204 protein-coding genes, 2 tRNA genes, 1 pseudogene and 1 riboswitch (1 of these 208 cut by a window edge) are annotated in these 229,660 nt (G+C 61.4%); of the genes and pseudogenes, 95 read left to right on the forward strand and 112 right to left on the reverse strand.

What is annotated here, in order from left to right; translation table 11 throughout:
* Positions 1–908, reverse strand: a 908-nt coding sequence (locus CPA56_RS00005; protein ID WP_182040018.1) for a hypothetical protein, incomplete at its 3' end; no start/stop codon positions are given.
* Positions 909–1,614: 706 nt separating this feature from the next.
* On the opposite strand from CPA56_RS00005, the gene CPA56_RS00010 reads away from it, so the two are divergent.
* On the forward strand, positions 1,615–2,205 hold the full coding sequence (locus CPA56_RS00010; protein ID WP_182040019.1) for a cysteine hydrolase family protein: 591 nt from the start codon (positions 1,615–1,617) through the stop codon (positions 2,203–2,205).
* Between the two features lie 22 nt (positions 2,206–2,227).
* On the opposite strand, the gene CPA56_RS00015 is transcribed toward CPA56_RS00010, so the two are convergent.
* Positions 2,228–3,157, reverse strand: coding sequence for a LysR family transcriptional regulator (locus tag CPA56_RS00015; protein WP_326831264.1), 930 nt, complete (start codon positions 3,155–3,157; stop codon positions 2,228–2,230).
* A 71-nt stretch (positions 3,158–3,228) separates the two neighbouring features.
* Here CPA56_RS00015 and CPA56_RS00020 point away from each other — a divergent pair, with 71 nt between their 5' ends.
* On the forward strand, positions 3,229–4,866 hold the full coding sequence (locus tag CPA56_RS00020) for an alpha-keto acid decarboxylase family protein (protein WP_182040021.1): 1,638 nt from the start codon (positions 3,229–3,231) through the stop codon (positions 4,864–4,866).
* 128 nt (positions 4,867–4,994) lie between these two features.
* Here the strand turns inward: CPA56_RS00020 and CPA56_RS00025 are convergent.
* From CPA56_RS00025 to hisB, 7 genes are all read right to left on the reverse strand, one after another.
* Positions 4,995–5,070, reverse strand: a tRNA-Glu gene (locus CPA56_RS00025).
* A 133-nt stretch (positions 5,071–5,203) separates the two neighbouring features.
* Positions 5,204–5,584 (reverse strand): HIT domain-containing protein, encoded by a 381-nt coding sequence (locus CPA56_RS00030; protein ID WP_182040022.1) that lies wholly within the window; start codon positions 5,582–5,584, stop codon positions 5,204–5,206.
* 90 nt (positions 5,585–5,674) lie between these two features.
* A complete protein-coding gene (locus CPA56_RS00035; protein ID WP_182040023.1) occupies positions 5,675–6,097 on the reverse strand; it encodes a phosphoribosyl-ATP diphosphatase in 423 nt (140 codons plus the stop codon).
* On the reverse strand, positions 6,063–6,824 hold the full coding sequence (hisF, locus tag CPA56_RS00040; RefSeq protein WP_182040024.1) for an imidazole glycerol phosphate synthase subunit HisF: 762 nt from the start codon (positions 6,822–6,824) through the stop codon (positions 6,063–6,065). Before hisF ends, CPA56_RS00035 begins: the two co-directional genes overlap by 35 nt.
* Entirely contained in the window at positions 6,818–8,182 is a 1,365-nt protein-coding gene (gene hisA / locus CPA56_RS00045) for a 1-(5-phosphoribosyl)-5-[(5-phosphoribosylamino)methylideneamino]imidazole-4-carboxamide isomerase (protein WP_182040025.1), read from the reverse strand. The genes hisF and hisA overlap by 7 nt, the downstream gene beginning before the upstream one ends.
* Before the next feature lie 13 nt (positions 8,183–8,195).
* Positions 8,196–8,840 carry an imidazole glycerol phosphate synthase subunit HisH gene (gene hisH, locus CPA56_RS00050; RefSeq protein WP_182040026.1) on the reverse strand — a complete coding sequence of 215 codons (645 nt, stop codon included), beginning with the start codon at positions 8,838–8,840 and terminating at the stop codon, positions 8,196–8,198.
* Positions 8,841–8,924: 84 nt separating this feature from the next.
* Positions 8,925–9,527, reverse strand: a complete 603-nt coding sequence (gene hisB, locus CPA56_RS00055; RefSeq protein ID WP_182040027.1) for an imidazoleglycerol-phosphate dehydratase HisB — start codon at positions 9,525–9,527, stop codon at positions 8,925–8,927.
* A gap of 111 nt (positions 9,528–9,638) precedes the next feature.
* On the opposite strand from hisB, the gene CPA56_RS00060 reads away from it, so the two are divergent.
* From CPA56_RS00060 to CPA56_RS00070, 3 genes are all read left to right on the forward strand, one after another.
* Positions 9,639–10,256 (forward strand): nitroreductase family protein, encoded by a 618-nt coding sequence (locus tag CPA56_RS00060; RefSeq protein ID WP_182040028.1) that lies wholly within the window; start codon positions 9,639–9,641, stop codon positions 10,254–10,256.
* A gap of 75 nt (positions 10,257–10,331) precedes the next feature.
* The gene (gene ubiM, locus CPA56_RS00065) at positions 10,332–11,591 is read left to right on the forward strand and encodes a 5-demethoxyubiquinol-8 5-hydroxylase UbiM (protein WP_229707236.1); all 1,260 of its coding nucleotides are present in this window, start codon (positions 10,332–10,334) and stop codon (positions 11,589–11,591) included.
* A gap of 211 nt (positions 11,592–11,802) precedes the next feature.
* Positions 11,803–13,413 carry an NAD(P)/FAD-dependent oxidoreductase gene (locus CPA56_RS00070; RefSeq protein WP_182040029.1) on the forward strand — a complete coding sequence of 537 codons (1,611 nt, stop codon included), beginning with the start codon at positions 11,803–11,805 and terminating at the stop codon, positions 13,411–13,413.
* Between the two features lie 9 nt (positions 13,414–13,422).
* Here CPA56_RS00070 and CPA56_RS00075 read toward each other — a convergent pair whose 3' ends face one another.
* The 4 genes from CPA56_RS00075 to CPA56_RS00090 form a co-directional block, all read right to left on the reverse strand.
* Positions 13,423–14,160 (reverse strand): RluA family pseudouridine synthase, encoded by a 738-nt coding sequence (locus tag CPA56_RS00075; RefSeq protein ID WP_182040030.1) that lies wholly within the window; start codon positions 14,158–14,160, stop codon positions 13,423–13,425.
* 3 nt (positions 14,161–14,163) lie between these two features.
* Positions 14,164–17,172 (reverse strand): DNA translocase FtsK, encoded by a 3,009-nt coding sequence (locus tag CPA56_RS00080; RefSeq protein ID WP_326831265.1) that lies wholly within the window; start codon positions 17,170–17,172, stop codon positions 14,164–14,166.
* Positions 17,173–17,270: 98 nt separating this feature from the next.
* Positions 17,271–17,918 (reverse strand): RsmD family RNA methyltransferase, encoded by a 648-nt coding sequence (locus CPA56_RS00085; protein WP_182040031.1) that lies wholly within the window; start codon positions 17,916–17,918, stop codon positions 17,271–17,273.
* A 4-nt stretch (positions 17,919–17,922) separates the two neighbouring features.
* Complete coding sequence (locus tag CPA56_RS00090) at positions 17,923–18,705, reverse strand: pseudouridine synthase (RefSeq protein ID WP_182040032.1); 783 nt, start codon at positions 18,703–18,705, stop codon at positions 17,923–17,925.
* Between the two features lie 126 nt (positions 18,706–18,831).
* Between CPA56_RS00090 and CPA56_RS00095 the strand changes: the two are divergent.
* A pseudogene (locus CPA56_RS00095) lies at positions 18,832–19,281 on the forward strand (nucleoside deaminase); the annotation flags it as partial.
* Positions 19,282–19,293: 12 nt separating this feature from the next.
* Here the strand turns inward: CPA56_RS00095 and CPA56_RS00100 are convergent.
* On the reverse strand, positions 19,294–19,593 hold the full coding sequence (locus CPA56_RS00100) for an AzlD family protein (RefSeq protein ID WP_182040033.1): 300 nt from the start codon (positions 19,591–19,593) through the stop codon (positions 19,294–19,296).
* Positions 19,593–20,357 (reverse strand): AzlC family ABC transporter permease, encoded by a 765-nt coding sequence (locus tag CPA56_RS00105; protein ID WP_326831266.1) that lies wholly within the window; start codon positions 20,355–20,357, stop codon positions 19,593–19,595. Before CPA56_RS00105 ends, CPA56_RS00100 begins: the two co-directional genes overlap by 1 nt.
* A gap of 139 nt (positions 20,358–20,496) precedes the next feature.
* Here CPA56_RS00105 and CPA56_RS00110 point away from each other — a divergent pair, with 139 nt between their 5' ends.
* Positions 20,497–22,035, forward strand: coding sequence for a Do family serine endopeptidase (locus CPA56_RS00110; RefSeq protein ID WP_182040034.1), 1,539 nt, complete (start codon positions 20,497–20,499; stop codon positions 22,033–22,035).
* Positions 22,036–22,259: 224 nt separating this feature from the next.
* Here CPA56_RS00110 and CPA56_RS00115 read toward each other — a convergent pair whose 3' ends face one another.
* Positions 22,260–23,366, reverse strand: coding sequence for a threonine aldolase family protein (locus CPA56_RS00115; protein ID WP_182040035.1), 1,107 nt, complete (start codon positions 23,364–23,366; stop codon positions 22,260–22,262).
* A gap of 97 nt (positions 23,367–23,463) precedes the next feature.
* Here CPA56_RS00115 and folD point away from each other — a divergent pair, with 97 nt between their 5' ends.
* The 3 genes from folD to CPA56_RS00130 all read left to right on the forward strand — a co-directional run bounded on the left by folD (position 23,464) and on the right by CPA56_RS00130 (position 27,358).
* On the forward strand, positions 23,464–24,378 hold the full coding sequence (folD, locus tag CPA56_RS00120) for a bifunctional methylenetetrahydrofolate dehydrogenase/methenyltetrahydrofolate cyclohydrolase FolD (RefSeq protein ID WP_182040036.1): 915 nt from the start codon (positions 23,464–23,466) through the stop codon (positions 24,376–24,378).
* A 257-nt stretch (positions 24,379–24,635) separates the two neighbouring features.
* A complete protein-coding gene (locus tag CPA56_RS00125; RefSeq protein ID WP_182040037.1) occupies positions 24,636–25,769 on the forward strand; it encodes an HlyD family secretion protein in 1,134 nt (377 codons plus the stop codon).
* Positions 25,770–25,777: 8 nt separating this feature from the next.
* Positions 25,778–27,358 (forward strand): DHA2 family efflux MFS transporter permease subunit, encoded by a 1,581-nt coding sequence (locus tag CPA56_RS00130; RefSeq protein ID WP_182040038.1) that lies wholly within the window; start codon positions 25,778–25,780, stop codon positions 27,356–27,358.
* 29 nt (positions 27,359–27,387) lie between these two features.
* Here the strand turns inward: CPA56_RS00130 and CPA56_RS00135 are convergent, their stop codons facing one another.
* The gene (locus CPA56_RS00135) at positions 27,388–28,140 is read right to left on the reverse strand and encodes a TetR/AcrR family transcriptional regulator (RefSeq protein ID WP_182040039.1); all 753 of its coding nucleotides are present in this window, start codon (positions 28,138–28,140) and stop codon (positions 27,388–27,390) included.
* Between the two features lie 14 nt (positions 28,141–28,154).
* Between CPA56_RS00135 and CPA56_RS00140 the strand changes: the two genes are divergently transcribed.
* Positions 28,155–29,861 (forward strand): efflux transporter outer membrane subunit, encoded by a 1,707-nt coding sequence (locus tag CPA56_RS00140; protein ID WP_326831268.1) that lies wholly within the window; start codon positions 28,155–28,157, stop codon positions 29,859–29,861.
* 281 nt (positions 29,862–30,142) lie between these two features.
* On the opposite strand, the gene CPA56_RS00145 is transcribed toward CPA56_RS00140, so the two are convergent.
* Both CPA56_RS00145 and CPA56_RS00150 read right to left on the reverse strand, forming a co-directional pair.
* Positions 30,143–30,871 carry a YfdX family protein gene (locus tag CPA56_RS00145; protein WP_182040040.1) on the reverse strand — a complete coding sequence of 243 codons (729 nt, stop codon included), beginning with the start codon at positions 30,869–30,871 and terminating at the stop codon, positions 30,143–30,145.
* A gap of 232 nt (positions 30,872–31,103) precedes the next feature.
* Positions 31,104–32,648: a carbohydrate porin gene (locus CPA56_RS00150; RefSeq protein WP_182040041.1), complete on the reverse strand. Its 1,545-nt coding sequence runs from the start codon at positions 32,646–32,648 to the stop codon at positions 31,104–31,106.
* A 224-nt stretch (positions 32,649–32,872) separates the two neighbouring features.
* Here CPA56_RS00150 and CPA56_RS00155 point away from each other — a divergent pair, with 224 nt between their 5' ends.
* The 6 genes from CPA56_RS00155 (at position 32,873) to CPA56_RS00180 (ending at position 41,334) form a co-directional block, all read left to right on the forward strand.
* Positions 32,873–34,219 (forward strand): purine-cytosine permease family protein, encoded by a 1,347-nt coding sequence (locus tag CPA56_RS00155; protein ID WP_229707237.1) that lies wholly within the window; start codon positions 32,873–32,875, stop codon positions 34,217–34,219.
* Positions 34,220–34,448: 229 nt separating this feature from the next.
* Positions 34,449–35,357 carry a transporter gene (locus tag CPA56_RS00160; protein WP_182040543.1) on the forward strand — a complete coding sequence of 303 codons (909 nt, stop codon included), beginning with the start codon at positions 34,449–34,451 and terminating at the stop codon, positions 35,355–35,357.
* A gap of 86 nt (positions 35,358–35,443) precedes the next feature.
* Entirely contained in the window at positions 35,444–36,607 is a 1,164-nt protein-coding gene (gene nhaA, locus CPA56_RS00165) for a Na+/H+ antiporter NhaA (RefSeq protein WP_182040043.1), read from the forward strand.
* A 114-nt stretch (positions 36,608–36,721) separates the two neighbouring features.
* Entirely contained in the window at positions 36,722–37,513 is a 792-nt protein-coding gene (locus CPA56_RS00170; protein WP_182040044.1) for an epoxyqueuosine reductase QueH, read from the forward strand.
* Positions 37,514–37,566: 53 nt separating this feature from the next.
* The gene (locus CPA56_RS00175; RefSeq protein ID WP_182040045.1) at positions 37,567–38,730 is read left to right on the forward strand and encodes a glycerate kinase; all 1,164 of its coding nucleotides are present in this window, start codon (positions 37,567–37,569) and stop codon (positions 38,728–38,730) included.
* A gap of 117 nt (positions 38,731–38,847) precedes the next feature.
* The gene (locus CPA56_RS00180; RefSeq protein ID WP_182040046.1) at positions 38,848–41,334 is read left to right on the forward strand and encodes a mechanosensitive ion channel family protein; all 2,487 of its coding nucleotides are present in this window, start codon (positions 38,848–38,850) and stop codon (positions 41,332–41,334) included.
* A gap of 99 nt (positions 41,335–41,433) precedes the next feature.
* On the opposite strand, the gene CPA56_RS00185 is transcribed toward CPA56_RS00180, so the two are convergent.
* Positions 41,434–41,598, reverse strand: a complete 165-nt coding sequence (locus tag CPA56_RS00185) for a hypothetical protein (RefSeq protein ID WP_182040047.1) — start codon at positions 41,596–41,598, stop codon at positions 41,434–41,436.
* 321 nt (positions 41,599–41,919) lie between these two features.
* Here CPA56_RS00185 and CPA56_RS00190 point away from each other — a divergent pair, with 321 nt between their 5' ends.
* Positions 41,920–43,041: an AI-2E family transporter gene (locus tag CPA56_RS00190; protein WP_182040048.1), complete on the forward strand. Its 1,122-nt coding sequence runs from the start codon at positions 41,920–41,922 to the stop codon at positions 43,039–43,041.
* A 51-nt stretch (positions 43,042–43,092) separates the two neighbouring features.
* Here CPA56_RS00190 and CPA56_RS00195 read toward each other — a convergent pair whose 3' ends face one another.
* On the reverse strand, positions 43,093–45,000 hold the full coding sequence (locus CPA56_RS00195; protein WP_182040049.1) for a PepSY-associated TM helix domain-containing protein: 1,908 nt from the start codon (positions 44,998–45,000) through the stop codon (positions 43,093–43,095).
* Between the two features lie 92 nt (positions 45,001–45,092).
* Positions 45,093–45,377: a hypothetical protein gene (locus CPA56_RS00200; protein WP_182040050.1), complete on the reverse strand. Its 285-nt coding sequence runs from the start codon at positions 45,375–45,377 to the stop codon at positions 45,093–45,095.
* Positions 45,378–45,899: 522 nt separating this feature from the next.
* Here CPA56_RS00200 and CPA56_RS00205 point away from each other — a divergent pair.
* The 5 genes from CPA56_RS00205 to CPA56_RS00225 all read left to right on the forward strand — a co-directional run bounded on the left by CPA56_RS00205 (position 45,900) and on the right by CPA56_RS00225 (position 48,717).
* The gene (locus tag CPA56_RS00205; RefSeq protein ID WP_326831269.1) at positions 45,900–46,418 is read left to right on the forward strand and encodes a GNAT family N-acetyltransferase; all 519 of its coding nucleotides are present in this window, start codon (positions 45,900–45,902) and stop codon (positions 46,416–46,418) included.
* 146 nt (positions 46,419–46,564) lie between these two features.
* Complete coding sequence (locus tag CPA56_RS00210; RefSeq protein ID WP_182040052.1) at positions 46,565–47,065, forward strand: hypothetical protein; 501 nt, start codon at positions 46,565–46,567, stop codon at positions 47,063–47,065.
* 23 nt (positions 47,066–47,088) lie between these two features.
* On the forward strand, positions 47,089–47,469 hold the full coding sequence (locus CPA56_RS00215; RefSeq protein ID WP_182040053.1) for a hypothetical protein: 381 nt from the start codon (positions 47,089–47,091) through the stop codon (positions 47,467–47,469).
* A 135-nt stretch (positions 47,470–47,604) separates the two neighbouring features.
* The gene (locus tag CPA56_RS00220; RefSeq protein ID WP_182040054.1) at positions 47,605–48,045 is read left to right on the forward strand and encodes a hypothetical protein; all 441 of its coding nucleotides are present in this window, start codon (positions 47,605–47,607) and stop codon (positions 48,043–48,045) included.
* Between the two features lie 54 nt (positions 48,046–48,099).
* A complete protein-coding gene (locus CPA56_RS00225) occupies positions 48,100–48,717 on the forward strand; it encodes a trimeric intracellular cation channel family protein (protein WP_182040055.1) in 618 nt (205 codons plus the stop codon).
* Positions 48,718–48,733: 16 nt separating this feature from the next.
* On the opposite strand, the gene CPA56_RS00230 is transcribed toward CPA56_RS00225, so the two are convergent.
* From CPA56_RS00230 to CPA56_RS00275, 10 genes are all read right to left on the reverse strand, one after another.
* A complete protein-coding gene (locus CPA56_RS00230; protein ID WP_182040056.1) occupies positions 48,734–49,075 on the reverse strand; it encodes a YnfA family protein in 342 nt (113 codons plus the stop codon).
* Positions 49,076–49,122: 47 nt separating this feature from the next.
* On the reverse strand, positions 49,123–49,368 hold the full coding sequence (locus tag CPA56_RS00235; RefSeq protein WP_182040057.1) for a hypothetical protein: 246 nt from the start codon (positions 49,366–49,368) through the stop codon (positions 49,123–49,125).
* Entirely contained in the window at positions 49,365–49,802 is a 438-nt protein-coding gene (locus tag CPA56_RS00240) for a structural protein P5 (protein ID WP_182040058.1), read from the reverse strand. Before CPA56_RS00240 ends, CPA56_RS00235 begins: the two co-directional genes overlap by 4 nt.
* A gap of 1 nt (position 49,803) precedes the next feature.
* On the reverse strand, positions 49,804–50,079 hold the full coding sequence (locus CPA56_RS00245; protein ID WP_182040059.1) for a hypothetical protein: 276 nt from the start codon (positions 50,077–50,079) through the stop codon (positions 49,804–49,806).
* Positions 50,080–50,146: 67 nt separating this feature from the next.
* Complete coding sequence (locus CPA56_RS00250) at positions 50,147–50,626, reverse strand: hypothetical protein (RefSeq protein ID WP_182040060.1); 480 nt, start codon at positions 50,624–50,626, stop codon at positions 50,147–50,149.
* A complete protein-coding gene (locus CPA56_RS00255; protein WP_182040061.1) occupies positions 50,623–52,632 on the reverse strand; it encodes a glycoside hydrolase family protein in 2,010 nt (669 codons plus the stop codon). Before CPA56_RS00255 ends, CPA56_RS00250 begins: the two co-directional genes overlap by 4 nt.
* Positions 52,633–52,639: 7 nt before the next feature.
* Positions 52,640–53,629 carry a hypothetical protein gene (locus CPA56_RS00260; RefSeq protein ID WP_182040062.1) on the reverse strand — a complete coding sequence of 330 codons (990 nt, stop codon included), beginning with the start codon at positions 53,627–53,629 and terminating at the stop codon, positions 52,640–52,642.
* Complete coding sequence (locus CPA56_RS00265) at positions 53,626–54,222, reverse strand: DUF2612 domain-containing protein (RefSeq protein ID WP_182040063.1); 597 nt, start codon at positions 54,220–54,222, stop codon at positions 53,626–53,628. Before CPA56_RS00265 ends, CPA56_RS00260 begins: the two co-directional genes overlap by 4 nt.
* A complete protein-coding gene (locus tag CPA56_RS00270) occupies positions 54,219–55,445 on the reverse strand; it encodes a baseplate J/gp47 family protein (protein ID WP_182040064.1) in 1,227 nt (408 codons plus the stop codon). The genes CPA56_RS00265 and CPA56_RS00270 overlap by 4 nt, the downstream gene beginning before the upstream one ends.
* Positions 55,432–55,782 (reverse strand): hypothetical protein, encoded by a 351-nt coding sequence (locus CPA56_RS00275; protein WP_182040065.1) that lies wholly within the window; start codon positions 55,780–55,782, stop codon positions 55,432–55,434. Before CPA56_RS00275 ends, CPA56_RS00270 begins: the two co-directional genes overlap by 14 nt.
* A gap of 393 nt (positions 55,783–56,175) precedes the next feature.
* Between CPA56_RS00275 and CPA56_RS00280 the strand changes: the two genes are divergently transcribed.
* The 4 genes from CPA56_RS00280 (at position 56,176) to CPA56_RS00295 (ending at position 57,930) form a co-directional block, all read left to right on the forward strand.
* Positions 56,176–56,514: a hypothetical protein gene (locus tag CPA56_RS00280; protein ID WP_182040066.1), complete on the forward strand. Its 339-nt coding sequence runs from the start codon at positions 56,176–56,178 to the stop codon at positions 56,512–56,514.
* A 120-nt stretch (positions 56,515–56,634) separates the two neighbouring features.
* Positions 56,635–57,003: a hypothetical protein gene (locus tag CPA56_RS00285; RefSeq protein ID WP_182040067.1), complete on the forward strand. Its 369-nt coding sequence runs from the start codon at positions 56,635–56,637 to the stop codon at positions 57,001–57,003.
* 149 nt (positions 57,004–57,152) lie between these two features.
* Positions 57,153–57,308: a hypothetical protein gene (locus CPA56_RS00290; protein ID WP_182040068.1), complete on the forward strand. Its 156-nt coding sequence runs from the start codon at positions 57,153–57,155 to the stop codon at positions 57,306–57,308.
* A 73-nt stretch (positions 57,309–57,381) separates the two neighbouring features.
* A complete protein-coding gene (locus tag CPA56_RS00295; RefSeq protein WP_182040069.1) occupies positions 57,382–57,930 on the forward strand; it encodes a hypothetical protein in 549 nt (182 codons plus the stop codon).
* 5 nt (positions 57,931–57,935) lie between these two features.
* Here CPA56_RS00295 and CPA56_RS00300 read toward each other — a convergent pair whose 3' ends face one another.
* From CPA56_RS00300 to CPA56_RS00345, 11 genes are read right to left on the reverse strand one after another with little or no spacing between them, the layout of a single operon-like run.
* Positions 57,936–58,592, reverse strand: coding sequence for a Gp138 family membrane-puncturing spike protein (locus tag CPA56_RS00300; protein WP_182040070.1), 657 nt, complete (start codon positions 58,590–58,592; stop codon positions 57,936–57,938).
* A 27-nt stretch (positions 58,593–58,619) separates the two neighbouring features.
* Positions 58,620–59,639, reverse strand: coding sequence for a hypothetical protein (locus tag CPA56_RS00305; protein ID WP_182040071.1), 1,020 nt, complete (start codon positions 59,637–59,639; stop codon positions 58,620–58,622).
* Positions 59,636–59,932: a phage baseplate plug family protein gene (locus CPA56_RS00310; protein ID WP_182040072.1), complete on the reverse strand. Its 297-nt coding sequence runs from the start codon at positions 59,930–59,932 to the stop codon at positions 59,636–59,638. Before CPA56_RS00310 ends, CPA56_RS00305 begins: the two co-directional genes overlap by 4 nt.
* Positions 59,929–60,627, reverse strand: a complete 699-nt coding sequence (locus tag CPA56_RS00315; protein ID WP_182040073.1) for a hypothetical protein — start codon at positions 60,625–60,627, stop codon at positions 59,929–59,931. Before CPA56_RS00315 ends, CPA56_RS00310 begins: the two co-directional genes overlap by 4 nt.
* Before the next feature lie 21 nt (positions 60,628–60,648).
* A complete protein-coding gene (locus CPA56_RS00320) occupies positions 60,649–61,656 on the reverse strand; it encodes a hypothetical protein (RefSeq protein WP_182040074.1) in 1,008 nt (335 codons plus the stop codon).
* Positions 61,643–61,765: a hypothetical protein gene (locus CPA56_RS09505; RefSeq protein ID WP_268235067.1), complete on the reverse strand. Its 123-nt coding sequence runs from the start codon at positions 61,763–61,765 to the stop codon at positions 61,643–61,645. The genes CPA56_RS00320 and CPA56_RS09505 overlap by 14 nt, the downstream gene beginning before the upstream one ends.
* Before the next feature lie 14 nt (positions 61,766–61,779).
* Positions 61,780–62,244: a phage tail assembly chaperone gene (locus CPA56_RS00325; RefSeq protein ID WP_182040075.1), complete on the reverse strand. Its 465-nt coding sequence runs from the start codon at positions 62,242–62,244 to the stop codon at positions 61,780–61,782.
* A 12-nt stretch (positions 62,245–62,256) separates the two neighbouring features.
* Positions 62,257–62,700 (reverse strand): phage tail fiber protein, encoded by a 444-nt coding sequence (locus tag CPA56_RS00330; protein ID WP_182040076.1) that lies wholly within the window; start codon positions 62,698–62,700, stop codon positions 62,257–62,259.
* A 3-nt stretch (positions 62,701–62,703) separates the two neighbouring features.
* On the reverse strand, positions 62,704–63,873 hold the full coding sequence (locus tag CPA56_RS00335; RefSeq protein WP_182040077.1) for a DUF3383 family protein: 1,170 nt from the start codon (positions 63,871–63,873) through the stop codon (positions 62,704–62,706).
* 30 nt (positions 63,874–63,903) lie between these two features.
* On the reverse strand, positions 63,904–64,485 hold the full coding sequence (locus CPA56_RS00340; RefSeq protein ID WP_182040078.1) for a phage neck terminator protein: 582 nt from the start codon (positions 64,483–64,485) through the stop codon (positions 63,904–63,906).
* Positions 64,431–64,820 (reverse strand): hypothetical protein, encoded by a 390-nt coding sequence (locus CPA56_RS00345; protein ID WP_182040079.1) that lies wholly within the window; start codon positions 64,818–64,820, stop codon positions 64,431–64,433. The genes CPA56_RS00340 and CPA56_RS00345 overlap by 55 nt, the downstream gene beginning before the upstream one ends.
* A gap of 137 nt (positions 64,821–64,957) precedes the next feature.
* Between CPA56_RS00345 and CPA56_RS00350 the strand changes: the two genes are divergently transcribed.
* Positions 64,958–65,149: a hypothetical protein gene (locus tag CPA56_RS00350; protein WP_182040080.1), complete on the forward strand. Its 192-nt coding sequence runs from the start codon at positions 64,958–64,960 to the stop codon at positions 65,147–65,149.
* A gap of 56 nt (positions 65,150–65,205) precedes the next feature.
* Here CPA56_RS00350 and CPA56_RS00355 read toward each other — a convergent pair whose 3' ends face one another.
* The 6 genes from CPA56_RS00355 to CPA56_RS00380 all read right to left on the reverse strand — a co-directional run bounded on the left by CPA56_RS00355 (position 65,206) and on the right by CPA56_RS00380 (position 70,135).
* Positions 65,206–65,670, reverse strand: a complete 465-nt coding sequence (locus tag CPA56_RS00355; RefSeq protein WP_182040081.1) for a DUF4054 domain-containing protein — start codon at positions 65,668–65,670, stop codon at positions 65,206–65,208.
* Between the two features lie 67 nt (positions 65,671–65,737).
* Complete coding sequence (locus tag CPA56_RS00360; protein ID WP_182040082.1) at positions 65,738–66,151, reverse strand: hypothetical protein; 414 nt, start codon at positions 66,149–66,151, stop codon at positions 65,738–65,740.
* A 3-nt stretch (positions 66,152–66,154) separates the two neighbouring features.
* The gene (locus CPA56_RS00365) at positions 66,155–67,180 is read right to left on the reverse strand and encodes a DUF2184 domain-containing protein (protein WP_182040083.1); all 1,026 of its coding nucleotides are present in this window, start codon (positions 67,178–67,180) and stop codon (positions 66,155–66,157) included.
* Between the two features lie 53 nt (positions 67,181–67,233).
* Positions 67,234–67,734 carry a structural cement protein Gp24 gene (locus tag CPA56_RS00370; protein WP_182040084.1) on the reverse strand — a complete coding sequence of 167 codons (501 nt, stop codon included), beginning with the start codon at positions 67,732–67,734 and terminating at the stop codon, positions 67,234–67,236.
* 35 nt (positions 67,735–67,769) lie between these two features.
* Positions 67,770–68,699 carry a DUF2213 domain-containing protein gene (locus CPA56_RS00375; RefSeq protein ID WP_182040085.1) on the reverse strand — a complete coding sequence of 310 codons (930 nt, stop codon included), beginning with the start codon at positions 68,697–68,699 and terminating at the stop codon, positions 67,770–67,772.
* A complete protein-coding gene (locus tag CPA56_RS00380) occupies positions 68,696–70,135 on the reverse strand; it encodes a phage portal protein (RefSeq protein WP_182040086.1) in 1,440 nt (479 codons plus the stop codon). Before CPA56_RS00380 ends, CPA56_RS00375 begins: the two co-directional genes overlap by 4 nt.
* Before the next feature lie 36 nt (positions 70,136–70,171).
* On the opposite strand from CPA56_RS00380, the gene CPA56_RS09510 reads away from it, so the two are divergent.
* Positions 70,172–70,303, forward strand: a complete 132-nt coding sequence (locus tag CPA56_RS09510; RefSeq protein WP_268235069.1) for a hypothetical protein — start codon at positions 70,172–70,174, stop codon at positions 70,301–70,303.
* Between the two features lie 12 nt (positions 70,304–70,315).
* On the opposite strand, the gene CPA56_RS00385 is transcribed toward CPA56_RS09510, so the two are convergent.
* The 4 genes from CPA56_RS00385 to CPA56_RS00400 all read right to left on the reverse strand — a co-directional run bounded on the left by CPA56_RS00385 (position 70,316) and on the right by CPA56_RS00400 (position 73,330).
* Positions 70,316–71,545, reverse strand: a complete 1,230-nt coding sequence (locus CPA56_RS00385) for a PBSX family phage terminase large subunit (protein WP_326831270.1) — start codon at positions 71,543–71,545, stop codon at positions 70,316–70,318.
* A 14-nt stretch (positions 71,546–71,559) separates the two neighbouring features.
* Complete coding sequence (locus CPA56_RS00390; RefSeq protein WP_182040087.1) at positions 71,560–72,018, reverse strand: terminase small subunit-like protein; 459 nt, start codon at positions 72,016–72,018, stop codon at positions 71,560–71,562.
* The gene (locus tag CPA56_RS00395; RefSeq protein WP_182040088.1) at positions 72,008–72,409 is read right to left on the reverse strand and encodes a hypothetical protein; all 402 of its coding nucleotides are present in this window, start codon (positions 72,407–72,409) and stop codon (positions 72,008–72,010) included. Before CPA56_RS00395 ends, CPA56_RS00390 begins: the two co-directional genes overlap by 11 nt.
* Before the next feature lie 273 nt (positions 72,410–72,682).
* Positions 72,683–73,330 carry a hypothetical protein gene (locus tag CPA56_RS00400; RefSeq protein ID WP_182040089.1) on the reverse strand — a complete coding sequence of 216 codons (648 nt, stop codon included), beginning with the start codon at positions 73,328–73,330 and terminating at the stop codon, positions 72,683–72,685.
* Positions 73,331–73,568: 238 nt separating this feature from the next.
* On the opposite strand from CPA56_RS00400, the gene CPA56_RS00405 reads away from it, so the two are divergent.
* The 3 genes from CPA56_RS00405 to CPA56_RS00415 all read left to right on the forward strand — a co-directional run bounded on the left by CPA56_RS00405 (position 73,569) and on the right by CPA56_RS00415 (position 76,407).
* The gene (locus tag CPA56_RS00405; RefSeq protein ID WP_182040090.1) at positions 73,569–74,330 is read left to right on the forward strand and encodes a LexA family protein; all 762 of its coding nucleotides are present in this window, start codon (positions 73,569–73,571) and stop codon (positions 74,328–74,330) included.
* Positions 74,331–74,354: 24 nt separating this feature from the next.
* Positions 74,355–75,461, forward strand: a complete 1,107-nt coding sequence (gene dinB / locus CPA56_RS00410; protein ID WP_182040091.1) for a DNA polymerase IV — start codon at positions 74,355–74,357, stop codon at positions 75,459–75,461.
* 109 nt (positions 75,462–75,570) lie between these two features.
* Complete coding sequence (locus CPA56_RS00415; protein WP_182040092.1) at positions 75,571–76,407, forward strand: aldo/keto reductase; 837 nt, start codon at positions 75,571–75,573, stop codon at positions 76,405–76,407.
* A gap of 48 nt (positions 76,408–76,455) precedes the next feature.
* Here the strand turns inward: CPA56_RS00415 and CPA56_RS00420 are convergent, their stop codons facing one another.
* The gene (locus CPA56_RS00420) at positions 76,456–78,444 is read right to left on the reverse strand and encodes a DNA topoisomerase IV subunit B (protein ID WP_182040093.1); all 1,989 of its coding nucleotides are present in this window, start codon (positions 78,442–78,444) and stop codon (positions 76,456–76,458) included.
* 41 nt (positions 78,445–78,485) lie between these two features.
* A complete protein-coding gene (locus CPA56_RS00425; RefSeq protein ID WP_229707239.1) occupies positions 78,486–79,019 on the reverse strand; it encodes a hypothetical protein in 534 nt (177 codons plus the stop codon).
* Between the two features lie 255 nt (positions 79,020–79,274).
* Here CPA56_RS00425 and CPA56_RS00430 point away from each other — a divergent pair, with 255 nt between their 5' ends.
* A complete protein-coding gene (locus CPA56_RS00430) occupies positions 79,275–79,877 on the forward strand; it encodes a hypothetical protein (protein WP_182040094.1) in 603 nt (200 codons plus the stop codon).
* A 153-nt stretch (positions 79,878–80,030) separates the two neighbouring features.
* Here CPA56_RS00430 and CPA56_RS00435 read toward each other — a convergent pair whose 3' ends face one another.
* The 9 genes from CPA56_RS00435 to gltX form a co-directional block, all read right to left on the reverse strand.
* Entirely contained in the window at positions 80,031–81,176 is a 1,146-nt protein-coding gene (locus CPA56_RS00435) for an OmpA family protein (protein ID WP_182040095.1), read from the reverse strand.
* 198 nt (positions 81,177–81,374) lie between these two features.
* Complete coding sequence (locus tag CPA56_RS00440) at positions 81,375–81,728, reverse strand: DUF1491 family protein (protein WP_182040096.1); 354 nt, start codon at positions 81,726–81,728, stop codon at positions 81,375–81,377.
* Between the two features lie 45 nt (positions 81,729–81,773).
* Positions 81,774–83,636, reverse strand: a complete 1,863-nt coding sequence (locus CPA56_RS00445; RefSeq protein WP_182040097.1) for a S41 family peptidase — start codon at positions 83,634–83,636, stop codon at positions 81,774–81,776.
* 223 nt (positions 83,637–83,859) lie between these two features.
* Entirely contained in the window at positions 83,860–86,574 is a 2,715-nt protein-coding gene (gene topA, locus CPA56_RS00450) for a type I DNA topoisomerase (RefSeq protein WP_195805072.1), read from the reverse strand.
* Positions 86,575–86,630: 56 nt separating this feature from the next.
* Positions 86,631–87,872, reverse strand: coding sequence for a DNA-processing protein DprA (dprA, locus tag CPA56_RS00455; protein ID WP_326831271.1), 1,242 nt, complete (start codon positions 87,870–87,872; stop codon positions 86,631–86,633).
* Entirely contained in the window at positions 87,856–88,491 is a 636-nt protein-coding gene (gene plsY / locus CPA56_RS00460) for a glycerol-3-phosphate 1-O-acyltransferase PlsY (protein ID WP_182040098.1), read from the reverse strand. The genes dprA and plsY overlap by 17 nt, the downstream gene beginning before the upstream one ends.
* Positions 88,488–89,765 carry a dihydroorotase gene (locus tag CPA56_RS00465; protein ID WP_182040099.1) on the reverse strand — a complete coding sequence of 426 codons (1,278 nt, stop codon included), beginning with the start codon at positions 89,763–89,765 and terminating at the stop codon, positions 88,488–88,490. The genes plsY and CPA56_RS00465 overlap by 4 nt, the downstream gene beginning before the upstream one ends.
* Positions 89,762–90,700: an aspartate carbamoyltransferase catalytic subunit gene (locus CPA56_RS00470; RefSeq protein ID WP_182040100.1), complete on the reverse strand. Its 939-nt coding sequence runs from the start codon at positions 90,698–90,700 to the stop codon at positions 89,762–89,764. Before CPA56_RS00470 ends, CPA56_RS00465 begins: the two co-directional genes overlap by 4 nt.
* Entirely contained in the window at positions 90,697–92,100 is a 1,404-nt protein-coding gene (gene gltX, locus CPA56_RS00475; RefSeq protein ID WP_182040101.1) for a glutamate--tRNA ligase, read from the reverse strand. Before gltX ends, CPA56_RS00470 begins: the two co-directional genes overlap by 4 nt.
* A gap of 24 nt (positions 92,101–92,124) precedes the next feature.
* On the opposite strand from gltX, the gene CPA56_RS00480 reads away from it, so the two are divergent.
* Positions 92,125–94,467: a ComEC/Rec2 family competence protein gene (locus CPA56_RS00480; protein ID WP_182040102.1), complete on the forward strand. Its 2,343-nt coding sequence runs from the start codon at positions 92,125–92,127 to the stop codon at positions 94,465–94,467.
* Positions 94,468–94,478: 11 nt separating this feature from the next.
* Here the strand turns inward: CPA56_RS00480 and CPA56_RS00485 are convergent, their stop codons facing one another.
* Complete coding sequence (locus CPA56_RS00485; RefSeq protein ID WP_182040103.1) at positions 94,479–95,423, reverse strand: glycosyltransferase family 8 protein; 945 nt, start codon at positions 95,421–95,423, stop codon at positions 94,479–94,481.
* A gap of 116 nt (positions 95,424–95,539) precedes the next feature.
* Positions 95,540–96,238 (reverse strand): endonuclease III, encoded by a 699-nt coding sequence (gene nth / locus CPA56_RS00490; RefSeq protein WP_407645618.1) that lies wholly within the window; start codon positions 96,236–96,238, stop codon positions 95,540–95,542.
* Between the two features lie 119 nt (positions 96,239–96,357).
* Here nth and CPA56_RS00495 point away from each other — a divergent pair, with 119 nt between their 5' ends.
* Complete coding sequence (locus tag CPA56_RS00495; RefSeq protein WP_182040104.1) at positions 96,358–98,181, forward strand: ABC transporter ATP-binding protein; 1,824 nt, start codon at positions 96,358–96,360, stop codon at positions 98,179–98,181.
* 49 nt (positions 98,182–98,230) lie between these two features.
* Here the strand turns inward: CPA56_RS00495 and CPA56_RS00500 are convergent, their stop codons facing one another.
* Positions 98,231–99,370 (reverse strand): type III PLP-dependent enzyme, encoded by a 1,140-nt coding sequence (locus CPA56_RS00500; protein ID WP_182040105.1) that lies wholly within the window; start codon positions 99,368–99,370, stop codon positions 98,231–98,233.
* A 471-nt stretch (positions 99,371–99,841) separates the two neighbouring features.
* Between CPA56_RS00500 and CPA56_RS00505 the strand changes: the two genes are divergently transcribed.
* On the forward strand, positions 99,842–100,597 hold the full coding sequence (locus CPA56_RS00505; RefSeq protein ID WP_182040106.1) for an aspartyl/asparaginyl beta-hydroxylase domain-containing protein: 756 nt from the start codon (positions 99,842–99,844) through the stop codon (positions 100,595–100,597).
* A gap of 55 nt (positions 100,598–100,652) precedes the next feature.
* Positions 100,653–101,630 (forward strand): YihY/virulence factor BrkB family protein, encoded by a 978-nt coding sequence (locus tag CPA56_RS00510; RefSeq protein ID WP_326831273.1) that lies wholly within the window; start codon positions 100,653–100,655, stop codon positions 101,628–101,630.
* A 30-nt stretch (positions 101,631–101,660) separates the two neighbouring features.
* On the opposite strand, the gene CPA56_RS00515 is transcribed toward CPA56_RS00510, so the two are convergent.
* On the reverse strand, positions 101,661–102,341 hold the full coding sequence (locus CPA56_RS00515; protein ID WP_326831274.1) for a septal ring lytic transglycosylase RlpA family protein: 681 nt from the start codon (positions 102,339–102,341) through the stop codon (positions 101,661–101,663).
* 85 nt (positions 102,342–102,426) lie between these two features.
* On the opposite strand from CPA56_RS00515, the gene aroQ reads away from it, so the two are divergent.
* The 5 genes from aroQ to CPA56_RS00540 all read left to right on the forward strand — a co-directional run bounded on the left by aroQ (position 102,427) and on the right by CPA56_RS00540 (position 107,134).
* Positions 102,427–102,876 carry a type II 3-dehydroquinate dehydratase gene (aroQ, locus tag CPA56_RS00520; protein WP_182040551.1) on the forward strand — a complete coding sequence of 150 codons (450 nt, stop codon included), beginning with the start codon at positions 102,427–102,429 and terminating at the stop codon, positions 102,874–102,876.
* On the forward strand, positions 102,873–103,328 hold the full coding sequence (locus CPA56_RS00525) for an acetyl-CoA carboxylase biotin carboxyl carrier protein (protein WP_182040107.1): 456 nt from the start codon (positions 102,873–102,875) through the stop codon (positions 103,326–103,328). Before aroQ ends, CPA56_RS00525 begins: the two co-directional genes overlap by 4 nt.
* Positions 103,328–104,683, forward strand: coding sequence for an acetyl-CoA carboxylase biotin carboxylase subunit (accC, locus tag CPA56_RS00530; RefSeq protein ID WP_182040108.1), 1,356 nt, complete (start codon positions 103,328–103,330; stop codon positions 104,681–104,683). Before CPA56_RS00525 ends, accC begins: the two co-directional genes overlap by 1 nt.
* 114 nt (positions 104,684–104,797) lie before the next feature.
* Complete coding sequence (locus CPA56_RS00535) at positions 104,798–106,069, forward strand: DNA cytosine methyltransferase (RefSeq protein WP_182040109.1); 1,272 nt, start codon at positions 104,798–104,800, stop codon at positions 106,067–106,069.
* Positions 106,070–107,134: a hypothetical protein gene (locus CPA56_RS00540; protein WP_182040110.1), complete on the forward strand. Its 1,065-nt coding sequence runs from the start codon at positions 106,070–106,072 to the stop codon at positions 107,132–107,134.
* A gap of 5 nt (positions 107,135–107,139) precedes the next feature.
* On the opposite strand, the gene ccmA is transcribed toward CPA56_RS00540, so the two are convergent.
* Positions 107,140–108,462: a heme ABC exporter ATP-binding protein CcmA gene (gene ccmA / locus CPA56_RS09565; protein WP_407645619.1), complete on the reverse strand. Its 1,323-nt coding sequence runs from the start codon at positions 108,460–108,462 to the stop codon at positions 107,140–107,142.
* A 188-nt stretch (positions 108,463–108,650) separates the two neighbouring features.
* On the opposite strand from ccmA, the gene CPA56_RS00555 reads away from it, so the two are divergent.
* Positions 108,651–109,394 (forward strand): amino acid ABC transporter ATP-binding protein, encoded by a 744-nt coding sequence (locus tag CPA56_RS00555; RefSeq protein WP_182040111.1) that lies wholly within the window; start codon positions 108,651–108,653, stop codon positions 109,392–109,394.
* A gap of 19 nt (positions 109,395–109,413) precedes the next feature.
* Positions 109,414–111,009, forward strand: coding sequence for an ABC transporter substrate-binding protein/permease (locus CPA56_RS00560; RefSeq protein ID WP_229707241.1), 1,596 nt, complete (start codon positions 109,414–109,416; stop codon positions 111,007–111,009).
* Positions 111,010–111,013: 4 nt separating this feature from the next.
* On the opposite strand, the gene CPA56_RS00565 is transcribed toward CPA56_RS00560, so the two are convergent.
* The 3 genes from CPA56_RS00565 to CPA56_RS00575 all read right to left on the reverse strand — a co-directional run bounded on the left by CPA56_RS00565 (position 111,014) and on the right by CPA56_RS00575 (position 113,928).
* A complete protein-coding gene (locus CPA56_RS00565) occupies positions 111,014–111,955 on the reverse strand; it encodes a hypothetical protein (RefSeq protein ID WP_182040112.1) in 942 nt (313 codons plus the stop codon).
* Positions 111,952–113,235 (reverse strand): AAA family ATPase, encoded by a 1,284-nt coding sequence (locus tag CPA56_RS00570; protein WP_182040554.1) that lies wholly within the window; start codon positions 113,233–113,235, stop codon positions 111,952–111,954. The genes CPA56_RS00565 and CPA56_RS00570 overlap by 4 nt, the downstream gene beginning before the upstream one ends.
* Before the next feature lie 87 nt (positions 113,236–113,322).
* Positions 113,323–113,928 (reverse strand): hypothetical protein, encoded by a 606-nt coding sequence (locus CPA56_RS00575; protein WP_182040113.1) that lies wholly within the window; start codon positions 113,926–113,928, stop codon positions 113,323–113,325.
* 230 nt (positions 113,929–114,158) lie between these two features.
* On the opposite strand from CPA56_RS00575, the gene rimP reads away from it, so the two are divergent.
* The 9 genes from rimP (at position 114,159) to CPA56_RS00620 (ending at position 125,248) form a co-directional block, all read left to right on the forward strand.
* A complete protein-coding gene (gene rimP / locus CPA56_RS00580; protein ID WP_182040555.1) occupies positions 114,159–114,746 on the forward strand; it encodes a ribosome maturation factor RimP in 588 nt (195 codons plus the stop codon).
* A 34-nt stretch (positions 114,747–114,780) separates the two neighbouring features.
* Positions 114,781–116,322, forward strand: a complete 1,542-nt coding sequence (gene nusA / locus CPA56_RS00585) for a transcription termination factor NusA (protein ID WP_182040114.1) — start codon at positions 114,781–114,783, stop codon at positions 116,320–116,322.
* Entirely contained in the window at positions 116,297–116,962 is a 666-nt protein-coding gene (locus tag CPA56_RS00590; RefSeq protein ID WP_326831276.1) for a DUF448 domain-containing protein, read from the forward strand. The genes nusA and CPA56_RS00590 overlap by 26 nt, the downstream gene beginning before the upstream one ends.
* Positions 116,963–116,978: 16 nt before the next feature.
* Positions 116,979–119,711, forward strand: coding sequence for a translation initiation factor IF-2 (gene infB, locus CPA56_RS00595; protein ID WP_182040116.1), 2,733 nt, complete (start codon positions 116,979–116,981; stop codon positions 119,709–119,711).
* The gene (gene rbfA / locus CPA56_RS00600) at positions 119,708–120,151 is read left to right on the forward strand and encodes a 30S ribosome-binding factor RbfA (RefSeq protein WP_182040117.1); all 444 of its coding nucleotides are present in this window, start codon (positions 119,708–119,710) and stop codon (positions 120,149–120,151) included. The genes infB and rbfA overlap by 4 nt, the downstream gene beginning before the upstream one ends.
* A 17-nt stretch (positions 120,152–120,168) precedes the next feature.
* On the forward strand, positions 120,169–121,143 hold the full coding sequence (gene truB / locus CPA56_RS00605) for a tRNA pseudouridine(55) synthase TruB (protein ID WP_182040118.1): 975 nt from the start codon (positions 120,169–120,171) through the stop codon (positions 121,141–121,143).
* Positions 121,127–121,396 (forward strand): 30S ribosomal protein S15, encoded by a 270-nt coding sequence (gene rpsO, locus CPA56_RS00610; RefSeq protein ID WP_182040119.1) that lies wholly within the window; start codon positions 121,127–121,129, stop codon positions 121,394–121,396. The genes truB and rpsO overlap by 17 nt, the downstream gene beginning before the upstream one ends.
* Positions 121,397–121,593: 197 nt before the next feature.
* Positions 121,594–123,744, forward strand: coding sequence for a polyribonucleotide nucleotidyltransferase (gene pnp / locus CPA56_RS00615; RefSeq protein WP_182040120.1), 2,151 nt, complete (start codon positions 121,594–121,596; stop codon positions 123,742–123,744).
* Between the two features lie 76 nt (positions 123,745–123,820).
* Positions 123,821–125,248 carry an NAD(P)H-dependent flavin oxidoreductase gene (locus tag CPA56_RS00620; protein ID WP_182040121.1) on the forward strand — a complete coding sequence of 476 codons (1,428 nt, stop codon included), beginning with the start codon at positions 123,821–123,823 and terminating at the stop codon, positions 125,246–125,248.
* 69 nt (positions 125,249–125,317) lie between these two features.
* Here CPA56_RS00620 and pdxH read toward each other — a convergent pair whose 3' ends face one another.
* The gene (pdxH, locus tag CPA56_RS00625) at positions 125,318–125,953 is read right to left on the reverse strand and encodes a pyridoxamine 5'-phosphate oxidase (protein WP_182040122.1); all 636 of its coding nucleotides are present in this window, start codon (positions 125,951–125,953) and stop codon (positions 125,318–125,320) included.
* Between the two features lie 182 nt (positions 125,954–126,135).
* Here pdxH and CPA56_RS00630 point away from each other — a divergent pair, with 182 nt between their 5' ends.
* The gene (locus tag CPA56_RS00630) at positions 126,136–126,786 is read left to right on the forward strand and encodes a 4-hydroxythreonine-4-phosphate dehydrogenase (protein ID WP_229707244.1); all 651 of its coding nucleotides are present in this window, start codon (positions 126,136–126,138) and stop codon (positions 126,784–126,786) included.
* A 3-nt stretch (positions 126,787–126,789) separates the two neighbouring features.
* Here the strand turns inward: CPA56_RS00630 and CPA56_RS00635 are convergent, their stop codons facing one another.
* The 4 genes from CPA56_RS00635 to CPA56_RS00650 all read right to left on the reverse strand — a co-directional run bounded on the left by CPA56_RS00635 (position 126,790) and on the right by CPA56_RS00650 (position 131,299).
* A complete protein-coding gene (locus CPA56_RS00635) occupies positions 126,790–127,242 on the reverse strand; it encodes a DUF1489 family protein (RefSeq protein ID WP_182040124.1) in 453 nt (150 codons plus the stop codon).
* A gap of 75 nt (positions 127,243–127,317) precedes the next feature.
* On the reverse strand, positions 127,318–128,487 hold the full coding sequence (gene hemW, locus CPA56_RS00640; protein ID WP_182040125.1) for a radical SAM family heme chaperone HemW: 1,170 nt from the start codon (positions 128,485–128,487) through the stop codon (positions 127,318–127,320).
* A gap of 2 nt (positions 128,488–128,489) precedes the next feature.
* Complete coding sequence (locus CPA56_RS00645) at positions 128,490–130,457, reverse strand: potassium transporter Kup (protein WP_182040126.1); 1,968 nt, start codon at positions 130,455–130,457, stop codon at positions 128,490–128,492.
* Between the two features lie 164 nt (positions 130,458–130,621).
* The gene (locus tag CPA56_RS00650; protein ID WP_182040127.1) at positions 130,622–131,299 is read right to left on the reverse strand and encodes a YggS family pyridoxal phosphate-dependent enzyme; all 678 of its coding nucleotides are present in this window, start codon (positions 131,297–131,299) and stop codon (positions 130,622–130,624) included.
* 94 nt (positions 131,300–131,393) lie between these two features.
* On the opposite strand from CPA56_RS00650, the gene CPA56_RS00655 reads away from it, so the two are divergent.
* Entirely contained in the window at positions 131,394–132,722 is a 1,329-nt protein-coding gene (locus CPA56_RS00655) for an RsmB/NOP family class I SAM-dependent RNA methyltransferase (RefSeq protein WP_182040128.1), read from the forward strand.
* A 20-nt stretch (positions 132,723–132,742) separates the two neighbouring features.
* On the opposite strand, the gene CPA56_RS00660 is transcribed toward CPA56_RS00655, so the two are convergent.
* Positions 132,743–133,765 carry a cysteine synthase A gene (locus tag CPA56_RS00660; RefSeq protein WP_182040129.1) on the reverse strand — a complete coding sequence of 341 codons (1,023 nt, stop codon included), beginning with the start codon at positions 133,763–133,765 and terminating at the stop codon, positions 132,743–132,745.
* Between the two features lie 150 nt (positions 133,766–133,915).
* Here CPA56_RS00660 and CPA56_RS00665 point away from each other — a divergent pair, with 150 nt between their 5' ends.
* Entirely contained in the window at positions 133,916–134,287 is a 372-nt protein-coding gene (locus tag CPA56_RS00665; protein WP_182040130.1) for a rhodanese-like domain-containing protein, read from the forward strand.
* Positions 134,288–134,300: 13 nt separating this feature from the next.
* Here the strand turns inward: CPA56_RS00665 and CPA56_RS00670 are convergent, their stop codons facing one another.
* Positions 134,301–135,254 carry a DUF2272 domain-containing protein gene (locus CPA56_RS00670; protein ID WP_182040131.1) on the reverse strand — a complete coding sequence of 318 codons (954 nt, stop codon included), beginning with the start codon at positions 135,252–135,254 and terminating at the stop codon, positions 134,301–134,303.
* 260 nt (positions 135,255–135,514) lie between these two features.
* Between CPA56_RS00670 and CPA56_RS00675 the strand changes: the two genes are divergently transcribed.
* Together CPA56_RS00675 and CPA56_RS00680 are read left to right on the forward strand one after the other, a co-directional pair.
* Entirely contained in the window at positions 135,515–136,186 is a 672-nt protein-coding gene (locus CPA56_RS00675) for a hypothetical protein (RefSeq protein ID WP_182040132.1), read from the forward strand.
* Positions 136,187–136,292: 106 nt separating this feature from the next.
* Positions 136,293–137,021 (forward strand): hypothetical protein, encoded by a 729-nt coding sequence (locus tag CPA56_RS00680; protein WP_182040133.1) that lies wholly within the window; start codon positions 136,293–136,295, stop codon positions 137,019–137,021.
* Positions 137,022–137,076: 55 nt separating this feature from the next.
* Here the strand turns inward: CPA56_RS00680 and CPA56_RS00685 are convergent, their stop codons facing one another.
* Together CPA56_RS00685 and CPA56_RS00690 are read right to left on the reverse strand one after the other, a co-directional pair.
* Positions 137,077–138,687 carry a Hint domain-containing protein gene (locus tag CPA56_RS00685; RefSeq protein ID WP_182040134.1) on the reverse strand — a complete coding sequence of 537 codons (1,611 nt, stop codon included), beginning with the start codon at positions 138,685–138,687 and terminating at the stop codon, positions 137,077–137,079.
* A 306-nt stretch (positions 138,688–138,993) separates the two neighbouring features.
* Positions 138,994–139,983, reverse strand: a complete 990-nt coding sequence (locus CPA56_RS00690) for an aldo/keto reductase (protein ID WP_182040135.1) — start codon at positions 139,981–139,983, stop codon at positions 138,994–138,996.
* 231 nt (positions 139,984–140,214) lie between these two features.
* Between CPA56_RS00690 and CPA56_RS00695 the strand changes: the two genes are divergently transcribed.
* Both CPA56_RS00695 and CPA56_RS00700 read left to right on the forward strand, forming a co-directional pair.
* Positions 140,215–141,297, forward strand: coding sequence for a CobW family GTP-binding protein (locus tag CPA56_RS00695; RefSeq protein ID WP_182040136.1), 1,083 nt, complete (start codon positions 140,215–140,217; stop codon positions 141,295–141,297).
* Positions 141,294–142,376: a WD40 repeat domain-containing protein gene (locus CPA56_RS00700; RefSeq protein ID WP_182040137.1), complete on the forward strand. Its 1,083-nt coding sequence runs from the start codon at positions 141,294–141,296 to the stop codon at positions 142,374–142,376. Before CPA56_RS00695 ends, CPA56_RS00700 begins: the two co-directional genes overlap by 4 nt.
* A 44-nt stretch (positions 142,377–142,420) precedes the next feature.
* On the opposite strand, the gene CPA56_RS00705 is transcribed toward CPA56_RS00700, so the two are convergent.
* The 3 genes from CPA56_RS00705 to CPA56_RS00715 form a co-directional block, all read right to left on the reverse strand.
* Positions 142,421–143,776: a chloride channel protein gene (locus tag CPA56_RS00705; protein WP_182040556.1), complete on the reverse strand. Its 1,356-nt coding sequence runs from the start codon at positions 143,774–143,776 to the stop codon at positions 142,421–142,423.
* A 169-nt stretch (positions 143,777–143,945) separates the two neighbouring features.
* On the reverse strand, positions 143,946–144,896 hold the full coding sequence (locus CPA56_RS00710; protein ID WP_229707246.1) for a cation diffusion facilitator family transporter: 951 nt from the start codon (positions 144,894–144,896) through the stop codon (positions 143,946–143,948).
* Complete coding sequence (locus tag CPA56_RS00715) at positions 144,877–145,989, reverse strand: cation diffusion facilitator family transporter (RefSeq protein WP_182040138.1); 1,113 nt, start codon at positions 145,987–145,989, stop codon at positions 144,877–144,879. Before CPA56_RS00715 ends, CPA56_RS00710 begins: the two co-directional genes overlap by 20 nt.
* A gap of 194 nt (positions 145,990–146,183) precedes the next feature.
* Between CPA56_RS00715 and CPA56_RS00720 the strand changes: the two genes are divergently transcribed.
* Both CPA56_RS00720 and CPA56_RS00725 read left to right on the forward strand, forming a co-directional pair.
* Positions 146,184–147,800 (forward strand): NAD(P)/FAD-dependent oxidoreductase, encoded by a 1,617-nt coding sequence (locus tag CPA56_RS00720; RefSeq protein WP_182040558.1) that lies wholly within the window; start codon positions 146,184–146,186, stop codon positions 147,798–147,800.
* Positions 147,801–148,035: 235 nt separating this feature from the next.
* Positions 148,036–157,278: an autotransporter-associated beta strand repeat-containing protein gene (locus CPA56_RS00725; RefSeq protein ID WP_182040139.1), complete on the forward strand. Its 9,243-nt coding sequence runs from the start codon at positions 148,036–148,038 to the stop codon at positions 157,276–157,278.
* A gap of 86 nt (positions 157,279–157,364) precedes the next feature.
* On the opposite strand, the gene CPA56_RS00730 is transcribed toward CPA56_RS00725, so the two are convergent.
* Positions 157,365–158,630, reverse strand: coding sequence for an MFS transporter (locus CPA56_RS00730; protein ID WP_182040140.1), 1,266 nt, complete (start codon positions 158,628–158,630; stop codon positions 157,365–157,367).
* 197 nt (positions 158,631–158,827) lie between these two features.
* On the opposite strand from CPA56_RS00730, the gene hemA reads away from it, so the two are divergent.
* Positions 158,828–160,036 (forward strand): 5-aminolevulinate synthase, encoded by a 1,209-nt coding sequence (hemA, locus tag CPA56_RS00735; protein WP_182040141.1) that lies wholly within the window; start codon positions 158,828–158,830, stop codon positions 160,034–160,036.
* On the opposite strand, the gene CPA56_RS00740 is transcribed toward hemA, so the two are convergent.
* The 3 genes from CPA56_RS00740 to CPA56_RS00750 form a co-directional block, all read right to left on the reverse strand.
* Positions 160,033–161,880: a ShlB/FhaC/HecB family hemolysin secretion/activation protein gene (locus CPA56_RS00740; protein ID WP_182040142.1), complete on the reverse strand. Its 1,848-nt coding sequence runs from the start codon at positions 161,878–161,880 to the stop codon at positions 160,033–160,035. The genes hemA and CPA56_RS00740 overlap by 4 nt on opposite strands.
* Positions 161,877–162,584 (reverse strand): hypothetical protein, encoded by a 708-nt coding sequence (locus CPA56_RS00745; RefSeq protein ID WP_182040143.1) that lies wholly within the window; start codon positions 162,582–162,584, stop codon positions 161,877–161,879. The genes CPA56_RS00740 and CPA56_RS00745 overlap by 4 nt, the downstream gene beginning before the upstream one ends.
* Before the next feature lie 154 nt (positions 162,585–162,738).
* Positions 162,739–164,421, reverse strand: coding sequence for a Hint domain-containing protein (locus CPA56_RS00750; RefSeq protein ID WP_182040144.1), 1,683 nt, complete (start codon positions 164,419–164,421; stop codon positions 162,739–162,741).
* A 309-nt stretch (positions 164,422–164,730) separates the two neighbouring features.
* Here CPA56_RS00750 and CPA56_RS00755 point away from each other — a divergent pair, with 309 nt between their 5' ends.
* The 6 genes from CPA56_RS00755 to CPA56_RS00780 all read left to right on the forward strand — a co-directional run bounded on the left by CPA56_RS00755 (position 164,731) and on the right by CPA56_RS00780 (position 174,891).
* Positions 164,731–165,039: a hypothetical protein gene (locus CPA56_RS00755; protein WP_182040145.1), complete on the forward strand. Its 309-nt coding sequence runs from the start codon at positions 164,731–164,733 to the stop codon at positions 165,037–165,039.
* A 33-nt stretch (positions 165,040–165,072) separates the two neighbouring features.
* On the forward strand, positions 165,073–165,651 hold the full coding sequence (locus CPA56_RS00760; protein ID WP_182040146.1) for a CvpA family protein: 579 nt from the start codon (positions 165,073–165,075) through the stop codon (positions 165,649–165,651).
* A 140-nt stretch (positions 165,652–165,791) separates the two neighbouring features.
* On the forward strand, positions 165,792–167,234 hold the full coding sequence (purF, locus tag CPA56_RS00765) for an amidophosphoribosyltransferase (protein ID WP_182040147.1): 1,443 nt from the start codon (positions 165,792–165,794) through the stop codon (positions 167,232–167,234).
* 1,184 nt (positions 167,235–168,418) lie between these two features.
* Positions 168,419–172,612, forward strand: coding sequence for an autotransporter outer membrane beta-barrel domain-containing protein (locus CPA56_RS00770; RefSeq protein ID WP_182040148.1), 4,194 nt, complete (start codon positions 168,419–168,421; stop codon positions 172,610–172,612).
* A gap of 372 nt (positions 172,613–172,984) precedes the next feature.
* The gene (locus tag CPA56_RS00775; protein ID WP_182040149.1) at positions 172,985–174,544 is read left to right on the forward strand and encodes a GH32 C-terminal domain-containing protein; all 1,560 of its coding nucleotides are present in this window, start codon (positions 172,985–172,987) and stop codon (positions 174,542–174,544) included.
* 11 nt (positions 174,545–174,555) lie between these two features.
* Positions 174,556–174,891, forward strand: coding sequence for a hypothetical protein (locus CPA56_RS00780; RefSeq protein WP_182040150.1), 336 nt, complete (start codon positions 174,556–174,558; stop codon positions 174,889–174,891).
* 120 nt (positions 174,892–175,011) lie between these two features.
* On the opposite strand, the gene CPA56_RS00785 is transcribed toward CPA56_RS00780, so the two are convergent.
* The 10 genes from CPA56_RS00785 to ccmC form a co-directional block, all read right to left on the reverse strand.
* The gene (locus tag CPA56_RS00785; RefSeq protein ID WP_182040151.1) at positions 175,012–176,418 is read right to left on the reverse strand and encodes a class II fumarate hydratase; all 1,407 of its coding nucleotides are present in this window, start codon (positions 176,416–176,418) and stop codon (positions 175,012–175,014) included.
* A 44-nt stretch (positions 176,419–176,462) separates the two neighbouring features.
* Positions 176,463–178,130 carry an NAD-dependent malic enzyme gene (locus CPA56_RS00790; RefSeq protein WP_182040152.1) on the reverse strand — a complete coding sequence of 556 codons (1,668 nt, stop codon included), beginning with the start codon at positions 178,128–178,130 and terminating at the stop codon, positions 176,463–176,465.
* An 80-nt stretch (positions 178,131–178,210) separates the two neighbouring features.
* Positions 178,211–178,585: a hypothetical protein gene (locus CPA56_RS00795; protein ID WP_182040153.1), complete on the reverse strand. Its 375-nt coding sequence runs from the start codon at positions 178,583–178,585 to the stop codon at positions 178,211–178,213.
* Positions 178,582–179,040: a c-type cytochrome biogenesis protein CcmI gene (ccmI, locus tag CPA56_RS00800; protein ID WP_182040154.1), complete on the reverse strand. Its 459-nt coding sequence runs from the start codon at positions 179,038–179,040 to the stop codon at positions 178,582–178,584. The genes CPA56_RS00795 and ccmI overlap by 4 nt, the downstream gene beginning before the upstream one ends.
* A gap of 3 nt (positions 179,041–179,043) precedes the next feature.
* Positions 179,044–179,496: a cytochrome c-type biogenesis protein gene (locus CPA56_RS00805; protein ID WP_182040155.1), complete on the reverse strand. Its 453-nt coding sequence runs from the start codon at positions 179,494–179,496 to the stop codon at positions 179,044–179,046.
* Entirely contained in the window at positions 179,493–180,095 is a 603-nt protein-coding gene (locus CPA56_RS00810; RefSeq protein WP_182040156.1) for a redoxin domain-containing protein, read from the reverse strand. The genes CPA56_RS00805 and CPA56_RS00810 overlap by 4 nt, the downstream gene beginning before the upstream one ends.
* A complete protein-coding gene (locus tag CPA56_RS00815; protein WP_182040157.1) occupies positions 180,086–182,110 on the reverse strand; it encodes a heme lyase CcmF/NrfE family subunit in 2,025 nt (674 codons plus the stop codon). The genes CPA56_RS00810 and CPA56_RS00815 overlap by 10 nt, the downstream gene beginning before the upstream one ends.
* A 1-nt stretch (position 182,111) precedes the next feature.
* Positions 182,112–182,660, reverse strand: a complete 549-nt coding sequence (gene ccmE, locus CPA56_RS00820) for a cytochrome c maturation protein CcmE (protein WP_182040158.1) — start codon at positions 182,658–182,660, stop codon at positions 182,112–182,114.
* Between the two features lie 33 nt (positions 182,661–182,693).
* A complete protein-coding gene (gene ccmD / locus CPA56_RS00825; protein WP_182040159.1) occupies positions 182,694–182,885 on the reverse strand; it encodes a heme exporter protein CcmD in 192 nt (63 codons plus the stop codon).
* A complete protein-coding gene (gene ccmC / locus CPA56_RS00830) occupies positions 182,882–183,625 on the reverse strand; it encodes a heme ABC transporter permease CcmC (protein ID WP_182040160.1) in 744 nt (247 codons plus the stop codon). Before ccmC ends, ccmD begins: the two co-directional genes overlap by 4 nt.
* A 209-nt stretch (positions 183,626–183,834) precedes the next feature.
* Here ccmC and CPA56_RS00835 point away from each other — a divergent pair, with 209 nt between their 5' ends.
* Positions 183,835–184,254, forward strand: a complete 420-nt coding sequence (locus tag CPA56_RS00835; RefSeq protein ID WP_182040161.1) for an EVE domain-containing protein — start codon at positions 183,835–183,837, stop codon at positions 184,252–184,254.
* Between the two features lie 52 nt (positions 184,255–184,306).
* Positions 184,307–185,122 (forward strand): EcsC family protein, encoded by an 816-nt coding sequence (locus CPA56_RS00840; RefSeq protein WP_182040162.1) that lies wholly within the window; start codon positions 184,307–184,309, stop codon positions 185,120–185,122.
* A gap of 75 nt (positions 185,123–185,197) precedes the next feature.
* Here the strand turns inward: CPA56_RS00840 and CPA56_RS00845 are convergent, their stop codons facing one another.
* A complete protein-coding gene (locus CPA56_RS00845) occupies positions 185,198–185,395 on the reverse strand; it encodes a hypothetical protein (protein WP_182040163.1) in 198 nt (65 codons plus the stop codon).
* Positions 185,396–185,427: 32 nt separating this feature from the next.
* On the opposite strand from CPA56_RS00845, the gene aat reads away from it, so the two are divergent.
* The 8 genes from aat to CPA56_RS00885 all read left to right on the forward strand — a co-directional run bounded on the left by aat (position 185,428) and on the right by CPA56_RS00885 (position 196,832).
* Positions 185,428–186,102 carry a leucyl/phenylalanyl-tRNA--protein transferase gene (gene aat, locus CPA56_RS00850; RefSeq protein ID WP_182040164.1) on the forward strand — a complete coding sequence of 225 codons (675 nt, stop codon included), beginning with the start codon at positions 185,428–185,430 and terminating at the stop codon, positions 186,100–186,102.
* A 113-nt stretch (positions 186,103–186,215) separates the two neighbouring features.
* Positions 186,216–187,046 carry a hypothetical protein gene (locus CPA56_RS00855; protein WP_229707247.1) on the forward strand — a complete coding sequence of 277 codons (831 nt, stop codon included), beginning with the start codon at positions 186,216–186,218 and terminating at the stop codon, positions 187,044–187,046.
* 4 nt (positions 187,047–187,050) lie between these two features.
* Positions 187,051–187,563 carry a thioredoxin-dependent thiol peroxidase gene (bcp, locus tag CPA56_RS00860; RefSeq protein ID WP_182040165.1) on the forward strand — a complete coding sequence of 171 codons (513 nt, stop codon included), beginning with the start codon at positions 187,051–187,053 and terminating at the stop codon, positions 187,561–187,563.
* Between the two features lie 154 nt (positions 187,564–187,717).
* Positions 187,718–190,984 (forward strand): AsmA-like C-terminal region-containing protein, encoded by a 3,267-nt coding sequence (locus CPA56_RS00865; RefSeq protein ID WP_182040166.1) that lies wholly within the window; start codon positions 187,718–187,720, stop codon positions 190,982–190,984.
* A gap of 37 nt (positions 190,985–191,021) precedes the next feature.
* Positions 191,022–192,419 carry a replication-associated recombination protein A gene (locus CPA56_RS00870; RefSeq protein ID WP_182040167.1) on the forward strand — a complete coding sequence of 466 codons (1,398 nt, stop codon included), beginning with the start codon at positions 191,022–191,024 and terminating at the stop codon, positions 192,417–192,419.
* Positions 192,416–193,387 carry an RluA family pseudouridine synthase gene (locus CPA56_RS00875; RefSeq protein WP_182040168.1) on the forward strand — a complete coding sequence of 324 codons (972 nt, stop codon included), beginning with the start codon at positions 192,416–192,418 and terminating at the stop codon, positions 193,385–193,387. Before CPA56_RS00870 ends, CPA56_RS00875 begins: the two co-directional genes overlap by 4 nt.
* Before the next feature lie 71 nt (positions 193,388–193,458).
* Complete coding sequence (locus CPA56_RS00880; protein WP_182040169.1) at positions 193,459–196,050, forward strand: AsmA family protein; 2,592 nt, start codon at positions 193,459–193,461, stop codon at positions 196,048–196,050.
* Between the two features lie 20 nt (positions 196,051–196,070).
* On the forward strand, positions 196,071–196,832 hold the full coding sequence (locus tag CPA56_RS00885; RefSeq protein ID WP_182040170.1) for an ATP12 family protein: 762 nt from the start codon (positions 196,071–196,073) through the stop codon (positions 196,830–196,832).
* 32 nt (positions 196,833–196,864) lie between these two features.
* Here the strand turns inward: CPA56_RS00885 and CPA56_RS00890 are convergent, their stop codons facing one another.
* The 5 genes from CPA56_RS00890 to metZ form a co-directional block, all read right to left on the reverse strand.
* Positions 196,865–198,415, reverse strand: a complete 1,551-nt coding sequence (locus tag CPA56_RS00890) for a hypothetical protein (RefSeq protein ID WP_182040171.1) — start codon at positions 198,413–198,415, stop codon at positions 196,865–196,867.
* Positions 198,412–199,671, reverse strand: coding sequence for a hypothetical protein (locus tag CPA56_RS00895; RefSeq protein ID WP_182040172.1), 1,260 nt, complete (start codon positions 199,669–199,671; stop codon positions 198,412–198,414). Before CPA56_RS00895 ends, CPA56_RS00890 begins: the two co-directional genes overlap by 4 nt.
* Positions 199,672–200,018: 347 nt before the next feature.
* A complete protein-coding gene (ispF, locus tag CPA56_RS00900; RefSeq protein ID WP_182040173.1) occupies positions 200,019–201,242 on the reverse strand; it encodes a 2-C-methyl-D-erythritol 2,4-cyclodiphosphate synthase in 1,224 nt (407 codons plus the stop codon).
* A 26-nt stretch (positions 201,243–201,268) separates the two neighbouring features.
* Positions 201,269–201,745 carry a Co2+/Mg2+ efflux protein ApaG gene (gene apaG / locus CPA56_RS00905; protein ID WP_326831277.1) on the reverse strand — a complete coding sequence of 159 codons (477 nt, stop codon included), beginning with the start codon at positions 201,743–201,745 and terminating at the stop codon, positions 201,269–201,271.
* A 136-nt stretch (positions 201,746–201,881) separates the two neighbouring features.
* The gene (gene metZ, locus CPA56_RS00910; protein ID WP_182040174.1) at positions 201,882–203,093 is read right to left on the reverse strand and encodes an O-succinylhomoserine sulfhydrylase; all 1,212 of its coding nucleotides are present in this window, start codon (positions 203,091–203,093) and stop codon (positions 201,882–201,884) included.
* A 78-nt stretch (positions 203,094–203,171) separates the two neighbouring features.
* Positions 203,172–203,252, reverse strand: a riboswitch (SAM riboswitch).
* 169 nt (positions 203,253–203,421) lie between these two features.
* On the opposite strand from metZ, the gene CPA56_RS00915 reads away from it, so the two are divergent.
* Positions 203,422–203,495, forward strand: a tRNA-Gly gene (locus tag CPA56_RS00915).
* Between the two features lie 17 nt (positions 203,496–203,512).
* Here CPA56_RS00915 and CPA56_RS00920 read toward each other — a convergent pair.
* The 8 genes from CPA56_RS00920 to CPA56_RS00955 form a co-directional block, all read right to left on the reverse strand.
* Entirely contained in the window at positions 203,513–204,892 is a 1,380-nt protein-coding gene (locus tag CPA56_RS00920) for a purine-cytosine permease family protein (protein ID WP_182040175.1), read from the reverse strand.
* Between the two features lie 38 nt (positions 204,893–204,930).
* Entirely contained in the window at positions 204,931–207,384 is a 2,454-nt protein-coding gene (locus tag CPA56_RS00925; RefSeq protein ID WP_407645631.1) for a TonB-dependent receptor plug domain-containing protein, read from the reverse strand.
* Between the two features lie 103 nt (positions 207,385–207,487).
* A complete protein-coding gene (locus CPA56_RS00930; protein WP_229707251.1) occupies positions 207,488–208,507 on the reverse strand; it encodes a homocysteine S-methyltransferase family protein in 1,020 nt (339 codons plus the stop codon).
* A 266-nt stretch (positions 208,508–208,773) separates the two neighbouring features.
* Positions 208,774–209,274, reverse strand: coding sequence for a hypothetical protein (locus CPA56_RS00935; protein ID WP_182040176.1), 501 nt, complete (start codon positions 209,272–209,274; stop codon positions 208,774–208,776).
* Between the two features lie 74 nt (positions 209,275–209,348).
* Positions 209,349–210,086, reverse strand: a complete 738-nt coding sequence (locus tag CPA56_RS00940) for a 2OG-Fe dioxygenase family protein (protein ID WP_182040177.1) — start codon at positions 210,084–210,086, stop codon at positions 209,349–209,351.
* A 171-nt stretch (positions 210,087–210,257) separates the two neighbouring features.
* Positions 210,258–211,523, reverse strand: a complete 1,266-nt coding sequence (locus CPA56_RS00945) for an NAD(P)/FAD-dependent oxidoreductase (protein ID WP_182040178.1) — start codon at positions 211,521–211,523, stop codon at positions 210,258–210,260.
* A 232-nt stretch (positions 211,524–211,755) separates the two neighbouring features.
* Entirely contained in the window at positions 211,756–212,991 is a 1,236-nt protein-coding gene (argJ, locus tag CPA56_RS00950; RefSeq protein ID WP_182040179.1) for a bifunctional glutamate N-acetyltransferase/amino-acid acetyltransferase ArgJ, read from the reverse strand.
* Between the two features lie 3 nt (positions 212,992–212,994).
* Positions 212,995–213,957 carry a peptidylprolyl isomerase gene (locus CPA56_RS00955; RefSeq protein ID WP_182040180.1) on the reverse strand — a complete coding sequence of 321 codons (963 nt, stop codon included), beginning with the start codon at positions 213,955–213,957 and terminating at the stop codon, positions 212,995–212,997.
* 342 nt (positions 213,958–214,299) lie between these two features.
* Here CPA56_RS00955 and secA point away from each other — a divergent pair, with 342 nt between their 5' ends.
* The 15 genes from secA to glmM all read left to right on the forward strand — a co-directional run.
* Positions 214,300–216,954, forward strand: coding sequence for a preprotein translocase subunit SecA (secA, locus tag CPA56_RS00960; protein ID WP_182040181.1), 2,655 nt, complete (start codon positions 214,300–214,302; stop codon positions 216,952–216,954).
* 94 nt (positions 216,955–217,048) lie between these two features.
* Positions 217,049–217,798: a YebC/PmpR family DNA-binding transcriptional regulator gene (locus CPA56_RS00965; protein ID WP_182040182.1), complete on the forward strand. Its 750-nt coding sequence runs from the start codon at positions 217,049–217,051 to the stop codon at positions 217,796–217,798.
* A complete protein-coding gene (gene ruvC / locus CPA56_RS00970) occupies positions 217,795–218,301 on the forward strand; it encodes a crossover junction endodeoxyribonuclease RuvC (protein WP_182040183.1) in 507 nt (168 codons plus the stop codon). Before CPA56_RS00965 ends, ruvC begins: the two co-directional genes overlap by 4 nt.
* On the forward strand, positions 218,298–218,939 hold the full coding sequence (gene ruvA / locus CPA56_RS00975) for a Holliday junction branch migration protein RuvA (RefSeq protein WP_182040184.1): 642 nt from the start codon (positions 218,298–218,300) through the stop codon (positions 218,937–218,939). The genes ruvC and ruvA overlap by 4 nt, the downstream gene beginning before the upstream one ends.
* A gap of 29 nt (positions 218,940–218,968) precedes the next feature.
* Positions 218,969–220,018: a Holliday junction branch migration DNA helicase RuvB gene (ruvB, locus tag CPA56_RS00980; protein ID WP_182040185.1), complete on the forward strand. Its 1,050-nt coding sequence runs from the start codon at positions 218,969–218,971 to the stop codon at positions 220,016–220,018.
* An 11-nt stretch (positions 220,019–220,029) separates the two neighbouring features.
* Positions 220,030–220,464, forward strand: coding sequence for a YbgC/FadM family acyl-CoA thioesterase (locus CPA56_RS00985; RefSeq protein ID WP_182040186.1), 435 nt, complete (start codon positions 220,030–220,032; stop codon positions 220,462–220,464).
* Positions 220,465–220,588: 124 nt separating this feature from the next.
* Entirely contained in the window at positions 220,589–221,320 is a 732-nt protein-coding gene (gene tolQ / locus CPA56_RS00990; protein WP_182040187.1) for a protein TolQ, read from the forward strand.
* 5 nt (positions 221,321–221,325) lie between these two features.
* A complete protein-coding gene (tolR, locus tag CPA56_RS00995; RefSeq protein ID WP_182040188.1) occupies positions 221,326–221,760 on the forward strand; it encodes a protein TolR in 435 nt (144 codons plus the stop codon).
* 10 nt (positions 221,761–221,770) lie between these two features.
* Positions 221,771–222,796 (forward strand): energy transducer TonB, encoded by a 1,026-nt coding sequence (locus tag CPA56_RS01000; RefSeq protein ID WP_182040189.1) that lies wholly within the window; start codon positions 221,771–221,773, stop codon positions 222,794–222,796.
* 25 nt (positions 222,797–222,821) lie between these two features.
* Positions 222,822–224,189: a Tol-Pal system beta propeller repeat protein TolB gene (gene tolB, locus CPA56_RS01005; protein ID WP_182040190.1), complete on the forward strand. Its 1,368-nt coding sequence runs from the start codon at positions 222,822–222,824 to the stop codon at positions 224,187–224,189.
* A gap of 157 nt (positions 224,190–224,346) precedes the next feature.
* A complete protein-coding gene (gene pal / locus CPA56_RS01010; RefSeq protein ID WP_182040191.1) occupies positions 224,347–224,829 on the forward strand; it encodes a peptidoglycan-associated lipoprotein Pal in 483 nt (160 codons plus the stop codon).
* Between the two features lie 130 nt (positions 224,830–224,959).
* The gene (locus CPA56_RS01015) at positions 224,960–225,901 is read left to right on the forward strand and encodes a tetratricopeptide repeat protein (RefSeq protein WP_182040192.1); all 942 of its coding nucleotides are present in this window, start codon (positions 224,960–224,962) and stop codon (positions 225,899–225,901) included.
* Positions 225,902–225,912: 11 nt separating this feature from the next.
* Positions 225,913–227,142: a tRNA lysidine(34) synthetase TilS gene (gene tilS / locus CPA56_RS01020; RefSeq protein WP_182040193.1), complete on the forward strand. Its 1,230-nt coding sequence runs from the start codon at positions 225,913–225,915 to the stop codon at positions 227,140–227,142.
* Positions 227,143–227,289: 147 nt separating this feature from the next.
* Positions 227,290–229,179, forward strand: a complete 1,890-nt coding sequence (ftsH, locus tag CPA56_RS01025) for an ATP-dependent zinc metalloprotease FtsH (protein WP_182040194.1) — start codon at positions 227,290–227,292, stop codon at positions 229,177–229,179.
* 145 nt (positions 229,180–229,324) lie between these two features.
* A protein-coding gene (glmM, locus tag CPA56_RS01030) for a phosphoglucosamine mutase (RefSeq protein WP_182040195.1) crosses the window boundary here: on the forward strand, positions 229,325–229,660 show its 5' portion. The gene runs 1,035 nt beyond the window's last position; the window shows 336 of its 1,371 coding nt (coding positions 1–336); it begins with the start codon at positions 229,325–229,327; its stop codon lies beyond the right edge, outside the window.

Here is a 229,660-nt window from a genome sequence, read left to right on the forward strand (position 1 = left end):
ATGGTCATGTCACCGCTGTTCGTGGCGGTGTCGATGGTGCTGTTGGTTGCCGAGAAGGTGGCTCCCGCCTCGTTGGTGACAGCTCCAGCACTGCTCCTGAGCAGGGTAGCTGTACTGACTGTCTGGGGTGAGTTGTCACTGACCTTGTTGATGATGTTGGCCAGGTTTGAGGAGGATGCGTTGAGCGTTCCGGTGCTGGTCGTCGTTCCGAGGACCTGACCGCCGGTGATGTTGGCGGTTGCGGCATTGTCCAGCGTACCCTTGATGGTGCCGCTGAGGTTGAGCGTTCCCTTTTCATTGGAGACGCTTTTTGTGACGGAGCTGTCCTTGCCGATGGTCATGGTACCGCTGTTCGTGGCGGTGTCGATGGTGCTGTTGGTTGCCGAGAAGGTGGCTCCCGCCTCGTTGGTGACAGCTCCAGCACTGCTCCTGAGCAGGGTTGCCGTACCGGCCTTGTTGCTGATGTCGGCCAGTGTGCCGCCATGAATAAGAAGGGTTCCTAAATTCGTGGTGAGGCCAGTGACTGTGACTCTTCCTTGTTTGGAGTCTCCACTATCGAATAGTATCGATCCAGTATTATATATGCTTTTGTAAGATATTATTTGTCCAATGGAATTATAAGATACGCCATATACGGACAAGTTATCGTTATCAGTATAGACACCGGGAGTGCGATTACCTCCCTGTGAAGAGGACGTGTCGTCAGCCTGGGCAGCCGTGGATGTAATGGAGAAGGAAGAGACGCTGGCCAGCAGTACGGCGAGGCCAGCAGAGGCCTTGAGATATTTTGAGCGGTTACGTTTTTTGTTCAGCCCCGTGATGTGGCTGAGGGTGTGAAAGGCGGTCAGGCTGGCGTTGGTGGGCAGGGAAGACAAAACCGCATCATATGATGTGCGTTTTTTTTTCACAGGTCGCGCCTTTCAGAGAAAAAATTTTGTGAGCGGTGCAGGAATATTGAACGGGTCCGAGGGGTGCGGACATTGCATCCACCTCGAGGTTTTCAACAGTTAAAAAATAAATAAAGTATGGTCAATGGCGAATTATCAATATATAAATTAAATGTGTATTTATTAAATTTATGTAAAATTGTTTTATGTAATAAAAATTATGTAATGAGGTAAAGTTGATACAATTTTACGTTACTATTATGTAAAATAAGTAAATTTTTTGGGATTATGAAATATAGTATTATTTACGATTGATAATTTTTGTCTTTTATCCACGAAAAAATTAAAATTTAATATAATATTAATGATGATTATTTTTATTTTCCCACCATCCTGCTGTTTTTAATGAAGCTTTCAGCCTAGGGGAAAAATGGTTTCTCCTAATATCCATCATTTTCTTGTGATGAAATCTTCTGCTCTTGTCATGTAGATGAATCTTTTTTCTGTGAAAGATTATTCTTATGGATTTTATGTTTCAGTGATGGCTCACCTTGAGCGTCAGGAGTGAGTATTCATGGTATTTCATGAAGTATTCAGTCTGAAATGGACGTGATGTGGAATTTTTCCATCTATGGCATGGTTCCTGTCTTTTTCCTTTCTGAGAGACCGAATTCAGATTAGGGTCAGGGCATTTCTGGGGGTCATGGAGCCTGTCAGGGAGGGACATATGGTGAATATTGAATCTGGTGGTGCCAGAACGGCTTTCATTTTCATGGATTTCCAGAATTACATTCTGAAGAATTTTCTGCCCCCTGAGACGGCGGAACAGGTCGTGGGCCGTGCCGGTGATGTGCTCGTAGCGGCCCGTAAGGCCGGATGCTTCATCATCCATGTGGCCGTGTGCTTCCGGCCGGGTTATCCGGAGATCAGCAGGCGTAACAGGATGTTCTCATGGATACGGGACAGTGACATGGCCCGGCCGGACAGCCATGACATCGCCATTGATGCCAGACTGGCCCCGCAGCCGGAAGAACCCGTCGTGCAGAAACGGCGGATTGGAGCCTTCGGTGGTACGGATCTCGACATGATCCTGCGTGCCAGAGGCGTGGAAAGGCTTTTCCTGTCCGGAGTGGCCACGTCCCATGTCGTGCTGACGACCTTCAATCAGGCGTTCGATCTTGATTACGATCTCACGGTCATTCACGATGCCTGTGCCGATGGTGATGAAACGGCCCATGCCTTTCTGACGGAAACATTCTTCCCCAAACTTGGAGGAGTCCGGTCGTCCCGTGACGTGCTGGCGACACTGGAAGACTGACCGAGCCAGTGGCTAGGCAGGATCAGGGTATGCTCGTTTGCAGCCAGGCCTCTTCAGCCTTGTTCAGGGGGCTGTTGCGGCGGACGGCGAGTGAAATGGTGATGCGGATGGTCGGGTCCTGCAACGGGCAGCAGTACAGCCCGTCATTCTGGGCCGGATTGTGGAAGGCCGCCGGAATGATGGTGACGCCGACACCTGCCTGAACCATGGTCAGCAGGAGGGTCGTGTCGCCCGTGCGCCCGGTGACATGGGGCGTGGCTCCGTGACTGGCAAAGGCCTCCGAGATGAAACGGTTTATTTTGAAGTTCTCATTCATGAGGACGAGCTTCTCATCCAGAATGTCCGTGAAGGAGCAGCTCTCCCGGCCTGCGAGCCGGTGTGAGTCGGCCATCAGCAGGCAGAGTTCCGCCTCCGCAAAGGGGATGGTGCGCAGCTGCCTGTTCTGGACAGGCCCTATGAGGGCGGCGATGTTCGTGTGATGGCCGAGAAGCTGGGCCACCAGCCTGTCGGAGGGATGTTCCTCGATGTTCAGCACGACATCGGGATAGAGGCTGCAGAACTGCCGGATGATGGGACGGAAATAGATCGCCCCCAGTATGGGCGGGAGTGCCAGATGGACCGTCCCCTTCAGGGGGCCTGAATCATCCGCCATCGCCCGGTGGAGATTCTGCTCAGCTTCAAGCAGACGCTCGGCATGAAGGAAGAATGTCTTCCCTTTCTCCGTCAGGGTGACGGTCTTGTGGGACCGTTCGAAAAGGCGGACGTCCAGTTTGTTTTCCAGAGAGCGTATGCCCATGCTCAGGGAAGGCTGGCTGATGTGCAGCTGGTCACTCGCACGGCTGAAGCTGCCCTGTGTGGCAACGGCCATGAAATAGTGGAGTTCCCGAAGGGTCAGCTGGGGGTAAGGCATAGGGAAAAGACTATGTTCTGTATAGGAATATAATATTATCATATTGAAGGCTGGCTGGATAGGCTTTCCTCAGAGGCACGGACTGACGTGCCGATGATGAAAGGAGCAATACGATGGCAAAGGTTGTCGATTATCTTCTGGACCAGCTTTCCCGGTTGGGTGTGGAGCATGTTTTCGGTGTCCCGGGTGACTATGCCTTCCCGATCAATGACGCCATCACGGCCAGGGCGGACATGCGCTGGATTGGCTGCTCCAACGAACTGAATGCCGCCTATGCGGCCGATGGCTACGCCCGCATACGGGGGATTGCGGCCCTGAACACGACCTATGGCGTTGGCGAGCTGAGTGCCATGAACGGCGTTGCCGGGGCATATGCGGAGCATCTGCCGGTCATCCATCTGGTTGGTCTGCCCAAGCGGGCCGTGCTGGATGAAAAGCGGCTTGTGCATCATACCCTGGGCAACGGGCAGACCACGGCCTTTTATGATGCTGCCGGTCATGTCGTCTGTGCCCGCACCATTCTGGATGGACAGAACTGTGTGCAGGAGCTGGAGCGTGTCCTGACCACGCTGCGTCGGGAGCGGCGGCCGGTCTATGTCGGCATTCCGTCCGATGCGGCTCATGATGACGTGGTCATGCCTGATGGTGACATGTCCCTCCCGGAAGAGCGGAGCGGGAAACAGGCCGCCATCGTGGCACGGCGCATCATGGCCGAGCTGGAACGCAGCGGGTCTCCCTGTGTCCTGCCGGGCATCCTGACGGCCCGGTTTGGCTGCCGGGAGGCGATGAGACGGTTCCTCAGCCGTTCCGGCCTGCCCCATGCCACCATGTTCATGGACAAGGGCGTGGTGGATGAACAGGCTGAAGGATTCGTGGGGATGTATGGCGGGCATCTCGTGCAGGAAGATGTCGCCGGATTTGTGGAGCAGGCCGATCTCGTCCTGACGCTGGGTGCAGAGATGACGGATTTCAACACCGGGCTTTTCACCCAGAAGCTGGACCCGGAACGCATCATCAGTGTCATGGCGCATGAGGTGCGTTTTGGTGATGGTGCCATTCATGCCGTCGATCTGGCCGACGTCATCGAAGCCCTTGCCGATCTGGCCGATACCGTGTCCTGTCCCGCCGGTCCCGGCTATTTGGGGACGGAACTGCCCCCTCGGCAGGCTGATGAAGGGGATGATGGGGTAATCAGAACCCACACTTTCTATGCCGCCATACGGGATCATCTCCGGGCCGGGGATATCGTCGTGAGTGAGACGGGAACAGTCGCCATGGGCATGGGCTTTGTCCGTCTGCCCGAAGGGGTCGACTATGAGGAGCAGAGCCTGTGGGGTTCCATCGGCTGGGCCACACCGGCGGCGTTCGGCATGGCCATCGCAGCCCCTCACAAGCGGATTATCCTGCTGACTGGTGAGGGGTCACATCAGCTGACGGTACAGGCTCTTGGTGAGTTTGCCCGTTTTGACTGTCATCCGCTCATTCTTGTCCTGAACAATGGTGGCTATCTGATCGAGCGTCTGCTGTGTGATGACGGGGAACGTTATTACAATGACATTGCCAGCTGGGATTACACGGCTCTGGCCCGTGGGTTCGGCGGCAAGGACTGGCAGTGTGAGCGCATCAGCACGCCCAAGGCACTGCGTCAGGCTCTGGATGCTGTCAGGCCGGGGCAGGGTACCTATCTGGAGGTCGCCGCACCCCGCTATGATGCCCCCGTCATGGCCGAGGCTCTGGGCGAGAAGCAGTAAGGTCTTGCTCTGAAACCGGGTGGGCAGGCGCATTCCGTGTCTGCCTGCCCAAGGGAAGAACGGTGCGTCAGTATGATGTGCGGGAGATGCCCGTCAGGCCAGATGGTCCGGATTTTTCATGAAGTATCTGGCGTCCCGTACGGGATTCGAACCCGTGTTGCCGCCGTGAGAGGGCGGTGTCCTAGGCCTCTAGACGAACGGGACTAAAGGCGTGAGCCTTCTCTAGAGGGAACGGCGGGGAAGTGCAAGAGGGAAAGCGTGCTTTTGTAAAAAAACGTTTCCCGTTTCTTCATCTGGAACAGTTTCCTGGGGAAACTGTTCCAGATCACGGGCCGTCTCACCGGTCGGACGACAGGATGGGGCCGAGTGCCCGGCCACCCAGAAGATGGACATGGAAATGCGGCACTTCCTGCCCGCTGTCACGGCCGACATTGCTGATGAGGCGGAACCCGCTGGGGATGAGGGACTGCTCGGCGGAAATCTGGTCCACCAGTTTCCAGAAATCCAGGATCTCCTCATCACTCGCACGGGACGTGAAATCGTGCAGGTCCGTATAGGCTCCCCGGGGGATCACCAGCACATGGATCGGGGCGAGGGGGGAGATGTCGTAAAAGGCGAAGGAATGCTTGCTGTCGCAGACACGTTCGGCGGGGATGTCTCCCCGTAGTATCCTGGCGAAGACATTGTTGGGATCGTAGGCGGGCGTAGTGGTCGGCATGAGATGGGTTCCTCCTCTTCCTTCATGATTGGGGAGTGGGGTGGGGCCACGTCAAGGGACGGGAAGGCAACCCACCCATGAGCCGTGCTTTCAGAAGGCCGGTTTCGGGCGGGAGGCTTTCTCCTCGATGCCGCTGGTGCCCTCGCGGCGTTCCAGTTCGGCCCAGACATCCGCCGGGTCGATGCCCGCATCAACCCACATCACGATCAGATGATAGAGGACATCCGCACTTTCGCTGATGAGACCATGCCGGTCGCCCTTGATGGCTTCGATGACACATTCGACGGCTTCCTCGCCGAACTTCTGGGCAATCTTGCTCCGGCCCCGGGCCATGAGGCGGGCCGAATGGCTGATGGACGGTGAGGCACCCTTGCGGGCCATGACCGTATGGTAGAGCCGTTCCAGAACGTCCCTGCGGTTCTCACGGGGGGAAATGGTATCCTGGGGCATATGTTTCCTGTCCTTTGTCATGCCGTCTCTAGCGGCCCAGCCTGACGGGCAGCCGGGCGTCATGCAGGGCCTGCTTGACCTCGTCGATCCTGAACTGGCCGAAATGGAAGACGCTGGCGGCCAGCAGCCCGCTGGCTCCTGCCCGGGCACCCTCCACGAAATGGGCCAGCTCCCCCACACCACCGGAGGCGATGACGGGAATGGAGACACGTTCGCAGACGGTCTTCAGCAGATCAAGGTCAAAGCCGGAGCGTGTGCCGTCACGGTCCATGCTGGTGAGCAGGATTTCTCCGGCTCCCCGTGCGGCCATCTGCTCGGCCCAGTCGACGACATCAAGGCCGGTCGGTTCACGTCCGCCCTTGGCATAGACTTCCCACCCGCCATGCCCGTTGGAGCGGGCATCCATCGCCACGACGACGCACTGGCTGCCAAACCGTTCTGCTGCCTCGTTGATGAGGTCCGGCGTGCGGATGGCGGCGGAGTTGATGGCGCACTTGTCGGCTCCGCTCAGCAGCAGCCGGCGGATGTCCGCACAGCTCCGCACGCCACCACCAACGGTGAGAGGCAGGCGGACCTCGGCGGCGGTACGTTCGACGACGTCAAGGATGGTGTCCCGATTGTCCGAGCTGGCCGTGATGTCCAGAAAGGTCAGCTCGTCTGCCCCGGCGGCATCATAAAGGCGGGCCTGTTCCACCGGGTCCCCGGCATCCCGCAGGGAGACGAAATTGACCCCCTTGACGACCCGGCCGTCACGGACATCGAGACAGGGGATGACACGCAGTTTCAGCATGATCCCTCCAGTACGGCCAGAGCCTCCGGCAGGCTGATGCGGCCATCATACAGGGCACGTCCCACGATCACGCCGGTGATGCCGGGTGTTTCATCGGCGGCCTGACGCAGGGCATGGAGATGGTCCAGCGTGCCCACGCCGCCGCTGGCGATGACGGGGATGGAGACATGGCGGGCCAGCTCGACCGTCTGCTCGATGTCTAGCCCTTCCAGCATGCCGTCACGGGTGATCTCGGTGAAGATGATTCCGGCGACGCCTGCCTCTTCCATCCGGCGGGCGAGGTCGGTGGTGGTCAGTTCGGACACCTCCGCCCAGCCCTCGGTGGCGACACGGCCTTTCCGGGCGTCGATTCCGGCGATCACGCGGCCCGGCCAGGCACGGGCGGCCTGCCGGACGAGGCCGGGGTCCTTCACGGCGGCAGAGCCAAGGATGACCCGGCTGACACCGGCTTCCAGCCAGCGTTCGATGGTTTTCATGTCCCGCAGGCCCCCGCCGAGCTGGATGGGCAGGGAGGTGTTGGCGATGATGTCCTCCACGGCCTTCACGTTGGCGGACTGGCCCGCAAAGGCTCCGTCCAGATCGACGATGTGGAGGTGACGGCATCCGGCCTGTTCGAAGAGCTTGGCCTGGGCGGGCGGATTGTCGGAATAATGGGTGGCCTCGCTCATGTCGCCCTGCCGCAGGCGGACGCAGGCTCCCCCCTTGAGGTCGATGGCCGGGTAGAGGGTCAGCGGCTTGCCGACAGGGCCGCCCGGTGCGGGGCCATGGTGTGGCACGGAGAGCGGCGTGCTGACTGGCTGCCACTGCATGGCTTTTTCTTCAGGGACAAGGAGTTTTGAGAAGAATAATCCGCGCACTGTCCGGTCTCCGATTCGTGCAAAATAGGGGTGTGTGCCCCAGTGGGTGAAACCAAGTGAGGTGAGGAGGGTGACGGCCTCGGGCAGCGTCTCACGCACACGGCAGTCCAGTACCTTGGCACCACGGGACTGCGCCCGTGTGATGATGGCGTCCATGAGCAGATTGCCCAGCCCCTTGCTCCGCTCGTAGGGAACGATGAAAAAGGCGGTGATGGTGGCACTCGTGCCATATGTCTCGGAGCGGCTGGCGGCATGGGCCAGCACGGCCGCTCCACAGATGCTGCCATCCGGTGCCCGGACGATGAAAACGTCACGTTCGGGGACCAGGAGAAGACCTTCGAAGAACCGCCGCAGGACGCCACTTTCGGGCGGCGTGTGCCAGTCGAAGACGCCTTCGGCCAGAATGGCGGCCACGGTGCTTTCCATCAGGCTTTCGAGGTCGTCATCGCAGATGGTGTGTTCCAGCCGTTCTGCCCGGTAACTGCCGGAAGACTGGGTCATGGCCGTACCTGCATCAGCCAGGCTGCCATGTCAGGAAATTGCCAAGGATGGTCAGTCCCACATCCTGGCTTTTTTCCACGTGAAACTGTGTGCCGCAGCGGTTGCCTCTGGCCACGATGGCGGGAATGGTCATGCCATAGTCCGCCGTGGCGACCGTCTCCTCCGCACGGGCCCCCACCAGGGCATAGGAATGGACGAAATAGCCGTGATTGCCCGGCTCGAGCCCTTCCGTCAGCGGATGGGCACCGGGCGTGAAGGAGAGGGTGTTCCATCCCATGTGCGGCAGCCGGAATCCCTGCCGGGCACTGTCATCCATGGGGGCGATGTGGCCGTCTATCCAGCCCAGGCCTTCCGTGCGGCCATGTTCCAGCCCGTACCGGGCCATGAGCTGCATCCCCACGCAGATGCCGAGAAAGGGCGTGCCCTCAGCCGTGGCCTTTTCCAGAAGGGGACGGATGCCGCCATCATCAAGCCCCCGGGCGCAGTCGGCAAAGGCTCCCTGACCGGGCAGGATGAGACGGTCTGCCGCAAGGATGTCGTGTTCGCTCCGGGAGATGATGATGTCGGCATCCAGATCACGCAGGGCTGCCGCCCGTCGGGTGGCCTGTGCAGCAGAAGCCAGGTTGCCGCCATTGTAGTCGATTACGACAACACGCATAAACTCTCTCCATACTGCAAGATGTCTGGTCCTGTTTCGGGCAGGAGCAGGAGACAAATCAAGAAAAAATCGTGGTGAGGGGCCTTACAGGACCCCTTTGGTGGATGGAATCTGTCCGGCACTGCGGGGATCACGGGACAGGGCCATGCGCAGGGCGCGAGCGAAGGACTTGAAGGCACTTTCCGCGATGTGATGGGCATTGGTTCCGGCCCGGCCGTTCATGTGCACGGTGATGCGGGCGGACATGCAGAGGGCACGGAAGAATTCCTCCACCATCTCCGTGGCCATGGAGCCGATCATCTCACGGGGGAAGGTGATGTTCCAGGCCAGGAAGGGGCGGCCCGAAATGTCCACGACCGCCTCGCAGAGAGCCTCATCCAGTGGGACGAGGGCGGAGCCGAAGCGTTCGATTCCCCGCTTGTCGCCGATGGCCCTGTGGAGGGCGTCTCCCAGCGTGATGCCCACATCCTCGATGGTGTGATGGTCGTCGATATGGAGGTCACCCTTCACCTGTACGGTGAGGTCCAGCCCGCCATGCCGGGCCAGGGCATCCAGCATGTGGTCGAAAAAACCGATGCCTGTCTGGATGCTGCTTTTCCCGTGCCCGTCAATGGCGAGGGAGAGGGTGATGTCGGTCTCGCCTGTCTGGCGGCTGATCGTGGCGGTGCGTGATGTCTCGGTTGTCATATCCTCCTGCTATACCAATATGCACCGCTTTCCAAACTTGCTTATTGCGAGCGTGTGGGTGAGACTGTCCGCCATACGGTTCGTGACAGGTGTTTTGAGGAGATCGCCACCATGACGCAGGCTTCATCCGTTTCTCCGCTCGAGGCATTGCTCGGGCGGTCCTCGACGGGCGATCTTGTCGCTCCGGCTCCGCAGGGGGAGGTGCTGGCCCGCATCCTGTCCGCCGGGCTGAGGGCACCGGATCACGGGCATCTCTATCCCTGGCGTTATGTGGTGATTGCGGGTGAGGCCCGTCCGGCCTTTGCCGGGCATGTCGTGGCGGCGGTGGGCCGTCAGGAGCCTGATGCGCCGGAGAAGAAACGTGAGAAGCGGCGCAGGCGTTTTTCCGAGACGCCGATGATCATTGCACTGGGGATGCATCTCCGGCCGGAGCACAAGGTTCCCGTCATGGAGCAGGAGATGGCCGTGGCCGCCGGAGCCATGAATGTCCTCAATGCCCTGCATCTGGAAGGGTTCGGGGGCGTGTGGGTCAGCGGGAAGTTCTGCGAGGACCGTTCCCTGCTCAGCCAGCTCGGGCTGGAGGCTCCGCACCGTCTGGCCGGATTCCTGCTGGTCGGTACCCCGGAGACGCAGGACCGGCCTGCGAAACGTCCGGAAATTGGTGATCACATGGCCTTCTGGAATGGTCAGGAGCCTGTTGCCTTCAGGGCGGACGACAGGCGGCATTGATGCTGGGGTGGCTGCTTGCCGGGTCATGCCGGTTGCGTTAAAGCCGTGGCCAGAGGGGAACTGAAGGGTGCAGGCATGACACGACATGGTGACGTTCATCAGGTGGAGCAGGCTGGGTCTCTGACCAGTGATGTGGTGATCGCCGGTGGTGGCCCCGCCGGGCTGGCGGCGGCCCTGTCCTTTGCCCGTGAGGGCTGGCGTGTGAGCGTCGTGGAGAAAGCCCCGCCTGGCGTGCTTGAGTCGCCTTCCTTTGACGGGCGGGAAATTGCCCTGACCCATCATACGGTACACTGGCTGAAGCAGCATGGTGTCTGGGACCATATTCCTGCCGAGGCTGTCTGCCCCCTTGAGGTGGCCAGGGTGGAGAGTGGCCGTCTGGGAGGGCAGCCCCTGATTTTCCATGCTCCGGGCATCGTGCCGGGTTCAGCGGCTGATGATGAGGTGCCGGATGGAGAGCCGCTGGGTTTTCTGGTCGCCAACCATCTGATCCGTCGTGCCCTGCATCAGGCCGTCAGGCGGACGGAAGGCATCACCCTGCTGTGTCAGACGGGCGTGACAGGATTTCAGGCAGGGCGGGAGATGGTACAGGTCAGCCTGTCAGACGGGCGGGCCATGCAGGCCCGTCTTCTGGTCGGGGCTGATGGCCGGTTCTCCCGGATACGGGAGATGGCCGGGATCGGGGCCATCGTGCATGATTTTAGCATGAGCATCCTTGTCTGCCGGATGCGGCATCTCACGCCTCATGACAACACGGCCCTGCAATGGTTTGATGAACGCCAGACGATCGCTCTTCTGCCGGTTGCGCCGGATGGGGGGATGGGGGACATCTCCTCCCTGGTGCTGACCCTGCCGCCGGATGACATAGCCCGGCTGCGTGTGGCCGCCCCGGATGATTTCAATGCCGAGATCACCCGTCGGACGGATGAACGGCTCGGCCTCCTGCGGGTGATGAGCGACCGCATCACCTATCCGCTCAAGGCCGTCTATGCCCATCGCTTCCACGCGCCCCGTGTGGCCCTGATCGGTGATGCTGCCGTGGGGATGCATCCCATCACGGCGCATGGCTTCAATTTTGGCATCCGTGGTCAGGAAACGCTGGTGCAGGAGCTGAGCGCAGGGCCTGGTGACCCGGGTGATGCGGCGTCGCTCCAGCGTTTCGAGCGGCGACATCGCAAGGCAACTTTCCCGCTCTTTGCGGCGACCAATGCCATTGCCGTGGCCTACACCCGGGATGACGGGCCATTCCCTCTGGCCCGTCGGGCCGGACTTATGCTGGCCAACCGTCTGGCCCCTTTCAAGAAGGCCGTGACACGGATGCTGATGGACCCTGTGTGACAGTTCCGTCGGTATGGACGGAAATGTGGCAGGTATGAGCTGAAGGTTTATTTTTCATTACGAAAACTGCTTGCCGTCGCAGCCCGTCACGGTGATACTGCCTGCTGGAGTGATTTCGGTATGGCGGGGTGCCTTTTCACGAAGAGCACTGGTGATCTGTACCGTACTGGAGTGGCCCGCTGCGTCCTGCGGGTTAGATACGGGGTGCATTATGACATATGATGTCGTCATCATTGGTGCGGGTTTTGCCGGGCTGACGCTGGCCTATCAGCTGAAGAAAAAGAATCAGGACCTTCGTGTCGCCATCGTGCATGACTCGTCTTTCCCCAATGAAGACATATCGGAGAAGGTTGGCGAGTCCTTCAATGAAGTAGCCGCCATATATTTTGACCAGATGCTGGGGCTCAGGGAGTTCATGGAAGCCCGACATCCCCGCAAGATGGGGATGCGTTTTTTCCATCTTGGTGAGACTTCCTACAAGGAGATGGGTTTCAACAGTTATCCCCCCAATGCGGCATTCCACTTTGAACGTGGCAAACTGGAAAACGATCTTTTTGAACTCGTCAGAAATGATGTGGATATTTACCTGAACCACAAGTTCATCGATTTTGAGGAAAAAGACGGTACGAAAGAGATTCAGGTCCTGAACCGGAAGGAGAACAGCAGGCTTGTCCTGAAGGCTTCCTGGCTTGTTGATGCCGCCGGGATGAAGAAGCTGCTGGCCAGAAAGTTCGACATCACATACAGGCTGCCCATCAAGCACTCCTCGGTCTGGTTCCGTGTGGGTGGTGGTGTGGACGTGGATGAGTTCCTGCCACGGACGGCTGACAATCCGTTCACGTCGGAGAGACGGTCATGGAGTTCCATCCATCTGGAAGGGGTCGGGTACTGGATATGGATACTGCGCCTTTCTGAGACAGCAACAAGTGTTGGCATCATTTTTGATGAAAACATGTACGAATTTCAGGATTTCGCCACATGGGAGAAGACGACGCTCTGGCTGAAGCAGAATGTCCGGCGACTGATTGATTATATCGAGGAAAAGAAATTTCCCATTCTGGATTTCAGGATACTGAGGCGTTTTGCCAGCCAGTGCAGATACTGGGTCAGTGATGACCGCTGGGCCCTTGTCGGGGATTCCTATGGCATATGGGACCCGTATTATTCCAACGGGTTTGATGTGATCGGGATACAGAACACGATCCTGACGGAGCTGATTCATGCGGAGCGATGTGGAGAGAGCCTGAAGGAACGTGTTCCTGCGGCCAACAGGTTCGTTGAGGAACTGATGTACGGGTTCAGCCAGACGTTCGGGGATTTCTATTCCCGGAAAGGGAGATGGGCCTATGTCTGTGCGAAGTATAATCTGGACATAGCCATGTATCTTCCCATCATAGCAGCCATCATGCACAACTCCCTGCAGTCCATGTTCATGGAGGAAGACGGGACGTTCCGGGACAAGGTCTTCAGTCTTTTTTCTGAGGCTGGCCATGTCTATTTCGATACCGTCAGGTTTCTGGCCTCAGATGAGTTCAGGGATAACGGCGTGAAGGAGTATGATTACATGCTTCTCAATTCGGCAACCTATGACGTTTTCATTCCAGAGAAGGGCATTCCTTTTCATGAAAAGGAGAAGAGCCTGTCGATCCTCAGGAAGAATTATAACCTGCTTCTCTGTGTCCAGTACTACCTGAAATCAGGCCGCAACTATATGGATTTCATAAAGAACGGGGCCTATTTCTCCATAACGGAACAGACGGACCCTGAACGCTACAGAGATGACCCGGACCAGCTGGAAGCAGATCTGTTCCGTCCTGCCTGAGGGAGCTGGTCAGGAGGAGAGGGAGTGAGTTTGGAGGAACTGCTCCAGTTTCACGTCCTCTGCCGTGGCCCTGATGAGGAGGGAGCGGGGTTCCTGTCCGGTGACCCTGCCCGGTTCAGCGGTCATCATCCTGATGGGAACTTCCAGAGAGCGGGCCAGCAGGTGCAGTCCGTGCCGGTCCTGAGGACCGCCATAGAGGACATCGCCAATGATGGGTGTTCCCAGTGCGGCGCAATGCACACGGGCCTGATGGGTCCGTCCGGTATGGAGGATCAGTTCCAGCAGGCTGGCTGTTTTACTGGCGGCCAGTACACGCCACGAGGTCCGGGCGGACTGGCTTGATGAGGCCGCGTCGTTTATGGGTCCGGACAGCATTTTCCAGCCCTGGCTGGTGGAAGAAATGCGTCGTAGCCCTGTCGTGAGCGTGCCTTCCCGTTCCTTGGGGCAGCTGGAAACCAGAGCCCAGTATGTCTTCGTGGTCTCATGTCCGGCAAAGGCCTGCTGGGCGGCAATGAGAGCCGTCTTGCGCCGGGCGATGAGCAGGCAGCCTGCCGTATCCGCATCCAGCCGGTGGACCAGCCAGGGGCCACCCCGTTTCTGTGGGACAAGGCGGGTTTCTACACTGTCCCGTGTCCGGGGGCCGGGATGGGCCGCCAGTCCCGCCGGTTTGTTGATGACGACGAAATGCCGGTCCTCCCACAGGATGGGAAGGTCCATCCTCGGGTGGAAGAAGGGCGGCGGGGCCATGACTCAGTCCTCATCCTCGTCACGGTCCAGCCCCAGAGAGGATTTTGTCGCTAGAACATCCCGCTTGCCCACATGATTGGCGGCACTGATGACACCTTCCCGCTCCATCTGGTCGATGATGTTGGCGGCCCGGTTGTACCCTATGCGGAGATGCCGCTGCACGAAGCTGGTCGAAGCCCTCTGGGCACGGACCACAAGTTCGGTCGCCTGTTCATAAAGGGCACTGTCCTGATCATCGTCAGAACTACGGCCCCCGCCCTTGCCGCTGGTCGACGTGTCTTCTTCCTCCTCATCGTCGGCAAGAACCTCGGTGTTGTAGACGGGGGAGCCTTTGGAGCGCAGGTCAGCCACCACGGCCTCGACCTCCTCGTCGCTGATGAAGGGTCCGTGCACACGGGTGATGCGGGCACCACCCTGCATGAAGAGCATGTCACCCCGGCCGAGGAGCTGTTCCGCTCCCTGTTCACCCAGAATGGTCCGGCTGTCATATTTGTTGGTGACCTGGAAGGAGATGCGGGTCGGGAAATTGGCCTTGATCGTTCCCGTGATCACGTCCACCGATGGACGCTGCGTGGCCATGATGACATGCACACCGGCAGCACGGGCCTTCTGGGCCAGACGCAGGACGGAGGCCTCGATTTCCTTTCCGGCCACCATCATCAGGTCAGCCATTTCGTCAATGACGATGACGATGTAGGGCAGATGTTCCAAGGGCAGGCGGTGTTCATCAAAAACGGGGCGGCCCGTTTCCGGGTCATAGCCGGTCTGGATGCGGCGGGTCGGTGTTTCACCGGAGGCCTTCAGGTGGCGTATCCTGTCATTGTAGCTGCTGATGTTGCGGACACCATGATCCGCCATCAGGCGGTAGCGGCGGTCCATTTCCTGCACGGCCCATTTCAGGGCACTGACAGCCTTGGGTGGCTCGGTCACCACCGGGGTCATCAGATGCGGGATGCCGTCATAGATGGACAGTTCCAGAATCTTCGGGTCGATCATGATGAGCCGGCAGTCTTCCGGGCTGAGCCGGTAGAGCAGCGAGAGGATCATGGCATTGATCCCGACGGATTTACCCGAGCCTGTCGTCCCGGCCACGAGCAGGTGAGGCATCCGGGCCAGATCGGCCATGATCGGTTCCCCGGCAATGTCCTTGCCAAGGGCCAGCGGCAGCTTGCTGCGGTTTTCCTTCCATGCCGGGGAAAGCAGGAGTTCGGGGAAGTACACCGTTTCCCGGGTGCTGTTTGGCACCTCGATGCCGATGACGTTCCGGCCCGGGACGGTGGCAATACGGACGCTCAGAACGGCGAGGGTCCGAGCAATGTCGTCGGCCAGACCGATCACGCGGGAGGAGCGGACACCGGGGGCAGGTTCCAGCTCGTAGAGGGTGACTACCGGCCCGGCCCGGTAGTCGGTGATGGAGCCCTGCACGCCGTAATCATCCAGCACCTTTTCCAGCATCTGGGCATTGGCCCGCAGGGTCTCTTCGGAGGGACCCGTCTTGTTCATGTCGGGCAGGGGATTCAGCAGGCTGATGGCCGGGGGCAGCCAGGCGGATGGTGTGGTCAGCCCCGGCAGGGGGGCCTGTGTCATGGCAGGCTGGGGGGGAGCAGCCTGTGGCACGGGTGTGACGCTGCCATCATGTGCGGGAGCGGGGACATGCCCTGCCGGGTAGGCGACTGACGGTGGCGGCGACGCTGGTGTGGCGGGGATGGCGTTGGGAATGGTCTCGGTGATGATGGTGCTGTGCTGCTCCGGCTCACTTCTGGAGGCGGGGCTGGCTGAGGCCATGAAGCGTTTCAGGAAACCGGGTTGCTGGGCTGGGCCGGACAGTTCCTGCGGCTGGACCGTCAGGGGGACGCCGGGCATGTCGTCGTAATTTTCTTCCGCATGGCGACGCTGGACCGTCTTCGTCCTGCCGGGATCGTGCCGGATGTGGGCCAGCATGCGGGCATAGGGGTTGTCGGCGTCCTCGTCATGAGGGGGGACAGGCGGCATTTCTTCCTGCACCGGGGCCGGTGTGGGGGAAGGCTGGGGAGGCTGTGCAGAGGGGGGCTTCTGCCAGGGAGCGGCTCCCTGCTGCATGGGCGACCACGGTGCGCCGGGAGCGACCGGGGGAGTGGGCCGCTCTGCCTGTCGGCTGAGGTTGCGCATGATGAAGCCGGAGGGGAGGGGGGCCGTGCCCTGGATGGGCCGACCGTGACGGATCGGGCCACCGGTTCCGGAAGGATAGGCGGTCTGGCGTTCCATCTCGGGGGCCGTGCCACGGGGGCGGAACAGGGCACGGGCGGGCAGGCGGAACAGGACGCTCAGGCCCCGCCCCACGGACCGCCATTCCTGCCCCTGAAGGCCCATGGACATGGGGCACAGGATGGCGACCAGAACAAGGGTGATCAGGATGGAGACGATGCTCCCCATGCTGCCGGTCTCGCCAGAAACGAGGCCAAGCAGCTTCCGGGCAAGAAAGACGCCGCTTTCTCCCCCTATGCCGCTGCTCGTGGGCCAGGCGACGTCCAGCCCGGGGAGGCTCAGCTGTAGCAGGCCGATCATCATGGCGGCCACCGGGCAGAACAGGATGGCGGCTGCCAGACGCAGCAGGGGCAGCCCCAGATGATGATGGCGCAGCAGCTGCCATGTCCAGGCCAGCAGGATGAGGACTGGCACGATCCCGGCCAGTCCGAGAAGCTGTGTCAGGCCGTCAGCCACGGTCGCCCCGAAGCGGCCGAGCCAGTTGGTCGGTTCGGTGCCCGTGGCGGTGTTGAAGGAGGGATCGTGCGGATTGAAACTGAAGAGGGAGGCCGCAATGGCCAGTGCCATGATGATGAGGACGACCCCCAGCACTTCCATCATTCTGGCGGAGAGGATGCGGGAGACGGGGGAGGCGTGCCATGCCGGAATCCCGTCGCCATCATCGACCGGATCATGGCCGGGAAATGAGTCGATGGTCCCACCGTGACTGCGTCGTGAGGCAGGCAGAAGGGAACGCAGCTTGGCGGCAAGGGGAAAACGGGAGAGCACAGGGGCAGGTCCTCTGGCTGGGTCAGAAAGGCACGGTCGGTGCGCAATATAGCCTGTTCCGGCTGATTCTGGAAAGTGGAACCACCCGCACCGTCCGTTCAGGGAGAGGGACGGCTGCCTCTGACACTGTCATCCTGTCGCCAGACGTGCAGCGTTGCCGCCCCGAAACTGCGCTGTGTCAGCAGTGGCGGAGGGGGAGCGGACAGGCTGGGCAGAAGATGGGCATGGAAGGGCTGGAAGGGGTCTTCCGGCTCCTTGCCCTCGGCAGGGAGGGGAGCACTTTCCGTTTCCGCCACGATCAGGGCACCATCGGCAATCCAGCCCAGCCGCCACAGGGCACGCAGGCCTTTCTGCACCAGTCCCTTGTGATAGGGTGGGTCCAGAAAAATGAGCGTGTGGGGATGGGGAGCCTTGGGAGGACGGGTCACGTCACAGTGGCGGAGGCGTGCCCGGTCCGTCATGCCGCAGCTGCGGAGATTGGCCTGGAGGGCGGCGATGCCCGGGCGGCTTCCTTCCATGAAGGTGGCGAACCGTGCCCCGCGGGACAGGGCCTCCAGCCCCAGGGCACCCGTTCCGGCAAAGGCATCCAGCACCACGGCGTTTTCCAGTGCCTCCCGGCCAAACCAGGGGGCGTGCATGAGCATGTCGAAGAGGGTCTGACGGGCACGCTGGGCCGTGGGGCGGGTTGTCAGCCCGGCTGGAGCCTGAAGGCGGCGGTTCCGGGCCGTACCGGCGATGATCCTCATGGTGTCAGGACCGAGATGCGCTGGTCTTTTTGCCAGACTTCAGGCCCGGAATCTGGTCCAGCAGGGTCCGGTGGGGGACTTCTTCCAGCTCGTGGGGTTTGAGGCTGCCAAGGCTGAAAGGCCCGTAGGAGAGGCGGATGAGACGGCTCACATGCAGGTTCATGCCCATCATCACCTTGCGGATTTCCCGGTTCTTGCCTTCCCGCAGGCTGACGGTCAGCCAGGAATTGTCGCCTTTTGAGGAGTCCAGCGTGGCCTCTATGGGGCCGTACTGCACGCCATCCAGCACGCAGCCTTTCGCGAGGGAGTTCAGCCGCTGTTCGTCCACGAGGCCGAAGACACGGACACGGTAACGGCGGATCCACTGGCGTGATGGCAGCTCCAGCTCACGGGCCAGCCCGCCATCATTGGTCAGGAGCAGCAGTCCTTCGGAATTCAGGTCCAGCCGCCCCACGCTGACGACACGGGGCATGGCCTTGGGGAGGGATTCGAAAACCGTACGGCGTTCCTCAGGGTCATGATGGGTCGTGACCAGTCCGGCGGGTTTGTGATAACGCCAGAGGCGGGTCCGCTGGGGCGGGTCCACGGGTCTGCCATCCACGCAGACGACATCGCCCGGCTGGATGAAGGTGGCCGGGTGGGTTACCGGGCTGCCGCCCAAGGTGATGCGGCCTTCCTCGATCATCCGTTCAATATCACGGCGGCTGGCAACCCCACGGCGGGCCAGAGCCTTGGCAATGCGTTCACCACGCTGTGTATCGGGAGAGGAGGAAGAAACGTCTTTCATAACCCGCACGCATACCGTGCCCGGCCTTTCCTTGGCAATCCATTTACGGCCCTATAAAGCAGTCGGGAGCGGATTATGGTCCGTTTTTCTCTTCGGGGGGGTGCGTCCATGTCTTCTTCCACGATCATGACGGTACGGCAGGCCATGCAGCAGGCTCTCGTTCTGGCGGACGGGGCGGCACGGGCAGGAGAGGTCCCCGTCGGTGCCGTGGTGCTGGATGATGAGGGGCATGTTCTGGGCATGGCCCGCAATCATGTGGAAGAGTGGTGCGATGCCAGTGCCCATGCCGAGCTTCTGGCCATGAGGCAGGCGGCCCGTCGGTGTGGTTCCGTCCGTCTGGAGGGCTGCACGCTTGTCGTGACGCTGGAACCCTGCCCGATGTGTGCGGCGGCCATCACGCATTTCCGCATCCGCAGGCTGGTCTACGGAGCCTACGATCCCAAGGGGGGAGCGGTGGATCATGGTCCCCGGCTCTTTCATCGGGCCGCCTGCCTGCACCGGCCGGAGGAGGTCATCAGCGGGGTGCGGGAGCGGGAGGCGGGGGACCGCCTCCGGTTGTTCTTCAGGGCGTTGCGGGACCGGGACCGGCTAGCCCAGGATGGCCCGCAGCAGCCCTGTCGTCACGACGCCACAGAGCATGGTCGGCAGGAGGGAGAAGCGTGTGGCGGCCAGGATGGTTGCCGTCAGGCCGAGGAGGTCGGCAGGGCGGCCGGTGGCGAAGTCGGGAGCGATGACGGCCACCAGCACGCAGCCGGGGATGAGGTCCATGATGGCCTGCATCCGGGGTGAGAGATGGCGGCCGGCGAGCAGGAGATAGCCGCCGATGCGTGTCAGATAGGTGACGAAGGCCATGGCGAGGATGGCCAGCAGGGCCGGGAGATGCAGCATCAGGCACCCCTCACGATGAGGAAGGCGGTGAGGATGCCTGCCAGCGTTCCCGCAGGAACGTACCAGGCACCGGGCAGGGCATGATAGACCAGCACGGCCACGCCGAGGCTGACACACCATGGGAAGGCGTTGCGTGCGCCCTTCCACATGCTTTTGAGGAGCATGATGAAGACGGCGGGAAAGGCCATGTCCACGCCATAGCGTGTCAGGTCTCCCAGCAGGTTTCCCGTACAGCCACCCATGAAGGTGAACAGGACCCAGGAGACATACAGGCAGACCGTGATTCCGGCATAGAAACCGGTGCTGAAGCGGCGTCCCGGTCTGGCGTGCATGTCGGCCAGCGTCAGGGCCCAGACCTCGTCACACATGAAGAAGAGCAGAAGGAAGATTTTCCAGCGGCGCATGTGGCGCAGGTGGGGAGCCAGCGTTGCCCCCATGAGGATGTGACGGCTGTTGATGAGGAACGTCACGCCCGCCAGCAGCATGATGGCAGGAGGAATGGACCACAGGCCGACGGCTGCGAACTCGGACCCGCCCGCAAAATTCAGCCCCGTGAGGAGCGGAACCTCCACGATGGAGAAGCCTTTCTGCACGGCCTGGCTGCCCAGCAGCAGGCCGAAGGGCACGAAGGCGATGAGCAGAGGCAGGGAGGTCTTCATGCCCCGGAGGAAGTCCGGCCAGAAACCGTCCTGTCTGTCTGGTGAGGATGTGGTCTGCATGGTGCCGTTGTAAAAGTCTGCCGTCTCGTCAGCAAGGTCTGCCACGCCGCCGGTGCGGGAAGGTGGGAGCGTCTTACATTTCTTTTAGGTGGCACTTGCTTGCAGAGCGTGCTGTCCTGTCCCTATCTTGTAGGACAGTTCTTGTTGACAAGTGTTTAACATATAACGTCAGGAAAAGTTTGCGATGATGTCGCCTTCCCGTCTGTCTCTGGCATGTCTGGCCGTGCTGGGTCTGACCAGTGTTCCCCTGCCCGCCGTGGCCCAGAATGCCCCCATCCGTCCGCAGATGTCGGGCGGGCAGGGGATTCCTGATTTCGTCCAGATCGTGAAACAGGTCAAACCTGCCGTCGTGTCCATCACGGCCCGCATCCGGGAGGGGGGAGACGATGATGGGGGGGATGGTGCGCCGGGGGGCAATGGTGGCCCGCAGGGCTTCTCCTTCCCGTTTCCGTCCTTTCCCTTCCCGTTCCAGATGATGCCGGGGATGCCGTCCAGCCGCATGGTGGAGGCACGGGGATCAGGTTTCATCATCTCGGCGGATGGCTACATCGTCACCAACAATCATGTCATCAACGGGGCCACGAAGGTCAGCGTGAAGCTGGATGACGGCACGACCATGCCTGCCAAGGTCATCGGACATGATGCGAAGACGGACATTGCCCTGCTGCGCGTGAAGGCCGATCATCTGCCTTATGTCGAGCTGGGCAATTCTGATGACGTGCAGCCGGGCCAGTGGGTCGTGGCCGTCGGCAATCCCTATGGCCTTGGTGGCACGGTGACGGCGGGCATCATCTCCGCCCTGGGGCGTGACCTTCATTCCGGTGCCTACAATGATTTCATACAGGTGGATGCCCCCATCAATCACGGAAATTCCGGCGGCCCGCTGATCACGCTGGATGGCAAGGTGATCGGTGTCAATTCCATGATCATGTCCCCCAATGGTGGGGGGTCCATCGGGATCGGCTTTGCCATTCCCTCCGCCACGGTGCGGTCGGTGGTGGACCAGCTGCGGACGACCGGTCATGTCGTGCGTGGCTTTATCGGTGTGGAAACGCAGGACATCACGCCGACGATGGCCCGTGCCCTCGGGCTGGTCAACAGCGACCATCCCGGTGCGCCGTCTCATGGTGCGCTGGTGGCCAATCTCATCAAGGGTGGACCGGCCGACAAGGCTGGCCTGAAGAGCGGGGACGTGGTGCTGTCTCTGGACGGGCACGATGTCCGCAGTGCGCATGACCTTGCCGTGAAGGTCGTGTCTATGGCTCCTGGGTCCAAGGGGACGTTCACGGTCCTGCGGGATGGCAAGACGCTGTCCCTGACGGCCACGATCGGCAACCAGACCCGGAACGGTCAGGAAGGTGGCACGGATGGCGGTACGGCGGAGGCTCCGTCCGGCAAGATGGGGCTGGCTCTCGGGGTTCTGACCCCTCGCACCAGGCAGGAGCTTGGGCTGGATGACAGCGTGCAGGGCTGTGTGGTGGCCGACGTGGCCCAAGGCAGCCCGGCAGACCATGCGGGCATCCGCCCCGGGGACATTATCGTGGCCGTCGGCAACCAGATGACTGCCAATCCCCATGCCGTGGTGGCTCTGGTGCAGAAGGCCCTCAGGCAGCACCAGCCGCCCCTGCTGCGTATCCTGCGTGACGGCCAGCAGCTCTTCATTGCCGTCTCACCCGACGGGTCCAATGATGGGGAAGAAGATGGTGGTGAGGACGGCCAGTAAGCCGCTTCATCCCGGTCTGTTCTCTACGGATTTCTGACGGCACGGGTCCTGCCTTTCCTTTACGGGAGGGCAGGACTTTTTGCATGGCCAGTCATGGAAAACTGGGGGGGGCTGCTGAAGAAGGGCGGTCTGCTTTTCAGTGGGGGCAGGCTGATGGCCATGTCATGGATGGCGTGTATGTTGCCAGTCTTTATGGCTCGGTCGGCGGTCCCGTAAGGTGTCCGTCAGCTTATGAGGCTGGCCAGAAGGGCATCCACGTCCTCGGGGCGTGTGTAGAAGCTGGTGACAAACCGGACCAGCCTGCCCGGAACACCCTGTGGCGTGGGGTAGGTATAGAACTGGTAGCCTTCGGTGCGGAGCTGTTCCAGCTGGGCTTCCGGCAGGACGGCAAAAATCTCGTTGCTTTCCGTGGCGAAAGGCAGGTTGACGGCGGGATGTTTGTAAAGGCCATGCCGCAGCTGCTGGCACATGGCGTTGGCATGACGGCAGTTTTCCAGCCAGAGGTCATTTTCCAGAAGGGCCAGGAGCTGCGCCGCCATGAAACGCTGTTTGGACCACAGGTGCCCGCCACGTTTGATGCGGCGTGTCATGGTGTCCACCATCGGGCGTGTCCGGTCATTGAGGAAAAGGACGATGGCCTCGGCCGCCATGGCCCCGGCCTTGGTACCTCCGAAGCTCAGCACGTCAATCCCGGCCTTCCACGTGGTGTCGGCGGGGCTGCATTCCAGATGGGCCACGGCGTTGCCCAGCCGGGCACCGTCCATGTGGACGGTCAGCCCGTGCTCATGGGCGATGTCCGACAGGGTGGCGATCGTGTCGCAGGGGTAGGTCGTGCCCCATTCCGTGGCCTGCGTGAGGGACAGGACCGTGAAAGGAGGCGTAAGGACACCCTTGGAGCGGTTCTGTTCCAGGGTGGGTGGCAGGCTGGCCGGGTCCATGCGTCCTTCCGGTGAGGGAATTCCCACCAGCTTGGCCCCCTGGGTGAAGAATTCCGGTGCCCCGCCTTCCTCATTGTTGATGTGGGCACTCTGGTCACACAGGACGCTCCCGTAGGGTGGGACCATGGCGGAGAGGGCCAGGGAATTGGCGGCCGTGCCTGTCGCAACCGGGAAGACGGCCACCTCCGTCTCGAAGACCTCGCCGAAACGCCGGTTCAGCGTCAGGGAGAGGTCATCCTGGCCATAGGAAGGAACATTGCCTGTGTTGGCATCAGCGATGGCCTGCATGACAGCCGGGCAGGCAGGGGTCACGTTATCGCTGGCGAAATTCTTGCGCAGATCATCACGCACGGGATGAGTTCCTTCATTCTGGCTTATGGAGGGGCTATCCATTCATTGTTCCTGTCTCTAGCGGAAAGATCAGGTCTTGTCATGTCTTGTCCAATGGGCATAGAGAGGCGGGAAAACGGGTTTGGCGGGGAGTACGTTCATGACAGCATCAACCACCACCATGAATGCGGGCGGCGGCGCAGAACTGATTGATGGCAAGGCCATGGCAGCCGGAATGACGGCTGACATCCGTGAACAGGTCGAGATGCTGGTCCGGCAGGGGCATGAGCTGCCCGGTCTGGCCGTGGTGTTGGTCGGGAATGACCCGGCCTCGGAAGTGTACGTCAAGAACAAGGCGATCCAGACCCATCGGGCGGGGATGAAGTCCTTCATGCAGATGATGCCGGAGAGCACGTCGCAGGAGGAGCTGCTGGCCCTGATCGAGGAGCTGAACGAAAACCCAAAGGTTGATGGCATTCTGGTCCAGCTGCCGCTGCCTCCGCAGATTGATGCGGCCACCGTGACCAACGCCATCCATCCCGACAAGGACGTGGACGGGCTGGGTGAGGTCAACACGGGGCGTCTGGCACTGGGCATGGAGAATGGCATCGTGCCCTGCACGCCGCTGGGCTGTCTCAAGCTGTTGCAGTCCGTCCATGAGGACATGACGGGGCTGAAGGCGGTCGTCATCGGGGCCTCCAATCTGGTGGGCCGCCCCATGGCGCAGCTTCTGCTGAAGGCCAACTGCACCGTCACCGTGGCGCACATCCATACCCGCAACATCGAGGAACTGGCACGGTCTGCCGACATCCTTGTCGTGGCGACGGGCAAGGCCGGACTGGTGAAGGGCAGCTGGATCAAGCCCGGTGCCACGGTCATTGACGTGGGCATCACCCGGGTGCAGACGCCGGAGGGCAAGAGCCGCCTTGTCGGGGATGTGGTGTTCGAGGAGGCGAGCCGGGTTGCCGGGCACATCACGCCGGTTCCGGGTGGTGTCGGACCGATGACCATTGCCTGTCTGCTGCACAACACCTTCCAGGCAGCGAGTCGGCGCAGGGCGTCCACGGAAGGCTGAGCAGGGGGCGTTTCCCGTCCTGTCCGTCAGGCTCCCGCCTGCTGGCCGGAGCCTGACGGACACGAATTTTTCATGAACATGGCCATTCTGGAACAAGTGCTTGATTGTTCCACATGAATGGGATATCGCCTTCTCACATACAGAATGACCGATTGGTCATTTTTCTTTTCAGATCATTGTTGGTCCAGTCACGGCCATGTGGGCGACAGCCGAGCTGACAGGGTGCAGGACGGATAATTTCATGTTTTGAGGTGACCATGGCGCAGGCCGGTACACAGTCTGACACTCATTCCGCCACAGCGGGGGATGGCGGAGAACGTCAGGCCGCCCCGGACAGGGCAGGAAAGTCTTTCAGGGACCGTGGAGCACGGAAGCTCATCCTGGTCCTCATTCTGGTCATGGCCGTGCTCGGTATCGGGCTGTATCTTTTTTTCAACCGGAACAAGGTCGAGACTGACGACGCCTATGTGACGGGCCGGAAGATTTCCATTGCCGCCCATGTCAGCGGGTATGTGTCCCGCCTGCTGGTGGATGACAACCAGTTCGTTCACAAGGGTGATCTCCTCGTGCAGATTGACGGACGTGACTATCTGGCCCAGCTGCACCGTGCCGAGGCGGCCGTGGAACAGGCCGAGGCGGACATGGTCTCCTATGATCTTTCCTATGCCGTGGCGCAGAAGAACTATCCCGGCCAGCTGATGGCGGCCCGGGGTGCGCTGGATGAGGCCAAGGCCCGTCTCTTCCGGGCACAGACGGATTATGTCCGTCAGCATCGTGTCGAGCGTGCGGCAACGACCCAGCAGAACATCGATTATGCCCGTGCGGCACTGGACGAGGCGACGGCGTCCGTCCTTCAGGCCCAGGGGCAGCTGACCCAGGCCGAGCCGGTGAAGGCGAACATCGGCAATGCCTATGCCCACTACACGCAGGCCCAGGCGACGCTGAAATCGGCCCAGGCCGAGCTGGAGCTGGCCCGCCAGAACGTGGACTGGATGGACATCCGGGCACCACGGGATGGCTGGATATCACAGCGTTCGGTGGAGCAGGGCAATTTCGTGCAGACAGGGCAGGAGATGTTCTCCATCGTGGCGAAGGATGTCTGGATCGTGGCCAACTACAAGGAGACCCAGCTTGCCGACATGCGGCCTGGCCAGAAGGCCGAGATCGAGGTGGATGCCTACCCCCAGTTGCACCTGAAGGGGCATGTGGAGAGCATCCAGAAGGGGTCCGGTGAATCCTTCAGTGCCTTCCCGCCCGAGAATGCGACGGGGAACTTCGTGAAGACCGTGCAGCGCATCCCCGTGAAGATCCTGATCGACAGCGGGCTTGATGATCGGCTGCCCCTGTCCCTAGGCATGTCGGTCGAGCCAACCGTCCATGTGGGTGAGTGAGACCGGCGATGGCTGACACGTCGACAGGAGAGCATCACAACTGGAAGCCCAGGCATAACCCCTGGCTCGTGGCGGTGGTGGTGACGCTGGCCGCTTTCATGGAAGTGCTGGACACCACCATCGTCAACGTGGCCCTGCCTCATATCGCAGGCTCGCTTGGCAGTTCCTATGATGATGCCACATGGGCGTTGACCTCCTATCTCGTGGCCAACGGGATCGTGCTGACGATCTCCAGCTGGCTGGCCAAGAGGTTCGGACGGAAGCGGTATTTCCTCATCTGTGTGGCGATGTTCACCCTGTCCTCATTCCTCTGCGGGCTGTCCACCTCCCTGCCGATGCTGGTGATTTTTCGTCTGATGCAGGGGTTCTTTGGTGGTGGCCTGCAGCCGGTGCAGCAGGCCATCATTCTGGACATCTTTCCGCCAGAGAAACGTGGCGCAGCCTTTGGCCTGACGGCCCTGGCCATCGTGGTGGGGCCTGTTCTGGGGCCGCTGGTGGGGGGCTGGCTGACGGACACCTATTCATGGCGATGGATTTTTTACGTCAACGTGCCTTTCGGCATCATGACGGTCATGGCCGTGATCGCCCTGGTGGAAGACCCGCCGTGGGTGAAGGCCGTGAAGGAGCGGGTGGACGTTGTCGGCATCAGCCTGATCTCGCTGGGTCTCGGCTGTCTGGAGATCATGGCGGACCGTGGCGAGGATGACGACTGGTTCGGTTCGTCTTTCATCACGACCATGGCCATCATCGGGGGGGTGTGCACACTGGGGGCCATCATCTGGCTGCTCAAGGCCAGGAATCCCCTCCTGCGGCTCAGCGTGCTGAAAGACCGCAATTTTGCTCTCGGGACGTTCATGATCGGTGCCGTGGGCGTGCTGCTCTATGCGTCCGCCGTGATCGTGCCGCAGTTTGCCCAGCAGGTGCAGGGTTATACGGCGACCATTGCGGGGCAGCTCATGGCTCCGGGCGGCATGGCCGTGATGGTCCTGATTCCTTTCGTGGGGATGCTGATGAAGCATGTGCAGGTCCGGTATCTCATCGGGCTGGGCTTCCTCTTCATGGCCCTGTCCTGCTTCTTTGCGGCGACGCTCTATTCCGGCGTGGACTTCTGGTATCTGGTGATCTGCCGCATGAGGCAGACGGCTCCGCTGGCCTTCCTGTTCGTGCCCATTTCCACCATCGCCTATGCGACCCTGCCACGGGAGCTGAACGGTGATGCCTCGGCCCTGTTCAGCATGGTACGGAACTATTTCGGTTCCCAGGCCATTTCGCTTTCCACGGCCGCCCTGACGGAAATGCGGCAGGTCCAGCAGACGGACGTGTCTGCACACGCCGTGGCTTCACGGCCGGAGTTCCGGGACTATATTTTCCATGTCCAGAAGCTGGCGGAGGCTCATGGCCTGGCCCCGCTGCGTGCCCATGCCTTTGCCGTGGCCCACATGTATCAGGAATTCATGCGGCAGGTGGCCATGCTGGCCTACAACCAGCTTTTCAATGTCCTTGGGATCATGGCCCTCTGCGTCGCGCCCTTCTGTTTCCTCATGTCTCCGATGAAAGGTAGCGGAAGCGGTGGAGGAGGTGGGCATTGAGCATTCGGGAAGCCTGCCGGATGATCTCCTCAGGGGGCATACATCTTGAGGAAACTGTCCGCCACCATGCTGGCCACGCCGTCTATGCTGGTCTGGCTGGTGTCCACGGGGAGGGAGAGACGGCTCCGGTGGATGATGCGGGTCTGGCACATCGTGAGGAACTGCTCGGCAGCGAGATCAATGTCCCTGATGACGAGCTGGCCCGTTGCGTGCTTGTCGGCAAACCATTCGGCAAGGCCGGTCAGCGTGCGGGAGACGCCGTAATGCCAGAGCGTGTCCGCCAGGTTGGGGAACTCGTTGGCCTCCGCCACCACGATGCGGTAGAGGCCGATGGCTTCCGGGTCGATCATCAGCGTGATGATGGTTGCGGCCGCCTGTCTGAGGGCTGTCCGCAGGTCCGGCTGCGGGGCACGGGAGACGGATTTCAGCGTGTTGAGCCGTGTGCGGCTGCGTTCCTCAAAAAAGGCCGTGAACAGGTCGGCCTTGTTCTCGAAATGATTGTAGAGCGACCCTTTGGAGACACCGGCCATGCGGGCGATCTGCGACATGGATGTCCGCTCATAGCCCTGCTGGAGAAAAAGCTGTCCGGCACTCTGGAGTATCTGCTCACATTTGCTGGATGTCCCCCTGCCGCTGCGGGGAAGGCGTCTGGCCGTCTGTTCGGTCTGGGTCATCGTCTTGTAGAAGGGCTGCTCCTGCGCATGAGGGGGCATGATAGGCTGCTGGTGCAGCAGGGTCCATACGGGCGAGCCGTTTCCAACCCGTTTTATGTTGATTATCACGCAGGAGCTTCACTGTGAAAGACGCTCATTTGTTCCGTCCTGTCCGTAATGATGGTGGTGCCCTGCCTTCACGCTGTTTCAGCCGACATCTCCTGTGTGGGGTGGCCCTGCTGGGGCTGGGGGGCTGCCTCATGGTCGGTCCGAAATATCACCCGCCGAAGGACTGGGCACCGCCCCATTACGACCTGCATAATGGCAGGAACCAGCCTCCGGGCCGGTCGGCCGCCCGTGGTGGGCACGGCCCGCACGGGGCCAATGCGGCCCCGGCGGACAGGACCAGTGAAAAGGCCTCGCCCGCTTCCGTCGTGACGGAACTGCCGATGGCCGATGCCTGGTGGAAAAGCTTTCATGACCCTGAGCTGACATCTCTGGAAGATCGTGTGGCCACGCAGAACCTTTCCTTCCTGCTGGCCACGCAGAATCTGGCCCAGAGCCGTGCCCAGATGATCATTGCCGGTGCAGAACGTTTCCCCAGCCTGTCGGCCTATGGCACCTATGCCCGGTCACAGCACAGCTCCAAACAGCTGCAGGAAATTTTCAAGCGGGTAGGCAAGGGGTTCCCCAACCTGCCTGAGCAGGAGGCCAATTTCCTTCAGGGGTCCCAGCAGGCGCAGGTGCCTCTTCTGAACCAGTGGCAGGACAAGATTGATGCGACCTATGAGATCGATCTCTGGGGACGTGTGGCGTATCAGTATCAGGCCGCCAAATATCTGATGAAGATGAGCGAGGAGGAGCGGCGCAGCATCCTCATCGCCCGTCAGGCGGACATGGCCCGTGACTATCTCCAGCTGCGTGGTGACCAGACACGCCAGCGTGTTCTGGCAGACAGCCATGCCACCGTGCAGAACCTGCTGTCCCTGGCCCAGAGCCGTTACAGGAGCGGCCTCGTGACGGAGCTGGACGTGGACAGCATGAAGGCCCGGCTGCATGGGATCGAGGCCCAGCAGGCCAATCTGGATGAAACGGTGGCCCGGGAAAAGAACGCCATTGCCCTGCTGCTGGGCATGCCGCCACAGAGCCTGAATCAGGAACTGGGTCAGACGGCGGCCATCCCGGCCGTTCCGCCTTTCGTGCCGGCCGGTCTTCCTTCCGAACTGGCCCACCGTCGCCCGGACATCCGGGAGGCGGAGGAGCGTCTGCGGGAGACGGTGGCGGAAGTTGGAGAAGCCACGGCAGATTTTTATCCTAAGGTGACGGTGACGGCTGATTTCGGGTTCCAGACCCTGTCTTTCCGGGACCTGGGTTTCTGGAATGCCCGTGCGTGGAATGTCGGTCCCAGCATTTCTCTTCCGATCTTCCAGGGGGGAAGGCTGTACGGGCAGCTGCGGTTGAAGAAGGCGGCACAGCGGGCGGCGGCCGTGGAGTATCGGCAGACGGTTCTCCAGGCCTGGAACGAGGTCGACAACGCCCTGCAGGCCTATCATGACGAGCAGATTCATCATGAGGGGCTGGCCAGCACCGTGGAGGACCAGAAACGGGCGCTCGCCCTCTCGACCAGCCAGTACAGGGCGGGACTGGCGACCTATCTCTCCGTGCTGGAAGCGCAGGAGAAACTTCAGGAGGCGCAGCTTGATCTGGCGGCCAGTGACAGCACGTTCGCAACGGACCTCGCCCGCCTCTACAATGCGCTGGGGGGAGGCTGGTCCGATGCCCTGCCTGATGATGACCGTACGGCGCAGGCTACATCAGGGCAGCCCCTCATCCGGAGAGCTGGCCAGTGAAGGGGGTGTGAACAAGTCCTGCCCTGATCTGATGGCGACTCCCCGGTCTGGCTTGAGGGAATCGCTGTCAAGAGAGCATGTTCGTTACCCACATGGTTTTCCACAGGCCTGAGAGCGCAGAAAAAGGCCAGCTTCATGTGGTTCCGTCCGTGATTATCCACACGGCCCTGGATCGGTCATCTGAGGCCGTTCCGTTTTCCGGCATGAAAAAACCGGCACGGGATGACCGTGCCGGTTTTTCTGTCGGGAGCTTTTCCTCAGGGACGGGAAAAGGATCTGTCTCAGTGCTTCTTCTTGGCGGCTGCGCTGCTGGTGGCTTCCGTCACGACGTTCTCGGAGACGAAAACGAGCGTGTTCAGGGCATCATTCAGGGCCACCTTGGCAGCGTCGGCATTGTTGCCCTCGGCAAAGGTCGTGGCACGGTTCACATAACCCTGAAGCTGGGCAAGAGGAGCCAGGGCGATGATGAAGTCGATGTCCTGACCGACGACCTGGAGGGTCTGTGCGGCCTGCTGGGTCTGGCCTGCCTTCAGCTGGGCATTGGCCGTGGCGATGGCACTCTTCTTGCTGGGTTCCAGCATGTCCGTGGCAATGACCTCACCACCGACCGGAATCCAGTCCGTCGGGCCGGACTGTGCCTTATGGGTGCTGGAGACAGGGTGCTGCGGGGCCGGATGAAGGTCGGCTTCGGCAGCAGTGAACTGCTCACGGGCCTTTGCGGCAGCGTCCAGATGGGTGCTGGCAGAATGGAGGGCGTCAACGGCCTTGCTGTTCTGGCCATTGGCGAGGAACTGCTGTGCATCCAGAATGCTCGCCATGGCCAGCTGACCATGCTCGGAGAGATGGTGGAAGGCACGGTGCTGTTTCCGGGCTTCGTATTTTGCGTGCCTGCTGGCAGGCGTACCGTTGTGGCTGGCTGAAGCGGCGTCATCAGCCAGGGCCGGAGCTGCCAGGGCACTCAGACCGAAGACGGACAGGGTCAGGCCTTTGTACAGTGATGTGAACTGCATGAAATGATTCCTTGTGCTGGGCGGATGATGCCTGCCCGGAGGGGACAGGTCATCAAGGTCTCTTCAGCATAACACCGTAGAAAGAGGGTGCATGCAATAGTAAAGATGAAGATGGTTCATGTGATTTCTGTGACCGGGTGGCAGACATACATGTCGGAAGGGCCATCTGTTCTTTCAGATGGAAGAACTGAAGCCCCGGCTTTCTGTCATGAAAGTGGAATCGCCGTGAGGTCTAGAATATTTCGATGTGACTTTTGAAGCCGAGCAGTGCGGCATCACGCAGATTGCCCTGCCCGTTGGGACGGAAATAATATTCCATCAGAGGCTGGAAGATGATGCCCCGGTAGACATGGATGGCATAGTTGACCTCCAGCACGGCGGCATGACGCTGGACACCCGTTGCGTGGTCGGGGAGGCGGCGGAACTGCTGGGTGTCCAGCATCAGGCTTTCGGTTGCCTGCACGCCAGGGGCGATCTTTTCATAGGTGAAAGAGACGCCGAACGTGTCAAAGGGGCGTGAGCGGAAAATGCCACGGTCGATGAGGGCGGCGTAGGTCTGCCATTCCCGCAGGGCGATGCGCTTGTCGTTATACAGGAAGCCGCTGAGCAGCGTGATGCCACGCTTGCCGCTGCCGTAATGGTTCAGGATGTGCTGGTCGGCCATGAACCAGGCTCCGTAGCCGTCATGGCGGGTGCGTGGCCTGCCGCCTGTGAGGGCGTAAGGGTGGCCCGCCTCGTCGAGATAGTTGTTAGGACTGGGAGCGGTCATCATGACGCCGCCGATCTTGTAATGGCCCTGATGCCCCTTGCCGAAGATCGGCTCCCAGCCCGTTTCGAAGGGAAGGCGGAAGCCGTTGATGTTCCCGCCATTGAACTTGAAGCCCGTGCGGTGCTGGTCATTCTTGTAGATGCCGTTCTCGCCCGCATAGAGGCCGGCCTGGACGTAGAGGAAGCGGCTTGGCCGGACACGGATGCGCCCCCCCCAGACGGCGGCCGGATAGCCGCTGACGAAGCTGCTGTCCGTCGCCGCCTTGGGGCGGCCGCAGATGCTGCCATTCTGGAAGTTGCAGAAAAGCGGGCTGTTCTGGAAGTCCGACATTTCGGACATGCGGCCTGCCGCAATGGAGAGGCGGCCACCGAACAGCGTTTCCTCCCCATAGGCCATGACCAGATGGATGACCACGTTGCCGCCACCGCCATAATCCTCCGAGGCATGGTTCAGCCAGTCACCGAACATGCGGTTGGCTGTCGTGCCGTATCGGCCCACGATGATGCTATGTGTGGAGAATCCACGCAGCCCGGCAAGCTGTTCCCAGTTGATGTTGACGGAGGCCGCATATTGCCCGGCATTGCTGGCCCCCTGTTTGTAGGGAGCGAAATGCTCGGAGTTCTGATACCGTTTCGTGGGGGGGGTGATGGCTCCGGCAAATTCGTTCGTGTTGTCGAGCAGGAAGGCGATGCCACGTTTACGTAGCCAGTCTGTCATGCCGAAGCCGTGGGGAAAGAGGGCTTCTGGCCGGTCGAAGGGAGGGACGGAGGTCGTGTAGCCGCTGTGGGCAGGCAGGGGCGTGTCCACCCTGAGCATCGGCTCGTTGCCGATGATTTCATCAAGTACCTGTGCCCGTGCCGGAGACGGGGCAATACAGATGATGGCAAGGAAAAAGGCCAGAATGTAGCGGATATTTGAAGTTCGGGTCAGGAGGGGACAATAATCTGGAAATTGTGACCCATATAAAGATTCTTTTTGGGAAATGGGGTAGTGAGAGTGGACTGGCATGGCTTCCCCATTTCTCTAAAAAGAACCCTGATAGTACGGAAACGCCTTTGAGAAGGGCATGATAATACACTATGTGTTAAAGAAACCTGACTGTAAATTCAAAGCCTATTTGGGTCCGTCATGTCATTTTCCGGAGGGAGTCCGATGCCTCGGAAAGATTGCGATAAAGTAATCTCTTTTCACGCCTCGGGGAGTGTGGGAAAAGCGGGGCCATGAGTACCCCTATGGAAACGCATACCATCCACCCCGTCCCGCAGACGCATCGTCACGGACGTGTAACGGACCTCTTCTCGGTCTGGTTCAGTGCCAACATGACATTGCTGACGGTTGTTACCGGTGCTCTCGGGCCGGCCGTTTTCGGGCTTTCCCTTTTCTGGTCATGTCTGGCCCTGCTGCTGGGGAATGTGGTGGGGGCGGTTTTCATGGCCCTTCATGCGGCGCAGGGACCACGGCTGGGCGTCCCCCAGATGGTGCAGAGCCGGGGGCAGTTCGGCATCTACGGGTCCGTGCCGATCATCATTCTTGTCGTCCTCATGTATATCGGCTTTGCGGCCTCGAACTGTGTCGTGGGGGGAGAGGCTCTTGCCCATGTCCTGCCGTTCTTTGAGGGAAGCCGGGGGGTCTGGCTGATCGCCGTCCTGACGCTCCTGCCCTGCATGATGGGGTACCGGGCCATTCATGTCTGTTCCCGTCTGGCCAGCTGGGTGTCCATCGTGACCGTCCTCTATGCCATCGGCTGCGGGCTGGGCGGGTTCTCCCGTGCGCTGCTGGCGGACATGCATGGCACGGTGGCCGGGTTTTTCGGGGCCTTCTCTGTCTCTGCCCTCTGGCAGATCGCCTATGCTCCCTACGTGTCGGACTCGTCCCGCTATCTGCCGGATGAGGTCGGGGCGGGCCGTCAGGCCTTCTGGGCCACATATGGTGGCACAGTCATCGGGGCGGTGCTGCCCATGGTGCTGGGCAGTCTCCTGTCACTCAGCTATCCCATGCTGCCACTGGCCGGTGCCCTGTCCCATACGGGGGGGCGTCTGGGGAACATCGTCCTGCTCGTGCTGGCACTGGCCATTCCGCTGGCCAATGCCATGAGCGTCTATTGTGGTGCCCTGTGCAGCCTGACACTGGTGCAGACCTTCCGTCCGTCATGGCGTGCCGGTCTGGGAGGACGGCTGGTCATGACGGTCCTTCTGCTGGCGGCGGCCCTCGTGATGAGCCTTGGCATGGTCGGGGACTTCCTGAAGGCCTACACGTCCTTTCTGGACATTCTGATGGCCGTGCTCGTGCCATGGACGGCCATCAACCTGTGCGACTATTACCTGCTCCGGCATGGCCGTTATGACGTCATGGCCTTTTTCAGGGCTGATGGCGGGCCATACGGGCGTTTTAATGTTCCGGTCGTGCTGATCTATGTCATCGGGGTTCTTGTGGAGCTGCCTTTCATGAAGACCGGCCCCTATACCGGCCCCCTTGTTCCTGCCCTTCATGGAGTGGACGTGTCCTGGTTTGTCAGTCTTCTGGTGACGGGTGTCCTGTACTGGTTCTGGGCACGCCGTCACGAAGACATGGAACAGTGATCGGACTACTGCTGCCCGACGAAGAAATATTGAAGGGTCATTGAAGACGTACTGATAGGGTACTGTTATATTTGTGATTAATGTGACCTGTTAATTCACAGCATCTCCCCCTATAGAGGAAAGAGCCGTCGTCAGCTGGCTGCCCGTGCCCGGGCGGCAGGATCATGTGGCGCAGAACCTCCGGCGGCAGGCCTGCATCACGTCTGGCTTTGTGGGGAAGGTGCTCTGCATGCTGTGCCTGAGGGGATCGAGCTTACGGGGCGTTCCGTTTCTGGGGCTGCTTTTCTGCCTGCTGGTGGTGTCTCCGGCCTGTGCCTCGGAGATCACCTTCTCGATCATTGGCCCTCATGAATATGACCTGCCGGTGGATTTCAAGCCGTTCAACGTGTTCGTCCAGTATGGGGATGGCAATGCGGCGGGGAACTATTATGACGGGCAGGGGACACGCAGGCCGGAGAAGGGCAGCCATACCTGGTCCGGAATGAGCAAGTACGTCCATTTCTGGACGTTTGATTCAATTCCTCATGTCGGTTTCGCCTATGAGGTGATCCAGTCGGAGAGTTACCGTCTGGCCAACGGGACGAACTATGGGGGGCTGGGGCCGACCATCACGGGGCCTGCCGTGTGGTTCAAACCCAACGAACACAGCACGTTTGGTATCCAGACCTTCATGCAGACACCCAGTGCGACCCGCAGGGCCTTGAATCCTCAATACTGGTCCAATCTGTCCAGTTTCATGTTCGATTATGAGTGGAAGCATTTCAGTTTCGATGGTGACCTTGGGGCCGTCGTGGCGTCCGCCATGCACAACAAAGGTGAGCATTCCTATCATCCGGGCACGGCTTTCCACAGCAACCTGCGCTTCAGCTGGAAGGCCAGCCGCACGTGGGAGCCGTTCTTTTCGATGGACTGGCAGAACAATGCCGGGTGGCATGACAACACGCTGGGCCGGTCCGTGGCGGACAGCAGCAGCCGGGAGGTGACGCTGGGAGTAGGCCTGATGTGGAAGATCAGCCCCGTGCTGGACATCACGACCCGTTATGCCCATTCGGTGGATGGACGCTATGTGCCGGAAACCAACGCCTATTATTTCAAGCTGGTATATCGTTTTGATGGTGCGCTGTTCTCACATTACTGACCACCTTCTCGTTGCCTGACATGGGGGAGACCTTTGCTGCGGAAGCCTGTATGAGGTGACCGGCTCATTATGGTCGGGAGGAAAGGATGAAGGCAGGCGAACGGCACTGGATGCTGGCACCGGAGACCGGCGGGCCATTCCTGCTTCTCGTGATGGCGGTACTGGGTTTTGTTCTGGCCAACTCGCCGCTGCGTTTCATTCATGAATGGCTGGATGTCCCGCTGGGGCAGGTCTGCTCTGCCGCCGGGTGTTTTTCTCTGCCCAGTGCTGCTGAACTCGTGACCATCGGGCCGATGACACTTTTCTTTCTAGTCATCACGCTGGAGCTGAAGAAGGAACTCGTCACCGGTCATCTTTCCAGTGTCAGGCGGTGCCTGCTGCCCTGTCTTTCAGCCCTGGGGGGCGTGGCCGTTCCGGCTGGTCTCTATGCGCTGCTGGCGGCCCCGGACCCGGCCCTGCGGCAGGGATGGGCCATTCCGGTGGCGACGGATGCCGCTTTCACGCTTCCTGTCATGCTGGCTCTGGGGCAGCATGTTTCTGAGGGAGGGCGTGTCTGGCTGATGGCTCTGGCCATCTTTGATGATGTGCTGGGGATTCTCATACTGGCGGTCTTTTATGGCGGCACCCTGCATGTCCTTCCTCTGCTGGGGGCGGCTGCCGTGACGGGGCTGATGGCCTGCGCCGGGTGGCGGAAGGTGGAAAACCTGTGGTTTTATGGGCTGTCCGGCTGTCTGCTATGGTTCTGCCTTCTTGAAGGAGGACTGCATCCGACGCTGGCCGGGGTCGTGCTCGGCCTGTGCCTGCCGACCGTGGGGCGAGGTGACCGGTCTCCTCTGGAGCGGGCTGAACGGGGGCTTTCACCGTGGGTGACATGGCTTGTCCTGCCCCTGTTCGGTTTTGTCTCAGTGGGAATCCCGCTGCTGGATGTGCCTGCCGAGACTCTCAGCCTGAGGCTGGTATGCGCCGTGGCCGTCGGGCTTGTGTGTGGCAAGACGGTCGGCATTTTCGGCGTGACATGGTGTGCCATAAAATGCCGCCTTGCCTCCCTGCCGGCGCATACGTCATGGTCAATGCTGTTCGGGCTGTGCCTGCTCTGTGGTGTCGGGTTTACCGTCAGCCTGTTCATGGCCTCGCTGGCTTTTCCTGCCTTCATGCTTTGTGTTTCCAGCAAGACGGGCATTCTTGCCGGGTCTCTCATCGCCGCCCTGAGTGGATGGCTCTGGCTGAGATTTGTGGCGAGGAGAGTGTGAAATCATGGTGAGACAGTTATGGCTCGACAGGGTCGTTCAGCCTCTGTATGGCGGGCGGATCATCCGGTCTCGTGACCGGAACCGTACGGATGGTCGGATGGAGGAGAGGCAGTCATGGAGAATGAGGGGACGGACCCACAGGACATCAGGCGCGACCAGGTTCATGATGAATCCCGGTCTCCTGTGGATGGGGAACGGTCCGGCAGGGAGCGTGGTTACGCTGCCCGTAAGAAACGTCGCCAGTCTGTGCCCCTGACACCGTCAGGCAGGCCTTTTCTCGAGCCTCCGGGTGGACAGAAGAAGGTTCTGCTCCATTCCTGCTGCGCACCCTGTTCCGGTGAGGTGATGGAGGCGATGACGGAATCCGGCATCGACTACACCATCTTTTTCTACAATCCCAACATTCATCCGGAACGGGAATATCTCCTGCGAAAGGAGGAGAATGTCCGCTTTGCCGAGGCGAACGGCATTCCTTTCGTGGATGCCGACTATGACAGGGACAACTGGTTCGAGCGGGCCAAAGGCATGGAGTGGGAGCCTGAACGGGGCATACGCTGCACGATGTGTTTTGACATGCGTTTTGAGCGGACGGCCCTGTATGCGCATGAGCATGGTTTTCCCGTCATGACGAGTTCCCTTGGCATCTCCCGTTGGAAGAACATGGCCCAGATCAATGACTGTGGTGCCCGGGCCGTGGCTCCTTACGAGGGGCTGGCCTACTGGGATTTCAACTGGCGCAAGGGGGGTGGTTCCGCCCGCATGATCGAGATCAGCAAGCGGGAGAGGTTCTACAAGCAGGAATATTGTGGCTGTGCCTATTCCCTGCGGGACACCAATAATTTCCGCCGCTCCAGGGGGCGTCCGGCCATCGTGTTGGGTGAGGAGTTCTACGGCGAGGAGGACTAGACGTTCCGGTCATCTCCGGCCCATCATGATGGAATCAGAGGCAGGAGGGTGGCATGAAAATTGCGATCGTGTGTGATTCCTTCAAGGAAAGTCTGGCCCCGCTGGAGGTGGCAGAGGAGATAAGGGCCGGTTTTGCCCGTGTGTTTCCGGAGGCTGACTATCTCTGTCTGCCAATGGCCGATGGGGGAGAAGGGACGGTGGAGGCTCTCGTGCAGGGTACGGGCGGTAAGTTGATTTCCTGCACCGTCACCGGGCCTCTGGGGAAAACCGTCCAGTCCTTCTTTGGCATCAGCGGTGATGGACGGACGGCCATCATTGAGATGGCCGCCGCCGCAGGGCTGCCACTGCTGAAGGCGGAGGAGCGGGACCCATTGCGGACGACGACTTACGGTGTGGGGGAGCTTGTTCTTGCCGCTCTGGAGAGGGGCTGCCAGCATGTCATTCTGGGGCTGGGGGGCAGTGCCACCAACGATGGTGGGGCGGGATTTGCACAGGCTCTCGGTGTCCGTTTTCTGGATGATGAGGGGCGGGAGCTGCCTGCTGGTGGGGCCGCCCTGTCCCGGCTGGCGAAGATTGATCTCTCGGCGGTGGATGGACGCCTGTCCGGCATCACGCTGGAAGGAGCCTGCGATGTCCGCAGTCTGCTGACCGGGCCACAGGGAGCCTCTCATGTTTTCGGTCCCCAGAAGGGGGCGGATCAGGATGATGTGGTCCGTCTTGACGAGGCCCTGAAACATTATGCCCGTGTGCTGCTGGAGCAGTGCGGACGGGACGTGGCGGACGTGCCCGGTGCTGGGGCTGCCGGTGGGCTGGGAGCCGGTCTTCTGGCCTTCACGGAGGCACGGCTGCGACCCGGTGTGGATATCGTGGCCGACCAGCTGCGGCTGGCGGAACGGTTCATGGATGTTGATCTCGTCATCACTGGTGAGGGGCGGATGGACGGGCAGAGTGCGCAGGGCAAGGCCCCGATGGGTGTGGCCCGGATCGCCCGGGCACAGGGTCGGCCTGTCATCGCCATTGTCGGCTCGACGGGTGACGGAGTGGACAGGATGCACGAGGTGGGAATTGAGGCTTTTTTCGATACGGTTCCCCGGCCCGAGACGCTGTCAGTCGTGTTGGAGCAGTCCCGTGAAAACATTCGCCGGACAGCGGAAAACGTCGCCGCAACGCTGAAAATGGGCATGGTCATGGGTCGGGAAACAGGTCGGCCTGACTGATTCCGTGCCGTGGACTGATGAGGCCACCAGCCTTGAAAGACGGCATAACACTACCATATTCCTGTGTTCACATGCTCCTGTGAGTGACCGTCCGTTATTGGGATTCAAGTAGGCTTTATGAAGCGTTATTCTGTTCGTCAGATCATGATGGGTGTGGGGGCTGGCCTGGGGCTGGTGACCATGCTGGCCGCCCCGGTACAGGCTGCCGGGTCGTCTGCTCCTGCGGCGGCAGCCCCGGCTTCCAAGGCTTCCTCACCACCCGCAGCTGCCAGTGCGCCCCTGCCGACGACGCCTCTCGTCATCGGGCAGCCGGAGGGTGATTTTGGCTGGGCAGGCGTGGCGACAACCCTGCGGACACAGCTTGACCAGGACCAGGGCGTGCTGCGTTCGGTTGGCTCTGCCCTTGGCCGGAACAAGACCCTGCCAACGGGACGGGTGCTGGACGTCTACACCCAGCAGATACGGCAGGTGCGCCAGCATGTGACGGACGGTCTGGCGCAGATCCAGTCCTATGAGGGTTCCATAAACTCCCTGCTCCAGGTGCTGGGCAACAAGGCTGAGGATGGGGAGGACAGCTCCATCACCCGCCAGCGTGCCATCGCCCGCAAGACGTCGATGAATATTGCGGCCCTTCTGGTGCGGATGCGTGTCTGTGATCTTCAGACGAAGCAGGTGGAAATCCAGCTGGATGATCTGCGCCGCAAGGTGCAGCAGGGGGCTCTGGTACGGCATGTGGCCACTCCTCTGAGTGTCGGCTTCTGGCAGCGGGCCATCGAGGATGGCTATGCGATGTTCAGGGATGCCGGTCGACCGGAGCTGAATGTCCTGATCGGCGTTCTTGGCATCGGCGGTCTCATAGGGCTGTTCAGCTGGGGGATCAGGCGGTTGACCGTGCTTGCACTTGGCTCGACACGGGCACAGGCAAGCTGGGGCAGTGTGATCCGTACGCAGCGGTCCCTAGGGAGCGTGCTTGCCGGTGTGCTGTGCGGCCTGCTGGCCGAAGTGCTCTGGCAGGGATGGCAGGCCGTGGCCTTCAATGGTGAGGGCGTGCCCATCATGCAGGGGACGTATCTGACACAGGCCCTGCCCGTATGTGCCTTTATCGTGGGAGCGGGTGTGTCCCTCAGGCGTTGGCTGCTGGGGAAGAACTGCCTGTCATGCAGCCTGCTGCTGGGAGGGGGCATCCTGTTCTATGGTGCCTTGCGCACGGCCGAGGTGGGCCGGGCCATCGGGCCGGGCATGGATGCCGTTCTGGAGGCAGGCTTTGCCCTTTCTTCCGCCGTGCTTCTGTATCTGACCTGCCGTTTCAGCAAGCATCAGCAGAAGAACGGAGGGAGCGGCAGTGATTTTGGAGGAAACTCCGGTACGGGGCAGGATATCGGTGCCCTGCTCGTCCAGCACGTTCCCCTTCCCGGCATTTCGGCCCTGCTTCTGGGCGTGACGGGTGCAGCCGTGCTGAGCGGCTACATTTCCTTCGCCTTCCTGCTGAATGACTGGGTGCTGACGCTTCTCTATTCCTTTGGTGTGGTCATGCTGCTCATGCAGGCATGGCGTGATTTTGCCCAGTTCGTCTTCTCAGCGCAGAGCCAGCTGGGGCGGCTGTGGACCGAGCTTGAGCTGAGTGCCCGCCGCCTTGCACAGATGGAGGTCATCAGCACGGCTCTGGTCGGGCTGGGGCTCATCATGGTGTTCATTGCGCTGCTTCAGGGGCGGAATGGCGTTTCTTTCATAGGGGCCTGGCGACAGCTCCAGCATATCTTTGGTGGGGGGATGCTGTTTGGCGTGCCAATTTCACCCCGTTCCGTGTTTGATTCGGCTCTTCTGCTTGTTGGCGTCTATTACCTCATCCGCTTTCTCCAGCAGTGGCTCCAGACACGTCTCTTCCCGGTCACTTCGCTGGACAATGGGGCGCAGACATCCATCATCAGCATCCTGACCTATACGTTGTGGATTGCCGCAGGGCTGAAGCTGCTCTCCATGATGGGCATTTCCGTCCAGAACCTGACATGGGTGGTCAGTGCCCTGTCCGTTGGTGTCGGTTTCGGTCTTCAGTCGATCGTGAAGGACTTCATCTCCGGTCTCATCCTTCTGGCCGAGCGTCCGGCTCAGGCAGGGGACAAGATCACCATCAGCGGCAATACGGGTGTGATCCAGCGCGTGAACGTGCGGGCGACGGATATCCGCCTGCCGAACGGCACGACGCTCATCGTGCCCAATTCCCAGTTCATCACGGCCAACGTGCAGAATTATAGTGCCGGTCATAATCCGCTGAAGATGAACCTCGTCTTTGCCGTGCCGACCAATGTCAATCTGGACAAGGTGCAGGCCCTGTTCATGCTTGTCGTGTCGGAGCAGCCGGATGTTCTGAGAGACCCTGCTCCACAGAGCTGGCTGGGTGACAGGATTGGTGACACGGTGGATGCGACACTGGCGATCTATACGGCCCGTGGCACCAACAGTGATGCCGTGCGTACGGCGGTGGTCAGTGCCCTGCTGGAGCGGTTCAGCAAGGAGGGGATCAGCCTGTTCGTGACACAGGTTACGGCAACCGTTGCCTCCGACGCTTCGGTTTCTGATGCCCCGGCGGATGAGGCCCTGTCCTGACAGGGTCTTTCCTTGGGATCAGGACATGAAAAAAGCCGGGGCGGTGTTCCGCCCCGGCTTCTTCTGTCTGCAGCCTCTTGTGAGGCCTTTGGTTCGGTCTTACTTGCCGTCGACGGAACGGGCGATCTCGGCGACGAGCTTGAGGAGATAGGCACGGTCGATTTTGGTGTTGGGGCCTTCAATGCGGACCACATCCTGCACCAGAGCGAAGATCAGATCTTCGCGGGACATGTTGCGGGCCAGATTGACTTCTTTCTGAGACATGTGGGTAAATCCTTTCAAAAGATGGAACGGCAACGCCGAACGGGCAGACACCTGTGGGAGGCCACCTTGGAAACCTTTTAGCAGTCTTTGTAGGGGAAGGTCACGGGGGGCGAATGAAAAGATCGTGACCATATTGGGGTATCTGGCTTTTCAGATGGTTTTCGGTTTTACTTCATCCAACCTTTGTGAAAGGTTCCTTGGACTTCAGAGAGTTCCCGGATTCTGGCTGGCGGGCGAGACGTCGCCCGGCTCCATGAAACCAGTGTCCTGTATGACATGGGACAGGGGAGCCTTGCGGATATATCTCGTTCAGGACAGATTATGATAGCGCGTTTGAAGAGCTTCTTCCTCTCGGCCGAGGCGACGACCAGGGTGGCGATCAGCCCGGTCCGCCCGGTATTGACGGCCCTGGTGGCCACGCTGCTGCTTCTGGCGGCAGCGTGGATCATCCATCCTTTCCTGCCGCCCATCATCTGGGGGGCGACCATTTCCATCACGCTCTGGCCACTGGTCCTGCGCCTTCAGAAAGTGTGTTTTGGCAGCCGGTCCGCAGCGGTGTTCTTCACCGTTCTGGCGGCAATGGTCATTTTCTTTCTGCCTGCCATACTGGTGATCGTCATTTTTGCCCAGCATGTCGATGACGTGTCCCATTTCATCTCCATCCTTCCGTCGCTGCAGCTGCCTGCGGCTCCGGCCTGGGTGGGCCATCTTCCCTATGTGGGGGGCGACATCGTTCCATTCTGGGATCATCTGAGGGAAAATAGCCTGCCAACCCTGATGCGGCGGGTCACCCCCTCTCCGGAGAAGATCTTCCATGCTCTCCTGTTCTCGGCGGGCAGTCTTGGCTCCCTGCTGCTGGAATTTGGCCTGACGCTGATTGCGATGGTGCTGATCCTGAGCCGGGCGGAAGGGATCATTTCCCTTCTGGAAACGGTCAGCAGCCGCCTGGGGGGCAGGACAGGTCGATCCCTGCTGAAGCAGGCTGAAATTACGACCCGGGGTGTTGCGCTCGGTGTCACGCTGACAGCCATCGTTGAATCCCTGTTCGGGTGGGTCGGGCTGATGGCGGCGGGCATGCCGATGGGCAGTGTCATTGCCGCCGTCATGTTCATTTCCTGCGTGCTGCAGTTCGGAGGGGCCTGGGTGCTGCTGCTCAGCACTGTCTGGCTGTACTTCATGTCGTCTCCGCTGCACGCCATCATCATGCTGCTGTTTGCGCTGGTGGCCGTCGCCGGGGACAATTTTCTCCAGCCGCTCATCATCCGGCGTTATGTGCGGATTTCCGTCGTCATCATCATGCTTGGGGCGTTCGGAGGTCTGGCCACGCTCGGTTTTGCCGGTGTCTTCATCGGACCGACCCTGCTGTATCTGACTGAGAAGATGATCCGTGACTGGGCCGGTCTTCCTTCAGAAGAAGACGGAGAGGCTGCGTCCGGAGAGTGACGGCAGGTCTGCCGGTCCCAGCGGAAGGAAAGACCTCCGCTGGAACCGGTGTCATCTTCTGGACCGGATCACATGAAAGGCTCCGTACCAGAGGCACAGGCTGGCGATGGCAAAGGCCATGGTCAGCTCCTCCAGGGCGGAGGTCCGTGTCATCATGTGGTGCAATGTCACGATTACGACGGCAGTGGAGAGACAGGCTGCCGAGAGAGCCAGAATCATGCCACGGCAGACACGTCGGGGAAACAGGCAGTAGCTGGCCAGACTGAGGGCCACGAGGGCATAGAAGGTCAGGCTGGCCTCCTGCCGTGCCTGTTCCGGATCGTGAGGGACAGCATCGGTCAGACTGGTGACAGGGTGCAGATGGCTCATGAGAGGACTCAGGACCATGAGGCCGCAGAGACCCAGCAGGCAGCCGGACAGGCTTCCTTCACTCAGGCGGGCAGTCCACAGGGTGGCTGATGTCTCCACGGGAGCAGGCTGTCCCGGTATCCGGCGGCGGTGAGAATTGAGCCAGAGCTGGTTGGCGGTGTGGAAGAAGCCCACGCCGCACAGACCCAGTATCACATAGAGCCATCGGACAAACTCTCCCCCAAAGCTGCCAAAATGCAGGGCAAGGCACCATGTCAGGATGCGCCGGGCAAGGGGCTGTCTTCCCGGCAGATTCTGGCTGTCGAGTATGGTGCCTGTATGCGGGTCCAGCAGGATGGAACCACGGTCCCGCCCGATGAGGGGATTGCGAGGATCCGTGCCTTCGAGCAGCAGGTAAGGCTGTCCTGATGGTGGAAGGCCATGGAATCCACTGGCATCGTAGAGAGGAGCGTGAAGGGACTGACGAGTTGCCAGATTGTCCCTCATATGTAGAGCGGGTACGTAATCCAGTGTGAGGGGGCGAAAGTCTGGAGCGAAGGCCTGCATCTGTGTCAGGATGACGGCAGGTGGAAGGGGAGATGCTGGTCCTGTAGTAGTAGGAGGACTGTTCCCGGCACCAGATTCCGGGAAAGCGGCACCACGAGATGCTGGTCCTGTAGTAGTAGGAGGACTGTTCCCGGCACCAGATTCCGGGAAAGCGGCACCACGAGATGCTGGTCCTGTAGTAGTAGGAGGACTGTTCCTGAGGCCGGGGCCGGTTGGCAGGAGTGGAGCTAGGGCAAAGAGGGCGACCGTGAGGGCGATGACAAGCTGAAAGGGCAGGGAGTAGAGGCCCAGCAGGCTGTGCAGGTCAAGCCAGAAGCGACGGGCATGACCTTCCAGCCGTACGGTCATGAGGGTCCGCCATATGCCCGGAAGCAGCAGGATGATGCCGGAAAGCAGGGCCAGACCATAAAAGAAACAGATGAGGCCGACCAGCGGCATCGCCCAGCTTTCTGGCAGGGGCAGCCCCATGCGACGGTGCAGCCCCCCGATGACAGCAGGCACGGGTGATGGAACGAGCTGGTATAGCTGGACCGTGCCCGCCTGGGGCTGGGTGACCAGAATCTGGGCTGCGGGTCGCCCGAGAGGGAGTTCCGGAGCTGCGGGCAAGCTGAGGCGGGCCGAGACAGGAGATGTGAGGGTCAGCCTGTACTGATGGTCCGTGGCCCTGTAATGGCCATGCTCCATGTCGGACAGATGGTTCAGGACGGATGGAATGTCCGTCAGAGGAATGGTTTCGGAGGCTGGCAGGCGGGGCTGGCTCCATTCCTGGAGGGGCGTGGCAAAGAGTGTCACGGTTCCTGCCAGAAAGCCCATGGCGAGCAGGCTGCCGGTCGTGATGCCGATATAGCCATGAAGGGATCGGTAGCGGATGGCGAGATGCTGGATTCTTGGCCAGCTGCCAAGCCCCATGCAGAGGGTCAGGACAATCATTCCTGCCAGACAGCCGATCATGGCCAGCAGGGAAAAGCCTGTGGCCCCGTAGGGGCGGAGAAAGGCGAGGTGCCGGTCGGCCCAGCAGGCAGCAAGCAGGCAGAGAACTGCCATGATGCTGCCAGTGGACAGGCGCAGCCAGAAGATGAGGGGCGAATGGGGGCGGGGAGGAAGGGGACGTTCTCCCCGACCGGCCAGAGGTTTCATCAGGATGGCTGGGAGCGACGCAGGCTGATGAAGGCCCAGATGACCGGCATGAGGCACAGAAGGGTCATGCTCCAGCCTCCAAGGCAGAAGAACGCTCCGGCGACGCCAAAGACGGGTGACCACAGGGTCAGGGTCAGGAGACCGGACAGTGCCAGACAGATCAGGCCGGTCCGGCGGTTCAGATGTTCAGGACACGGGGTCTGGCCGGGGAGCTGGAGCCAGAGCAGGACGGCCCATAAGGTCCCTGTCAGCAGGCCGCTCCAGAAGTAAATAGATTCCGCCATCACTCCCGGCATGTCTTCTCCTCCGTTCCGTTGTCTCCAACCCGTCACTACGGGGCTGATTTTATGAGAGGCCGGAAGGGAGGGTCAAACATGTATTATTTATACAGGATACAGGAAGTCCTGATGCAAGACGGCCATGAAGGGCCGTTTACTGCCTCCGGAAGGGGAGACGCTTGCGAAGGCCGCTGAGCGGTCCGGCTGCTGCAAACCCGAGCAGAAGGGATGTGGTGACGGTCAGCTGGAAGATGAAATGATAGGAGGACGACACGGTTCTGTTCTCCAAGGCGGGGTGATGAGGCCGGATTGTGTGCTACTGGTAATTAAATTTCCGTAATAAGAAAAATGGTTTTTCGGGCCTTCCCCCAAAAATATGTGAGTGGCCTGTTTTTGCTGTCTGTTTCATATAGATGGGGGTAGGGTTCGGGCTGTCAGTGACAGGTGACAGGCGGTTCTGTCAGGGGTCTGTCCATGAGATGGCCGCATGGAAACGGTCCGGCGGTCATGTTCAGAGGGGAAAAGGATGTGACGATTCAGATTCGATCAGCCAGAGACGGTGATGTCGCCACCATTACGGAAATTTACAATCATGCCGTCAGGACGACCACGGCCATATGGAACGAGCGGGTGGTTGATATGGCCAACCGGATGGAATGGTTGAGGGCGCATGAAGAGACCGATCTGCCAGTCCTGGTTGCCGTGGCCGCTGACGGGCAGGTTGCGGGCTATGCCACATTCGGTCCGTGGCGGGCCTGGGATGGTTACCGTCATACGGTGGAACATTCTGTCTATGTTCATAAGGACAGGCAGCGGGCCGGTATCGGTCGTGCCCTGATGGTGGCCCTGCTGGAGGAGGCCCGTCAGCGGGGTTATCATGTCATGGTGGCTGGCATTGAATCGGGTAATGTCGGTTCCATCCATCTGCATGAGACATTGGGTTTTTCGGTCGTGGGGCAGTGCAGGCAGGTCGGCTGCAAGTTTGGCCGCTGGCTGGACCTGACCTTCATGCAGATCATCCTTGATGAACGGGCCAGCCCGGACTGAGCCTGTCAGAATGGTGATCGGTCCGGCGGGGCGTGTCTCTGGTCATACTCGTTCTGAGGTAGTAATAAAATTCGTGGAGCACGCTCTGGCATGAACCGCTTCGATGTGACGGTGGTCGACAGTGAAGTGAAATGAAGGATTTTGTGATGAAGACGACAGGATGTGGAGCCGCCAGTCTGTATGGAAGCATGCTGGCCCTGGCGACGGGCCTGATGGTCAGCCCGGCACGGGCGGAGGGGCTGGACCGCATCTATGATGTGCAGGCCCGGCTGTCCCCGACGGCACTGGTGGCCGGTACCGGTGCCTCAGCCGTGGTGGATACGCTTGGGACCCGTCTTGGCCCGAACATTCGGCAGAAGCAGGAGCTGAAGGCCGTTTCCATCGGGCAGGGAGACTACCGTCTTGGCCAGTACCGCATGAGGGTCCGGCTGCATCATGGTCCGAACGGGGGATATGATGACGGGACCCTGAGCTATGTGGTGTCGGCCAGCCTGAGCCGTATGGCCGGTGATCATACGGCCTCCATCTTCACAAGGGTGAAAGGGGTGCTGAAGCTTCATGGGGGTGAGGCGGCCGGAACTCTGCCAGCCAACCGTTATTTCACCGGTACGGTGCAGATCAGGGCCGTGGCGGCCCGGCTGTTCTGACAGGCATGAAAGGACGACAGGTCATGCGCTGGTTCATGAAGAAGGGAGGCCGTGTCTGGCCGGGCTGTCTGCTGGCGGGACTGGCCTGCCTCGTGATGCCGATGAAGGTCCGGGCGGATGACCTGACCCTGCCTGCCTCGGGGATCAAGGCACCTTACAGTCCCTTGGCCGTACCGACACGGATGACGCCTCTTGCGGACTCTCTGGAGACCCTGCTGAACAGACGCTATCAGGTCGTGTCGGCACATCCGGCGGATGGCGAGGAAGTGCTGGTCCTGTATCGGGAGGATCGGAACGCATCGTCGGGGTCCACGGCCCTGTGCGCCCTGACAATGCCAGCCCCCGAAAGGGACCAGAATGTCGTGACATCCCGCTGCTGGTCCCTGAACCATCCTGACAGGTGATGGACGGGGGCAGGCCCAAGAAAGCCGTTCTGTCAGTCGGGCAGGTATGTTACTCATTCCGTAACAGTATGTAGCCGGTTATGGTCTTTTCCTTTCTGGAAAGATCATGGCCGTGCAGAGGGAAGGATATCTCTGATGGTTGATTCGGTTTACAGCCTGCTGGGCTATGAGGCGGAGGTACGGCAGCTGGGCAAGAAGATCGGCCGCCTTTCCAAGCATGAGCTTTTCTCGCAGGACCTGGCCCCTTTCCCCAATGCCCATCCACGGGTCCAGCCCAGACACGAGACCTTTTACCGTGAGATCGAGGCGTCCCATCAGTTCTACCGACAGATGGTCAGCTCCATGGAGCGTGAGTTCCATACGCTGTGCGAGTGTTTTTCATCCGAGCGTTATTATGCCGTTGATGGTGACTTCAATCATCTGATGGTGACGTTCAACGGGGATGCGGCCAATGACACCCTCGCCTCCATGCGTTTCATGAACCGTTTCATCCAGTGCCTGAAGAAGGGGACGCCTTTCGGGGAAGATGATGCGCACGTCCTGTTCGCCAATTATGGGCGGCTGGTCGTCCGCTGAACGTGACGGGCATGGCATGAACCCGGCAGGATGACCGTGTTCAGGTGAGGCAGCATGACAGTCGATCTCTACACTACGCTCTACATCATCGCCATCATCGCTGAGGCCATGACAGCGGCCCTGCTGGCCGGAAAGCTGGAGATGGACCTTGTCGGAGTGTTCCTTCTGGGGTGGATCACCGCTCTGGGAGGGGGGTCGATCCGTGACGTGCTACTCAACCATTACCCGCTCTCGTGGGTACGTCACCCCAGCTATCCGCTGATTACCGGTTTTGCGGCCCTGGCCACCATCATGGTGGCCCAGCACATGCACCGGCTGCGCAGGCTGTTCCTCTTTCTGGATGCCATCGGTCTGGTCGTCTTTACCGTGATGGGCTGTCAGGTGGCGATGACGGAACATCTCTCCGTGGTCTGTGTCATCATCTCGGGCATGATAACCGGGTGCATGGGGGGAGTGCTGAGGGACATATTGTGCAATGACATCCCGCTCCTGTTCCGATCCGAACTCTATGGCACGGTGTCCGTCAGTACGGGGATCGTTTTCCTGTGCTGTACTCAGGTCGTGGACAACAGGAACGTGGAGCTGATCATTTCCATGGTGTTCGGCATCAGTTTCCGGCTGCTGTCCATCCGGTACAACTGGACGTTGCCACGTTTCAGCTACCGGTCCTGACGACAGGCCGGCCCTGTCAGTGTCGGCCATGCGGAGCCAGCAGGATGAGCATGGCTCCTCCCAGACACAGGACTGCCCCTGCAATGTCCCAGCCGTCCGGAGCGATGCCTTCCACGGCCCATCCCCAGAACAGGCTGATGATAATGTAGATGCCGCCATAGAGGGCGTAGGCACGCCCCGCATGGTCGGAAGGGCTGAAGGTCAGAAGAAGGGCGAACAGCCCAAGGCACAGGCTGCCCGGTATCAGCCAGAGGGGCGTTTTCCCCAGTCGCAGCCATGCCCACGCCGAGAAACAGCCTGCAATTTCAGCACAGGCGGCCAGGCTGTAAAGAAGTCCTGATGTCAGGAGGCCAGTCATGGTGATCGTCCCGTGTTTCTGGAGAGGGTGATGTCGTGAGGACTGTATCAGGGCTGTCGTGGACCCTGAAAGACGTGGTGACCGTTTTTGTCAGTCTGTCCCGGCCGGACATGGTTGGCAGCCCAGCCGATGTTGAGGGCGACCGCCGAGATGACCCGGTAGGGAAGCACCCAGCGGGAGCCTGCGGCCGGGGGCCTGATGAAGACCGTCACCAGATTGCAGACGACGATGAGGAGGGCGGCATAGCCCTGCACGCTGCCGGGAAGGGCCGTGAGAAGGTCGGAAAAATTCATGAGATCCTCGGACTGTCAGGTGAGTGAAGGGAGTGGGAGGAAGCATCTCTGGCCACCCGTGCGACCAGCGGCCCGTAGGGGTTCTGTCCGTTCTCGAAGCGGATGATGGCGTTCATCAGGCCGGTGAGCAGGCGGGGAGATGGGGGGCCGAGCCGGGTATCCGGCTCCACGCCCAGCGCATGAGCCACGCCCCGGATGTAGGCGGCGGTATTGTTCTCGCTGGGAGGTGCCCACTTGCCGATGATGCCTGCCACCGTGTCGATGCCATCCCGCAGGATGTAGCGGCGGAGCTGGTCCCGCAGGGCGGCCAGCCCCGCCTCTGCCGTGGGGAAGCGGGCAAAGCGGGCGTTGGGTCCGGGTTCCAGCACTGCGCCGGGCTGGTGGACGAAGTTCAGGTTGCCGGGATTGTTGTTGCGGATGCCACGGGGTGTCATGTCAGCCTCCGAAGTAATGCTGGAGCAGGGCGTAAGCGGCGGCGACGATGCCAGCCCCGACGGCCCCTGCGATCTTGAAAGCCCGGGCCTGCCAGCTCTGCAGGTCCGCCAGACCCGCCTTGATGTCGCTGAATTCTGTCCTGATGGTTGTCTGTATGGCGGCGATAGTGGCATTCTGATGCTGTTCACCCGTCTCCAGACGGGTGATGCGTCGCTCATGGTTGGTGATGTCTGCCTGCCTGGCAGGACGTTCGTCTTTGTCGTCCCTGTCCCTCATCGTGATCCTCCGGACATAAAAAAACCGCCTCGGGGGCGGCTGTCTGTTTCAGTCATGTCGGCCCCCATCATGTCGTCGGGTCTGCGGGTGCCGTCGGCAGGGTCGTGCTGGTGGTGTCCGTTCCGTCCAGAATGGCCCGCAGGGCACGGACATGGTCCTGCATTTCTGGCCCGAAAGTTTCCCCCATGGCGGAGGTCATGGCGGCCTGCTGCTGCACCTTCTGCATGGCGGCGGCGGCCTGTTCCTTCAGGGGGATGGCGGGGGTTGGCCCCTGGATGATTTTTCCCGAGGACAGGACCGGATTCACGGTCGGGCGGGCATTCCATTCCTCATCGGTGACGTCCAACCGGACAGCCATGCTGCCCGGTGGTGTGTGTGCAGCAGCCTTCTGGAGCAGTTCCTCATCTGTGAGGAGACGACTGGTGACGGAACCATCCGCATTCCTCTCTTCCTGATGGAGTGGCATGGCGGCCCAGCCCCGGACGGCCACGGGATCATGACCCGCCGGGGTCTCTGTGATGGCGAAATAGGCGTCTGTCTGGCTCATAGTGACTGTTCTCCGATGGCCATGATGGTGATGTCATCGGCGGGGTCGATGTTGGCCCCACCGCCGCCGACCCAGAACTTGCCGACCGTGAAGCCGTTGCGGTCCGTGGGGCCGAGGGTGGAGGTGCCGCCGACGATCATGTTGGTGCCGTTGTGGAAGGGTGGCATCATCACGGCCACGTTGTCGCTCGTGAAGGACTGCGGAAAGGTGATCCTGTCCCCGTGGGCAGCCCGGACGGTGAAGACCTGCATCATGAGGGGGGCACCGGTGGGGCTGCGCATGGTCAGCAGCACGCCGCCCATCGGGGGGACGATGGCTCCGTTGGGCTGGAAGGCGAACTCCCGGAAGACCGACCCCTTCCTGAGGACGATGTTGCCGGATGCCGCTCCCGTGGACTGGGTTTCCGCCGTCTGGAGGTAGATGCCCACGTCATTGGCCGTGGTCCCGATCTGGCGGCTCAGGGTCCGGTCACCATAGCCGTACTGCCCGGAGGCCACGATGTTGTTGGCCAGGGGCAGGCTGTCGAGCTGGCCGCCTCTGCCATCAGGCTGCCCCATGAAGACCGTGTCATCCTGCCAGCCCACGAGCAGCAGCGACCCGGCCAGCGCACTGGTGGCCATGTTCCCCCCGACGAGGGACTGGGGGCCGACATTGCCCTCTATGCCCGTGCGGGTCGGCCCGGCGGCCCCTGCCGTGTTGGTGATGGTGTTGTTGCGGATGACCGTGCCGACGGAGCCGTTGAGATAGATGGCCGTCCCCGGATTGGTGGCGGAGCCGATGTCCTCGAAATGGTTGCCCTCTATCCCGACGTTCCGGGAATTGTCCGAGACATAGGCGGCATAGACGGGCTTTCCCGTCGTGGTCGTGGATCCGTCCCGTGAGACGATGTTGCCACGGACCTGCACGCCCTGGGCGGCCACGATGCCGATGGAGCCGCCACCGTCACGCCCGTGCGTGTTGTTGTTGGAGAGGACATTGCCCGTGATGAGGATGTTCCTCTGGATCAGCCCGTCCGTGCCCTTCTGGTCTGCGGTGGTGACCCCGATGCCACTGTCGGCATTGTCATGGACGTGGTTGCTGGCGATGAGGATGTTTTCATTGGCGGGCTGGTCGGAGCTGTCGCAATAGACGCCGATCCCGTCATGATTGCCGGAGACCGTGTTGCCCGTGGCCCCGCAGCGGCGGCAGCCCATGTAGAAGACGAAGCCGCCATCTGTGTGGCCGGTCGAGAGGCTGTCCGTGAACCAGCAGTTGTCGGCTGACCAGATGAACTGGGGGCTGTTGCCGCCATTGGCCAGCGTGACCCCGGTGACGATGCTGTTGCTGATGAAGCCCAGCGAGAGCGGCCAGTTGAAGGTGTTGCGGACCGTGATGCCGGAGATCAGCAGGTTGTCGATCAGCGTGGGGGAAGAGGGCCTGTCCGGCGTGTTGCCCGTATGGCTGAGGGTGTTGGCGCATATGCCGCCACTGACGGCGGTCTGCCCGCCCTGCTGGCTGGTTCCGTTGCCATCGATGACACCCCGCCCGGTGATGGAGATGCGTTCCAGCGACTGGCCGGGGGCGTCGATGTCCAGACAGTTCGTGTTGCTGCCGGGAGCGAGGGTGAGGGTGCCGTCCAGGATGAGATGCGTGTCGGATTTCGTGATGCGGAGCGTGCCGGTCATGACGGCCAGCCCGGCAGGATGAAGCAGACGGAACGTGCCGGCACAGTCATCGATGGCGGCCTGATAGGCGGCACTGTTGGCGGCGATGTTCTGGCCGGTGGGGTCATGGGTGACGCCATAGCTGGTCACCATCTTCTCGGGGAAACGGGCGAGGACGTCCCGGACCTTCTCACCGGCCAGGGTGCTGTCGCCATCAAGGGCCAGCCCGGCGGCCTGTCCGTTCAGGGCGTCAATCTTGCCGCCGATCTCCCTGGCGACGGTCGTGGAGGGAACGATGTCCTCCGGGTTGCCCGTCACGGTGTAGGACCGCCATGCCGGGGTTCTGTTCACAGGCTGGGTCATGCTGTCCTCATGCTGGGCCGACGGCCATGATCGAGACATATTGCGGGCGGTTGGCCGTGTTGTCGGACCATGTGCTCATGGTGAAACCATCGGCGGCCCATGTGCTGTGGTCGGCCCCGCAGTCCCAGTCATTTTCCAGGGCACTGACGATGATGCTGACCGGTGGGCCGGAAAAGCGGGTCGGAAACTTGATGACCCATCCCCTGTCGGCCTTCGTCGTGAAGGCCTGGAGCTTCATGGGCAGGCCGTTCTGGGGGCTGATCTCCAGAAAGCCGTTGCCCCGTGGGGACACCATGTTGCCGTCCGGCGTGATGCCGATGAAGTTGTAATAGGCCCCGCCAGCCGAGCGGAAGGTCAGGGAGGCGGAGATGTCTCCCGAGGAGTTTCTCGTGAGCTGGAGGTAGAGCTGCGCCCCGCCCATCTGTGCCCCGACGGGGTAGGTGCTTTCCGACCCGTTGAAGCCATAGGTGCCTGTGGAGAACAGGCTGCCGTTCATCGTGTCGCCGGAACGGTTCACCTTGCCGTCCAGCGTCCGGGAGAGATCGTCCAGCCTGCGGGACAGGTCATCCAGCGTGTTCTGGAGAGTGCCGCTGCCGATGCCATGCCAGTGGATGCCGTCATGGTCCGTGGCGGGGTCGGTCATGTTGCCATCCTGCTGGCTGATGAGCAGGACGGTCGGATCCGTGCTGGACCGCAGGACGGCCCCCAGCGGATACCCTCCGACATCGCTGGCGAAGGCCGGGTCAAAGGTCTGGGTGATCCCGGCGAACCATGACCGTGCCACGGAGGAGAGCGCATGCAGGATGCCGTTCATGTCCCGCCCGTCCGGAGGCGTTCCCCCGGCTCCTGTGGGCTGGAAGGTCAGGGCAGGAAAGCCCAGCATGAAGGAGGCCGCCCCGGCATCACTGCTCTGGAGGGGAATGTCCCGCCTGTAGGATGGACCGGCACTGTCGGCGAAAGGGACGGTGATCTTTGTGGGGAGGTCGGAGGCCTTCATAGGATGTCATTCCCGAAATCGTTTCTGGTGGGGGGGATGAAGATGTAGCGGTAGCGCACGCCCGCCGGGCGGGGCAGGACGCCGGAGGCGATGATCGACACGTCTATGGGCGTGGGCTGGAAGGAGAAGACGATCATCATGGTGTGATCGTCCGTGTTGGCGACGTAGCAGCGGCCCCTGTTCCCGAAGAGGATCATGAGGATGTGGTTGATGTCGGCAATGGATCCGCCGGAGATGTTCGCTGCGGCCCTGGCAAGGATGAGCTGCCGGTAGCTGCTGTCCGGCAGGCGGTAATTGGCCACGGTGGTCTGGCCGGAATACCAGATGCCTTCCCCGAAGGTGCGGGAGGAAGGATAGCCCTGCGAAAAGCCGAGATAGCCCCCTGTGTCGATCTTCAGCACCCGGCCTATGCCGACGATGCGGCCCCACACGTCCAGCCCCCAGCCGGTCGCCGTAAGTGGGTTCCAGACGTCCTGCAGGAAGGTCCCGATCAGCCGTCGGGGATCCGCCGCCGCATTGAAACGGGTGATGATGCCGGTGAGGGTGGGGCTGTTGGCATACTGGGCGAGGATGGTCTCCCGTATGTCGATCATGCCACCACCTGCACGCTGATCGTGTCAGCCGTCACGGTGGCAAGCTGGCTGACCGGCAGGGTGAGGCGGTTCTGCCCTGCGCTGCCGTCCGTGCCGATGGTCAGGGTGAGCACCTCCGCCCAGTCTCCCAGCCCGTCCACCACGGCGGAGAGGCGGGAGGCATAGATGGTCTTGCCCAGCCGGATGCGGTTGGCCCCGGTTGTCAGATACGCCACGATGGCCTGCTGGATGATCCCGGCGGCATCGGAGGGGACGGCATCGGATGTGGCGATCTCCATGACCACATGCACGGCAACCGGTGTGGGCCGGTCATAATGGAAGGTGTAGGAGGGGGCATTTCCTTCATAGACGGGGTTGGTGTCCTGCACCGTGACGATCTGCGTCCCCACGGTGGGGATGCCTGGGGGCTTCTTTCGCAGGATGGCCTGCCCGATGGCCGTAGGATCGCCGCCTTCCACCAGAATGTACTGCGCCCCCGCCGGAATGGTCACGCCCTGCTGCACGGCGTCCGCCTGCGAAGGGTTGTCCATCACATAGGCGTCCGTCACGCCGGGCAGCTCCAGCAGTGCCCCCATGAGGGAGGCATTCTGCCCGATGCTGTTGGCCGCCACGCTGGCGGCCCGCCGGGCCTCGAAATCCGCGCGGTTTTCCGCATCGGCCCCTGTGGCACCGGGAGAAGGGTTGGTGAGGGATGCCAGCCCCAGCCCCGCCTGATAGAGCGTCAGGCTGCTGGCGGGACAGCTCACGGCCCCCGCCGTCTGGCAGGCGAGGTCGAGGCTGGCCGTGGCGGACTGGGGAAGTGTGATGGCCTGCGGAGCCACATAGAGGCTGCCATCCGTCCCCTGTGCCACGACCGTACCGGCGGCGATGGTCTGGCCGGGAGCGTTCACGCTGGCCTGCACCGTGACGGTCGTCGCCGTGGCGGGGCGGCGTTCCATGAAGTAGATGCGCCCTATGGCCTCCTGCATGCGCCCGGAAGAGGAGGCCGGGTCCACGCCATTGAAGATGGAGATCATCGCCCCCAGAAAGTCGCCGAGGATGGCGGTCTCGGAGAGGGCGATCTGTCCCTGCGGGGTGGAAAGGGCCGTGTTGGCACCGCCTCCCAGGGCGGCGTTCATGTCGGCCAGAACCCCGGCAAGGATGTCCTGCTCGGAGGGGGCGGTGAAGCCCGCATCGGTGAGGATGGGGGCCGGGACGTTTGTCGTGGCGTCAGAACTGGGCATGGTCCATGCTCCCATCACTGAAGGTTATGAGAATGACGCCGGTGAGCTGCCGGTCTTTCGTGGGGTTGGCGAGGTGGCAGGTGGCCGCCGCCACGCCGGGAACGGACATGGCCGCATCCTCGATCTCCGAAGAATAGAAGGAGAGGTCCACGTCCGAGCGGAGGATGTCCGTGTCGTAGGGTATGCCCTGCCCGGTGTCGTAGATGACCTCGCCCAGCCATGTGCGGGCGGCGGAGCATACGTCCTGAAGGATGGCCGCCCTGTCCGTCAGCACGACCAGATTGCCCGTGCTGTCCAGCGTGAGATCCCAGTCAGGGGTGAGGGAGAGGGTTTTCATGCTATGCTTTCGGGAGACTGAAGGGAGGAACCGATGGCGAAGAAAAGCAGATGGGACAGACAGGCCCAGCGTTGGGCGTGGTGCTGCGGCGCAATAATATGTGTTGCATCTGGCGTGGCGTTGATCGTGAAGCTGCTGTTCTGGCAGTAAAAGCCCTCCCGATGAGGGGCGGGGCATGGGCAGAATCTTTCCGGGAGAAGCCATCACCGTGCAGGGAAAGAGGAGATGGCTCAGGCGTCGTGAAAGGTCGTTGAGTGAGAAGCCTCTATTCGGCATGATGAGAGGAATGATCCAGCAGTTTCGGAACTGGAGTCGGCAGGTTCATCCGTTTCGTGAGGAACTGGGAAAGACTGCTGGAAAAGGCCTCGGGAAAATGAGTGGGGAAAAATGGTCGTGAAACGTCTTGTGCTGTGTGCTGTCGTGATGCTGTCCCTGTCCGGAATCGCACGGGCTGGGGAGGCGGTGTATTTAAGGAATGAGGACGGGTCCTTTGCGCTGGACCCGCAGCGGGCCAATGAGTTTCTTCACAAGGCCTACTCCAGCAGGCGTATTGCTGACAATGCCTATGATGTGCTCATCAATAAAAGACGGGGCAACTGTTATGATGCCGTTATTCACCTGCTCAGGTATTTTGATGACGGTCCTGGTAATGTCGTGAAATATTGTTACAAACCGGATGTTGCCAGCGACAATGCCGTTGTCGAGGAGCCACGGGGACTGCAGACTCCCTGAGCAGGCCAATTCTGCCACAAAGTTGCGCAAAGAAATGGGGCGTTTGCCTGAGATCATACCGGATGGAATGTGACAGGGAGTCACCTTCCATCCTAACAATGTAGTGCGGGAACCTTGTTCATGAGACATCTTCTTCTTGTTGTCGTCGCAGCTGCTGCATGGGGAGGCGTGGCGTGTGCTGATGAGCTGAGCCACATGCCGGAAACAAAGGGCACCCTGTCCCAGGCGTTGCACAGTGCGAAGGTGGAGGCGCATCAGGGGCCGGACCATCGGGAAGTGCAGACTGACGATGAGAATCTTCGTCGTCTGGGCCTCTCTGCCGAAACGTCCCGAAATGGACTTTGGGCCGTCGCCCACCGGCCCAAATCGCCCTGTGCCCAGTATATCCGGCAGCTGGTGGCGGATGCGAAGGGGAATTCTGCGGCCCTGCTCCAGGGTGATCAGCGGCTGGTCACCTATGTCGAGAATTCCGGAGTCTGCGACAGATGATGTGCCGGTGATGGTGTTTCTGCAAGGCAGTCGTGCAGTAACGGAAGACCGTCACGCTTGATCAGGCTGGCCTGATGGTCCAGTGGTGGGCTGGTGGCTTCTCCGGAAGGGGAAGCCATCTGTCTGAACAGCGAGCAGGGAGGGTTGTTATGTCTGACAGCAAAGAACCGGCTGCAAATCCCGTGAAGGCGGTGCATGACGTCATCAGGGACATGCCGGCGGAAGAGCGTCACAAGGCCCATGAACGTCATCATGACCTTCTTGATGAAGTATCCAGTGATGAATCCGAGAATGTGGCGGACTGAGCGGAGCGTGTCTGTCCCGGTCTGGTTTCGGAAAAGGAAGGAAACGAAGGTGGTGCGGAAGAAGACGCTGTGCATGGCGGGGCTCTCCCTGCTGATGTGTGGAACTCTTTCCCCGGCGTGGGCGCAGGCTCCTCTGGAAGTGGGACAGGATGGCCGGGTGACGACCAGTGGCGTGGCGGCCCTTGGCGTGTCTCCCAATGGTGGTCAGCGTCTGGGACAGACAGGCAAATGGCAGATGCTGGAGCTGGACCACACCCTGACGGCCCTGCTGGCGGATGGCGACGTCATGTTCTCCGTTTCTCCCCGTCGTGGTGGTGACGTGTTCCTCATGTTTGTCATCAAGGATCGGGAGATTGACGCTTCCGGGCTGACGGTCCGTTTTTCCAGCGGATATGAGGTGAAGGGCTTCCATTATACCGGGATCATCAATCGTGGCACGCAGTGGGGCTGCTATGTTCCGGAGGAAGAAGGACGTGCCCTGTTCAATGCCCTTGCGGCCAGCAATGCCGTGAGCATGACATGGACAGGTGGTGGCGCACATGTCGAGTTTGACCGTGGCGAGGAATTCGTCCACGAGCTGACCCAGACCGCCGAACGTGAGGGGATGCCCTTCCCCAAATGAGGGTTTCATTGCGGGGGAGACGAGGTTCCTGCACCTGTCTGCACCCCGCCATGAACATGCCGTTTCAGCGAGACGGTACCGGCCCGGACATCACCTGACGTGATGACGTCGCCGCTGGCTTCGATCCTGTCCGCCTTCAGGGCGATGTTTCCCCGGGCTTCTATGGTGACGGACCCTGGTGTCACGATGCGCCATCCTTCGTCCGTTGCCTGTATGAACTGGTCAGGTCCGCTGTTGAGAAACCCGCCCACATAGACACAGTCCTGCATGGAAAACTGCCGGAATGAAGCGGGTGGGGCTGGCTGCCGTGTGGTGATGGCATGGGTGTGATCCCGTCCGGAGATGATGATGAAACCGATGTCCCCCGGTTTCGGGTCGATGATGAGGGCTGAACTGCCACCCTGTATGCGCAGGTAGGGTACGTTGTGGATGAGGTCATGAGGGAAGGCACGGGACAGGGCATCCTGCTGCTGCACCATAGGGCGGACGGTCACCTTGCCGGTGATGGCGGCGTCATCGGCCTTCACGGCTTCGACCTGTACCAGCATGGAGGGGCCGATCTGGTTGATGTGGCTCGCAATGAGGGAATCCAGTGCTCCCTTCAGGCTGTTCCCTGCGGTGCTGGAGCGCAGAAGGTAGGGGGAGGCCGGGCTGGCGGTCATGGAGGGTCTTCCTGTGGGCAGGTGGCCTCATCTTCGGCCAAGGGTGGTGCGGATGCAGTTCATGTGGGTGTGCCATGCGCCCCTGTCGGTCTCGCTGCTGATGTCGTGCCAGACGAAGGTGGGAAGCCACAGGCCATCCCAGGGCGACGGGCCGTTCCAGGAGCCGTCTGTGGGATCAAGGGCACTTTTCAGGGTCAGCGGATGCCAGAAAGTGATGTCAGGCCGCAGGAGTGTGGTCAGGGACATGCCGGAACTGCTGTATCGGGGATAGCCAATCATGCCCGTTCCGGCGGAGATGACCGGGAGGCTCCGGTCCTGCCCCGTGGCCGGAAGCCCGGTGAAGGCAGGTCCCCATGTTTCCAGCAGTCCCCTGTAAGGCATGGCGGTCGTTGTGTCCGGTCCGTCAGGTCCGGCGGGTGCATAGGGCGAGAAGTTGAAGATGCCTTTTGTCGCCGTCAGGACGGCCTGTATCTGGTCCAGTACCGTTCCCCATCGGTAATGATTGGTCAGGTTCATGTGGCGGTCCCAGCCGCCGTGATCAAGCATCTGGAAACCGGCATCCTGGCAGATGTCTTCCAGAATGGCGGTGGTGTCCCGGGGGCCGTCATAGCCCTGCGTACGGGTCAGAATGGACGCCGGGATCGTGCTGGTCATGGCGTGGACATGAAACGGAATGTTCAGGTTGTCATAATCCGTGTAGGCCCTGTCGACCGTTCCGGTAAACAGGCTGGTCAGTGCACTGTTTCCGTCACCGGCATGGATGGTGACGACCGTCTGGCCTGCCGTGGTGGTGTTGAGATTCTCCGCTGCGGGATGGTCGGGCATGACGGACAGGCTGCGCCGGTCAGTATGGGAGAGGCCCTCTATGGTGATGTCGGCTTCAGACCCACCGGAAAGACCGGCATGTTTTATGGTGGCCTGAATGGCGTGGCCATCACCGGTCGTGAACCGTTCATATGAGCCATCCGGTGTGAGGATGAAGAACGTGATGACAATCCGTTTGCGGGAAAAGTCATGGGTGGTCGTGGCATCTGCGGGTGTCATCATGTGTCGTCTTCGTAACGAAGAAGGAACCGGGACCCGAGACCGGAGAAGGAAGGGTCGTCATGGCCCTGAATGTCGGTGAAATATAGCCTGCCGGGTAAGGGGCCAGCAGGATTGCGGAGGATATCCGTGTCATTCTGGCAGAGGATGCCCCGCAGAAGGGGTGCGGTTCCTGCTGTCAGATCCATGTACAGCCCGGTGGAAAGCTGTCTCAGCCAGATGTGGCATTGCAGCCCGGCAATGGGGCAGGTCAGGCTCTGGGCAGCGGTGGACATGAGCGGGATGGTGTAGATCATGCCTGCTGCTCCGGCTGAAGGGTGACGGGGCCTGCATTGTGGGTCTGTGCCCCCTGCGGGTGGCGGCTTCCTGTCCAGCGGGACGTGCTGCCCTGCCGGACCTCCTGGATGGTGATGTTGGCCGTGATGATGTCGACGCCCCTGTCAGCCGTACGGGTGAAGCTGTAACCGGTGATGTTGGCATTGGGATAGATGCCCTCCGGCGTGGCGACGAAATAGAGGTTCGTGTCTTTCACGAGCCGGGAGAGGGTTTCCAGAAAATCTTTCCGCACCGTGTCAGCACCCACGCCGAGAGTGCTGCGCACGAAGTCCGGCAGCAGGTTTTCACCAAGGGACCCTGTTTCCGACCCGTCACAGACCATGCGGATCATGGCCCGGTAGGGCAGGAACACCTTGTTGTAGCTCGTGAAGGTGCCGTTTTCCTGTGGGGCGGTGCAGATGCTGGACTGTTCGTCCAGCCGCAGGGACTCGACATGGGCGGCGGAGAGGACACGCCTTGGGGACTGACCTGACAGGAAACTGAATGCACCACCAGCTGATCGGCTGAAACCAGATGATGTGAAGGAACCGAACTGGTCAGCCGTCGGGCGTCGGAAGATGCCCCATTGGCGGGCTGCACGCTGTACGGCCCAGTTTTCCAGCGTTTCACCACTGGTGGCGGAGGCTGACGCCCGGAGAGATGTCAGGATGGACATGAGGACTGCTCCAGAAAGAGATTATCCGGTCTGGGTGAGGGTCTGGCGGGTGAGGGCTTCTATGGTGCTGGCTTCCACGGCACGGGCAATGTCCTGCGGTCTGCCATGACCTGCCGTCACGGTGATGTTGATGGTCGGGCTGTGCGTGGTCGTGTTGTGGGTCGTGAGAGGCTGCGGCCTTGCGGCGGTTTCGACATGCCGGGCAAGGTGGACAAGAGCTGGTCCTGCACCGGGAGTAGGCCTGCCCGGAATGGCGGGGGAAAAGGAACCTGGCGTCTCAGGAAGCATCCGTGAGAGTGTCTGATCCGTACGGGCAAGGGTCAGGGACAGGCGATGCAGCCGCTCCTGGTCCTGCTGCGGCATGGGCGGGACGTTCAGTTCCCGTGATGCCGTGTCGGCCGGGTATGGGAAGGACATGGCAGGAAGGCACCTGCCCGGCTGGTGAGGAGGGGGTGTCTTCTGGCGTCCGGTTTCAGCATGGGCTGAGGAGAGACCTTCAGGAGCATGAAGGTTCAGGATGCTGCGGGCCGTCGTCATGGCTGAAAAGCCCTGCAGGAGGGGGACGGGATCTGCCCCTTCCCGTGTTTCATCAGCCTGCCGTGCCTGAAGGTGAAGGACACGCTCCAGAGCCTGCTCTGCATTGTGGAGGGTTGGCTCCACGTCCTTCAGGGCCTGCCGGGAGGCAGGGGGTGACTGGGCCAGCAGGGTGGACCAGTCCCGTACGGCCTGTACTGCCGAGGGAGGCATGGATTGGGGTGAAGGAGTCTTAGCCTTCGGAGTTGTGGTTTCATTCTGGCGGACCGGAGGCTCTGGTGTCAGCATCATGGTGGACAGGGGGCTGGTTACAATGGGGAAATCCGTCTTGCCCGTATCCTGCTGTTCCAGCTCCGTGAGTGACCGTCCCCCGGTGAAAAGGGCCAGTGCCCCCATGACACCCCGCCGGAAGGCTGCCGTGCCCTGTTTCAGGGGAAGATGGGCCGGGGGACGTATCAGGTCCGACTGGGCAATGAGTGTATCAAGAATGGCCATTCATGCGCTCCACGGCCGCAATTTCCCAGAGAAGCCACATGTCTTCGCTGTCATAGAGGGTTTTCAGCTCATGCAGTGTGGCCAGCCCCGCCCCGATGACAAAGGCCATCGGGCTGGAGAGATTCACGCAGCGGGCGGGAGGTCCCCGTCCGGCCGTGTCTCCCTCAAGATGGCGATGAGGGGGTATATCTGGTAAATTGCGGCCTTGAAAAAATCCACGTTCAGCCGGAAGGCCTCCGCCCGCAGGGCAGGCAACGTGTTGGGGTCCGTTATGTCCGCCTCGATGAGCGGGGCAGGCTCAATGGTCCGGTTCGTGGGGTCCCGGCGGATTGTCACACAGTCCAGAAGGCCGGAGAAGGCCCGGTCGCAGTCTTCATCACTCATGTGCCCGAACAGTGCCATGCTCTGGCCGGAGAGACCGGCAATGCCGCTGTGCAGGGCCTCCCGTGGGGTGTTGGCTCCGGCACGGGCCAGGGCACGGACGACATGCCGTGCCCAGCGGTCCGCCGTGAAGGCCGACATGCGGGAAATGACAAAACATTTGCCTGCATCAGGGCCTTCGGCAGGGGTCCATTCAATGGTTTTCATGGCAGGGCCGCCTTACAGCCCTGCCGGGAGGACGTTTTCCCATGTGATGTTCACGGTCCGGTTGCCCAGTGTCGTATCCCCTGCCGGAACGGGATCGTACTCCGTCAGGCAGCCATTGGTGAAGGTGAAACGCTGTCCCAGCCCGTGCAGCAGAAGCTCGCCGTTCAGTTCATAGACCGTCCGGGCCTGCCGGGAGGCCGTGGTGATGGCATCGAAGACGGGAAGGGAGCGGGAACCGGCGGAGAAATGCAGGGCCATGTGATAGGCTGAAGGGACGAATCCCTTGTTGAGACGGCCATCAATGGAGAGGCTCGTCGTGGCCAGCTTCAGCTTCTGGGAGCCACTCCAGCCATGGTCGGTTGCCCAGTTCTCCAGCGTGATGGGTGCATTGAACAGGGTCTTGACCGTGAGGGTGAAAACGGCGTCAGCCGAGGTGATGAGCGTAGTGCGGGACATGACTTACTGGACCTCGATGGATGCAAGATGAATGGACTGGACGGACTGGCCATCCGTGTACCAGAAGCGGCATGGGGGACTTCTGCGGGCGGCCCGGATGTCGGCTGCGGCGGTGGAGGCATTGGGCTGGAAGTACCATCCCTGGCTCTGCACCGTGTCGCTGATGGTGGTTCCGGCGGCCTGATCGATCTGCTGTTTCTGAAGGGATGTCAGCTGGATTCCGGGGCGGATGGCTCCGAAGCGAAGGGCCTGGTTGATGGTATCCTGCACGCTGGCCGAGATCAGCCCATCCCCGATGCTGTCATACGGAATCTGTCCGGTCTGGAGCAGAAGCGTGGTCAGGGCGGACTGGAAGGATGCATTGAGCCATATCTGGTTGATGTAGCTGTCCGCCCAGAGGAAAGACCCCGAGACATGCCCGTCCTCCAGCCACTGGAAGCGGCCCAGTCCGTTGGCATAGGCCCCGTAGAAATTGTAGCCGTTGGCCCGGAGGGTGGCGGCTGTCGTGGCATCGGTCACGCTGGGGGTGAGCAGCCCGCTGCGGCGGAAGCAGAGCGTTGTGCGTCCGGATGTTGCGCTGAAATCGAGCGAGGCCAGCCAGCCGAGACAGAAGGCGGCGGCCAGCGGGTCCTGATAAATCAGGGTGGTGCCATCAATGTTCCGGTTCTGCAACCATGTGCCGAAGCTGGCACTATTCTGCGGGTTGAGGGCCTGCTCGTCCGTGTCCCATGGGACATACCAGTAACGGTCCGTCGTGTCGGCCACCCATGTGGCGAAGGCCTGTTTCTGTGTCAGGGTGGGTTCCCACGTGGTGGTGAAGCCGGTGAAAGCCTGATTCTGGCTGGTGATGAGGTCCATCAGGCTGGCCGGGTCGGCCTGGTGGGCCGGGTCAGCCATATGGATCAGCAGGGTGGACGGTATCTGGGATGCATCGTCATGACTGGCGAAATAGACGGCGGCCATGCGGGCTTCCGGGCTGCTGGCGGGGAAGTCTTTCGTCACGTCCGCCAGGGAGCCGTAAGATTTCAGCTGGCCTGTACCGAGAGCGGCTGAATCCGAAGGGAGCGTGATGAGCAGCCCGTTCATGAAAGGAACGCTACTGGCTGTGCCCAGCGTGGCGGGATTGATGCTGACAGTCTGGGCAAGAGGGATGGTGCCGGTCAGGGAGGCCATGATGGAGTGTCCTTGTCTGTGAAAAAGGAATCAGTGGTCGGCAGATGGGAGGAGGGTGGTCAGGGTGGCTTCCACCATGGAGGCCATGCCGAGGGCCGTGGCCGTCTCGGCCGGGCGTTTCAGGGTGGTCATGATGATGAGACGCAGTGTCAGGGTGGCGGAGGCCTCATACTGCTGTTCCGCACTGGTGAAGTCCTGCTGTGTGAGCGGCCCGGTGTCTATGGGGGCCATGTCAGGTCGTCTGTGGCGGAACCATGCCACGGTCCGCCGGTCCCGCCACAGGGTGCTGACACTGCTCAGAACCGTCAGGGATTCAGGCCCACGGGCGGTGAGCCGGATGGACAGTTCCACGGGCTGGGAGATGGTGACGCCTTCTTCATCATGGTCATGGCTGTTGGTGGCGAGCGGACGGCGTGTGGTCGGCTGCATGACGAGATGGCTGCCTGAGGGCATGGGCAGACGGTTCTGCTGGCCCTGGAAGAGGCTCCAGTTTTCAGGCAGAATCTCTGCTTTCAGCCAGTCTCCCAGCATCTGCATGACCGTGCTGTCTGTCGGGGTCAGCTGGAACTCTGTCGGCATGGAATCTGGCGGGTGACGATCAGGCGGCACCATTCATTGGCTCCCCATTGTTCGAGTATTTTCGTGACCAGCCATTCCGATCCTTCAAACAGGAGGCTGTCGCCCCCGCTCTGCAGAGGGCGGCTGAGTGTGTGGGCATGGCCCTGGAGAAAGACGGTGCGGCTTTCTCCCTGCTGGGCGATGTCCCCGACGAGCTGGAGGAGCGTGGCCGGGGCGGGCTGGATGTCGACCAGTACCGGGATGTCCTCATGAAGTGGGGTCGTGCTGTAGTCGGCGGCAATCTGGCTGCCTGTCATGCGGCGGAGAATGGCGGGCTGAAGCGGGTTGATGGTGGTCGTCACGCTGCTGGCGAGAGAGAAGAGATTCATGCTGTCTGGCCTTCCATCAGGTGGTGAAACCGGTCAGGCGGGACTGGATTGACGAAAGCGCATGACTGCGCCACCTTACGGTCAGTTCTGGCTGGTTGCGGATGCGTGTCCAGCCAGTGAGACAGGAGTGAGATCGTATGTATGGTGCTGTAACCGGCAAGACCGTGCTGTTTGCCGTGGTGCTGATCCTGTGTCTGCTTTCTCTGACACGGACCATTTTCCTGATGATGCGGGCCGGTGATGGCAAGCGTATCACCTTCGGTACGCTGGTCCATCTCGTGGTGCCTTTCCTGTTCGCCTATGTCGTGTGGTGGCTGCTCTGGCACTGAGAGCATCAGGCGATGATGGATGACGGCCCGCCCTGCTGGAGCGGGCCGTTTCTGTATCAGGGCCAGAGGCGGGCCGGATGTGTCTGTCCGGGCAGGAAGCGCATCTGGCGGAGGGAGGCCGTGGCCTGCCAGAAGATCAGCCCATACTGTGTCTGGCTGAACCACCCGGCCTGCCTTGGCAGGGCACTGCCATCCAGTGTGATGGAGACTGCCCCCCGTGTGGCGGAGGCGACCCGTCCGACTGGCGGTGCCGCTGGTGGGCTGCCGGTGGCCTCGTCGGACCGGGCTGGTGTTTCGGTGGCGAAGAGCTGTGCCTGATGGGCGACGAGCAACCAGAGCAGCGTCTTTCGTTTCGTCATGTCCCGGACAGGGGAACGGCCCGTATTGTTGAGGATCAGTTCTGCCAGCTGGAAGAAGCCTTCCGCCTGCCCGGCACTGACATGCCCGACGAAGGCCGGATAGGCGGCGAGCCAGTCCTGATAGGAAAAGGCAACCTGCCCTAGGGGGGAGGAGTCCGTCATGGTGGCATTGTCTTCCGGTTGGAGGCCCGTGCCGCCGGGCTGGAGAGCACAGGGCACGGGCGGGTGGTCAGTCTGTTTTCTGCATGGGGGTGACACCTTCGGTCAGGGTGGTGTTGTCAGCCCCTTCCAGCCCCGTGCGGTCCTTGGCCAGTTCGGCCATGGCATTGTCGGCACGGGCGGGCGTGGTTTCGGCAAAGATGATCTTCCGGGTTATGAGGTCGCTCTGCCTGTTCTGTTCCAGCCAGGCTTTCCAGAAGTCGGTCGGCACGGTGGTTCGTCCCGCCCGCCCGAGTAGACGGTTTTCTACCGGATGGTAGAGCGGGTCCTGCCGGATGCCATTCAGCAGTATGGAGGACCGGGCCTGTGGCGGAGCCATGACGGGAGCCGTGGCCTGTGTCCGCTCGCTCAGGCTGGAGAGGTCATGCAGGTCGAGCCGGATGCCGGAGGGCAGGCGGCAGAGGACGGTGACGGTATCGGCCATGGTTCAGATTCCTGTCATGGTGACACAGGCCACCGGGTAGAACCAGATGGTTCCCCATGTGCCCTGGGACTTTTTCTGGCGGATGTAGGAGCTGTAGCGTTCGACCGCATGGGCACGCAGTTTCTCGGTAAAGGCGGTGGTGACACTTTCCTGCCCGTCCACTTCCCGCAGGAAGAGCTGCATCTGCGTGACCTTGCTGAGGCCACCGGACAGCGTGCTGCCGGCTTCCGGCAGGGTCTCGATCTTCAGGTTGGGCAGGTTCTCCCGCAGCAGTTCACGAAGGGAGACACGGAACTGGTTCGTATACAGCAGGCACTGCTGCCGCTCCGTCGGAATGACGAGGGTCAGGGGGCTTTCCAGCGTGACATTTCCGCCCATCTGTTCGGAAAGCTGCTGGAAGGCCTTGAGAATGTCGGCATAGACCTGCATCGGGTCGGTCATGCTCAGCCAGTCGCTGCTGCCTGTTGCCGCCCCGGAAGGAGCAATCTTTGGGGTGGGCTGGATGGCCGGTGGCAGGGCCGTGTCATTGAGGGCACCACGCAGCTGGAGGCCTTCCATCCCGAAGAGGCTGATGCGGTTACTCGTCTTGTTCAGGACGGAGATGGACGCCTCATTCTTGCGGGAGACCCAGTCAAGCCGTGCCGTCCCCATGCGTTCTGCCTCCCGTTCCCCCCAGCGGGTCCATGTCTGGAAATGGAAGGACTGACGCTGCACCCAGTTGGCGTTGACGTCACTGTCCCCGGAGCTGTCATAGTCTCCATAGGAAGCCGTCTGGCCGGAAAGTTCGATAAAGGGGAATTGCGCCGTGTCCGTCAGCCAGTCGCCTTTCTGGCCCTGGCCATAGATGGCCTCGGCCCGGATGGGCGTGATGAGAGCCTTGATGGTGCGAGGGTCGGCATAGGTGGAAAAGATGGACGGAATGCCGGAATTGGGAGCTGTCACGGCACCGTCGAAGGCCATGGCGTGGTCAAGCACGCCATGAATGCCGAAGTCACGTTTCAGCATGGCGGAAGAAATGGAGTGGGGCATGGTGATACCTTGCTTGTGGTCGGGAGCGGAGGGGCGGGCGGTTTGAAGAGGGTTCAGGCCGTCATGGGGTGCATGGGGCCGGAAATGATGATCGGTTCTCCTGCATTGCCGCCACGGGAGACCGTCCAGCCTGTGGCCACGGTTCCCTGCGGTGCGTTGCCTGCCGGGGCCGTCTGGAGGCTGCCGTCATCTGTGGAGGCATGGACGGCCTGTCCCGCCGTGGCTGCTGTGCTGGCCACGGCCCAGAAGTCTCCGCCCTCAGCAAGGCTGGCCATGAAGCCCTGCGGCAGGGTCATGGTGGCGGACTGGAGATACTGCGTCGTCAGCCCCTGCTGCGAATGGTAGAGGAAGCCCGCCGGTGTGGTGGTGCCGGTATGGCTCAGGCTCACGCCGTCTTCATGACGCCAGACGAAACGGGCAATGGTCAGCCCGCCCTCTCCGGCGATGAATCCCCCTTCCGGGGCGATGGCCGTGCGGATGGGATTGGCACTGGCCGGGGCTCCGGGAAAGCCCTGCGGCCATGTGTAGGAGACAGTCTGCTGGAAATCGGACATGGATGTGCTTTCTGTAAATCTGGGCAGGAATGGGGTCAGTAACGGCGTGGGGCCGTATACCCGGTGGTGGTTTCATCAGCGGCAGGAGCGTGCGTGACGGGCGGGGTCATGGCCTCCAGACGGGTCTGGACGAGGGCATGAAGACCGGCCTGATTGATGGCGGCGAGACTGTCCGCTGCCATGCCGGACTGCCGGAGGGCATAGCGGTAGACGTCATCGGCACTTTCCATGCCATGAACCTCTCCGACCAGAGGGCGGACAAGGCGGCGTGCCTCCTCCGTGGCCTGGCGCAGGGTACGGTCGGCGGAAAGGGCCTTCTGGATGGCCTCGTTCAGGGCAGATTCCGCCTCTTCATGGCGGGGTACCTCGGCGGCGGGCGTGTTGTCTTTCCGTGTCATGGTGGTGGCTGCTTTCCCTGTGGCTGAAGAATCATGGACCAGTACGTCAGGGCCGGCCCGTCCTTTTGTTACGAGAGCAATATGGTTTCCCCGGATGTTGATCATGCGTCCGTCATAGGGCTGACCCTCATGGGTGCCCGGTGTCATGTCCGCCTCATAGGCATAGCCGCAGGACAGTTCCTTCTGGTCACCGGACTGGATGCGGGTGATGGCAGGACCATCAAAGATGACCATGCCGACCGTCAGGTAGGGGCTTTCGAAGCGGGCATTGTCCATGGTGGAGCCGACTGTCAGTTCCCTTGGGTGGGCGTCTGCACTGGTGGGGACGTGTTCCTCCAGAACAGGCAGGGAGTTGAAACTGTCTGCCGCCCTTTCCAGTTCCTTCGGGTCCCGCAGGAGGCGGTAGGACTGGTCCGGGTTCAGGCCCAGCCGGACATGGTCGGGAATTTCCCGTCCCTGATAGAGGCAGATGTTGGCCTTGCTGATGGGAGTCCGTTCCACACGGAGACGTCCGTTGTCATCAAAACTGCGGACGGAACCGGTGCGGTCATAGGCGAGAATGGTCATGAGGCCTCGGATGGCTGTGGTTGTGTGGTCTGCTGCCAGAGGGGCTTGAAGGTGATCTCCAGCGCAGGGTCGGTGTCTCCCCAGAGGTTGAGCTGGATCAGGGTGAGCAGGCGGCTCAGCACGGGCCGCATGTAGGCTTCCTGAAAAGCGGCGATCTCATCGTAGAACACCCTGATCTCTCCGGCTGAGGAGGCGTTCAGCCCGTTGGGGGTGATGCCGAAGAGCTTCACGAGCGGGATGCCGGGGATGGAGGCCATGGCTTCCATGGCCTGGGCCTGTAGGTCGGCAAGTCCTGTCAGGGGTGTGGCCACGATGGACACATCCTCGTTCTGCCGGTCGGCCACGATGATGTCCTGTCCTTCGGAAATTTTCTGCATGAAGGAGGCCCGCCCTGTGATGGAGGCTGTCGGGTCGGCCTCATCGCCGGTGCCGGTGGCCATCAGGCTGCCCATGTCGGTCTTCAGGACAAGCCTAGAGAAATTGGCCGTGATGTTGCTGATGCTGTTGCGGGTCCGCAGGAAGTTGTGGACATAGGGGCGTAGCTGCTGTGTCAGGCTCATCCCGCCGAAATTGAATGATGGTTTGAAGAGGTCGGATACGCCATAGGGCACCATGCTGATGAGCCTGTCCCGATGGACAAGGCTACCCTGCACCCACCAGTTGCGGGGCCGGTAATAGTCATCCTGCAGGGGGGAGTCGGCATTGTAGGCGTTGGGTGTGGTCCAGACCGGTTCGATGTTTTTCAGCCCGGCCAGAGTTCCCCTGCGGACCCCGTGGGGGGTGAGGGGCAGAGGGAGTGTCTGCCCATAGGTCGTGCGGGGCGTGTCCGCCATGTTGAGCCAGATATGGCCGATGCCGTAGAGCAGGCTGTCCAGAATCTGCTGGTGCAGCAGCTCGCGGACATTCAGCCGTTTCAGTTCCACATCCAGCGCATGAAGGCGGGTTGCGGGATCTGGCGGAAGAGCCGGAGAGGGATGGTCCGTGGGGTTGTGGGTGCTGAGGCTGATCCATTCCCGTGTGGCTTCCCGTGCGATGACATCACAGGGTTTGCGGAACTCCGCCCGCTGGGCCATCTGGGCGAGGGTCGGATACCCCAGAAAACCAAGCCCGTCGGCCATCCATGATGGTTGGGCTGCCGTCTGTCCCATGGCCCAGCTGGTCATGTCCATCATGGTCGTGGGAGCAGAATCCATCCCGGGCTGGTCATGCCCTTCCGGCACGACGCCCGGCGGTGGCCGGTAGGGGGCGAGTGGCGTGGCCGTCGTCCTGTCATCGGGGGCAGGGATGGTGTGGGAGGCCCGCCACAGACGGGTCAGCCAGTGGGGGCTTGTCTTTCCGGCCGTACTGGTGTGACGTGGAGCAGTGGGTTCCTGCCGAGGGCGTGCGGTCGTTGTGGTCTGTTTTTCAAACAGACGGGTGAGAGAAAAACCGGGCATGGGCAAGGCCTATCTGTAACGGAAAGGAAACGTGTCATGAGATGGATCGACTGGAAGGCATCATCACAACATATTGCCGGACGGATGCTTCTGCTGGCCCTGCTGGGTGGCCTGATACTGGGGGGAGCCGTGGGCGGCGGGCTGGTCTGGGCTCTCAGTCATCTGTGAGAGCCGTTTCCATCAGGTGGGTGGTGCAAACCGTGAGAAATCCGGCAGGGGGGACCGGTTGGTGATGAGGCCATCCAGAGCGTAACGCAGGGCGTCGAGGTAATGGTTGTTTGCATCTTCCACCTGCGGGAGGACATCGCCTGTCAGCGGGTCCGACCTGTAACGGTAGAGGCGGAACTCACGGGCTGTCTGCTGGCAGCGGGGATGGATGCGGATGGACCGGAAGGAGCGCAGCCTCTCGATGCCATCCTGCACGCTTCCGGGCCATTTTCGGGCGGCACTGATGCGGAAATGATGGTGGGTGCGAAGGTAACTGATCGTTTCCGGTCGGGCACCGTCTGCCCGGATGGGCCAGTGGCGGATGCCCGGTATCCTGTCGAACAGGGCAGGCAGGTGGTCCAGTGGAATGTGGGTGCCGCCTGCCTCATGGTCGACATGGAGGATGTCCTCGTGAATGAAGCAGCGTATGACGGCCGTGGGGTCCCGTGAGAAGCCCCAGTCCACCCCGAAATGGAAGCGGCATCTGCTGGGGGACTGGAACTCTTCAACCGTGATGCGGTCGGGGAAGATGAGGGCGTCATGATGCAGCTGGTAGCCACCTTCCCAGATGTGGTCATAATCCTGTGGACGCAGACGCTGGTCCCGTATCCGTTCCTGTTCCAGAACATCCGGGAACCACGGATTGTCCGACCAGTTCGCCCGGATCGTGATGAAGGAGGGGTCACCTTCCGTGGCAGGATCGCGCATGAAGGCATCCACAGGGTCGGATGGCTGGCCGGGATTCCAGCTGAACCAGAGTTCGGAACCGGGCCGACGGATGGTCGGACGCAGGAGCGTCAGAGATTTGGCAGAGAGGGACTGCGCCTCCTCCACCCAGGCGATGTCCATTCCTTCCAGGGATTTCATGGTCTCGGCATTGTGGGACTGCATCCCCTGGAAGAGGATGACACCCCCTCCGGGTGTACGGATTTCCCGCTCCAGCACCGTGAAGAGAGGGGATAGATTCAGCCGCATGATGGTGTCCCGGAGCAGCTGGTGAACGGAAACGGTCAGGGATTTCTGGATTTCCCGGATGCAGACCGCCCGCAACCCGGGGCGCAGTGTGGCCTGTTCGATCAGCATTCCGGCAAAGAAACAGGACTTCCCGGAACCTCGTCCTCCCCAGATGCCTTTATAGCGGGCAGGCTGGAGAAGGGGCGCAAAGGCCCGGGGTGTCATGATGGTGACCCGGTCTGTTGTCACGAGGCCCCTGCATTTTATTGTGGTGGTGTGTCTGGTGGCATCGTGCCCGGAGCAGTGGGATCAATGATGAGCCGCTGGATGGTGTGTATGGGACCGCCATCATGCCCGGCATGTTCCACGGTCTGCCGGTCGCCATACCGTTTCGGGGCACGGCGGGCCATGACCCAGCGGAGCATGTCGAACCGCAGCTTGTGGAGACTGACCGTGGCTGCATCGGCTTTTTCCGGTATGGCCCTGATATGGGAGAGGATGGTGCTTTCCAGACTGTCGGCAGACAGTTCCCGTGCCCGGCGATAACGGGACAGGAGGGCGGGATGTTTCTGGAGCCAACGATAGAAGCTGCGCAGGGTGGGGCGTCGTGCGCCAGAGCAGATGTCATGCAGGGGAGTGCCGAGCATGAGGTCTTCCATCATTTCATCGAAGAGTTTCTGCGAGAAGAAGACAGGTTTTTTGCGGGGTGTGTCATGAGGCATGGGTCGCATGGAGGCGGTTGTGGGCGTGTCTGCCAGAGAAGAAGGGCAGCCGGTCACTTTCCAGAGCGTTGACCTGCAGTTCCCGGTGTGTCCTGAGGCGGAGCTGGGTGAGGGTGAAGGTGGAGAGACTTGCAGGCTGGGGGGTGACGGCCTGACGCTGCTTGAGGAAGGGAATGGCCCTGACGACCGCATTCTGTTTTAGTCCCAGAATGAGTTCATCCCGCCATGTCAGGGGAATGTCGGCCCTGTGTGTCAGGGCCGGAGCTTCGTGGATCGGGCAGAGAACAAGACTGTTGCCCTCTTCAGCAAGGACGGTGCAGAGGCCACGTCTTGTCATGACGATACGGCCCCGTCCGAGCGGCTGCCCGGTGGTAGGAAAGGAATGTGACACGGGAAAAGTCCGTTATGTTTATGTAATGATGATGGAGTGCGGGAGTCCCGGCCATCTGGCCGGGTACAGGCACGGTGCAGGGATGCTGTTTCCTGAATGAGGAGACAGTCCAGAAAGTCGGAATGAGATGAAGAGAAAGACACGGCCCTGAGACAGGAGAGTGTCAAAGAAAAAGCCGTGTCCTTCTTTAGGCACACGGCTCGAGATGATGAGGTTTTTATAGGATGAAACGGGTATTCTGTCAACAGGAAAATGACGTGACGGGAAAAGGGATCAGTTACGGAATTCCACAGCCGTCAGTCTGCGGGGTTTTTCGAGGATATGCTCGCCATGTTTCATGAGCCTATCAAGACTTTTTGGGGCAAGGTCGTATTTCCTGGCCAGTGTTTCCATGTCCAGCCCTTCACGATGCTGTCGGGCGATGAGAACGGCCTTCCGTGCTTTTTTGCGCCTCTGTTCCTGCCAGAAGTCAGCCAGCATCTCCAGTGTGGCGGCACACTCTTCCGCCGCTTTCTTGCGGGCAATGTCCGGGTGGAGGTCAGGATAGAGTCTGTGTCCCAGAGAGGTGAAGGACCAGCCAAGCCCCAGCATGTTGACCAGAAGCTGATGCCGTGCCCGTCCGGCATGACGCCGGAAGGCGTTCAGCCTTCCCCAGGCCTTGCCCTGCAACGCATTGAAGGTAAAGACATTTCCTGCCTGGGCCGGGACACCACCATTCTTCATGATGTCGAGATAGCCATGTTCGGCCAGCATCCAGTCCTTGATCCACTGTTCTGCTTCTGAAATGACTTCAGCCTTCAGGCGTGATGACAGGGCTCCAAGAGTATTGGCACGACGACGCCGACGGCCAATCCCCTCATAGTCGGCCTTGCGTGTGCGTTCCCGTGTGGGAGTGGTCGTGATGTGAGCAATGCGAGACAAGAGAAATCTCCCTAAAAAAACTGCGTGATGGTCGTGAAGGGGCATGACCCCTTTGCAGGAGTCTTCATGAGAGGATGCAACAGTGAGGGTATTCTTCCCTGGCAGGTGAGTGTCGGAGAGCCTTCTGCGGGAGCTGAAACAGAAATGCGGGTATATCCCCTCAAATGTCAAGCAAATTGATGAGGAATCGGAAAACTGTCCCTATGGACAATTCGCTTCTGGCGGGGATAATCCCCGTATGTCCATTGAATCTCTTCTGTCCCGTCTTGATTCTCTTCTGGCTGCGCAGGGTCTGTCCGACCGGCGTGCGTGCCTGAAAGCCCGTGAGATCAACCCGGCTGTTGGCGTGGATTTTCTGAGGGACATGCGCAGGCGTAAACATCTTCCCCGTACGGACAAGCTGGCTGCTCTGGCGCAGGTACTGGAGGTCCCCGTGGGTACGCTGGTTGCGGAGGTCAGCCGTCAGGATGAACCGGAGGATCGGAGCCTGATGGAGGCCGGGGAGGCTCCGTTCCTGTCTGTCTCGCAGGTCCGGGTCTGCGGAGAGGTTCAGGCAGGTGTCTGGAAAGAGGCTCAGGAATGGCCCCTGTCAGATCAGTACAGGATCACCATTCCTTATGATGCGGCCTGCGCCGGGCTGAGGCGTTATGGGCTGGTCGTCCGGGGGCAGTCCATGAACCGGGTGTTTCAGGAAGGCTCGGTGGTCATTGTCGTCAATTTCTCGGAACTGGGGCGGAGGCCCCGTAATGGGGATTACGTCGTGGCGATGCAGCGTTCGGCCGTGTCGGACAGTTTTGAGGCGACCATCAAGGCGGTCCAGATCAAGGACAATGGACAGATGGTGCTGTGGCCTCAGAGTACCGAGCCAGAATTTCAGGCTCCTATCATTCTTCCCGCTCCCGAAGAGACGGTCTGCCACAGTGCAGTGGGAAGTCCGGACGTGACCATTCTGGCACTGGTCGTGGGCAGTTACATGCCGATGCCGAGGGCTTCTTTTTAGGAGGATGGTCAGGTCTTGCAGGGAATGCCTTATGATGGACAGGGCGGGGATGTTACCCGACGCATCCTGCATGTGGACATGGATGCCTTCTATGCGTCCATCGAGCAGCGGGACAATCCCGGCCTGAGGGGGCGGCCCGTTGCGGTCGGGCGAGGGTCTGGCCGGGGTGTCGTGGCGGCTGCCAGCTATGAGGCCCGTGTGTTCGGGGTACGTTCCGCCCTGCCATCCCACATGGCCCTGGAACGCTGCCCGGAACTGGTGTTCGTGCCACCCCGCTTTGAGGTCTATCGGGCCGTTTCAGCCCAGATTCACGCCATTTTCCGCCAGTACACGCAGCTCATACAGCCCCTTGCGCTGGATGAGGCCTATCTGGACGTTACGGAGCGGTGGGAGCCTTACGGGTCTGCCACGGCCGTGGCCGAGTGCATAAGGCGGGACATTCATGACCAGACAGGCCTGACGGCGTCGGCCGGCGTGTCCTATAACAGGTTTCTGGCCAAGCTGGCTTCCGGTCAGCGCAAGCCGGACGGTCTGTTCGTCATTGCGCCGTCTCAGGGGGAAGCGTTCGTGGCTGACCTGCCGGTGGAGAAATTTCACGGCGTGGGACCAGCGACGACAAGACGGATGCACGGGCTGGGCATCTATACGGGAGCGGACCTCAGGAGCTGGACGGTCCCGGAGCTGCGGCGGCATTTTGGCGGTTCAGCCCAGTTCTATCACGACATTGCCAGAGGACTGGACCATCGCCCTGTGGAGGCCAACCGGCCCAGGAAGTCATTGGGGACTGAAACGACATTCGCCCATGATGTGGCGGACTGGGACAGGCTCTCAGCCACCCTGAAGGCCATTGTCCGCAAGCTGGCGGAAGGATGCGGCCAGAAACGAATTGCCGGGAAAACGGTCACCCTCAAGCTGCGCTATGCCGGATTCCAGACCGTGACACGGGCCAGGTCGGCTCCTTTCCCCGTGGCGGAAGAAGCCGTGCTGCGACAGATGGCTCTGGAGCTGCTGTGGAGTTTCTTCCCGCTGGAGAAGCCTGTCAGGCTGCTGGGACTGACCATTTCCTCTCTGGTGCCCTGCGGGGAGGGTGCGCTGCCCGTGCAGATGGGCCTGTTTGAGTCGCAGGCGTGACTTTATCAGGGCATGTCATGGATTCACTTGTCTGTCCCTTCGGGAAGGAAGATGATGCGGATGGTCGCTATGACCGTGAAGCTATGTTGTCCCTGAATATGGAGGGGTTATGAGCGGTTTTCCAAAAGATGCGGCTGCCCGTGTGCAGCTGAATGACGGTCAGACCATGCCGTGGATCGGACTTGGCGTATGGCAGACGCCCCCTGATGAAACGGCTGATGTCGTCCGGACGGCGATCGAGCTGGGATACAGGGCGGTTGATACGGCGCGTCTCTATCACAACGAGGCCGGAGTCGGAGAAGGGCTTCTGGATCATCCTGACATGTTCGTCACCACCAAGGTCTGGAATGACGAGCAGGGGTATGATTCGACCCTGAGGGCGTTCGATGAAAGTGCCCGCCTCTTGCAGCGTGACGTGGTGGACCTGTACCTCATCCACTGGGCCATGCCGCAGCAGGGGCTGTATGTGGAGACATGGAAGGCCCTGATAGAGCTGAAGAAGCAGGGGCGTGTCCGGTCCATTGGCGTGTCCAATTTCGAGAAGGATCACCTTCAGAAGATCATTGATGAGACAGGCGTCGTGCCGGTCGTCAATCAGATCGAGATCCATCCTTTCTTCCAGCAGGAGGAACTGCGGCGTTTCCACAAGAGCGTGGGCATCCAGACGGAAGCCTGGCGGCCGCTGGGGAAAGGGACCGTGCTGAAGGATGAGCTGATCGCCGGAATTGCCAGAAAACACGGCAAGAGTCCGGCTCAGGTGATCCTGCGCTGGCATCTCCAGAATGAGGTGGTGGTGATTCCTAAGTCGGTCCATCGGGAACGTATGGCCGAGAATCTGGACCTGTTCGATTTTGCCCTGTCCGAGCAGGACATGGCGGAGATCGCCACGCTGCATCGTGCGGATGGCCGTATGGGTGAGAACCCGGCACATCCCGTTTTTGACTGAGAAGGTCCGGGGGACATCTCCAGAGGAGATGCCCCCCATCTTCCGTGGTCAGATGTCGAGCAGCTCGACGGAACGGGCCTGTTCCTGGATGAACTGGAAGCGCAGTTCCGGCTTGCGCCCCATGAGGCTCTCGATCCGTGTCCGTGTCAGCAGATTTTCTTCCGGTGGCACGGTCACACGCAGGAGCGTGCGGCGGGATGGGGACATGGTGGTTTCCTTGAGGTCGGAAACCGGCATCTCTCCCAGCCCCTTGAAGCGTGATATCTCCACCTTGGCATTGGGCTTGAAGTCCGCTTTCAGGCGGCGGTCACGGTCGAGATCATCCATGGCATAGACGGTCCTGCTGCCATGTGTGAGCCGGTAAAGGGGCGGCTGTGCCAGATAGAGGTGGCCCTGCCGCACGAGGTCCGGCATTTCCCGGAAGAAGAAGGTCATCAGGAGGGAGGCGATGTGGGCACCGTCCACGTCGGCATCCGTCATGATGATGACCCGGCCATAGCGCAGCCTGTTCAGGTCCAGCGTCTTGCCGAATCCGCAACCGAGGGCTTCGATCAGGTCCCGAAGCTCGGTGTTGGCCCTCAGCTTCTCCTGCGTGGCCGAGGCCACGTTGAGGATCTTGCCACGCAGCGGGAGAACGGCCTGTGTTTCCCTGTCCCGGGCCTGACGGGCCGAGCCACCGGCGGATTCACCTTCCACCAGGAAGAGTTCCGTCTCATGGGCATTGCTGCGGGAGCAGTCCGTCAGCTTGCCCGGCAGGCGCAGGCGGCGTGTGGCCGTCTTGCGGCTTGTTTCCCGGGCCTCACGGCGGCGCAGGCGTTCCTCCGCCCGTTCGACGATGTAACCGACGAGACTGTCCGCCTGCTGGGGATTGCCGCCCAGCCAGTGGTCCAGACGGTCCCGTAGGGCACCTTCCACGAGGCGGCTGGCCTCCTGTGTGGTCAGACGGTCTTTCGTCTGTCCCTGGAACTGGGGGTTGCGGATGAAGACGGACAGGCGGGCATTGATGGTGCCCAGCACGTCCTCTGCTGTGATGGCATTGGCACGGCGTATCTTGCGCTGCTCGCCCCAGTTGCGGAAGCCCTTCACCAGAGCGGCCCGCAGACCGTTCTCATGTGTGCCGCCCTGTGGGGTGGGGATGGTGTTGCAGTAGGAGATGAGGGAGCTGGTACCCTGGTCAAGAAAGGCCACCGCCCATTCGACCCGCCCACCGGGCTGGCCGTCGGCTGCCACGGGAAGGTCCGCATCACCGGCCCACAGAGGGGTCAGCAGGGTTGGCGAGGAACCCAGATCGGCCGTCAGGGCGTCTTCCAGCCCGTTCGGATAGGCGATGACGGCCTCTGCGGGGGGAGCATTCTCGCCTTTCAGGAGATCGGGGGCACAGGACCACGAAATGCTGACACCCCGGAACAGGGCGGCCTTCACCTGACACTGACGGTAGAGGCGGGCCGGTGAGAAATGCAGGCTGCCCCCAAAGATTTCACTGTCCGGGGTGAAACGCACCATCGTGCCCCGCTTCAGGGCCGGTTTCGTGCTTTCCAGCGCACTGGTTGGCAGACCACGGGAGAATGTCTGCCTCCATCCCTTGCGGCCACGATAGACCTCGACTTCCAGCCGGGAGGCCAGAGCATTGACCACGGAGCTGCCTACACCATGCAGACCGCCGGATGTGGCGTAGGACTTGCCCGAGAATTTCCCGCCCGCATGAAGGGTCGTGAAGATGACCTCCAGGGCCGATTTTTCGGGGAAGCGGGGATGAGGGTCGGTCGGGATGCCACGGCCATTGTCACGCACCATCAGGGTGCGGGCATCTTCCAGACAGACCTCAATGGTCGTGGCATGACCGGCCACGGCTTCGTCCATGGCGTTGTCGATGATCTCGGAGGCGAGATGATGATAGGCCGTGTCGTCCGTCCCGCCGATATACATGCCGGGACGACGACGGACAGGTTCCAGCCCTTCAAGAACTTCGATGGCCCCGGCATCATAATTTTCAGCTGGCTGGGAACGGGAGGAATCCTGCTCGAACATGTCGGCCATTCTGTAATCCTGTCTGTCGGGGCGTGGAGGAAGGGGCCGGGTCAGCCCCGGCGTTTACGGTGGGTGGCCCGGTGCGGAGCCTGCGGAGCCGTGCAGCTTTCAAAGGACGAAGGCTGCACGATGTCCTTGGCGTCGGCATAATGGGCGAGATCGCTGTTCGAATCGTCGAGGGCCTCGATCTCGTCATACATGGGGACACGCTGTGCGCAGAAGGCCGTGCCGGACTTCAGTCCGCCCAGGGACTGCACGTCGGCCAGCTGGGTGATGTAGTCATCATGCTTCTTCTGTGCCTGACGGCCGAAGGTGCGACGGAAATAAGAATCGAGCTGTTTTTCCGAGGTCGTGAGAATGGGACGGAAACGGTTGATGAACTGGTTGTAGCGGTCCTGCGTCTGGCAGGAGAGGGCCGTGACCATGAGTTCCGATTTCAGCCCGGCCAGATTGAAGGCCGCATGGTCTTCTGCCGAAGAATGACACGCCGCAGCCCAGGAGGCCGGTGCGAAGGCAAAAAAAGCCGCAGTTGTGAGGGCCAGTCCGGTTCTGGAAAAGGACAGGCTGCGAAACAGAAGAGACATGTGAAAACTCCCGCTGACAGGTTTTCTGCCTATATCACGCTCGTTTGGGAAAGTCTGCCCTGAGGCGGGCAATTCTTTGGTGGATATGGCTGCGCAATGATTAAAGAAGAGTTAGAACAGGCTGACAAACAAAGAAATATGGAAGAGCGCATTCTCATGGCTGCCGTGAAAGCGTATCGTGCCCATGTGAGACTGGCGGATTGCGGGGAAGGCCCCGGAGACGCCTTTTTTATCTGGTTTTAGTTTTCTCTGGAGTTGACTGTGCAGCAGAGCGGTTTTCTAGTGCGGGCTGGGGTTGTTGGCGCAACTCTTCTGGCCCTTGGCGGGTGTGTTGGCCAGCAGTCGAGGGGGTCCAACGCTGTTGAGATCCCTCCCAATCCTTTTGCCAACGAGAAGCGGGCCGCCCAGTGTGAGGTGTCTCCCGTTCAGACGGACGCCCAGGGGCGGATGAGCGTGACCATGACGGTGAGTGCCGGTGACGGTGGCACCTGCCCGTTCTCCATCAGCAAGGGGGGCGGAGGAAGCTACGTGTCCTTTGGGGTGGTGCCTCCTCCTGAATACGGCCGGGCGTTCCTCTACAATTACAACAACCGCACCTATGTCGAGTACACGCCCGCAGCGGATCACAAGGGTGAGGATTCTTTCTCCGTGGAGCTGATCCCGGCTCACGCCCAGCCCCGTCGCCAGCTTCTCGTGCACATTCATGTCGAACAGCCAGCAGGTGTGGTGGCTGCTCCGGCAGCAGCCGAGCCGGAGAAGAAGGCTTCTGAGACGGCAGCCCCGGCCAGGAAGCGGGTCGTGCATCATACAGCCTCACGGGCCACTCATGCTGCCAGCCATCATACGACCACAAAATGAGGTGATGGTCCCTCAGTCCTGATGAAGGACGGAACGGTAAGGTTGAAAGGGGCCGGGCAGGGCATGTCCGGCCCCTTTCTGCATTTTGGAATGACAATAAAAAAACCGGCCTGACATCCGCAGTCAGGCCGGTCTCTCTGGAAGATGTCCGGATTACTGGAAGTCGATCTCGACCCGACGATTCTGCGGCTCGGCCGTGCCGGAGCGGGTGGACACGAGCGGCTGGGTGTCACCAAAGCCGTGAACGTCAATCACACCGGCCGGAACACCGTCACGGATCAGCTCAGCCTTGACGGTCTGGGCACGGCGCAGGGAAAGGGACATGTTGTAGGTCTTGGCCGTTTTGCTGCCCGGCTGGGCGGCCGAGGAATCCGAATGACCGTTGACCTGGATGCGGGTGAACTGGGCTGACGTGGAATTGCGGGCTGCCGTCTCCACGATGGCACGGGCACGATCGGAGAGGGTGTCACGATCCCAGTCGAAGAAGACCAGATAGGTGCGGACGGGGGCCGGAGCCGGCGTGGACAGTGTCTGGGCCGGAGCCGGCGGCGGGGGAGCCGGGTTGAACTCATACCGCAGCCCGAGCATCAGGGAATGGTTGAAGTCCGTACGGCTGCCACGCTTGCCGCTCACGGGACTGTTTTCAGGATTGCTGAAATTGTAGGTTGCCGTCGTGAAGTGACGATGACGGCCCGTGATGGTGTAGAAGCGGTATTCCATGGTGGTGGAGAGGCCGACGACCCACGGCACGGGCACGGACAGGCCGAAGATGCCCTGATAGGCAAATCCCCCGGCACTGTTGCGGGTCCGTTGCCTGTAGCCGCTGTTGGCTCCCGTCCCCTGGATTCTGGTGTTCGTGAACTGGCTGCCGTAGCCGATACCGGCTCCGAAATAGGGGTAGATCCAGTTCTGGCCGATGTCGAGATCAAACAGGGCGTTGGCCATGCCACCATATTTCTGCTGGTGACCGTGAGCCGTGCTGCCGAAACCGGGAGAGTGGAACCGGGAAAGACGGTTGTTGCGGTAATTGCCCTCAAGCTCCACACGGAAGCCATTGCCCAGCCCCCAGCCGATGCTGCCAAGGCCAGTGATGCCCGTCGCAAAATCGTCCCGCCCGCGGGGGAACAGCTTTGTGTGTGGGTTGACCGTCTGTGACTGGTTGAAGCTCGCCCCGGCAGCCCCGGCAACATAGAGACCACGGACAGGCTGGGCTTCTGCCGCACCAAACGCCATGACTGACAGGCAGGCGGCACAGACGCTGCGGGCCAGCAGTGATGTAATGGAGGTGCGTGCGTTCATGTAATTACTCTCCGACCAGACGGGTGGTTACCCTTTTCACTGAAAGTGGCGGTAAACGCAATGGATTCACTGGAAATACCTGCTCCCCTCTCGACTGAATCCGGGAATGATGTGTCCTATGGGTTACAGGGAGATCATGATCTATGCTGAAAAATGAAGGTTTTCTGATGGATGTGCACAGTGAAAAGGCTGTGCCTGTCAGTCGGAATGACTGAAACGGCGTGTGCCGATTTCCTTTTCCAGCGGCTGGCTACTGTCCTGTACATCAATGTCGATGACCCAGAGGTCCGGGTCATAACGTTTCTGCCGGTCCAGATAGGCGGAGGCCTGCATGGCCGCACTTCCGGTCTCACCATCTTCAAATGTCTGACGGTACCATGTGTCTCCCTGTTCCCGGAGGACGGCCGTCCGGCCATCCCTGCCGCTCAGCGTGATGAAGATGCTGCCGGCATCTTCGTCGCCCTTGTGGGCGATGAGGGCGACGAGACCATTCTGGTTGAGACGTCGGAGCGTGGCCCGGACCCAGAATCCTGTCTTGAGACCATAAGGCATGGGAACGGTTTCCTTGCAGCTGGAGAAGGGGGCATGACCATCGGTTCAGGGAGCGGATGCGGCGGTCTGATGGGCAGCGGAGCTGCTGTCGGGTAGATGGAGCAGGGCCGTGTGATAGGCCTGAGGGGAGGCGAAGAGGGCCAGGATCGCCGCCATGTCATCCTGATTCGGTGATGATGGCGGACAGACCTGTCTCAGGGCATGACGGGCACTGTCCGGGCTGTCCTCATGGATGAGGCGGGACTTCTGAAGGGCTTCGGTCATGAGCGAGTGCCCCTCACGGAGGGCGGCAAGCTGGGCGTGGAGAGTGAACTGTCCCTTGGGCGAGGTGCAGAGCTGGGGCAGCACGCCCAGCCCCTGCAGGGTCCAGCCCTGGGGAGCCGCAAGGCGTGCCCATGTCAGGGACAGGTGGCCACCATTGGGCATGATGGTTGAAACCTGCACCATCCCCTTGCCGAAGCTGCTGCTGCCAGTGACGACGGCCCGCTGCTGGTCGGCCAGGGCGGCGGCCAGCACCTCGGCGGCACTGCCCGTGTCCTGGTCCACAAGAAGGGCGAGGGGCGCATTGTTGGTCAGGTCTCCTCCCTGAATGCTCCAGACATGATTGGCCTCGGCGGCCCGCCCCTCCGTCGTGGCGATGACACCGTGGTTGAGGAACAGGGCTGCCGTCATGACGGCCTGCTGAAGGATGCCGCCGTGATTGCCCCGCAGGTCCAGGATGAGGCCGGGCAGGGCCGGAGCGGCCGAGGATGCCGGGGTGGACGGGAGGGGGAGGCCGCCATTGTCAGGGGAAGTATCCGGCAGCAGCGTGGAAAGATACTGGCTGATTTCTTCCGCCGTATGGCTGGAGAAGTGGGTCACCCGCAGGACGGGATAGCGGCCCGTGCTGTCGGGGAAGACGCTTTCCTCCTCCATGCGGCCCCGGGTGAATGTTCTGGTGATCTGGCGGCCATCCTGCGTGTGGAATTCCAGTTCGATCTGGCTGCCCGCCTGGCCGGTCAGCATGGACTGGAGCGTGGCCAGCGGAAGCTGATGTGCGCTGTGGCGGTCCAGCCTGACCAGACTGTCACCCGGGGCGATGCCGGCATCCCAGAGGGGACTGTTGAGATTGAGGGCCGCCACGACGGGAAAGCGGGCATGGGTCCGGCGCAGGGTCAGGCCGACACTGGCAGGAGCGGTGGCAGGAGAGCTGTCGGGCGTGACGGAATCGGAATGGCTGGCAGGTGGTGTGGGAGACTGGTAGCGGGAATAGGGGTCCAGTTTTCCCAGCATCCCGTTGAGGAAGTGGTTCAGCAGGGTCTCGTCGCTCATGAGCTGGAACCGGGGAACGTTGCGGTGCAGCAGCGTGATGAGACGCAGGCTGAGATGGCTCCACCCTGTCACGTCATCCCGACCGGGCGTGCGTTCGGAAAGAAGGGGCTGGTGGTTGTAAAGGATGGTGAGCCGGGCAGGCGTGAAGAATGTCTTGGGCTGGAGCGTGAAGGTGAAACTGGCCGACGGTGCCGTGTCATGGGCCTGCAAGGGAGGGACGGCCTCAAGAAGGGACTGCATGCCCCACAGGCAGAGTTCCTGTGGTGTATGGGGGGCCAGCGTCCGGGGTAGCATGAATGTGAGGGCCGTGGAGAGGGTCAGTTCCGCCTGCCGGTCTTCGTCCGTGAAGTCGGAAGGGGCCGGGGACAGGACAGGACTGTCCGGTCTGGCCTGAGAGGGCAGGGCACCGACCGGTGAGGAACCCGGGCCTGACGGGATGACCCGCGCAGGAGTGGTACCACTGGCCTGTGACAGCGAGGCGTCGGTGACGTGGCCGGTAAAGCGGTGGATGAAACGGTGCCAGAAAGGGGAGGGCTGCACGGGCAGGGCCGTGGCCACCCCCGCTCCCAGCAGCCCGGACAGGAGACACCCGGCCATGATGGCACGGGCAGGATGCAGGGGCCGGACCAGTCTTATGGGGACAGCAGACCGTAATGACTGGGGGAAGAGAGAATAAGGAAACCGGAACAGCGTCATATCGTCTCTTCTGGGAACAGGGACCGGGCATGATGATGGAACAGGCCCGCCACACAGACCGGAGCCTTGCCCTCATGAGGGCAGACTCCCAGCACATTATGCCTCATTGGAAGAAGAAAGAAAGTTAGAAAGGAAGGTCGTCCTCGCTGACGGGTGTTTCCGACACGTTCCGGCTTTTGCTCTTCGAGGTTTTTGCCGTTCCGGCCGTTTTTTTCGCCGTGCTCTTTCCTTTTGCCACACTGGCTGCCTTGGTCTTTGTCGTGCTGGCCGTCTTCCTGGCGGTGGTTTTTTTGGTCGTGGTCTTTTTTGTGGCCGTCTTGCGGCCACCTTTCAGTGGCTTTCCTTTTTCCTCCAGCAGGGTCAGGGCCTCTTCCAGCGTGACATCATCCATCGAGTCCCCTTTGGGGAGGGTGGCAATGGTCTGGCCATGCTGCACGTAGGGACCGAAACGTCCCTTGCGGACCATGACGGCCTCGCCATCCTTGGGGTGCGTACCCAGCGTGCGGATGGAGGCCAGCTTTTTTGCCAGAGCATCGACGGCCCGGTTCAACCCGATGGTCAGTACGTCGTCATCCTTGCTGAGCGTGCCGTAAATGCTGCCCATCTTGACGAAGGGGCCGAAACGGCCAAGGCCAGCCGTGATCATCTCGCCCGTTTCCGGGTGGGGACCAACCTCACGGGGAAGGGAGAGAAGGCCGATGGCCTCCTCAAGGGTGAGCGTTTCACCGTTACGGTCCTTGGGGATGGTGGCCCGCTTCGGTTTCGCCTTCTTGTCCTCAGGGTCCGGTTCACCACGCTGGACGTATAGGCCGTAAGGCCCACGGCGGAGGGTGACGTCCTCTCCAGTGGCTGGGTCCTGGCCCAGAAGACGCATGCCGTCCGGCAGGGCGGTTTCCTCGCCATTATCGACCGTCAGAGGCCGGGTGACACGACATTCCGGATAGTTGGAACAGCCGAGGAAGGCCCCGTGCCGCCCCAGCTTGAGGCCAAGCCGACCGTCCGTGCAGGAGGGGCAGCTGCGTGGGTCGCTGCCGTCCTGACGGGAGGGGAAGAAATGGTTGCCGAGGTCCTGATCCAGAGCATCGATGACGTCGGATATCTTCAGGTCTTTTGTCTGGGCGACGGTTGCGGAGAAGTCCTGCCAGAAGGCGGACATGACATCATGCCAGTCAGCCCGTCCGTCGGAGATGTCATCCAGCTGCGTTTCCAGCGAGGCGGTGAAGCCCGTATCCACATAACGCTGGAAGAAGGAGGTGAGAAAGGCCGTGACCAGCCGTCCCCTGTCTTCCGGCACGAAGCGTCGGGCATCGAGGCGCACATAATTGCGGTCCCGCAGGACGCTGAGGATGGAGGCATAGGTGGAAGGTCGCCCGATGCCGATTTCTTCCATCTTCTTGACCAGTGAGGCCTCGGAATAGCGGGGTGGCGGCTGGGTGAAGTGCTGTTCGGCTGTCACGTCCTTCGTGCCCAGCTGGTCGCCTTCCTTCATGGCGGGGAGAAGACGGTTCTGGTCGTCATCCCCGCCCTTTTCCCGGTCATCATGGCCTTCGATATAGAGTTTCAGGAAACCGTCAAAGGCGATGATGGAGCCGGTGGCCCGCAGCAGGGTCTGGTCCCGTGCGTCGCCGATGGTCACGGCTGTCTGGTCCAGCTCGGCCGACTGCATCTGGGAGGCGACAGAGCGTTTCCAGATCAGTTCATAGAGACGTTTCTGGTCTGCCGTGAGTACGGAAGCGACGGCAGACGGCGTGCGGGACACATCGGTGGGGCGGATGGCTTCATGGGCTTCCTGTGCGTTCTTTGCCTTCGTGGTGTAGGACCGTGGCTTGTCCGGACAGTAATCCTTTCCAAAGGATGCGCTGATATGGGAGCGGATGGACTGCACGGCCTCCGAGGCCATGGTGACGCCATCAGTACGCATGTAGGTGATGAGGCCGACCGTCTCGCCATTCAGGTCCACGCCTTCATAAAGCTGCTGGGCGGTCCGCATGGTGGTCTGTGCACTCATGCCCAGCTTGCGGGAGGCCTCCTGCTGGAGGGTGGAGGTGGTGAAAGGCGGTGCCGGGTTGCGGCGCGTCCGTTTCCGTTCGATCTTCCGTACGCTAAGGGCGGAGGAGTGGACCAGATCACGGGCCCTGTGGGCCGTCTCCTCATCGGGCAGGGCGAACTGGTCGAGTTTGTTGCCTTCAAGGTGGGTCAGCTTTGCGGTGAAGTCCGCCTTGCCGGGAGTCGTGAAGAGACCTTCCACGCTCCAGTATTCCCGGGGTTTGAAGACCTCGATTTCCGCTTCCCGTTCGCAGATCAGCCGCAGGGCGACGGACTGCACACGCCCTGCACTGCGACTGCCGGGCAGCTTGCGCCAGAGTACGGGGGACAGGGTGAAACCGACCAGATAGTCCAGCGCACGGCGGGCCAGATAGGCATCAATCAGGGGGCGGTCCAGCGTACGGGGGGCCTTCATGGCCGCAGCGATGGCGTTCTTGGTGATCTCGTTGAAGGTGACCCGCTCGACCTCAATATCCTTGAGGAGCTTTTTTTCCTCAAGGGCACTGCGGACATGCCATGAGATGGCCTCACCTTCCCTGTCCGGGTCGGTGGCGAGAATCAGTTTGCTGGCCCCCTTCAGGGCCTTGGCAATGGTGGCGATCTGTTTTGAGCCACGGTCATCGGTCTGCCACGACATGGCAAAATTCTCGTCGGGACGTACGCTGCCATCCTTGGGGGGAAGGTCCCGCACATGACCGAAGGAGGCGATGACGGTGTAATCGCTGCCGAGATAACGGTTGATGGTCTTTGCCTTGGCAGGGCTTTCGACAACCACAACATTCTTCACTGCCATGAGTTCTTCCCGGTCTCTGGTGTCCTGACGATAGGGCTGCGTATGGCCGATGCCCGTCAGCTGGGAAGCGTGATCTGTCCATCCTCATGGCGTTGGACAGCCCCGTTTATTTCCAGCTCGATGAGTATTGCCGCAACTGCTGAGATGGACAACTGACAGCGTGATGCAATCTCGTCAACAGTGGAGGGGGTATGAGCCAGCAGGGAGAGGATATTTTTTTCATCAGGACTTTGCCCGTTCAGTACCGGTGCAGGTGGTGGCTGAACATTGACCTGTGCTGAGGCGATGGATGCTTTTTCTGGCTTTGGAACGCTGGCTGTGGGCATCATGGAGGTGAAAAGGAATGGCTGGAGAGGGGGCGGCCGTCCCCATGGGGCCAGTGCCCGGTCGGGTGAGGGGGCGTCATCAAGGGCGGTGAGAATGTCCTGGAAGCGTTCGACCAGAATGGCCCTGTTCTGTTTCAGCAGGTCATTTCCACCGCTGGAGCGTGGGTCTTCGGGGAAACCGGGAACGGCAAAAAGAAGACGCTGGAAGGTGGCGGCGAGTTGGGCCGTGATGAGCGTGCCGGACCGTCTGGCCGCCTCGACCAGAAGGCAGCCACGCGAGAGACCGGCAATCAGATGATTGCGGCGTGGAAAATGACGGGCATTGGCCGGCATGCCAGGAGGATATTCCGTGATGAGGCAGCCCTCCCTGGCTATGGCAGCCTGCAGGTCGGCATGTTCGGGCGGATAGGTGATGTCCAGCCCGCCCGGAAGGGCGGCGATGGTCCGGCCGAAGGGCAGTGCTCCCCGGTGGGCGGCTCCATCAATGCCACGGGCCAGACCGGAGATGATGGTCAGTCCTGCTTCTGCCAGACCGGCGGCGAAGCGTTCGGTCAGGTTCAGGGCTGGGCTGGAGGCCTTGCGGGCACCGACAATGGCCAGGGATGGTGCTGAAAGGAGGTCCGTGCTGCCCTGGGCGAACAGGAGGACAGGCGCATTGGGCAAGGTGGTGAGTAGGTGTGGATAGGCGGCGTCAGAGCGGAGCAGATGGCAGGCTCCCCGCTTTTCCAGCCAGACTATTTCGTCTTCGATCCGGGTCGTGGAGGGAATGGCCGGGGCCGGGCGGCCGGAGAGACGGGCACGGGCAGGCAGGGCCTCGATGGTCTGCTCGGCCGTGCCATAGAGGCCCATCAGCCTGCTGAATGTGGCGGTTCCGATTCCTTTCGTGCGGGCCAGCCGGAGACGGGCCAGCCGCTCCGTGGGAGGCAGTCCTGTCTCCGATGGAAAAGCGGCAGGCTTATCTCTGCCCGACACGGGGTTCCGTCCCGCTACAGAGGCGGGTGATGTTGCCGTAATGACGCAGGAGAATCAGCAGGGTGATGAAGGCCGCAGCAATCGGACGGGCCGACATGATGGGAGTCAGGGAAAAGGCCACCATCAGGAACGGTGCTGCCAGAAAGGCAAGAAGGGCACCCACGGAGGAAATCCTGCTCAGGCGGACACCGGCCAGCCAGAGCAGGGTGCAGAGCAGCCCGACCGGCCAGCACATGCCCCAGAAGACGCCAATACCGGTGGCGACGCCCTTGCCCCCACGGAATCTGAGCCAGACAGGGAAGCAGTGCCCCACGACGGCGGCACAGCCCGCCACGGAGAGGCACAGGGCTGTCTCGTGAGGCGACAGGGCCTCCGCCAGCAGGACGGCGAGAAGCCCCTTGAGGGCGTCCAGAAGCAGGGTGGCCGCGGCGAGCCCCTTGCGGCCTGTCCGCAGCACGTTGGTGGCTCCGATGTTGCCGGAACCGATGCGCCGGATGTCGCCCTGTCCGGCCAGTGCCGTGAGCAGGAGACCGAAGGGGATGCTTCCCAGAAGATAGGCCCCCAGAGCGATGACGGGCAGGCTAGGAGGCATGAGGGACCAGGTCATGATGCCGCTCATGCGGAAAGACCTTCGGCAGTGAAGACTTCACGCCCCTGACGGAAGGTCCGCAGGACACGCCCCCTGAGGGTCCGGCCATCAAAGGGGGTGTTCTGTGCCCGGCCGGGCAGACTGCCCGCAGTGACGGTCCATTCCTCTTCCGGGTCAAACAGGCACAGGTCTGCCGGGGCACCGACAGCCAGAGTTCCGGCTTCCAACCCCAGAAGGCGGGCCGGGGCCACGGTGAGCAGGCGAAGGGCCTCCAGCAGCGGCAGGCCTGCCTGAAGCGTGACGCCCAGCAGGGTGACGAGACCGGTCCCGCCAGCCCGGGCCTGGGCAAAGGGAAGACGCTTGTCGTCCGCATCGGCCGGGCTGTGATCGGAGGCGATGGCATCAATGGTGCCGTCTGCCAGCCCTGCCAGAACGGCCTGCCGGTCAGCTTCCAGCCGCAGCGGCGGGGAGAGCTTGGCATAGGTGCGGAAGTCTCCGATGTCCGCTTCCGTCATGGCGAAATAGGGCGGTGCCGTGTCGCAGGTAACCCGGATTCCCCGCTTCTTGGCATCGGCGATCAGGCCAAGGGCTTCCCCGGTGGAAACATGGGCGAAATGGATGCGTGCGCCGGTCAGCTCGGCAAGGCGGAGGTCACGGGCGACCATCATGGCCTCGGCGCAGGCGGGAATCTGCGGCAGGCCCATCTTCACGGCCTGCGGGCTGGCCGTGGCGCAGCCCCCCTTGGCCAATGACGGCTCTTCCGGGTGGAGGACAATGACGGTGTCCAGAAAGCCGGAATAGGCCAGCAGGTTGCGCATCTGCTTGGTGTCGGCAATGGCCCGGGCACCATCGGTGAAGCCGATGGCCCCGGCCTTTTTCAGCAGGCCGATTTCGGCCATGTCCGTTCCGGCACAGCCTTTTGTCAGCGCACCGTAGGGATGGATGGAGACCAGACCTGTCTCTTCCCCACGGCGGCGGATGTAATGGACGAGGGCCGGGTTGTCGATGGCAGGCTCGGTATCGGGAAGCAGGGCCAGGGAGGTGATGCCTCCCGCCACGGCAGCCTGAATGCCGGAATCAATGCTCTCCCGGTATTCAGCCCCGGGTTCGCCAAAGCTGGCCCGCATGTCCACGAGGCCGGGGCAGAGGACGGCCCCTCTGCCATCCACGATACGGGCGGCCTTGGGAGCATCCTTGGGGTCGAGGGAGGCAATGCGTCCCTTCTCGACCAGCAGGCTCCCTTTGCCATCCCGCCCGGAGGCAGGGTCAATCAGCCGGACATTTTCAAAAAGGATGCTGCTCATGCGGGATTCTTCATGCGGGAAAGACGGTCGAGGACAGCCATGCGGACGGCCACGCCCATCTCGACCTGTTCAGAAATGACGCTCTGTGGCGAGTCGGCGACATCGGAGGCGATTTCCACACCCCGGTTCATCGGGCCGGGATGCATCACCAGGGCTCCCGGCCTGGCCAGAGCGAGGCGGCGGCGGTCCAGCCCGAAGAGGGAGAAATATTCCCGTGCGCTGGGGACAAGGCCGCTGCCCATGCGCTCCCGCTGGACACGGAGGCACATGGCCACGTCCGCATCCTTCAGGGCCTCATCAATGTCATGATGGAGGGTGACGCCTTCCAGCGTGCCGAGGGCACCAGGCAGCAGGGTGGGGGGGCCTGCCAGATGGATGTCATTGCCCATGGCCCGCAGGAGGTGAATGTCCGACCGGGCCACACGGCTGTGGGCGATGTCGCCGCATATGGCGATCTTCAGCCCGCTGAGGCGGCCGAAATGCCGCCGGATGGTCAGACCGTCCAGCAGGGCTTGCGTGGGGTGCTCGTGCATCCCGTCCCCGGCATTGACGACACTGGCCTCGACCTTCTGCGAGAGCAGGGCCGGGGCACCGCTCTGGGCATGGCGGACCACCAGCAGGTCGCAGTGCATGGCGTTGAGGGTGGAGGCCGTGTCCAGAAGGGTTTCGCCCTTGTTGACCGAGCTTGTGGCGACGGTCATGTTCACCACATCGGCACCCAGCCGCTTAGCGGCCAGCTCGAAGCTGGTGCGCGTGCGTGTGCTGTCCTCAAAAAAGAGATTGATGACGGTACGGCCCTGTAGCACGTCCCGTGGTGCATTGCGGGAACGGCTGAGCAGGGCATAGCTCTCGGCGAGGTCCAGAAAAGGCGTGATGTCCTTTTCCGTCATGCCTTCAATGCCGAGAAGATGGGGCGTGTGGTGCGTGGGGTTCATGCGGACAGGACACTCCGGATGCGGGCGAGAACCTCATCCCGGCCCAATGCGGCGAGCGTGAGGTCGATTCCGGGCGATGTCGTGGTACCTGTCATGGCGGCACGGAGCGGCTGGGCGACGGCTCCCAGTTTCAGCTCATGCTCGGCAGCGAAGGCCCGCAGCGTGCTGTTGATCCCTTCCGCCGTGAAGGGGTCCAGCCCGGCGAGTTTTTCCTCCAGCCCGGCGAGAACCTTCCGGCCTTCTTCGCCCAGATGCTTTTCCGCCTTGGGGGTGATGGTCAGCGGCAGACGCAGCCCGGCGAAGGCGGCGTTGTCGGCAAGTTCCACGACCGTCTTTGCCCGTTCCTTCAGCCCCGGCATGAGGGCAAGCACACGGGCACGGACAGTCTCGTCATGGTCAAGGTCATCACGCCGCTCCAGACGCTGCATGACAAGGGCCGTCAGCCGCTCGTCATCGGCACGGCGCATCCAGATGCCGTTGAGGTGGCTGAGCTTGACGTAATCCATCCGGGAGGGAGACCGGCCGATGCCGTCCATGTCGAAAAGCCTGATCTGTTCCTCACGGTCCAGCACCTCGGCATCGCCATGCCCCCAGCCGAGGCGCAGCAGATAGTTGCAGAGGGCCTCCGGCAGGATGCCTTCCTCACGGAAGTCCACGACGGACTGTGCACCATGACGTTTGGAGAGCTTGGCCCCATCCGGCCCGTGAATCAGGGGCAGATGGGCGAATTTTGGCAGGTCCCAGCCCATGGCCCGGTAGATCATGGCCTGACGGAAGGTGTTCGTCAGGTGGTCGTCACCCCGCATGACGTGCGTGATGCCCATGTCGTGGTCATCCACCACCACGGCGAGCAGATAGGTCGGTGTCCCGTCGGAGCGGAGTAGGATGAGGTCATCCATTTCCGCATTGGCGACACGGACCTCTCCCTGCACATGGTCCCTGATGATGGTCTCACCCTCTTTCGGGGCCTTGAGGCGGATGGCATAAGGCACGCCTTCCGGGGCTTCGGACGGGTCACGGTCACGCCACGTGCCATCATAGCGGGGCGGGCGTTTCTCGGCCCGGGCCTTCTCCCGCATGGCGGCCAGCTCTTCGGGCGTGCAGTAGCAGCGGTAGGCCATGCCCTTTTCCATGAGCTGGGCAACGACCTCGGCATGACGCTCCTGTCGGCTGGCCTGGAAGACAGGCTCCCCGTCCCAGTCCAGCCCCATCCATTTCAGACCGTCAAAGATGACGTCCACGGCATGCTGGGTGGAGCGTTCCCGGTCTGTATCCTCGATGCGCAGGACAAATTCTCCACCGTGATGACGGGCGAAGAGGTAGTTGAACAGGGCAGCACGGGCATTGCCGATATGGAGCAGGCCGGTGGGCGAGGGAGCAAAACGGGTACGGATCTTCATGAGCAGGCCTTATAACATGCCGGGATGGGTCGGGCCATCCACTTCCGGGGTGTCTGGTATGGGCTTTACCATAAGCTGCGGTATTTGTGGAACGGAGGACGGACGCCGGGAACGATGGTGGGGCGGGGCATGGTCAGGATGGTGGTCAGGGTGGTGGCGGAGGGGCTGGCCCGGCAGGGCAGCCGCCGGACCTGCTGGCTGCCCGTCGGTCTGGCTCTGGGGATCGTGGGGTATTTTGCCCTGCCGGAGGAACCTTCATGGGGGAGCTGTCTTCTGGCGGGGGGGCTGGTGGGTCTGGGGCTGGTCCTGCTGGTCTGGACCCGGCGCATGGAGGCGGTGACCGAGCGGGCGGCGGACTGGCAGATGCTCGGGCACTGCACGGGAGGCGGACTGCTGACGGTGGGGCTTGGCTTTCTGCTGGCCTGTGGACAGGCCCGTCGGCAGCCACCCATGCCGCAGCTGCCGCTGGAATCTGTCTGGGTGCAGGGGCGTCTGGCCGTGCTGGAGCCGCTGGCGGCGCAGCATGAGGGGCAGGCCACGGGATGGCGTGTCGGGATTGATGGGGCCGTGTTTGAGTCCCCCTGGTGGGAGGGCATGACCCCCCTGCGGCGGCGGGTGATGATCACGTTCCGGCCCGGAGCGGGTCGGCAGGAAAAGCTGGAAGAGCTGATGGTGGGACAGAGTGTCAGGTTGCGTGCCCTCCTGCGGTCTCCTGCCCTTCCCTTCTGGCCGGGCGGGCGTGACGGGCAGAGAGGGGCGTGGTTCGAAGGGCGGGCGGGGGCAGGTCTGGCCCTGTCGCCGCCCATGCCGGGGGAGAGGCCGTATGATGGTGGCCTGTCTGACCGTCTGGCGGTCCGGCTGGCTGGTCTGCGTCAGGGAGTGGCCCGTGTGATCGCAGGTGTTCTGCCGGGGCAGGAGGGGGCCGTGGCCTCGGCCGTGCTGTGTGGTGAGACGGGACGGCTCTCCATGGAGACGAGGCGGCGTTATGCGGCGTCCGGTCTGGCGCATCTGCTGGCCGTGGCCGGGCTTCATCTTGGCTTCGTCATGGGGATGGCTTTTGCCGTGATGCGGCGGTGCCTGAGCCTGTCCCAACGCCTGTCAGCGCACTGGCCATGCCGTGAGGTGGCCCTGACCGTCTCCCTTGGCGTCGGCCTGGGTTATGTGGTGCTGACAGGTCTGCATGTGCCGGGCCTGCGTGCGCTGGGGCTGGCCGGACTGGGGGTTATGGCTCTGCTGCTGGGGCGGCGGGCCGTGTCCATGCGGGGGCTGGCTCTGGTCTGCCTAGCTCTTGAGGTGGCCTCGCCCGCTCTGGTGCTGGACGTGTCCTTCCAGATGTCCTTTGCGGCCGTGATGGTCCTGATCGCCGGGTATGAATCCCTGCGGAACAGGCTGGCCCGGCTGGGTGGGCATGACGGGGCGCAGGTCGATGATGGGCATGGGCGGCGGGATCGGGCGGCATGGCGGCGTGGAGCCGTTTTTCTGGCGACACTGGCCATGACCTCCCTGCTGGCCGGTCTGGCGACGCTGCCGCTCAGCATGGCGTATTTCGGGGCCTTTCAGCCGTGGTTTGTCGTGGCCAACCTGCTGGCCGTGCCTCTGATGGGGGTATGGGTGATGCCAGCCGGAATGGTCGCCCTGCTGATGATGCCCTTCGGCCTCTCGGCAGTCCCGCTGCATGTGATGGGCTGGGGAATAGGGCTGATCGGCTGGCTGGCAGGGCATGTGGCTGCCGCTCCGTTGGCGTCACTGCCTGTGCCGTCGTTTCCTTCATGGGTGGTGGGGCTGTACATGCTGGGCCTGACGGTGACATGCCTGTGGCGTGGCCGGGGGCGTGCTGCAGGTGTGGGGCTGGTGCTGGGAGCGATGGTGGCTGTTTGGTCTGTCGACCGCCCCGTGATGCTGCTGGTGGCGCAGGGCAATGTTCTGGCCGTCCGGCAGGGTGGTGCCATGAAGGTGGTGGACGGAAGACCCGGCAGCGGACCTCTTCTTCAGGAGATGCGACGTGCCTTTGGCTGGCAGGCGGATACGGTCGGACCGCCAGAATGCAGGGAGGGTGTCTGTCGGCTCAGGCTGAAAGCCGGGCGGGTCATCCTGTGGCGTGGGGCGTCGGGGCCGGATGAGGTGGAGGGCGTGTCATGCCGGGATGTTGTTCTGGAGGTCCGGATGGGGCCTCAGCATCCGTTGTGTCCTGCGGTCCGGCAGCTGGGGCCTGCTGCCGTGCGGCAGGAAGGGAGCTGGGCTGTCTATGAGGGAGGGCGGAAGGGGGTGAGGCTGCTGTCGGACAGGATGGTGCAGGGGCACCGCCTCTGGACGGATGATGGGGAGTATCGGACAGTGTCTCCCTTCCCTCTGGCCAGGGAAGAGTGATGCCGGTTTTTTCAGGCACTGCACAGGCTGCGGACCAGTGGCGGGGTGATGCGGCCAAGACGTTTTTCCAACGTCGTGGAAAGACGCTGGTAATGGCTGGCACCGGGAAGCGTGGGGTCTTCCCACGGTTTCGTGCCTTCGGGAAACTGGATGATGCAGCGTTTCATCCGCTCACGTTCCCGGCGTTTCTTCCAGTGGTCAGGAAGGTGCAGACAGAGATTCTCCGTCAGTTTGCCGGTCATGAAGTTCCAGCGTTCCGGCAGGATGTGGACATGGTCGTGAAAGACCTGGTTGAGAATGTCCGTGCCGGGGCAGAGATAGGGGCGTGTGGCCAGGGTGAAGCAGCGGTTGATCTGTGAGGGGGAGATCAGCCGGGGTCGGATCAGGAGCATGTTGCTGTTGAAGTAGTCTTCCGGCCGGGCCAGGCAGAGATGGTGGCGGGTGTAATGGGGCAGGGTGATGTCGGGCAGCTCCGTGGCGGGAGCATCCCCCAGCAGGGTGTGGATGGGCACCTCATGCTGGCGGAGTATCTGGGCCACGGGGTCGGCGACAGCCCCCAGCCCGACAGTGCGGGGAAAGCGGTTCAGCAGTGGAGCCAGGGAACCGGTCACGAGCAGGGCGTTGTTCAGCCAGAGGATGTGGGGGCTGTCCCGGAAGAGGACCGGCAGGTAGCAGCGGTAGAAGCATTCGGTCCGCCACCGTCCGTGGGTGTGCGGGCGCAGGGCACTGACCTTCTGGCTGACGTTGTGGAATGTAAGCTGGCTGTGGTCCGTCTGGAACAGCCCGCCAAGGATGATCTGGAGGGCGGGCTGGATGCCGGTATGGAGGATGTGGAAGTCCAGCCTTGCCCGGGGATTGTGATTCATGACGGACTGGATGGCGCAGAGTGTGGCCCAGAGGTCCCGGCCATCCGTACCGAAGACGATGGCTGTCTCTTCCAGTAAAGGCGATGTCATGGTCTATCTCAAGGCTAAATCATGGCTTCAGGAATGGATAGGTCTTTTATAGAGTTCCATGGTAAAATAAAGACCCTCGTGTGAAAGAGGCCTTGCAGGTCGTCCGTTATGGCCATTCAGCGTCTGGGTGGTATCTTGTTCTTTTCCGGGTAGAGGCACCATTCCGTGACGGGACACCGCCAGCATTCCGGTGTCCGGGCCTTGCAGACATAGCGGCCATGAAGGATGAGCCAGTGGTGGGCGGGGCGGAGCATTTCTGCGGGAATGCGGCGGACCAGTTCGTCCTCCACGGCACGGACCGTCTTGCCGGGGGCGAGGCCGGTACGGTTGCCCAGACGGAAAATATGGGTATCTACAGCCATGGTCGGCTGGTCGAAGGCGATGTTGAGAATCACATTGGCGGTCTTCCGCCCCACGCCGGGCAGGGCCTCCAGCTCCTCCCGGGTGCCGGGGACCTGGCCACCATGTTTTTCCAGCAGCTGCTGGCAGAGCAGGGCCACATTGTGGGCTTTGGATCGCCAGAGTCCTATGGTGCGGATATGCCGGGCGATGCCTTCTTCTCCCAGGGCGGCCATGCTGGCGGGGTCAGGGGCTTCCTCATACAGGGCACGGGTGGCCTTGTTGACGGAAACATCGGTTGCCTGCGCCGAAAGCACGACGCTGACGAGCAGCTCGAACGTGTTGTGGTAGATCAGCTCGCTGCGGGCCTCCGGGTGGGCCTTGTCCAGTGCGGTCAGGAAGGCCCGGACGGCTTTCAGGCTCATGCGGGGCTGGGTGCTGGTCGTGCGGGTGCGGGGCGTGCTGGAAGAGGCCATGAGGAATGGATGGTCCGGCAGTTGGGAGAGAAAATCTTGCCTGTTCCTAGGACGGGCTGGCGTTTTCTTCAAGCTGGCCGGTAAAGGTGAAGGCAGAGGCTGTCGGGAGTGATGGAGGGATGAACGTGGCAGATGACAGGGATGGACAGGGACAGAAGACGAAGCTTTCTTTTGGCAGCGTGCTGCGGTTCGTGGCCGTGCGCTGGGTGGAACATCCGGTCATGCTGGCCTGGACGCTGGGCGGCGTGGCCCTGGCGACGGTGGCGGACATCTGCACCCCCCTGCTGGCAGGCCGCCTGATAGGGGACGTGTCCCGTTCCTCGGCGGGGAGCGGCCGGGCGGTCCTGCTGCATGACGCACTGCTGATGGTGGGCGGGATTCTGGTCCTGGGGCTGGTGGGCGTGCTGGGGCGGCGGTCATCCTATCTGGGGATAAGCCGGCTCAGCCTTGCCGTCATGCGCCGGGTGCTGGATGATGCGTTTGCCCGTGTGCAGCGTTTCTCGTCGGACTGGCACGCCAACAATTTTGCAGGTTCCACCGTGCGGCGTGTCACCCGTGGAATCTGGGCGATCGACACGCTGGATGACACGCTGCTTCTGCTGATCGCCCCCGAGGTTCTGGTCCTGCTGGGCACCACGCTGGTGCTGCTGGTGCGGGCACCGCTCATGGGGCTGGTTCTGGCGGTGATGGTCGGTCTGTTTGCCTTCATTTCCATCTGGCTGGCCCTGCGGTACGTGGCTCCCACGGCCCGGGTTTCCAACGAGTGGGATTCCCGCATGGGGGCCGTGCTGGGCGATGCCGTCACCTGCAATGCCGTCGTGAAGAGCTTCGGGGCGGAGGAACGGGAGGAAGGCCATCTCCATGCCGTGGCCCGTACATGGGCGGAGAAAACCTATTACAGCTGGTACCGGGGCACAAACAGTGCCAACTTTCAGGCATCCTGCACGCTGCTCATGCGTGTGGTGATGATCGGTCTGGCGGTGCTTTTCTGGTGGCGGGGTGTGGCCGGTCCGGGTGACGTGGCCTACGTGCTGACGATGATGTTCCTCATACAGGGATATCTGCGTGACCTCGGGCAGCAGGTGAGCCAGGTCCAGCGGTCCGTCAACGAAATGGAGGAGCTGGTCGGTCTGTTCTCGATGGAACCTGCCATTCAGGATGCGCCCGATGCCGTGCCACTGGAGGTGAAAGCTGGAGAGATCGACCTTCTGGGCGTGACGTTCCGTTATCCGTCCCAGGCCAGGCCGATCTATCAGGACCTGTCCCTGAAGATCATGCCGGGGAGCCGTGTGGCTCTGGTCGGGGCGTCAGGTTCCGGCAAGACGACGCTGACACGCCTTCTCCAGCGTCTGTATGACGTGAATGAGGGGAACATCCTGATTGACGGGCAGGACATCGCCCATGTCACCCAGCAGAGCCTGCGGCGTCAGATTGCGCTTGTGCCGCAGGAGCCCATGCTGTTCCATCGGACACTGGCGGAGAACATCGCCTATGGGCGGCCCGATGCCACCCGTGAGGAGATCGTGGAGGCAGCCCGCCTTGCCAACGCGGACGTCTTCATCTCCCGTCTGCCTGAAGGCTATGGCACGCTGGTCGGGGAGCGGGGCGTCAAGCTGTCCGGCGGGGAACGCCAGCGCGTGGCGATTGCCCGGGCGTTTCTGGTCGATGCACCGATCGTGATTTTCGATGAGGCCACGGCAAGCCTCGATTCTGAATCAGAAATGCTGGTGCAGGAAGCCATGACCCGCCTGATGGAGAAGCGCACCGTGCTGGTCGTGGCGCACCGTCTGGCAACCGTGCGGGACCTGGACCGGATTCTGGTGTTCCATCAGGGGCAGATTGTCGAGAGTGGAACCCATGAGAGCCTGATGGCCCTGAAGGATGGGTTCTATCACCGTCTGGTGTCGTTGCAGACGCTGGAGGCTGGTTCAGCTGGAGCATGAGACGGACCGTGCCCTTGGTGGCACGGTCCGACCCGGACGTGTGGGCGGATCAGATGTAATATTCGTCCAGCGGCGGGAAGCCGTTGAAACCGGTGGAGCAGTAGGTGGACACATAGGCCCCGGTGGCCAGAATGTTGATCCTGTCCCCGGCCTTGATCTCGTCGGGCAGGGGGATGAGGTTCTTCTCGTAGAGGACATCCATGCTGTCGCAGCTCGGCCCGGCAAGAATGCAGGGTGACGTGCCGGAGGTTTCCTCATCATGGGGAGTCTGGAAGGTGTAGCGGATGGATTCTCCCTCCGTTTCCGCCAGTCCGCCGAAACGGCCGATGTCCAGATAGACCCAGCGGGGATCGCCGTCTCCGCCGCCCCGTCGGCTGGCCAGCACGACCTCGGTATGCACCACCCCGGCACTGCCGACCATGTAACGGCCCGGTTCCAGCAGGATGCGGGGGGCCGTGTCAGGGAAATGGGTGTTCATGGCCTTCGTGATGGCCTGTCCGAACTGGTCGATGCTGGGGATGGGGCTGTTGTAATAGGTCGGGAAGCCACCGCCCATGTTGATGAAGTCCAGTGTGATGCCCTGCTTCTTGAGACGGTGGTAGATTCCGGCGGCCTGTGCGATGGCGTCGCCATAGGCCTCCGTGTTGGTCTGCTGGCTGCCAACGTGGAAGGACAGGCCGACTGGCTTCAGGCCCAGCTCATGGGCCTTCTGCAGCAGGGTGAAGGCACTCTCCGGTGTCGTGCCGAACTTGCGGGAGAGCGGCCACTGTGCCCCGGTGTTGACGACACCAAGGCGGCAGAAGACCTCACAGCCGGGGGCATGTTCGGCCAGTTTTTCCAGCTCTTCCAGACAGTCGAAGGCGTAGAGCGTCAGCCCCTTCTGGTGGGCATAGGCGATGGAGCGCACGTTCTTGACGGTATGGCCGAAAGACAGTTTCTGTGCCGGGATACCCGCCTCCAGGCAGATGTCGATTTCTCCGGGGGAGGCGATGTCAAAGAAGGAACCGAGGGCGTGCAGCTCCCGGAGAATGGCCGGGGCCGGATTGGCCTTGACGGCATAATGGATGCGGGAGGAGGGCAGGGCCCCGTGCAGGGCGTGGTACTGCGTGCGGACGCAGGACAGGTCCACGACGAGGCAGGGAGTGGCGGGTTTCTGTTCGGCGAGGAACTGGGCAATTTTTGGGGTCATGAGAGTCACGTTCCCTGAAAGTCTTCCCTGTCCTGTGTCAGGGAGGATGTTGCGAAACGGTCGAACGGACCGGCGAAGTTCCGCCTGCCCTGTGAAGGGGCGTACGGAAGCCAGAACGCTTGACGTCGTTGCGTAACCGCATGAGGGCCAGTGGCACGTGCGTTGCTGCGTGGAATGCGTGACAAAGCCTTAGATCGGCCCGTAATGCAAGGGGAAACTGCACGGGGCCGGAGGGGAGATTTTCCCTTTTCACGGAAAAGTGATTCCCTGTGAGGCCGGGTCTGAATGGCACGGGGGCGGAATGACAGGTCTGAAAAAATCCGTTCATTCCGGGAGTTCCGGGTTTCCATGCTGTCCGCCGGGCCGGGATGTCAGAGCGGCCCGAACTGCTTCCTGCCCGGGAAGTTCTTTTGGTAACAGGGAAGGTCTCACGCATGAAAATCTGATCTGTTTTCCGGAAGGGAGGGACATATGAAAACGGCTCGTCGGGACGGCAGGAAACGTCCGCTGCTGGTAAGGATCGGGAAATCGTTGCGCCCCCTGTTCAACGGGCTGATCGCCAGAGGGTCCCTGGTTCCCAACACGCCCCTGCTGGAGAGCAGCCTGTTCCCGTGGGTGGCTGCGCTGGAGAAGGCTGCTCCTCTCATGCAGGCGGAGTTCCGGGCCATCATGGCGGAGCGTGGGGCCGTCCCGCCCCTGCGTGATCTTTCACCTGACCATGAGCGGATTGCGCCGGACACCCGGTGGAAATCCTTCTTCCTCTATGGATATGGCATCCGGGTGCCGGAGAACTGCGCCCGGGCACCGGTGACGGCGCAGCTCGTCGCTGGCATTCCCGGTCTCTGTTCCGCCCTGTTTTCCGTGCTGGAGCCGGGCGGCGAGATTCCGCCCCATAATGGCGTGACCAAGGGCATGCTGAACGCACATCTGGGCTTGGGCGTTCCGAAAGATCGTGATAATTGCTGGATTCGGGTCGCAGACAGCACGCTGCACTGGGATGAGGGCAGGATGTTTGTCTTTGACGATACGTACCGCCACACCGTGCAGAACAACACCGACGAGGTGCGTGGCATTCTGTTCATTCAGTTTGAGCGGCCTGCCCGTGGTCTGGGGCGGCTCATGCAGCGTATCTTCCTTGGAGGGGTGAAAAGATCCGCCTTCGTCAGGGATGCCCAGAGCAACATAGAACGCTGGAACCGGATTCAGGCCGAGCTTGAAAAAGTATGATCATGCACCGCCGCCATGAGTGGCGTGGTGAACAGGGAGAGGAAAAGCGCGTTACGTGCCTGACAATACCGAGATGCCAACAGAACCCCCGCCGCCGCCCCAGGGCTGGCTGGCAACCGTACGGCAGGTGCTGAGCAGCAGTGGGGACAGCCAGACATCCCTGAGTGCTGCCGGGTGCGCCTTCTATGCGACCCTGTCACTTTTCCCGGCCCTGACGGCCCTGATCTCAGTCTACGGGCTGGCCTTTGATGTCCAGACGGCCGAAGGCCAGCTGCATGTCGTCAAGCATATCCTGCCATCGGCCGCCTATGACATGATCTTTGACCGGGTCCATGCCCTTGTCACCCAGCCCCAGTCCTCGCTGACCCTGGGACTGGTCTTCTCCGTCCTCGTGGCCCTTTGGTCGGTGACGGCCAGCAGCAAGTCCATCCTTTCCGCCCTGAACATCGTCTATCACACCAGGGAGACACGGGGTTTCCTGCATTTCCAGTGTCTGGCCTTCGGCACGACGCTGATGGCCGTGATCGGGGCCTGCCTGACCCTGGCCCTGATGGTGGCGGCTCCGGCCATCGTGGATTACCTGCCACGCTATCTGAGCTATGTGGGCGTGAGCATGGACAATTTCCCGCCCTCGCTGCACTTTCTGGTGGAGCAGGGAACGCCGGTGCTGGTGCACTGGCTGGCCCCGACCATCATGCTCTGCTTCGTCTTCACGGCCCTGATCGTGCTTTACCGCATTGCGCCCTGCCGGGAGCATCACACCACATGGCGTTGGATCCTCCCGGGTGCCCTGCTGGCAACCCTGCTCTGGGTCGGGGTGTCCATCGGGTTCTCATGGTACGTGTCGCATTTTGCCAGCTATGGCACGACCTACGGGCCGCTGGGGGCCGTGGCGGCCGTCATGATGTGGCTGTTTGTCAGTGCCTATGTGGTGCTCTTCGGGGCTGTCCTGAATGCAGAGCTGGAAGAACGTGGCTACCGCCGGACGGTCCGGAAGGAAATGGGCGTCCCCGTGGACGGAGTGGACTGCTGAGCTGAAGGAGCCGGTGCCCGGGGCAGGCCGTCACCTGACCGCACTGTCCTGGGCCACCGTCTGGGCCTGCCGGGTTTCTTCCTGAAGGATGTTGCGTATGTCCGAGGCATGACGGAAGCGGGCCATGTTCCGGGGCAGCACGGTTATGGTGATCTGGCTGACGCCATGTCCCATGATTCCAAGACTGGCTGCCGCCCCTTTTGAAAGATCAATGATCCTGTCACTTCCATAGGGGCCACGGTCATTGACACGGACGATGACGGAACGGCCCGTTGCGGGTGCATGGACCAGCAGTTTCGTGCCGAGAGGCAGGGAGGGATGGGCGGCGGTCATGGCGTCCGGGCGGAACCGTTCGCCGCTTGCCGTGCGTCTGCCTGTCAGTTTCCTGTTGCCGTACCAGCTGGCCAGTCCCTTCTCCGTGACGGGGAGGGTGGAGGCTGCCTTGATGAGGGCCGTGTCCTGTGGCTGGCGATGGGTGGCCCGTGCTGGATGGTGGATGACAAGAAGGCCTGCCGACACAGCCAGACATGAGGCCATTTTCAGGAAAGACCGTCCCGGAGCGGCCATGCCTGTCTTTCCTGCGGAAGGTCCGTCATGCGGCATGGTGAATGGGAAAAGGGACTGGACCTTCATGCGGTTCACGGCATCACTGTTGCTGGTGATGTGGATTGTGTCATAATTTGGCCTGACGGACCAGAAGGGACCGTTCACGTCAGGGTGGGCGTCAGCCCGTTGCGATATGGCTGCAAAAGAGTGACTTTACCTGGGGAATGTGAAGATGCTATCAGCCGTGCGGATGAAGCGACCTCTTATTGTTGTCCTGAACGGACCAAACCTGAACATGCTGGGTCTGCGGCAGCCTGAGATTTACGGTGAAGCGACACTGGATGACGTGGAGCAGCTGTGCCTCCAGGCAGCGGAACGGCTTGATGTGACGATTGATTTCCGCCAGACCAATGGCGAGGGGGAGCTTGTGTCCTGGGTGCAGGAGTGCCGGGGCCGTGCAAGCGGCATCGTCATCAACCCTGCGGCCTACGGGCACACATCAGTTGCTTTGCTTGATGCGCTTCTGGCTGTTGAGTTGCCGGTGATTGAGGTGCATATGTCTAACATTCATCGTCGGGAAGCATTTCGTCATCATACGTATGTTTCACAGGCAGCTCGCGGGGTTATCTGCGGGTTGGGTATACGTGGGTATGCCCATGCCCTGCAGGCGGTGGCAGATATGATTGAGGATGAAGGATGAGCCGTATGCTCGTGGACAAGGAGGCCATTCGGGCGTTGGCCGATATCCTGACGGATACAGGCCTGACCGAGATTGAAGTTTCCGAAGGTGACAGCCGCCTTCGCGTGGCCCGGAACGTGACCGTGCAGGCTGCCGCTCCCGCTGCGGTGTCTGCTCCGGCAGCGGCTCCCGCACCTGCGGCCGAGGAAGCCTCCGCCCCGGCGGACCCGTCTTCTCATCCTGGGGCTGTTCCCAGCCCGATGGTTGGCGTGGCCTATCTGACGCCGGACCCGTCTTCCCCGCCCTTCGTGCAGGAAGGGGCACAGGTGTCTGCCGGTCAGACCATCATGCTCATTGAGGCGATGAAGACGTTCAACCAGATCAAGGCCCCTCGTGCGGGCAAGCTGGTCCGCTACTGCGTGGCTTCTGGTGAGCCGGTCGAGTTCGGGGCAACATTGGCGATTATTGAGTAATGTTTTCCAAGATCCTGATTGCCAACCGTGGCGAGATTGCCCTGAGGGTTCTGCGGGCCTGCCGTGAGATGGGCATCAAGACGGTGGCCGTACATTCCACGGCCGATGCGGACGCCATGCATGTCCGTCTGGCCGATGAGGCCGTCTGCATCGGGCCGCCTAGTTCCCGTGATTCCTATCTGAACGTGGCGGCCATCCTGTCCGCCGCCACGATCACCGGTGCGGAAGCCATCCATCCCGGCTATGGCTTCCTGTCCGAGAATGCGGAGTTTGCCGAGACGGTGGAAGAGCATGGCATTGCCTTCATCGGTCCGACGGCTGAGCACATCCGCATGATGGGCGACAAGATCACCGCCAAGACGACCATGGAAGCCCTCGGTGTGCCGCTGGTCCCCGGGTCTGACGGGGCATTGCGGAGCCTGGACGAGGCCCGGGAGGTAGCTGCCCGTGTCGGTTATCCGGTGCTCATCAAGGCGGCTGCCGGTGGTGGTGGCCGTGGCATGAAGGTGGCCCAGACGGCTGATGATCTGGAAGAGGCCTGGAGCGTGGCCCGGACCGAGGCCCGTGCGGCCTTTGGCAATGATGAGGTCTATCTGGAGAAGTATCTCGATAAGCCCCGTCATATCGAGCTTCAGATCATGGGTGACACGCACGGCAATGTCGTGCATTTCGGTGAGCGTGACTGCTCCCTCCAGCGTCGTCATCAGAAGCTGCTGGAAGAAGCCGGTTCTCCCGTCATCACGCCAGAACAGCGCAACGAGATTGGCAGGACCGTCACGGATGCCCTGTCCCGCATGGGGTACCGCAATGCTGGTACGCTTGAGTTCCTGTATCAGGACGGGCAGTTTTGCTTCATCGAGATGAACACCCGCCTTCAGGTGGAGCATCCGGTGACGGAAATGGTCTGCGACGTGGACCTCGTACGGGAACAGATCCGTGTGGCGGCCGGTGAGAAGCTGAGCTACCGGCAGGAGGACATCGTGATGTCCGGCCATGCCATCGAGTGCCGCATCAATGCCGAGGACCCGGAAACCTTTGCCCCCAATCCGGGTACGGTTCAGGTCTTTCACGCCCCGGGTGGGCTTGGGGTCCGCATGGACAGTGCCCTTTTTGCTGGCTACAGGGTTCCGCCCTATTATGACAGCATGATCGCCAAGCTGATCGTCCATGCCCCGACACGGGAGCAGGCCATTGCCCGTATGCAGCGCGCCCTGACGGAGTGCGTGGTGGAAGGCGTGAAGACGGTCATTCCCCTGCATCAGAAAATTCTGGATGACCCCGAGTTCCGGAAGGGTGAGTACACCATTCACTGGCTGGAAAACTTCGTGGCGAAACTTCAGGCGGACAAAGTCTGAAGATTTCTGCTTGGGAATGGGAAAGGGCCGCTTCTGTCATCGGAAGCGGCCTTTTCTATGAGTCATGCAGTGTAGATTGATTTATTTTGATGTGTCGGAGGGTATTTTCAATAAATGTCTGATTTGCCCGGAAGAAAATACAATGTGTTGTCCCTGTTTTCGGGATGTGGTGGATTGGATCTTGGTTTTGAAGGAGGCTTCAAGGTGCTTGCTTCATCGGTCAACGATATGACCCACCCTGAATGGAAGCAGGATACTGGTGGAGATGACCGGTGGGTTTCGCTCCCAAAGACAAGATTCAATACTGTATTTGCCAATGATATCAGGGATGGTGCCAAGGCAGCGTGGGATAATTATTTCAGAAAATTTGGGATGGATGATAAAATATACCATCTTGGAAGTATTGTTGATCTTGTAAGACATCATAGACGGGGAGAATCGGTTTTTCCTCGTGATGTTGATGTTGTTACTGGAGGATTCCCCTGTCAGGATTTTTCAGTTGCGGGGAAAAGATTAGGATTCAAATCACCCAAGAATCATAGGGGCCTGCTCTCGGAGGATGTTTTCCCTAGTCTGGAGAGTAGGGGAAAGCTCTATATGTGGATGAGAGAGGTCATAGAGATCACGAAACCAAAAGTGTTCATCGCTGAAAATGTCAAGGGGTTGGTCAATCTTCATGATGTGAAATCAATAATAGAGAGAGACTTTAGATCTGTTTCCGAGGATGGGTATCTGGTTGTCGAGGCGAAAGTATTGCATTCGGCTGATTATGGTGTCCCTCAGTCGCGTGAACGTGTTATTTTTATCGGCTTCCGAAGGTCTTCTCTAACGCCAGAGGCCTTGGCCGCACTTTCTCAGCCTTCCTTGGATGAACGTTTTGATCCTTACCCAAAGCCAACACATGCTTATACGAATAATGGTGAGGCGTTGGTGAAGCCTGTGAGTTTGAGGGAGGCTCTTGGAGGACTGTTGGAGCCGGACAAAACATCTGATCTTTCCCAGCAAAAATATTCTAAGGCGAAGTATATGGGAAAACATTGTCAGGGGCAGAGCGAGATACGACTGTCTGGTATTGGTCCGACTATTCGTTCTGAGCATCATGGGAATATAGAATTCAGAAGACTTTCTGCAGAACATGGTGGCATGAATTTAGAAGAACTGCAGGCAGGCCTTGAAGAAAGGCGTTTGACAGTTCGGGAATGTGCCCGGATACAGACATTTCCTGATGATTATGAATTCGTATTTCCTCCACAGTCAGGACGGAAGGGTGTTTCTGCATCTGAGGCTTATAAAATTATTGGGAATGCTGTTCCGCCCTTGTTGGGATATCATATTGCGCATAATCTTCAGAGTAAGTGGGATTTATATTTTGGACGAGATTCCTGAATGATTGTTTTCAATGAAAATAGGGTAGATTTATTTGAAGAATTTCGTAATATACTTGAGCGGACGAATGAACGATTGAATGAGTGTGCAAAGTATAAAGGTGAGTATTTTATAAAGAGAAATGCTCAACTTTTGGAGGAAGATGTTGCGGATTCTTTAAAAGAGCAGTCACTGGGGACTTCGTTCGAGAATACTATTGAGATAATTTCCGGGCAAAGGTTTCCTGACATCATAGCACGTCAATGTTACGGTGTTGAAGTGAAGAGTTCCAAAGATGATAAGTGGATTACACTTGGGGGGAGTGTTAATGAGAGCACAAGGGTAAAGGGTATAGAAAAGATATTTCTAATATTTGGAAAACTGACGGATCCTGTTGAATTCCGTATGCGTTCATATGAGGAGTGTTTGTCAGAGGTAGTTGTTACACACTTCCCACGATACAAAATTGATATGAATTTGGAAAATGGTCAGACTATTTTTGATAAAATGGGAACAACGTATGATGAGATACGTCAACCACCGAATGAAACAGTTCATAAGATAGTCAATTTTTATAAGAAAAAATTGAGAGAAGGGGAAAGTTTGTGGTGGACTGGGAGCCATGTCAATCCAGAGGAAGATACGTCTGCTCCAATGACAGTCCGGCTGTCTGGTAAATTGAGCAAGGAAGAACGGGCTGGTTTTATAGAAAAGGGTTTTGCTTTCTTTCCCAGTATTTTTAGTTCAAAGTCCACAAAGTATGAGAGGTTCTTTTTGTGGCTTGCTACAAATCATGGGGTATTGGCGACGCGTGATTTTTTTACGGCGGGAGGTCGAGGAATTGTCCAAGGGAAGGCAGGACATGAGTTTTTTGACGTCCCCCAGAAATTGATTCAGCTTCACGATCACTGGCTTACTGTTGCCTCACTGATTGTTGAGGCGAATGCGGATTTTTTATGTGAAACATGGGGTGTCGAGAAGATAGAACCAGACCGGATCCGGCAGTGGAAGGGCATGGTATCGGAGAATTTTTCCAGAGAATATGAACAGGTTGGGCTGTTTCTTGATGACCTCATTTTCGGCTAAATATTTCAGTCCTGTGCTGCTTTCAGGCTGGCTCCGGCCACGAGGGGGCAGCCGGGCAGGGCCAGAAGGAAAAGGGCTGCCAGCAGGCTGAGATTGGCCGTACAGGAGGGGTTTTTCGGTGAAGCACAGGCCAGCGTCCCGAAGATGAGGCTTGGTGTCATGAGAGGCAGGGTCAGGATGGGGAGCAGCAGACTGTTGCGTCGTGCTCCCAGCGTGATGGCTGCCGTCATGCCGCCCGTAAGGGCCAGGGTCAGGCTGCCCAGGGTCAGCCCTGCCAGCAGGACGGGTAGGGCCGAAAATGGAATCTGGAAAAGCAGGGCAAGCAGGGGCGTTGCCAGAATGACCGGGAAACAGCTGCTCAGCCAGTGCATCAGCATCTTCCCCAGGGCGATGAGGGCCGGATGCAGGGTGATCTGGAGGATGTCCAGTGATCCGTCCTCGGCATCTGCCTCATAGAGGCGTTCCAGCGGCAGAAGGCAGGCGAGAAGGGTGCAGACCCACAGGACGCCCGGACCGGTCTGCTGGAGCAGGGCTGGAGCAGGGCCGAGTGCAAGCGGGAAGAGGCTGCTGCATAGGATGAGAAAGAGCAGTGCTGCCAGATGGTCGGTTCTGTTCTGGCAGGCAAGACAGAATTCCCGGCGTAGATGGTTCGCAAAAGCATGTCGCCTGCGGGGAGACGGGAAAGTCGTCCGTGGGGGAACCGTGTCTGTCATGACGGAAGACAGGGACGGTGAGGCTCCGAAGGTGAGCTGATGGCTGTCCGGTATGCTCAGGGGGATGTGGGAAGCCACGATGAGGGCACCGCCACGGTCACGGTGCGTGCTGAACATGGCATCCAGCAGGGCGAGGCTGTCGGCATCCAGTGCATTGGCCGGTTCATCCAGCAGCCACAGGGAGGCATCGGACAGGAGAAGGCGGCTCAGGGCCACACGGCGTTTCTGCCCCAGTGAGAGAAGCCGCACGGGGCAGTCCAGAAGGGCGGCAATGCCCAGCCGGTTCAGGGCTTCGTGAATGGCTTCCGTGTCGTGGGGAGCAAAGAGGCGGAGATTCTGTTCCACCGTGAGGGCTGGCTTCAGGGCGTCATCGGGACCCAGCCAGGCGATGCTGCTGCCTAGTTCCACTGTTCCTGATGCCGGTGGGCAGAGACCGGCGATCAGGCGGAGAAAAGAGGACTTTCCGGTACCGTTGGGGCCGGTGAGGATGAGGGCGTCACCAGATGACAGCTGGAGGGAGAGGTCGGACAGCAGGCAGCGGCCGACCCGCTCCAGCCGGACATGCTCCAGTGTCAGGATAGGCCGTGGCGGAAGGCTGGGGAGAACAGGGGCCATGCGGGTGTTTCATGTGGAGCGGCAGGGGGATGTCTGGCAGGAAAATCTGTCCGGCTGAAGGGAAAATACATAAAAGGATGTTTTGCTTAAAGGGTGGTTGTGTTTAGAAGGCGCAATGGTGAATGACTTCAGGGTGGTGGTTTTCCACGCTGTAGCGTGCGGGAGGGTGTTCGGAACTGACTGACTGGGTGCTGAAGGCGACCGGTATCGCCAAATCCTTCGGTGGAAATGAGATTCTGCGGGGGATTTCTCTGGATGTGGAGCGGGGAGAGCTGATTTCCATCATCGGGCCGTCCGGCTGTGGAAAATCGACATTCCTGCGCTGTCTCAATTTTCTGGAACATCCTGATGCTGGCGAGGTGCAGGTGGAGGGCGTGACCGTGGCCAGCACGGGGCAGTGGCGTCGGGCCGATGAAGCCAGGGCACACCGTCTGCGGGGGCACGTGGGCATGGTGTTCCAGTCCTTCAACCTGTTCCCGCACCGTACCGTGCTGGAGAATGTCATGCTGGCTCCCATACAGGTCAAGCGCATGGCAGAGGACAGGGCACATCAGATAGCCTGCGAGCTGCTGGAGAAGGTGGGACTGGCTGGCGTGAAGAACCGTTATCCGGACAGGCTCTCTGGTGGGCAGCAGCAGCGTGCGGCGATCGCCCGTGCCCTGGCCATGAAACCTTCCGTTATGCTGTATGATGAGCCGACGTCCGCACTGGACCCGGAACTGTCCGAAGAGGTGCTGTCCGTCATGCGGGCACTGGATGCGGAGGGCATGACCCAGCTGGTCGTGACGCATGACATGCGCTTTGCACGGGCCGCCTCGGACAGGGTGCTGTTCATGGAGGCGGGGCAGATTGTCGAAAGTGGCGATCCCGACGTGATGTTTGCCAACCCGCGTGAACCGGGAACACGGCGTTTCCTGCGGACACTTCTGTGATGGTGAGGGTGGTACGGTGATGAAGCGTGTGATGTTTGCGCTGGCTCTGGTCCTGTCCGTGTTCTGGAGCATGGCCGGGCTGGATGGTCGTGCCGTGGCGGAAGGGACTGCGGCGGCGGAGACGAAGGCCGCCGCTCCTGCGGCAGTGCCGCTGAGGGTTCCCGGAGCGGTGGATGACCACGATCTGCCCTGGGCCTCCGATGGTGAAGCCAACGTTCCTTACGTCTTTCATGATCCGGCCCATGAAGGGCGGATGACCGGGTTTGAATATGACCTGATGCAGGCCATCAGTGCCCGCATGGGACGGCATGGCCGTTTCGTGCAGAACGGCTGGGACGGCCTGATTCCCGGTCTGTCCCGGGACCTCTACGCCCTCGTGATTGATGGCATAGAGATGACGCCGGAACACAAGGCGGCCGTTCTGTTTTCCCGTCCCTACTATGTGACGGTGGACAGGATTGTCCTGCGGAATGGTGAAACGGGTCTGGACACGCTGGAGGCCCTGAAGGGGCACGTGGTCGGCACCATCAAGAGCACGGCGGCCGAACGTCTGCTGCTGGATCATGACCCGGCCAACGTGCGTTCCTATGATGAGGAAACGAACCTGTTTTCTGATCTGAAGAATGGACGTCTGGATGCCATCCTGATTGATGAGCCTATCGCCCTCTATTACCGTTCCGATGACCTGAAGCTCGTTGGCCCGCCGATCGGGCGTGTGGCTTATGGGATCGCTTTCCCCAAGAACAATCCGGGCCTGCGGGATGCGGTGGATTCCGTTCTGGGTGATCTCATAAGTGACGGAACGCTGCACCAGATTCTGGCCCGATGGAATCTCTGGACGCCCCAGATGGCGGACTATACGGGGGATCAGAGCCTTCTGTCGGTCAAGCCGACGGCCTGGACGGATTACCGCCAGACCATGGAGCGGATGTCCGGCAGCAGCATGAAGGCGATGGTGCAGCGTTATGTCAGTTTCCTGCCTCTGGTGGCCAGTGGTGCCCTGATGACGCTTGGCGTCTCGGCTCTGGCGATGGTGCTGGCCGTGGCGGCGGGACTGGTTCTGGCCCTGGCCCGGGCCTATGGCATGGCCCCGCTGCGCTGGCTGGCCGGGCTGTATGTGGAGGTCGTGCGAGGCACGCCGCTGCTGATCCAGGTACTGTTCATTTTCTATGGGCTGCCTGCTTTCGGTCTGCGTCTGTCTCCTTTTGCGGCGGGCGTCCTGTCACTGGGGCTGAACTATGCGGCCTATGAGGCGGAAAATTACCGGGCGGGGCTTCTGTCCGTTCCCCGTGGGCAGATGGAAGCGGCCATCGCCCTGAACATGACCCACATTCAGGCCCTCCGGCTCGTGATCGTTCCGCAGGCCTTCCGTACGGTCGTGCCCGTCATGACGAACGACTTCATTGCCCTGCTGAAGGACAGTTCTCTCGTGTCGGTGATCACGCTGACGGAGCTTAGCCAAACCTACATCCGGCTGTCCTCGACCTATTATGACTACATCGGTACGGGGCTGATGGTCGCCACGGCCTATCTGCTGGTTGGCCTGCCCTTCGTGCGCCTTGCCCGCATGGCGGAAAAGCGTATGGGCCGTGTCGTGGCCAAAGGGCATCACTGACCCTTCAGGGAGCCAGTGGATCCCGTGGGAGCGGGTGGCCCTGTGGCTGGTTGTCAAAACCCCGCTGCAGGGCTTTCTGCATGTCCAGGGCCCAGCTGCGCATCTGGCTTAGAAAGTTTCTGGCTTCAGGGGAGGAGGCGGGCGCATCTTTTGCCCAGACCGACATGGGGGCGAGCAGCTGGTGGGTCTGCGGGTCCAGCGGTGGAATGAGCGTGTCCATGAGACCGACCTGAGCCTGCCCGTCCGTGGTGGCGGCAATGTGTCGCCACTGTACGGCCAGGAAGAGGGGTGGAATGGGCGTGACGCCAAGAGCCTGAAGACGGGCGATGGACTGGTTGATCAGGGGATTGGTACTGACATCGCTGCCCTGTATCACGACGGTGCCTGACCCTATGCAGTCCTCCCCGGAGGGAGCCACTGGCAGGCTGTGGTTGAGGAAGTTGCGGTCATCATGGCAGATGCCGGTCATGTTGCCCGTCCTGTCCAGAGGGATGGGCTGTTGGGTCGCCTGTGCGATGATCAGCCCCGTGACGGCTCCCTGATGCGTGCGGACGAGGGCAAGGAAAGACAGGGGAGAGGCACTGCTGATCTGGGCGGAGAGGATGGGATGCCATTCTCCCCTAGGCAGGGGCATGGTGTGCCCTCCCAGCACGACGTGGTCACGCACGATTTCCGACATGCTGGGATATTGCAGATGGACCGGCAGCTGGCCGGCAGGCTCATTCTCCGCCTCATGCTGTCCCTCTTCCGTGCTGCCGGAAGACAGGTCATGCGGAGCATGTGCGGCGGCCGGGGCCGTGCCCGGCAGCCAAGGTGCCCGCTTTTTCAGCCAAGGTGTGGGAAAGAAGGCTGCCATCACCAGGCTGCCGATTCCCATGATGAAACAGAGCCGCCAGAGGGGAGCCTGTTTCCATAAGGAAGCGAACGTACCGAAAAAGGCTTTCACAGGCTGGCCCTGTTCATTTTTTCCTGGGGTTCCTCGCTTGTCTCGGCCCGGATGCGTCCTTCATCTTCCATGACGAGATGGACATGGGTCCGCCCCTGCTGGCGTGCCGTGATGAGACTGTCGCTGATCATGTCCTCGATGGAGCGGAGAATGTCACGGGCACTGGCCATGCTGCCCAGTTTCTGCTGCCGCTGGAGTATCTCGAACAGGAGGGCCGGGTCGATGCCGCCTGCCTCGACATTCAGCCCGTACCCACGGATCATGTGCTCGATTTCCAGGGCGGCCACACGGGCGAGGTCCAGACCACGCAGGGCACGGAAGATGAAGATGCGGTCCAGACGGTTCAGGACCTCCGGAGCGAAACCGGCACGGCGGAGTGCCTCTGTCGATTCGGCCCGCATCTTCTCAGGTTCGTCGGAGAGACGGTCCGCAATGGCATTCAGTTCGTCCGTTGCGATGTTGGAGGTCAGCACGAAGATGGCCCGTGTGGTGGGGACCAGCTCATTGGTGGAGGCCTCCGTCACATGGCCGTCATTCCACGCTGTGAGGAACTTCTTGAAGACGTCGGGATGGGCCTTCTCGATCTCGTCCAGAAGGACCACGGCATCAGGATGTTCCTTCAGTCCACCTGTCAGACGGCCGAACGTGTCGGACCCGACATACCCCTTCGGCGAGCCGAAGAGCTGCGTGGCGGCATGGGGGCTGGACATCTGCGTCATGTCAAAATGCAGGAGGGGGCGTTCGGTCTGGCTGGCGATCTGCTTGGCCAGATAGGTTTTCCCCGTTCCGGGTGGACCGGCCAGCAGGAACACCCCGACCGGGCGGTTGCGTGTCTGGAGGGCCAGACGGCGGCGCAGCTGCTGGGCGATGTCCTCGCAGACCTGATCCTGCCCGATGACCCGGGCACGCAGGGCGGCCGCCAGCTCCTCGGCATTGATGGTGCTTTCACGCTGCTGGCGGGCGAGCATTTCTTCCAGTGCGGTGCGGTTTGTCAGGCGGCTGAGGACATCCATGAGAAGGCTCTTTCTGTGGCGCAGGCCCCGGCGGGCCAGACGGTCGGATGAGAGGCAGTAGAACATTCCGGCGAGCGAGAGGGCAAGACCGGTCGCTCCGGCCGGGAGATAGCCGGGCCGTGCCCAGTCCGCCGCCACACCCAGCCAGTGGAGCAGGGCGGCTGGTGAGAGATGGAGCATCAGGGCCAGCTGGACGGCGGCCAGGATCAGGAAGGCCGCCATCATCAGGGGCATCATGCGGGACAGCCAGGGGATCAGGGATTTCATCATGGGCTTCTGCAACTGCTCTGCCGGGAGGGTAACGCCCTGTTTTCACTGGTGGGCTGGTACGGGGTCAAGCTCTTTTCCTGACGGTTACTGGACGACGACCGGAACGCTGAAGGCGGGACTGGCCGTGGTGAGGGGAGGCAGGACCACGACGTTGTTGAACATGTTCAGCGTTGCGATGGAGAGGGGGCCCCTTCCTGCCGGGCTGGTACGGGTGAACGTGACGGTACCCTCATGGACGATGGGAAGCAGGACGGCCTTCATTCTGGGGCCGAGGATGACCTGCTGGCTGAGGCCCCCGCCACTCACGGTCAGGATCTGCCCCGTACTGCCGGTCGCATCGGCCAGGGGCATGGCGGCGAGACGGATGCGGTTGTCCTTGAGGGCGGCCAGCAGGGCCGGTTTCTGCTGTTCGGGAAAGGAACTGCGGGCGATGGCTCTGGCGGCCTCATCAGGCGGCAGCATGGAAAGGGTCAGGGCACCTTCCAGAACGGGAACGGCCTGTGTGGATGGTTGGAGCTGCGGCTCGGGATGGGAAGCCGTCCGGGGCGGGGATGATGGCTGGCCGTGGACGGCCAGCAGGGCACCGCCCAGCCCGACGGCTGCCGCCATCAGGGCCATGGGCCGCCAGAGTGTCTGCTTCTGGGGTTCCGGTGTGGGTGAGGGCTGTTCCATGACGGTATCTCGCATCATTTTTTTCCCGAGAACAAGGGTGGAATGGAAATGGGTGCTTTCCGGAGCGGTGCTGTCCGGATGGATGCTAAGTGCTTGCATTGGGGACGGCTCTGTCGTATCAGGGGAACGTTTTCACTTTCCGCTCTTTTGGGGGGTGGCCCTGACGGGCCGCCTTTTTTGTTTTGGATCATTTCTCCACATCGCCGGACTCGTCCGTTCCCCTTCATGATGAGGGCAGCCCTCACGGGATTCGCCGTCTGAGTGGGCTTGAGGCACGCATTGCGGACAGGATCGCCCCGACTCTGGCCGACATGGGCTACGAGCTGGTCCGTCTCTCCGTTCTCGGGCATGAGACGCCGACCGTGCAGGTCATGGCGGACAGGGCGGACGGCTCGCTCATCAGTGTCGAGGACTGCGAGCAGATCAGCCACGCCGTGGGGGCCGTGCTGGATGTGGATGATCCGATACCGGGTGCCTGGATGCTGGAAGTCTCCTCGGCCGGGATTGACCGTCCGCTGACCCGTGCGAAGGACTGGGAGCGTTTTGCCGGACATCTGGCCAAGGTGGAGCTGGATATTCCCTTGGACGGGCGCAAGCGTTTTTCCGGGATTGTCCTCGGCGAGCGTGACGGGCTTGGCCTGCTCCGTCTGGATGACGGGCAGGAAGTGGCCCTGCCGCTGGATGACATGCGCAAGGCCCGGCTGGTCCTGACGGATGAGCTGATTGAGGCGAGTGCCGCACTGGCCGGTGTGGCGCAGGAAGAAGAGGCTGAGGCTGGGGGAGACTCCCGTCGTGCGCCGAAGCTGAAACCCAAAAAGCCGGGGAAGAAGAACTGATGACCCGTCTTATGCTGGTTGGAGGTCCGATCTGATGGACACATCTGTTACCCGTCCCGAGCTGCTTCTGGTTGCTGATGCGGTCTCAAGGGAAAAGAACATTGATCGTGAGCAGGTGCTCGAAGCGATGGAGCAGGCCATCCAGAAGGCTGGCCGGGCGAAATATGGGCACGAGAAGGACATCCGTGCCACGATCGACCGCAAGACGGGCGAGGTCCGCCTGAGCCGGTGGACCGAGGCCGTTGAGGTGGTGGAAAACGAGGATGCCCAGATTCCGTTGAAGATCGCCCGGAAGTTCAGGCCGGAGATCCAAGAGGGCGAGTTCATCGTCGACCCCCTGCCGCCGATCGATTTCGGCCGCATCGCCGCACAGACGGCCAAGCAGGTGATCGTCCAGCGCGTGCGTGAGTATGAGCGCAAGCGTCAGTATGACGAGTTCAAGGACCGTGTGGGCGAGATCATCAACGGGACGATCAAGCAGACGGAGTATGGCAACCTCATGGTGGAGCTGGGTGGCCACGCCGAGGGGCTGCTGCGTCGTGATGAGATGATCCCTCGTGAGGAGTTCCGCAACTCCGACCGTGTCCGTGCGTACATCTATGACGTGCGTGACGAACCCCGTGGCCCGCAGATCTTCCTGTCCCGTACCCATCCCGGCTTCCTGGCCAAGCTGTTCGCCCAGGAGGTTCCCGAGATTTACGATGGCATCATCGAGATCAAGGCCGTGGCCCGTGATCCGGGGTCCCGTGCCAAGATGGCCGTCGAGTCCCGTGATGCGTCCATCGATCCGGTCGGTGCCTGTGTCGGTATGCGTGGTTCCCGTGTGCAGGCCGTCGTGGCCGAGCTTCAGGGCGAAAAGATCGACATCATTCCCTGGAGCGCACAGGCTGCCACCTTTGTGGTGAATGCCTTGGCTCCGGCCGAGGTCACCAAGGTGGTGATGGATGAGGATGCGGGCCGTGTCGAGGTCGTGGTGCCGGATGAGCAGCTGTCCCTGGCCATTGGTCGTCGTGGGCAGAATGTCCGCCTTGCCAGCCAGCTGACCCGCTGGGACATTGACATCCTGACCGAGGCTGAAGAGTCCGAACGTCGTCAGGAAGAGTTCCGTAAGCGGACGAGCCAGTTCGTCAACGAGCTTGATGTGGATGACGTGATCGCCGGCCTGCTGGTGACCGAGGGTTATCACACCATCGAGGACCTGGCCTATGCCGATCCGGCAGAGCTGCATGACATCGAGGGATTCGATGAAAGTGTGGCCGAGGAGCTGATGGCCCGTGCCAACGACTATCTGGCCGGTCGTGAGCGTGCCCTGGATGAACGCCGCCGTGAGCTGGGTGTCAGTGACGATCTGGTCACGCTGGGAGCCTTCTCCCTTCAGGTTCTGGTGGAGCTGGGCGAGAAGGGCATCAAGACGCTTGATGACCTTGCCGACCTTGCTGCGGATGAGCTGATCGAGCTTCTGGGTGGTGACGAGCCGCTGGAGGAAGCCGAGGCCAACGAGATCATCATGGCGGCCCGTGCTCACTGGTTTGAGGGTGAGGAAGATGCTGGTGAGGGAGACTCGGGCCACGACTGAGGAAGTTATCCCCGATACGGATGAGGGCCCGCCGGGGCGGGGGCGTCGTGCTTCTTCCCGGCGGCGTTGTCTGGTGAGCCGGGAACATGGTGAGCCGGGGCATATGCTTCGGTTCGTCGTGGGGCCGGATGGCCGGGTTGTGGCGGATCTGTCCGCCCGTCTGCCCGGTCGAGGGATGTGGCTGCTGGCGGACAGGGCCGTGCTGGAAGAGAAACAGCTTGCCCGGGTTTTTTCCCGTGCCGCCCGACAGAAGGTGGAACTGCCCGAGGGACTTCTGGAGTCTGTCAGGGATGGTTTGGCAAAGCGTCTTCTGGATGGTATCAGTCTGGGCCGACGCGCTGGCGAGGCGGTCTGTGGGTTTCAGAAGTGTCGGGAACGGATCGTTGCTGGTAGAGTCGGGGTTGTCATTTGTGCAGCAGGTGCGAGTCAGGATGAGGTGGCCCGTCTGCTGTCGGGCCAGCGGGACTTGCCGGTGGTCTGGGTGCCGGAGCACGTTCTGGCAGCGTCTTTCGGGCGGGAACGGGCGGTTTACGCCGTGATGGCCCCCGGTGCGCTGGCGGAGCGTCTGAAGGCAGAATATAAGAGATTTACGGGAGTGACCGCAGGTGTGCTCCCCGGCCCTGATACGGTAGGGCAGTAAGGAACAGGCAGAAATTATGAGCGACGGCAACGAGCGCAACCAGAACGGAACTCCAAAGGGGACAGCCCCGAAAGAAGGGCAGAGCAAAAGCTCCGGTCGCCTCTCCCTGCGTCCGGCAGGACGCAAGGATGTGGGGCGGACTGTGGAGGCTGGCTCTGTGAGGCAGAGCTTCAGCCACGGGCGTTCCAAGGAAGTCCGTGTCGAGGTGCGCAAGCCCAAGAGAAGCGGTGCGACAGGTGGCCGGGGTGGCCGTGCCGCAACGGGCGTGCGGGGCCTGACAGCCTCCGAGCAGGAAAAACGCCAGCGGGTTCTGGTCGAGGCCGCCGCTGCCGCTGCCCGTGCGGAAGAGGAAGCCCGGCAGGAGGCCGAGAAGATCCGCATCCGCTCCGCTGCGGAGGAAGAGGCCCGCAAGAAGGCCGAGGCTGAAAGCCGTGCCCAGGAGGAGGCCGAAGCCCGGACCCGTGCCGAAGAGGAAGAGGCCCGGAAGAAGACCGAAGCTGCCGCCCGTCGCAAGGAAACGGAGAAGCCGGTTCCGCCGCCTCTGACAGGTTCCACTGCCGGTGGCGTGCAGCTGGCCGAACCGACCAAGCGTCTGCGCCCTCTGGCCGAGCGTGCCATCATGCCGAGCCGTCCCCTGAACACGGCGGCTTCGTCCCGTGCGGCTTCCGCCCGTCCGTCCTCTTCCTCTGCGGGAGAGACACTGCATCTGCGTGGCCGTGCCGGTGCCGCAGCGGCGGCTGATGATGACGGTGTGGCATCACCCCGTCGCAGTGGCGGCGGGGGGGGGGGCCGTCGTTCTTCCACGCAGTCCCGTCGTCCGTCTTCCCGTCGTGCGGCTGGTGGGCAGGACCGTCGCTCCGGTCGTATCGACGTCCGTGCCGCCATCGAAGGTGATGATGGCAAGACCCGGTCTCTGGCGTCCGTCCGTCGGCAGCGTGACCGTGAGCGTCGTCAGGCCGAGCTGGAGCGTCTTCGTTCCGATCAGGTCCGTGTCGTGCGTGACGTGACCGTGCCGGAAACCATCACGGTGGGTGAGCTGGCCAACCGTATGGCCGCCCGTCAGGGTGAGGTCATCAAGATGCTGATGAAGATGGGTGTCATGGCGACGGCAGCCCAGAGCATCGACGGTGATACGGCCGAGCTGGTCGTGAGCGAATTCGGTCATCGCATCAAGCGTGTGGCGGACAACGACGTCGAGCTGGGCATCGAGGGGATCGAGGACAAGCCGGAGGACATGCAGCCCCGTCCGCCGGTGGTGACTGTCATGGGGCATGTCGACCACGGCAAGACCTCCCTGCTGGATGCGCTGCGGACGACGGATGTCGCCCACGGCGAGGCGGGTGGTATCACCCAGCATATCGGTGCTTATCAGGTGACGCTGGCCTCAGGTCAGAAAGTGACCTTCATCGACACGCCGGGTCATGAGGCGTTCACCTCCATGCGTGCCCGTGGTGCGTCCGTCACGGACATCGTGGTGCTGGTCGTGGCGGCTGATGATGGCGTCATGCCGCAGACGGTCGAGGCCATCAAACATGCCAATGCGGCCAATGCGCCGATCATCGTGGCCATCAACAAGATGGACAAGCCGGGTGCCAACCCTGACCGTGTCCGCAACGAGCTGCTGAACCATGAGATCGTCGTGGAAAGCATGGGTGGCGACACGCAGGAGGTGGAGGTTTCCGCCCTCAAGCGTGATGGACTGGACCGTGTTCTGGAAGCCATCCTGCTCCAGGCCGAAATCCTTGACCTGAAGGCCAATCCGGACCGGATTGCCGAGGGTGCCGTCATCGAGAGCCGTCTGGACCGTGGCCGTGGTTCCGTGGCGACCGTGCTGGTCCAGAAGGGAACGCTCAACCGGACGGACATCGTCGTGGCCGGTGCCCACTGGGGCCGTGTCCGTGCCCTGCTGGATGATCACGGCAAGCAGATCAAGAAGGCCGGTCCTTCCGTTCCCGTGGAAATTCTGGGCATGAGTGGCGTGCCGGATGCTGGTGCTCCGTTCGTGGTGGTCGACAGCGAGAACCGTGCCCGTGAGATCAGTGAGTTCCGTCAGCGCAAGGCCCATGAGAAGGCCACGGCCATGCAGGTTGCTGCCCGTGGTACCCTAGACCAGATGCTGGCCCGGATTCAGGCTGGTGAGCAGAAGGAAGTGGCCCTGATCGTCAAGGCTGACGTGCAGGGATCGGCCGAGGCCATCCAGGCCACGGTGGAGAAGCTGTCTCATGAGGAGGTGGCTGTCCGTGTTCTCAATGCCAATGTCGGTCAGATCACCGAGAGTGACGTGCAGCTGGCCAAGGCTTCCAATGCCGTGATCGTCGCCTTCAACGTGCGTGCCACCGTGCAGGCCCGTGAGCTGGCACAGCGTGACGGTGTGGACATCCGTTACTACTCCATCATCTATCAGGTCTCTGATGATGTGGAGAAGCTGGTCCGGGGTCGCATTGCGCCGAAACATCGTGAGAAGTTCCTCGGTTATGCGGAGATCCGTCAGGTCTTCAACATCACCAAGGTTGGCAAGGTGGCCGGCTGCTATGTCACCGAGGGTATCGTCAAGCGTGGCTGTGGCGTACGCCTGCTGCGTGACAACGTCGTCATTCATGAGGGCGAGCTCAGCCAGCTGAAACGCTTCAAGGATGATGTCCGTGAAGTGGCTCACAACTATGAGTGCGGTCTGTCCTTTGCCGGTTACAATGACCTGCGGGAAGGCGATGTTGTTGAATGTTATGAGATGGAAGAGATCCCGGCTTGAAGAAACGGCCTTCCTTTGACCTTCTCGGACCGGCAGGCGAAAGCTCTGTCGGCCCGAGCACCCGTCAGCTTCGTGTGGCGGAAGAGATCCGCCATGTTCTGGCTGAAGTCTTTGCCAGAACGGAGTTCCGGGACCCTGAGCTTTATGGCGTGAGCGTCACGGTGACAGAGGTCCGTGTTTCTCCGGACCTGCGCCATGCCACGGTCTTCGTTGCCCGCCTCGGGCGTGATGACATCGAGGCCGTTCTCCCGGCCCTGAAACGTGTGGCGTCGTTCCTGCGGCGGAAACTGTCCTCTGCCCTGAGGCTGCGGACCGTGCCGGAGCTGCACTTCCAGCCTGACACCTCTCTGGAACATGCGATGGAAGTGGAGAGCATCCTGCGCTCTCCGGAGGTCCAGCGTGACCTGCACCGTGATCCAGCTTCAGATGATGTGGACTGAGGCTGGATGATCGGCTGATGGCACGTAAAAGAGGCAGGGACATACATGGCTGGCTGATCCTCGACAAGCCGCTCGGACCGAGTTCCACGATGATGGTCAACCGGCTTCTGAGGGCCTTCGATGGCCGCAAGGCCGGACATGGCGGCACGCTGGACCCGCTGGCCTCGGGGGTGTTGCCCATCGCTTTCGGCAAGGCCACGAGCACCATTCCCTACATCATGGATGCGACCAAACGGTACCGTTTCACCCTGTCCTTTGGGGAAAGCCGCACGACGGATGACCGGGAGGGAGAGGTGCTGGCGACGTCGGACAGGCGGCCTTCCGACGATGAGATCAGGGCCGTTCTTCCTGCCCTGTGTGGGGACGTGATGCAGGTGCCTCCCGTGTTTTCGGCCCTTCGGGTGGGAGGGCAGAGGTCCTACGACTTGGCCCGTGCCGGTCGGCCACCGGAGCTGCCACCCCGGCCTGCCCGAATCGATTCGGTCACTCTGATGGAGCGGCCCGATGCGGATACGGCCGTGTTTGAGGTGCAGTCCGGCAAGGGTGTCTACATGAGGTCCCTTGCCCGGGATATTGCTCTGGCCTGTGGTACCGTGGGGCATATTTCCGTTCTGCGGCGGACAAAATGCGGGCCTTTTGACCTCTCCCATGCCTGCACGGTCGGCCAGTTAGGGCTGGACAAACCGGAAGAAACTAGAGACAAGGCGTATGCCCTTCCGCTTCCCCTGCTGGATGCGGCGACTGCGCTGGTCGACATCCCGGCGTTGGCCGTCACACGAGCAGAAGGAAAGGCCCTGATCTGTGGGCAGGCTGTCATGCTGGCCCATCTTGAGGGGAGCGTACCTGACGGGGTGGAAGATGTTCCACTCTGGCGGATTACGGTCGGGGGGCATGTCATCGGGCTGTGCCGGGCTGCCGAAGGGCGGCTGCGGGCAGTCAGGATGTTGGAAAACCATTTGTTTTTTGGAGAACAAGATGTCGATTACAGCTGAACGCCGCAGCCAGCTCATTGCCGAATATCGCCGTGCCGATGATGACACGGGGTCCCCGGAAGTGCAGGTCGCCCTGCTGACCGAGCGGATCGTGAACCTGACCGAGCACATGAAGACCCACAAGAAGGACTTCCATTCCCGTCGTGGTCTGCTGATGCTGGTCGGCCGTCGCCGTGCGCTTCTGGATTACCTGAAGCGCAAGAGCGAAGAGCGTTACCAGACGCTGATCGAACGTCTCGGCCTGCGTCGCTGAGTTTCGACCACGACCCGGGGGAGCAGGCTTCCCCGGGTTCTGGCCCGTGCTGTGTCGCCAGAAAACGCTTTCGTCGGCGTTTCAGGCCACATGGTGTCATGACGTGTCTGATGCGTCATCATCGCCATGCCGTCCGAAACGCTGTTTATAGTCTGGTGCTGGCTGGGCCTTGATTATTGCTTCCGGAGGAAGACAGAATGTTTGACAATTACTTCCGTAAAGAAATCGAATGGGCCGGCCGGCCGCTGGTTCTGGAAACTGGCAAGATCGCCCGTCAGGCTGATGGGGCCGTCGTGGTCACCTATGGGGACACGGTCGTGCTCTGCACCGCCGTGGGTGCCAAGACGGTGAAGCCGGGTCAGGATTTCTTCCCGCTGACCGTGAACTATCAGGAAAAGGCCTATGCGGCCGGCAAGATTCCGGGTGGCTTCTTCAAACGTGAGGGGCGTCCTTCCGAGCATGAGGTGCTGTCCTCCCGCCTGATCGACCGGCCCATCCGTCCGCTGTTTCCGGAGAATTTCCGGAACGAGGTGCAGGTCGTGGCGACCGTGCTGAGCCATGACATGGAGAATGATCCGGCCCTGGTGGCCATGATCGGCTGTTCCGCCGCACTGACGCTGTCCGGTATCCCGTTTTTCGGGCCGGTCGGGGCCGCCCGTGTCGGCCGTATTGATGGCAAGTTCGTTGTCAACCCGACCTTCAGCGAGGTGAAGGACAGCACGCTTGACCTCGTGGTGGCTGGTACCTCCGAAGGCGTTCTGATGGTTGAGTCCGAGGCGCAGGAGCTGTCCGAGGATGAGATGCTCGAGGCCGTCATGCTGGGTCACACGGCTTTCCAGCCGGTGATCGATGCCATCATCGATCTGGCGGAACATGCCGCCCGGGCACCGTGGGACCTGCCGGAAATCTCCAAGGAGGAGGTTGCCCTCCGCAAGCGTGTGGACAAGGTGGGCAACAAGCTGATTGCCGAGGCCTACAAGGAACGCAGCAAGCAGGCCCGTGTGGAGAAGCTGGCCGAGGCCCGCGAGAAGATCGTGGCCACGCTTGAGGAAGAAGGTTTCGAGGCCGAGCTGGCCAAGCCGATGATCAAGGACCTGGAGGCCCAGGTGGTCCGTGGTGCCATCCTGAAGACGGGCATCCGTATTGATGGGCGTGACACGAAGACGGTGCGCCCCATCATGGCCGAGGTTGGCGTACTGCCCCGCTCTCATGGGTCTGCCCTTTTCACCCGTGGTGAGACGCAGGCCCTGGTGGTCGCCACGCTGGGGACCGGTCAGGACGAGCAGGTGATCGATGCGCTGGAAGGGGAATACCGTTCCCGCTTCATGCTGCATTACAATTTCCCGCCTTTCTCCGTTGGTGAATGTGGCCGCATGGGTTCCCCGGGCCGTCGTGAGATCGGGCATGGCAAACTGGCATGGCGTGCCATCAACCCGCTCCTGCCGTCCAGGGAGGATTTCCCGTACACGCTGCGTGTGGTCTCCGAGATCACCGAGAGCAACGGCTCCTCCTCCATGGCCACGGTCTGCGGCACCTCGCTCTCCCTCATGGATGCTGGCGTGCCGATGCCACGCCCCGTGGCAGGCATTGCCATGGGTCTCATCAAGGAAGAGCGTGGCCATGCCGTGCTGACGGACATCCTTGGTGATGAGGATCACCTTGGGGACATGGATTTCAAGGTGGCCGGTACGTCCGAGGGTGTGACGGCCCTCCAGATGGACATCAAGATCACCTCCATCACGCCGGAAATCATGAAGGTGGCCCTGGAGCAGGCCCGGGAAGGCCGCCTGCACATCCTTGGTGAGATGAGCAAGGCCCTTGCCGAGGGACGCTCTGACGTGGCTGGCAATGCGCCGAAGATCACGACCATGACGGTGCCCGTGGCCAAGATCCGTGACGTGATCGGCTCCGGCGGAAAAGTCATCCGGGAGATTGTTGAATATTCCGGTGCCAAGGTCGATATTGGAGATGACGGCGTCATCAAGATTGCCGCCGCCAATGATGAACAGGCCCAGAAGGCCATCAGCCGGATCGAAGGTATCGTTGCCGAACCTGAGATGGGGCGCATCTATGATGGGAAGGTCGTCAAGACGGCCGACTTTGGTGCGTTCGTGAACTTCCTTGGCCCCAAGGATGGTCTGGTGCATATTTCCGAGCTGACGGATGGCCGTGTGGCCAAGACGACGGACGTCGTCAAGCAGGGTGATGCCGTCAAGGTCAAGGTTATTGGCTTTGATGACCGTGGTAAGGTAAAGCTTTCCATGCGTGTGGTGGACCAGGAAACTGGTGCGGACATTACGGAGAGTGTCGGTGCCAAGCCGGGTCGTCCTCGCCGTGATGCGGAGTGAGTGATGTGTGGGGGGAGCGTCAGGCTCCCTTTGCATGGGTTAGTTTGTGATTGAGTAGTGGGGACATCTGGCCTCTATGAAGTCGATCAATGCCGTCCGTTTTGGTGGTCAGGAGGTTCTTCCCCTGGTCGAAGGGGGCAAAGGTGTTTCTGTCTCCAATGGTGTGTCTGCAGGATACTGGGCTGCGGCAGGCGGGGTCGGGACGATCTCTGCCGTCAATGCAGACAGTTATGACGAGCAGGGAAATCCTGTTCCGCAAATCTATCATGGCCGGACACGCCGTGAGCGGCAGGCCGAGCTTGTGCGTTATGCCGTCGAGGGTGGTATCGCACAGGCCCGCATAGCCCGGGATATTTCCGGAGGTCGTGGTCGTGTCCACGCCAACTTCATGTGGGAGATGGGGGCTGCGGAGGAGGTCATCACCGGTATTCTGGAAGGTGCTCCCGGGCTGATCCAGGGGCTGACCTGTGGGGCGGGCATGCCCTACAGGCTGGCCGAGATTGCGGCTCGGTTCGGGGTGCATTACTACCCGATCGTCTCTTCCGGCCGTGCCTTCAGTGCCCTGTGGAAGCGGTCCTACGTGCGCTTTGCCGAGCTTCTGGGCGGGGTCGTCTATGAGGACCCGTGGCGGGCTGGCGGTCATAATGGCCTTTCCAACACGGAGAACCCTCACAAGCCGGAGGCTCCCTATCATCGTGTGGCGGCTCTGCGAAAGGTCATGAACGGTTTTGGCCTCCAGCATGTGCCCATCATCATGGCAGGTGGGGTCTGGCATCTGGAAGAATGGAATGACTGGCTGGACAATCCGGAGATCGGCCTGATCGCCTTCCAGTTCGGAACACGCCCGCTTCTGACCAAGGAAAGTCCTGTTCCTGATGCCTGGAAGCAGCTTCTGTTGACGTTGAAGGAAGGGGACGTGTATCTGAACCGTTTTTCTCCGACAGGGTTCTATTCCTCTGCGGTGAACAACGGCTTCCTTCAGGAACTGCGCGCCCGGTCCGAACGGCAGGTTTCCTTCCGGGCGGATGCCGAGGGAGACTTCAATACGCCGATCTGCCTTGGCGGGCGGGGACGTGAGGTGTTTGTCACTTCGGGTGATGCCGAAAAGGTCAGCCGCTGGAAGGAGGCAGGCTATACCCAGCCCATGCGGACTCCGGATGGCACGGTCGTGTTCGAGACGCTGGAAACGGCCCGTCAGGTCCTGGCTGATCAGGCCGCCTGCATGGGCTGTCTCTCCCAGTGCCGCTTTTCCAACTGGAGCCAGAAAGGCCCGACCTTCAGCACCGGCCAGCGCGCTGATCCCCGGTCCTTCTGCATCCAGAAGACGTTGCAGACGATCTCCCATCTTCAGGATGTTTCTCCTGAGGAACAGAAGCAGATCGTGGACCATAATCTGGTCTTCGGTGGAACGAATGCGTGGCGTTTTGCAACGGACCCGTTCTACGCCAACGGGCATATTCCGACCGTCAAGGAGCTGGTCGACCGCATCATGACCGGACGGTAGGAGAGTCTGACCGGATCGTATGGATGGGGTGCGGATATCTGATCCGCACCCTTTTTTTGTTCATCCGGGTCAGGGGAAAAGGCGTTGGGTCGTCCATCCCGTGCCATCCGATGTCCGGGTGAAGAGAACACGGTCATGCAGGCGGAAAGGCTTGTCCATCCAGAACTCCATGGAAAGAGGTCTGACACGGTAGCCGTTCCAGTAAGGGGGACGGGGGACGGTACCGATGGCAAAGCGGGCCGTCTCTTTCGTTACGGCCTGCCAGAGGGCCTTGCGGCTGGCCACGGGGCGGGACTGCTGGCTGGCCCATGCTCCAATGCGGCTGGCACGGGGGCGGGACTGGAAATAGGCATCAGCCTCTTCATCCGGAAGACGTGAGACCGTTCCCCGGATGCGGACCTGCCGCCGCAGGGATTTCCAGTGGAACAGCAGGGCCGCCTTCATGGTCTGTTCCAGCTCCTGCCCCTTGGCGGACTCGCTGTTCGTGTAAAAGACGAAACCTTCACTGTCGAACCCTTTCAGCAGAACCATGCGGACGTCGGGCAGGCTCTGGTCGTCCACAGTGGCCAGGGCCATGGCGTTGGGGTCGTTCGGTTCTTTATGTTCGGCGAGGGTCATCCAGTCCTGAAACAGAAGGAAGGGGTTGTCCCCGGCAATGGTCTGGTCGTCATCCTGAAAGGCGGCTTCGGCTGTTTCGTCGGTCATGCTGAGGGAATCCTGTTGCGAGATGATGGGTGATCATGAAAGCAGAGGGGAGCCGTGTCCATAGAGGTGCCGGTCTGCCTGTCATGTGGTGCGGGGCTTGGTAAGTCATGAAGGGTCATCCATATAGGAAGCGACAAGGACAGGCAGGAAGGACAGTCATGGAGACGTTCAGGTTCATTTTCATGCTGACACGTGACGACCGCACGGTGGAGACAGCCCTGGAGGCGGCAGAAACGGCCCTCCGGCTGGGCATCCGGCATGTCGGATTCAAGGATATCGGTCTGCCCGTGGAGCAGCTGCGGATACTGGCGGATAGGATACGCTCTGCTGGGGCGACCTCATATCTGGAGATCGTGTCACCGGACCGGGAACGGGAGCTGGACTCCGTCAGGGCCGGCTTGGCCTTGGGGGTGGACTGTCTGATGGGAGGCACGCATGTGCCGGACGTGCTGCCTCTTCTGGCGGGGCATGACGTGGCTTATTACCCGTTTGCAGGGCATGTCGTGGGGCATCCCAGCGTGCTGAAAGGCTCACCGGAGGAAATAGCCCGCAATGCGGCGGAATGGGCCGCCCATCCTGCCGTGACGGGGCTGGACCTGCTGGCGTACCGGAATGACGGGAATGTCCCGGAGGTCATCCGGGCCAGCTGTGAGGCCGTAAAGAAACCCGTGATCGTGGCAGGGTCCATCAGCACACCGGAACAGATCAGGACGGTTCGGAAGGCCGGGGCGACGGGTTTCACCGTGGGAACATCGGTTCTGGAAGGGACATTCCCGGCTGGAAGCAGAGGCTTGGAAGATCAGCTCCGGGCCGTGATGGCCTGCTGTTCCTGACCGTCACAGAAGGCCCAGCTCGGACAGCTGGTTGCGGAGGGATGCTGGCAGGGAGCTGATTCCGTCATCGGGGAGGTCAGCGGCTCCCTTGCCAAGATCGGGTGGGGCATCTTCCGGTTTGAAGTACCGCCAGCCCTGAAAAGGCCGCATGGGCCGGGGTTGGGTCGGGATGACCTCGTCCGAGACGAGGATCAGCGTGCCGGGATGGCCGTCATCCCGGGTGTAGCTGTCAAACCCGATGATGGGCTGCCGACACATGATGAGACCGTTGATGACCCGGTAGATGGACCCGCCTCCCTGTACGATGTCCTCAGCCCGTTTGGGCATGGTGCGGGTGCGCACATAGGCCGTTCCTCTGTGGCGTTCCACCGCCACCCAGTCCCGCAGCATCTCGGGGGAGGTGCAGCCTACGATCAGTTTTATCATGTGGAGGGTGGGGGCTTTCTGTGCAGACATGGCGGCATCACGCTGTGTATGATGGAAGGCTGCCCCTGTAGATGGGGTGCAGTCGGTTCTTTTCAAAGGTGGCGTTCAGAGAACAAGCTGGCCAAGCAGGGCTTCCAGCCGGAGGCGGCCTTCATCCGTGGCTCGGAGGGTCTGGGCGTCCTGTTCCAGATAGCCTTCCTCAAGACAGGCCTCCAGAATGACGGGGTCGAGGCAGTCTCGCAGCGGCAGGCCGGTCCGTCTGCTGAAATGGGCCGCATTGATGCCTTCCCGCAGGCGCAGCCCCATGAGCAGGGCCTCATGAGCCTTCATGTCCGGTGAGAGTGTTTCATCGTCCTTTGTGCCGTGCCCATGTGTTTCCACACGCTCTGCCCAAGGTTCCGGGGCACGGTGGCGACGTGTGGCGTGGAGCTGGCCCCTGAAGGTCAGGCGGCTGTGGGCACCGGGGCCAATGCCCAGATAGTCGTCATAATGCCAGTAGGTGAGGTTGTGGCGGCTTTCGGCACCGGGGATGGCATAGTTGGAGATTTCATAGTCACGCAGGCCGAAACGGGCGGCCTCGTCACGGGTCATCGTGTAGAGGGACGCCGCCAGATCATCCTCAGGCAGGACGAGGCTGCCCCGCCTGTGCTGGGCCTCGAATTTCGTGCCGGGTTCGATCGTCAGCTGGTAGAGTGAGAGATGGTCTGCGGCCAGAGCCAGGGCCTGGCGAAGTTCCGCACGCCATTTCTCTTCCGTCTGGCCGGGGCGTGCATAGATCAGGTCAAAGGAGAGGCGGGGGAAAATGCTGCGTCCCAGTTCCAGGGCCGCAATGGCCTGTCGTGCTGAATGCTGTCGCCCCAGAGCGGCCAGATCGGTCTCATCAAGGCTCTGCACGCCGAGGGAGAGGCGGTTCACTCCGGCTTCTGCAAAGGCACGGAACCTGTCGGCCTCCACGCTGGTGGGATTGGCCTCCAGAGTGATCTCGAGGTCATTCACGCTGGGGAAGAGGCGGCGGGCATCCTCGATCAGATGATGGACCGTCTTCGGTCGCATGAGGGAGGGCGTTCCCCCTCCGAAAAAGATCGAGACAAGCTGCCGGGGTGCATCCTGCGTCAGTCGTGCGGCCTCATGTGCCAGCTCGGCCCTCAGGGCGTTGGCGAAACGCTCCTGAGGGATGGTTTCCCGCACATGGGAGTTGAAATCACAGTACGGGCATTTGGCAAGGCAGAAAGGCCAGTGGATGTAGAGCGAAAGCGGAAGGGGCTGGTGGGCCACGATCAGATCGCGACCCGTACCCCGAACTCCATGACACGCTCCGGCGGAATCCGGAAGAACTCGGAAATCGACGTGGCATTGTTGAGGAGATAGAGGAACACCCACATCCGCCAGAGTGACATCTTCGGCACCTTGGAGCGGAAGACGAGGTCATGCGAGGTGAAATAGGACGCCTGAATGGGGTCGAAATCCATTTCTGTCATGCCAGCCAGTGTCAGGGGCAGGTTGGGCATCTCCATGAAGCCGTAACGGATGATGACCCGGCGGATGCCTGGTGCCAGTTCCTTGACAGTCATGCGCTGGTCGGGGTCCGCTTCCGGCTGGTCGAGCGTCTGCACGGTGACGAACAGGACTGTCTGGTGCAGGACCTTGTTGTGCCGCAGGTTGTAGAGCAGGGCATCCGGCACCATTTCCGGGTCCGAGGTCAGGAAGACGGCCAGGCCTGGCACCCGGATGGTGCGGGACTGGGTCAGCCGGGTGATGAAGGACCCCATCGGCACGGCATCACGCTTTTTCATGTTGCGGATGAGCTGGCGGCCACGCTGCCATGTGGTCATGATGAGCGTGCTGCCGACGGCGATGCTGAGCGGCACCCAGCCCCCATCCGGAATTTTCATCACGTTGGAGGAGAAGAAGACGGCATCCATGACGAAGAAGAAGCCGAACACGGTTCCGACGGCATAGCTCTTCCACTGGAAGACCCGGCGGAAGACCACCATGGCCAGCACGCAGGTGCAGAGGAAGGTCCCCGTCACGGCGATGCCGTAAGCCGAGGCCAGGGCCGCCGAGGAGCGGAAGGCGATCACCAGCACAACGGAGCCGAAGGCAAACATCCAGTTGAGGGACGGCAGGTAGATCTGTGCCTCCTCATGCGGGTTGGTGTGGATGATGCGGGTGCGGGGCAGGTAACCGAGCTGGATCAGCTGGCGGCAGAGGGAGAAGCTGCCGGAGATGCCCGCCTGGCTGGCGATGATGGTGGCCATCGTGGCCAGCAGCAGCATGGGAATCTGCATCCAGTGCGGGGCCAGATAATAGAACGGATTGGCCAGCGTGGTCGGGTCGCTGATGATGGAGGCGGCCTGACCGAAATAGTTCAGGGACAGGGCGGGCAGCACGAGGAAGAGCCACGCAAGCCGGATGGGAGACCGTCCGAAATGCCCCATGTCGGCATAGAGGGCCTCAGCCCCGGTGACGGACAGCACGACGGAGCCAAGGGCTATGAAGGACAGCTTGCCGTGCGTGACGATGAAGCGGATGGCCTCCAGCGGCGAGAGGGCCAGCAGTACGCCGGGATGGAGCAGGATGCCCCGGGCACCCAGGACGGCGATGGTGATGAACCAGACCAGCATGATGGGGCCGAAGGCCTTGCCGATCTTCCCCGTGCCTAGGGCCTGGGCGGCGAAAAGCCCAAGCAGGATGATGATGGCGGCCGGAATGATGAAGGGCGAGGCATCCGGCACGGAAATTTCCACACCCTCCACGGCGGAGAGAACCGAGATGGCTGGCGTGATGATGCCGTCACCAAAGAACAGGCAGGCCCCGGCAATGCCGATCAGCCCGAACACCCAGCGGAAGTAGTTGGATTTGCAGACGCGCTGGGCCAGGGCCATCAGGGCGATGATGCCGCCTTCCTTGTTGTGGTCGGCCCGCATGATGAGGATGACATATTTGATGGTCACGACCAGCATGAGTGCCCAGAAGGTCAGGCTGGTCAGCCCGATGACTTCCCATGCGTGGGCGGGATGGGTCTCCGACCCGACATTGCGGATGGAGGACTGCAGGGCGTAGAGCGGGCTGGTCCCGATGTCGCCATACACGACACCCAGAGCGGCCAGCATGGCCCCCATGCCCTTCGGGCGGCTGTGGCCTTCCTGCCCATGCTGTGGAGCTGATGTTGGTGTCCCGATGGAGTTGGGATATCGGGGATCGGAAGAGGATTCCTTGAGGGACATGCTATCCTGTTCAGACATGGAGAAGACCATCCTGTGTGACTGATAGACACCCATCCCCCACAGGAAGACAGGCAGGGATGCCCCATGCAGAAGGGGACACCGATTATGATGTTTCCGGTTTCATGACAGTTTTTTCATGGAGAATGCAAGTAGAGACCTTAAAAAAACTGTCATGACAGTAATCACCGTGACGGGCGGTTTCCAAAGATAGCCGTGCCGACACGGACGAGCGTCGCCCCCTCGGCAATGGCGGTCTCAAAGTCGGCTGACATGCCCATGGAGAGGGCGGGAAGGCCATGACGGCGGTTCATATCCGCCAGCCTGCGGAAGAAGGGGCGGGGGTCTTCGTCGGCGGGGGGGATGGCCATGAGACCTTTCACATGTCGGCCAAAACGGCGCAGGGCATCCTCGATGAACCGGTCCGCCTCTGTGGTGGCGATGCCGGATTTCTGCGGTTCGTCACCAATGTTCACCTGCACGAACAGCTCAGGCAGGCGGCCCGTTTTCTGGGAGGCCTTTTCCAGTGCCGTGCTGAGCGAGGGACGGTCCAGACTTTCGATCACGTCGGCAAGGGCGCAGGCCTCGGTGGCCTTGTTGCTCTGGAGCGTGCCTATGAGATGCAGGCGGAGGTCCGGCCATTTTTCCCGCAGGGCAGGAAATTTGGCGGCGGCCTCCTGTATGCGGTTCTCCCCGAAAATGCGCTGCCCGGCCTCAAGGGCCTGCTGTACCGCACTTTGCGGATGGAACTTGCTGACGGCCACGAGGCTGACAGCTTCCGCCGGGCGGGCAGCCTTCTGGCAGGCGGTGCTGATGCGGGTTCGGATGCCCTCCAGGGCCTGGGCGATGGTATGATCTGTCATGATCGATGGATTGCAGCCCCTTTGGCGGGGAGGGTCAAGGGGGCGTGCAAAAACCATCTTGACTTTCCAGCCGTTAACTCCTGACAACGGGCGCATGACAAATGCTTCTTCTCCCCGTCCAGCCCGTTCACGCCCCAGGGGCGGACGGGGTCGGCAGTCCGCTTCCCGTCCTGCCTCCATTTCCCGTCATGAGGACCCGGTGAGGGACCTGGCCCTCGACATCATCTGCGGTGTGGTGGAGCATCGCCGGATGCTGGAAACCACGCTGGAACGCAGCAGCTGCGAGGGGCGGGACCGTGCGGCCGCCCACCGTCTGGCGGCGGCCACGCTCCGCCATCTGGGCAGCATGACGGAGCTGCTCCAGCCGCTCCTCCGCCGCCAGCCGCCGGAGCCGGTCCGCTGTGCCCTGCTGCTGGGTGTGGCGCAGATCATCCATCTCCAGACCCCCCCTCATGCGGCCGTGGGCACGATCGTGGACCTGCTGCACCGGCGTGGCCTGTCGCCTTTTGCGGGGCTGGCCAATGCCGTCCTGCGCCGTGTGGTGCGGGAGGCCGAAACGCTGAAGGAGGGGCTGGATGACGCCCGACTGGATGTGCCGCACTGGCTCTGGAGTTCCTGGGGGCGGCGGGCACGGTCCATCACGCAGGGTTTCTATCAGGAAGCGCCGCTGGACCTCACTGTGAAGCCTGGTTATGAGGCCCCGGAAGGGGGCGAGACCCTGCCGACGGGGACGGTCCGCTACCCGGCGGGCACGAAAATGGCAGACCTGCCGGGCTTTGCGGAAGGCCATTTCTGGGCACAGGACATGGCGGCGGCCATGCCGGTCCGGCTGATGGGTGACATGCGGGGGAAGCGGGTGGCCGACCTGTGCGCTGCGCCGGGCGGCAAGACGGCCCAGCTGCTCTGTGCGGGGGCCGAGGTGATGGCCGTGGAACGTGAGAAGCCCCGTGCCCAGAGGCTGAAGGAGAATCTGGCCCGCCTCCAGCTGAGGGCCGAGGTCATTGTGGGGGATGCCCTTTGCTGGCGTCCTTCCGGGCCGCTGGATGCCGTGCTGCTGGATGCGCCCTGCTCGGCCACGGGGACGCTGCGGCGTCACCCGGATGTCCTATGGATCAAACGCCCCCGGGACATCACCACGCTGGCAGCGGGGCAGGACCGTTTCATTGATGCCGCCTATGACATGCTGAAGCCGGGCGGGATGCTGCTCTATGCCGTCTGTTCCCTTCAGGATGAGGAAGGTCCGCAGCGTATCGCCCATGCTCTGGAAGATGGCCGGTGGGAGCTGTCTCCCTTCACGGAGGATGAGCTGGCGGCTTTTCCCCGTGCCCGCACGGAGGAAGGGTACTTCCGTACCCATCCGGGCATGAACGTGGCACAGGGTGGCATGGATGGCTTCTTTGCCGCCAGGCTGATCCGCCGCTAGGGACGGATCGGCCCGGGATGTCACATCCAGGGCGGGGTGGGCAGGTTTCTGCTGCGGAGGAAGTCCGGGTTGAAGAGCTTAGACTGGTACCGTGCCCCGCCATCGCTGAGGATGGTGACGATGGTATGCCCCGGCCCGAGACGGCGGGCCGTGCGGATGGCCGCAGCAATGTTGATGCCCGATGATCCGCCCACGGAGAGACCTTCTTTCATGGTGAGCTGGTAGATCTGCTCCAGAGCTTCGGCATCCGGGATGCGTTCGGCGTGATCGGGTGCGCAGCCTTCCAGATTGGCCGTCACACGGGACTGGCCGATCCCTTCGGTGATGGAGCTGCCGGTGACGCTGAGGTCATTGGCGATCACCCAGCCATACAGGCCGGAGCCCTCCGGGTCGGCCAGGATGATCTCGGGAGATTTCCGGCCATTCCGCTGGGCCAGTTCCCGCAGGCCGAAGGCGATTCCTGCCAGTGTACCGCCGGACCCGCAGGAGCAGGTGAAGGCGTCGACCTTTCCGTCCAGCTGGGACCAGATTTCCGGGGCCGTGGTCGTGCGGTGGGCGTCCCGGTTGGCCGTGTTGTCGAACTGGTTTGCCCAGAAGGCCCCGGTTTCTTCGGCCAGACGGCGGGAGACATGCACGTAATTGCCGGGGTCCCGGTATGGTCTGGCGGGCACGAGGCGCAGGTCCGCTCCGATCATGCGGAGGAAGTCCAGCTTTTCCCGGCTCTGGGTTTCCGGCACGACGATGACGGCCCTGCAGCCCAGTGCATGGGCCACGAGCGTGATGCCGATGCCCGTGTTGCCTGCCGTGCCTTCCACGATCGTGCCGCCTTTGCTGAGGGCACCACGGGCGAAACCGTCCTGAATGATGGAAAGGGCCGCCCTGTCCTTGACGGACCCGCCGGGATTCATGAACTCCGCCTTGCCATAGATGTCACAGCCCGTGATCTCCGAAGCATGACGCAGGCGGATGAGCGGGGTGTTGCCGATGGCCTCCACCAGGGAGGGGCAGAGCGTGGCATGGCTGGCGGGGGATGTGTGTTTCATGAATGAATCCGGTTGCTGCTGGTCGGCGGGATGAAGCGTGTTTAACGTGACAGAAATGGTATCATTGGCATGATGATACCCGTGGTGTCGTGAAAGGGTATTACACCCTATATATGATCGTTGATTGTTCATTCAACATGGGAGAATGAGATGAAACACAGTAATGCGAGAGACGCATGGGATTCCCTGAAGGCGGACAGGCAGGCCGTTCTGGTGGATGTCCGTACGCCAGAGGAATGGGCGCAGGTCGGGATGCCGGAGCTGGACTCCATCGGCAAGAAGGTGGTGGCCCTGACATGGGGAGCAGGCAGCGAGGCCGAGTTCATCCACGGTCTGGAGCAGGCCGTGCCGAACAGGGCGACGCCCCTTTTCTTCATCTGTCGCTCAGGGATGCGCTCCCAGAAGGCGGCCGAGCTGGCCGCCCAGGCTGGTTATGAAACGCTCACGAATGTCGTGGATGGTTTCGAGGACAGGCACGGCCCCGGCACGGGCTGGAAAGCCTGTGGCCTGCCCGTGAAATGAGGAAAGACCGTCCTCACTGCCCGCTGTTGGGGTCGGCCTCGGCATCATAACGGGGCGTGAGGACGGCGCACCACGGGTAGCGGCTGTCATAGCTCTGCCCGTCGGAACTGCTGACATGGCCGGTACTGTCGGTCGGGACATGGGTCAGAGAGACGGCGTCATCCACGTTGCCCCCCACGATGCTGATTTCCCGTCCAAAAGGCGGAGCGTTCTGCCCCGTGGCCACCACGATGCCGCAGTGGGCGGGAAAGCCGTAGGAGGTTGGCAGCATGGAATAGGTGATGCTGCGGCTCTTTCCACGGCCGACGCAGAGTATGTCGCCCAGCCGTGGGGCGTAATCGGCCGGATTCTGCGCCGAGATTCCCTGATTGCTGCCGGAGGCCGCCGCATTGATGTAGGTGGCGTGGTTCGGGGAGTAGGGGAAGCGGATGTTGGCCCCACCAATACGCATGACATAGGAGATGAAGGCGGCCGACCAGGCAAAGTTGCCGTCCCTGAGGGGTGAGAACAGGGTGCCGTTGCCATCGGTGCGGCCGGTCCAGCGGCTTTCATTCTCATCCGGCCCCTGGCCGATCCACCAGTATTCGCCGATGCGCTGCCACAGGCCGGGCAGACGTTCCGGCTTGAGGGAAGGGCTGGAGGGTTCCGGCCGGTCATGCGGGTCTGCGTCGGCAACCGGACTTCCGAACATCCGCCATTCCCGCAGGGCGATGGCGGCGACATCCTGGCGGTTGAAGGGAGCGAAGTTCTCGCTGGCAAAGGCGGGGACATGCGTGTCGTACCCCAGCGGCCCGGTCTGCCCGTTCGCATACTGGCTCATGGGCGTGAGGGCGGGGGAATGCTGGCTGCTGTCCGCACAGGCTGCCAGCAAACCAAGTCCGCAGAGGCCGACCCAGCCGGTAAATGCGGCCCGCCAGCGGGCTGCCTGATTCTGCTGACCGTTTCCAGAATGACGAACTGCCTTCATGATGACCCTACGCTTGCCTGCTGCGTCCGTGAGCATGTTTTATGCCGGTTGAATGGAAGGCAGACTAGAATGTTTTTGCGGGATTGGGAACGCCTTTTGCTGGGGCGGCAGGAGAAAGGATGGTGACCTGTCGTCTCATCGTGAGGGGGTGACATGATGGCATGGGGTAAGCCGTCTTTTTGTGTCATCAAGATGGCATTTTTAATGAATTTCAAGTAACAGGTCGTACTCGTTCAGAAGAAGACTGAGGGACGTAGGGTATGAGACGATGCTCCATTCTGGGTACATTCATGTGCTGTATGTCCCTGATGGTGCTTGGTGGCTGTGATACGGTCAAGGTGCCGTACAAGGATGAGGATCATGTCTGGGCGACCCGGGCTGGACATGCAACCGTGATCGTACGGGCGTCCGCCATTTTTGGACAGAAACGGTATTATTGTGCTAATCTGGTGGAAAACTCGTTCCTGTTCCCGGATACACCGTACTATCGGGACTGGATACGGGTACTGCAGTCCCCCTATCATTTTAAGGGTGACATTACCCGGAAGGCGAAGGCCCTGTTGCGCAAGGCTCCCCGGCAGGCCCTGTGCACATTTGTGTTCAGGAACGTTCCTGCTGGAAAATGGGTGTTTTTTGGCAACATCCAGCATTATCTGGCGCAACCGCAGACGTACTGGGTGAGCGGGATGGAGCTGCGCAGCAATATTTCCGGCTTCAACCTGTTGTGGGGAGGTATTGTCGTACAGGATGACATGGGGGTCATTGCACGACAGGTTGTTCAGGATGGCAACAGGCGAAATGATATCGGCCTGTTCAAGGTCCGACATTTTGGAGCGGCTGCGGATGTCAGCACGTGGCATCCGACAGAGGAAGAGATGAAGGGGCTGGGACTCTCCGATCAGGAAATACGGCAGGTAGTTGATGCAAAATGATGGCATTCTGCATCTTTTGCCGTCTATCATGCAGACGGTGTGGCTGCGCCATTGAGACTTGACGTCACTGGAAGAAGGATCGTTCTGGATAATGGTTTTTGGAAAAATGAGATTGTACACTCTGGCGGGACTTGCCGGGATCATGGGGCTGCTGAGTGGATGCTCCGGGTATGACGGAAATTTCAAGGCCAGGCAGCTGGCCTGGGCCGGGCAGCCGGGGAACAAGATCCTTGCCGTGCAGATCACCGGGCATGACAGCCTGCACCAGCAGCTGTACTGCAAGGTGGCGGACAAGGATGTCGTGCTGTACCCGGATGCCCCGTATTTTCGTGACTATCTGCGTATAGACCTGTCGCAGGCCGGTTTCAGGGAGACAATCGACAACAGGAAGGCTCTCGCCCTGGTGCGTCATGTCACCCGCAATGATGGCTGCCGTCTCGTGTTTGAGGGTCTCCCGGCTGGAAACTGGCTGCTGGTCACGAGGCCAGAGTTCTATGTCAATGACGCCACCGCACCGCAGGGGAAGAACCCGCAGCATGATGTGGCTCCTCCCATGTTCATGTGGAATGCGGTGACGGTCACTCCTGACAGCGACGTGACGGCCTTCCGCATCGAAAGGGACCTGAGCCGGATCGTCAGGAAGAAACACCAGTACGTGCACAAGCACACGCACAAGAAGTCGAAGAAGCGCATCAGGGAATTCCGTGGTGAGGGGTCACCCGATACCCAGCTGGACAGCTGGCTGATGACGCCGGAGGACAGGGAGGCTCTCGGCATCCAGGGGCTGGTGCTGGCTCCCTCGGGTCTTCCTGTTCCGGCTGACGGCCGCCAGTAACATCCTGTCCAGACCCTGAAGGCAGGATGGTCCGCCTTCAGGGTCTGGGTGTGGCCTAGCCGACGTTGCTGAGGACGTGGTGTTCCATCAGTTCGGGTTCTTTCGCCAGCGGATGGTCGGTTGCGATCGGATAAGGCCCGCCATCCATGATCTTGATGGCCAGAAGTCCTGTTTCCACGTTGTCACCGCCTGGCTGCCTGCTGGGGAGGGGAAGCCGGGCGGTTCCCTGTGTCCAGCGCATCGGCACGTTTTCCAGAGGATGCCAGCCCTCCAGCTTTTCCGACGTCAGATGGGTGTCGATGGTGATGGATTCAGCTCCCCGGAAATAGAGTATCTCACCGACCAGAACGCCGAGCTGCCGTCTGTCATCGACAAAAGGGCCGTGCACGTCGCAGGGGCGGCCTGTTCTGGAGGACAGGATGAGATGTTCCGTGTCGAGAGGGACGGAAAAAATCCTGTAGCCTGAGGATGTCCGTTTCTCATGCAGGATGTGCCCCTGGTCCGTGACCAGATGGAAGGACGGATCATCGGAGAGCGTGTCGGCCCTGTAAGGATGCTGGAAGGAGAATCCCAGTGTTTCGGCACGTCCGAGGAGATCATGGTGGAGGGGGGCGACGAAGTCCCGGGCCGTGCACAGGGGAGCGGCGGCGTCATGATACCATGACTGCTGCTCCGGCATGGCATGAGGCTCCGGGCTGCTGTCGAGGATGTTGTCATTGCTGGGCAGCATGAACTGGTGACGGTTCCCGGTGTCCAGATAGCTTTCCGTCATGGCATTGTTGGCAAAAATGATGCTGTGTTTTTTCGTTTCGATGTGGAAGATGTCGTAGGATGTCGGGTCCGCACCATCCAGCTGGTCGAAATGGATGGAGCGGCCATTGACCAGCATGCGGGCCGGAACGAAACGGCCCTCAAAAAACAGGCAGTGTTCCGCCGTGACCAGCAGGTCCTCGGAAGGCACGTTGTCCGCCAGGGCATCCTTCCTGATCCGTACGGGATAGCCTGCCATGTCCAGAGGCAGGGAGGGTTTCACCCGGGCCTGGCTCCGTCCCACCCATGTGAGGAGCTGCGGCATGGTCTGGCCTCTCAGGGGATCGTAGCAGATGATGGCATCCCCCCGCTTCAGGTCTTCCACCTTTCTGTATCCCGTCGGGGTCCTGATCAGGCTGCCTGCCAGAAAACACGTGTTGAAGGTGAACTGTTCCTCCAGGGAGCCATCGGTGGCGGTACCGTCATCATCCTGATGAAAGTAGTAATGTTCCCCGTTCAGCTGGAGGTCGAAGAAGTTTCCGGAGGACCAGCTTTTCGAGTGGTCATAGACATAGCTGTACTGGGCCTGCGAGGGGTCGAGCAGGGTTGCGCCATCAATGGTGGATGAGGAGCTGCCCGGTACGGCGGAGGTTATGATGTAATAGCCCCCTGACCCGTTGCCGATGATGAAGCCGTTGACCGACTTGTTGCCCCATGAATAGTCGTAACTGCCCGTGATTTTCTTCTTTGTTTTCGGGTCCTGGAACGTGAAGTCCTGAACCTTCCTGTCCTGACGGTTCTTGTCGCAGTAGTTGACGGGAATGTGGGTCGTGAAAGTGGCTTCTACATCATATCTGGGATTGGAAATTTTGGCACGTTTCGTCTTCGGGTCCACCGTCAGGGAAGCGATGTTCACCAGGTAGGTTCCGGTTGCGACAACAGGTTTGGGATTGCCAGCCAAAGTACATGTCCTCGGAGATTACGTATAATCCCGGGGGTATAGTATCAATTCGTTATTATTCTCTTCAGCATGAAAAAATTTTCAATTAAAAAAGATAAAAAAATCCGTAAATATTGAACATTCAGGAAATATGAAAATATCATGGTTAATGAAAGAAAGCAGATTTATTTACCTGAAGTAAATTGACAGGTAAAAAAGAAGCGGCAGGGAGACCGTGCCGCTTCCTTCTCATGTAGTCACAGACTGACGTGAGACGAGTTCTCAGGCTTTTCGGGCCGGTGGGGCCATGAAGGCAGGAGAGATGGGCGTGGGGACATGACGTTCCAGAATGGCGTCAATATCCTTCCTGTCCTGATCGGTCAGCTGCCAGCCGAAGACATCCGCAACACCATCAATCTGTTCCGGCTTGCGGGCACCCCACAGGGCAATAGTCGGTCCCTGGTCCAGCACCCAGCGGATGGCCAGCACCATGAGGGACTTGCCATGGCGGTCCGCAATCGTTTTCAGCTCGTCCACAGCAGCCAGATAGTCCTTGAAGTGCTCTTTCTGGAACTTGGGGTCGCCAGATCGCAGATCACTTTCCGGGAAGGTCTTGTCCGCTGTCATCTTGCCGGTCAGTAGACCACGGCAGAGCGGGCCATAGGCCAGCGTGACGAGCTTGTGCGTCTTCGCATAGGGCAGCACGTCCTTTTCAATCTCACGTTCAAAGAGATTGTAGGGGGACTGGACACTGGCCAGCGGGGCCACTTCACGGAAGATGTCCATCTGTTCCGGGGAGTAGTTGCTCACGCCAAGGGCACGGATTTTCCCCTCCTTGTGGAGCTTCTGGAGCTCACGGGCCGTCTCGTCGATCGGCGTGTTGGGGTCCGGCCAGTGAACCTGCTCGAGGTCGATGGTCTCGACACGCAGGCGGCGCAGGGAGTCTTCCACTTCCTTGCGGATGCGGGCAGGGCTGGAATTGCGGAACGGCTGGTGATCGTCGTTCCAGTCCAGTGCGAGCTTGGTGGCGACACGGGCCCTGTGGGGTTTTTCTGCCAGAGCACGGCCCACGACTTCCTCGGAATGACCAAAACCATAGACGGGAGCGGTGTCGATCAGGTCCACGCCTTCATCAAGGGCACGGTGGATGGTACGGACGGCATTGTCGTCATCAGGGCCGCCCCACATCCAGCCGCCAATGGCCCATGTGCCAAGGGCGACGCGTGATACGGGTCTGTCAAAACCGGGAATGAGAATGGTGTTTTCATTCATGGGTTTGTCTCCATCAGAAAATGAGGGCGGAGGATGCGGAATGAATCGTGCCTCGGCCCGGACCTGGAGGGCGGCCCCTCATCATGCGGGGGCGGGCAAGGCCCTTCCGGCCTCTTCGCCCATATTGGGATAGGGGCGGCGGGTTATGCAACCACCTGTTCTTCTTTTTGGTTTTGAGACGGGAGAAGAGTATGCTCAGCTCAACTCTCAAGGAGAACAAGGACAGACATCATGGCTGATTCACAGACCAGAAAAATCCCCGTCACAGTTCTTACCGGCTTTCTGGGAGCGGGCAAGACCACGCTACTCAACCACATCCTGACAGCCGATCACGGGCGGAATTACGCCGTTGTCGTCAATGAGTTCGGGGAGCTGGGCATCGACAATGATCTGGTGGTCGATGCTGACGAAGAAATCTTCGAGATGAACAATGGCTGCATCTGCTGCACGGTGCGGGGCGACCTCATCCGGATTCTCAGCCGTCTGCTGCGCCGCCGTGGCAAGTTTGATGGCATCATCGTCGAGACTACCGGCCTGGCCGATCCGGCCCCCGTGGCGCAGACCTTCTTTGTGGATGAGGGCATCCGTGAAAAAGCCGAGCTGGATGCCGTCGTGACGGTCGTGGACGCCTACAACGTGCTCCAGACCCTCAGGGAAAGCCCGGAAGCCGTCAATCAGGTGGCCTTTGCCGATGTCATCATCCTGAACAAATGTGACCTTCTGGATGAGGCCGCACTGGCCAAGGTGGAGCAGAAGCTGCGGGCCATCAATTCCGTCGTGCGGATTCACCGGGCCGAGCGGGGCAAGGTGGCTCTGGATGACATCCTCAACCGTGGCGGGTTCGACCTCAGCCGTGCCCTGTCCACCATGCCGGACTTCCTTGAGGAGGACGGGCATCACCACCATCATCACGACCACGACCACGACCACGACCACGAGCATTGCCATTGTCATGACCACGACCATCATCATGAGGCAGCCCACGGGCCGGGCGGACATCATCACGCCCATAGCGAGGATGTGACGAGCCACTCCTTCACCGTGACGGAACCGCTGGATGAGGAACGTTTCCACGCCTGGATCGGCCTTGTCCTTCAGGAGCAGGGACCGGACATCCTGCGGGCAAAGGGCATCCTGCATTTCAGGGGCAAGGACGAGCGTTTTGCCTTCCAGGCCGTGCACATGATGGCGGATGGCGACTATATCGGGCCGTTCAGGGCGGGAGAGACGAAACAGTCCCGCATCGTGTTCATTGGCCGCAAGCTGGACTGTGCCCAGCTTCGGCGTGGCTTTGAAGGGTGCGTGGCCGTATGAGTGCGCCGCAGAGCAGGACCCTGTTGCAGACCCGTGGGGCCGAGCGTCAGTTTGAGGCTCCGATCACCGGCGTGCAGGCCAGTCGTGATGGCCAGACCTTTGCCGCCCTGACGATGGATGGGGAGATCATCCTCATCCCCCGGGACGGCCTGCGGGCTTCTGAAGACTGGCAGTGCCTGTCCGTACATGACGGGGCGGTGTCCCTTGTGCAGGGCTGCGGGAAGGACAGTTTCCTCAGTGGCGGGGAAGATGGCCGTGTCGTGGAAACACGGGCCGATGGCACCATGACGGACCGTCATGAGGGCCGTGGCTGGGTGGACTGTCTGGCCAGTACGCCTACCCACTGGGCCTGCGCCAGCAGGAAAGAGGTTCATCTTTACGCCCACGGTACGGATGAACCCCTGAAGGTGCTGGACCATCCTTCGGCCCTGAGCGGTCTTGCCTTTGATGCCAAAGGCAAGAGGCTGGCCGCCTCGCATTATAATGGCGTGTCCATGTGGTTCGTGCAGGCGAAGGAGGCCAATGTCCGTTCTCTGGAATGGAAGGGCAGCCATACCGGGCTGTGCATCCATCCGGGCGGCGAGGCACTGGTGACGAGCATGCAGGAGAATGAGCTGCATGGCTGGCGTCTGTCCGACGGGCACAACATGCGCATGAGCGGCTATCCCCGCAAGATCGGGTCCATGAGCTTCACCCGCAAGGGCCGCTGGCTGGCCACATCAGGGGCGGATGCCGCCGTGTTGTGGCCGTTCTTCGGGGGTGGCCCGATGGGCAAGCCCCCCATGGAGCTGGCTCGCCTTCCGGGGCTGTTCGTGACCTGCGTCTGCGCCCACCCCACGGATGACATTCTGGCCATCGGGTTTGAGGATGGCACGGTCCTTCTGGCGGAAGTGCCCAATCATGCTGACGAGGCTGCTGCGGGAGAGGGGCGCATCCTGCCACTCTGCAATGGCCAGCGCAGCGGCGGTGCCGCCCGTGGTGCCGTGAACGCCATCGCCTTCACCCCGCAGGGGGGAGCCGTCATCTTCGGGACAGAAGAAGGCTATGTCGGCGTGGTGGACCTCTCCGCTCAGGGCTGATGTCTTCAGGGATGGTCTGCCGGACTGGGGGCAGACCATCCTGTTCAGTCCTTGGACTGTCTGTTCTCTTCGTGTTTTTTCTGGAGATACCCCTCCTGTCTGGCCATGAACTGGTCGGCCAGACGCCCGTAGAGGGAGTGGGGGCAGACCATGCGGGAGACACCGAAGGCCAGAAAGGCCGTGGCCAGCAGGGCCAGGGTGATCTGCTGGTTGTCGCACATTTCCATCACGATGACGGTGGCCGTCAGCGGGGACTGCACCACGCCGGAGAAATAGCCGACCATGCCCAGCAGAACGACGGCTCCGGGAGCCGTAAGAGGCAGGAACTGTGCCACCCATCCGCCGACAGAAGCCCCTATGGAGAGGGACGGGGCGAACAGTCCGCCCGGTATGCCGGAACAGTACGAGATGATGGTGGCGGCATATTTCATCAGGAAATAGGACATGTGGGCATGGCGGGAGCCGTCGATCAGATGATGGGCCTGAATGTAGCCCGTGCCGAACGTGTCGCCATGGCTGGCAAAGCCCAGCATGGCGAGGATGATCCCGCACAGGGCCGTGAACACGATGGGCTGGTTCTTCTGGATGGTCCCGATGAAGCCGGGCAGGCCCTTGCCGACCCGGATGAGGATGGTGGAGAAGAAACCCCCGCCCAGCCCGCCAAGGATGCCGCAGGCCAGCACGGCAATCCAGGCCGTTCCGACGGGAACATCCACCGAGGCATGGCCGAAATAGGTGTAGTTTCCGCCCGTCAGGACGATGGCCGTCACACCGGCGAGGACAACACCCGTCAGCATCACGCCGGATGTCCGCTGCTGGAAGGAGCTGGCCAGTTCCTCGATGGCGAAGACGATGCCTGCCAGCGGCGTGTTGAAGGCGGCGGCCACACCGGCGGCCCCGCCCGCCAGGATGATCCCCCGGCGGGTCGAGACGTTGGCATGGCCCAGAAAGCGGGAATAGGCGTTCATGATGGCCGCCCCGACCTGCACCGTGGGGCCTTCCCGCCCGATGGAGGCCCCGCAGAGCAGGCCGAGCGTGGTCATGAAAATCTTTCCGACGGCGATGCGCAGGGCAAGGATGCGGTTGACGAGGGAGAAGTCCTCGATATGCAGCGTGGCGATGGTCTGCGGGATGCCGGACCCCTGCGCCCCGGGAAAGAAGCGTTTCGTCAGCCACATGGAGAGGGCCAGCCCGCTGGGGATGACAGCGAACATGACATAGGGATTCCAGTGCTGGAGACCCATGCAGAGGGAGCTGGCATAGTCTGCCGCCCGGGCGAACAGCCATGCCGCAATGCCGACCGTGATGGCCCCGGCCCAGAAGATGAGGGTCCGCCGCCACTGCGAGGTGCGCATCCGTGCCGAACGGCGGAAATGCGTGATGCGGTTGCGCCGCCTCATGGCGTGGGGGGAGGCGGGGGCAGGAGCGGGAGAAATCGGGGAAGAATCGGACACGTCTGGGGTGGATCCGCCACAGGACTGGGGTGAAGAGGTCATGCCCTGTTTCAGACGGAGCCTTCCCTGCGGTCAAGGGGGGGCAGGGTTTTGCATGGCAGATGTGACATGCCGGTTACATGACGAGCACGCCGCTGGCCCCGGGCTTGTGGCGTTTGGCGAGGTCCTCCGGCTCCACATGGATATGGATGGAGGAGCGGCCCAGCACGGCCCGTATGGCATTCTCGATCCGGTCGCAGATGTCGTGGGCGTCCGTGATGCGCATCTCATCCGGCACGATGAGGTGGAACTCCACGAAATAGAGGGACCCCACCCGCCTCATGCGGAGGTCGTGGGCCTCCAGTGCTCCCTGGCCAGCCTGCGTGATGGTCTGGCCGACCTCATGGACCAGCTCCGGCGGTGGGGCCTCGTCCAGCAGGCCGGTCATGGAATGGCGCATCATGCCGAAACCGGTCCAGAGGACATTCAGGGCCACGAGGGCGGAGAGCAGCGGGTCCAGCCAGAGCCAGTGCAGCAGGGGGATGAGGCAGACACCGACCAGCAGGGCCAGGCTGGCCCAGACATCGGAGAGAACATGATCCCCGGCCGAACTCAGGGCCTGTGAGTGATGTGTCCGGCCCATCCGCCGAAGGATGAGGGCCCAGATGAGGTTGATGACCCCGGCAGAGGCGTTGAGGAGCGCACCGGGCAGGGGGGCTTCCGGGGCCTGTATGTGCAGGGCGTCATGCCCGGCAATGGCCAGGATGACCAGGGCCGTCAGCACCACGAGAACCCCCTCGATGACGGCCCAGACATATTCCGCCTTGCCGTGCCCGTAAGGGTGGTTGTCATCCGCCGGGCGGGCGGCAAAGGCCACGGCCCAGAGCGTGCCGACGGAGGCCAGGACGTTGAGGATGGTCTCGATGGCATCGGACAGCAGGGCACCGGAGCCGGAGACGGCCCATGCCATATATTTGATGCCCAGCACCACGATGCTGACGAGGATGGAAAGACGGGCCACCAGCAGGCGGAGTGGCGTGGTCGTGCTCTCCCTTGGCATGGCGGTTTCAGGCGTGGTGGTGGTCATGGGCGCAGTCCGTCTCTTTCGGGGCGGTGTGGGGGCTGTTGCAGCCGGGTGTGGCGCAGCTGGCTCCTTCGGGCGGCTCCACCTGGAAGGTGGGATGACCGATGGCGAATTCCTCCCGCAGCAGGACGGTCGCCCGGGCCAGAAGGTCGGCTGTCCGGCTCTGGGCCTCCAGAATGGTGCAGTCTTCCGGTACGGGGTGGAGGACCAGATGGACCGTCAGGGCCGTCTCGGTCGTGCTGATGGGCCAGATGTGGAGGTGATGCAGGTCCGCAATGCCGGGCAGGTTCCTCAGGGCGTCTTCCACGGCACGGGGGGCGATGGCCTGCGGCACGCCATCAAGGGCCAGGCCGAGAGCATGGGTCAGCAGGGACCATGTCCCCCAGATGATGAGTCCTGACACGATGAGGCTGGCCAGAGGGTCGATGCAGGAGAAGCCGGTCAGCGTGATGAGGACACCGGCAATGACCACGCCTAGGGCCATGAGGGCATCGGAGGCCATGTGCAGGAAGGCCCCCCGCATGTTCAGGTCATGATGGGCTCCCCGCATGAGCAGCAGGGCCGTCCCGCCATTGATGAGGATGCCGATGCCTGCCACGATGCTGATGGTCTGGCCCTGCACGGTCTCGGGATGGATGAGGTGCCAGACGGCCTGCCAGATGATGCCTCCGGTGACGAGCAGGAGGATGGTGGCGTTGAGCAGGGCCGTCAGGATGGTGGCGCGTTTCAGCCCGTAGGTGAAGCGTTCGCTGGGGGTGCGGCGGGCGAGTATCTGGGCCCCCCATGCGGCCAGCAGGCTCAGCACGTCCGAGAGATTGTGCCCCGCATCGGCCAGCAGGGAGAGGGAGTGGGCGGCGAAGCCCCATCCGGCTTCCCCGGCGAGATAGAGCGTGTTGAGGATGATGGCGATGAGGAACGTGCCACCAAAGGAGGCCGGAGCGTGGACATGCCCGTGCCCGCCATGATGATGGTGCCCATGCCCATGCCCATGCCCATGCCCATGCCCATGCCCATGCCCGTCGTGGTGATCATGGTCGTGGTGGGAGCAGGCTGTGCCTTCTGCCGGCTCGTGTGGAAGATGGGGCGTGGTCGTCATGGAGGAACCCTGATAGGCACGAAGATGTATGAGGGGATGCAGTATAAGTTAGACCTATCCAGCTTTCACCATTTTTCTTGTCCTGTTTCACATGGAGCAGGGCAGGGACCGGGACCGGTGGCCTGTCTGTCCTCCCTGCTTGCCAGTGCCCCGGTGCTGGCTTTAAAGGAACGGGCATGACAGCCTTTTCCCCCATGCTCCGCCTCAGCAATCTTGCCCTTCCTCTCGACCACACGCCGGAAGCCCTCCGGGCCGCCATCGTGGCCCGTCTGGCCGTAAGGCCGGAGGAGCTGCTGGCCTATCATGTCTTCCGCCGGGGGCATGATGCCCGACGGCGGGGGAACATCCAGCTCGTCTATACGCTGGACTGTGAGTTGCGGGAGCTGGATGCCGTGCTGGCCCGTTTCAGCGGGGACCAGCATGTCCGTCCGACACCGGACATGCGCTGGATTCCGCCCGTCCTGCCCTCTCACGCTGCCGGGCGCACGCAGCGGCCCGTCGTGATCGGGGCGGGGCCCTGTGGCCTGATGGCGGCCCTCGTGCTGGCCCAGGCGGGGCTGAAGCCGATCATCATAGAGCGTGGCCGGGCCGTGAGGGACCGTACGGTCGATACGTTCGCCCTCTGGCGGAAATCCCGCTTCACGGCAGAAAGCAACGTGCAGTTCGGTGAAGGGGGAGCCGGAACATTCTCGGATGGCAAGCTTTATTCTGGCGTGTCGGACCCTCGCCATCTGGGGCGCAAGGTGCTGGAGGAGTTCGTGAAGGCCGGTGCGCCGGAGGAAATCCTGACCCTCTCCAAGCCGCATATCGGGACGTTCCGGCTCGTGACGGTCGTGCAGTCCCTGCGGGCGCAGATCGAGGAGCTGGGAGGGGAATACCGTTTCGAGACCCGGCTTGAAGGCATCGAGACGGCACCCTGTGAGGGTGGTGGCCGACAGGTGACGGGGCTGCGTCTCTCCACCGGGGAGGTGTTGAAGGCGGACCGGGTCATTCTGGCGGTCGGCCATTCTGCCCGGGACACGTTCGCCATGCTGCATGAGGAAGGTGTGCCGATGCAGGCCAAGCCTTTCTCCATCGGGGTGCGGATCGAGCATCCGCAGGCGGTGATCGACGTGGCCCGGTTTGGCCCGCAGGCGGGGCATCCGCTGCTTGGTGCGGCCGATTATAAGCTGGTGCATCATGCCAGCACGGGACGGGGTGTCTATTCCTTCTGCATGTGCCCCGGTGGGCAGGTCGTGGCGGCGACCTCGGAGAAGGATCAGGTCGTCACGAACGGGATGAGCCAGTATTCCCGGGCCGAGCGGAACGCCAACAGCGGCATCGTGGTGGAGGTCCGCCCCGGTGTCGATTTCCCGGATGAGCCGCTGGCGGGGATCGCCTTCCAGCGTCAATGGGAGAAAGCTGCCTTCGTGGCAGGTGGCGGGGACTACCGTGCTCCGGCGCAGCGTGTGGGGGACTTCCTTGCAGGGCGGGCCTCCACCTCTCTGGGCACGGTCGTACCCTCTTACCAGCCTGGCGTGACGCCGACTGACCTTTCCCGTTGTCTGCCGGATTTCGTGGTGGCCTCCATCCGGGAAGCCCTGCCCCGGTTCGAGCGCAGGATCAGGGGTTACAGCATGGATGATGCCGTGATGACCGGTGTCGAGACACGGACATCCTCGCCCTTGCGGATTGACCGTGACGCCACGGGCCAGAGTCCAGCTCTGCGGGGGCTTTTCCCGGCTGGGGAAGGGGCCGGCTATGCCGGAGGCATCCTTTCTGCGGGAATTGACGGCATCCGTGTGGCGGAGTGGCTGGTGTCCTCCCTGTGACGGGGGAGTATTTGCGAGATTCCAGACTTTTTAAATAACTCTTTAATAAAAAGAGAGTTCTGTTTTAATAATTTTGAAAGAGTAAAGGATATATAAAAAGAACGACTTTGTTAGTCAATTTTCTGACAAATTTATGTAAAAATTATACCTCATTCAAGACCTATCACAACCCACAATGGGTGGAGGATTCTGTGGTGCCTCCGTCCACAACAGTGTGGATGATAAGGATAGGCCGGTGTTTATTACTGAGCAGAACGGGCATGCCCCGCTACGGTATCTGGCGAGCCACAAGGCAGGGTATCGCCGCTTTGGTTACATGTTGGCTCTGCTCAGCGGAGTGTCCTTGGTTGCTGGTGTGGGCAGCACGGCCCGGGCCGATGACGGGGCTTCCGTCTCCGGGGACATGACGAACACCCAGACACGCAATCTCCCTCAGGGTACGAAAATCGACGGCAACCTGTACCAGCAGGGTGGTGATCTCGGTCTTGATGGCACGACGGTGGCCGGGACCCTGCATCTGGACGGGGGCACAGCCCTTTTCGGTCACAGCGGGGGCGGCCATGGCGGCACGCTGGTGCAGTCCCTGGCTGGCAACGGTGATGTCAGGCTCGACAAGCCTGAGAGTGACCCTAGTGAAACCATGACGCCGTCGCCTAATCCTTCGGCACCCTATCAGGGTGAGCTGGCCATCAGTCAGGGCAAGGGAGAGACCTACAGCGGTTCTCTCAAGGGCACGGGCGTGTTCACCCTGCTGGATGGTGCCCAGACGCTGACGGGACAGAACCAGATCAACGGTACCGTGGACATCCATAACGGCACGCTGACCCTGAAGGACAAGGGTTCCTTCTCCACGGAACCGGGTAGCACGACGGGGCCGCTGGTCGTGGGGCTTGCGCAGGGGGATCAGGGTCATCTGGTCATGGATGGTCCTGACGCCAAGATTCAGCGCATGTCCGTTTTCGTCGGTAATGGCGATTCGAGTTATGGCGGAAAAGGTGGTCCGGTCGGAACGAGTGATGCGACCCTGACGAATGGGGCGCAGATCAACAACCGCACCAACGAAAACATGTATGTCGTTGTTGCCAACGGGCAGCACGGCAGCATGAACGTGGAGAGCGGGTCCCGCGTGGCCTCTGACGAATTTTATGTGGCTGCGTCTCCGTCCCTGACCGGCACCGTGAACGTGAAGGGCAGCAACTCGGCGGTCGAGGCGACCAATGCCCATATCGGTGCGGAAGGCACGGGCACGGTGAATGTCAGTGACGGAGGCAGCCTGCAGGCTACATCCATGACGCTCGGTGAGCAGAAGGGTGAGGGGACTGTCACTGTCGGTGCCAATGGCACGCTGAAGAACGACACCACCACCATCGGTGCGGATGGCAAGGGCACGCTGACGGTCAATGGTGGCCGTTTCGAAAGTGACAAGGCGATCCGCTTCGGAACGTCAAACAGTGACAATGCACACTCTGATGGCACGCTGAACGTGCAGAATGGAGGTGTTCTGGTCGCCGCTGACAACGGGTCTTCCCCGGCCATTTCTGCCGAGAGCGGTGCGAAGGCGGCCATCAACATTGATTCGTCAAAGGTCCAGAACCTTCAGGGGCATGACATGACCAGCACGGTCGCGGCCAACCTGACAGGGTCCAACGAGCTGGATGTTCAGGGACAGAACACCATGTCGTGGAAGGGCGGCGTGTCCGGTAGTGGCGATCTCGTCAAGGTTGGGACGGGGACGCTGGAGCTGGCCGGTGGCGGCACCTACTCAGGTCAGACGGATGTTCAGTCCGGTGTCCTGAATGTCGGTGACGTCACGATGGGTGGTCCGATCCGTAACCGGAAGGATGCCACCTTTACGCAGACGGGCGGAGTGGTGTCCGGTGATCTGGACAACAGCGGTTCGGCTACGGTTAACCGTACCAATGTCACGGGCACGATCACGAACAATGGCGATTTCACATCCCAGAGCAGTCAGCTTGCGGACCTTGAGAACATATCTGGCACGGCCACTCTGAAGAACACACTGGCCCTCAATATCACGACCATGGAAGATGCTGAACTCAACCTCCAGGACTCGGTTGTTCGCGCCTTCCACAACATGGACAGTTTCGTAGACATTGCAAATTCAAAGGTTAACGGTGTTTCGTCACCTGCCGATACAAAGAGTGATGAAGATGTTCTGGCGGGGCGTAGTGGTATATCTCTTTATGCGCTTGCCGATCGGATCGGTGATGCGGATACGATAAGCAACAGGGATGATGCTGGTTCTGGCCAGGTTACTTTTTCCACCAACTCTGGGCGGACGAGGTTCAGGGGCAGCTCCGTAGGTGGTGTGATCAATACTGGGACTCTTCAGCTGCTGCAGAAGTCCACTGGTGGAACGATCATCCAGAATGACGGGAAGCTGTTGATCGATGACTCCACGGTTGCCAAGCTTGAGGCAAATGGCGGCCTGTTTGATATCGGCAACGGTGGGGCGACCGTATGGACGCTGAAGGGTGGTGGTAACGGCCAGCTTGAAGGTACGCTGAACCTGACCAATGCGGCTGACACCTATTCCGGCAGCATGTCTGGCACGGGCGGTCTGACCATCTCCGGTGGCACGGAAACGCTGGCCGGGCAGAATACGTATACGGGCGATACGAACGTTGCCCAGGGTGCGGGACTGGTTCTGACGGGGTCTCTTGCCAGCCCTCTGAACAATAATGGCACGGCTACCGTTGATGGCGGAAAGGTCGGTGGTCTCACCACAAACGTTAGCGAGCTGACCGTCAAGAATGGCGGTGCGCTGGCTGATCTTGCCAATAAATCCGGTGGCACGGCGACGCTGACGGACAGCACGGCGGGTCACGTCATCAACGATGAGGGTGCGACCTTCAGTGCCACGGGCGGGCAGCTGGCCTCCGCCGAGAACAGCGGCACCATGACGCTGGGCAAGGGTAACAGCGTCACGGGTGACGTGACCCAGAAGGCAGGCAGCCTGACGCTTGATGGCAACCAGATTGATGGCATCCTGACGGCCGAGGGTGGGCAGCTCACCGTTGCCCAGGGCGGTTCGAAGGCCGGCTCTCTGGCCGGTTCCTCCAGTGCCCAGTTGGACGGGTCTCTGGAACTGACCAAGGCCTCCACCTCATATGACGGTGTGCTGGGCGGCCAGGGCGGCCTGACAGTTTCTGGTGGCACGCAGACCCTGACGGGAAACAATACCTACACCGGTGATACGAACGTCACGAAGGATGGCGGTCTGGTCTTGAAGGGATCGCTCGTCGGTGCGCTGAACAATGACGGCCGGTCCGACATTGATGGCGGCAGGCTGGCGGCTCCCACCACGAACAGGGGCACGCTGACCGCCGAGAAGGGCACGCTGGCTGATCTCGCCAACAGGGCTGGCACGGCGACGCTGACGGACAGCACGGCAGGCCATGTCATCAACGAGGACGGGGCAACCTTCAGTGTCACGGGCGGGCAGCTGGCTTCCGCCGAGAACAGCGGCACCATGACGCTGGGCAAGGACAACAGCGTCACCGGTGACGTGACCCAGAAGGCAGGCAGCCTGACGCTTGATGGCAACCAGATCGATGGCAAGCTGGCCGCCGATGGTGGGCAGTTCACGGTCGCCGAGGCCGGGTCCAGGGTCGGTACGCTGTCCGGTTCTGGCAATGGCCAGCTTGACGGCCAGTTTGACCTGACCAATGCGGCTGACACCTATTCCGGCGTCTTGTCCGGCAAGGGTGGCCTGACGGTCTCTGCCGGTCATGAAAGCCTGACGGGTGCCAGCACATATACGGGTGACACCAATGTTGCCCAGAAGGCTGGCCTGACCCTGAACGGTGCGGTTGGTGGTGCTCTGAACAATGACGGCACGACCGACGTCGATGGTGGCCGGGTTGCGGGCCTGACCACGAACAGCGGCACGCTGACCGCCGGGAAGGCCACGCTGGCTGATGTCGTCAACAAGGCTGGCACGGCCACGCTGGCAGACAGCACGGCAGGCCATGTCACCAATGCTGACGGGGCGACCTTCAGTGCCACGGGCGGTCAGCTGGCCTCTGCCGAGAACAGCGGCACCATGACGCTGGGCAAGGACAACAGCGTCACCGGCGACGTGATCCAGAAGGCAGGCAGCCTGACGCTGGATCATGACGAGATCGGTGGCATCCTGACAGCCGAAGGTGGGCAGCTCACCGTTGCCCAGGGCGGTTCGAAGGCCGGCTCTCTGGCCGGTTCCTCCAGTGCCCAGTTGGACGGGTCTCTGGAACTGACCAAGGCCTCCACCTCATATGATGGTGTGCTGGGCGGCCAGGGCGGCCTGACAGTTTCTGGTGGCACGCAGACCCTGACGGGAAACAATACCTACACCGGTGATACGAACGTCACGAAGGATGGCGGTCTGGTCTTGAAGGGATCGCTCGTCGGTGCGCTGAACAATGACGGCCGGTCCGACATTGATGGCGGCAGGCTGGCGGCTCCCACCACGAACAGGGGCACGCTGACCGCCGAGAAGGGCACGCTGGCTGATCTCGCCAACAGGGCTGGCACGGCGACGCTGACGGACAGCACGGCAGGCCATGTCATCAACGAGGACGGGGCAACCTTCAGTGTCACGGGCGGGCAGCTGGCTTCCGCCGAGAACAGCGGCACCATGACGCTGGGCAAGGACAACAGCGTCACCGGTGACGTGACCCAGAAGGCAGGCAGCCTGACGCTTGATGGCAACCAGATCGATGGCAAGCTGGCCGCCGATGGTGGGCAGTTCACGGTCGCCGAGGCCGGGTCCAGGGTCGGTACGCTGTCCGGTTCTGGCAATGGCCAGCTTGACGGCCAGTTTGACCTGACCAATGCGGCTGACACCTATTCCGGCGTCCTGTCCGGCAAGGGTGGCCTGACGGTCTCTGCCGGTCATGAAAGCCTGACGGGTGCCAGCACATATACGGGTGACACCAATGTTGCCCAGAAGGCTGGCCTGACCCTGAACGGTGCGGTTGGTGGTGCGCTGAACAATGACGGCACGACCGACGTTGATGGTGGCCGGGTTGCTGGCCTGACCACGAACAGGGGCACGCTGAATGCCGAGAAGGCCACGCTGGCTGATGTCGTCAACAAGGCTGGCACGGCCACGCTGGCAGACAGCACGGCAGGCCATGTCACCAATGCTGACGGGGCGACCTTCAGTGCCACGGGCGGTCAGCTGGCCTCCGCCGAGAACAGCGGCATCATGACGCTGGGCAAGGACAACAGCGTCACGGGTGACGTGATCCAGAAGGCAGGCAGCCTGACGCTTGATGGCAACAGGGTTGACGGCACGCTGGCGGCTGGTGGCGGAACGTTCACCGTCACGGGCAATGGCTCCACGGTCGGCTCTCTGGCTGGTATCGGGAGTGCCCTGCTGAACCGTGATGGTGACGAAGCGGACCAGGCTGATGGGACTGCCAACGGTACGCTGAATGGCACGCTGCACCTGACCAATGCTCGTGACACCTATGCAGGCAACCTGTCCGGGACTGGTGGGCTGACGGTGTCCGGTGGTCATGAAGTTCTGACGGGCACGAACAGCTATGCTGGTCCGACCCTCGTGCAGAACGATGCCCGTCTGGATGTGAATGGTGACAATGGTGCCGCCACGGGTGCCACCTCCGTCGTGGACAGTGCCACCTTGCGTGGCAAGGGCACGATCGGTGGGGACGTGACCATCGGTTCCGGGGCCACGCTGGCACCGGGCACGGATGAGGCACCGGGTCGTCTCCAGATCAACGGCAACCTGAATCTGGACAACGGGTCCCGTCAGGTCTTCCGTCTTGGCCAGACCAACACGGAAGGCGGTGCCTACAACGACTTCGTGGACGTGAAGGGCAGCCTTCAGCTCGGTGGCACGCTCTCCATCCAGCCGGTCGAGGGGGCTCCGAATGTCAGCAACTCTGCGCTGATGTCGGGTCTGTACCGCTTGTACAGCTATGGCGGCACCCTTTCCGGTTCACAGCAGCAGCTTCAGCTGCCAGGCCAGAATGTGGATGGTCTGTCCATCCAGACCTCCATCGACCATCAGGTCAACTTGACGGTGCCCAGCCCGACGGTTCCTCCCACCCACACCGATCATCCTGATGCCAACTTCAACTTCTGGGATGGCAATGCCAGCTCCCATCGTGGCACTGACGATGCTGGCAATGGCAAGATCGACGGTGGCGATGGTGTCTGGAGTGCCGCAAGCCCGAATGGTACGCCCAACTGGGCCGAGAGCGACGGCAAGACCAATGGTCAGTGGCAGTCCGGCAACATGGCCATCTTTGCGGCTTCCGCCGGTACGGTCCGTGTTGATGACAGGGACGGTCAGGCTCCTGTCTCCTTCTCCGGGGCACAGTTCGCCAACATTGATGGCAAGCAGTATCTCGTGACCGGCGACAGGCTCGAGGCTTCCACGGGTGACACGGTCATCCGCGTGGGTGATGGTACGTCCGAAGGGAAGAACATCACAGCCGAGATCGCATCCGTCATCGATGGCAGCCATGTTGACGGCGGAACGGCCCTGCACAAGGCAGACCTTGGTACGCTCATCCTCAGCTCCGACAATGACTTTGCCAGGCCGACCCGTATTGATGCCGGTACCCTCCAGCTCGGCAATGGCGGCACGACCGGGTCCGTCGGGTCTCAGGAGATCATCAACAACGGCACGCTGGCGGTCGATCACAGCAACGACATCACGCTGGCCCAGCCCATTTCCGGCACGGGTTCGCTCGTCCAGAAAGGCTCTGGCACGACCACGCTCAGTGGTGACAACACATATGCAGGTGACACGAAGGTTGATGATGGCCGCCTGAACATCACGGGCACTATCGCTGGCAACCTGAACAACAATGCCACAACGGACGTCAATGGTGGCAGGGTTGGTGGCACGACGACCAATACCGGTACCCTGACCGCTGAGAACGGTACGCTGGCTCATCTGGACAACAGTGGCAAAGCGACCCTGACGGGTGGTCAGCTGGCTTCCGCCACGAACAGCGGTGCCATGACGCTGGGTCAGGGCAACACCGTCACGGGTGACGTCACCCAGAACGGCGGCACGCTCTCCCTTGATGGGAACAAGGTTGACGGAACGCTGGCAGCCAATGGTGGCCAGTTTGATGTCACCGGCAATGGTTCCACGGTCGGCTCCCTCACGGGGGCAGGCAATGGCGTGCTGGATGGCACGCTGAGCCTGACCAACGCCCATGACACCTATGCGGGCAGCCTCTCCGGCACGGGTGGCCTGACACTCGCCAGCGGTCAGGAAACGCTGACGAACCAGTCCCATATTGGCGGTCCCGTGGCCGTGAATGAAGGGACGCTGGCCCTCGCCGGTTCGGCCGCACAGCTGGCCACGGATGGTGGCATGACGGTTGGCTCCAAAGGCCCGTCGGAGGTCACGCTTTCTGATGGAGCCGGACTGCACAGCAGCAGCCCGATCGTTTTCGCCAAGGCGGAGACCATGCCGGCTGACGGCCTCAATGCCACCATCAACGTGCTCAACGGCAGTACGCTGGCGGCGGGTGATGCCAATGGCCGGCCCGGCCTGGATGCGGAAGATGGTGCTAGAGCCAGACTGGTTCTGGACGGCGGTACCCTTCAGAACCAGAAGGGGTCTGACCTGACGGGCAATGTTGACACGTCCATCGGTTCGAAGGGTGCAACGTTCGACGTGCAGGACCAGAACCACCTGACGCTGGCCAGCAACGTCGCCCTGACGGACGGCAACGCCAGTGGCGAGAAGGCCGGTGGCCTGACGAAGACGGGTACGGGTACCTTCACCTTTGAGGGTGACGGTTCCGGCTTCAGCGGTCCGACGGACATTCAGTCCGGCGAAATGATCGTGGATGGCAACCTGTCCCGCTCCGACGTGACGGTGCAGCGTGGTGCCGGACTGGCCGGTAACGGGTATGTCGGGACCACGGTCGTGTCCGATGGTGCTGCGCTGGGTGGTGGCAATGAGGCCCGCATCGGTGGCCTTCATGTCAACGGCGACCTGACGATGGCCAAGGGCTCCGTCCTGTTCATCCGTGGGGACAACGAGGCGACCGGGCAGAAGCTGGCCGAGCCGGATGGCTTCTCCTACAGCGAGCTGAAGTCCGACCGTGTGCTGGTATCCGGCAAGGCCACCCTCCAGGGCGGTACGCTGGACCTTCAGGTGAAGAACCCGATGGCCCTGTCCTACGGCCAGGCCTACCGTGTGCTGACGGCCAATGCTGGCGTGAATGGTCACTATGATGACCTGAAGACCAACATCGGTCAGGACTATGCCTACCTTGATCCCCGTCTGGTCTATCAGGACAATGACGTGGATGTGGTGCTGCGCCGTTCGATCTATGGCTATGACCATGTCGGACAGACCCGTAACGAGGTGACGGCCGGAGAGGGGCTGAACCGCATCGGTGACGGCACGCAGCTGGCCCAGGCCATGACGGTCCTGACGAAGGATCAGGCCCGCCGTGCGCTGGACAACCTCTCCGGTGAGCTTCATGCCTCCATCCGGACGGGGCTGATCCAGGACAGCTTCTACATCCGCAATGCGGCCCTGAACCGCCTGGCGGCCGCCGACTGTGACTATGGCCATAACGGGCAGAGCTTCTTCGACCTGAAGACGCATAAGAAGAATGGCACCTGCTATTCCGACCATGCGATCATGTGGGGGCAGGCCTATGGTGGCATGGGCTTCAACAGCGGGGATGGCAACGCGGCCCTGATGCACCACAACACGGCGGGCTTCGTCATGGGTGTGGATGCGCCGATCAGCCGCAGCAACTGGCGTGTCGGTGGGCTGATCTCCTACGGTCACTCCCAGTTCAACATCCAGCGGGGACGTTCATCCTCGGCCAACAGCAACAATGTCAGCATCGGTGCCTATGCCGGGACCCACTGGGGCCGCCTGAACCTCCGTCTTGGGGCGATCTACAGCTGGAACGTCATCAACACGCACCGTCACATTGCCGTGGGTGACTATGGCGGGCGTCTGAGCAGCAGCTATCTGGGCGGCACGGCCCAGGGCTTCGGGGAGCTTGGCTACAAGTTCCGTGGGGCGCACAGCATGTTCGAGCCGTTCATGAACGTGGCCTATGTGAACATGGAGAGCGACAGCTACCGCGAGCATGGCAATGAGGCGGCCCTGCACAGCCATGGCACGGACACGGGCGTGACCTTCTCGAGTTTCGGCTTCCGTACGGCGACGACGCTGAGCATCGGCAAGGCGGTCTTCATGCCGCACCTGACGGCCGCTTACCGTCATGCCTTCGGGCGTATGGGGTCCCGTCAGCATGAGGCCTTCTCCATGACGGGTGGTGCCAGCGACATGGATGTGGCCGGCGTGCTGCTTTCCAGCAATGCGGCGGTCGTGCAGGCCGGTGTGACGGCGCATGTGAGCGACCGTGTTGATCTGGACCTGTCCTATATCGGGCAGTATGGCAACCAGTCCACCGAGAGTGGCGGGACGGGGTCCGTCAAGGTCCGTTTCTGACGGACGGAGACGGGGTCTTCCTCTGGAAGTGCTGTGGGGGTGGGGCGAAAGCTCCACCCCCTTTTTTCATGGATGGCCGGACCGCTTCAGAAGTCCTGCACGTCCTTCGGGCGGAAGAGCGTGATGCCGATGCTGATGAAGGTGCCGGAAAGGACGCACACCGTGGCAGCCACGGGCAGGCCACCGGCCATCAGCGGAGCGAGGGAGGGTACGAGCCGCCCGGCCACGCCCTGTCCCAGGGAGCCGACCGCATAGCTGGTGCCCATGCCTGCGCTGCGGCCTGCATCGGGGAAGCGTTGGGACAGATAGTGGGGCACCAGCGCATAGACACCCGAAGCGGCGGCCCCGATGAAGAAGGCGGAGGCCAGCAGGATCACCCACGGCCCGGCACTGAGGAACGGGACGATCAGCAGCATGACCCCGACCAGGGCCACCCTCATGACCAGACCTTCCCCGAAGCGGGTGGCCAGTGCCCCGCAGAGGATCTTCCCGGTGAGTGAACCGAGGCAGTAGAGGGACACCGGCCAGAAGATGAGCTGGGGGCTGAGGTGATGGCTGTCCCGCAGGATGGTGGGATAGAACGTGTAGAGGGCGGCCTTCTGGAATTCCAGAAAGCACATGAAGGCCACGGCCTGGAAGGCGGCCCCGTTCCAGAACTGCCGGACGGTCTGCCAGAAGGAGGCTGCCGGTTCTGATGGGGCCTGACCGTTCCTTTTCTTCTTTTCCTCCTGAGCGGCAAGCCAGATGGGGCTTTCCTTGACCCTCAGGCGGACGAAGATGATGAGCAGGGCTGGCAGCAGACCGATGAAGAACATCATCCGCCAGCCATGATGGGGCAGGATGAGGGCCTGTGCCCCGGCAGCCGCCATGTAGCCGACCTCGTATCCGGCCATCATGGTGGCCGAGGCCAGAGGCCGCAGCGGGCCGGGCACGCTTTCCATCAGCAGGGTGGCAGAGGCCGTCCATTCTCCGCCGAAACCGATCCCGAACAGGAACTGGATGATGACCAGCGTGGTGATGCTGTGGGTCGTCCCTGTCAGGGCGGCAAAGAGGGCGAAGAAGAGGATGCCGAGCGTGAAGGCGGGCTTGCGGCCGAAACGGTCGGAGAGCCATCCCCAGCCCGTGTTGCCCACGGCACGCCCCAGGGCCTGCGCCAGAAAGACGCTGCCAAGGGCGGCCAGCGTGCAGCCGAAATCCCTGGCGATGTCGGGCAGGGTGAACATCAGGGCGGTCTGGTCGAAAGCGTCGAGAAACCAGCCACTGAAGGCGGCAAGGGTGACCTGCCAGTAAGGCAGCAGGGCACCGAATCCGGGCCGGTCGCCCGGAGAGGAAGAAGAAGCGGAAACAGGCAAGACAGGCCTCCGGCAAGAAACGCTCCCCGTCCGGGAGAGCAGTGGGGTTACCAGCTATAAAGGAGAGACTGAAAAAACTGTAGCCAGACAGTCCTCTTTGAAACATCCTGTAATCATGTTTTCGTTTATAACAGTGTTTAAGCCTTGCTTTCTGGGGGGCGGGTCATAAATTGATGACCCTGAGGAGAGCAATGTCTATGAATTATGATACCCTGTTCCAGAATGCGCTGGACGGCCTCCGGGCTGATGGCAGCTACCGTTATTTTGCGGAGCTGGAGCGTCACGCCGGCAAGTTCCCCAGGGCCTTCCATCATGGCGTCGGGCGGGATGTGACCGTCTGGTGCTCCAATGACTATCTGGGCATGGGACAGCACCCTGACGTGCTGGCCGCCATCCATAAATCTCTGGATGAAAGCGGTGCCGGTGCGGGGGGGACACGGAACATCTCCGGGACGAACCATTATCATGTTGCGCTGGAGAAGGAGCTTGCCTCCCTGCATGGCAAGGAGAGTGCCCTGCTCTTCAATTCCGGCTATCTTTCCAACTGGGTGACGCTGGGCACGCTGGCGGCACGGCTCAAGGGCTGTGTCGTGCTGTCCGACGAACTCAATCATGCCTCCATGATCGAGGGCATCCGCCATTCCCGTGCGGAGAAGCGCATCTTCAGGCATAATGATCTTGAAGACCTTGAAGCCAGGCTGAAGGAGCTGCCTCTGGACACGCCGAAGATCATCGCCTTCGAGTCCGTCTATTCCATGAATGGCGACATTGCTCCGATTGAAGAGATATGCGATCTGGCCGACCGCTATAATGCCATGACCTATCTGGACGAGGTCCATGCCGTGGGCATGTACGGCCCGCAGGGTGGCGGCGTGGCGCAGGAGCGTGGTCTGGAACACCGGCTGACCGTCATCGAGGGGACGCTGGGCAAGGCCTATGGCGTGGTGGGGGGCTATATCGCAGCCTCTGCCGCCCTGTGTGATTTCGTGCGCTCTTTCGGTTCGGGTTTCATTTTTTCCACGTCCCTGCCGCCGATGATTGCGGCGGGCGTGCTGGCAAGCGTCAGGCACCTGCGTCACAGCGATGCCGAGCGCAGGGGACAGCGGGAGGCCGTGGCCCTGCTGCGGAAGAAGCTGGAAGAGGTGAAAATCCCCTACATGACCGGCCAGTCGCACATCACGCCGGTCATGGTGGGAGATGCCACCCTCTGCCGTGAGCTGACGGACAGCCTGCTGAGGCGGTTCGGCCATTATCTCCAGCCCATCAACTATCCGACCGTTCCCCGTGGCACGGAGCGTCTGCGCCTGACCCCGGGGCCGCTTCATACGGAGGAAGACCTGGACTCCTTGATCAGGGCACTGGACACGCTCTGGACGGAACTGAACCTGCCCCGCTCGGAGGGTTAAAAACCTCCGACGATCTGGAAGTCGCAGAATGTCCCGCGGCGGTTCGCCAGTTCCGTCGTGTGGATGCGGCGCAGGCGGATTCCGGCATCGAAGGTGATGTTGACATGCTGGTTCAGGCTGCCGGTGAGGTCGGCTCCCACGCTGGCAAGGGTGGCCGCCCGTGCGCCCGTGCCTACATGGTGGACCTGCCGGTTGTCCGCCCAGTCCCAGAAGATGCCGAGCTTGTTGCTGTCCGGCTGTCCCGGTGTGGGCAGGTGCGCCAGTTTGAGCAGCGAGAGGGCGGGGGTGAAGATTTCCTCACTGACGGCGTTGCCGTTGCTGCCGAAGGACGTGTTGGCAAAATAGCCACGGGCATTGCCCATGCCGCCGATCATGAGCTGCTCGCTGTAGAGCAGGTTCTTGCTGGCCTGCTGGAAGGTCAGTTTCGTGGTGGAGGAAAAGCCGTAGGGCAGGTTCTGTGTCCGGGTGAGCATCAGCCGGTCATAGACATAATCGGGGCTGGAGAGCGGGAAGATGCTCTCATAGGCCCGTCGTGAATCATTCTTCATCAGGCCGCCGGGGCCGTAGAAAAACTGGTTGTTGATCTGCGTCTGTCCCCACGGGTCCTGGATGGAGCCGGTATAGCCCACGACAAACTGGGCCGTGTCCGCTTTGGAGAGCGTGATGGTGCGGGCATGGTAGAACTGGTCGGAATGGGTGTTTTTCCAGTCGAAACCGAGCTGTATCATGCCGTCCAGTCCGGCATCCCGGCCAAGGGCAATATGGTCGAACATGTGCAGCCAGCGCAGGGACACCTGCCCGCTGAGGCCCCGGTTGATGAGGCCCGGCGTGTTGCTGGTCGGGTGGGAGAGGGCATAGTTGCCGAAAATCTGCAACGCATTGTGGCCGAAGAGTGGGATGGTCCAGCTGCCCGTATGGTTGTCGAACCGGTTCATGAAAGTACGGTTGAACTGGTAGGTCAGTATCTGCCCCAGCCCGAAGGCATTGCCCCATGAGGCTCCTGTATACCAGTTGAGCCGACCCAGTGAGCGGTCTGCCTGATTGTTCATGGCGGCATAGCCATAGACGGGAAAGCGGTCCGTCACATTGATGTCCACGTCCGTGCTGCCGGGATGGCTGCCGGGGCGGTAGATGAGGTCCGCCGTGCGGAAGGGATTGAGGTTCAGCCAGTCCAGGTCCGTCTGGAGGGCCGTCAGGGCCATGGTCTGGTTGGGGGTGAGGTTGCTGGCCTGCCGGACCTGCCAGGCAGGCGTCCAGCGGTTGCCATGTACGGTGATGCGTTCCAGCCGGTATTCCGAGACATCAATATGTAGCACGCCCTCATGCACGCGCTGGGGTGGTACGGTGATGCTGATGAAGGCCCGGTCATGCTGGCGGAAGAAGATGGCGATGGCTCCCGTCAGCTCGTGCATCTTCTGGAAGGTCAGGGGATGCCCGACATAGGGGAGGATGACCCTGTAGAGGGACGGAGAATGGCTCAGCTTCAGTCCTTCGGAGGAGATGGGCTGCTGGGCCGTCCTGTTGCCCCGCACCCCGACCGGTTGCAGGACGACGGCTTCCAGTCTGGGCAGGGCGATCGTGTTTTCCAGATGAGGCGACGGATTGGGACCGGCAGGCCCCTGCGGCAGGGCGGTCTGGTCCGGTCCGGTGACAGGGACTGGTGGCCCGCCCGCCATGTGATGGCTGGGGAATCCCAGAGGTTCAGGCATGGACATGACCGGCACGCCCGCAGGAGTGGAGGCGGGCGGAATCCCTTCCGCCAGCATCCGGTCCGGCAGAAGAAGGGCTGTCAGCAGGGTGAGGCGGGTAAGGCGGGCTGTAAGGCGTGTGGCGGACATGCTCATGGGGCGGCGGAACCGGGCAGGGCACTGTTCCGCAGCTCCACGTCACCGTCAGGCAGTGGCCGGGCGACGTTGACGGGGACTTCGTGGGACCGGTTTCCGGCAAGGGTGAAGGCGTTGCCATCGGCACTGGCCAGACTGGCGGCGGCATCCAGCGTGAGGGCACGGTCTCCCGGATGGGTGCGTGAGCAGGGTTCCGGCAGGATGTACAGCCCTGTGGGGCCGAAAGAGGCGTTCAGGGTGGCCCGTCGTGTCTTGGGGGCGTGCAGGCCGGTCGCAGTGAGGTCCGGCTGTTCGCTCACGCCAATGGTGACGGTCTCGAACCCCCTGCCGCGGCGCAAGGTGCCGAAGCGGTAATGGGGATGGGGCGAGCCCTTGGCGGGAGCGGTGGGGAGGCGGCTTCCCGTTCCGGGTGTCTGGCAGCCGCCGGGCGATACCAGCAGCCCGTTGGGAGCGGTGACGGTCCCGTCAGCAGCGACGTGATAGAGGTCGCCCGTGATGCTGGTCTGTTTCTTTATGGGAGAATGGGAGTTGCCCACCACGCTGTCGAGCATCGTGTTGGCGGTCGTGGCACTTCGGGCACCGGGCGAGTAGCCGGCAACGGGTACATCCTGCCCCAGGGCGGGACGCATGGGAAACAGACATGACAGGCAGGAGACGGCGGCTAGCAGAAACCCTGCTAGGAAGCCTGTGGATGGCGCATCCATGAATCATGATCCCCTGTTGTGGAAGACGATGGAAGTCGCTCACGGACGGGGGACGTATAAAGTATTTTTTAAGGAGGGAAAAGAATTTCCACCGAAAGCGACCGTCGGTCCTTTCCCGGAAGGTGCGGGAAGGGACCGGCCGGAAGGGCCTGCCTTATGGCGTGGCGGTCTTTCTGGGAAGGGCGATGGTGGAGGTGGCTGTCTGCGCCCTGTCGAGATAGGGGCCTTCGGCAACCAGCTGTATGGCCAGCATGTCCCGCTCATGGATGGCAGGCACGTCTTCAAGCGACAGGAAGGCATTGCCATTCGTCCAGCGGCAGGGGCTGTTCTCCACGACATCCCAGCCGGAAGCCTGTCGGTCTGTCAGATGATGGGTCAGGCGGTGTGTCTGGCTGCCCTGATAGAGCTCCATCGTGCCGATGAGCACGCCGAGGCTGCGCCGGTCATCCACATAGACGCCGACCGTGTCGCACGGGCGGCTCGTGCGGGACCGGAGATAAAGGGAGCGGACACCTTCCGGCAGAAGGAAGATGGCCTGGTCCCGCACCCGGCGGATGGGGTAGAGCACGTCCCCCGTGTCGGTCACCAGATGGAAGTCTGAATCCGATGTCAGGGCGACGGGCGGTACCTGCCGGGCGAAGCCCAGGGCACGGGCCCGGCTGTCCAGCATCTCATGGAGAGGCTGGACGAAGGAAACATCCACCGCCAGGGGAGCGCAGGCATCCTTTTCCCAGCTCTTGGACGGGGGAAAGGCCACGACATTGCCCTGCTGGAGGAACTGCATGTCCCGGAAGTGGCGGCGGCTGCTGCCGGAACTGAGATAGCTCTCCGTGACGGTGCCGTTGGCCTGGACGATGCTGTGCTCCGCCGTCTCGAAATGGTAGTAATCATAGGAAAGACGCTGACGGTCATAGAAGATGGACCGGTGGTTCACAAGCATCCGTACCGGCACGAAGTGACCGTCAAGATAGAGCGTGTGCTCGGATGTCAGATACAGGTCGGCATCCGGGCAGTTGTCCCCCAGCGCACCCTTGCTGATGCAGACGGCATAACCGGCCCGGTCGTCCGGGAGGTCGGTCTGGACCTCGACATGACCACGCCCCACCCATGTCACCGGTTCCAGCGTCTGGCTTCCGGCAGGGCCTGTCAGGACGAGGTCACCGACGGCGAGGGTCTCGACGGCCCTGGGGCCTGTCTCCGTGGCGATCATGGAGCCGGGCAGGAAGCAGGCGATCTCGATGGCAGGCGGGTTGGTGTCAAAGTTCCACGTGGCGGTGCTGAGCGTGACGGGAGACCCCGGAGTTGCCGGATTCCCTTGATCGACGGAAGCACTGCCCGTATGGGGCAGGAGCTGGAGATAGACGGCATACCGCCCTGTGTCCACCGCCTTGGTCAGGGCAGCAAGTGCAGCATAGTCGGGAGGAGTCAGGATGCCATCCTGCGTGTCGATGCCGGTCACCTTGGTGAGCTGGAACTCCCCGATGGTGGCAGGTGTGGGGTGAGGGACGTATTTGTAGGAGAACTCTCCGACATAGGATGCCGATACCTCAACCGTCGTGTATGTGTCGGGGATCTGCATCAGGATCGTGATCGTGTCGCCTGCCTGGCTGACGTTTGTTCCACTGGGTATTGACAGGTTGTAGACAGGCTGGCTCTGGCTGATCTGGGTATTGGCGTTGAGCGTGGTCGGTCTGTAGGAGACCTGCCCGTCAGGGTCCGGTGCGGAGGGAATGATCGGCGGACCGAACCAGAAACCGGGGGAACCGGCATCGTTGTACCCCCCTGAGTTAAGGGCCTGATTGGAATAGTCCTGCTGGTTGTCCCATGTGAGAGTCATGATTCTTCCCTGAGTTGCAGGCCATGAGGCCCACCTGCCGATAACTGTATGAAGTGTAGGTGATGCTAACGGGGCTTATGTGGTATTTTTGTGTTATTTTTCAGGAAGGTTTATGAACGGGTCGCAATCCCGTGAACAGGATTTTCATTTTTACTTTCCGTAAATAATCATGCTGTTGGAACTGGAGAAAAATCCGGCCGGATGATGGTCTTCATGCGTGTTATTTGTTGCGTCGGGCTAGGATAACGGACCCGCGTACCTTATTCTCTTCTATAGCAGGGAGGCGGGACGGACATGATTGGGGCCAGTATGACACGATCCGCAAGATATGGGCCTGCCGCAGGCGACTTCAGGGCGAAGGACGGGCAGGAATGCAAGGTGCTGGCCGAGCAGGCCACGGACTGCCTTCTGGACTATCTGTATGACGAGCCGAAGGCACTGGCCGAGGACAGTGCCGTCTTCCTGCTGGAGATACGGAAGATATGGCAGCAGCACGGTGTTGATGAAGGTGCCGTCTGGCGGGAGCTGAGCGAACGGATTGACCTTTCGGCCGATCTGCTGAAACGTGGCATCCGGGCCCGCAAGGGAGGGCGTTACCGGTCCACGAAACTGCCCTGACGGTGACGGGGTGGTCAGACATCAAAGGATTTCATGGCGGGGAGTGACGCAGCGGCGATGACGGGCCTGCACGGAACATTTCTGGAACATCTGGGACCGATGGACTGGGGGATACTGATCCTCGTCGGTCTTTCATCCCTCTGGGGGCTGGTGCGGGGCCTGTCGCGGGAGAGCGGTGCGCTGCTTGTCTGGGTGGGCAGCTTCTGGCTGACCGGCCGGTGGGGCGGGGTGATCCTGTCCCACTTTGCGCCGATGGCTCCGTCCTCCCTCCAGGGGACGCCCGTTTTCATCTGGGGCGGGCGTCTGGTGCTGTTCGTTCTGGTCATGATCATCCTGAACCTGGTGACCACCCAGCTGGCCCGTGGCGTGCGGGGGGTGCTGTCCGGTCCGCTGGATGCCCTGCTGGGGGCGGGCTTCGGACTGGTGCGGGGCTATGTCGTGCTCGTCCTGCTGTTCTGCGCCGGCAGCTATCTTGCGCAGGACTGGCTGGAAGCCGCCATGAAGGGAAGCGTCCTTGCTCCTGCCGTCGTGCGTGGGGTGGCTTTTTTGCAGGGATATATACCGGTTTCATGGTCGGAACATCTTGCCTTTCTGCCATCGAATAGCCATTGAAGGGGGGTCGCAGGCATCACCCTGACGGACAGGCGGCCCCCCGGCGGGGCAATGGCCGGTTTTTTCAAGGGGTTGGCTGCCTGTGCCGCTGTGCCACTTAGATATGAGCGGGATTCGCCCGTCAGGTTTGCTCCATCGATATGTCTTTTCCTGAATCGTCCAGTCGTCCCTATGAGGAATGTGGTGTTTTTGGTGTCTGGGGTGTGCCGAATGCGGCAGCACTGACGGCCCTCGGCCTGCATGCCCTCCAGCATCGCGGTCAGGAGGCGGCCGGCATCGTCAGTTTTGATGGCGAGGTCTTCCACCAGCACAAGGCCCTCGGTCTGGTGGGCGACGTGTTCGGCAATCAGGATGTCATTGCGGGTCTGCCGGGTGAGGCAGCCATCGGGCACAACCGTTATGGCACGACCGGCGGCACCCATGTGCGCAATGTCCAGCCCATCTATGCCGACTATGCGTTTGGCGGGCTGGCGGTGGCACATAATGGCAACCTGACCAATGCGGCAACCCTGCGCAAGGCACTGGTGCAGCGGGGCTGCATTTTCCATTCCACGATGGATACGGAGGTCATCGTCCATCTGATTGCGATTTCACTGTATGACACGGTGATCGAGCGGCTGATGGATGCGGCGAAGAAGATCAAGGGGGCCTATTCGCTCATCACCCTGACGCCGGACAACGGAATGCTGGGGATGCGGGACCCGCTGGGCGTGCGGCCGCTGGTTCTGGGCCGCATGCCCGGTCATGACAGGGAGAAGGGTGGCTGGGTCCTGGCCAGCGAGACCTGTGCGCTGGACATCATCGGTGCCGAATATGTGCGTGACATCGAGCCGGGCGAGATCGTCGTCATCAATTCCGAGGGTGTGAAGTCGCTTTGGCCCTTCGGTGATGTCGGGCGGCGTTTCTGCATTTTCGAATACATCTATTTTGCCCGGCCGGACTCCGTGCTGGAGGGGCAGTCCGTCTATGAGGTACGGACCCGTATCGGCAGCGAGCTGGCCCGGGAAAGCGGCGTGGAGGCTGACGTGGTCGTGCCGGTGCCAGATTCCGGCGTACCTTCTGCAATCGGCTATGCGCATGAGAGCGGCCTGCCCTATGAGATGGGCATAGTGCGGAATCATTATGTTGGCCGGACCTTCATCCAGCCGACCGACCAGATACGTAATCTGGGCGTGAAGATGAAGCACTCAGCCAACAAGGCGGTGCTGGAAGGTCGCCGGGTCATTCTGGTGGATGATTCCATCGTGCGTGGCACGACCTCCCGCAAGATCGTGGACATGGTCCGGGCCGCCGGTGCGAAGGAGGTGCACATGCGCATCACTTCCCCCCCGACCAGGCATCCCTGCTTTTATGGGATTGATACGCCTTCCGAGAAGCATCTTCTGGCGGCCCGTCATTCGCTGGAAGAGATGTGCAGGGCCATCAATGCGGACAGTCTTGCCTTCATCAGTTTTGATGGCCTCTACCGCGCCCTTGGTCACCAAGGTCGCCCGGTGGAGAACCATACGAACTGTGACGCCTGTTTCTCCGGTGATTATCCCATCACTCTGGTGGACAAGGATGGCAGGCTGATCCAGCAGTAAGCTGCTGGCACGCTCTGTTGATCTGTCAGGAGGCCCGCATGGCATGTTCATGCGGGCCTTTTTGTATGTGATGGAAAAGTCACAGTCTTGTGCTGAATTAACAATATGTAAGGAAATGGTTCTCATGAAATAGAATGGGCAGTCAAATCTGCTTATACATGGAGAAGTTTTTCTGATTCTGTGGAGTGTGAGCAGTGCCTGGACATGATTTTTTTTCTTATCGGGGGCTGTGCAGCTCAACGGGACTGTCTTCATCTTGTTGTGGACAGAAGGGTGGGCGAGGCCGCCTGAAATATATTGGCCTGTCTGCCAGTGCTCTTGCCCTGATCATTGGCTCTGCCAGTATTGCAAGGGCTGATGATGCCCCGGCAATGGATATCATTACACAGGCAGACGGCCAGAGTGGTGCCGTGACCATTTCAGTCCCGACGGGACAGACCAATATATTGGGCTCGGCCAATAACACTTATGATGGCCTCTCGAAGAATGATTACGACAAATTATCGAAATCTGGTTTGTTGAGTGAGGCTAATGATAGCTATCATGGAAATTATTCTGTAATAAGTGCAAAATCATTGAATATCATAGGAGGGGGAATATTAGAAACTGGAAATAGAAGTATTGAATTTTCAAAAAAAACTTTAGATCAGATCAATATCATTGATGGTACGCTGCATCATTTTGATAATGGGACAGCACCTTCTGCATTTCTAGAGGATGGCATAGATGTTTCCCGGGGCGTGTATGGCCCCGAACAGCGTAATATGAACATGAACATATCAGAAGGAGGAACCCTCATTATAGAGACCTGGACTAAATCCGTATATAATAACGTTAGACAGCTCAATGGTTCTGGCCATGTGGAAGTGCTTAACTCTGTCAAAGATGATCCGGATGAAGGGGCTCAGTTCGCCATATATGGTTCGGGCAGTCATTTTTCCGGTACAATAGAGGGACAGGGGAAAATTGATATATCGCAGGAGTTTCCTGTAAATACGATACTTGATGATGATGCGATAGATTTGCCGACATGGAGTGAGGTGCATGTCAATACGGCATTTTCTGATTTTGATCATGCCACGATAAAGAATATTGGACTGTTGGAGATTTCTTCCTCAGGTTTGAAAAGTGTATTGGCAGTAGATCCGGTATCGGGGATGGTTTTGCCGCCTCCCCCAAGGGAAATGGGGAAAATTTTCTTTCACAATGGTGCTAGAGTAGACGTTGGTGAGCTTCTGATTGCTTCGGGTACGGATAGTGCCTCTAATCCCAACGGTTCTGATCCAGGTGATCCGCCTACTGCCAGTGATGCTACTGTTGTCGTGCGGGATAGCGGAAGCGTACTGAAGGCAGCCCAGCTTGTGATAGGGCAGCAGTTGGGAACAGGGCTGAGGGGGACGGATGGAACCATCTATAATACTGTACCGGGTGTTTCACACGGAATTTTGTGGATATCCGATGGAGCCTCAGCCACCATTTCAGGTGGTGGCATAAATGGTGGAATTTATCTGGGAAATTCCGCTGGTAACGGCCCTGATGATCGGACCAATGATACGAATACCAATCCGTATCTTGCTGAAGGTGAGGCTCATGGTGTCATTCATGTCACCGGGGATCAGGTCGGGTATGATGCGTCCGGCAATTTCGTCAATCCGGGTACGGTGGGTCAGTCTGCCCAGTTGAATGTCCAGAATGGTGGCCTCTGGATCGGCCCGGTTGATGGCGGGAAAGGGTCTGGCGACATCATCGTTGATCATGGTGGTCAGCTGAATCTGGACAATTCCTTTGCCGTTCTGGGGGGCCAGAATGGTGCAGGCAACATCGCCATCAATCAGGGTGGTACGGCCACGGTGATGGGCATGAAGCCGCTCGGTCTCGTTCCGGAAAATCAGGGGCCAACTTTCAACACGCAGCGGCAGGGTGCCTTTACGGTCTCGGATGGTGGTAGCCTGAACATCGGTACGGCCACGAGTGCCGGTATCCTGAAGCTGTATGGCGATCTGAATCTTGCCAGAGGAAGCACGACAACCTTCTATGAAGGGACGACTTCAGATAAAGGGAACAAGGGTGATGCCTATAATTCTCATGCCGAGGTCAATGGTAATGTAACGCTGGGTGGGAACATTCAGATTGCAGGCATCACCGGGCAGAACAGGGGCCAGAACGGTGCCGTTGATGCGGGTATCTACCATCTGATTGATTATACGGGCACGTTGTCCGGGCAGCAGCAGGCCACGCTGGTGCCAACCAGGGCCGGGCAGATGCTCAGCTATGTTCATGATGATGCGACAAAAACCGTTGATGTCATGGTGGCCCAGGCGGTGTCGAGCGGAACAGGAACGGGCACGACAGGGAGCAGCACGGATGCCAGTACTGCCGGGATGGGCACGGGGCACGAGGTTACGACCAGTACGGCAGCTGGCAACAATGCCGGGGCTGACGAAGGCACCGCCAGCGTTGGTGCGAATCATGACGCCACGACCGGCGGCGCAGGAGGCGGGGTGACCGGAGGTCAGCAGGTCATCCCAGCCAGTTTCGTCGGGCAGGGAGGTACGGTTGCGCTTGAAGGGAGCAGCTCACAGCCCACCCGGGCTTCCACCATCAGTTTCGGATCTGATGGCTATGCGCTGACCGGTGGTGCGTTGGCAGCAGCTCCGACCGGCAATGGCCAGAACATGCTGGGCGTGAATGCCGAGGCAGGGCGTAGTGGCACGATTGCCACGTCCATCGTGGATGATGGTCCGTCCAGGACAGGCCTGATGAAAACGGGGACTGGAACCGTCACGCTGGCGGGCCGGAACAGTTATGGCGGTGCCACAGGTGTACTGGCCGGCACGCTGGCCGTGGCCCGGAATGCGGTGATCTCCGACAGGAGCCAGGTCTCCGTGGCGTGGGGGGCTGCGCTGGACGTGGCCGGGCAGGTTGGCCGCATCGTGAACAACGGTACGCTTTCCGTGACCGGTCAGACGGGGGACGTGTCCAACAGCAGTGGTCAGGCCACCATTTCCAGTACGGGGCAGGTGGCCTCCATGACCAATACGGGCACGGTGCAGCTGAGCGGTCAGGGCAGGGTGACAGGAACGCTGGACCAGCAGTCCGGTATGGTCACGCTGGCGGACAGTGCCAGCATCGGCACGCTGAAGAGTAATGGCTCGCAGGAGCTGGACCAGACTGCCGGACTGGACCGGACGGATGGCCGGATGAGTGCCAGCCGTCAGGCCTATGTGGAGGCGCAGCTTGCCAGAACGACGGACCCGCAGGCCCGGTCCCTGCTGCTGGCGGTGCATGACAGCATGACGGGAAATTCTGGAGCCGTATTGGATGATCTGAAGGGAACGGGAAATCTTTTCGTCGTTGCTGACAATGCGAAGGCCGGGATCGGCACCCTGACGGGCTATGGCACGGGGTATCTCGGGAACGGTTCGACCCTGACCCTGACAGGGAGCAACACCTCTTATGGTGACGCCCTGTTCGGTCAGGGCGGGCTGATCGTTCAGGGTCAGAATGTCGTCTTCAGGGGGACGAACTATTATTCTGGCGGCACGGAGATTGCCCGGGGGGCTGATGTCACGGCTGGGACACAGTCTCTGGGTACGAACGGCATTGCCGTGGACGGTACGCTGACGGTCGAGGAGAATGGCACGGAAAGTCTCGACAATTCCCTGAGTGGTTCCGGAACCTTCAACAAGACCGGAACGGGCCTCCTGACGCTGGTCCAGTCTGCTGATGACAGTCATTTTGACGGCACGACGAACGTGCGTCAGGGCGGGCTGGCCGTGAACGGCACGCTTGGTGGTGCCACGAACGTGGCTGCCGGGGCCATGATCTCCGGCAGCGGGACGGTCCACAACCTGTCCCTGGACCCGAACGCCTCCCTTGGCGTGACGCTGGATGGCGGTAAGGGAGCGGCCACCTCGCTGACCCTGGCAGGTACCCAGAACCACCTGAACGGGGCACAGGTTGCGGCCACGGTCAGCAACCTGTCCAGCATGGCCGTGCAGCAGCATTACAGGACGACCATCCTGAAACTGGCCGATGCGGCCCAGGCCACCGGTACGCTGGGTGAGAAGGCCCGGATGTCCAGCAGTGACGAGGGGTCGGTATCCCCCCTGAACACGGCTTTCCTGAGCGGTACGGTGTCGGAAGCACAGGATGGCCGTAGCTGGATCATGGATTATGTGCGTGTGGCGAATTTCAGTGCCTATGCGCAGGACCGTAACGAGCGGCAGGTTGCCGGCAGTCTGGACCGGGCCGGAACATCGGCAGGCTTCATGGATGCCCTGGCCGGGTCCGCCATGCAGACGGGCGGGCAGGTCCGTGGGGCCTATAATGCCCTATCGGGTGAGATCAATGCCAGTGCCAAGACGGCGATGGTCAATGACAGTTTCTATGTTCAGGAAACCGTGGTGGACCGTCTGGACTGTGCAGGGGATGCGCTGCGTGCCCATGCTCATGATGGCAGGGAGCAGACGAGCGGTTACTGCGATGTGGACCCGACCCGTCACGTCTCCGTCTGGGGGACGGTCTATGGGCAGAAGGGTGGCCAGTCCGGTGGAGCTGCCGGTGCGGCACATATGGGCCAGTCCAGCGTGGGCTGGATCATGGGGGCTGACACGGGGCTGAAAGGTGGCTGGCGTCTTGGCGGGCTTCTGGCCTATGGGCGTGACTGGTTCAGCGTTCAGTCAGGCCGTGGTTCTTCGGCCCATGCCAATTCCGCCACCATCGGTGCCTATGTGGGCAATGCGTGGCGTGTCGGTGGGCTGACGGACAATGCGGCCATCACCTTCAAGGGAGGCCTCAGCTATTCCTGGAACATGCTGCATACGAACCGTCGTGTCACCTATGGGGATTATGCGGGTCGTCTGTCCTCCAACAACCGGACCGGCACGGGGCAGGCCTTTGCCGAGACAGGGTATCGCATGGTTTTTGCCAGTGAGAGCCGTCTCCCGCTTGAGGTCGAGCCTTTTGCCCGGATGACCTACCTGAACTATGACCAGACCGGCTTCCATGAGCATGGAGCTGAGACGGCTCTTGCCGTGAAGGGACGCAACAGTTCCATCGGGTTCTCTACGGTCGGGGTCAAGCTGGCCACGAGCGTGAATATTGGCAGGGTGATCTTCTCGCCTCATCTGGAGGCCGGATATCGTCGGGCCTTCGGGCGGACGAACGCCTCCGTGCGGGAAGGGTTCTCCACGCTGGGTGATGGGTATGGCATGAGCGTGCAGGGGACACCGCTTTCTGTCAGCACGGCGCAGATCAACACGGGCTTTGCGGCACATCTGACGGACCGGATCGACGTGAATGTCGATTATGTCGGTCAGTATGGCGGGCATCAGACCAGCTCTGGCGGGTCCGGTAACTTCCGTTACAAATTCTGAACAGGAGGGAGGCCGCTCAGGAAGCGGCCTTCATCTGATGGACTGAGGAGAAAGCCCGCATGGATCGTCCATGCGGGCTTTTTCTGTAGAGACCGAGGAGATGAGTGTCCCTGCATTGTGGTTCATGAAAATTTATTCATGTCATCATAAGGTATTGTTCCATCTTTATTGAAATTGATCGTGACAAATGAATCATTTTTACTGTGAATTTTGTAATGAACATTTCATATGATCTGTCATTTTCTGGTCATGATATTTGTCTCCAATAATATTCATCGCAAGCGGCATCAAAAGCATGGAACCTTTTCATGAGGAAGGTTCCATGTGCTTACCGGTACTGTCATCGGTTTTGGTCATGAAAGGTTTTTGTCCATGATGGACCTGTCCAGTGTTTCAGTAGCGTATTATCCCAAGCGGCATCTGGCCCCCGTGCCGATCCCCGGCAGGCACAAATGGCAGAATGACGGCCAGAATTACGTCCATGACAGGGAGGCCGGGCTGTGGAGGACATGGGCCTTGGGAGACCCGGAATGGACTCCTGACAGCGGTTTCCCGGCGACATCGTGGATTTCCTATAGCGGTCCCACCATCGATGCGATGACGTCGGATGATGACCGTGAGCCTTCCGGCAAGGATGTCTTCATCGACAAGAACAGCAGCCTTTCCGGAACGTACTGGTCCGGAAGTGTGTGGGTGGATGAGGAGAACAGGCTGGGGCGTGGTTGTGGTAGTGTCTATTACTACATCTCCGGCCCGGCCCCTGTCCTTCAGGCCATCTATCTTCTGGTGGCGGACAGGCTGGGCGAGGTTCCGTACAATCTGGGGATGTGCTGCTCGCCTGATCTCGTGCCGGACTCCGTACGTGATGGGGGCCGGGACTTCAGGGACTGCCGTGTGTTCTGGGATGATGACCACAGCCAGCTGGTGATGGCAGCGACGATCGGAACACGGTTTGCGTTCTTCCGCAGCCTCAACGGAACGTCATGGGAATTTCTTTCCAGTCTGGAAGGGCCGGGGCCGCTGGTGGAGTGCCCCAATGTCATGAAGCTGAAAGTCCTGGACGGTCAGGGGAATACCCCGGGATACAAATGGGCGATACTGGGAGCCGTGCAGGGTGATTATCCTGGCGGGACCCAGTCGAATGAATGCTGTGCGGCCTGGCTGGGGTCGTGGGATGGTACACGGTTCACCCCGGATGAGCAGTCCAGGGCCATTCCTCTGGATTATGGGCCGGATTCCTATGCGACCGTGGCAGGCAGCGATGATGGTCCGACCTATGTGGGGTGCTGGCTGGGCAACTGGGATTACTCGCTGCTGCCTTCCCCTTATAAAGGCTTCCAGAACATCCAGTCCTATCCCAGAGCCTGCTGGATACAGACCGACTACAGTGGCCAGCAGAAAGTCTACACGTTTCCCGTGGAAAAAGCGGATGGTATCACGGGGATAGGGGGCCCCAGGCAGACGATAGGTGGTGAGGGCAATCCTGATTTTGCGTCAGATGAGGTGGAGACCTCGGACTGCTATCGTCTGGATGTTGTGCTGGATCAGGTTGATGGTCACTGGCCGGAAGAAGTACGTATATCCGTCAACAAGGGCCGGATGGAAGGCACGGAGTACAGTACCGACCTCATCATTTACCGGAACGGTCAGATCACGTTTGACAGGACCAGGGCAGGCATCCTGTATCCCGGCTATCCCAATGAACCACCTGAGGACTGGGGAAAGACGTATTCCATTCCGGCAGGTCTGAAGAGCAATGCGGCTTCCAGCATGATCGTCACCATCCTGATCGATACCAGCAGCCTGGAAGTGTTCATCAATGGTGGCCAGATATCCCTGACGGGGCTGGTCTTCCCTCCGAAGGGCTGCACGGGTGTCGACATCACGGCAACCCAGCCCGTTCATGTGTCCGTTTCTACAAGTGATTACTGAGGTCAGGATCAATGTCTGAGATCATCACCAATACGCTCATCGTGGAGAAGGATCACATCCGTTTCAGGGTGGCCGCCGGTAATGGCGAGTACATCCGGTTCCCCGTGAGTTTTCTCAGTGACAGGGTCATGGTCATTGTCCCGTCTTATTACGACGGCAATGTCTTCAATATCTGTGGTGTGACAAAACAGTATGTCTGTGACCGTTACGGGTTCACGCTGAGCAAACTGGCCCACAATCAGGGGCAGACCCCTTTCTGGAACAGTTCCAGAGACCCGGTTGATGTCATCGTCTATGGCCGTCTGGCCCAGAATCCATCGTCAGGCTCGGGAGGCCGTCGTGCCTGAGGGAAGAAGAACCGTTCCTTTTCCTGTCACTGTTTTCACGCTCATGGCAGTGGCGTGACATGAGGAAGGGGCCTGACGGAGCAGACCGTCAGGCCCCTTTCATCTGCGTGGAGGTAGTTTTCACCCCTTGGGTGGCCGGATGTTCGGCTGGAGCATCAGTTTCGGATCGGCCACATGGTCATATTCCTCGCCCGTCATGAAGCCGAGGGCCAGCGCACTCTGGCGGGGACTGAGACCGTTCTCCACGGCATGATGGGCCACCTGGGAGGCCCTGTCATAGCCGATGCTGGGGGACAGGGCCGTGACCAGCACGAGGGAATGATCCAGCTGCTGGCGTATATGCTCCTCGTTGGCGGTCGTGCCTTCAATGAGGAACCGGCGGAAATTCTCCATCCCGTCACTGAGAAGGGTCAGGCTCTGCATGACGTTCTGGATCATCAGGGGCTTGTAGGCGTTCATGTCCAGCATTCCGCCAGCCCCTCCCATGCCCACGACCACGTCATTGCCCATGACCTGGAGGCACAGCATCGTCAGGGCCTCGGCCTGCGTGGGGTTGATCTTGCCGGGCATGATTGAGGAGCCGGGTTCATTCACCGGCAGGTTAAGCTCACCCAGTCCCGCCCGGGGGCCACAGGCCAGCAGGCGGATGTCATTGGCGATCTTGAACAGGCTGCCCGCCAGCGTCCGCAGGGTGGAGGAGAGATGCACCAGAGCATCATGCGCTCCCTGAAGGGCAAACTTGTTGGCCCCGCTGGTGAAGTCCAGCTGGGTGAGGCGGGCGATCTCCTTGCAGGCACGGGCAGCGAACTGCGGGTCGGTGTTCACGCCCGTACCGAGGGCCGTCCCTCCCAGAGCCAGAGGCAGCAGTCCGTCACGGGCCTGTTCCAGCCGCTGGATGTTGTCTTCCAGCATTCCGGCATAGCCTTCCCATTCCTGCCCCAGCGTGATGGGTACGGCATCCTGAAGATGGGTCCGGCCAACCTTGACGATGTGCTTCCACTGCGCCGCCTTGTGGGAGATGGCCCCGTGCAGCCGCTCAAGGACCGGGATCAGGCGGCGGTGGGTCGTCAGTGCGCTGGCGATGTACATGGCACTGGGGAAGGTGTCGTTGGTGGACTGCGCCATGTTCACATGGTCATTCGGGTGAAGCGGTTTCTTGCTGCCCAGCTTCTGCCCGGTGATCTGGCTGGCCCGGTTGGCGATGACCTCGTTGACGTTCATGTTGAACTGCGTGCCGGAGCCGGTCATCCAGACATGCAGGGGGAAGTGCCGGTCATGCATCCCGCTCATGATCTCGTCGCAGATGCGGATGATGATCTCCGCCTTGTCCTTTTCCAGCCGTCCGCTGGCCGCATTGGCCACGGCGCAGGCCCGCTTGAGAATGGCATAGGCCTCGATCATCTCACGGGGGATGAGTTCCTGCCCGATGCTGAAATAGCGGAGTGACCGCTGGGTCTGGGCTCCCCAGAGGGCTGTCTGGGGAACGTCGATCTGGCCGAGGCCATCAGTTTCTGTACGGTTTGCCATGATTGATGAGGTCCTGCCGGAGAATGGTGGAAAAGAGGAGAGGGTCAGGCTGCCCGGTAGGGCTGGTAGCGGGGCCGCCAGCTCAGGGTGGAAAGGGCCTCCTGCAGGGCGTCATCATCGAGAGGGGGGCAGAGCTGCTCGTTCTGGGCCTGTCTGGCCACAGCATGGGCCACCCGCATGGCCACGTTCTGGATGTTCTCAAGAGGGGGAAGCAGGGTGGTGCCTCCCGTCTTCAGGGGGGAGAGGTCGGCGACGGCCTGTGCGGCAGCCATGATCATTCGTTCGCTGATGCTCCTGGCCCCGCAGGCCAGCGCACCCAGCCCGAGGCCGGGGAAGATGTAGGAATTGTTGGTCTGGTTGATGGTGATGCTGCGGTCATTGATCTCCACCGGCGTGAAGGGGCTGCCCGTGCTGACGATGGCCCGGCCCGCCGTCCATGTCAGGATGTCCATTGGTGTGGCCTCGACATGGCTTGTCGGGTTGGAGAGGGGGAAGATCAGGGGGCGGGTGCAGTATGAGGCCATCTCCCGGATCATCCCTTCCTTGAAGAGACCGGCCTGCCCGGAAACGCCGATGAGGATGGTCGGATGGTTCTGGCTGATGACCTCTTTCAGGGTGCGGCCCTGCCCGTCCCGGGAGGTTTCATCCTTCCGGGCAAAGAGGGCCTGCCCTTCGCTCAGCCCGTCCATGTCGTGGGTCAGCAGGCCGTTGCGGTCTATGATGTAGAAGCGTTTCAGGGCCTCCTCCTGGGGCAGCCCCTCGGCTTTCATGGCGGCCAGCAGAAGTCCGGCGATGCCGATGCCTGCCGCACCACCACCGGCAAAGGCGATGCACTGCTGTTCCAGCGTTTCTTCCTTGGCTCTCAGGCCGCTGAGGATGGCCGCCGTGGCGATGCCTGCCGTCCCCTGTATGTCGTCATTGAAGCTGGGCAGCCGTTCCCGGTACCGCTGGAGCAGCGGAGCGGCGTTGCGCCCTGCAAAATCTTCCCAGTGGAGCAGGCAGCCCGGCCAGCGGCCCAGCAGGGCGGTGACGAATTCCTCGATGAAGTCCGCATAGTCCTGCCCCTTCAGGCGGGGGCTGCGGCTGCCGATATAGGTGGGGTCGTTGCGGAGCGTGGCGTTGTCCGTGCCGACATCCAGCGTGACGGGGAGCATCAGGGCCGGGTTGACCCCGGCGCAGGCCGTGTAGAGGGCAATCTTGCCGATGGGGATGCCCATGCCGTTGGCTCCCAGATCGCCCAGCCCGAGGATGCGCTCGCCATCCGTGACGATGACGAGGCGGATGTTGTCATTGGGAATGGCGGCGAGACGGTCCGCCATGTGGCCACGGTCCGCCCCGGAGAGAAAGATCCCCCGTGGTTTCTGCCAGATTCTGGAGAATTCCTGACAGGCCTGCCCGACCCCCGGCGTGTACACGATGGGCATGAGTTCCGTGAGATGCTTCTGCATCAGGGCATAGAAGAGGGTCTCGTTCGTGTCCTGGATGGAACGGAGGTGGACATGCCTGTCCAGCATGTCCGTTTCGCTCATGAGGTTTTCATAGGCCTGTGCGACCTGTTCTTCCAGCGTATGGATGCCGGGCGGAAGGAGGCCATGCAGCCCTAGGGCCGTGCGTTCCTCCCAGGGGAAGGCGGTGCCCTTGTTCAGGAGGGGGTCATTCAGCACTGCCATGCCACGCTGGGTGACGGGGTGGGAAGATGGCGTAGCGGACATGGGTATGATCCTCCGGAATCATGGCAGGCTGGAAAACGGGGCAGATGATAGGCTCATGAAGGGTGAAAAGGAACCCGCCTTCAGTCTTTGCGGAGGTGCAGCCACCGGTCCCCGGCAAAGCGGAACTGGGCGAAGATGAAGCCCGCCACCAGCCCGGCCAGCATGAGCGGAATCACCCAGAGGGAGAAGGGGGCGAAGAGCTGGGGAAAGAGCAGCCGGGTGAGGCCCAGGATCAAGGCCAGACCGCAGAGGGAGCAGATCAGGTTTTCCCGTCTCACGGGTCCATAATGTTTCTCGGCCCGACAGTGGGGGCAGAGGCTGGCCGTGCTCTGCATGGGCTGGTGGCAGCAGGGGCAGGCACTCAGGCTGCGGCCGGGCAGGGCCTGGGGAGTATGGTCCAGCCGTGTGGCGGCCGTGCGGGTCAGGCGGGCGAAAGGTGACGGGCCGGGTTTCATGGTCTGCTCCCCTGCGTGCCGGATGAAGGCGTCATGGTGCTGGCCGGTGGGCTGATGGGCGAGGTCCTGAAGGCGGATGCCGGAATCTGGCTGGCAGGCTGCGGTCCGAAGAAGGGCTGGCCATTGATGGCATAGAGAAGCAGGGCCAGCAGGGGGATGAGCAGCAGGCTGGCGAGGCCGATGACCTTGTGGGCATTGCCTGCGCTGGAGAGGCTTCGGGGCGGGGTGGAGACATGGTTGACGATCTCCCGCTCCGTCTCGATGCGGGCTGCGTCATAGGGCTGTTTCTCCAGCAGGCCGGCCTTCCGGTCCCGTTCCAGCGAATCAAGCCGACGTCTGTAGAGGGACAGGGTGGGGTCGTCCGTCTGGCTGGAGACCTTCACCCGCAGGATGAGGCTGAGGCCGATGGGCAGCCCGATGAACAGGCAGATGAGGGCAACGATCAGCAGTGACATGGGTCAGTCCTTTTTCAGCAGGCTGTCCAGAGTGCGGCGTTCTTCCGGCGTGAGGGGGGCCGGTGGCGGAGCGGGACGGTGCCAGAGACGGCAGGTCAGAAACAGGGCCACCATGAGGCCGAGCAGGGGCATGAGCCAGAGCAGGGCCGTGGCTGGCGAGAAGGCAGGGCGAAGCCGGATGAACTCTCCGTATCGCTGGACCATCCAGGCCCTGATCTCTTTCGCCGTACGCCCCTGCTGGAGCTGCTGGCGGACGGCATGGCGCAGGTCCCTGGCCAGAGGGGCGGAACTCTCCTCGATGCTCTCATTCTGGCAGACGAGGCAGCGGAGCTGCTGGCCGATCTGCTGGGCCTCCCGTTCTAGGGTCGGGTCAGGCAGCATTTCATCCGGCGTGTCCACGGCCAGACAGGCCGGGCTGACGAGAAGCAGCAGGAGCAGGGCGACGGCCAGCCTCATGGTGCCGCCTTCAGATACGGAACGACATGGGTCTGGTAGGCCGCATCCGTCAGGGCATCTGTTCCATGCCAGACAATCCGTCCACCCACCTGCGGGTCAGGCATGATGAGAAAGGCTTCCGGCACGCCGGTCACGCCCCATTCAATGGCGGCCTGCCCGTCCTGATCCAGACCAAGCCGGGTGAAAGGCTGGCCTGCTCGTTCCAGCCAGCGGGCGGCACTGGCGGGCTGGTCCCTGTAGCAGAGGCCCCAGAGGGCCAGTGGTGCGTCACGGCCCTCCTGGGGTGCGGCGAGGGAGGCGGCAAGCTGGCTGATGAACGGAATTTCCTCCACGCAGGGCAGGCACCATGAGGCCCAGACGGACAGCAGGACCGGCTGCGTCATGGTCCTGAAGTCTTCCCGGGTCAGCCCGGCCTGTCCGGGCAGGGAGGAGAGAGCGGGGAAATCCGGCACGGGCTGGCCCGTCAGCGGAGTGTTGATGGCTCTGGGATCAAACTGCCCCCGATCCAGTCCATGAAGCATCCTGATGAATCCAAGTCCCAGCCCCGCAGCCCCCAGGACGGGCAGGGCGGCCAGAAGATGACGGCGTGTCAGTGGCATGATCCGACCTTCCCTTCCACCGGTTTCGGCCGCCGCCGTGAGGGCAGCAGATGCAGTCCCCCGCCAAGGGCCATGATGATGCCGCCCAGCCATATCCATGAGGCCAGAGGATTTTCATGCAGGCGCAGGATGGCACTGTAATGGCTCTGTCCCCGTGGGTCACGCTCTTCCTTCACGCTGCCAAGGGCGGCATAGAGGTCTTCCAGCGGGCGGTGGAGGATGGCGACATGAAGCGTGCGCTGCCCCTGTTGGGGGAAGAGGCGGATCTCCGGCGTCAGGTCGGCGAGAACCGGCCCGTGGGCATCGTGACGGCGGATGGTCAGGTGGGCTTCCACAGCCTCATAATTGGGGCCGTGATGTGGGGTCAGGGCGGTCAGTTCCCAGTCCCGTCCAGTCAGCGTGGCATGTGTGCCGGGTCTGGCCTCTATGAGGCGTTCCTGGCTGCCCGCCATGCCGCAGAGACCGAGGATGGTCACTCCCACGCCGACATGGGCCAGACTGGCAGCCCAGAGACTGCGGGGCAGGCGGTGCAGCTGGCGGTCTCCTGCTGGCAGGCCACGCAGGCGGAGGAACAGGTCACAGAGGGCGGCACTGATGACCCACAGGGCCAGCAGGGCTGCCAAGGCCGCCAGCGGTGTGGGGAACAGCCAGAAGGCGGGAAGGATGGTTCCGGCCGTGATGAGCAGGGCCGGGACCAGACGGGGCAGGAGCCTGTCCGTTCTGGCCTGTCGCCACGGCAGGGCCATGCTCACCCCCATGACGGCCAGAAGCGGCAGGGTGAGCGGAATGGTCGTGGCGTCAAAGAAGGGTTTGCCAACGGAGAGGGTGCGGCCAAAGAGCAGCTGCATGAAGGGGGGGTAGAGCGTCCCCGTCAGCACGACGGCGCAGAGCGTGCAGAGCAGGATGTTGTTGAGCAGCAGCGCACTCTCACGGGAGAGGGGTGAGAAACCTGCCTGCGGGGTGGGCAGGGAAGGGGCACGGATGGCGAAGAGTAGCAGGCTGCCGCCGCCATACAGGCCCAGAAGCCCCAGAATGAACAGTCCTCGGGCCGGGTCGTTGGCGAAGGCATGGACGGAATTGAGAATGCCAGACCGGACGAGGAACGTCCCGGAGAGGGAAAAGGCGAAGGTGGCAATCGCCAGCAGCAGGCACCAGACGTGCAGCAGATTGCGTTTCTCCACGACCAGAACGCTGTGCAGCAGGGCCGTGCCCGTCAGCCATGGGATGAGGGCGGCATTTTCCACCGGGTCCCAGAACCAGTATCCCCCCCAGCCCAGCACGGAATAGGACCACCACGACCCGAGCGTGATGCCCAGCGTCAGCAGGGCCCAGGCACTGATGACCCACGGGCGCATGTGGCGTGCCCAGAGGGCGTCGGCCTTTCCTTCCAGCAGTGCACTGATGGCAAAGGCGAATGGCACGGCAAAGCCGACATAACCGCTGTAGAGCAGCGGCGGATGTACGGCGAGGCCGGGGTCCTGAAGGAGTGGATTCATGCCCATCCCGTCGGCCGGAACGGGCCAGAGCCGCAGGAAGGGGTTGGAGGTCGTCAGGCAGAAGAGCTGGAAGCCCGCTCCCACCAGTCCCAGCAGGGCCAGAAGCCGTGCCCGCAGGCGGAGGGGCAGTCCTTCCGGCTGGGTAGGACTCTGGCCGGGGAGAAGGGCCAGCCCTGCACACCAGAGGCTCAGCAGCGTGACCCAGAGCAGGAGGGAACCCTCATGATTGCCCCAGAGACCGGCGATCTTGTAGGCCCACGGCTTGTTGATGGCCGAGGTTTCGGCAATGAGCTTCAGGGAGAAATCATTGCCCAGAGAGGCGGTGATGAGACAAGCCCATGAGAAAAGCAGGGCAAGACACTGGCTGAGGGCCAGAGGGCGGGCTAGGGCCGTCAGGGGGCTGTCCGCCCGGCGGAGACCGGCCAGCGGCAGGACGCCCTGCATGAGGGCTAGGGCACAGGCTAGAGCCAGCGCAAAATGCCCACTTTCGGGACAGAGGATGGTGGCCAGCACGATCATGTCACGGTGCGGCCCCTGGCCCGGGAGGTGTGTCCGGGCGGGGCACGGTCATGCTGTTCCAGTCGGCGGCGTTGGGAGGAGGGCCGAAACGGGGGTCCCACCGGCCGCTCTTCTGGAGGGCGTCGGCAACCTCCTTGGGCATGTAGGTTTCATCATGCTTGGCGAGGACCTCGCTGGCGGTGAAGCCGTGGCCATCATACCGCCCCAGAGCCACCACGCTCTGCCCTTCCCGGAACAGGTCCGGCAGGATGCCCCGGTACTGCACGGTGACGGCAGCCTGCCCGTCCGTCACGTCAAAGCGGGCCTCTGGCGTGTCGTCGGAGGCCCTGCCGGTGTGGAGGGACCCGGCCACGACCATGCCGCCCAGCCGGATGGTCTGCGCCGGGGCAGGCGGATGGGCCAGCACCTGCGAAGGGGCCATGAAGAAGACGATGGTGCTGGAAAGCGCATTGAGGACCAGCCCGACCGCACCGCCAAGGCAGAGCAGGCAGGCCAGGATGATCCAGAAACGTCCGGCCTTGCGGCGGGTGAGGGGAAATGACGCAGACATACCGTTCCCGTTTAAAGACACGAAGGCGGGCTGTTAATCCCTTTCCTGTCCGGCTGGCCGACTTGCCGCTTTCTGCTGGAGACGCTGCATGAGGGCAAGCCGCCTTGTGGCCCGGTGGAGGCGGAGCAGGCTGCTGCCGACCGTCACGACCAGAACGGTGATGACCAGCCCGTAGCTGGCCAGCACGAACCCCCAGTGCGGGGGCCAGAAGGCGGGCAAGGTCATGGTGAGACATCCCGCAGGGCAAGGGCTTGGGCACGACGTTCCAGCAGGGCGGCCCGGCAGCGTATGAGGAGCAGGGCCGTTCCCGTCAGCGTGAAGCCTGCCGTGCAGACGAGCAGGGGCCAGAACATGCTCATGGCCATGGTAGGGGCACCGGTCAGGGTGATGCTGTCGGGCTGGTGCAGGGTGTTCCACCACTGCACGCTGAACTTGATGACGGGCAGGTCCACCACACCGGCCAGAGCCAGCAGGGCGGCCGCCCGCTGGCCCCGCACGGGGTCATCGAAGGCCCGGATGGTCAGGATGTGCCCGAGATAGAGGAAGAACAGCACGAGCATGGAGGTCAGCCGGGCGTCCCAGACCCACCATGTCCCCCAGCCCGGCTTGCCCCAGAGCGACCCGGTGATCAGGCACAGGGCGGCGGCCGTGGCTCCCAGCGGCCCGGCCTCAAGGGCGATGACACCGGCCAGCGGATGCCGCCAGACGAGGGAAAGCAGTCCGCAGGCGGCCAGCAGCACGTAACCGGCAGAAGCCAGCCACGCCATGGGCACATGCAGATACATGATGCGTACCGTTTCGCCCTGCTGCCAGTCTGCCGGGGCGAAGCAGAGGCCCCAGATCAGCCCGGCAGCCAGCACCGCCAGCCCGACAGACAGGCAGGGCAGGGCGATGGGGCGGGTGACATGCAGGAACCGGGCCGGACTGTTCGCCCACCGGCCTGATGGAGACGGGGATGGAAGCATGGGGGAGAGTATGGCGGCTTCCCGGACAGAAGAGAAATGAAAAAATGTTCCGTTTCTTCATCGCTCAGGGGTCCGGCAGGCCGTCCGCTTTGAAAATGCCCTGAAGTCGGGCATTGTAAAGCGGGATGCCATACACGATATGGCTGCATGTATCAGTCTGCCGGAGGGGAAGGAGTCCACCATCCGGAGAACCAGGGAGACAGTGACGCATGGCCTTCTGGCTGATCAAATCAGAACCGGCTTCCTTCTCGTGGGACGAGCAGGTGAAGAATGATGTCGAACCGTGGACCGGCGTGCGGAACTATCAGGCCCGCAACAATCTTGCCGCCATGAAGTGCGGGGACAGGGCACTGTTCTATCATTCCGTGACGGAGAAACGCATCGTGGGCGTGGTCGAGGTCGTGCGTGAGGCCTTTCCGGACCCGACGGCGGATGATCCCCGCTGGGTCTGCGTGGACGTGAAGGCCGACGGGGCGTTCCGCTCTCCCGTCACGCTGGCAGAGATCAAGGCGGACCCGGCTCTGGAAAACATGGCACTGCTCAGGCAGTCCCGCCTTTCTGTTGCCCCGGTGACGGAGGAAGAGTTCGCCTACCTGACCCGCAGGGGCCAGTGGGAAAAGGCGCAGTAACATTGGACCGGTCCTTCGGGCGGCCCGCTCAGGAAACGAGGAGATTCAGACCATGACGGAACAGCGCAAGGAGCATGTACCCAGTGCGAGTTTCCTGTCTCAGGACCTTGATACGGAAGCCCTGTCCCAGCTTCATGCCGTGCTGGATGGCGTGGAGAAGGGCCGGGGGACTCTGGCCCGCCTGGGGGACCTGATGGGCGGTGCGGTCGGCCGGGCCACGCATCTGGGCCTTCAGGGCCTTTCCCTTGCGCCGGGCCTTCAGGCAAAACTCCAGAAGCTGGCCAGTAACGCACTGGATCAGGCCTACCGTCTGGCCATCGTGGGTCTGGACCGCAAGGGGGGCGGGTCCGGGGCACGGCGTGAGAATCTGATACAGGCCGCCGTGGCGGTCTCCGGTGCGGCTGGCGGCTTTGGCGGCTTTGCCAGCATGGCACCGGATGTCGGGTTCACCACGCTGGCCATCATGCGGGAGATCGCCGCCATCGCTCTGGAAAATGGCGAGGACCTGCGGAGCGAGGAGACACGCCGGGCCTGTCTGGAAGTCTTCGCCCTGCGGAGCATGGGGGAGCAGAAGGGTGAGGGCGAACTGGGATTCTTCGCCGCCCGTGGCCTGATGCGTGGCCAGCCGCTCGTGATGCTCATGGCCGAGGTGGCCGGCCATTATGGCATGGCCCTGTCCCGCAAGCTGGCGGCCCAGATGGTGCCGGTGGCTGGTGCCCTGTGCGGGGCGGCCATCAATTCGGCTTTCCTTGCCCATTATCGGGCACTGGCCAAGGCCCATTTCACCATCCGCAGGCTCGAGCGGACTCATGGTGCTGCCGTCAGGGAGGCGGCTGACGCTTATCGGGGAAGCCGTTCGGAAGACTGAGCAGGGCGGACCTGATCCGGTTGTGGAAGGGCGGCTCCCGGTGGCGGGAGCCGCCTTTTCTGTCCGTACCCGTTTTCAGTACCGGTCAGTCCGGCAGAGCTGGTACAGTTCCAGCGGTCCGAAAAAGAAGATGCCCATGAGGGTGAAAATACGCATGACACCCATGAGCGGACTTAGCGCAGGCCAGACCAGCTGCAGGAGAAAGGACAGGGCCAGAGCGATCGTATAGACGTAGGTCTGTGATGAAGGACGTGAAGGGGAAGGGCTGGACATGATTCGGTTTCCCTGCATGGAAAGGCTGGTCAATGGAGCATATCACATCCGAACTGCTTCTGCGTGCTTATGGCATGGGCGTGTTCCCCATGGCACCGGACAGTCAGAGTGACGAGCTGGAATGGTTCTGCCCGCAGGAGCGGGGAATCATCCCACTGGAAACACCGGCACTGCCCCGGAGGCTGATGCGGACCGTCATGGCCGGGCAGTACCGTCTGTGCAGTGACGAGGATTTCGACGGCATGATGCTGGCCTGTGCCCAGATGACACCATCCCGGACGGAAACATGGATCAGCGGGCGCATCCGCCAGCTTTACGGAGAGCTTCACCGGCAGGGACATGCCCATTCCGTGGAGGTGCGGGACAGGGAGAGCTGTGCTTTGGTCGGGGGGCTTTACGGGGTGTCCCTCCGGGGGGCTTTCTTCGGGGAGAGCATGGTGTCCCGTGTGCGGGATGCCTCCAAGATGGCCTTGGTGCATCTGATGGCGGCTCTCAGGCAGGGCGGATACAGCCTGCTGGACACGCAGTACGTCACCCCGCATCTGGCCAGTCTGGGGTGTGTGGGCGTGTCCTCCGCCACATACGGGCGGAAGCTGGCGGCTGCCATGCAGGAGGAGGCCCGATGGCCGGGCGACGTGAGTCTTGAGGCCCTGCGGCCGGAACTGGAAAGGCTGGCGGAACGTCCAGGAAAGGGGACCGGCGGATGAGGTATTTTCTCTCTGGTCCTGTCATCGTGGTCTGATATGCTCGGGCCAGCTCATGGGATCGTGACCGCCCGGTGCGTACGGGGCGGGACAGAATGTTGAGAGGGAGAGTGTTCATGCAGTGGCGTATCGGGGGAGCCTCGCAGGGGCAGGGTGATGCAGGCCGGAGAGCGGGAACTGCGCTGGCAGCGGCTCTCGGGTCGGTCATGATGCTGGCCTGTGCGGGTGCCAGTGCCGCCCCGGTCGGGGAGCATCCTCCGCTTTCCCCCACGAGGGACGCCGTGGTGACGTACCGTTTCCAGGCCAGGCTGTTGCAGGGCAAGGACGCCACCGTGCCGGAACATCAGGTGACGGTGTCGTTCGCCGCCTCGGGGGACCGCCTGAGGATTGATCCTGACGACGGGCAGAGTGCCACCATCCTGGACCGTCCCGACCAGATCATGACGCTCATCAGCATGAAGGAGCGGCGTTATGTTCAGCTCCGTCCCCTGCACGGGCTGCACAATCCTTTCTTCCTCGGGCTGGGCATGACCTATCATCCCGGCGGCACGCAGCAGATTGCGGGCGTGTCCTGCCGGGACTGGGCCATTGACAGTCCTCATGGCAAGGCGACGGCCTGCGTGACCGAGGATGGTGTCATCCTTGCCGAGGATGGCGTGGATGCCGATGGCCTGACGGGGCATCTTCAGGCGGTTTCCGTGCGGTATGAGGACATACCGGCGGACCGTTTTCAGCCACCGGCCGATTTCGAGAAGTTCAATCCCCTTGCCAAGCTGAAGCAGCCTGCCCAGCCGGCGCAGGCCCAGCCCGTTCCTGGTGCGGCATTGGATGGCAGCGCACGGGGCGGGGCGGATGCGTCCGTTCCCGATCAGCCCCACAGCCCGGATGATTCCGTCGGGGATGGCAGCGTGGCGCATGGGGACCAGCCAGACAGTACGGAGCGGTAAGATCATGACACGGAAGACAGTGACAGACGACGGGACGGCTCCTGCCGTGGGCAGTCCGGCACCGGTCTTCTCCCTGGAGGGTGTAGGACCCCAGGGTGAGGAGACCGTGAGCAGCGAGGCTCTGCGGGGGCGGCCCTATCTGCTCTATTTCTATCCACGGGCCTCCACGCCGGGCTGCACGACGCAGGCCTGTGACCTGCGGGACCATCTTGCCGAGCTGCGTGTTCCCGGTGGTGAGGGGCTGAAGGTGCTTGGGGTCAGTCCGGATGGCGTGGGTGCGCTGGAGAAGTTCATCACGAAACAGGCCCTGACCTTCACGCTCCTGTCGGATAGCGACCACGGTCTGGCAGAGGCCTATGGCGTGTGGGTGAAGAAGAAACTGTACGGGAAGGAGTTCATGGGCATTGAGCGCAGCTCCTTCCTGATTGATGCCGAGGGCCGTGTTGCCGCTTTCAGGCGCAGGGTCCGTCCGGCCCAGCATGTTGAATGGGTGCAGGAGGCTCTGGCCCAGCTCTGATGCAGGCCCCGCCTGCCGTTCCGTCGCCGGTCTGCCGCTCCGGAGGCGTGGGTTTTTCATGTCTGCCGGTCCGCTGCGTCCCCTGAGCCAGGCTGCCCGGTGTTTCTTTCCTGTGGGCTTCCGCTGGTGGTCCCTTTGTCTGGGTTTTTGTGTCATGACATGGCAGACGATTTTGCGACGTGTGGCTTTCGGGCTTCTGGTACCACTGGTGGGGCTGCTGCTGGTCACGGCCCTGCTGCTGGGGCGGCTGGCACAGGGACCGCTGGACGTGACGGGCCTGTCCCATCGCTGGGGTGAGCCGTTCGCCCATCCGGGTGGTGGTACGCTCAGCTGGGAGCACATGGCCCTTTCGTGGAAACCCAGACAGAAGGGCCATTCGGCAAAGCTGCTGCTGAGCATGGACGGGGTCCGGTTCCGTGCGGGAGCGGCCGGAGGTGATGGCGGCCCGGTCGAGGCTGACATGCCGGTGCAGATGCTGGAGCATGTCGGGGTCGTCTTCAAGCTGGCCAGCCTGCTGCATGGCCGGCTGGGCATCCGGTCGCTGGATGTGCAAGGGCTGCGTCTGACGGCCTTCAGGGACGGAGAGGGGCATTTCGGGCTGGGAAGCCTGAAGCGCAACGCTGCCCGGCATGGGGGTGGCGGGCCGTCCCTCGCTTCCGTCATACCCTATCATCTTGATCTGCATGACATCGAGCTGACGGTCCGTGATGAGACCCGGCCCGATTCCACGATGGTCGTCGCCCTGCCGGAGCTGAAGGCGGACTATGCCTGGCAGACGGGCTGGCAGGGGCAGGTGGTGGCGACCATCCAGGCCCCGGGGCTTGGGGACGCTCCGGGCATGTCCACGGTCCGGCTGACGGGAGACATGGCTCCTGATGGGGCGGACAGGACGCATTGGAAGCTGAGCGTCTCCCCTTTCCGTCTGCCGGTTCTGGCATCATGGCTGCCACTGTCCCCGGAGCAGGAAAAGGGGCTGGCCATCCCGAACCTGCCCCTCTCTTTCCATCTGGAAGGGCAGCTCAACGGGCGTGATCTGTTCGGGCAGTTCGATCACATGGATGGCGAGATGGAGGTCGGGGCTGGTGAGATTGACCGGCCCGGGAAGATACCGTTCCGGCTGACCGCTGCCCGGTCGACATTCCGGCTTGGACCTGCACAGGCCGGGCAGGCCGAGCCTCTGGCCATGACCCTGCATATGGACCTCAAGGCCCTGGATTCCCTCAACAGGACGGTGCCGTTCATTCTGGATGCGCATGGCCGGATGGATCATCTGACCAGCCCCCGTGAGATCGGGCTGACCGTTGATGGCCATGTGGCGGCCTTTGACTTCGCCACTCTGGCCAGTGTCTGGCCGGATGGAACGGCCAAAGGTGCCCGACGCTGGATGACGACGAACATGACGGCCGGTCGTGGTGAGAACCTGAATCTCCAGCTCAGTTTCACCAGCCATTCCGGCTGGGGCGGGCTGGACGTGACGAAGCTGGGGGGTGATCTGGTCGGTCATGGGCTGGATGTCACATGGATGGACGGCATGCAGCCGGTGACCGGCGAAGATGCCCAGGCCCGTTTTCTTGATGATGGCCGCCTGCTGATCGACGTGCAGCACGGCCATCTGGCTGACGGGCGGGGGGGCAGCGTTGCCGTGCCGACGGGGCGCATCATCCTCTCCGGCCTGCTGTCTCATGAACAGACGGGGGATTTTTCTCTGGGTCTGGAAGGGCCGCTTCCGGCTTTCGTCAGTGTCCTGTCCAGCCCCCGCCTCAATCTTCTGTCCCGCAACCCGGTCAATCCCGCCGAGACGGGGGGCACGCTGAAAGGCGTCCTCTCCCTGACGCTTCCTCTCCGAAGCCACATTCAGATGAAGGAAATGTCGTTCGGTGCGGAGTTCGACCTCCAGAAGATATGGCTGGTCATGCCCTCACTGGGGCACATACAGGAGGGCTGGGGCCATCTGTCCATCACCGATTCAGGGCTGACCGTGAAGGGAGGTGCCCAGTTCAGGGGTCTCGTCGTGACGGGCAGCCTGTTCGACAGTTTCCAGGCCAACATGCCGGGCCGCCTCCTGCTGAAGGCGGACCTGAAAACTCCGCTGGGAGCCGCCGAGTTCCGCAGCCTCGGCCTGCCAGCCGCCCTGACACAGGAGTCTGTCATTCAGGGCAGAGGGACGGGACATGTCGTCTACAGCCAGTTCGGTGAGGGGCCTGGTCACCGGCGTGGCACGGCCTTCGTGCAGGCGGACCTTGGCGGGCTGGGGGTCAGGGCCAGTTTCTGGCAGAAGCCTCTGGGCGTTCCGGCGGGTCTTCAGGGAAGTATTTCCTGGCAGGACGGGCACATGACCCGTCTGGATGACATCCAGGCCTACGGGCCACAGCTGGCCCTGCGGGCCGAGGGCCGCATGAGGGACGGACAGCTGGGAGGCCTAAGCCTCGTCCACTTCCAGCTTGGCCGGACCACGGGCAGTGCCGTGATGGACTGGCCGCTGAAGGGTGGCTCTGCCGATGGCCACTACCAGATTGACGTCCAGGCCGGGACCCTCGACATCACGCCCTGGCTGGGAGGCCGGAAGGCTGGCCGGAGTGACAGGGAGACCGGCAGTGCCGGAGTACGGAAGAGGGCCACGCATGGCGTGAAGCCTGTCCTGCCGCCGGGCATCTGGAGCATCGGGCTGAGTGCCGCCCGCATGATTTACGGTAAGGAACAGCAGGCCCGCCATGTGACGGCCAGCCTCCGCTGGGCGGCGCAGCGTCTTCAGGCGGCGTCTTTCCATGCGGCCCAGCCTTTCGTCAGTTTCGACCTGTCTCCGGCTCCCGGACAGATCGGTGCCCTGGACGTGAAGCTGAGCATTGCCGATTTCGGGAAGCTGCTGGCCTCCACGGGGATGTATGACCAGCTGGCAGGGGGGACGTTCGAGCTTCAGGGCCACTGCCAGCCCGTGGCTGCCGGAGTGGAGACGGAGCGCAGCATGGGTCTGGGCCTGGGGCTTCCCCCCTTCAGTGGCAGGCTGAGGGTGGACCACATGAATCTTGAGAATCCTCCGGCTCCTCTGGTCATCGCCACCCTAGCGGCTCCGATGCACTGGGGGCAGCTGTCCCGCAGGCGTTTCGAGGATGTGCAGGTTCGGGCCTCCTTTGGTGTGGCAGGAGGACGGCTTGACCTGGAGGAGGCCCGTGCCAGCAATGCCATAGCCGGTGGCACGATGAAGGGGCAGCTGGATTTCCGGCAGTCCACGCTGCACATGCAGGGGACTCTCTCGCCCTTCTTCGGGGTGAACCGTGCGGCAGGCAGTTTCTTCGGTGCCCAGAAGGGGCGGGGCATCATGTCCATGACCTATACGCTGGAAGGCAGCCTTGCCAGACCGGAGATGCATGTTAATCCTTTCTCTGCTCTGGTACCCGGTGTGCTGCGGCGTCTGTTCGAGTGAGAAGCCGCAGGTGGTTTCATGACGGAAGGCAGGAGAGATGATGATGTCGGATGAGGTGCCCGACCTCTTTGGAGGCCCTCCATCGCAGAAGCCGCCCCGGCCTGATGGTGCGGCCAGACCGGAGGAGGCCCGTGCGGCCCCTGCGTCAGCTCATCGGTCCGGCACCTGGCCGCTGGCCGACCGGCTGCGTCCGCAGTCTCTGGAGGAGGTGCAGGGGCAGGCCCATCTTCTGGGGCCGGATGGCACCCTGACCCGGATGCTGGCCAGCGGGCATCTCTCCAGCCTGATCCTCTGGGGCGGGCCGGGTTGTGGCAAGACGACCATTGCCCAGCTGCTCGCGGCCCGGGTCGGGCTGTTCTATGCCAAGATATCGGCCGTGTTCTCCGGTGTGGCGGACCTGAAAAAGGCCTTCGAGGAGGCCCGCCGCAGGGCCGAGGCCACCGGGCGTGGCACGCTGCTCTTCGTGGATGAGATTCACCGTTTCAACCGGGCGCAGCAGGATGGTTTCTTGCCCTATGTGGAGCGGGGAACGGTCGTGCTGGTGGGGGCCACGACGGAGAATCCGTCCTTTGCTCTGAATTCCGCCCTGCTGTCCCGATGTCAGGTTCTTGTCCTGCACAGGCTGGACGATGCTGCGCTGGAACAGCTTCTGGTGAGGGCCGAGACGGTGACGGGGCGGTCCCTTCCCCTGACGGATGAGGGGCGGGCCTCCCTGCGGGCCATGGCGGATGGCGACGGGCGTTATCTGCTGAACATGGTCGAGCAGCTCCTCTCCCTGACGAAGGAGGGAACCCGCCCGCTGGGGCCGGAGGAGCTGGCCCGGTCCCTGTCCCGACGGCCTGTCCTGTATGACAGGGACCGGGACGAGCATTACAACCTGATCTCCGCCCTGCACAAATCCCTGCGGGGGAGTGACCCTGATGCGGGGCTTTACTGGTTCGCCCGGATGCTCGAGGGCGGGGAAGACCCCCGCTACATTGCTCGCCGCCTCGTCCGTTTTGCCAGTGAGGATATTGGCGAGGCTGACCCGACCTCCCTGCCGCTGGCACAGGCAGGGGCGATGGCCTATGAAAGGCTCGGCTCTCCGGAGGGAGAGGTGGCCCTGGCGCAGGTGGTGGTCCATCTGGCGGTCGCCTCCAAGTCCAATGCGGTGTATCGGGCCTATAACGAGGCCAGGGCACTGGCGAAGCAGACGGGCAGCCTCATGCCTCCGGCCCATATCCGCAATGCCCCGACAGCCCTGATGAAGGAGCTGGGCTACAAGAAGGGCTACGAATATGACCATGACTGCGAGGACGGTGTTTCCGGCCAGAACTACTTTCCCGACGGCATGGAGCGGGTGACGCTCTACAGGCCGGTCGACCGTGGATTTGAAGAAAGAATCAGGAAACGGCTGGACATGCTGGCGCAGAAACGGGCATCTCGCCAGTCATGAGTGTTGAGAATCGTATCGTCAGCGAGGATGAGGCCGATCTGCGTCTCGACCGCTGGTTCCGCCGTCATTATCCCAACCTGACGCAGGGCGGGTTGCAGAAGCTGTGCCGCAAGGGGCAGGTGCGGGTTGATGGGGGGCGGGTGCAGCCCAATAAAAGGCTCAATCCTGGCCAGAGCATCCGCATCCCCCCTCTGCCGGACCAGAGCCGCCCGGCACCGCCGCCACCGCCCAATCCGGAACTCGTCCAGCAGCTGCGGGACATGATTCTTTATGAGGATGACCAGCTGATCGTGCTGAACAAGCCGTCCGGGCTGGCGACACAGGGTGGCCCCGGCATCACCGTGCACGTGGACATGATGCTGGAGGGCCTGCGGCCGGAGGGAGGGGACAAGCCCCGCCTCGTGCATCGCATTGACCGTGACACGTCCGGCATCCTGCTGCTGGCCCGCACGCCCGGCGTGGCGGCGAAACTGGCAGCGGCCTTTCGGGGTCGTGAGGTGAGCAAGACCTACTGGGCGGTGGTTGTCGGGCGGCCCAGCCCTGCTGAAGGTGTGATCGACCAGCCTCTGGCCAAGGTCGGGGCCGGGGGAGCCTCGCTGATCGTTCCGGTCGCCCGTGGGGAGGAGGATGCGATGAGTGCCAAGAGTTCCTATGAGACGCTGGATGCCACGGGCAAGCGTTTCAGCTGGCTGGCCCTGTCCCCCTGGACGGGGCGGACCCATCAGCTGCGTGTCCATACGGAGAGTCTGGGCACGCCCATTCTGGGGGATCCCCGTTATGGGGGCGAGACCGCCCATGTGGAGGGCTTCCCGGACAGGCTGCACCTCCATGCAAGGATGCTGGAGTTTCCCCATCCGGCGGGGGGAAGGTTGCAGGTGGCGGCTCCCCTGCCATCCCATATGCGCGAGACGTTCCAGACGCTGGGATTCATTGCAGGTGACACGCCGGCACCACGCCGGACACGGTAAGAGACTGGGTGGGCATGGCCGCTCCTGTACGGGGGCCTGCCACTGATGAGAGAACAAGGACAACAGGCAGAATGAAGAAGCTGGCAGTAAGCCTGATCGGGCTGGTGGTGGTGCTGACGGGCATCAGCCTCGCTCCGCAATTCCTGATAGATCAGGACCATCTGCGACAGCGTGTCATGGTGGCGTTCCAGCGGCAGACGGGGCTGGAGCTGAAGATGGGGGAAACGTCCTTCCAGCTCCTTCCCTGGCCGTCCTTCCAGGCCACCAATGTCGTGCTGACACGGCCGGGTTGCACGCCTTTCGTGGCGGCCCGGTCCGTCCATGCGGACATGTCCCTTCTGGCCGTGCTGAACCGTGAGATTTCTTTCCAGGAGTTCATGGTGAAGGGGGCGGGTATCATGCTGCACCGGGCCAGCGAGAAGCAGTGCTCCACATGGCTGCCCATGCTCTCGCAGGATCAGGGGCCGGCCGCTCCGACCCATGACGGGACGGTCAGCCCACGCTGGAAGGTCAGCTTCGGGGGGCTTCATCTGACGGATGCGGAACTCTCATGGCAGGATGATCTGTCCGACGGTCACGTTCCGGCGGGGGGGCACCTGCACATTGCCAGCCTGGAGCTGGCGGGAATGCGCAGTGCCAGCCCGTGGGTGGATTTGCAGGGCACGCATGAACACACGCCCTTCACGCTGCGGGGCCGGGTTGGGCCGCTCGGCCAGCTGCTGTCCGGCAAGGCCGTGCAGAAGGACCCCTGGGCCTTCAGTCTGGGCATGACTCTGGGAACCGGGGAGCATCAGGATCATGCGACGCTGGATGGCGTCATGCGGGATGCCCATCATCTGCGGGGTGTGAATGTCACCCTGTCCGGGCGGTGGTCGTCCCTTCAGGGCATGAGGCACCTGCTCCCTCATGCCGTTCCGGCTGATCTGGGCCAGATCGAGGGAACGGTCCGTCTCCACAGTGATGACGACATGGATACGGCGGCGGCCCACAACGGGGCGGACATGGCCCTGACGGATGCCCTGCTGCATCTGCCGGGGCGGCTGGTGCCGGACCAGATACATGCCCATCTGGGCAGCGTGGTGCTGCCTGCGGGGGCGTGGAACGTGGCGGCCCCTCTCCGGCTGAGCGACATCCAGATCGACGCTGACAGTGCCCAGGCTCCGTTCGTCCTACAGGGGCAGGCGGTCTGGGGGCGATATGCCTGGCTGTTTCATGGGGAGGCGGAAAGCCTCCAGCAGGCACGGGCGGCCATTTTCGCCCGGGAGCCATCCTCCGTCGGGCTGAAGCTGAACGTGCAGGGGCAGGACAGGACACTATCCAGCCTGTTCAGTCATGACGATGCGGCAAAGACGGGTGCCAGACAGGACAGCGTCTCCTTCGACCTTCAGGGAAAGGTCGGACGGCAGGGCGGCACGCTGGCCTTTTCCGGTCAGGCGGCCCTGTTCCAGCTGCCTGACATCCGGGCCATTTCCGGGCTTCTGGTGCATGACGGGCATGTGAAGGGCCAGCTCGTTCTGGGACCGGTGAAGGACATGGACGTATCTTCCCTGTCGGTTCAGGATGTGGAGTTTGAAAGTCAGGAGGTGGGCGGCACCCTGTCGGCAGACCTGCCCGTGCGGCCGGAGTCCGCCCTAGTAGGCAGGCTGCATCTGACCCACATGGAGGGGGACCGGTTTGCCCGTGCGCCAGTTGCGACGCCTGCGGAGCAGGAGGCACCTGCTGCATCCGCCCCGACGGTGGCTTCCGACCGGAAGCCGGATGGGGCACAGCCCGCTGGCAAGGCTCCTGAAAGTCTGCCTGAACAGTGGTTCGGAAGCCTGGCGACCCGACCGTTCGACGTGGACATGACGGCGGACCAGCTCCATGTGGCGGGCATCGCCTATCAGGGACTGCATCTGCATCTTCTGGGCGTGGAGGGGCGTCTGAGCCTGTCCGTTCTGGGAGGGAGCGTGCAGGATGTGCCCCTCTCCGGTGAGGCCGTGCTGGACGGATCAGGAGAGACCGTGCGGATGGGGCTGAAAGCGGCCCCTCTCATCCTCCCGGCAGGATGGGTGCAGATGGCCCTGAACCAGCCCGTGACGTTCGAAGGCCCCGTGCAGCTTGATGGTGCCCTTGGAACGGAAGGGGCGAACCAGACGGCCCTGTGGCAGGCTCTGGATGGCCAGATGGGGCTTTCGCTCGTGGATGGCCGTGTCCATCGGGATGTTCTGGCACCGCTGGCAGGGCCTGCCGCCAGCCTGCTGAAGATGGGAGCTGGAACGATGGGACTGCGCTGTTTTGCCGGAACGGTGAAGTTTGATCATGGTCAGGCCAGTTTCGGAAACATGGCTCTGGAGGTGAAGCACCTCTCCGTCATCGGGCAGGGGACGATGAAGCTGGATGACATGAGTTACATGCTCCAGCTCATGCCGCATGTCACGCTCGTGGGGGCGGATTTCTCCACGCCTCTGGTCCTGTCCGGGCAGAACGGGAACTTTCATGTGGGGACGCTGGGCAGGGATCAGGCGGGGCTTGATACGGCCAGCTTTGGCAGTGATGCCTGTGCCTATGCCGTCCAGCAGGCCCGTGGTGGCCAGAAGGGGCTGCCCCTGCCTGCCCGGGATGAAGGCCATTCCGGCGGGGCGGGCGGGATTCTCCGTGCCCTTGGTCTTGGTGGCAACTGACAGGAAGGAAGAGCAGCGTCATGGCACAGTTCCGCAGGCGTTTCTGGAAACAGGTGACAGTGGGGCCAGTCGGTGAATCCGGCCAGCAGGGACCATTGCTGGATGGCAGGCCCGTGAAGCTGCCTGCCGGAACGGCCCTGGCCGTGTCATCTCCTGCTCTGGCAGAGGCCCTTGCGGAAGAATGGCGTCAGATTGCCGAGGGTGCCCAGTTCACCCCGGATGATCTGGTCCTGACCCGCATGGCGGGCAGTCATATTGAGCGCATCCTGCCCGACCGTGCGGCGATGGAAGCCGCCCTGCATGCTTATGGCATTGATGACAATCTCTGTTACCGGAGTGCGGCGCAGGATGACGCCGTGACGGCCCGCATCCGGGCCTGGGCGGCGGAACAGGGGCTGCATCCGGCGATGACGGATGGTCTCATGCCTCTGGAGCAGCCTGTCGCCTATGGCGAGGCCCTGACGCATTACCTGTCGCAGCTGGAGCCTGCCCAGCTGACGGCTCTGGGTGTCATGGTACCCATCATGGGCAGCCTGCTTCTGCCGCTGGCTCTGGTGCATGACGTGGTCAGTTTTGATGAGGCCGTGCATCTTGCCCATGCCGACGAATACCGCCAGCTGGAAAAATGGGGCCACGACGGGGAACTTGCCACACTGCTTGAGAAGCGGAACACGGACATTGCCGATGCGCTCCGTTTTTTATGGCTTACACAGGGCGATGAAGGAAGACTGATGAGAGATGGGGCCTTAAAACCATTAACAGAAAGAGAATCTCCGCAATAAGGATGGGAGAGGATGCTGGGGTTATGTGACGCCTAATAAAGTGGTATGCTTCTCTTCGTATACTTGAGAGGATGCTTATCTCTCTTACCCTGTCCCTGTGTGCTGGCAGGCAGTCCAAAAGCAAGCATCTCCATGCAAGGAATGCATAGCCCTTCGATGAATTCTTTCTTTATAGGGTCTGCCATTTCTCTACTGGAAAGATGATATTCAGTGGCTTTATTATGAACAATCGAACATCTCATTCGGTAAATGATCTTTGGAAGATTATCATAAAAACCGTTAAAAGTGTTAAAGTTTATTGTAAACCCTTTACCATCGGGAGAGATTTTTTTTATTAATTCATTAATGGCGTCCTCGTAGGCCCTTTTATAACCACGTGGCACTCGACTCCAAAAAGACTCCCATTTTTCTTTAATACTGTTCTTCAAATCTTGATTTTCTCCATTCACTATTCGATTCGAAGAGATTTTAAATAACTCATTGAGATCCTTGAGCTCTTTTTCTTCCACTTGTAAGCCAAGATGTTTGAATTGCCGAACGCCAAAAAGATGGCCGTCATTATTAGAAATGATTGCAACTATTTTCGTCCGGAGCATGTAATTTTCCAGTGCATGATAACAGCTCATGAACTTATCGAGTACAGTTTTGCGGCTATTTATCTCGCTCATAATTTCGAATAGTTCATGAAACTGAGCATAATCTTTAGAGCTATCTAAAATTTTTTCAATGTTAGGATGCTTATTTATAATAGATGGAGCTAACTTATTTAAATAATATCCTTTTAAGAGCATATGATATTTTACATAAGAGAGACGGTTCTTCGGATCGGCGATGTTAGAGACGAGCCATTTCCCCTGACGTATGGGCTCATTACGTCGGCAAATTAAGAGAATTGTATAAAGTAGTATAGGAGTTCTTGGAGCAGTTCTCTCTGTATCATTGATTTCCAATCTCCCAGAGGAGGAAATGCTCATAAAAACAAAAGAGTTTTTTTTATCATCCCCATCATATACATAGTAGTTTTCTTCGGAATCGTCTGCACTGTTGTAAAATGTCAAACCATTTCCCGTATTTAAACGATCCTCTTCATATAGCTTAAACTGATTCAGATCCGTTGTTGGGATAGACTTTAGTGCTGAGCTTAGTTTGATCTCTCTGATTAGTTTTAGAATTAAAGAGATCTTATTGAAATCCAATACATCAGGATTCCCCGCTTTTTTATGAAGCTCTTTAAGATTTTTTTCCAACTTATCAAAGTCTCCCTGGGGTCCCTCAGCTTTAGGATCAAATAGATCATCAAAGCTACTAGTAACAGCTTCTGTATCAATCTCATCGGGCTTATAAATTTCATCAATCTCATCCTTATCAATCTCATCCTTATAAATTTTTATCCCTAAGCATTCATACGTTTCTTCTATTTCCTTTTTCGTTTCTTCTATTTCCTTTTCTGTCTCTTTGTCTTTAAAATAAGGAAGACCTTGATCGTCATGTCCAATTAAAAATTTATGTAATGATTGCACTAAAGACGTGATTGCTTTTCTAATTTCATCAATAGGTTTAATCATTTGATTGTGGTGTGTCATTTTTCGATCTCCTTTACATTGGCCCAGTCAATTTCACTGTCTATCTTTCCTTCAAGAAATTGACGTGTTGCTTCAAAAACTTTAGACTTATTTTTGTTGCCGATATTTATACTAGATAGGTTTTGCTGGTTTCTCCATTCTTCAAACCCTTCAACGTTTAAATTTTTAAAAAACCGAGGTAGCGTATGCGTATCTACGAAATTTGTAATGGTTGAAAGAATATCCTCTTTAGGAGAGTCAGTATTTTTCTTTTTAGCCACCGCACCGATGGCTCCGAATATTCCTGAGAGGACCACTTCTCGTCCAAACCAGCGGACCTCTTTATCTGACGGGCTCCCCTTATCTAATGAGGTGATTGCTTCCACAAAACTGTTTAGAATGTCGGCGTCAACATCAGATAAGTAACTATTAAATTCTGTTTCATCCGAAAATGCATGTGCTGCTGAATATTCTGCATTTGTAGTTACGGGGCGTCCCTCAAGTAAGGATACAAAGGCAGAAATCAGATGTGAAAAATGATACTGACCTTTTTTTCGTTCTTTACTATATTGGATAGAAGATTTATCTTTTTCGCGGAAAATTTCACCCTTTTCACCTATTTTCCCTTTTAGGGTATCCAGTTGGTTTAGAAACAGAAGCTCAATTTGATGTTTTATATTAACAGATTTGTGTCCTGCATTAAGAACAAGCATCTTTTTTATTTGGTCATCTCGTTTTAGAGAAAACCACACTTCTAACCAGATATTGTTACCATCAAATAATTTTATGATTTCACTACTATTTTTGCGATATTCTTTTAATACTTTACGGAAGATGCTGGGGTCTATTTTTTTACTTCGGAGCGTTTTTGAAATTTTACGTGATGCTTGAACGACGGTCAACTTCTTATCATCATCCTTAAAATCTTCTTTAATAAAACTAATTGTATCCCATATTTCTTTCAATCGATGGCTACGCTGTAGTCCATCAAGAATTTTAAAATTTTTACTCAGTTTAAAAGAAGTGACCCCCGCCTCTTGTTTCACGTCATCTTCATTGACAAGATCTTCGCTGACAAGGACAATTAATGGGATATGCTGTTTTTTCAGAAGAGTTGAAAAAATCTTATCAAGAAAATGATTTTGGACTAGACTTCTTTGGATATCAAATTCCTGGAAATCATCTGGTAAATTTGAAATATATTCCTCAAGGGAAGTCTTGCAGAGGCGACAAGTAGCCCCTTCTTCTTGGAAGGTATCCAAAATTTCCAGATTCATGATCAATACCTATTTATCAGCAAGATTTAACGGTCACCTTTGTCTCTTTTATAGGGAGACATATTTTCAATGTGGTGTAAAGTTTTTTTGTTATATTCGAGGATGTTTCAAAACAGGCTAGACCGATGATAAGGAGCTTCCTTATTTTTAAATTATACTTTTTTGATTAGGAGATAAAAGCAGGACTAAATCATCCTGTCAGAAAATCCCCTTCCCACTATACTCGTCCCCTTTGATCGGGGAGAAAATTATTATTTAAAATTTAATCTACCCAGGGAATTTATGTAGTGTACGGGTCGGGAGAGGGGTTTTCTGATGGTCTGTTACGTCAGAATGTGTAAACCGACTTACTCCCCGTTGTCTGGCACCATGATGCTGACGGCAGCCGTGGCGGCGATGCCTTCTTCCCGGCCTGTGAAGCCCAGACGCTCGGAAGTCGTGGCCTTGACGGAAATGCGGCTGGGACTGACCTTCAGCAGCTCGGCAAGGCGGGCGCACATGGCCTTGGCATGAGGGCCGATCTTCGGGCGTTCGCAGATGATCGTCAGGTCCGCATTGACCAGCATCCCTCCCTTGGAGCGGATCAGCTCTCCAGCGTGGATGAGGAAGCGGGCGGAATCCATGTCACGCCATTTCTCATCCGTGGGGGGGAAGTGACGGCCAATGTCACCCTCATTCAACGCACCATAGATGGCGTCGCAGAGCGTATGGATGCCCACATCGGCATCGGAGTGACCGGCAAGGCCCTTCTCATGGGGAATCTCGATGCCACAGAGGATGAGCTTGCGGCCCTCGGCGAAGGCATGAACATCATAGCCCAGACCGACACGGGGCAGCAGAACGGGAGCCTGCGCAGGCTGGGTCTTCTGGTCCTCAATTACACGTTCAAGCCGCATCAGATCCTCCGTAACGGTCAGTTTGATATTGTCTTCCGAACCCATGACGATTGCCACCTTGTGACCTTCCGCTTCCAGCAGGCCGGCATCATCGGTCAGGGCGGTGCGGTGTCGGTCATGCAGGTCCCGCAGCAGCGGGAAGGAGAAGCCCTGCGGGGTTTGGGCACGCCAGAGTCCCTCCCGTGAGACCGTCCCGGTGATGAGGCCATTCTCCACCTTTTTCAGTGTGTCGCTGACAGGCAGGGCCGGGATGACGCCCTCATGGGTTTCTAGGGCCTCAAGGGTACGGGTGATGACGGCAGCAGGGATGCAGGGGCGGGCACCATCATGTACGAGAACGACATCCGGCGGTTCGGGCAGTTTCGCCAGGGCCTCCAGCCCGGCCCGCACGCTGTCATGCCGTTCGGCTCCGCCTTCGACCGGGGAGAGGACATCCAGTCCCGCCAAGGCCTCGGGCAGGAGTGGGTCGCTGCCGACCGGCTGGAGGACATCGACATGCGGCAGCAGGGCCATGGCGGCGTGCCGGATGACCGGCTGCCCGGCCAGAAGATGGAACTGCTTGCTTATGCTGGCCTGTTCCTGCGGGGCACCGGCAGAGAACCGCCGCCCACGCCCTGCCGCCAGAAGAAGGGCGGCAATGCGTCTGTGTTTCGGGCGGGCATGAGGGGCGTTCAAGATGGCGGGTCCTTCTCTGCTGTCTGTCAGTGGGTCATGCCCATGTGATGGGGACTGTCCAGACTGAACACGGGCACGGTGACGTCAAAACGGTACCCGCTGGCAGGGGCGATCATGTGGTAGAGGCCCTCCATGAAACCACTGGGAGTCTTGAGTTCGGCACCGGACGTATATTGGTAGCTGCTCTCCGGCGCAATGACGGGTTGCTCCCCCACCACGCCCTCACCATGCACCTTCTCCTGCCCGCCACGCTCATCCGTGATGGTCCAGCTGCGGGAAAGAAGCTGGATGCTCTCCTTGCCCCTGTTCTCGATGAGCACATGATAGAGCCAGACATAGCGGTGCTCTTCCGGGTCGGAATGTTCATCGACCCAGAAAGGACGGACATTGACGGTCACGTCTCCGGTCTGCGCCGTGAAGGCGGGCAGGGCCGTGATGGGTTCCATCTCGAGGGTTTCCGTCTCGGCCATCGGGTCTTCTGAAGGGGGAGAGTTGTCAGACATGCGCCCTTACTAGAATCATTACGGGGATTTGTCAGGTCCTTCCGTCAGGGAGGGTGGATTTTCCCGGGGAGGGCTGCCCCCGGCAGCCCGTCATGTCCTGTGGCCGGGGGCATGACGGGCGGATGGAGCGGGTCTTTCAGCCTGCCTGCCGGGCGGCTTCGGCCCCACGGCGCAGGTCCTCGATCAGGTCTTCCACATCTTCCAGTCCGACCGAGAAGCGGATGGACCCATCCGTGATGCCCAGAGCATCACGCTGTTCCTGTGTCAGCTTGCGGTGGGTGGTGGTGGCGGGATGCGTGGCAAGACTGCGGGCATCCCCCAGATTGTTGGAAATGGCAATGAGCCGGAAGGCGTTGAGGCAGGCAAACGCCCCTTTCTTGCCATTGGCGACGCTGAACGCCACCAGTGTTCCGCCATTGCTCATCTGTTTCCGGGCAAGGTCGGCATGGGGATGATCCTTGCGGCCGGGATAGCGGACGGACGTGATGCCGGGCAGTTCGCTCAGGGCGTCAGCAAGGCGGGCGGCATTGCGGGCCATGGCCTCCACACGCAGGCGCAGCGTTTCCAGCCCCTTGGACAGCACCCAGGCATTGAAGGGAGACAGCGTGTTGCCCGTATTGCGGACGAAGGGCTGGAGCGTCCCGGTGATCCAGTCCCGGCTGCCCAGAATGGCCCCGCCCATCACACGGCCCTGACCGTCAATATGCTTGGTACAGGAGTAGATGACGACATCCGCCCCGAGTTCCAGCGGCTTCTGGCCAACGGGCGTGGCGAAGACATTGTCCACCATGAAGATGGCCCCCGCCTTGTGAGCGAGATCGGCAATGTGGCGGATGTCCAGAACATCCAGCATCGGGTTGGAGGGGGTCTCAATCAGCACGGCCTGGGTGGGTTTGGAAAGAGCCTCTTCCCAGGCCTTGAGGTCAGTGCCGTCCAGCATGACGGTCTCGATGCCATAGCCGGGCAGCAGCGAGTCCAGCAGCCAGTGTGTGGAGCCGAAGAGCGCACTGCTGGCCACGACACGGTCACCAGCCTTCAGCTGGGCCAGCAGGGCACAGGAGACAGCCCCCATGCCGGTGGATGTCGTCTGGCAGGCCTCGGCCCCTTCAAGCAGGGCGAGCCGGTCCTGAAGCGCATCAACCGTGGGGTTCCCATAGCGGGAATACTGAAGATGCTGGATCGTCCCTTCAAAGGTGGCCTCGGCTTGCTCTGCGCTGTCATAGACGAAGCCGGATGTCGGGAAGATGGCGTCCGACGTTTCACTATGTTCGGTGCGGTTGCGGGCCTCGTGCAGCAGACGCGTGTCGGTGCGGCAGGAGGAGAGGAAGGACTGGTCGGTAGAGGGCATGGGTTCCTCCAGCTGAAGAGGCAGACCATCCGGCGGCCTGCCCGATTAGGATGGAGGCCGTATGAAGTCCTGATTCTGCGGGGGAGAAACAGGGCCTCTTTAGCGCATGTTCTTTTACCTCGCCGCAAGCCGGCCTATCAAATCACGAGGGCGGGTCACCTTCCGGCAACGCCACGTCCCGACTATGCGCCCGGGGGCAGGGGGGCGTCAAGGAGAACCGGTCACGGTTCGCCGGAAGACGTCCAGGAAAGGGCGATGTTCTGCCGGAAAATATGATGGAAAGGGGATTGCGTGGCGTTTTCCCTGCCGGTATAAGAAGCCCCACGAAGCGGATGTAGTTCAATGGTAGAACGGCAGCTTCCCAAGCTGCATACGGGGGTTCGATTCCCCTCATCCGCTCCAGTCTTCTCCCCTGAAAATCAGATGGCCGGTTCCCCATCCGTGCGGTGGGCTTTTCCATGCCGTGCCAGCAGAAGATAGCTGAGCGTGGAGACGAGCAGGGCCGTCAGCCATGAGATGTCCACGCCATGCAGCCGCTCCAGCAGCGGACCATGATAGAAGGACAGGTTCAGGAAGGGGATCTCTGCCAGAATTCCCAGTCCGTAGCTGAGCAGGGCCGGGCCGTTCGTGAGGCCATAGACGCCACCATCCCGCTCGAAGAAGGACGGGACGTGATAGTCCCCCTTGCGGACGAGGTAGAAGTCCGAGAGGTTGATGGCTGTCCACGGGATCATGACGGCCATGAGCAGGTCCAGCAGGGCACTATAGGCGGCATTGAAGGACTTCGCCATGAAGAGGGCCATTGCCGTGGCTGTCAGGATGATCAGCAGGGTGATGATGAGGCGGCTGCGTCCCCGTGGCTGCCAGCTGGTGCGGCAGCTGTGTAGCAGCGTGATGAGGGAAAGCGTGCAGCAGTAGAGGTCCATGGCATTGGCGAAGGCGATGGACAGTCCTAGGACAAGAATGATCAGCCCTGCCCACGGTCCCGTCATGTGGGTGATGGCGACGGCAGGTGATAGCCCCGTGGCGGCACTGAGGAAGGCCCCTGCTGCCATCGCCAGAAAGGTTCCGCCGACCGTGCCGCCATAGCAGGCGAGGAAGATGCGGGGATAGCTGGCCTTCTCATCCGGCAGGTAGCGTGAGGAATCGGAGACATAGGGAGCCGTGGCGATCTGCCAGAGCACGGCGATGGAAAAGGCCTGGAGAAATCCGGCGAAAGAGCCGTGCATGTCTGCCAGAAAGGCCTGCCCGTGTGGCAGGCTCGCCAGTCCGACAAAGAAGCAGAGCAGGATGACGGCCGTCGTGATGAAGGAAACCGCCGAGGAGAATATCTCGATCGTCCGGTAGCCGATGATGCAGGGCAGCAGGCTGAGGACGGCCATGATGAGGATGGCCGGATGTGCCCCCAGCGAGGGCAGGACACTCCGCAGCGCATCGCCGCCCACCACGCAGTTGGAGGCGACGAAGCTGACATACATGACGACGACCATCAGGATGACCGGTATGGCCCCCCATGCGCCGAACTGCCCCCGGCTCTGGATCATCTGCGGCACCCCAAGCCGTGGCCCCTGCACGGCATGAAGGGCCATGAAGACGGCCCCGAGCAGGCTGCCGAGCAGGAAGGCAAGGGCCGTGAGGGTGAAGGAGATGTGGCACTGCAATGGTCCCAGCGCACCCGTCACGACCGTCAGCAGCGTCATGTTGGTGCTGAACCAGATGGTGAACTGGTCCCGCGGGCGGCCCCGCCTGTCCGAGGCGGGGATGGGGTGGATGGTGTGCTGCTCGATCGCTGAGAACATGATGCTCTGCCCTGTCGTGGTCCGTGCCTGCTCCGGGATTACAGGCTGATGTTGATGCGCCCGTAATAATAGCCGCCCGTCATGGGGATGCCGGCGGAGTTGTGGTCATAGAACAGCGTGCCGGTGTAGGAGTTCTCCAGCGGCATCCGGCGGGGCCGGACATTGAAGAGATTGTTCCCGCCGATGGCCAGATGGATGCGCTTCGTGGCCTGGAAGCCGACCTCAAGGTCCGTCAGCCAGGCAGGCGTGTTCACGAAGCGGTGGAACTGGCTCTGCGAATATTGCAGGGCCGCCGGGGCCTGGTCCTGATAGGTCACGTTGTTGACCGTCTCGCCATAGCGTGTCTGGCGGAGGTTCACATTCCAGCGGTTCAGCTTCCAGTATGCGTTGAGAACGATCTTGCTGCGGGGTGACGCCGTGGTGAGGTAGCCGATCTGCTGGGCATTGAGGATGGGTGATCCGTCCGCATAGGTGTTGAGATGGTGGATGCGGGTGCGGTTCAGGTTGAGGGCCAGGCTGAGATTGAGTGACCCGTAGCGGTGCAGCTTCAGGGCGTAATCGGCCATGATGTCCAGCCCCTGCGTGCGGGTGCTGGCCCCGTTGGTGAAGTAGGTGGCCGTGACGTTGTCCGGGTCCAGCCCGCCGGGCAGGGAGGCCCCCATCAGGGCGATGGCGTTTTCCGCCGCACTGCCCTGGAAGCTGCCGCCCGGTGAGATGCGGTTGCGGATGTTGATCTGGTACACGTCGGCCGAGACATGGAGGTTCGTGACGGGTTCCAGCACGATGCCGCCGCTGGCGTTGGTGGAGCGTTCCGCCTTCAGCCGCTGGGCACCGAGGGAGCTGGCCGCTGCGGAATTGACGGGCAGGCTGGCGGAGGCACCGTTGGGGATGACGTTTAGCACGCTGTAATGCTGCTCCAGCAGAGTGGGGGCACGGTAGCCGTTGCTGATGGTGGCCCGCAGGGCAAAGCGTTTCGTCACGTCATATCGGGCGGCGATCTTGCCCGTCTCGGCATTGCCGGAATCGGTGTAATGCTCATACCGCCCGCCGAAATCGACATCGAGATGCCGGAGCGGGTGGAAGTCCGCATCAATGTAGCCCGCCCAGACGTTGCGGGTCCATGAGCCCGCATTCTGCGGCATCAGGCCCGCAAAGCCCTGGAGGCCCCCCTTGTAGTAGGAGGCAGGCTCACCGGCCCCGATGGTGTATTTCTCCAGCCTGTGCTGGGCACCGAAGGAGAGGTCCAGCGAGCGGCCGGGAGCAAAGGCGAACCTGCGGCTGATGTTCAGCGTGTTGTTCCACTGTTCGTTCTTGAAGCGTTCCGTCCGGACCTTCGTGGGGGATGTGCCGTAATCGGCATAATAGGCCGGGCTGCCACTGTTCTTCAGGGTCATGTGGTCATCATCGGCACCGTATGTCGTGTTGGCATCCCAGTGGAACCCGGCAGGCAGGCGGCCCTTCAGCCCCAGCGTGACGGCGTAATCCTGCTCCTCCATGGCCTCGATGGGAGAAAACCCGTCGGGATAATATTGCGGGAACGTGTCCGGCGTCCGGTAATCCTGGAAGCCTTCACCGTGGCGGTGGGCGTAGGTGACAAAGCCGTAGCCTTCCAGCGACCGGGTGAAATGCTTGCCGAAATTGAGGCTGAGGGTCTGGCGGGTTTCCTCGGCAAGGCTGAGGGCCGGGTCGTCATAACGGTTCGTGCGGACGTCCAGACCTTTCTGGATGAAGTGGTCGGTATGGTACATCTGTCCGGCCAGATTGACGTATCCGTCCTCGCCCAGGGCAAGCCCCTTGTCGAAGCCGAACTGATACTGCCAGCCATCGCCGTTATAGGCATTCGCGCCTGTCTGGGCATCAATGTCGGAGCTTCTGATGTCCTTCTTCAGCACGATGTTGATGACACCGGCCAGCCCGTCCGCCCCGTAGCGGGAGGCGGCCCCGTCCCGCAGGATTTCGATATGGTCGATGGCTTCCGGGGGGATCATGTTCAGGTCCACCGGGCTGGAGCCTTCCTCCGGCCCGCTGTCGGCACTGATGTTCGCCGTGGTGTGGCGGCGTATGCCGTTGACGAGCACGAGCGTGTGGTTGGGGTTCAGCCCCCGCAGGCGGATGGAGGAGGTCAGGGCCGAGGTGTCATACCCTGCCGCACTGATGGTGATGGATGGATTGATGCGGGCCAGTGCATCCGCCACGTTCAGCTGTCCCGTGCGCTGGAGCTGCTGTGCCGTGACGATGTCCACCGGCGAGGTGCTGGCCCGTGCCCGTTTCAGTGGCGTGTTCGTCCGGTGGACGGTCAGATGTTCGGCTGATCTGGCATTGATGGCGTGGGGCCTGTGATGGACCGTGGATGTGTTCCTGCGGGCCTGCGTCTTTCTGCTGGCTGCCGCCGGGGCGGCCGTGGCCGTGCCTGTCACCGTGGCGGCCCGGGCGGTGGACAGGGAGCCTGACAGGGCCGTGGCGAGGCCGAGGCTCATGCCGCATGACCCCATCAGGCAGGAGAGGGACAGCAGGGAGGCAGGCAGACGGTAAGAGCCATGCAGGCGGGGCATTGTTGTGTCTCCAGAGTGCGGGAAAGGCAGTGGGTCAGCAGGGTCAGGAAAAACGGGCGGCGAGGGCGGCGACATGCTCCGGCCCGATGCCACAGCAGCCTCCGATGATGTCGGCCCCGGCGGCAAGCCAGTGCTGGGCGAAGTCGCCGTAACGCTGGGGTGTCAGCGTGCCATCCAGTGGCGTGATGCTTTCATTGGCCCCTTCGCCTTCGCCGTCATGATGGTTGTGGGCGAAACCGTTGGCATACACGCCTAGTTTCAGGGTGGTGGAACCCCCATGGGTCTTCAGCACCTTTCGGGCCGTGTGCAGGGCGGTTTCCATGATGCGGGGGTCGCTACAGTTGAAGAGCAGGGCTTCCAGCGTCAGCTGAAGGGCGGCTTCCACGGCCTTTTCCAGCAGTTCACCCGATCGCAGGCGGACCGGGGCGTGCTGGTGGATGAGAGCGGCGGGGTCGGAATCATCCAGCGTGAAACTTCCCCAGAAGGGGCGTGCATCGCCCGTATTCTGCTGGACGAGCCTGTGGGCCGTCTGAAGTTCGGCGATGCTGCTCTGTGTCTCGGCCAACCAGAGATCAGCCGAGGGTGCCAGCCCACGGATGAGCGGCGTCAGGACGGCTTCCGCCTTCTGGGGGGTGAACAGGTCGGGACGGTAAGAGCCACCTGTTGGAGGCAGGGAACCGGCCAGAAGAGACGGCTTTCCATCCTGGGCCTGTGCCGCAATGGCCTGCCGTCCCAGATGGCTGGACAGGCGGGCCAGCTCCTCGCCCCGTGCGGCAAAACGTTCCTCACCGATATGGAACGGCACGATGGCATAGCTGTTGGCCGTGATGACATGTGCCCCGGCCTTGAGGAAGTTCTCATGGGCCTGCTGCACCAGATCGGGCCGCTCCATCAGGCTGAGGGCCGACCATTCCGGCTGGCGGAACGGAGCTCCCATGCGGTGCAGTTCCCGTCCCATGCCACCATCAAGGATGAGGGGTGTCCGGTCTGTCACGGAGGGAAGGGGCGTGGTGGAAGAAGGCATGGCGTCCGGTCCATCGGGGAGGTGTTCGGTCCCCGTCATGTCTCTGTGCTGTTGAGGATGGGCCATGCCTATAGGGAGACTGGAGAAATATCAATCCCATACACATATAAGCATAGTGTTATATGTTAAGTATGAAATCAGGACCGGGACGTTCATTATTGAAGACGATAAATGAACAGGAATTAATGGAATGTATTCATCATATAAGGATATGGGAATATCCATATAAAAAGCTGTAAAAAATATTTTTCGGGTGGAACAGAGGGAAGGCCACCGCCTGTCAGGCAGGCGGTGGAAGGGCGTGGTCAGGGGCTGCTGAGCGTGTCCTGATATTTCTGGCCATCAAAGACCCAGCGGTCATTGCCGTCCACGATGATGTCAGCCATGCCATTGTGACGCTGGCGGGCGATGCGGATGGTGCCGTTCACGCTGTCCAGCAGCGTGTCCCATCTGTCCCCGTTCCGGCGATAGACGGAGGTCGTGCAGCCTGCCGAGCCGCAGAGGCGGTAGGACTGTAGCTGGACGAACAGGATCGTGTCCTTCTGTTTCGGGGCAAGCTGGGCCGTGCCGGTCAGAACGATCGGCTGCTCATGGTGGCGGGTGGCGTCTTCCAGAAGATCGGCATTAAGGCTGCGGGCCTGTCTGTCCAGCTCCGTTCCGGGCTGGGATTTCAGCTCCACGGGGATGGTACCGGCTTTCTGGCTGGCATGATGATGACGGCTGGCGGCTCCGGCGTGACCGGAGAAGGCCAGGATGAGGGCGGACCCGAGCAGGCATCCTGCGAGGTGGCGGTATGAACGAGGCATGGTGCGGTGTGTCCTTGAAGGAAGAGAGCACGGGGCCGGGCGGGCCGTCATGCTGGCAGGAGGGGGAGAAGACGTTATTCGTATCGCAGGGTGACGACAAGTACATCCCGGTGGGCAGGCCGGGCCGGGTCTTCCGGTTCGACGGCCGTGACGCCATGATAGACCCGGTGGTCATCCACGATGGCCGTGTCGAGCGGATCCGTCAGGGTGAAGGAGCCGAGAATGGTCTGCTGGTCCAAGGCATGGATGCTGGTGACACCTTCACGGATGTTGGAACGGTTGACCATGAAGACGAAAACCCAGTCCACACCATCCCGGTGCATCCCTTCTGGCGTGGGCAGGGCGTCGGCATCCGTGGCGGCCTCAATGCGGAACTGATGGACCTCCACATGCCACGGAGCCGGCTGGGGCCGTTCGGGGGAAAGGTGATCCGCCATGCTGGAGGCCGCCTGAAGAATGGCCGTGAGGGCCGGGTGCTGGCCCATCTCGTCGGTGATGGGGCTGAACCACCTTTCCACGCCGCCATTGAGCAGGTTGTAATCCCGGCTCTGGTAGTGGGGCTGATGCTCCTTGCGGGCAATGTGGTCCCCGGTGATGGAGAAGGTGCCATAGCGGCGGCGGCGGTACCGTCCTCCGTCGGCCATGTAGAGGTCCATGCCCAGATCGTCCCAGCTGCTGGCGAAGGTCTGCCAGTCCTTCAGGCCGTATGGTTCCAGCCAGTCCCTGGCCAGCCGGGCGGGAAGAAAAGCGAAGCCGTCTTTCCTGACCTGGTTTTCGATGGTCGGGGCGGGTGCTGGGCGAGCTGATGTCATGGTGGTAAAGACTCCCTGTGGCCGTAATGAAGGCGGAGCGTGTCCGGGCACTTCATGTGCAGTATAGGGGGGCTGTCTGCTTCTGTCCTGCTGATCCGTGCGGCTTTTTCATAAAAGGAAGCCCCCTCTGTACGGGTACAGGGGGGCTTTTTTCATGGCGGGGGAGTGCCGTTACTTTCCTTCTTCTTTTTCCTGCTTCTTCTGTTTACCGTTCAGGTCAGGATTGTTCGGCCTGAACCGCTCGCCGATGGTGGCGCAGATGGTACGGAAAATGCCGCTGAGGCCCATCTGGTGCTGACGGAACAGGCCTTCATGGATGAAGCGGGCCAGCTGGGCACTCAGGCCGTGACCGCCAAAGCCCTTCTTGGAAGGCCACATGCCCCAGGCGTTGTAGTCCCCGAGAGCCACGACGGCCCCGCGGTCATTATAGACGAAGGGTACGGGCGGCTTGCCTGCCAGCTGGCGGGGGATGGCGATGCGGCCGACATAACGGCCTTCCTGCCGTGCCGCCTGGGCCGTGGGGGCCGTGGGGTCCACCTCCATGCGGGCACAATCACCGATGGCGTAGATGGACGGGTCCCTGGTGGTCTGGAGCGTGCTGCCAACCATGATCTGCCCGCTGCGGCTGAGTTCCAGGTCCTTGAGGAGGGACGTGGCGGCGCAGGCCTTCACGCCGGCGGCCCAGATGGGGAAGTCGGAATCGATGCGGCGGCCATCCTTGAGGGCGATGTATCCGCAGCCGACCTCGCTGACCATGCCATCCGTGATGACGTCGAAGCCCAGCTTCTCCAGCTCGGCCTTGGCCTCGGCGGAGACCTGCTCCGGGAAGGGGGGAAGGAGGCGGGGCTGGGCCTCGATCAGGGTGGGTTTCAGCAGCTTGCTGCGGGCGTCCGGGCCAAGGCCGGGCGTGTTGTCGATGGCCTGGCAGAGTTCGGCGGCCAGCTGCACGCCGGTGGCACCACCGCCGACGATGCTCATGTTGACCGGCTTGTTGGTCAGCTGTGCCCGTTCGATGAGGGAGCGGAAGCGTTCATGGATGGTGTTCGCATCGGCCAGGGTATTGAGGAAGAGACAGTTCTCCTTTGCCCCCGGTGTGCCGAAATCGTTCGCACAGGCTCCCAGGGCGACGATGAGCAGATCATAGTTCAGGACCTGTCCGTTTTCCAGATTCAGCGTCTTGGTCGTCGTGTCGACGGTATCCATCGTGCTCTGGATGAAGGTGAAGCCAAAGCGTTTGGCCAGTTCGTTGAAGGCGAACAGGTTGCCCTTCTGGCCGATCGTGCCGGAGGCCAGCTCGTGCAGGACGGGCTTCCAGATGTGGACGGCGTTCTGGTCGATCAGGGTGATCCTGACCCGGGAGTTGTGGCTGAGCTGGGTTGCGGCTTCCAGTCCGCCAACACCACCTCCCAGAATGACGACATGTTTTTTTGCGGACATGAACCGTTCCCCATTTTTTCAGAATATGACAGACGCAAGCAGGACTCGCAGCAGAATCGTGCTCTAGCGGCCTATCCCAGTATATACAAGCTCTGTCATGGTAATCGGTATGGTTTTCTGAGCCAGCAGGTCCTTTATGGACAGTAGGGCGACAGAAACCCGACAGAAAAGGCCCATCCTGCCGGAAATGACGGGATGGGCCTGTTTCATCCTGTAACGGAGACGTTACGGATCAGCTCCGGTAAGAGCCGTTTATGTCGATGTAACCATGTGTCAGGTCGCAGGTCCAGATACTTGCGCAGCCGGACTTGAGACCGAGATCGGCCGTGATCGTGATTTCCTGCTGACGCATGTAGGCGTTCAGGGCCTCGACGTCGTGCTCCTTCACGCTGCCCTGGCTGGCCACCCAGTGGTCACCGATGGCGATGGAGAGGCGGTCCCTGTCGGCCGGTTCCCCGCTCTTGCCGACAGCCATGACGATACGTCCCCAGTTGGCGTCCTCACCGGCGATGGCGGTCTTCACCAGCGGGGAGTTGGCGATGGACATGGCGATCCGGCGGGCGGATTCATCACTCTGGGCCCCCTGTACGTCAACACGGATCAGCTTGGTGGCACCCTCGCCATCCCGTATGACCAGCATGGCCAGCTCGTGCAGCAGGTCCTTCAGGGCCGTACGGAAATCCGCCAGTGCGGCATCCTCATGGCTGCTGATCTCCTCATGCCGGGCCTGCCCGGTGGCGAAGATCATCAGCATGTCCGACGTGGACGTGTCGGAATCAACCGTGATGGAGTTGAAGCTCGGTCCCACGCCTTCTTCCAGCATGGCCTGGAGGACAGGCTGGGGCAGGGTGGCGTCCGTGGCGACATAGGCCAGCATCGTGGCCATGTCCGGTGCCACCATGCCAGACCCTTTGGCGATCCCCTGGATGCAGACGGTCGTGCCGCCGATGGTCACCTCACGTCGGGCTGCCTTGGGGAAGGTGTCCGTCGTCATGATGGCCCGGGCGGCTTCTTCCCACCCGTCCTCATGGAGGGCCTTGATGGCGGCGGGGAGAGCGTCGATGATCTTCCTGTAGGGAAGCGTCTCGCCGATCACTCCGGTGGACGCCAGGAAGACGTCCTCGACAGGGCAGTCCAGCAGGTGCGCCACTTCTCCGGCGCAGGCCACCACGGCCTCCTCACCGGCACGGCCGGTGAAGACGTTGGCATTGCCGGAGTTCACCAGCAGTGCCCGGGCGTTGGGCGTGCTGGCAAGCGCACGGCGGCACCAGGGAATGGGAGCACCGGGGCAGAGGTTGCGGGTATAGACACCCGCAGCCGTCGTACCGGGAGCGAACTCGACCAGCATGAGGTCGGTCCGCCCCTGATAGCGAATGTTGGCCTCCACACCACTGAGCCGTACCCCGGCGACCGAGGTCAGCTTGGGCAGGGAGAGTGCCAGCGGGGAACGGGGATATGGTTTGGCCATGGCTCAGTGTGCTGCCGGTGCGGGGGTGGCGGGAGCGGCAGCGGCCGGAGCACTGGTGATGGGCTGACCCTTGGCGTCATAATGCACGATGTGGGCCTGCTTCTCGGCAGCTTCCACGACCTTGCGGACCTCCTGACGGATCAGGTCACGGCGGATCTGGTCACGCACCTGCTCAAAGCTCGGTACGGGGGCCGTACGGGTGCCCAGAACCTGGATCACGTGCCAGCCATACTGCGTGTGGACCGGCTTCTGCGTGATGCTGCCGGACTTCATGGAGAAGGCCACGTTGGAGAAGTCGGGGATCATGTCGCCACGCTTGAACCAGCCGAGGTCACCACCGTTCGTCCCGCCGGAGGCCTTGTCCGTGGAGAGGTGGCTGGCCAGCTTGGCGAAGTCGGCACCCTTGTTCAGCTGGCGGATGATGCTCTGTGCCTTGGCCTCGCTGTCAACGAGGATGTGGCGGGCATGGACCTCTTCCTCAGGCTTCTTGGACGCATAATGGGCCTGATAATAGTCCTTCAGGGCGGCATCCGTCAGCTTCGGGGCGACCTGCTCTTCCAGATAGGCGTTCTGGAGCACGTTGTTGGCGGCAGCCTCCATGGCGGCCTTGACGACGGGCTTGCTGGCAAGGCCTTCCTTGTCGGCCTGGATCTGGATGGCCTTCTGGTCGATGAGCTGGTTGATCAGCAGGGGAATGATGACGGCAGGCTGGAGCTGACGGGCTTCCGGCGGCAGGGTGGTGGCGGCACGCTGCACGTCACCCAGGGTGATCTTCTGGTCGTTCACGGTGGCCAGAAGCATGTTCGGGTCTGCGGCGGGCTTGGCCTGCTGCGGCTGCTGTGCGGCGGACTGCGTGGCAGCGGGCTGGGCGTCGGCGGCCACGGCCTTGGCTGTCAGGGCAGCGGAAGAAGAGAAACCCCCGATGAGGGCGGCAGTGCACAGGAGAAGGGAGCGGGAAAGCCGCATGGAAAGACCTCGTCATTTCGCTATGTTAAAACTCAGCCCTTTCACCATGACAAAGCCTGTCTGCCCTAGCAAGGGCATCATGGCGGGAAAGGGCGAAGAATTTCTTATATTTTATGTCATCTTTGACAGGAAGGGACATGAGGGCGTCCGACGGCCTGAAAACTGGAGAAGGACACGGGATGCGGAAGTGGAGAGGGGCTTTTCCATTGACCATGATTGCGAGGCCCCTTATGTCGGGCATATATGAAAAGCGTTGTGACCATCCGCAGCAGGTGTCTTCCGGCCTTTCAGGGGAAAGAGGAGAGCACGTGGCCGCTGATGGCAAAATTTTCAGGGTAACCCATGCTTTCACGCCTTGCTCGCGCCCTCTTCGGCCACTCCAACGACCGCTCCCTCAAGAAGTACCAGCGGCGTGTACCGGAGATCAATGCTCTTGAGCCGCAGATGCAGGCTCTCACGGATGACGAACTGAAGGGCAGGACGGCGGAGTTCCGCCAGCGTCTGGCGGACGGTGCGTCTCTGGATGACCTCCTGAACGAGGCCTTCGCCGTGTGCCGTGAGGCCTCCCGTCGTGTGCTGGGGATGCGCCATTTCGACGTGCAGCTCATTGGCGGCATGGTGCTGCATGACGGCCAGATCGCCGAGATGCGGACGGGTGAGGGCAAGACGCTTGTCGGTACGCTGGCCGTTTACCTGAATGCGCTGACGGGCAAGGGCGTTCATGTCGTCACCGTCAACGACTATCTGGCCAGGCGTGATGCCGAGGAAATGTCCCGCCTGTATGGGTTCCTTGGCCTGACGACCGGCGTGATCATTCCGAACCTGACGGACGACCAGCGTCGGGTCGCCTATGGGGCGGACATCACCTACGGCACGAACAACGAGTTCGGTTTCGACTATCTGCGGGACAACATGAAATATTCGCTGGACGAGATGGTCCAGCGTGCCTTCAGTTTCGCCATCGTCGACGAGGTGGACAGCATCCTCATCGACGAGGCCCGGACCCCGCTCATCATCTCCGGCCCTGCCGATGACAGTTCCGACCTCTATCGCCATGTGGACGCCGTGATCGTCCAGCTGGTGAAGGAGCCGGACGTTTTCGAGAAGGACGAGAAGCTCCGCACCGTCACGCTGACGGAAAAAGGCTCCGACCGTGTCGAGGAACTTCTCCAGGAGGCTGGCCTGCTGCGTGAGGGCGGGCTGTATGACCTGCACAACGTCTCCGTCGTGCATCATGTGCAGCAGTCCCTGCGGGCGCAGACGCTCTTCACCAAGGATGTCGATTACATCGTCCGTGACGGCAAGGTCATGCTGATTGACGAGTTCACGGGCCGCCTGATGGATGGCCGCCGCTATTCGGACGGGCTGCATCAGGCACTGGAGGCCAAGGAGGGCGTGGAGATCCAGCAGGAAAACCAGACGCTGGCCTCCATCACCTTCCAGAACTATTTCCGTCTCTATCCCAAGCTGGCGGGCATGACCGGTACGGCCATGACCGAGGCGGACGAGTTTGCCGAGATCTACAACCTGCATGTGGTGGAAATTCCGACGAACCTGCCGGTCCGCCGCAAGGATGCGGATGACGAGGTCTATCTCACGGCGGAGGAGAAATACGAGGCCGTGGCGGAGCTTGTCCGCAAGGTGCATGAGACGGGCCAGCCCATCCTCGTTGGCACGGCCTCCATCGAGCAGAGCGAGGTGCTGTCCCACCTGCTGCGGCAGAAGCGCATTCCGCATAACGTGCTGAATGCCCGCCACCATGAGCGTGAGGCGAGCATCATCGCCCAGGCAGGGGCACCGGGAGCCATCACCATCGCCACGAACATGGCCGGGCGTGGTACGGACATCAAGCTCGGGGGCAATGTCGAGCTGCTGGTGGCCGAGAAGACGGCGGGCATCGAGGACGAGGCCGAACGGGCCGCCGTGGAGGAGAAGGTCCGGGCACAGGTGGCGGCCGACCATGAGCGTGTGCACGAGCTGGGCGGGCTGTACGTCATCGGCACCGAACGGCACGAAAGCCGCCGGGTGGACAACCAGCTGCGGGGACGGTCGGGCCGTCAGGGTGATCCGGGCAATTCCCGCTTCTTCCTGTCCCTTCAGGATGACCTGATCCGCATTTTCGGCTCCGACCGCATGGGGGCGATGATGCAGAAGATGGGCCTCAAGCGGGGTGAGGCCATCGTGCATCCGTGGCTGAACCGTGCGCTGGAGAAAGCCCAGAAGAAGGTCGAGGCCCGCAACTTCGACATGCGCAAGAACACGCTGAAATATGACGACGTCATGAATGCGCAGCGCAAGGAGGTCTATGCGCAGCGTCGTGAGTACATGGCCGCCACCGACCTTTCCGGCGTCATCGCCGAGATGCGGGGCAAGGTGATCGAGGAGCTGGTCCATGCCCATGTGCCGGAGAATTCCTTCGTGGAAGCCTGGGACGTGGACGGTCTGGCGGCGGAGCTGCGCCGTGTCCTGAACCTGGACATGCCGGTCGCCGACTGGTCACGGGAAGACGGCATGGATGAGGAGCATCTGATCGACCGCATCGAGGATACCGCCACGAAGGCCCATGCGGCCCGTTCCGCCAGCGTGGGCCCGGACATGATGAGGCTGATCGAGAAGCACATCCTGCTGACATCGTTTGATGCGGCCTGGAAGGAGCATCTGCACGGGCTGGACCAGATGCGCCAGGGGATCGGCCTGCGGGCCTATGCGCAGCGTGATCCGCTGAACGAATACAAGCAGGAAGCCTTCCAGATGTTCACCTACATGCTGGAGGACCTGCGGATGCGTGTCGTGCAGTCCATCGCCCATGTCCAGCCGGTCAGCGAGGCTCCCGCCATGCCGCAGGCCCCGACGGGCCTGAAGGAGGAAGGGGCTGCTGATGGGGACGGGCTGGATACCGCCACGCTGGCCCGCTGGCTCAACGAGGTACCCCGCAACGCCCCGTGCCCCTGCGGGTCCGGGCAGAAGTTCAAGCACTGTCACGGCAGGATGATCTGAAGGGGAGGCCGCCTCCGGGTGGCCTTTCCGGCGCACGCTGCCGGTGCATGGGACTATTAAGACAGTCAACGTTTCATCAGGAGAAGTAAGGTCCATGGCAGGACATTCACAGTTCAAGAACATCATGCACCGCAAAGGGGCGCAGGATGCAAAGCGTGCCAAGCAGTTCGCCAAGGTCATCCGTGAGATCACGGTGGCCACACGGTCCGGCATGCCAGACCCGGCCATGAACCCCCGCCTGCGTGCCGCCATCACGGCCGCCCGTGAAGTCAACATGCCAAAGGACACGGTCGAACGTGCCATCAAGAAGGCCAGCGGTGCCGGTGGTGGCGAGGACTACGTGGCCGTCCGCTATGAGGGCTATGGCCCGGCAGGCGTGGCCATCATCATCGAGGGGCTGACCGACAACCGCAACCGTACGGCCTCCGAGGTCCGGGCGGCCTTCTCCAAGCATGGCGGCTCCATGGGAGAGACGAACTCCGTGTCCTTCGGGTTCGATCATATCGGTGTCATCACCTATCCTCTGGATGCAGCCTCCGAGGATGACATGCTGGAGGCGGCCATCGAGGCCGGTGCCGACAACGTGGAAACCACGGAGGATGGTCACGAGATCACCACGGCCATGGAGGCCCTGATGAGCGTGCGTGATGCGCTGGAAGGCCGCTTCGGTGAACCCCGCTCCGCCAAGCTGGACTGGCGTCCGCAGACGACCGTCACGCTGGACGAGGATCAGGCCCGCTCCGTCCTCAAGCTGATTGACGTGCTTGAGGAGAATGATGACGTCCAGTCCGTCTATGCCAATTTTGACCTCCCTGACGAGGTGGCAGAGGCTCTGGCAGCTTGATCCGTCTCATGGGGATCGACCCCGGCCTGCGTTTCATGGGCTGGGGTATCGTGGACGTGGAGGGGAACCGTCTCCGGCATGTGGCTGATGGCGTGTTGGCGACACAGAGCGGCGATGACGTTCCCCGCCGCCTGTGTGACCTGCATGAGGGGCTGATGAGGCTCATCCGCCAGTATGCTCCCGCAGAGGCCGCCGTCGAGGAGACCTATGTGAACCGTAACGGGTCCTCCACGCTCAAGCTCGGCTATGCCCGTGGCGTGGCCCTTCTGGTGCCTGCCCTTGCCGGGCTGAGCGTGCATGAATATGGGGCCATGGCCGTGAAACGCTCCGTGGTCGGGACGGGAGCCGCCACCAAGGAGCAGGTCACCATGATGGTCCGCCGCCTGCTGCCGGGGGCGGAGGTCAGGCGGGCGGATGCGTCCGATGCGCTGGCCATCGCCATATGCCATGCCCATCATCGGGCCAGTGCCCGGCATGTGGCCGCAGGAGTACGCATGGCATGATCGGACAGCTGACAGGTCTCGTTTCCCATGTCGAGGGGGATCACTGCCTTATTGACGTGAACGGGGTGGGGTATGTCGTGTCGGCCTCCAGCCATACGCTGGGGCTGCTGCCCCGCCCGCCGGAAGTCGCCCGTGTGCTGGTGGAGACCATCGTGCGGGAGGACGCCATCCAGCTTTTCGGCTTTGCGGAGGCGGACGAACAGGCATGGTTCCGTCTTCTCACGACTGTCCAGGGCGTTGGTGCCCGGGTGGCTCTGGCCATCCTGTCGGTCAGCCGTCCCAGCTTGCTCTGGCAGGCGGTTCATGCTGAGGACAGGACGGCCTTCACGCAGGCTGCCGGTGTCGGTCCCAAGCTGGCAACCCGCCTTCTGACGGAACTCAAGAGCAAGGTGGCCAGGATGCCCGCTCCCGCCAGCATGAGCGGCCATGTGATGGCTTCCGGTGGTGCCGGGGAGACTGCTGCAAAGGGTGGTGGTTCCGGTACGGACGGACTGGAGCAGGATGCGCTGATGGCCCTGGAAGGTCTGGGCTTCCGCCGTGCTGAAAGCTGGCCCATCGTGGCACGGCTCATCGGGGAGAATGCCGGGGCAGGGCTGGATGTCATCATCCGTCTTGCTCTCAGGGAACTGGCCCGGTAGGCAGGACGCAGAGGGAAAGAGCGGGGCTGATGAACCAGTTTGTGCCAGAGACATCTCCCGGCCGTGCGCCGGAGACGGACGCCACACGCCAGCCGGAGGACATGGCCGATGTCAGCCTTCGCCCGCAGACGCTGGCCGATTTCACGGGTCAGAAAGCCAGCCGGGAAAACCTGTCCATTTTCATCGAGGCTGCCCGCAGCCGGGGTGATGCGCTGGACCATGTCCTGCTGCATGGGCCGCCGGGACTGGGAAAGACGACCCTTGCCCAGATCGTGTCCCGTGAGCTGGGGGTGGGGTTCCGGGCCACGTCGGGGCCTGTGATCCAGCGGGCCGGGGACCTTGCGGCCATCCTGACCAACCTCCAGCCCCGTGACGTGCTGTTCATCGACGAGATTCACCGCCTCCAGCCGGCCATCGAGGAGATCCTTTATCCGGCCATGGAGGATTTCCAGCTTGACCTCGTCATCGGGGAAGGGCCGGCCGCCCGGTCCGTGCGGATCGATCTGGCCCCTTTCACGCTCGTGGCGGCCACGACCCGCTCCGGGTTGCTGGCCACGCCGCTGCGGGACCGGTTTGGCATTCCGCTGCGGCTGGTTTTCTACACGCCTGAGGAACTGCGGCAGATCGTCAGCCGTGGGGCCGAGAAGCTGGGCATGGCCCTGACAGCCGAGGGAGCGGAAGAAATCGCCCGCCGTTCCCGTGGGACGCCCCGTATTGCCGGGAGGCTTCTGCGCCGTGTGCGGGACTTTGCCCTCGTGGCGAAAAAGGACGTGGTGGACCGCACGCTGGCGGATGCGGCCCTCTCCCGGCTGGAGGTGGACAGTCATGGTCTTGATGCGATGGACAGGCGTTATCTGCGCCGCATTGCCGAACATCATCGTGGGGGGCCTGTGGGGGTGGAAACCCTGGCGGCTGCCCTGGCCGAAGCCCGTGACACGCTGGAAGATGTCGTGGAGCCTTATCTTATCCAGGAAGGGTTGATCCTGCGGACCTCTCGGGGGAGGATGCTGGGCGAGCCGGGATGGCGTTATCTTGGCCTTGCGCCGCCATCTGATGCTCAGGCTCCAAGGTTTCTGTAAGGAGAAGACAGATGGCAGCACATCATTGCCAGTTCCGCACTTATTATGAGGATACGGACGCCGGGGGGATCGTCTATCACGCCCGCTATCTGGGCTTTGCGGAGAGGGCAAGAGCCGAGGCCCTTCGTTCTCTCGGGATGAGCATTGGCAGCATGGCCGAGACGGACGGGGTTTCCTTCGTCGTGCGCCAGCTTGGCATCCGTTATCACGCCCCCCTGCGGCTGGATGAGCTGATGGACGTGGAGACGGTCCTGTATCATGCGTCCGGGGCACGGGTGAAGCTGCGTCAGGTCATCACCAACCTGTCCCGTGAGGGACAGAAGGCCGCCGTCATAGATGTGGAGCTTGCCTGCCTGAAGCCGGACAGCATGGTGCCGCTGCGTGTGCCCGGCCCCTGCATGGAAACTCTGGATGGCCTGCGGGCGGAAACGGGGCCGTCTCTCTGACAAAATGTTAAAGATAAAGATGTTTGTTGTTTTTGCTGCCTGTGCCATTGAAAAAGAAGCATCCTGCTGCAACATGGGCAGTAGTCTTTTGACCAACCGATCATAGGAAACAGGAGAAAGCGGAGTGGATCAGGCTGTGAGTTCGAGTGCCCTGGGTACTGCCGGGGCAGCGGGGCTGTCGCCCCTTCATCTGTTCCTGAACGCTTCGCTGGTGGTGCAGCTGGTCATGATCGGGCTGGTGCTGTGCAGCATCTTCGTCTGGGCCATCATTCTGGAGAAGGTGCTTCTCCTGCGTCGGGTCAACCGTGAGGCTACCGCCTTCGAGGACCGCTTCTGGTCCGGCGGGTCTCTGGATGACCTGTATGACAGCGAGGGTGCCCGCCCTGTCCATCCCATGGCCGCTGTCTTCGGGGCTGCGATGGGGGAGTGGCGTCGGTCGTCCCGCATTGCGGGCATTGATGTCATTCACGGTGGGACGTCCGAGCGCATCGACCGGGCCATCGGCATCACGGTGGCCCGTGAGACGGACCGGCTGAGCCGTTACATCGTGCTTCTGGCCACCATCGGGCCGGTGGCACCGTTCGTCGGGCTGTTCGGGACGGTCTGGGGCATCATGCATGCCTTCAGCTCCATCGCCACCATGCACAACACGAATCTTTCCGTCGTGGCACCCGGCATCTCGGAGGCCCTGTTCGCCACGGCCATCGGTCTGGTCACGGCCATTCCGGCCTATGTCGCCTACAACCTCATCAGCCGCAGCGTGGAGCATTTTGCCGAGCGGATGGAAGGGTTCGGGACCGAGTTTGCGGCCATCCTGTCCCGTCAGTCCGAAGAGCGTGGCAGCGGGAGAGGCTGAGCGTCATGGAGGTTTCATCACGCAGCGGGCGGGGCAGAAGCAGGCGGCACCGTCCGGAGGCGAACATCAACGTCACGCCGCTGGTGGATGTGATGCTGGTGCTGCTCATCATCTTCATGGTGACGGCACCGATGCTGACCAGCGGTGTGAATGTCGATCTTCCCCAGACGAGTGCCAAGCCCGTCAATTCCGATGACAAGCCGATAACGGTGTCCATCAAGAGTGATGGCAGCCTTTATCTCGGGGATGACCCCATCAGCGGGGATGAGCTTGTGACCCGTCTGAAACAGATGGCGAGCGACGATTCCGGACGCCGCATTTTCGTGCGGGCGGATGCCCATATCGATTACGGCAAGGTGATGAGCACGATGGGGCAGATCACGGCTGGTGGCTTCACCCATGTTGCCCTGCTGGCGCAGCAGCCACAGGGCGGCCAGTAAGGAGACCTCCGTGAGCTTCTCCGCATCATCGCCTTACGACGAGGTGCCGCCGCCCTACCAGCGGCGGGAGAGGGGGCAGTTAGGTCTGGTCACGAGCGGGATCGTGATGTCCCTGCTGCTGCATGGGGGCGTGCTGGCCTTCCTGCTATGGCATCCACAGCCACCGCTGCCGGAACCCAAGCCGGACGAACAGACGGTCACTATGGTGTATGAAACCACGGGTGGTGCCCATCCGGCGGCGAAGTCTTCGCACAGGGCCGAGGTGCCGACTCCACATGCTCCGGTGGAGGCCAAGGCCCCGCCAGCCCCGAAGCCGCCACAGCCCAAACCTGTCGAGCCACCACCTCCGGCACCGCCACCGCCCCGTCCTGTTCAGGCCGCCCCCCAGCCCTCGCATGTGGCGGTGAAGACGCCCATCCAGCAGCGTGCGCCCGTGCAGGAAAAGGGTGAGGTGAGCGAGCAGGCGAAGCCGAAGCAGGAGCCCGTGCACAAGCAGGCGCAGGTGAAGGCCCCCGACCGGAAGGTGGAGAAACCGCCAGCCAAGCCACAGCTTTCCCATACCGAGCAGCAGCACGAGGCCAAGAAGACGCAGGAGGACAGCCGTTCCCTGCTGGCCACCCTGGACGAGTATCGCAGCCAGGAGAAGCAGGAGCGGCCGCCGAAGGCTCTGCCGAACCAGGCGCAGGGTGGGTCGCCCCGTGGCGGTGGCCGCCCGGATGGCGATACGGGTGCCCTGACAAGTGGTGAGCAGAATGCCATCGGGTCATCCGTGCAGCGGTGTTATCAGGAAGACACGCTGGCCCGGAATTACCAGAATTTTTCCGCCCGGATGATGGTCACGGTGGATGCGTCCGGCGAGGCCCGTGTGGTCACGTTCCTGCCTGAGACCCGTGCCCGCATGGCAGCGGACCCGTCCTACCGGGTGCAGGCCGAGCGGGCGCGTGATGCCGTCCTGAGTCCGACCTGTTCCCGCCTCCCCGTGCCGAAGCGTCTGCTGGGGCAGGTGCGGCAGTTCCGTTTTCTGTTCAAGCCCTGAGGCTGGATTTATCTGAGGTTATTGCATGTCGTTCTTTTCTGATACCGAAGCTGAATTTCTCCAGAAGCACCTCTCACGTCGTTCCCTGCTGGGGGGAGCCGCCGCAGGTGGTGTCCTTGTCACGCCTCTGGCCCTGCTGGGCGGCGGCCGTGCATGGGCCGCCGGGAGCGAGCCTGCGGAGATTACGGTGGCCAATGCCCATCAGGCCCCCATCCCCATCGTGGTGCCGGATTTCGGACCGGGACTGGGGAACCAGATTTCAGGCGTGATCTCTGCCGACCTTTCCAGCACGGGCCTGTTCCAGGTCATGGGCGGGACGGTTCCGTCCTCGGCCCAGCCGGACTTCTCGGCCCTGAAGAGCCGTGGTGCCCGTGTGGCCGTGGCGGGCAGTGCTTCCGGCTCCGACAGCGTGAGGGTCGAGATGCGCCTGTGGGATGTGGTGGCCGGCCAGCAGCTGGAGGGGCGGGCCTATACGGCATCCCAGGGCAACTGGCGGCGCATCGCCCACATCATCGCTGATTCCATCTACAAGCGTCTGTTGGGCGAGGACGGGTATTTCGACACCCGTATCGCCTACATCGCCCGGACAGGCCCACGCCGTCATCAGTCCACCCGTCTGGCCATCATGGACCAGGACGGAGCCAATGCGCACATGCTGACCAGCGGCAGCTGGCTGACGCTGGAACCCCGTTTCAGCCCGATCAGCGAGAAGCTGGCGTTCCTGTCCTACGCCAACAACCGCCCCCGGGTGTATGTCTATGACCTCAATTCCGGGCAGCAGACCATTCTCGGGACGTTCGAGGGCATTTCCTTCGCTCCCCGTTTCTCCCCGGATGGGCGGAGCATCATCCTGTCCGCCACGACAAGGGATGGCGGTGCGGACCTGTACCTGATCGACCTGGCCACGCAGCAGCGTCGCCGCTTGACATCAGCTCCGGGCGTGATCGACACCAGCCCGTGCTTCAGCCCGGATGGCCAGAACATCGTCTTCAACTCGGACCGTGGCGGCTCGCCGCAGCTGTACGTGATGAGTGCCGGTGGTGGCAGTGCCCGCCGCATCTCCTATGGCAAGGGCCATTACGGGTCACCGGTCTGGTCTCCCCGGGGTGACCAGATCGCCTTCGTCCGGATCAGCTCAGGCGGGTTCACGCTTGGCGTGATGGGGCCGGATGGTGTCGGTGAACGGTCCCTGACACAGGGCTTCACCGTGGAGAGTCCGAGCTTTGCGCCGAACGGCCGGGCACTGGCCTTCTGCCGTCAGAATGCGGCCGGGGCCGGGGGAAGCGGCTTCTCGTCCAACGTGGCGGTGATTGACGTGGCGGGCTTCAACGAGCATGTCATTCCGACCTCGACCGGGGCGTCTGATCCGGCATGGTCACCTCTGCGTCGCTGAGCATGGGCGGACATCTTTTTTTGGGCTATGGAAGCATCTGTGCTTTCATGGCTCCGGTGGCCTGAAAGGCCACCACATGTCTTTCCTCACCTGTCATCTTGCAGGTGGGTGAAAATGTCCCCATCTCAGGGGGCACATCTTTTTGCAGGAGTTTGTCATGAAGTTGAAGATGTTCGCTGTGCTGGGCATGGCCTGTGCTCTGGCCGCCTGTAGTGGTGATCACAAGAATCACGACAATAACGGCGATGGCCAGAACATGCAGCAGATCAGCCAGGGGCCTGTTCCGGGCAGCCAGGCCGATCTGGTCGCCACGGCTGGGGATCGTGTCTATTTCGAGCTGAACAAGAACCAGCTCAACAGCGAAGGCCGTGCCACGCTGGACAAGCAGGCCGAATGGCTGGCCCGCTATCCGCAGGTCAACATCCTTGTGGCAGGCAACTGTGATGACCGTGGTACGGAAGAGTACAACATCGCCCTGGGCCAGCGTCGTGCCAATGCCGCCCGCGAGTATCTGGAGGCCAAGGGCGTCGCACCGGCCCGCATCATGACGATCTCCTACGGCAAGGACCGTCCGACAGCTGATGGTGACACACCGGATGCATGGGCACAGAACCGTAACGCCATTACGTCTGTCCGCTGAAGCAGGCCCGGTTCCGGGAAACCTGTAGGGGGAGCGGTCCACGCTCCTCCGGGAGAGGTCGGGCCGGTTGCAGCAACCGGCCCGATTTTTTTATGTGCGAGTATCGCCTGTCCGTTGGGAGATGAGGATCATGCGTCATTCTGCTCGGCCTGTTCTGGGGCCTGTTCCAGCCATTCTGAAAGGGGCCGTGGGGGCAGCCCTGCTGTCCTGCACGGTCATGGCCACCTTCAGCCCCGCCCGGGCGGATGAGGGCCTTTCCCGTGAGGCCATCATGCGCCAGCATCAGGCCTTGGCCCGTCAGCATGGTGAGGGTGGGGGCGACGGTATCGGCAGCAGTTCTGCCGATCTGGGCGGGGATGATCTGTCCGCTCCGCTTCCGGCTTCCAGCAGCCAGAGCGGTGGCCGGTCCTCTGGAGGGCAGAGCGGTGGAGACCTCGTCGCCAACCTTCTGGAACGTGTCAATGCCCTGGAGGGGCAGGTCCGGGAGATGCACGGCCAGATGGAGCAGATGAGCAACCAGCTCCATCAGGATGAGGCCACCATGACCAAACAGCTTGGTGACATGCAGTTTGCGCTGGAAAACGGTGGTCATCATGCCGCTGCCCGGCCCGCAGCTGAGGCCGAAACGGCTGCCGCAGCCAGTGTGGCCGCTCCGGCGGCATCCGAGGCTGCCGCACCTCATGCTGCCACCGTGTCCGATACCCTCCAGGCAGGCCGTGCCGCCCTGAAGGGGCACCGTTACGAGGAAGCTGAGACGCAGGCCCGTCAGGCCCTCAAGCAGAGTAAGACCGGCTGGAGCCGGACGGAGGCCCAGTATCTTCTGGCCCAGTCTCTTGCCGGGCAGAAGTCCTACAAGAATGCGGCACTGACCTATTATGACGTGTACAGCCATTCGCCGGACTCTCCCCGTGCTCCGGAGGCTCTGCTGGGGGTCTCGGCCTCCATGCTGGCACTGGGCAACAAGACGGCATCCTGTGAGGCCCTGCAACGTCTTCACAAGGAGTTCCCCAATGCGTCTGCCCGTGTGAAATCGTCCGAGCAGATCTTCCGTGAGCGGGCAGGCTGTCATTGAATGAAGAGGCCATGAAGGCTGAACCCGTCACGGATGACGAGTTTGCGGCCTTCATGGCACGGCTTGAGCCTTTGGGGCCTGATGAGGCCGGTCATCCGGTCTGCATGGCCGTGTCGGGTGGTGGGGATTCCATGGCTCTGGCCGTGCTGGCAGGCCGCTGGCGGCGGCATGTCATGGCCCTTGTGGTGGACCATGCCCTGCGGCCTGAATCGGCCGAGGAGGCTGCGCTCACCTGCTGCCGTCTGGCTGCGCTGGGGATTCCGGCACGGCAGCTGACACTGGGGACCATGAAACCGGGTGGCCTCCAGAAGCGGGCACGGGAGGCCCGCTTTGAAGCTCTGGAACAGGCCTGCGTGGCGGAAGGTGCCTCCGTCCTGCTGGTGGCCCATCATGAGGCCGATCAGGAGGAGACCCTCTGGATGCGGCAGGAGCGGGGCAGCGGGGACCGGGGGTTGTGCGGCATGGCGGGCCGGACGGTGAGGGGACGTGTCGCCCTGCTGCGCCCCCTGCTGGAAGTGCGGCCAGAGCGTCTGCGGGCCACGCTGCGGCAGGCTGGCGTGGCGTGGTGTGAGGACCCTTCCAACCAGAATCGCCGGTTCCGCCGGGTGGAGGTCCGGCAGGACCTGACGTCGGAGCAACGGCAGCGGATGCACGATATCAGGCAGCGGGCCTGTGCCAGCCAGCGGGCGAAGGAGCGGGAGTTGGCGGCTCTGGTGGCCCGGTGGGTCAGGTGGCAGCCCGAGGGCTGGGTGCAGCTGGCTCCGGAAGCCATGACGGATGATGTTCTGGGGCGTCTGATCCGTCTGATCGGCGGGCAGGAATACGCTCCCGATCGGCAGTCCGTCGAGATGCTGCGGCGTGCCGGACAGGGAGCTTTGGGGCGGGCCTGCCTTGCCCCGCTCCGGGGCGGCGTGTCGGGCTGGATGCTGTATCGTGAGGCCCGGAATCTGGACGAGGTGGTGTCCGCCCGGCAGGGGCAGTGCTGGGATGGACGCTGGCGGTATCTGGGGCCTGACCGTCCGGGTGCCGTGATTGCGGCCCTCGGACGGCGGGCTGGTGGACTGCGGAAAGGCCGTGTCGTTCCTGCCTGCGTCCTGCCCTCCCTGCCTGCCCTGTGGGCTGGTGGTGAGCTGGTGGCCGTGCCGGAGGGACTGGAGGGACTGCGGCCCGATCTGCCCCGTGTGACGTTCGTCTGGGACGGTGGCACGCCGCTGACGGGTGAACGGGACTGGAACGGATGAAATCTGTTTAACAAATGAGTCAAAATGAGGGTTTTTCTCTCATTGAGGCCCCTCGGGGGTGGGAACGCTGCCAGAAATCCCTATCTTGGAGGTACGATATGGCACGGGCTTTGCCTGTGCGCTCCGTTTTGTGAGGTTTTTTGAGAGATGAACAACATTGGCCGTAATGTTGCGATCTGGGTGGTCATCGTCCTGGCGGCCATTGGAGTGCTGGCGGCATTCCAGCCGGGGGGAAGCCGTCAGGCTGTCCAGAAGATCGCCTATTCCGACTTCGTGCATGATGTCGAACGCCATGAGGTGCGTTCTGTTGCCATCCGGGAGCAGAACATTTCCGGTGTGCTGACCAACGGCACGTCGTTCGAGACTTATGCACCGTCCGACCCGGCCATGGTGTCCCGGCTGACGGAAGCCGGTGTGGAGGTCACCGCCCATCCGCCGCAGAGCGATGACAACCCCATCCTCCGCTACATCGCCGCCTATCTGCCGATCATCCTGATGCTCGGTCTGGGCTTCATGGTGTTCCGCCAGATGCAGAATGGTGGTGCGGGTCGGGGAGCCATGAGCTTCGGCAAGTCCCGTGCCAAGATGATGGTGGAGAAGAAGGGCCGTGTCACCTTTGCCGACGTGGCCGGTGTGGAGGAATCCAAGGAAGAACTCGTCGAGATCGTGGACTTCCTCAAGGACCCGCAGAAATATACCCGTCTTGGCGGAAAGATCCCCAAGGGCGTGCTGCTGGTCGGGCCGCCCGGTACCGGCAAGACCCTGCTGGCCCGTGCCGTGGCCGGTGAGGCCAATGTGCCGTTCTTCAGCGTGTCCGGTTCCGACTTCGTGGAAATGTTCGTCGGTGTCGGGGCCTCCCGTGTCCGTGACATGTTCGAGCAGGGCAAGAAGAACGCTCCCTGCATCATCTTCATTGATGAGATCGATGCCGTGGGCCGCCAGCGTGGCGCAGGCATGGGCGGTGGCAATGACGAGCGCGAACAGACGCTGAACCAGATGCTCGTGGAGATGGACGGTTTTGACAGCAACGAGGGTGTCATCCTCATTGCCGCCACCAACCGTCCCGATGTGCTGGACCGTGCCCTGCTGCGTCCGGGCCGTTTCGACCGTCAGGTCGTCGTGCCCAATCCTGACGTGAAGGGACGGGAAAAGATCCTTCAGGTCCACATGAAGAAGCTGCCCCTGTCTTCCGACGTGAATCCCAAGGTGATCGCCCGTGGGACCGTCGGTTTCTCTGGGGCGGAACTGGCCAATCTTGTCAATGAGGCTGCCCTGTTTGCTGCCCGCCTCGGGCTGCGGACGGTCGGCATGGCCCAGTTTGACGAAGCCCGTGACAAGGTGATGATGGGGGCGGAACGCCGTTCGGCTGTCATTGATGAGGCGGAGAAGAAGATGACCGCCTATCACGAGGCGGCCCATGCGCTGGCGACCTATTTCAGCCCCAGCTCTGACCCGATCCACAAGGCGACGATTGTTCCACGTGGTCAGGCTCTGGGGATGGTGCAGCCCCTGCCGGAGAAGGACAATCTTTCCTACAGGCGGCAGTGGTGCTTCTCCAAGATCGTGACCTACATGGGTGGCCGCATCGGTGAGGAAGTCATCTTCGGTCATGATGAGGTCAGTGCCGGGGCTTCCGGTGACATTCAGGGGGCCACCAGCATTGCCCGTCACATGGTCACGAAATGGGGGATGAGCGACAAGCTCGGCATGATGGACTATGCCGATGCGGAGAACATCTCCGGCATGACGGCCCGTGAGGTGGATCAGGAGGTCCGGAAGATCCTTGATGAGGCCTATGCGGCCTGCCGTCACATCATCCTGACGCACATGGATGCCCTGCACCGTGTGGCCCAGGCCCTGCTGGAATATGAGACGCTGACTGGCGAGGAAATCGGACGTCTCATCCGTGACGAGCCTCTCGGCCGCAAGGATGACGAGGATCAGTCTTTCAGCGGGCGTCGGCCATCCGTTCCGCCTGCCGGTGGAGCTGTGGCGGCTGAGGGGACCGGCCTGGCGGCAGTCTCGGAAACTGTCTGACAGGACAGAGACTGTCTTCTGGACAATGGAACGGGCGCATGGTGAGGACCATGCGCCCGTTCTTTGTATGAATGGCTTGCGTCACGGGGGGATGGCTGGCATTTCAGGAGCATCCGGACAGGTTCAGGAAGGCAGAGAGGGACGCATGGCACATAAGCGGATGTTTTTCGGTACGGACGGTATCCGTGGCACGGCCAACACGGCCCCCATGACGGTTGAAATTGCCCAGAAGCTGGGACAGGCAGCCGGGCTGTATTTCTGCCGGCAGGATGAGGCCGGGCGCAAGCACCGTCATACGGTCGTGCTGGGCAAGGATACCCGCCTCTCCGGCTACATGATTGAATGTGCGCTGGTGTCCGGCTTTCTTTCCGCCGGGGTTGATGTCGTCCTGCTGGGGCCTCTGCCGACGCCCGCCGTGGCGTTCCTGACCCGGTCCCTGCGGGCTGATCTGGGCGTCATGATCTCCGCATCGCACAATCCG

The organism is Bombella mellum (genome assembly GCF_014048465.1).
Lineage (GTDB): Bacteria > Pseudomonadota > Alphaproteobacteria > Acetobacterales > Acetobacteraceae > Bombella > Bombella mellum.

Excerpts from the sequence above, each read along its gene's own strand:
- CPA56_RS00010 (WP_182040019.1), top strand. The coding sequence starts at position 1,615 with ATGGTGAATATTGAATCTGGTGGTGCCAGAACGGCTTTCATTTTCATG.
- CPA56_RS00015 (WP_326831264.1), bottom strand. The coding sequence starts at position 3,157 with ATGATAATATTATATTCCTATACAGAACATAGTCTTTTCCCTATGCCT.
- CPA56_RS00020 (WP_182040021.1), top strand. The coding sequence starts at position 3,229 with ATGGCAAAGGTTGTCGATTATCTTCTGGACCAGCTTTCCCGGTTGGGT.
- CPA56_RS00030 (WP_182040022.1), bottom strand. The coding sequence starts at position 5,584 with ATGCCGACCACTACGCCCGCCTACGATCCCAACAATGTCTTCGCCAGG.
- CPA56_RS00035 (WP_182040023.1), bottom strand. The coding sequence starts at position 6,097 with ATGACGCCCGGCTGCCCGTCAGGCTGGGCCGCTAGAGACGGCATGACA.
- hisF (WP_182040024.1), bottom strand. The coding sequence starts at position 6,824 with ATGCTGAAACTGCGTGTCATCCCCTGTCTCGATGTCCGTGACGGCCGG.
- hisA (WP_182040025.1), bottom strand. The coding sequence starts at position 8,182 with ATGACCCAGTCTTCCGGCAGTTACCGGGCAGAACGGCTGGAACACACC.
- hisH (WP_182040026.1), bottom strand. The coding sequence starts at position 8,840 with ATGCGTGTTGTCGTAATCGACTACAATGGCGGCAACCTGGCTTCTGCT.
- hisB (WP_182040027.1), bottom strand. The coding sequence starts at position 9,527 with ATGACAACCGAGACATCACGCACCGCCACGATCAGCCGCCAGACAGGC.
- CPA56_RS00060 (WP_182040028.1), top strand. The coding sequence starts at position 9,639 with ATGACGCAGGCTTCATCCGTTTCTCCGCTCGAGGCATTGCTCGGGCGG.
- ubiM (WP_229707236.1), top strand. The coding sequence starts at position 10,332 with ATGACACGACATGGTGACGTTCATCAGGTGGAGCAGGCTGGGTCTCTG.
- CPA56_RS00070 (WP_182040029.1), top strand. The coding sequence starts at position 11,803 with ATGACATATGATGTCGTCATCATTGGTGCGGGTTTTGCCGGGCTGACG.
- CPA56_RS00075 (WP_182040030.1), bottom strand. The coding sequence starts at position 14,160 with ATGGCCCCGCCGCCCTTCTTCCACCCGAGGATGGACCTTCCCATCCTG.
- CPA56_RS00085 (WP_182040031.1), bottom strand. The coding sequence starts at position 17,918 with ATGAGGATCATCGCCGGTACGGCCCGGAACCGCCGCCTTCAGGCTCCA.
- CPA56_RS00090 (WP_182040032.1), bottom strand. The coding sequence starts at position 18,705 with ATGAAAGACGTTTCTTCCTCCTCTCCCGATACACAGCGTGGTGAACGC.
- CPA56_RS00100 (WP_182040033.1), bottom strand. The coding sequence starts at position 19,593 with ATGCTGCATCTCCCGGCCCTGCTGGCCATCCTCGCCATGGCCTTCGTC.
- CPA56_RS00110 (WP_182040034.1), top strand. The coding sequence starts at position 20,497 with ATGATGTCGCCTTCCCGTCTGTCTCTGGCATGTCTGGCCGTGCTGGGT.
- CPA56_RS00115 (WP_182040035.1), bottom strand. The coding sequence starts at position 23,366 with ATGGATAGCCCCTCCATAAGCCAGAATGAAGGAACTCATCCCGTGCGT.
- folD (WP_182040036.1), top strand. The coding sequence starts at position 23,464 with ATGACAGCATCAACCACCACCATGAATGCGGGCGGCGGCGCAGAACTG.
- CPA56_RS00125 (WP_182040037.1), top strand. The coding sequence starts at position 24,636 with ATGGCGCAGGCCGGTACACAGTCTGACACTCATTCCGCCACAGCGGGG.
- CPA56_RS00130 (WP_182040038.1), top strand. The coding sequence starts at position 25,778 with ATGGCTGACACGTCGACAGGAGAGCATCACAACTGGAAGCCCAGGCAT.
- CPA56_RS00145 (WP_182040040.1), bottom strand. The coding sequence starts at position 30,871 with ATGCAGTTCACATCACTGTACAAAGGCCTGACCCTGTCCGTCTTCGGT.
- CPA56_RS00150 (WP_182040041.1), bottom strand. The coding sequence starts at position 32,648 with ATGCCAGTCCACTCTCACTACCCCATTTCCCAAAAAGAATCTTTATAT.
- CPA56_RS00155 (WP_229707237.1), top strand. The coding sequence starts at position 32,873 with ATGGAAACGCATACCATCCACCCCGTCCCGCAGACGCATCGTCACGGA.
- CPA56_RS00160 (WP_182040543.1), top strand. The coding sequence starts at position 34,449 with ATGCTGTGCCTGAGGGGATCGAGCTTACGGGGCGTTCCGTTTCTGGGG.
- nhaA (WP_182040043.1), top strand. The coding sequence starts at position 35,444 with ATGAAGGCAGGCGAACGGCACTGGATGCTGGCACCGGAGACCGGCGGG.
- CPA56_RS00170 (WP_182040044.1), top strand. The coding sequence starts at position 36,722 with ATGGAGAATGAGGGGACGGACCCACAGGACATCAGGCGCGACCAGGTT.
- CPA56_RS00175 (WP_182040045.1), top strand. The coding sequence starts at position 37,567 with ATGAAAATTGCGATCGTGTGTGATTCCTTCAAGGAAAGTCTGGCCCCG.
- CPA56_RS00180 (WP_182040046.1), top strand. The coding sequence starts at position 38,848 with ATGAAGCGTTATTCTGTTCGTCAGATCATGATGGGTGTGGGGGCTGGC.
- CPA56_RS00185 (WP_182040047.1), bottom strand. The coding sequence starts at position 41,598 with ATGTCTCAGAAAGAAGTCAATCTGGCCCGCAACATGTCCCGCGAAGAT.
- CPA56_RS00190 (WP_182040048.1), top strand. The coding sequence starts at position 41,920 with ATGATAGCGCGTTTGAAGAGCTTCTTCCTCTCGGCCGAGGCGACGACC.
- CPA56_RS00195 (WP_182040049.1), bottom strand. The coding sequence starts at position 45,000 with ATGGCAGTTCTCTGCCTGCTTGCTGCCTGCTGGGCCGACCGGCACCTC.
- CPA56_RS00200 (WP_182040050.1), bottom strand. The coding sequence starts at position 45,377 with ATGGCGGAATCTATTTACTTCTGGAGCGGCCTGCTGACAGGGACCTTA.
- CPA56_RS00210 (WP_182040052.1), top strand. The coding sequence starts at position 46,565 with ATGAAGACGACAGGATGTGGAGCCGCCAGTCTGTATGGAAGCATGCTG.
- CPA56_RS00215 (WP_182040053.1), top strand. The coding sequence starts at position 47,089 with ATGCGCTGGTTCATGAAGAAGGGAGGCCGTGTCTGGCCGGGCTGTCTG.
- CPA56_RS00220 (WP_182040054.1), top strand. The coding sequence starts at position 47,605 with ATGGTTGATTCGGTTTACAGCCTGCTGGGCTATGAGGCGGAGGTACGG.
- CPA56_RS00225 (WP_182040055.1), top strand. The coding sequence starts at position 48,100 with ATGACAGTCGATCTCTACACTACGCTCTACATCATCGCCATCATCGCT.
- CPA56_RS00230 (WP_182040056.1), bottom strand. The coding sequence starts at position 49,075 with ATGACTGGCCTCCTGACATCAGGACTTCTTTACAGCCTGGCCGCCTGT.
- CPA56_RS00235 (WP_182040057.1), bottom strand. The coding sequence starts at position 49,368 with ATGAATTTTTCCGACCTTCTCACGGCCCTTCCCGGCAGCGTGCAGGGC.
- CPA56_RS00240 (WP_182040058.1), bottom strand. The coding sequence starts at position 49,802 with ATGACACCCCGTGGCATCCGCAACAACAATCCCGGCAACCTGAACTTC.
- CPA56_RS00245 (WP_182040059.1), bottom strand. The coding sequence starts at position 50,079 with ATGAGGGACAGGGACGACAAAGACGAACGTCCTGCCAGGCAGGCAGAC.
- CPA56_RS00250 (WP_182040060.1), bottom strand. The coding sequence starts at position 50,626 with ATGAGCCAGACAGACGCCTATTTCGCCATCACAGAGACCCCGGCGGGT.
- CPA56_RS00255 (WP_182040061.1), bottom strand. The coding sequence starts at position 52,632 with ATGACCCAGCCTGTGAACAGAACCCCGGCATGGCGGTCCTACACCGTG.
- CPA56_RS00260 (WP_182040062.1), bottom strand. The coding sequence starts at position 53,629 with ATGAAGGCCTCCGACCTCCCCACAAAGATCACCGTCCCTTTCGCCGAC.
- CPA56_RS00265 (WP_182040063.1), bottom strand. The coding sequence starts at position 54,222 with ATGATCGACATACGGGAGACCATCCTCGCCCAGTATGCCAACAGCCCC.
- CPA56_RS00270 (WP_182040064.1), bottom strand. The coding sequence starts at position 55,445 with ATGCCCAGTTCTGACGCCACGACAAACGTCCCGGCCCCCATCCTCACC.
- CPA56_RS00275 (WP_182040065.1), bottom strand. The coding sequence starts at position 55,782 with ATGAAAACCCTCTCCCTCACCCCTGACTGGGATCTCACGCTGGACAGC.
- CPA56_RS00285 (WP_182040067.1), top strand. The coding sequence starts at position 56,635 with ATGAGACATCTTCTTCTTGTTGTCGTCGCAGCTGCTGCATGGGGAGGC.
- CPA56_RS00290 (WP_182040068.1), top strand. The coding sequence starts at position 57,153 with ATGTCTGACAGCAAAGAACCGGCTGCAAATCCCGTGAAGGCGGTGCAT.
- CPA56_RS00295 (WP_182040069.1), top strand. The coding sequence starts at position 57,382 with ATGGCGGGGCTCTCCCTGCTGATGTGTGGAACTCTTTCCCCGGCGTGG.
- CPA56_RS00300 (WP_182040070.1), bottom strand. The coding sequence starts at position 58,592 with ATGACCGCCAGCCCGGCCTCCCCCTACCTTCTGCGCTCCAGCACCGCA.
- CPA56_RS00305 (WP_182040071.1), bottom strand. The coding sequence starts at position 59,639 with ATGATGACACCCGCAGATGCCACGACCACCCATGACTTTTCCCGCAAA.
- CPA56_RS00310 (WP_182040072.1), bottom strand. The coding sequence starts at position 59,932 with ATGATCTACACCATCCCGCTCATGTCCACCGCTGCCCAGAGCCTGACC.
- CPA56_RS00315 (WP_182040073.1), bottom strand. The coding sequence starts at position 60,627 with ATGTCCATCCTGACATCTCTCCGGGCGTCAGCCTCCGCCACCAGTGGT.
- CPA56_RS00320 (WP_182040074.1), bottom strand. The coding sequence starts at position 61,656 with ATGGCCATTCTTGATACACTCATTGCCCAGTCGGACCTGATACGTCCC.
- CPA56_RS09505 (WP_268235067.1), bottom strand. The coding sequence starts at position 61,765 with ATGGCCTTTGTCATCGGGGCGGGGCTGGCCACACTGCATGAGCTGAAA.
- CPA56_RS00325 (WP_182040075.1), bottom strand. The coding sequence starts at position 62,244 with ATGAAAACCATTGAATGGACCCCTGCCGAAGGCCCTGATGCAGGCAAA.
- CPA56_RS00330 (WP_182040076.1), bottom strand. The coding sequence starts at position 62,700 with ATGTCCCGCACTACGCTCATCACCTCGGCTGACGCCGTTTTCACCCTC.
- CPA56_RS00335 (WP_182040077.1), bottom strand. The coding sequence starts at position 63,873 with ATGGCCTCCCTGACCGGCACCATCCCTCTTGCCCAGACTGTCAGCATC.
- CPA56_RS00340 (WP_182040078.1), bottom strand. The coding sequence starts at position 64,485 with ATGGTGCCGCCTGATCGTCACCCGCCAGATTCCATGCCGACAGAGTTC.
- CPA56_RS00345 (WP_182040079.1), bottom strand. The coding sequence starts at position 64,820 with ATGAATCTCTTCTCTCTCGCCAGCAGCGTGACGACCACCATCAACCCG.
- CPA56_RS00350 (WP_182040080.1), top strand. The coding sequence starts at position 64,958 with ATGTATGGTGCTGTAACCGGCAAGACCGTGCTGTTTGCCGTGGTGCTG.
- CPA56_RS00355 (WP_182040081.1), bottom strand. The coding sequence starts at position 65,670 with ATGACGGACTCCTCCCCCCTAGGGCAGGTTGCCTTTTCCTATCAGGAC.
- CPA56_RS00360 (WP_182040082.1), bottom strand. The coding sequence starts at position 66,151 with ATGGCCGATACCGTCACCGTCCTCTGCCGCCTGCCCTCCGGCATCCGG.
- CPA56_RS00365 (WP_182040083.1), bottom strand. The coding sequence starts at position 67,180 with ATGCCCCACTCCATTTCTTCCGCCATGCTGAAACGTGACTTCGGCATT.
- CPA56_RS00370 (WP_182040084.1), bottom strand. The coding sequence starts at position 67,734 with ATGTCCGATTTCCAGCAGACTGTCTCCTACACATGGCCGCAGGGCTTT.
- CPA56_RS00375 (WP_182040085.1), bottom strand. The coding sequence starts at position 68,699 with ATGACCATTCTCGCCTATGACCGCACCGGTTCCGTCCGCAGTTTTGAT.
- CPA56_RS00380 (WP_182040086.1), bottom strand. The coding sequence starts at position 70,135 with ATGCCCGGTTTTTCTCTCACCCGTCTGTTTGAAAAACAGACCACAACG.
- CPA56_RS09510 (WP_268235069.1), top strand. The coding sequence starts at position 70,172 with ATGAGATGGATCGACTGGAAGGCATCATCACAACATATTGCCGGACGG.
- CPA56_RS00390 (WP_182040087.1), bottom strand. The coding sequence starts at position 72,018 with ATGCCTCATGACACACCCCGCAAAAAACCTGTCTTCTTCTCGCAGAAA.
- CPA56_RS00405 (WP_182040090.1), top strand. The coding sequence starts at position 73,569 with ATGTCCATTGAATCTCTTCTGTCCCGTCTTGATTCTCTTCTGGCTGCG.
- dinB (WP_182040091.1), top strand. The coding sequence starts at position 74,355 with ATGCCTTATGATGGACAGGGCGGGGATGTTACCCGACGCATCCTGCAT.
- CPA56_RS00415 (WP_182040092.1), top strand. The coding sequence starts at position 75,571 with ATGAGCGGTTTTCCAAAAGATGCGGCTGCCCGTGTGCAGCTGAATGAC.
- CPA56_RS00420 (WP_182040093.1), bottom strand. The coding sequence starts at position 78,444 with ATGGCCGACATGTTCGAGCAGGATTCCTCCCGTTCCCAGCCAGCTGAA.
- CPA56_RS00425 (WP_229707239.1), bottom strand. The coding sequence starts at position 79,019 with ATGTCTCTTCTGTTTCGCAGCCTGTCCTTTTCCAGAACCGGACTGGCC.
- CPA56_RS00435 (WP_182040095.1), bottom strand. The coding sequence starts at position 81,176 with ATGAACGCACGCACCTCCATTACATCACTGCTGGCCCGCAGCGTCTGT.
- CPA56_RS00440 (WP_182040096.1), bottom strand. The coding sequence starts at position 81,728 with ATGCCTTATGGTCTCAAGACAGGATTCTGGGTCCGGGCCACGCTCCGA.
- CPA56_RS00445 (WP_182040097.1), bottom strand. The coding sequence starts at position 83,636 with ATGGCCGGGTGTCTCCTGTCCGGGCTGCTGGGAGCGGGGGTGGCCACG.
- topA (WP_195805072.1), bottom strand. The coding sequence starts at position 86,574 with ATGGCAGTGAAGAATGTTGTGGTTGTCGAAAGCCCTGCCAAGGCAAAG.
- plsY (WP_182040098.1), bottom strand. The coding sequence starts at position 88,491 with ATGAGCGGCATCATGACCTGGTCCCTCATGCCTCCTAGCCTGCCCGTC.
- CPA56_RS00465 (WP_182040099.1), bottom strand. The coding sequence starts at position 89,765 with ATGAGCAGCATCCTTTTTGAAAATGTCCGGCTGATTGACCCTGCCTCC.
- CPA56_RS00470 (WP_182040100.1), bottom strand. The coding sequence starts at position 90,700 with ATGAACCCCACGCACCACACGCCCCATCTTCTCGGCATTGAAGGCATG.
- gltX (WP_182040101.1), bottom strand. The coding sequence starts at position 92,100 with ATGAAGATCCGTACCCGTTTTGCTCCCTCGCCCACCGGCCTGCTCCAT.
- CPA56_RS00480 (WP_182040102.1), top strand. The coding sequence starts at position 92,125 with ATGGGTCGGGCCATCCACTTCCGGGGTGTCTGGTATGGGCTTTACCAT.
- CPA56_RS00485 (WP_182040103.1), bottom strand. The coding sequence starts at position 95,423 with ATGACATCGCCTTTACTGGAAGAGACAGCCATCGTCTTCGGTACGGAT.
- nth (WP_407645618.1), bottom strand. The coding sequence starts at position 96,238 with ATGGCCTCTTCCAGCACGCCCCGCACCCGCACGACCAGCACCCAGCCC.
- CPA56_RS00495 (WP_182040104.1), top strand. The coding sequence starts at position 96,358 with ATGAACGTGGCAGATGACAGGGATGGACAGGGACAGAAGACGAAGCTT.
- CPA56_RS00500 (WP_182040105.1), bottom strand. The coding sequence starts at position 99,370 with ATGACCCCAAAAATTGCCCAGTTCCTCGCCGAACAGAAACCCGCCACT.
- CPA56_RS00505 (WP_182040106.1), top strand. The coding sequence starts at position 99,842 with ATGAAAACGGCTCGTCGGGACGGCAGGAAACGTCCGCTGCTGGTAAGG.
- aroQ (WP_182040551.1), top strand. The coding sequence starts at position 102,427 with ATGAAGCGACCTCTTATTGTTGTCCTGAACGGACCAAACCTGAACATG.
- CPA56_RS00525 (WP_182040107.1), top strand. The coding sequence starts at position 102,873 with ATGAGCCGTATGCTCGTGGACAAGGAGGCCATTCGGGCGTTGGCCGAT.
- accC (WP_182040108.1), top strand. The coding sequence starts at position 103,328 with ATGTTTTCCAAGATCCTGATTGCCAACCGTGGCGAGATTGCCCTGAGG.
- CPA56_RS00535 (WP_182040109.1), top strand. The coding sequence starts at position 104,798 with ATGTCTGATTTGCCCGGAAGAAAATACAATGTGTTGTCCCTGTTTTCG.
- CPA56_RS00540 (WP_182040110.1), top strand. The coding sequence starts at position 106,070 with ATGATTGTTTTCAATGAAAATAGGGTAGATTTATTTGAAGAATTTCGT.
- ccmA (WP_407645619.1), bottom strand. The coding sequence starts at position 108,462 with ATGGCCCCTGTTCTCCCCAGCCTTCCGCCACGGCCTATCCTGACACTG.
- CPA56_RS00560 (WP_229707241.1), top strand. The coding sequence starts at position 109,414 with ATGAAGCGTGTGATGTTTGCGCTGGCTCTGGTCCTGTCCGTGTTCTGG.
- CPA56_RS00570 (WP_182040554.1), bottom strand. The coding sequence starts at position 113,235 with ATGAAATCCCTGATCCCCTGGCTGTCCCGCATGATGCCCCTGATGATG.
- CPA56_RS00575 (WP_182040113.1), bottom strand. The coding sequence starts at position 113,928 with ATGATGCGAGATACCGTCATGGAACAGCCCTCACCCACACCGGAACCC.
- nusA (WP_182040114.1), top strand. The coding sequence starts at position 114,781 with ATGGACACATCTGTTACCCGTCCCGAGCTGCTTCTGGTTGCTGATGCG.
- infB (WP_182040116.1), top strand. The coding sequence starts at position 116,979 with ATGAGCGACGGCAACGAGCGCAACCAGAACGGAACTCCAAAGGGGACA.
- truB (WP_182040118.1), top strand. The coding sequence starts at position 120,169 with ATGGCACGTAAAAGAGGCAGGGACATACATGGCTGGCTGATCCTCGAC.
- rpsO (WP_182040119.1), top strand. The coding sequence starts at position 121,127 with ATGTCGATTACAGCTGAACGCCGCAGCCAGCTCATTGCCGAATATCGC.
- pnp (WP_182040120.1), top strand. The coding sequence starts at position 121,594 with ATGTTTGACAATTACTTCCGTAAAGAAATCGAATGGGCCGGCCGGCCG.
- CPA56_RS00620 (WP_182040121.1), top strand. The coding sequence starts at position 123,821 with ATGAAGTCGATCAATGCCGTCCGTTTTGGTGGTCAGGAGGTTCTTCCC.
- pdxH (WP_182040122.1), bottom strand. The coding sequence starts at position 125,953 with ATGACCGACGAAACAGCCGAAGCCGCCTTTCAGGATGACGACCAGACC.
- CPA56_RS00630 (WP_229707244.1), top strand. The coding sequence starts at position 126,136 with ATGCTGACACGTGACGACCGCACGGTGGAGACAGCCCTGGAGGCGGCA.
- CPA56_RS00635 (WP_182040124.1), bottom strand. The coding sequence starts at position 127,242 with ATGTCTGCACAGAAAGCCCCCACCCTCCACATGATAAAACTGATCGTA.
- CPA56_RS00645 (WP_182040126.1), bottom strand. The coding sequence starts at position 130,457 with ATGTCTGAACAGGATAGCATGTCCCTCAAGGAATCCTCTTCCGATCCC.
- CPA56_RS00650 (WP_182040127.1), bottom strand. The coding sequence starts at position 131,299 with ATGACAGATCATACCATCGCCCAGGCCCTGGAGGGCATCCGAACCCGC.
- CPA56_RS00655 (WP_182040128.1), top strand. The coding sequence starts at position 131,394 with ATGACAAATGCTTCTTCTCCCCGTCCAGCCCGTTCACGCCCCAGGGGC.
- CPA56_RS00660 (WP_182040129.1), bottom strand. The coding sequence starts at position 133,765 with ATGAAACACACATCCCCCGCCAGCCATGCCACGCTCTGCCCCTCCCTG.
- CPA56_RS00665 (WP_182040130.1), top strand. The coding sequence starts at position 133,916 with ATGAAACACAGTAATGCGAGAGACGCATGGGATTCCCTGAAGGCGGAC.
- CPA56_RS00670 (WP_182040131.1), bottom strand. The coding sequence starts at position 135,254 with ATGAAGGCAGTTCGTCATTCTGGAAACGGTCAGCAGAATCAGGCAGCC.
- CPA56_RS00675 (WP_182040132.1), top strand. The coding sequence starts at position 135,515 with ATGAGACGATGCTCCATTCTGGGTACATTCATGTGCTGTATGTCCCTG.
- CPA56_RS00680 (WP_182040133.1), top strand. The coding sequence starts at position 136,293 with ATGAGATTGTACACTCTGGCGGGACTTGCCGGGATCATGGGGCTGCTG.
- CPA56_RS00690 (WP_182040135.1), bottom strand. The coding sequence starts at position 139,983 with ATGAATGAAAACACCATTCTCATTCCCGGTTTTGACAGACCCGTATCA.
- CPA56_RS00695 (WP_182040136.1), top strand. The coding sequence starts at position 140,215 with ATGGCTGATTCACAGACCAGAAAAATCCCCGTCACAGTTCTTACCGGC.
- CPA56_RS00700 (WP_182040137.1), top strand. The coding sequence starts at position 141,294 with ATGAGTGCGCCGCAGAGCAGGACCCTGTTGCAGACCCGTGGGGCCGAG.
- CPA56_RS00705 (WP_182040556.1), bottom strand. The coding sequence starts at position 143,776 with ATGAGGCGGCGCAACCGCATCACGCATTTCCGCCGTTCGGCACGGATG.
- CPA56_RS00710 (WP_229707246.1), bottom strand. The coding sequence starts at position 144,896 with ATGACCACCACCACGCCTGAAACCGCCATGCCAAGGGAGAGCACGACC.
- CPA56_RS00715 (WP_182040138.1), bottom strand. The coding sequence starts at position 145,989 with ATGACGACCACGCCCCATCTTCCACACGAGCCGGCAGAAGGCACAGCC.
- CPA56_RS00720 (WP_182040558.1), top strand. The coding sequence starts at position 146,184 with ATGCTCCGCCTCAGCAATCTTGCCCTTCCTCTCGACCACACGCCGGAA.
- hemA (WP_182040141.1), top strand. The coding sequence starts at position 158,828 with ATGAATTATGATACCCTGTTCCAGAATGCGCTGGACGGCCTCCGGGCT.
- CPA56_RS00740 (WP_182040142.1), bottom strand. The coding sequence starts at position 161,880 with ATGAGCATGTCCGCCACACGCCTTACAGCCCGCCTTACCCGCCTCACC.
- CPA56_RS00745 (WP_182040143.1), bottom strand. The coding sequence starts at position 162,584 with ATGGATGCGCCATCCACAGGCTTCCTAGCAGGGTTTCTGCTAGCCGCC.
- CPA56_RS00750 (WP_182040144.1), bottom strand. The coding sequence starts at position 164,421 with ATGACTCTCACATGGGACAACCAGCAGGACTATTCCAATCAGGCCCTT.
- CPA56_RS00755 (WP_182040145.1), top strand. The coding sequence starts at position 164,731 with ATGACACGATCCGCAAGATATGGGCCTGCCGCAGGCGACTTCAGGGCG.
- CPA56_RS00760 (WP_182040146.1), top strand. The coding sequence starts at position 165,073 with ATGGCGGGGAGTGACGCAGCGGCGATGACGGGCCTGCACGGAACATTT.
- purF (WP_182040147.1), top strand. The coding sequence starts at position 165,792 with ATGTCTTTTCCTGAATCGTCCAGTCGTCCCTATGAGGAATGTGGTGTT.
- CPA56_RS00770 (WP_182040148.1), top strand. The coding sequence starts at position 168,419 with ATGGGGAAAATTTTCTTTCACAATGGTGCTAGAGTAGACGTTGGTGAG.
- CPA56_RS00775 (WP_182040149.1), top strand. The coding sequence starts at position 172,985 with ATGATGGACCTGTCCAGTGTTTCAGTAGCGTATTATCCCAAGCGGCAT.
- CPA56_RS00780 (WP_182040150.1), top strand. The coding sequence starts at position 174,556 with ATGTCTGAGATCATCACCAATACGCTCATCGTGGAGAAGGATCACATC.
- CPA56_RS00785 (WP_182040151.1), bottom strand. The coding sequence starts at position 176,418 with ATGGCAAACCGTACAGAAACTGATGGCCTCGGCCAGATCGACGTTCCC.
- CPA56_RS00790 (WP_182040152.1), bottom strand. The coding sequence starts at position 178,130 with ATGTCCGCTACGCCATCTTCCCACCCCGTCACCCAGCGTGGCATGGCA.
- CPA56_RS00795 (WP_182040153.1), bottom strand. The coding sequence starts at position 178,585 with ATGAAACCCGGCCCGTCACCTTTCGCCCGCCTGACCCGCACGGCCGCC.
- ccmI (WP_182040154.1), bottom strand. The coding sequence starts at position 179,040 with ATGTCACTGCTGATCGTTGCCCTCATCTGCCTGTTCATCGGGCTGCCC.
- CPA56_RS00805 (WP_182040155.1), bottom strand. The coding sequence starts at position 179,496 with ATGAGGCTGGCCGTCGCCCTGCTCCTGCTGCTTCTCGTCAGCCCGGCC.
- CPA56_RS00810 (WP_182040156.1), bottom strand. The coding sequence starts at position 180,095 with ATGCCACTGACACGCCGTCATCTTCTGGCCGCCCTGCCCGTCCTGGGG.
- CPA56_RS00815 (WP_182040157.1), bottom strand. The coding sequence starts at position 182,110 with ATGATCGTGCTGGCCACCATCCTCTGTCCCGAAAGTGGGCATTTTGCG.
- ccmE (WP_182040158.1), bottom strand. The coding sequence starts at position 182,660 with ATGTCTGCGTCATTTCCCCTCACCCGCCGCAAGGCCGGACGTTTCTGG.
- ccmD (WP_182040159.1), bottom strand. The coding sequence starts at position 182,885 with ATGACCTTGCCCGCCTTCTGGCCCCCGCACTGGGGGTTCGTGCTGGCC.
- ccmC (WP_182040160.1), bottom strand. The coding sequence starts at position 183,625 with ATGCTTCCATCCCCGTCTCCATCAGGCCGGTGGGCGAACAGTCCGGCC.
- CPA56_RS00835 (WP_182040161.1), top strand. The coding sequence starts at position 183,835 with ATGGCCTTCTGGCTGATCAAATCAGAACCGGCTTCCTTCTCGTGGGAC.
- CPA56_RS00840 (WP_182040162.1), top strand. The coding sequence starts at position 184,307 with ATGACGGAACAGCGCAAGGAGCATGTACCCAGTGCGAGTTTCCTGTCT.
- CPA56_RS00845 (WP_182040163.1), bottom strand. The coding sequence starts at position 185,395 with ATGTCCAGCCCTTCCCCTTCACGTCCTTCATCACAGACCTACGTCTAT.
- aat (WP_182040164.1), top strand. The coding sequence starts at position 185,428 with ATGGAGCATATCACATCCGAACTGCTTCTGCGTGCTTATGGCATGGGC.
- CPA56_RS00855 (WP_229707247.1), top strand. The coding sequence starts at position 186,216 with ATGCAGTGGCGTATCGGGGGAGCCTCGCAGGGGCAGGGTGATGCAGGC.
- bcp (WP_182040165.1), top strand. The coding sequence starts at position 187,051 with ATGACACGGAAGACAGTGACAGACGACGGGACGGCTCCTGCCGTGGGC.
- CPA56_RS00865 (WP_182040166.1), top strand. The coding sequence starts at position 187,718 with ATGACATGGCAGACGATTTTGCGACGTGTGGCTTTCGGGCTTCTGGTA.
- CPA56_RS00870 (WP_182040167.1), top strand. The coding sequence starts at position 191,022 with ATGATGATGTCGGATGAGGTGCCCGACCTCTTTGGAGGCCCTCCATCG.
- CPA56_RS00875 (WP_182040168.1), top strand. The coding sequence starts at position 192,416 with ATGAGTGTTGAGAATCGTATCGTCAGCGAGGATGAGGCCGATCTGCGT.
- CPA56_RS00880 (WP_182040169.1), top strand. The coding sequence starts at position 193,459 with ATGAAGAAGCTGGCAGTAAGCCTGATCGGGCTGGTGGTGGTGCTGACG.
- CPA56_RS00885 (WP_182040170.1), top strand. The coding sequence starts at position 196,071 with ATGGCACAGTTCCGCAGGCGTTTCTGGAAACAGGTGACAGTGGGGCCA.
- CPA56_RS00890 (WP_182040171.1), bottom strand. The coding sequence starts at position 198,415 with ATGACACACCACAATCAAATGATTAAACCTATTGATGAAATTAGAAAA.
- CPA56_RS00895 (WP_182040172.1), bottom strand. The coding sequence starts at position 199,671 with ATGAATCTGGAAATTTTGGATACCTTCCAAGAAGAAGGGGCTACTTGT.
- apaG (WP_326831277.1), bottom strand. The coding sequence starts at position 201,745 with ATGTCTGACAACTCTCCCCCTTCAGAAGACCCGATGGCCGAGACGGAA.
- metZ (WP_182040174.1), bottom strand. The coding sequence starts at position 203,093 with ATGCCCTCTACCGACCAGTCCTTCCTCTCCTCCTGCCGCACCGACACG.
- CPA56_RS00920 (WP_182040175.1), bottom strand. The coding sequence starts at position 204,892 with ATGTTCTCAGCGATCGAGCAGCACACCATCCACCCCATCCCCGCCTCG.
- CPA56_RS00925 (WP_407645631.1), bottom strand. The coding sequence starts at position 207,384 with ATGGGGTCATGCGGCATGAGCCTCGGCCTCGCCACGGCCCTGTCAGGC.
- CPA56_RS00930 (WP_229707251.1), bottom strand. The coding sequence starts at position 208,507 with ATGACGGGGACCGAACACCTCCCCGATGGACCGGACGCCATGCCTTCT.
- CPA56_RS00935 (WP_182040176.1), bottom strand. The coding sequence starts at position 209,274 with ATGCCTCGTTCATACCGCCACCTCGCAGGATGCCTGCTCGGGTCCGCC.
- CPA56_RS00940 (WP_182040177.1), bottom strand. The coding sequence starts at position 210,086 with ATGACATCAGCTCGCCCAGCACCCGCCCCGACCATCGAAAACCAGGTC.
- CPA56_RS00945 (WP_182040178.1), bottom strand. The coding sequence starts at position 211,523 with ATGTCCGCAAAAAAACATGTCGTCATTCTGGGAGGTGGTGTTGGCGGA.
- argJ (WP_182040179.1), bottom strand. The coding sequence starts at position 212,991 with ATGGCCAAACCATATCCCCGTTCCCCGCTGGCACTCTCCCTGCCCAAG.
- CPA56_RS00955 (WP_182040180.1), bottom strand. The coding sequence starts at position 213,957 with ATGCGGCTTTCCCGCTCCCTTCTCCTGTGCACTGCCGCCCTCATCGGG.
- secA (WP_182040181.1), top strand. The coding sequence starts at position 214,300 with ATGCTTTCACGCCTTGCTCGCGCCCTCTTCGGCCACTCCAACGACCGC.
- CPA56_RS00965 (WP_182040182.1), top strand. The coding sequence starts at position 217,049 with ATGGCAGGACATTCACAGTTCAAGAACATCATGCACCGCAAAGGGGCG.
- ruvA (WP_182040184.1), top strand. The coding sequence starts at position 218,298 with ATGATCGGACAGCTGACAGGTCTCGTTTCCCATGTCGAGGGGGATCAC.
- ruvB (WP_182040185.1), top strand. The coding sequence starts at position 218,969 with ATGAACCAGTTTGTGCCAGAGACATCTCCCGGCCGTGCGCCGGAGACG.
- CPA56_RS00985 (WP_182040186.1), top strand. The coding sequence starts at position 220,030 with ATGGCAGCACATCATTGCCAGTTCCGCACTTATTATGAGGATACGGAC.
- tolR (WP_182040188.1), top strand. The coding sequence starts at position 221,326 with ATGGAGGTTTCATCACGCAGCGGGCGGGGCAGAAGCAGGCGGCACCGT.
- tolB (WP_182040190.1), top strand. The coding sequence starts at position 222,822 with ATGTCGTTCTTTTCTGATACCGAAGCTGAATTTCTCCAGAAGCACCTC.
- pal (WP_182040191.1), top strand. The coding sequence starts at position 224,347 with ATGAAGTTGAAGATGTTCGCTGTGCTGGGCATGGCCTGTGCTCTGGCC.
- CPA56_RS01015 (WP_182040192.1), top strand. The coding sequence starts at position 224,960 with ATGCGTCATTCTGCTCGGCCTGTTCTGGGGCCTGTTCCAGCCATTCTG.
- tilS (WP_182040193.1), top strand. The coding sequence starts at position 225,913 with ATGAAGGCTGAACCCGTCACGGATGACGAGTTTGCGGCCTTCATGGCA.
- ftsH (WP_182040194.1), top strand. The coding sequence starts at position 227,290 with ATGAACAACATTGGCCGTAATGTTGCGATCTGGGTGGTCATCGTCCTG.